Consider the following 230,686-nt stretch of genomic DNA (forward strand, 5'->3'; position numbering starts at 1 on the left):
AAGCTTACAAACTAGAACACTTAGAAAGCGATGCTCTTGAACAAATTTTAGCTGAAGTTGATGAGTTAATTGATACAGAAATCGAGCAAATGCTGGCTAAATTTTAGAAGAAACAATTAGGCGATTTCTCATCGCTTAATTATTGCTCGATTCTCATGGGTGTTTAAGATTACTATATTAGGTATTGAGTTAGTCCGAGGGGAAAATAATACTTCTCCTCGACATAATTCAACCCCATATACGCTGTTTAAACTTTAAAGCTAGCTGTGGATCGGGAATTTTGGCTATCAATTTATCTACCAATTCTTTGGAAGTGATTTGGGTATGAGATTCTAAAATATGTTGAATATTCAATCTAGCATCTGAGCCAATTAAATTGGTTAACTCACGTTCACATTTACCAAGAAAAGCTGCATTTATTGTTTGTTCATTTGCCGATCTACTGAGAGAAAAACTACTTTTTTTATTTAATATAAATAATGCTTGTTCTTTAAATTTTTCTTGTTCCTTATGTGGTAAATAATTAGCTAATGTTCTTATTAATTCTGTACCATTATTTACTTTTAAAGCTTTTTTTAAAACTATAGGCGCAACTATGCCTAATGATTGTTTCAGTAAATTTTCTAATTCTGTAAGCTGTTCTGAACTAAGGAGCAAATTAAGTTGAGGTTTTACTGTCTCTATAGCTTCACTAGTAACAGGAATAGGTGATGGTAAAGGTAAGGTAGTAGAGGGAATTTCTGTCACATCATCAAGATGGTGAGATGGGAATTTTTTTTGTTGCTCCTGTTGATTTCTCTGGAGATAAGGTCTTTGGGAAAAATTTGGATAATTCTTACTAGGTAAAATATCAATTATCGTTTGCGTTTCTGATATCCAAAAATCAAGTCTGACATCTTGTTTTGGTAAACGTTTTTGTAATTCAGCAATCAATTTAGAAACTGACAAACCAACTTGTACATTTACACTAGCAAGGATGTTGTGGAGTGTTTGGCAAAATAATTCTGATTTATCTATTGTGGAAGTAGCTGCAATTATACATTGCCCATACTCTGTACCACATTGGCAATATTCTATCCATTTTTTGAGGGAATTAGTGTTAGGACAATCTAAAATGATTATTTGTTGAGTCTTAGTTGCACGTTGTAGCTGTTGTTTTAAGTAAGAACGGCTAAGAAGTACTCCATTGCCTAATATGAACCAAGCTTCTCCATTTTCGTTTTCTTCAATGTACCCACGTAAATAAAGTAAGCAAGTTGGTGTAGGTTTGATTAATTCTAAATAAGGAGGAGATTTTATGGTTGATTTACTATCTCTATCTAGAAACCCTTTGATTCTTATCTCTATATCTGACCAAGATTTGCTTTGTTGATGCCAACACTCGGCTTGAAAATCACCAGCATGAGCAAATATATCAATCAAATCAGTATTTATCTTGTTTGAGAGTCCATCTATAACTAAAGCTCGTCGCTGTTGGTGAGATTCATCTGCATCATATTTGAATCCTAAAATAAATTCTCCTACTCCTTCAACAATTCTTTTAGGCGTTTGCAAAGGATATTCTGGATATAATTTTCTGTCCCCACGGTTGAGTTTTTGTTTATTTATCAGACGCAGTTGGTGATTTAATTTATCAATATATTGTAATGTCTGGCGATAAACATATTTATATAAACCATCTGCTTCAATAACGCCATGAGAATCAGCAGCTTCACCCAATAGGCCCCGTACTAAGTAATAAGTAAAGGCTCCATGTCCCAGTTCCGGAAACTCCCAAGACTGCTGTCCTTGATCGCAAGATAACAAAGCACAAAATCCTTTACTACGACTAGCGCGTTTTCGCAAAGCATTCACAAGATTTGTTGCGGGGTTCAGTAATGTCTCAGTGATGTTTAATTCTCTGAAGCTAGCGTTGTTTATTTGAGGCATTTTCATATCGCCACTGTGACAGGTATCTAGACAAACTAGTTGTTGATTGGTACGACTAGTCTCTAAGATTTGTAACAGTTTTTGCACAGGTAATCCTGTATCTGGCAGGTTTTCTTGTCTGGTATCTGATAAGCACAGCACAACATCTTGAGTATCTGGCTCTAACATTCCATGACCAGAAAAATATAAAAATATTGAGTCAGTAGGTTTAGCTTTTGAAACAATTCGTTCCAGACTCCGACAGACCGTTTTTAAGGTAGGAGTGTCTTCCATAAAATCATGATGAATGATCACTTCCTTACGTAAAAATCTCTGTGTAACTTTTGCTAATGCGTCTCCTAAAGCTTCACAGTCACCTGCCGGATAGCGTAAATTAGGTAAACTCACATCTTGGTATTCGTTAATACCTACTAACAAAATCCAGAGTTTTGCTTCTCCTGTTGTAAATATATAAGTGGAATCACTACTACCAATACCCAGGGGAGACATTTTTACTAATGTAATGCTAAAGATAAAGAACTAAGCGAGTGTGACCAGATTTCATCAAAATAGTAACATAACCTGAGATCGACACAGCCGCTTTAGCTGCATAAATTTGACCTTATAGAATGTGACTGTAAGTATAAATTTGCCAAGAACCACTTTATCCTTTAATACGGGATGCTTTAGCTCCATATCTTGCTGATTTAAAAGGTAAGCGGATTATTCCTTCTACTGGTGGCGTAAAAAGTTGGTCTTTGATTTTAGGAATTGCTCGTAAAGTGGCGCGTCTGCATCCCATCGCTGTTGTTAAAGGATAAAACATCAACGGAAGGGTCTAGTTGCGTTCAACCAGACCCTTCAGCCATAACTGCCTATTCTATACAAAGGTTCCCTCCGCAAAAACCTGGGTTTACACGTCTCGCAGGCTCCTCACTCTAACCTCCCATAGTCGCATCTTCCTAGATCCTGGTTTGGCGTTACTCTTACCTTAGCTTTCGGTAATTGGTGTTGCCACTTTCTTCATCTATGTTGGAAGTTCCCTGCGATGGATCTCACCTATATACTAACATATTTTTACAGCATGGAAGGGCAGTTTTTTATTTTATATCTGTTAATAACTACTGCCATAAATTGAAATCCGAATTTAAAATTCAAAATTCAAAATCACTTTTTTATATAAGCTAAAACAAGAACTAAAATGATTAACTTTTGTGAAAAAATATAAAAATATTAGGTGCAAGATAATGAGCAGACGGCGAGACTTTCTACTTCAAAGCTTCAGTATAATTGGGTTAGTAAAATTATCTGCGATCGCTTGTAGTTCCGTGGGTAATAAAAATACCGAAATTGCCTCCACCCCAAGCAGTAAATTAACAACAGAGAGGAAAAGCATGAAATTAGAAAGTGTCTTTGGAGCTAATAGCCAAATTCCTGCCAAATATACCTGTGATGGTGTTGATATTTCGCCTACTCTTAGCTGGGATGAACCTCCAGAAGAAACCCAAAGTTTAGCACTAATAGTCGATGATCCAGATGCACCCAGACACACATTTGTACATTGGGTAATTTACGATATACCTCCTACAGTTCGGCAATTACCAGAACACATCACTGCTACGAAAACTTTACCAAGTGGTGGAGTGCAGGGAAAGAATGATTTTGGCAAATTAGGTTATGGTGGCCCCTGTCCTCCTAGTGGTACACATCGGTATTTCTTCAAACTTTATGCTTTAGACAAAAACTTGGGTTTGCCACCAGGCGCAACAAAAGAGCAAATTTTGCAAGCAATGAAGGGTCATGTTTTGGCAACAGCAGAGTTAATCGGAGGCTACCAACGTCAGCCTTAGACTTCCTGCGAGTTCCAAAAGTATGGGTATGAACAAAAGATATTTATCACATTCAGGAGTTATTCGTATGCACAAAGAATACATGAATGCTTTAGAAGAATTAATCGATAAATTGACATTAGCTGCAATCCTAGAGATGTTAGAGCGAATATGTCACAAAAAAGCTGAAAATTTGCGAACTCATTGGCAAGATGAAACTTCAGCTAAGATGTGGGAAAAAGCTGCTCGACAGATAGAACAGATAAATATTGACGTTTGACTAAATAGTCAAATTGTTTAAGTAAGGATTATGTAACATGGGTGATATAGAATTCAAAAGCTCTCCCGAATTCTCTCTAGGGATGGAAATTGAGTTGCAATTACTCAATCCTGATACGCTGCAATTGGTAGATGGCATTTCACCGCTTTTAGCACAAACTCCTGAAAATTCCTGGATTCAACCAGAATTTAATCAAGCGATGGTAGAGATTGCCTCTCAGGTTTGCTCAAATATCCCTGAGTTAGAAGCCAATATTGTTGCTATTCTGCGTGACCTCAAAACCAGATGTCAAGCACTGGGTATGACTATTTGTACAGCCGGAACTTATCCATGTTGCGATCGCTTTGCCTCTATCACCCCTATTCCTAGATATCTGAGTCAGCAAAATACATCTGGCTATCTTGCAGATTTAATGATGACTTGTGCGCTTCAGCTTCATGTAGGAATGCCATCGGGTGATGTAGCTATAGATATTATGGGCAGACTTAAACCATATCTCCCCATTTTGTTGGCTCTGTCTGCTAGTTCACCCTTTTGGTGGGGTCACGATACTAGCTTTGCTTCCTTTCGTCAACGGTTTTTATCATCGATGAGAACTTATGGTATTTGCCCCACTTTTAAAAATTGGCAGGATTTTACTAATTTCTTTGCCACTGCTCAAAATGCAGGGATGTTTGAGATTATCCGCGATATCCATTGGGATTTGCGTCCCCAACCTGATTTCGGAACTCTTGAGGTGAGGGTAATGGATGCTCAACCAACGATCAAAGAATCGATGATGCTGGCGGCTTTTATCCATTCTTTAATTGTGGATATGTATCATCACAGTCAAGGAAAGCAAACAGAATTTTTGCTAACTCCCCTTCCTTGGTTGATTGAAAGAGAAAACTACTTTCGCGCCTCTCGTTGGGGTTTAGATGCTAATTATATTGAAGATGAACAAGGCAATAGCAGACCTATCAGGAATATAGTTAAAGATATCTTGAATGTACTAGCAGAAACTGCCGATACTTTGGGAAATAGTTCATATCTATTCCAATTAGAAAAAAGATTAGACCAAGGAGCAAGTTATATTCGACAACGGCGAGTGTTTGAAAGTACAGGTTCTGTAAAAGCGGTGGTTGCTTCTTTGGTGAGTGAGTTGGAAGCTGAATTAGCTATTAAGAGCAGACAGGAGGCTGTAGCCTACGGCTGGCTGTAAGGCTCACCAGAAGGTCAAGTCGCTTCTCTACGAGACGCTACGCGAACGCTCCAATTCAAAATTCAAAATTCAAAATTAAAGACCCCACGGATAAATCCGGGGGCTTGAATTAATGTTGTTTCACTTCTTTTTTTGGCGTTGCTGATTAGTGGGATGATTTTTGTCGGGCTACGCCCCGCTAACGCTAACACGCAAAGGCGCAAAAAATCAATATTTTGCTGTGTATAAAAGTCCCAATTCATCCCGCATTTATGCAACGCCCTTTTTTTCGCCATAAATAAATTTAGCGCGAAGTCAGAGCGCCGGTCTCCGGCGCTCTGAACTTCGTAAGAGAGGGGCTTGTATCCTCTTTGTGTTCTGTAAGCCACGCAAGATCATTAACTGGCACAATTATGCCTGACGGTACTATCCATCAAGACTTCTAAAAGATATTGTTGGAAGAAAATCTGACAATCGGCGATCTGCGGATAGTCAGTTTTGGGAAAATATTCTTTAGGGAGGTAGAAGATGCCTCAACTAGCACCGCATATATTTGATATTTTATACCAAAAAGGTGTAGAACACGCATTTGGTATACCTGGGGATTTTGCCTTAACACTATTCGATGCACTAGCAGACAGCAAGATTGCACCTATTGTCATGACGCACGAACCCTGCGTAGGCTTTGCGGCTGATGCTTACTCCCGAATGCGGGGTTTGGGTTTAGCGGTTGTTACCTATAGCGTTGGCGGCTTAAATATGGTGAATGCTGTAGCTGGTGCTTATGCCGAGAAGTCTCCGTTGGTCATTTTAAGCGGCGGGCCAGGTGTGCGAGAACAAAAGGAGCATGACTTGTTACATCATAAGGTGAAAACTTTTGACACACAACGGCGTGTTTATGAAGAAGTCACCCTTTACGCTACAAAGCTAACCGATCCAAAAACAGCCGATGCTAAAATTCATCATGCTCTTGACTATGCAACGACATTCAAGCGTCCTGTTTATTTGGAAATTCCCCGTGATCTAGTTTATGCGGAGATTACAGAGTCAGAACACTTGCCACCACCAATCAAGCGCACTGATCCAGATACTTTAACGGAAGCCATTGCAGAAACTCTGGAGATGCTCAAGCGATCGCACTCACCAGTCATTCTTGCTTGTGTTGAAGTTCATCGCTTTGGCTTGCAGGAACAACTTCTAGCTTTGGCAGAAAAACTTGGTGTACCAGTCTGCTCAACAATGTTAGGAAAATCTGTTTTTCCCGAAAGACATCCGCAATACATCGGTATCTACAATGGTGAGGCTGGGGATTTAAATGTGCAGAAAATCGTTGAAGAATCAGACTGTGTGCTGATGTTGGGAGTGTTTATGACTGATATCAACCTGGGGATGTTTACCGCTCATCTCAACCCAGGTTTTACAGTGTATGCAACTTCAGAACGCCTCGCCATTAAGCATCACGAATACCCCAATGTGAGGTTTGAAGATTACATCACCACCTTGCTTGATAGTCCAGATTTGCCTCATTGGGATTCATCCGGCATCTATACTATGAAACCGCGTGTTACGCCATCTGTGGGTAAAATTTCCATGAGTGGACTACTTTATGAACTCAATCAGTTCATTGACAGTAACACTCTACTAGTGACGGATGTTGGAGATGCCCTATTTGCAGCAGATGATATCCAGACACAGCAAGGCACATCATTCTTATGTCCCGCCTTCTACGCCAGTATGGGGTTTGGCGTTCCTGGGGTGATTGGCGCACAATTAGCCGACCCATCCCGACGAGCGATCGCTTTGGTTGGCGATGGGGCGTTTCACATGACAGGAATGGAATTGCTCACAGCGCAACGCTTAAGACTAAACCCGATTGTCATAGTCATTAACAATGGCTCATTTGCTAGCCTCCAGGCAATGGGACATCAAGAAGCGGCTTTTGTCCAAATACCCACAATGGACTATGCCCAGTTAGCTAACGTTCTTGGTGGTCATGGCTTTGTGATCCACACTAGTACACAGCTACAACAAGCCTTACAGACAGCGCAAAATAGTAAGACTTTCAGTATTCTTGATGTTCATCTCTCACCTGACGATGTTTCGCCTGCCTTACAAAGATTGAGCGCACTATTTACCAAATCCCTCAAAGGATAAGTAATACCAATTCGTAATTCGAGTTTTGCAGTCTCCAGTCTCCAATCCCTAACCCCAATGGATAATATTTTTCGCTTTGCTGATGAGCTAGGCCCAGCCAAGATTATTCATATCTACGAAAGAGAAGCTGATCTAAAAGCCATTGTTGTGGTTGATAACATTGATTGTGGCCCTGCGATCGGTGGAGTACGTATGGCTACAGATGTGACTACAGAAGAAGTTTTTCGATTGGCACGAGCTATGACTTTAAAAAATGCTGCTGCTGACTTACCCCACGGCGGCGGTAAATCTGCAATCTTAGCCGACCCGAAACAACCTTTAGCAGATAAGGAACGCTTGGTACGTACCTTTGCTCGTGCTATCAGGGATGTGACTGAGTATATCCCTGGCCCCGATATGGGAACAGATGAACAGTGTATGGCTTGGATCAAAGAAGAGATTGGTCGTGCTGTAGGACTACCAAAAGCAATAGGGGGTATCCCCTTGGATGAAATTGGTGCTACTGGTTTTGGCCTAAGTATCTGTGCAGAGATAGCTAGCAAGTTTTGTCACCTCAATTTAGAAGGCGCACGTATTGTCATTCAAGGTTTCGGTTCTGTTGGGAAAAACGCTGCTCGCTTTTTAACGGCTAAAGGAGCGTTACTTATAGGAGCCGCAGATTCTCAAGGAACTCTCTTTAATCCTCTGGGAATCGATGTTAAGCAGTTAATCAAACTAAAAAATTCTGGTAAGAGTGTGATTAGTTATCCACAGGGAGACAAACTAGATCGGGACGCAGTTATTGACATCGAGTGCGATATTTGGATACCAGCAGCCAGACCCGATATTATCCATGCTGATAATGTTGACCGCCTGAAAACTCAGCTTGTGATCTCAGGTGCTAATATCCCGTTTACCGAAGCAGCAGAAAGGATATGTCATGAACGAAATATTATTGTAGTACCTGATTTCATCGCCAATGCAGGTGGTGTAATCTGCGCTGCGGTTGAGTATGATGGCGGAAATCAGACCACAGCCTTTGAAACTATTGCAAAGAAAATTCGCTACAATACGACGCTAGTTTTAGAACAAGTTGCCAAAACAGGTAAGCTACCACGACAGGCTGCTGTGGAACTTGCCCAGAGACGGATATGTCTTGCTAGACAAGATATTTAAAATATAGCTAAACAGTGCTACTTGATGTGCTTTTTTATAAGATTGATCAGATTCTCTATCCCTTTGTAACCTGTTTCTATACAAGCGTTTGTCAACTCTCCTCACATTTTGTTGATAATCTGAATAAAAAGGATAATCTTGCTATTGCAGAATCCCTAGCTGTGGCACTACGCCAAAATAAAAAATAGTTTTTCCTTCCCCTTTCACTCTGGTTTTCAGGTGTGATGCTAATAATATGCGACACAGTTTGGCCTCTAGGAACTCTGGAAAAAATGCCCCTCACCCAAAGACAGATGAAGATGTACGGCCCTGGTATCTACGATATGAAGGCTGGATCGGTGTTGAGTATTTTTGCAATTGAGGCAATTCTAGCTCACGAACTCACGCCGCAAGTTGCACCAATTATCTTGATTAATTCTGATGAAGAAATTGGTAGCTATGAATCCACACCCCACATTCGCCGCCTAGCAAAGCAATCACGTTTTTGTGATCGAACCTTCTTTAGAAAACCAGGGAAAACTCAAAACCGTGCGTAAGGGCGTGGGTTAATGCACCTCATTTGATTAAAAAGCTATAACAAAGCTTCAAAATCATTGAGTAGGCTTGGAATGCCAGCAATACCTAAACTTGCAGCATTTAAAATGCTACCGAAGAAACTAACTATCTTGGTAAAAAAATTGATAGATTCATTAATATCATTAATCTTATTAATAGCATTTTCAAGTTTTTGTGTAACTCTCTTAATTCGAGTTTGATGTGATGTAAGTGCTTGTGTAATTCCTTGAAAAACTTTAATAGTTAAATCATTAAAGTTTCTCCGAAGTGGCTCTTCAAATTGTTGACCTATTTTTATATATTCATCTTCAGTTATTTTACCTGCTACCAACAATTTATTGCGTTTTGTTAAAGACAAAAAAACAATTTCATTTATCAATGTTCGACATAGCTCAAAATCAGTAACATCTGGCTTAGACATCTTTTATTCCTTCCTTTGCAAGAAACTAACATTATCTATCCAATAACTAAATTTTTCTGCTAATTGCAAAAATAATTTTCATGCTATTGATTTCATTTCTCTCCAAATTGACAAGTTAATATTGATTGCAGATATATTTTATATCGCTAAGTATTGTACTTGTATCTGGATAGATATTTTGGTTACATACAATAGTATCAAAAAAAGTTGTTAAATTATTGAGTTTACTAATTAAAATATGAGGATTTTCATGATTTTGTAGAGCAGATTTAAGTTCATTACATACTGACTCAAATTCTTGCTGACAACTTGTTACTGGAGTCAATAGTTCTTGATTGATTATAATTGCCATTTTATCAGCAATTCTACAAAGTGGAATTTCAACTTCCTCAAAAATTTTATTAAATTCTTCTTCTGGAATTATTTCTTGATATAAAAGTTTTTCCCTTGTTGTTCTAGCAATAGTAATAACTTCAATTATTAAATTACGAGCAACTTTTAAATTAATGAAATCTTGGTTTCTCATTGTTAAATTCTTGTCCATATATTGAGTGGATAAAATCTGTTCGTTTCTACCGATCTATTTAGATAAAATCGGGTTAAAAATTATTAAAATGTTTACCATGCAAGCATTTTAGCAAATTTAATTTTGATAAATTTTTACTTATAAGGCTTTCACCTAATTGAGTTTTAATTACCATAAGAGAATCGCTAGAGCCAGTTGTTTTTACTAATCGAGTTCTTGAAGCAATGGTTCTATAACTTTCATTTTTTTTACGATAATTGCTTGAACTCTTTGCATGGTTTCGGGTTTAATTTCTTGTATTTGTATTTTCTCTAGTGTTTTAGATTCAGATGGTTTGAATAAGTTTTGACAATACTTATCAAATTTTTTACCATCTAAAGGGGTATCTCCATCCTTGGCAAACTCTGTTTTTAGGGATGCGTGTAAAGATGCTAAATTCCTTAAGATTTCGGTGTATATTTCAGCTTTTTGCCTGTGTTTGCGTACCGAATCCATAGCAATGTTATACTTTTCCTCTAAATCTATAAAATCTAGAGGGTTTTTTCTCAAATCGTTCCCCAGTAATGCTATGTATTGACTAAAGTAAATACGAATACTTGTTTCTTCTGAAACTAGTAAACCATTGATATAAACTTTATTGGCGATTCCAATTAGTCCACCGGGTTCAGGTTGTCCCTCGACCGCACCTTCACCCCTGATATAAGTCTGGATATCGTTATTTGTACATAAAATCGCTTGCTTCAAATTATCTCGGCGAATTTTCTTGGTAAATAAGTTAGTAAAAAATTTAGCGATCGAAACTCCTGCTTTCACCTCTGCTTCTTTGAATAAGGGTTGCGATGCTTCTGTAGAAGATGATGAAATTTTAAGATTGATGAGTGAATTTTCTAGATTATTATAACTTTCATCAAATGAAATAGGAGTTCCCTTCTTCTGTTCTCCTTTAGCAATAAGAACAAGAGAATTCATATAATTAATCAAAACTTCATTTGCATCTCCTGTTATTGAAGATATTTTCAGGTAATTATCATCACAATACTTTTCTTCTGATTGTCGTTGAGTAAATAAATTAGGAGAAGCAGGTGTTCCAAAGAATTGGGTAGCTCTAACACATGAGCCATACATATCTTGTGAGATATCACTAGCAGTAATACTTAATTTGTCAACTGCATCTTCCACTTTTTGTAAAGATGGTATGTCACGTCCGCAACTAGATATCAAAATCCCAACGGATATCAAAGCCAGAGTTTTTTGTAAATTACACAAACATTGTTTCAATTAATAACCTCCCCACAGGTTAATCAAAGAGGATGCTTGAACACCAGCTTGAACTGGCTTGCTAAACTTTCTACGATTTCTATATATGCTCAATAGTCTTATCTGCTGATTTTTAGCTATTTATGCAGATTTTAGATAAATCATCGCTTTTAAGTAATCTGACAGAAATATTTATACATTGGATTTTAGGCTGGATAAGGGTTTCAGGTCGAAATTTGTGTAATTAGTTTAGTCTTACTACTTATCTATATCAATCCCTAATTAGCAAAACGTCTTTTACTCTGCCTGTGTTTGGCAACATAATGCGCTTACTTACGTTCAAGGGGCGATTCAAACATTGCCTATTTGGGTTCATTTTAGGCAATGTTATGAGCGCAACTGAGCGGAAGAATAGTGCATGAGAGTTTCTATCTCACACGGCTCCTCAGTTGATTGATACTTGTCATGTATATCTGATGTAGTTGTAGCTGGCGCTTCACCCTCTGAACCATACAACGGTTCTGTGGTTCTCGAAGAAATTAAACAACAAATTCGGGCGTTGCATAAATGCGGGATGAATTGGGACTTTTGTACACAGCAAAATATTGATTCTTTGCGCCTACCCTTCAAGTTCCGCTTGCGGTATGCGTGTTAGCGTTAGCGGGGCGTAGCCCGACAAAAATCATCCCACGAATCAGCAACGCCCAAATTCGCTGTATCGTCTTGTGTGCATCTGACCCTTACGCAGTGGTGGGAGTCAGTCAAAGTTTTGGCGTGACTCCGGATTTAATCAGTGGGATAGCTACTAGTACAACTGCGGGTGTAGAACTGGTAGAAAAGCTCACAGGTGTTGTGGCTTTAACTCTACCAGATCACCAATCTCTACCCAAACTGATGCAGATATTAAAAGCCAAGTTAGCCTTTAACTAACTGGAATAGGTTGACCGCTAGACAGCACCAATGGAAAATTATGGACATTAGGAGCGTGCATGACACTGAGACCAATATTGGCACGGTTTAAGATATCAGCGTCGCTTCTAATTACATTACCCCGACTATCTAAGATGGAATGATTAAAGTTCAAGCCATTGAGATTAAATGCCATTGAACATACACCCATCGCCGCAAACCAAATACCTATTGTTGGTAATGCTGCTAATAAGAAATGGAAAGCACGATGATTTCTGCTAGCAAAGGTAGGAATCAACAAGCGTCCCAAGAAGCTATTGTGTCCTGCCAAGTATTTGTATGTTACTTGCTGCTGACCCAGCTTATATCCACCATTGATGGATTCATTTTCATCGGTATTGCGAATTAGCGTTGAAGCCACTAAAGAACCATGCAAAGAACTCAACAGTGCGCCACCAAATACACCTGCTACACCCAACATATGGAACGGGTGCATCAGGATATTATGATCGCCTTGGAAAGCCAACATAAAGTGGAAAGTTCCAGCAATTCCCAAAGGTAAACCATCAGAAAAACTACCTTGACCAATAGGATAAACTAACAAAACGGAAGTAGCAGCAATCACAGGTGCAGAATAGGCAACTGCTATCCAAGGTCGCATTCCTAAACGATAACTAAGTTCCCAAAATCGCCCTAGTAAGCACCAAATACCAATCAGAAAATGCAGCACAATCAACTGATATGGCCCGCCATTGTAAAGCCATTCATCCATTGATGCCGCTTCCCAGATAGGATAAAAGTGCAAACCAATCGCAGCAGAAGTCGGCACTACTGCGGCTGTAATTAAATTATTACCGTCCATTAGTGAACCCATAATTGGCTCACGTATACCATCCATATCTACGCTAGGCGCAGCAATAAAAGCCAAAACAAAACAGGTGGTAGCAGCTAGCAAGGTAGGAATCGACAAGACACCAAACCAGCCGATATAAATCCGATTTTCTGTGCTGGTAATCCACGCACAAAAACTATCCCATAAATCAAAAAAATTAAATTCCTTTTGACGTTGAACAATGGTACTCATGGTTTTTAGCTCCTAAGTAATTCCAAGTTCAAAATTTTTCTACTACTTTTAGCAGATGCCTATCTCTTAGGTTTGACCTACCGTTGTATGTTCAGCAACTCCGATAGTTTCCAGAGAGTAGATTTGCCAGTAATCAATTAGTTAAATATCTCTGTTTTAAAGTTAGAAAAAGAATTTGAGGAACTTGTGAGGAAACACGGCACTTATGAAAACTTAAATTTTGTCATAATTTAGATTAACAAAATATTCAACGCATCTTAAAAGTAAGTAAACCAAAGATTTCCCAGCCAAAGTGATAATATATTGGTTTCATAGCAAATATTGGCTGATTTTTTCTTTTCAAGGTTTAAATCACAGGTTATTTGATTCCAATAATCATACTTCACTAAAACTGTGGTTAAAAGAATGAGATTTAAATTAACTTATTTTTTGCCAACAAATAAACCATTAAGTAAATATCAAAGCCAATAAAATGTATACTTTCATAAAATTTTTAGATTAAGATAAGAATATTTTTTTATTTCTAAAGGCAGATGAAAACCTTAATCACAAGATAAACATATCTGAAAAGCTTAAGTCCCAAATAATTCCTCACGCTTTCCTCACATTTTGTTGATAACCTCAAAGTAGAGTCCACATTTCAAGTAGCAAAGTGGCAAAAAATGAGCCACTGTATATATTCATCAAACTCCAAGAGAATCAAGAGTATTGGAGGAAAAGTATGCTCAATGTTGTGCGTCGCAGCCAAATTATCGGGTGGATAGCAATAGATAGTTCAACTGCTAATAGTTTGGGTGAGTTAGAAGAAGTTTGGTTAGATGATTCTGGACGTATTGCCTATTTTTCAGGTGGAGAAACCTATTTACCAGTAGAAGGAATTGCTGGGGTAGGTATGGGTGCGATTTCTGTCTATTATCCGCCAGTTGAAGACACGCCAGAAAATCTTCGCCGCTTGCATGAAATTACTGTTGAATCTACACTAGGTGAGCCTCTTGGCTGGGTGGAAGATTTTTTATTTGATTGGCAAACGGGAGAAATTGCCGCTTACATTGTGGCGGGAGAAATTGCTGCTGCTTTTGGTGGACGCGCAGTATTGTATCCCGAAGATGTTGAGGAAATTGCCATCAATAAAGTAATTATCCGTGAAGATGTTAAACATCAACTTGAGGCTGAGTCAGAGGGATTGCAGGGTTTCTTGAGTGAGAAATCACAACAGGTACAACATTTAGTACATATCATAGGCGTTGGCGTAGCCCGCCGAAGGCATCGCCTGCATCATGTGATTTCTCCTAGCGATAAACCAGAAGTTGTTCGCGTCAAAATCAAGGAAGTTAGCGATGAAGTAGCAGCTTCTACTAATCATCCACATCACGCTTTGCAAGAAGCTACGGAGTTTTTGCAAGAGCAATGGCATAGCTTACAACAAAGTATTGCCCGTGCAGGAGAGCGCGCAAAATCATCTCTAGATGCGGCCTGGAAGCAAATCCACCAAACAAAGTCTTGATTATGGACAATTTCATCCTCTTTGCTGGTACAGCTAATCCTGATTTAGCTGGCACAGTTGCCCAAAAACTCGACATTCCTTTGGGTAAATCTGCGGTTGAACGCTTTCCAGATGGTGAGGTAAATGTGCGACTACTGGAATCGGTACGCCAAAAGTCTGTGTTTATCCTCCAGTCCACTGCACCACCTGTTAATGATCATCTAGTAGAACTTTTAGCCTTTGCAGATGCTTGTCGTCGGGCGGCGGCTAGTCGCATTACGGCGATTATTCCTTACTTTGGCTACGCCCGTGCTGATAAACGTCACGGTAGGCGCGAACCAATTACCGCCAGTATGGTAGCTGAAGTGTTACAGGCTGTTGGGGTAAATCATGTTGTCACACTAGATTTACACACACTGCAAATTGAAGGTTTCTTTCGCATTCCTGTAGACAGTCTGACGGCTGTACCCATTTTTTGCGAAGCTATACGCCATTACTTACCGCCTAATTTCGTAGTTGTATCGCCAGACACGGGGCGGGTACAGATGGCAACCCAGTATGCCCAAAAGCTCGATAGTTCGGTAGTCGTGCTACACAAACATCGCACCAGTGGCACAGAAACAGAGGTAACTCGTGTTGTGGGTGATGTAAAGGGTTATGCCTGCTTAATTATCGATGACATGATTTCTACTGGCGGTACTCTTGCTAAGAGTATTGAAGCCTTACTCAAAGCTGAAGCACGCCCAGAAATAATTATTGCTGCTACTCATGGGTTGTTTGTTAAGGAAGCACGGGCTAAGTTAAGTCATCCCAGTGTGAAGGCGATTTTTGTTACTGACAGTGTAACTTCCAAAGAAACCGACTGGCAGCAATTGAAAATTGTCTCGATCGCACCTTTAGTTGCTACGACTATTCAACGATTTAAAACTGATGGTTCAATTAGTGATTTATTTTAGAGGTATAAAAATATGTGGCAGAAATTTTATAATCGAACGGAAGCTGGGAAACTATTAGCTGCTCGGTTAACAGAGTATGCTAATCGTCCAGATGTTTTAGTATTGGGACTTCCCCGTGGCGGTGTGCCTGTAGCATTTGAAGTAGCTAAGGCACTTGATGCACCATTAGATGTTTGCTTGGTGCGGAAACTTGGTGTACCAGGACATAAGGAACTGGCGATGGGTGCAATTGCTACCGGAGGAGTCCGTGTATTAAATGAAAATGTTGTAGATTGGTTGCGGATTCCCCAAGCAACCATTGATCAAGTAGCAGCAATTGAAATGCGGGAATTAGAGCGTCGGAACATAGCCTATCGGGGTAATCGTCCGCTACCAAAAGTCAAAAATCATACGATTATTCTTGTAGATGATGGTATTGCTACGGGTGCAACCATCCGCGCAGCGATCGCAACCTTAAAACAGCAACAACCCCGCGAACTGGTAGTTGCAGTTCCAGTGGCGGCGGCTTCTACTTGTGAAGAACTACAAGCAGAAGTGGACAAAATTGTCTGCGTAATGATGCCAGAAGATTTATATGCGATCGGTATTTGGTACGAGAATTTTGGGCAAACAACCGACGCAGAGGTATGTGAACTTTTGACAAGACAAAAATTACTGGTAGCTAATGATTTGTAAATAGAGGTTCGTTGACACTCCATCGCCGTAGAACGGCGAGGATTCTTGGTTCACAGTCCAATCTTAACCTCGCAGGATTGCTCCAACGAAGCCAGAGGATCAAACTCCCCAAGCGTATAAGCTCCCGTGTGTCCCACGGTACTTAGTCCCTTTTGCAAGATGTTAATCGCGGCATTAATATCTCTATCTTCAGTAAATCCACAATGATGACAAATGTGAGTCCTAGTTGATAGAGACTTCTGCACTCTTTGTCCACAGTTAGAACAATTTTGACTAGTATTGTGGGGAGCGACTGCAATAGTTATCTTCCCGTACTTATAACCAAAATAGTCTAACCACTGGCGAAACTTTGACCATCCTGCATCACTTATCGACTTAGCTAGATGTCGATTTTTCACCATGCCTTTAACATTTAAGTCTTCATAGGCTACTAAGTCGTTAGACTTGATTAAGCGGAGTGCCACTCTCTTGACAAACTCTTCTCGCTGCCTACTTACTTTTAAATGTTTACGGGCATATCTATTTCTAGCTTTGTGATAATTTTGAGACTGCGGCTGACCCTTTTTGTACTTCTTAGATTTTTGACGATTGAGAAGGTTTAGTTGCTTCTCTCCTTTGCGGTAGAACTGTGGATTGGGTTCAATATTTCCTTGACTGTCTGCCAAGAAATACTTGATACCCACATCAATACCGACCGCTTTTTGACTAGGAGTTATTGGCTTAACCGTATATTTGTGGTCTAATTGTACCGAGAATTGTATATAGTACCCATCGGCACGACGCACAATTCTGACTCGCTTAATTTGCTCTAATTGGTAGAAGTTTAAATCCCTAGTCCCTATCAACTTAAGATTGCCTATTCCTTTTTTGTCTGTAAAAGTAATAGTAAGGATTCAGGTAACAGAGTATTGACAAAGGGGACAGTAGAGGTGGAGTATCAAAAATATGAACCAAAACTTGCCTCAAGATTTAGACAGAGAAAGTTTGAGCCAGTTATCTAAAGAAGAACTGGTGGACATCATCATTGAGCAGAGCAAGGTAATACGTGAGCTACAAAAGATAATATTAGAACTACAGCAAGAAATAGAGCGTTTAAAAGTCAGCAGAGATTTAGATAGTTCTAATTCATCAAAACCTCCATCACAAGACATTCACAAAAAAAGCGAAAAAGAAAAAGTGCCTCACCTTGAGGAATCAAACCCACCGAAAAAGAAACCAGGTGGGCAACCAGGACATCAAGGTAAAACTCGAAAGGGTTTTGGCAGAGTAGATCGCTATGAAATTTTACGTCCAACGGATTGCATTTACTGTGGTCAAAAAGCATTTGCACCCCTAGCAGTAAAAGTAGAAAAACACGCGGTAGCGCAACTAGTAGAATGTCCCATAGAAATAGTTGAGTATCAACGCCATACGTGCGTGTGTGAATGCTGTGGAAATATACAAACAGCAGCCTGGCCCCAAGAAATTATTCCAGGACAAGATTTAGGAACGTCGTTACAAGCATTTTTAGGGTGGACAAATAACTATGCACATATGCCCTACGAAAAACAGCAGGAAATGCTTTGGGAACTTGGTGAGATTGAAATTGGATTGGGAACTTTAGTCGCCACCAATGAACGAATACAACAAGCAATTGAACCGAGTATTCATGAGTTAAGTAATTGGGTAAAACAGACACAACCTAACATCCATGTAGATGAAACACCTTGGTCAGTTAAAGGGGTTAAAGAATGGTTGTGGGTAGTGGCTAATTCTGAATTCTGCCTGTTTACTGCGGCTGATACTCGTTCTAGAGCCGAACTAGAAGCAATTTTAGGGACTGAGTATACAGGTGTACTCAGCAGCGATGATTTTAGTGTTTATAATGGCTATCAAGCTGTTGCCCAACAGAAATGTTTGGCTCATCTACGTCGTCACTTCAAAAAATTGATTCAACTTCCCGGTCTTCACAACAAAGCTATCGGCGAAACCTTTGTCAATTTAATTGATGAAGCCTTCAGAAGTTATGCTCAATGGTTTGAAACTCTTGACTCAAACAGTTATAACGATTGGATAAATCAATTCAAATTCAAGTTGCAATTTTCTGTTGATCAATGGATTAACTTGGCAGGAGCTACGGCTGGAAACCTTTTACGTTCTTTGCGCGATAAAGCAAGCCAATGGTGGTATTTCCTTGACCATCCTGAAGTTCCTCCTGATAATAATCTCGCTGAACGCTCGCTGCGTTTAGCTGTGACAAAACGTAAGGTTAGTGGTGGTTCACGCTCGATGAAGCGGTTTCAACATACTGCCAATTTGTTGACGGTAGTGCAGACTTGTCGCCGTCAAGGTAGGTCTGTTATTGATTTTTTTGTGCAAGCTCTAATTGCTGATTCTAATAATTCTCACTCTCGCCCCTCTTTACTTCCGCAATATTAGACCTGAATCCTTACAAGTAATATGCTTTCGGTCTGATGATAGTTTCCATCCAGAGACTTTGTACTCAACCGAGCGAGTGTTTTTCTTGAATTTGGGATACCCTTTCTTACCTGAAATCCCACGCTTGCAGTTGTCGTAAAAACGGTTAACCGCTTTCAAGACTCGCTCAACAGCAGTTTGGCAGGCATGAGAATTTAAATCCTCTACAAACTTAAATTCTTTCCTCAGTAAGGTGTTGTATCTAAACATTTCCGTCTTGCCAACACCACGGTTATCCATCCAATAACGCAGCACTTTATTTCGGACAAATTGTGATGTCCTGATTGCTTCATTGATAGCAGATATTTGTTGTGGTTTTGGGTTGACTTTGTACTCGTAGACAAACACGTTTGATACTGATTTGTTTGGTATCAAATAATATAATAGCATAAAGCCGCCCTTCTAGGGCGGCTTTATGCTATTATTTTCGGTCATCTGAGCGATCGCGCTGATGAATTTTTGCAGGGTTGTCACATCATGGCGCAAGCATACCAGAAACGCCTCAGCGCCCAATGTGGCTTCGCTTTACGAATCAACTCACCCACTTTATGGCTCTATGCACCTTGGCAATGGTTGCTGTTGCTAGTATGTCCGCTAATTATTTTAGGCGCAGAAGAACTAAGAAAAGCTGCTTGGCGCAGAAATCTTAGACATAGACGATCAGGTCATCTACTGAAATTTCTCAGCAAATACTTTGCGTGCCTGTTGATAAAGAACCATGAGTCATTTTCGCAGAATAATACAGTAGTGACTCTACACCACCTAAAATTTCTGCTAGCAAATATAACTTGAGCCGAGATATTTTCTAATTTTACCTCTCATTAAATTTGACTTAAACTTATACCCTCAAGATAGTTCAGTTACAAATAATCGGGCAGCTATTTTCTGATTTCCAAAGGAATATCATCACTTCTGGTTATCACTGATTTTATCGGTGATTAACTCCTGTTTGTCAGTCAAAAGGAGTTAAAAAGTACAAGAAAAAAGATTGCAATTTGCACAGTATTAAAAGTTCATAGTGAGGAAAACAGAGATGAAATTTGGTTCACAACTAGTCCTTACTGCTGTTAGTTTGGTTTTGGGGTTGGCAAGCGTGGAAGTAAAGCCAGCATCGGCGGCTCTTGTTAATTATGCTTTTACGGTTAATAGTCCTACAAAAACAGGTAGTGGACTATTTAGATTTGATGACTCAACTTTGGTTAACGGCGAGGCAATAGTTCAGTCTCTTTCGTTTCAATTTGCAGGTGAGTCTACTATTTACACCGAACAAGATGATCCTGAATACCCAGGGTTTCCTATTGTTTTCCTTAACAATTTTTCTACAGGTCAAATATCTTTCGCCTTAGATTATCAATTTGACGATCAGGCTAATCCTGGTAGTTTTATCAGATATGAAATTGCTGGTGAAGATTTTACAATCTACTCTGTAAATGATCCAAATGCCGAATTAATATCGGGTACAGTTTCTTACACTAAGGTTCCCGAACCTGCTATGTTAGGAGGTCTTGTTTTAGTGGGTACTGTCACTTTCATGAAGAAGAAAAAACTCGTTATGAGATAAAAGCATGAGTTTCGCTCATTAATTTTTACTCCTCATCACTTTTCAAACACACTCTTAGGATAATGGAGAATGAGTAATGGATAATTCATTCTTCATTTTTATGTATCTGATATCCAAGTATCAATTGGAAAATATTTTTTAAGTTTATATTAACCTTATCTTTGTCAATAATTAATGTGCAACTAGTAATTTATGACGTGCAAACACAACAACTAACACATTAATAACAGTTATGCTAACTAAAACCTTACTGGGGTAAGTAAGTAATACCAATTATCTTAAATTCAGTTATGGATTCAAGTCAACGTACGACCGTAAAATCTAACTGGCTGAATTTAAAAATCTCAACTGGTATGACAAGTAACGTGTTTTTTGTGTTAGCTGTCGCAATGCTACAAACTATTTGTTAGTCAGGAGTAGAGAATGGTAGATTACCATAATGTTCAGAAGTTCCTGCAAAGTCGGATCAAGCGACGCAACTTAATCATTGGTGGGGGAGCATTCACTGGTTTAGCTATTGCCAGCCAATTTTCTCATCAAAGAGCGATCGCTAGAGGCAGATTTTCCGATTATCCCTTTAAACTGGGTGTGGCATCAGGCGAACCCTACGACACTAGCGTTGTCATCTGGACTCGTTTAGCGCCTGAACCTTTAAATGGCGGTGGAATGCCACCTGTGAATGTGCCGATTCGCTGGGAAGTAGCCACTGACTCTAACATGAAGCGCATTATCTCCAGGGGAACTGTACTGGCAACTCCTGAACTAGCTCACTCTGTAAGAGTAGTAGTAGAAGGACTCTCACCCCATACTTGGTATTGGTATCGCTTTAACGTTGGTAACGAAGCTAGTCCTATTGGCCGGACTCGCACTGCACCCGCGTCCGGTAGTTTTTCCAATCAATTGAAATTTGCGTTAGTATCCTGTCAACATTATGAGCAAGGTTATTACACAGCTTATAAATATATTGCACAGGATGACCTGGATTTAGTTGTCCATGTTGGCGATTACATCTACGAAGGTGGGATCAATCTGACTCGACCAAGACAACACAATAGTTCTGAAATTTTCACCTTAGAAGACTATCGCAATCGTCACGCCTTATATAAAACTGATGTCAATCTGCAAGCTACCCATGCAGCTTTCCCTTGGATTGTCACTTGGGATGACCATGAGGTGGAAAACAACTACGCCAACTTGATCTCAGAAATTGACACTGAAGCAGACCAAGATCCAGCTATCTTTGCACAACGGCGAGCCATTGCCTATCAGGCTTATTATGAACATATGCCTCTGCGTCCCTTCTCTCGACCAGTCGGCCCTGATATGCAGCTTTACCGCCGATTAAACTTTGGCAACTTAGCCACATTCCATGTTTTAGACACTCGTCAGTATCGCACCGATCAACCCTGTGGTGATGGTACGAGAACAGGTTGTTTAGATGCGCTTAATCCCAATGCCACTATTACAGGTAAAGCTCAAGAAGATTGGCTATTTGATGGACTAGATAAATCTTCTGCTAGGTGGAATGTGTTAGCACAGCAAGTTCCCATTGCTCAGAGAGACTTTACACCAGGAGAGGGTCAATCTTTCAGCATGGATAAATGGGATGGATATGTGGCTTCCCGCGATCGCTTGATGGCTTTTATTGCACAGCGTCAACCATCTAACCCTATATCCCTAGCAGGTGATGTGCATTCTCACTGGGCAATGGATCTCAAGGCCAATTTCAATAACCCAGAATCTGCTACATTGGGTAGTGAGTTTGTCTGTACTTCTATTAGCTCTGGTGGGGATGGTGCAGATACTAGTCCCGCAGTGCAAGCGTATTTACCAGATAATCCCCACATTAAGTTCTACAACGGTCAACGGGGATATGTGCGTTGTACCGTCAGTCCTACCACTTGGCGATCAGACTATCTGGTAATGTCAAATGTCTTAACTCCATCTGGAACAATTAGCAATCGAGCTTCATTTGTAGTTGACAATGGTCTCCCTGGAATACGACAAGTAGTTTAGGAATTTCTACATCACTTGCAAGTTAAGCTAATGCGCGCCTAAATTGCATAACTACTAATAAGGGCTGTTAACTGTTGAATGTCAACGGTCAACAGCCATCAAGATTGGATTATGTAGCAAACTCGTAAAGACTTTGAAAGTACTAAACATAGCTGTAGCCAAATAGATAAAATCTTAGGGTTTAACATCACATGAAGGTGATACTTGCCACGGAGTGAGAGGCGTTACCTGTGGGATGGATGCTAGTAGCTGCATTGTACCATCTGCACCAACAATTAATCCTTGAGCCTCAACAATTGGTTCTTGATTATTAACAGTTTGATAGTTACTGCCTGCTGTTGAGTTAGCTACTTCATTGGATAAATCACGGACATCATACCAAACTATCTCACCTCTGAGGGTATCGGTAGGGTTGGTGGGTAAGCCACCACGGTTACTAACAACGAAACGATTCTTTTGCGTCACACTACAACCACTAGCTATCTGCTGTGAGCGATCGCTAAAGTTAGTCGGTAGCTTCACTAATCCGCTAGTAGGATCAACATCTAGTGTATTCAGTTCTACAGTACCATTAAACTCCGCACCCAAATCAGAAGAAGCCGTCAGGTCACTGTCTGGAGTCGGTTGGGGACGGAATTGAATCCCAAAAACTGCTTTGGCATTGACAACTACCCTACCACCAAAACCTTTTTGAGCATTAGCACTAATATCACTATTTTCGTAAGCAACTAAAGTATTGGTAGTAATATTAATATTTCCCCCAACTGCACTATTGCGCGCATTGGTGCTAATTTGACTACCACGTAGTATTTGCAGGGTGTCCGATTGAATCGTAATATTGCCTTTATCCCCGGCATTAGTATCAGCAGTAATGATCCCTTGATTTGCTAGTAAAATATCAGCAGAATTGAGATTTATATTTCCCGCCGCCCCTTTTCCAGCTAAACCCCGCAGATTTCCTGGGTCTCTACTAAGGAAACTACTGACATTAATAGTTGCACCATCACGAACAACTAAGCGATCGCTACTGATATTAACATCGCCACCTTGACCTTTACCAACAATAGCATTAGCGAATAAACCACTACGACCAAATTGATTAGTACCTGCTAATTCTACTGAGTTAGCATTAATTGTCATGTTACCAGCCGAGCCATTCCCAGAGGTGCTAACAGCAATCTGACCCCCGTCAGTAACTCGTAAATTGCTGGTTTCAATGATTAAATTACCAGCATTACCAAAACCAGCGCCTAAAAAAGTTGCAGCTGGCTCTGGAATACTCAATATCTTTTGGACTGTGGCTGCAATGGTACTAGGCCCAAATTCTGTCCCACCACTGACCTCTACATCTTGAGCGAGAATTTTCAAGTCACCAGCTTTACCAAAGCCCAAGGTATTAGTAAATATCTGTCCACCATCAGTAACTTGTAATTTATTAGTTTCAACTGTTAAGTTTCCCCCGTTTCCTCTTGCGCCAGGAGCAACAGGAGCAAATAAACCACTAGGCCCAAAGAGAGAAATACCACGTATCTGCACATCCTGAGCTGTAACGTTCAATTCTCCAGCATTTCCAGTGCCAAAAGTACCACTGGAAATTTGACCCCCATTGCTCACTTGCAAAGTTTTTGTAGTAACTGTGACTTTACCTCCTTCTCCACTTGCACCTGAAGCAACATCAGCTGATATACCGCTAGATATCTGGTTATTAGGGTTCAAAACAAAGCCTTTAACAGTCAATACCTCTGATGCAGATATATTCAATATCCCTCCAGAACCGCTACCTGTGGTATCTGTAACTATGACTGAACCGTTGTCGAGAGTCACATTTTGCCCTCGCACCTCGATAGAACCACCACTATTACCACTAGCATCTACAGAAGCAGCATTTACAAGGTCAACATTACCGTAACTAATTCCTGGTGTGGGTTGTAGTTGCAGATGTCCACTAGGATTGGTGATTGTCACCTCACCTCTATTCACAGACCATAATTCAATTCTTCCCTGGGGTACAGTAATATTTCCTCCAGCTAATTCCACCTTGCCTGCAACTAGTGCTAAAGTCTGAGCATTTGGGGTTTGATAGCTCAATCCTGATGGACGGTTACTGTTATCAACAGATAAATCAGGATTGAGTTGGAAATTGTTGCCTGAACCTTGTACTTGAATGGTGCTGGTGGGGTGAGAACCAAATTGTAAACCGATAGGTACATTAACAGTCAAAATCGGGTTAACTGTAGGGTTGATAGCACTAAATTCTTTCCCATCATTGAATTTGATACTATCTGCTGTAGTCCCAATAAATGAGCCGCCTATATCTAATTTGGCATTTGCACCAAAGATAATTCCATGTGGATTAATCAGAAATAAATTGGCATTACCTATATTATTAGTACCATTGAGAAGTGTTTGAATAGTCCCGTTAATTTGGGAAGGTGACCCTCCCGTAATCCGTGTGATGATATTGCTAATTCCTGTATCGTAAATAAATCTAGCAGTATCTCCTGATTGAATTGAAAAATCTTGGAAACTGTGAAAAAGATTAGCACCATTATTCGGTCTATTGCCGCCAGTAATATCGTACACACCACCAATACTATTGACATTAGTGGGTAGAGTATGATCAGGGTTCAGTTGAGTTTGTGCTAATCCTTTTAAAGGTGTTTCTAGCACTAGACACAATGTAAAAAAAAATAAAATTTTTGTTGTTTGTAAGTTGAACATTTTAGGCTTTATAAATTTCTTGCTCAGTTATGTAATATAAAATCCCCTTGCAAACATCAATTCGACTGTTAGCAAGTGGGACAAATGAGATTGATTAAAATTAATAGAGGTGATGTTTGTGGATGGGATATTGTCTTTCTTGGTAACTAAGGTATAATTCCCCAAAAAATTATGAAACTAACAATATAACTCTTCCACCTTGCTAATTTTCACAACGGCGCTTGAGTTTGGGAGCAATGCCAAGTACAGCCATTCCTAATAATCCAAAGATAGTAGTGGGTTCTGGTACAGATTGCGCTTGAGAAGACCCACTCAAATGGTCAGAGTTGCCATCATCAAATTCGTCTAATGTTTCCCAGGCGAAATTTTGCCAAAAGCCATCCGTAGCTAAATTATCTGTATTTTGCCAATAGCCACTCCAACCCCACCAATAGCCACTCCAGCCCCACCAATAGCCACTCCAGCCCCAATTATAAGTACCACTGCTAGTGATCATTTTATTGAGGGCTTCACCGCGATCGTCATAGCTATTGTTATTGGCATCGATATATTGTGGTGTCAGAAGTGAAGCAGCTTGATTGGTATTAGCATCGATCCAACTAGTAGTGACTCCCATCTTAGTGGCAAGTCCAGATTTGGCACTATTGAAGATAGTGAGTAGGTCTTGATTATTCTGTTGGAGATTCCACCCCAAGATATCTAAAGTAGTCAGATCGTTATTGGTGACGAGTTTTCTTGTACCGCCTGCACGCAGAGCAGCTTCCATAATGCCATCATAGATACCATCTTTTTTCCAGTGACTGCCTTGATTACCGTCTCCTCGCAATTTGGTAGTTCCAGAAGACAAATTACCTAACTTGGTCATACCACCATCAATAGATAATACTGTATCCACACCAACGGATATATCAGGCCTATTCCAAAAGCGGCTATCTTGAGATAAACGAAACATATCCATCAAGTAGCCATATTTAGACATATCACTATCAGTGAACCATAACTTTTTTGTCAATAAATCTGCGTATTCAGGTGAGTCTATACCACTGACAAAGCCGAGGGTGTGAGTTAATTCATGTACGGCTACACTAAAAAAATCTACAGTGGCAGTAGGAATAGTGTTACTAGCGTTGGTGGCAGAAAAATAATTCCATGAGAGAGGCCGAGTAATATTGCCTAAGTTACTCACGAGAATATAACCATCGTAACCAGGATCATTAGCACTAATAATTCCTAAAGCTTTGGCATTAGCACGGGTGAGATTAATATTTCTCACATCGGACTGAAACTCTAAGTCAGCTAGTCCATATTTATAGGTATTGGTTAAAGATTTATATCCTGTGCATTGATTTTGCCATGATCCATTGCTGAATGTAAGGCTGATATTACATTGGTTATATATAGTATTTAAAGCTGTGCGATCGCTAGATGAGGTGATATCTGCTTGTAGTCTTCTCACCACATTATTATAACTTTGTGAAGTTACCCCCGGTATCGCCCCACCAATCACATTAGTAGGTAATATATTGGTCGATTCAATAAAAATATTGACGGTGACATCATCAGCCAAATAATTTGACCAATATCTACCAGCCATCTCATAACCAAGCATTTGGTCAAGGGTTGTCCCTGGTGCATAAGTGAAATTAAACTGTAAGGCTTGGGCTGGAGTGTCACTTACAGCCATTGAAGCAGCTAAGGTTAGGGGTGTGAGTAATCCCAACAAAGGCGGAGATTTCCAACGATTTGGAGGCATATTAGTTATCCTTAATACTAAGAATTGATTGTGACGCTTGCGTAAGTGCTGTTTTCGTTTCAGTACTCATACTGATTGGTAGCTATGGTGCAGGATGAGCTGTTTGCCAATAACCACTCCAACCCCAGTTATAAATGCCACTTTTTTGGATCATTTGCTGCACATCAGAAGAGCGATCGCGGATGGCATCGTTATTTGTATTACTATCGAATTGTGAATCCCAAATTTTTTGTGCTTTGGTTTGGGCATTTGTGGATAGGACGGACAAATTGATGATTGGGAAATAATCAACCTGCCAACCAATGTAATCGAGGACGGTGAGATCGAGTCTGGAAATTTTTTTAATTCCTCCCATGCTGATGGTTGAGGACATAATCCCTAAATAGGTTTGGCTGTCTATTTTCCAGTGACTAGCCTGCTCCCCATCGCCTCCCAAGAGAGTGTTTTCGCCACTGGAAAATATTGCTTGGTATACAGTTGGTGTGCTTCCTTCCATTTGAGTAAAGTTAAATGGATTTTGTCCTCCGTTGATTGAGAAGTATTTAGTTCCACCCACTGTGTAATCAATTGCTCTTTGTTTGGTACTCTCAGTTGAGTAGCGAAACATATCAACAGCCGTAGGTAAAGCTAAACCACTCAAAGCATCAAGACCACTAATAAATCCCAAGCTATGCCCAATTTCGTGGACAGCTACACTAACAAAATCATATTGGTTCTGTTCAATTTTGCCCCCAGCGTACCTATAACTCCAATTAGTCGATTTTTCCAGTTGAATATAGGCATCTAATTCAGAAGCATCTCCACTCAAGTCATTACCGAGGGCTTTATTATTGGCTGTAGTTGTCAGCAGTTCATAGTTACTGTTATTGATGATGCCGCCTGCTAGTCTAGTTCTATATTTATCAGTGCTGTAGATAGATGTTGGCAACTGATAGATATTAGCCGTACCATCTGCACCCAAACCCTCTTTGAACTTGTCATAGTTGATTTTTTTAATTGCTGGGGTTGTACCGCCCAATTTACCCTCAGCTAAAACCCCTTCAGTCATCTCGACATGGATGTTGACCACAACATCTATATCTTGTAAGTAAGCAGACCAAATATTTCCTGCTAACTCAACTGCTGCAATCTGTTCCTGTGTGATTCCAGGCTGATAGGTAAAGTTAAATGTAATGGCTTGGGCTGGTACATCAGCTACTATCAATGTGGCTAAAGCTAAGAGTGGTTTTGCCGTATGCAGAGCAATTTGAGTGGTTTGATGAGATATGCTTGTATGTATTTTCTTGTACTGTTTGCAGATCATATCAGTAATTTATCAGTAATCAATATATCAATTGCTAATATAGAAACTATTGTGATGTTTCGATATGAAATATTTGTAAAAACAAAAAATTTTTTTATATAGAAGTCAGTAATCAATCTTCTTGAGTATGTTGTTTTCTTAAAGTTAAATACTAGTAATGTATTTTTAATTTATTTCACATAAAATATTAGACTTCTAGTTAAAATTTTTATCGATTAATCTTAAGTATTTTCAATTAAGTATTGGAGATTGCGCATATTCATGAATCATGAAAGTGAAAATGCCTATAAAAACCAGAATATCAGCTTTTCTACTCAGTAATCACTCAAGCTTTACTTTAAATTATTATTGGACTTCATGAATTTCTTTTATACAAACAAATAAGTTTTCATGAAATTCTCATATGAGGACATCAAGAGATTTCTGATTAAATCCTTACTATTTATTAAAAACATGGTGATAGTAATTATACTGATGCAATATAATAAATAATAACATTGAATAATAGTAAGTAATATAATCCTTAAAAATAGGATATCCGCACTAAATTACTTTGAGAAAGTCTTCAAAATTTATGGCAAGAGAAAATAAATATCTTTTCCAACCAAAATTATTGGTAATTTTGTGGTTAATTTCTTTATCCTCGATTCCCATAGGAATGACACCCAGTATGGGTCAGGTAACGTTCAGACCACCTAAAGCACAAGCTCCAAAAAAATCAATTGGAGGAGCATCTCGTGATGCTTCTAGTTGCGGTGCTGATGTGAGTGCAACTATTCAAGCCTCAGTTACACCATTGTTACCAAAAACTAACATCGGTTTGACAGTAGCGGAACGTCCGACAATATTTGTTTATGTTCCTCAAACGAATGCTAAAACAGCACTTTTTGCTCTGCAAGATGAACGAGGAAAACAATCTTACCAGAGAATCTTACACTTATCTAAGAAACCTGGGGTGATAGAAATTAAACTTCCTAGTTCAGTGTCAGCGCTAAAAATAGGTCAGAATTATCAATGGTCTTTAGTGATGATTTGTACTGAAGAATTAGAGCCAGATAGTCCTTGGGTCAGTGGATGGATTCGTCGAGTTGAATCTCATCGTAATTTGAGTCATCAACCTACTGTACAATTAGCATCCAAGCTAGCTAATATGGGCATCTGGTATGATTCGCTGGCTACTCTGGCCGAATTAAAGAGAAAACAACCAAATAATCCAACTGTAACTACTTCTTGGCAAGAATTATTAAGGTCTGTTGATTTGAGTGCGATCGCTGAAGTACCTCTTGCCAATTAAGCAAAACTAGACAAAATAAGAGCATGAGAATAATTTTCACTCGTGCTTCTTCTCTAGAAATTAATATTTATCTTTCTTGAATTGCAAAACTTTTCATCTTGAATACAAACACCTAATGAGGTCATCTGCAAAAACAATTATCGGCTATATACACAAGGTATGTTTCCAAGATTGGCGCAGTATATTCATGACAGCACCAGTCGTGGCAATATGCGTCATGACTGGAGGAATGGCGGGGTTATTTCAACTGCTGGAATGGAACATGATGGAGCAATATTATGCTCTACGTCCTGTTGAATCAATAGACAAACGGATTTTAATTGTTACTATTGATGAACAAGACATCACTCAAATTGGCAAATGGCCTATTCCTGACCTGATTTTAGCCAAGCTAATTGTTAAACTCAAAGCACAAAAACCAGCAACTATAGGCTTGGATATCTATCGAGATTTGCCAGTAGAACCAGGTCATCAAGAATTGGTGGGAGTGATTAAATCTACGCCTAACTTAATTGGAATCAAAAAATTAGTAGGGGATCAAGTTGCTCCATCACCTACTTTATCTGAACTAGGTCAAATTGCACTTGCTGATTTAGTCGCAGATACAGATGGTAAAGTCAGGCGCGGTTTATTATCTGCTGGTGATAGTGAGGAGAAAATTTTTTTAGGATTAGCACCTCGCTTAAGTCTGATGTATCTTCAAAGTAAAGGTATTGCTTTAGAGGAACTAAATCCAACTGGCACTTCTTTACGGTTAGGGAAAGCAGTATTTACACCTTTGACTGGCGAAGAATTTAGTTATCGAGGTACAGATGTTGGAGGATACCAAATTATGTTGAATTACCGTGGTTTTCAAGGTAATTTTGACACTGTGAAAATGCGGGATATCCTCAATGATTCTATATCATCAGAATTAATACGCGATCGCATTATTTTGATTGGAACTACGGCTAAGAGTATTAATGATTTTGTTAACGTTGGTTACAGTCACAATGTGCAGGATGACGAGAAACGCATGGCTGGGGTAGTAGTTCATGCCAATTTAGTCAGCCAAATTTTAAGTGCTGCTCTTGATGGTAGACCATTGTTGCGAGTTTGTTCTGAGCAAGCAGAGTGGCTATTGATATTTTTTTGGTCTTTTATCAATAGTGTTGTTACTTGGTATGGGTTGCAAGTCAACTCTCAGCGCAAACAGTCTTTACCAGGATGGCCGATTCTGGTGATTTTATTGAGTACAAGTATAATCTTCGGTAGTAGCTATACTGCATTTATGATTGGTTGGTGGATTCCTGTAATGTCACCACTGTTGACAACTTTTCTGTCTATAATTGTTACTACTAATCTGTATAAACAATTACAACTAGAAAAAGCTAACCAGCAACTCCAAGATTATTCTCGCACATTGGAAGAAAAAGTGCGCGATCGCACCCAAGAGTTAGAAACCGCCAAAATTGCTGCTGATGTTGCCAATCAAGCTAAAAGTGAATTTTTAGCAAGCATGAGTCATGAGTTGCGTACACCCCTCAATGGGATTTTAGGATACGCACAAATCCTAGAACGCTCTGAAAACATAGCGCCGACAGTATTAGAAGGCATTAACATTATTCATCAGTGTGGTTCTCACTTGCTTACTCTCATCAACGATATTTTAGACTTGTCCAAAATCGAGGCGGGAAAACTGGAATTACACAATACGGATTTTGATTTTTCCTACTTCCTTACAGGAGTAGTAGAAATGTGCCGTATTCGTGCTTTACAAAAAGGTATCTCTTTTCATTATTTACCAGATCCCCATCTCCCTCAAGCAATTAATGCTGATGAAAAACGTTTACGACAAATAATAATTAATTTACTTGGTAATGCCATTAAGTTTACTGAGACAGGTGGAGTCAATTTCACAATACAAGTCCTAGAAGTAGGAGCCAATTTCCACAAAATCAGATTTCAAGTGGAAGATACAGGAGTGGGAATGACTCCTGAACAATTGACAAAGATTTTTTTACCTTTTGAGCAAGTAGGAGATAAAAGTAAACAAGTAGAAGGTACCGGATTAGGTCTAGCTATTAGTTGTAAAATGGCTGAATTAATGGGTGGTCAAATTCAAGTAGATAGCATTTTGGGAACTGGTAGCAAATTTTGGCTAGATTTAAATTTAAATATTATCAGTCACTGGTTACAAACATCTAGTATATTTCATAAGAAAAAAATTATCGGTATTCAAGGCAAACAACCAAGAATTCTCGTTGTAGATGACAAATGGGAAAACCGTTCTATAATTTGTAATTTCTTACGATCAATTGGTTTTGAATGCCTTGAAGCCACCAATGGACAAGAAGGATTAAATATAGCAGTAACAAATCAGCCTGATTTGATTATTACTGACTTAGCTATGCCAGTTATAGATGGCTTTGAAATGATCCAAACCTTAAGAAGTCTACCTCAAACATCCAACGTCACCATTTTAGTATCTTCTGCCAGTGTGTTTGAAAGTGATAGAAAAAAAAGCTTGCAAATAGGAGGAAATGAATTTTTACCAAAACCTTTAGAAATTGATAAATTACTCCAGTATTTACAAGATTATTTACAACTTGATTGGATTTATATAGAAGATAGCAAACAAACAAAAGTTTCTGAAAATCAACCGTCTCAGTTTAATAAACATCAATTGATAGTTACGCCGCCAATTTCAGCGCTTGATAAGCTATTGGATTTGTCTATGAGAGGCAACATCAAAGGAATACAAATAATATTGAATGAAATAGAGGAATTAGATGCCACTGGTAATCTTACCGGCTTTGTGACACAAGTTAGACAATTATGCGATAGCTTTCAAATTAAACAAATCCGCGAATTAATAAAATATTTAAAAACTGGCACATCATGAAAATTTTTAACATCTTTGAAAAAGCAACAATACTAATTGTAGATGATAATCCCACAAATTTAAAAGTTTTATCAGATGCTATCTCTTCTTTGGGATGGGAAGCTTTAATAGCAACTGATGGTGAAAGCGCTATTGAGGAAGCTGAATATGCCCAACCAGATATAATTTTGTTAGATGTGATGATGCCGGGAATAGATGGGTTCCAAACCTGTACAGAACTCAAGAAAAAATCGTCTACTAAACATATACCAGTTATTTTTTTGACGGCTCTTACAGATCAATTTGATAAGGTATTAGGTCTTGTCACAGGTGGAGTAGACTATATAACCAAACCTTTTAACTTAGATGAGGTTTTAGCAAGAATCCAAGTACATTTAAAATTGAGCTTCTTAACTAAAGAACTGCAAATAAAAAACCAAGAACTGGATAAATTAGTAGAAGAACGTACACAACAACTCTCTCTAACTTTGCATAAACTCCAGGAATCTCAATTACACTTAGTCCAAAGTGGCAAATTATCCACTTTGGGAGAGTTAGTTGCTGGAGTTACCCATGAAATTAATAATCCTCTGAACTTCGTGATGGGTAATTTAGGATTTCTTCGTAATTATATAAATGCTTTAACTAAGCATTTACAGCTTTATCATCAATATTACCCGCATCCAGTTATAGATATTACTCAAAACGCCAACATAATAGAATTAGATAAAATATTAATAGATATACCAAAGCTCATGTCTGCAATTGATACAGGATTAGAGAGAATTAATAATATTAGCGATAGTTTACGCAATTTTTCCCGTTCAGATATATCTAAGAAAGTTTTTTTTGATATCCGTGAAGGTATCAACAGCACTTTAATAATTTTATCGCATCGCTTAAAAGGTAATAAACTACGTGCAGACATAGAAATAATCAAAGACTATGGTGATATCCCAGTATGTGAATGTTATCCTGAGCAAATAAATCAAGTTTTTATGAATATGATTGCTAATGCTATTGATGCTATTGATGAGTTATGTCAAAAAACAGCAGATATGCAAAACAATCAAAATCATAAAATCATCATCAAAACTGTATGGAAGCAGGAAGAAGAATTATTAATAGTTACCTTCAAAGATAGTGGTGTGGGTATGTCAGCAGAAACACAAAAACAGATATTTGAACAGTTTTTTACCACTAAACCAAGCGGTAAAGGTATGGGCTTGGGTTTATCTATTAGCCGCCAAATTATTGAAGAGCAACATAATGGCAGATTAAGATGTTGTTCTGTGTTAGGTGAAGGAACAGAATTTTTAATGGAAATTCCAGTCAGGTAACTTACTGATAAATTCTCTACTCAAGCAAGATTACTAGTAGATATCAAATTTATACACATAAACCAATATATGCTGAATTTCACTAAATATGCGGTCTCTTTGGGAGGACTAACTTGCTTTTTAATAACCACGAATCTTACAGTATCGGCACAGACTAATCAGCAACTAGTCCAAATATCAAAATTAAATCTGGAAGTAGACTCAAGTTTACGGCAATCCTCCATTATTGACTCTTCCAATCCCAAATATCGACTACATCAGGGTAGAAGTTCATTTGAGTCTGGACGCTTTGCTGAAGCTGTGAAATTTTGGGAAGCTGCATATATTGGCTTTAAAAACCAAGGTGATATTCTCAATGAAGCTTGGAGTTTAAGTTACCTGTCCTTGGCTTATCAGAATTTAGGGGATTGGCCAAATGCAGAAGTTTCTATTACTCATAGCTTAAACATATTAAAACATCTCAATGTCCAGAAACAAGGAAACTCTGCTATCTTAGCAGTAGCTCTGAATACTCTAGGTAATCTCAAACTCTCAACAGGACAGGCACAAGCAGCTTTAAAAGCTTGGCAAGATGCGGAAAGTGCATATGCAGTAGCTGGTGATGAAGTGGGAAAGCTAGGTAGCCAAATTAACCAAGCCCAAGCAATGCGAGCTTTAGGATTATATCGCAGAGGGCAGCAGTTGTTAGTTAATTTGCATCAAAAGCTGCAAAATCAGCCAGATTCTATCATTAAAGCCAAAGCATTACAAAGTTTAGGAATTGCTTTCCAATTAGTAGGAGATGTGCAACAATCTCAAGAAATTTTACAGCAGAGTTTAAAGATTAGTAAAGACTTAAATTCCGCTACAGACATTAGCAATATTCTGTTTAACCTGGGAAATACGGCTAGAGATTTACAACAAATAGAGGTAGCTTTTGACTATTATCAACAAGTTGTAGCTCAGACAAGTAATTCTCAATTACGCGTCGATGCACAGTTGAATCAAATTAGTCTCTATTTACAAACTAGACGCAACAAACCCTCTGAGGCTTTATTGTCAGAAATTAAGTGGCAATTGGAGAAACTGCCTGCTAGTCGGATGTCTATTTATGCAGCAATTAATTTTGTTCGTAATTTGACTAAATGGTCAAAGCTAGATGGTAATGAGTCCATATCATATCGAGAATCAGCGCAAATTTTAGCCCGTGCATCACTACAGGCTCAAATGCTGGGTGATTTGCGCGCTCAAGCTTATGCTTTAAATGAGTTAGGAAAATTGTACTTTGAGAAGCAGCAGTTAGGTGACGCTTTAAAACTGAGCCAACAAGCACTACAAATTACTCAAGAGATTAACGCTACTGATATTAGTTATCAAGCGGCTTGGCAAGTTGGGCGTATTTTGAAAAAACAAGGTGACCATCAGGGTGCGATCGCAGCTTACGATAATTCTGTGAAAACTCTCAAGTCTCTGCGTAGTGACTTAGTAGCGATTAATCGTGATGTTCAGTTTTCTTTTCAGGAGAGTGTGGAACCAATTTATCGGGAGTTGGTGGATATACTACTAGAATCGCCCCAACCCAGTCAAGGAAACTTAAAATTAGCACGAGAGACAATCGAAGCATTGCAATTAGCAGAGTTAGATAATTTCTTTCGGGAAGCTTGTTTAAACGCTAAACCAGAGCAAATCGATCAAATCGACAAACAAGCAGCCGTCATCTATCCAATTATTTTAGGCGATCGCTTAGAAGTAATTTTATCTATTCCTGGCAAACCCCTCTCTAGTTATCGAACAGTCCTATCTTCCAGGGAAATGGAAGACATAATTAAACAAACACGCCAATCTCTCAACCCAATTTTCTCAAATGAGGAAAGGTTAAATGTTTCTCAAAAACTTTATGATTGGCTCATACGTCCTCTGGAATCTGAGTTAAGCAAAAGTGGAGTCAAAACACTAGCTTTTGTGTTAGATGGTTCTTTACGTAATATCCCAATGGCAGTTTTACATGATGGCAAACAGTATTTGCTAGAGAAATACAGTTTAGCACTATCTCCAGGGATGCAGTTGATGCCAGCGCGATCGCTCAAACGTGAAAATCTCAAATTGATGACAGCTGCCCTGAGTGAATCACGGCAAGGCTTTAAAGCTTTACCAGCAGTTAAATCGGAGGTAACAGAAATTTCTGAGGAAGTTTCTTCAAAACTACTTTTAAATGAAAATTTTACCGACACCAACCTTAAGCAAGCTATAGAATCAACACCATTTTCGGTGTTACATCTAGCCACTCATGGTCAGTTTAGTAGCCAGTCTGATGACACTTTTATTCTCAGTTGGAATGAGAAGATTAATGTTAAACAATTGAGCGAATTTCTGCAAGCCAGAAACGAATCACAATCTACACCTGTAGAATTAATGGTTCTCAGTGCCTGCCAAACAGCAAAAGGAGACAATCGAGCTATATTAGGCTTGGCTGGGGTAGCAGTACGTTCTGGTGCGCGCAGCACTCTAGCTACTCTTTGGTCAGTAAAAGATGAGTCTACTGCTAAATTTATGGTGGAATTTTATAAACACCTCAGACAACCGGGTATCAGCAAAGCAGAAGCATTACGACAAACTCAACTAACTTTTTTGCAAAATGCTGATTTTCAACATCCTTTTTATTGGTCAGCATTTGTATTGGTGGGTAATTGGCTTTAGAGCTTGGTTGTGCAGAATCAAGTCAACACTGCCTGATTAATAGATTGCAACAGTTATAGTTTAAGAGCTACTTGAGTATTTCTGCCAAAAGTCATGCTCCCAATATAACTATTAATGACTCATCTGCAATAATTGATTTTTATTATTACTTTCATTATTCATAACCTGCTCTAGTACAGCTTCTCTAATATTGATAAATAGTTCACTAGCCCTATCTCGTGGGCGTGGCAATCTTACGGGTAAATCCAACATAATCCGTCCTTCTTCAATTACTATGACTCTATCTGCCAACGCCACAGCTTCTTCTACATCATGGGTGACTAAAAATGCCGTAAAGCCTCGCTCTCGCCACAAATCTTCGATGAGATATTGCATTTCTAGACGAGTTAACGCATCTAATGCACCCAGAGGCTCATCCAGTAGTAGTAAATGTGGTTGACTCACCAATGCTCTGGCTAATGCTACCCGTTGTCGTTGTCCTCCAGATAATACATGAGGCCATTCACCGGCTCTATCTTTAAGTCCTACTTGTTCTAATACCCATGTAGCTTTTGATTGCCAATTTTCTTGTAATCCTAGACCCACATTATCAATCACTCGTTTCCAAGGTAATAAACGCGGTTCTTGAAACATCACTCTAACAGAATGACTAAGTTTACGGAGTGGTTCCCCATCTAGCAAAATACCGCCTGTAGTGGGTTTATCTAACCCTGATACAAGGCGCAATAAAGTACTTTTACCACAACCACTACGCCCCACAATAGCAATAAACTCTCCAGGCGCTACTTCTAGATTTAATGAATTTAAAACGGTTTTATGACCAAAAGCCTTAGTTAGATCCAAAATATTGATTCGTGAACCTTTTAAATTTGCAACCATCTGTGTTTCTCCTTTTTTATGGATAATCGAGTTATAGCAATCTTGATAATTTGATGCTTAGGCAACACTAAACTCAAGGAATTCACAATTTATTTCTTAGTTTTTACCCAGCAGGTTTGTAATTGGGATTCCATGCTAAGAATTTATTTTCTAGAGCTTTGGCTATAGAATTTGCTAGTTTACCTAGTAGTGCATAAATGACAATACTTAATACCACAACATCAGTTTGCATAAACTCACGGGCATTCATTGCCATATAGCCAATACCGGAATCTGCGGCAATTTGTTCAGCTACAATTAATGAAAGCCACATAATACCCAAGGAAAACCGGACACCAATTAATATTGAAGCTAAAGCCCCAGGAAATACGATTTGCCACAAGAGTTGGGGTGTTTTTAAGCCGTAGACTCTGCCCATTTCAATCAGACCAGGATCTACACTCCGAATTCCATGATAGGTATTAAGATAAATCGGAAAAAATACACCTATAGAAACAAGAAATAATCTGGCTTGATCACCAATTCCAAACCATAAAATTACTAGGGGAATTAATGCCAAGTTGGGAATAGTACGCAACATTTGTAGAGAACTATCTAACAATTGTTCTGAAAGCCTAGAAAACCCAGTAAGTAATCCTAAAACAAAGCCAATTCCGCCGCCGACTATAAAACCAGATATAGCTCGTGCAGCACTAATTCCCATGTGTTGGAAAAGCTCTCCAGTTGAAGCTAACTTAAATGCTGTAAAAACTACACTGCTGGGTGCTGGTAAAATTCTGCTAGAGAGTAAACCAGTTCTGGAAGAAATCTCCCAAAGTAACAGCACTATAAAAGGTACTATCCAAGGGATGATTTTATTTGCGTATTTGTTGTTGAATAATACTTCCAGTGATTTTTCGTGGCTTTTAGTATTGTTCAGAGTAATAGTCATAAGGTCTAAGTTAGTTGTTTTACAAGGTTCTCATTGACAGCTATTTCGTCAATAGCACTGAGACGTGTGATGTTAGCTTTGCTCAGACAGGGGCAGAAAACAACGGATAATCAACAAAAAAATTACCTTGTCGTTAGGGTGTCACCTTTGCAAAATACTGTATGTCGAGAGAATTACCGTAGATTAAAACTAATCTTACACGAAATCTAGTAAAAATCAACCCCAAAAAAGCTTTTGTCACGAATTTCCTATGTTTAAGGGGATTCCTATTAGAAAACCATTTCCAGGGTTCCTGAGGATGATAGATGATTCATGACCTACTATCCAGCCCAGAACAATAGTGGGTTTCGCTGTTGCTAACCCACCCTACTGGACTGACACAGCTAAAGTAGTGGATTAGAGGTAGTAGCGCGGCAAAGCTAAAATGTTCCATTCATTATAGTTCTCTTGTGGAATGGGCTTCTAGCTCTTCCAGTGTAGGCAAGATGCCTACAGTAAAGAAACTTTTTTTTATGCACTATTTAAGGCTTGCCACGCTAATACGTACCTAAAACCTATAGGTAGTACGAATCCAAGCATATACACTATCAGGATTGTTGGCATTGGAATCTGGCGCTGTAACCCAAATAAAACCTGGTGTAATGTCGATTTTATCGTTAATTTTGTATTGGTAGAATCCTTCAATATGTAGGGAAAGGTCTTTGTCTGCTTGTCCTAAGCCTGCTCCCAAATTCACATTTTTGCCAAGACTGATCAGTGTTGGAGCCATACCCACAAACAATCCCCCTAGACTTCCCTTTTTTCCAAGATCCGGGAACGACATTCCTACAGCCCAATCCATAGCTCGGCCATCACCGCGTCCTAAATAGCGGTGTGCGCCATAACTTACCCAACCATTCATAGCAAACTTGGGACTAAATTGATAAAAAGCTTGTACGCCGTAAAGATTTGCTACTGTCCCCGTTCCTGCTACGGTGCTATTGACCAAGTTACTTCCTGCTGCTGGGCCAAAGTTTGTTCCACTTAAACCTTGGGCGTTTGGTGGACTATAAGTATTAACGTAAGTTAGAGCCGCCCGAAAATTCCTCTGAGGACTGGTGTATAGTATCTGTCCTAAAGCTAAATATCGGCCTGTGAAGAAGCCGGTATTGGGGCCAGGGTTATTGGCGTTAGGTGCGCTATAAGCTACTCCCAATTGGAACTGTTGATTTAATCTGTGGAGTACTGCTATTCCACCGCCAGCATCTCCATATTGATAGACTAAAGCTCGTCGTGAGAATCGGGAAATCCCATTAGAACCAGTTGCTAGACTACTTTCAAAGTATGGATTAATCGGAACGGTAAAACCTAGCTCATTAGCTCCATCGGATAAAGCATAAATGTTGACTTGGGTATTTGAACCAAAAGGAAACCGATAACGTACACCACTAACAGAAATATCATTGGGTGGTCTGGTAATACTGGAGTTATCAGCAGTTCTGCCATCAAAAGTGCCTAATAATCCAGCTCTTGTTTGTCCTAATGATTGAATATTTCCTCCCCCCAGCGTTATACCCAGTGAATCTTTACCTGTAAAGCTGGCATTTAATCGCAAAGACACTGATCCTTGCTGTGTTACTACGCGGGGTGCTGGCCGCCCAGTGATAACGTTATTACCAGCAAAAAGTGAGCCAATAACTATCTGCGCTCGACCTGTGAGTTTAACTGTAGTAGAAAATTGTTGTTTCTCGATGGTTTCTAACTTTGCATCTACTGTATCAAGTCTTCCTCGCAGTGCAGCCAATTCCGTAGAAAATTCTTCTCTTAACTTCTTGATTGTGTCTAAGTCTTCTTGTCTAACTAAGTCTGCTGTAGAATTGGCAATGATTTGATTGAACCGGTCTAAAGCAGTATTTAGACCAGCCGCAAATTCATAGCGGGTAAGAGCGCGATCGCCTTTGAATGTACCATCTGTATAACCTGCGATCGCTCCATAGCGTTCCACCAGGGATTGTAAAGCTTGAAATGCCCAATCTGTAGGCTGAATATCAGATAACTGAGAAACAGATGTAACTTGTTCTATGGGGTTTTCTTCATCTGTGATATCTTCTTGAGAAAATAGATTTTCTGTTTGAGATAGTAAGTAATCAGGCGCGCCAATTACCTCTACATTGGCAATCTGATTTGATTCAGCCTGAGTTACACTATTTGACGAAGTTTCCTCAATCCCTGATTTTGATTCAGATAGATTCAGTGTTTCCGGTGCGATCGCCTGCGGTGGGGCTTCTGCCATTGCACCTGAAGAAAGAATGAAAAGCACATTAAAAAGGGCTGGGACAACTAGCCCACAATTCCATAAAATTTTAAACATCGCTTCTTTTGAGTTACGCACTGAAAATTGACAAATCTTTACTTGCTAATACCTCACAGGATATTGACATCCCAATCACATATCCTTCTGAGGACAAATCTTCTTCAGATGATTGCCTTACAAAATTTTGGCAAAGACTAAACGGTGTTGAGGATTACAAACCAGGCAAGAAACGTAGCAAGTGGGATGTTCCATTGAGGAGTAAGAAGTTGAATTAGCCTAAAATTTTAACCGTAACTAAACTACTAAAAATCTATCTGGTTTTAGTAATTTAACTATTAATTTTGGATATTTGCATAAAATAATAAAAAAAACAAGCCCCTAAAGATATATTTTTATAAGAGAAAAACATTAGCAAACTTGTGTGAAGTAACACTTGCATTTTTATCGTAAGTATGGAAAACTCTGTAACAGAATAAAATACTGTAAATCAGTCGGTTTATAGTAGTTTGATGTAAATAAACTACGGTATTTAATTTGCCGACTGAAGTACTTAAATATTTTTCAGGCAAAAATTAATTGTGTACCTGATGCCAGTAGTAGTGAAACGCCCTATCCATCTTCCAAGTGATACAAAAAGCTTGGTAAGGATTTCGGCCTTTACTTAGTACAATTTCTAATTTCTAGATTTGTCTTACCATCACAGACTTAAGAAATATTCTGAATAATTTCCCCAATACCTCAATAGAGTATTGATTCACCCAAAAATCAACTTATGACCCAACTGAAAACACTTCCCATATACGACCCAACATTATTTGAGGGTGCTGCTGAAGTTTATGCTCAATACAGAACTAAGTACCCGCCTGCCGTATTTGACAAGCTAACGGAAATATTTAATTTGAATGGTCAAGGAAGACTACTAGACTTGGGTACTGGCCCAGGTTTAATTGCCATTCCTCTCAGCACCAAATTCCAAGAAGTAGTGGCGATCGATCCCGATCCGGAGATGCTCAAAGAGGCGCAACGCCAAGCAGCAACGGCAGGAGCAAATAATATTACTTGGCTAGAACAAGGAGCAGAACTGATTAACCCTAGTCTTGGGGTATTTAAACTAGCTACCATTGGCAGAGCCTTTCATTGGATGGAACGCCAACTTGTACTAGAGCGCCTTTATGAATTGCTGGCAGATGATGGTGCGATCGCACTCCTGAATACAGGTGATGATCCTTGGAAAAGCCCTCTACCTTGGAAACAGGCTGCAATTGGAGTGGTGAAAAAATGGTTAGGTGAAGAGCGACGAACTGGACAACGAGGGCAAGGGATTCGTAAACCAGTTGATCCTCCCCACGAAGTCGTAATTGCCAATTCAAAATTTGCTCGCCAGGAAGTGCATGAAGTCACATTTGAGAAATCTTGGACAGTCTCTAGCTATCTTGGCTACTTATACACTACAGCTTTCTCGCTGAAAATTTTCTATGGTGACAAAGCTGAAGAATTTGAAGCAGATATCAAAGACGCATTACTAGCGGTTGAGCCTTCTGGACACTTTACAGAAGAACTCAAAGCCACAATTCAAGTTGTTTGGAAGCATTAACTTGATTTTTTAACGCAAAGTATCGCAGAGGTACTCGCAGAGGGGAAATGAGAGTTATTTACTCTTGATTTGTTTGGTACTTGAGAGTGAATTAATTTAACTATCTAAAATAAAGAGGAAAGCCGATGAGCAAAAAACGCCAGTTTCGTTTAGGAGCATTTATTCAAGCTACTGGACATCATATTTCGGCTTGGCGACATCCTGATGCACAAATAGATGCAGGGTCAAATTTTGACCATTACAAAGAAATTACCCAAACTGCTGAACGTGGGTTATTTGATGCAGTTTTTTTGGCGGACAGCCCAGGAGTTTGGGGTGGTGAACCAGAGACACAAAAACGCAATGGGAAACTTGCTCATTTTGAGCCAGTCACCCTCTTTTCAGCGCTGTCCTCTGTCACCCAAAACATTGGTTTTATTTCCACTGCCTCGACTACTTATGAACATCCTTACACCCTGGCGCGTAAGTTTGCTTCGCTAGATCATTTGAGTAAAGGCCGGGCGGGGTGGAATGTAGTTACCACAGGTAACGAGAGTGCCGCAGGTAATTTCGGTCTTGAGCATCACCCAGAACATAGCCAACGTTATGAACGCGCAGAAGAGTTTGTACAAGTGGTTAAAGGGTTGTGGGATAGCTGGGAAGACGATGCTTTCATCCGTGATAGAGAATCTGGTATTTATTTCGATACGGATAAACTACACGTACTAAACCACAAAGGTAAATATTTTTCCGTCAAAGGCCCGTTGAATGTTGCTCGTCCGCCTCAGGGTTATCCGGTGATTGTCCAGGCTGGGGCATCGGAAGCTGGAAGAGAATTAGCTGCGCGTACTGCTGAGGTGATTTTCACTGCTAATCAAACCCTAGCTGATGCCCAAGAATTTTACGCTGACGTAAAAGGCCGATTGGCAAAATATGGACGCTCTCCAGATGACCTAAAAATCATGCCTGGGGCCTTCCCAATTATTGGCCGGACTGAGGAAGAAGCTCAAGAGAAATACGAATTTTTGCAATCATTAATCCATCCCGATGTCGCTTGGGGCATTTTAAAGAGATACTACAAAGGTTTGGATCTGTCGAAATATTCTTTAGATGATATTGCTCCAGAACTACCTGGCGACACCAACAATAATAAGAGTCGTCTAAAATTAGTCAAAGATTTAGCGACTCGTGGGAGTCTGACGTTACGACAGTTATATCTGGCTCTTGCCACTGCCAGAGGTCATCGCACAATCCTTGGTACTCCCGAAAGTATTGCTGATCAGTTAGAGGAATGGTTTAACAATAGTGCAGCAGATGGTTTTAATATCATGCCACCAATCCTACCTACAGGCTTAGATGAGTTCGTGAACCTAGTCGTTCCCATTCTTCAGAAACGGGGATTGTTCCGTACTGAATATGAAGGTACTACCTTGCGGGAAAACCTGGGGCTACGTCGTCCTGAGAATCAATTTGCTGTCAAACAAGTGAATGAAAGATTGGTTTTGGCGTAAATAAATAGGGCTTAGTAGTCTGACAAGTTAGAGGTTGTTTGAAAAGAGATTGGCTGTGATTTTAAGCACTTGTTGATCCCCCCCTAACCCCCCTTAAAAAGGGGGGAAAATGAATTAAAGTCCACGCCACTTGCTACAAGTCGGCAGAGCCGCCCAACACAGTGGCTCCCCTTTTTAAGGGGGATTTAGGGGGATCTAAAATGTTTTGCTACTAAGCATAGGACTTTTCAAACATCCTCTTAACTTGAAGATCCAAAATCAGGACTACAGTCCTGACTACAAACAAAGGAGTAATGAGTTTCGAGTGCTGTAGACACTCCCTCGTTGAGCCAGTATGTTATGAGTTCTTTTTGTCATCAATATCACCCATGCTTTGTTGTACTCGGCACTCATAACTCATTTCTCAGCACTGTTTCTGTAATTTTTTATTTACGTAACTTGCTGTAGGCAAGGAAAAAATATGACTGAATATAGCAGACTAAAAAGTTCTCGTTCCGCCGCTATCAAAGCGAAACTCAATTATCCAATCATCGACACTGACGTTCATACTAACGATTTCACCCCAGCCCTTGAGGACTACATTGCTCAATATGGTGGCTCGAAACTGGTAGATGAACTGCGCAAGGCAGAATCTTCTCGTCTTAACTCCAAGAGCAACGGTAAAGACTGGTATCAACAAACTCCCGAAGAACGTCAATATAACCGGACAATTCGCTCTCCTTGGTGGGCGAGAGTTACCCGTAACACATTGGATTTAGCTACTTACACTCTTCCTGAGCTATTCTATGAGCGTCAGGCAGAGCAAGGGTCAGATTATTCGGTGCTGTTTCCGAATAATGTTTTAGCACCGGCTGGAGCTAGCAAAGAGAACCGTCAAGCATTGCAACGGGCTGTAAATCACTATCATGCTGATTTGTATCGCAAATATAGCGATCGCTTGACTGTAGTTGCTGGTATCCCAATGGGTACTCCTGAAGAAGCTGTTGAAGAATTAGAATTTGCAGTAAAAACACTAGGACTAAAAGTAGCAAATATTCCTGGTGGCGTGAAGCGTCCAATTAAAGCGATCGCTGATAAGTACCCAGCAGATCAATACCCAGAAGTTGCTAAGTATGCTTCATACATTGACTTCTACGGATTGGATAGTGAATATGATTACGATCCATTCTGGGCAAAGGCAGTTGAGTTGGGTGTACCTATTACTACCCATTATGGTAGCCAAGGTTGGACTGGACGCTCTTCCATCAGCAACTACATGAACAACCACATCGGTCACTTTGCCGATGGTTCACAAGCATTTGCGAAGGCGTTGTTCTTTGGTGGTGTTACCAAGCGTTTCCCACAGTTGCGCGTAGCGATGTTGGAAGGTGGTGCTGATTGGGGCGCACACGTTTACATCCATTTGGTAGACAGATTCTCCAAACGGAGTCTCAAAGGTCTGCAAAACTACAACCCAGACCTGACCAATTTTGATGAATTGTACGCGTTGTTTGAGCGTTTTGGTAGTGAATTCTTGCAAGCACACCCCCTCAGCAAAGAAGAACTGAAAAAGACTGTACTAGGTTCTTCCTTCAACCGTCATAGTCGCTCGCCCATTGGTAGCGAACTAGAAGACTTTGCGGCGGCTGGGATTGAAACCATTGAAGATATCCGCGATCGCTGGGTAAATAGCTTCTTCTTTGGTTCTGAGTCTGACGATCGCACCATTGCAGCTGCATTCAACGACAAAGCCAATCCCCTGGGTGTGAAAATCAACGCCATCTATTCCTCAGATGTTGGTCACTGGGATGTACCCGACCTCACAGATCCTCTAGCAGAAAGTTGGGATTTGGTACAAGAAGGTGTGATTTCCGAAGCTGACTTTAAAGCTTATGTCTTCGCTAATCCCTACAAGTTCTACACCCAAGCTAACCCCGACTTCTTCAAGGGTACAGCAGTTGAATCTAAAGTACCTGCTCCACAAGTAGATAAGAGCCTTGTAGTAGCTTAAATCAGATAGTTGACAAGATCCCTGACTTCTTGAAGAAGTTGGGGATCTGACCACCACACAAAAACTTGAGGAATTATAGCTATGTCTATCGAACGCCGTTCTGGTTTATTGCCTTATCTATTCTCCCGCGCCGCAGAAGAGACCAACAAACCCGCACCCCTCGTATTGTTTCTACATGGGGCGCGCGATCGCGGTACAGATATAAATGTATTACTAAAATGGGGTCTGCCTCGTTTTGTTGATGAATCCAGCCCCTTACCCTACTTTTTTGTCGCGCCCCAACTTCCTGAAGGCCAGACTTGGGTAGACCGAGAAGCAGATGTTATTGCTTTGTTGGATAATCTGATCGTTTCTCAATCAATAGATCCTTCCCGTGTCATCCTATCAGGATTCAGCTTAGGTACTGCGGGAGCATGGCATATTGCTGCTGCTCATCCTGGTCGTTTCGCTGGTTTAGTAGCGGTTTCCGGTCGTGTACCTAAAACCCTAGAAGCAAACCAACTAGCTGCACTCAAAGAAATTCCCATCCAAATATTTCAAGGTGCAAAAGACGAAAAACTGTCAGTTGAAGATACACAGCAGATTGTTGATACCTTACATGGTCTGGGGGGAACAGTAGATTTTACTGTCATACCTGAAGGGGATCATTTTATTGCTGATGAAGTGTACACCGACTCAAAATTGCAACAATGGCTGATTTCACAGAGCCGTCGTCCTGCTTCTGTAGTCGCCTAAGAGTAGAATTCTTTTTCTAACATGACATTACCCACAACTAAACTTGGCCAAACTGGATTGACCGTTTCTCGTCTGTGTCTCGGTACAATGACCTTCGGATTACAGACAGATGAAGAAACTTCCAGGCAGATTCTCGACACCGCCGCCGATGCAGGCATTAACTTTCTGGATACAGCCGATGTTTATCCTTTGGGTGGTGGACTAGCTACGGCTGGAAGTACGGAAGAAATCATTGGACGTTGGCTAAAAGGCAAACGAGACAATTTTATCCTTGCTACAAAATGTGTGGGACGAGTCGGGACTGCGCCTTGGGATCAAGGTGCTTCACGTAAACATATTCTCGATGCCATCGATGCTTCCTTAAGAAGATTGGGAACTGATTATGTTGACTTGTACCAATTGCACTCTGATGATGCTTCAACTCCTCTCGATGAAACCCTAGAAGCATTAGATACAGTAGTACGTGCTGGTAAAGTACGCTACATCGGAGTTTCCAACTTCTTAGCTTACCGACTCGCCCGCGCCTTGGGACGCGCCGATGTACGAAATCTGACTCGCTTTGTCTCAATTCAACCCCGCTACAATTTGTTATTCCGCGAGATTGAGAGAGAACTTTTGCCCCTAGCAAAAGAAGAAAGTCTGGGTGTAATTCCTTACAACCCCTTGGCTGGTGGTTTACTAACTGGTAAACACAGCCTGACTCAAGGCCCAACAGCAGGGACTCGTTTTACTTTGGGTACAGCCGCAGAACGTTATCAAGAAAGGTATTGGCGCGATCGCGAGTTTAATACTGTGGAAGAATTACGCACAGTAGCAGACTTCGCAGGCCTATCACTCACCACCCTAGCTGTGGCGTGGGTGTTGGCTAATCCGATTATTACTGCCCCCATTATTGGTGCTAGTCGTCCAGAACAGCTTGCTGACACCCTAAAAGCCCTGGAACTTAAGCTCGATGACAATTTGAAGCAAAAATTAGATGACATCACCGCCGAATATCGCAGAGGTGATTCTCTACGCTAGTTTTGCAAATTTGAACTCTTTCCAATCCAAAATATTTTATCTATCAAACACCTATGATTAAACGCCGTCGTTTTCTAAATGTCGCTACATCTAGTCTGGGCGGTTTTTCTATGGCCTATTTGTTGGGAAGTTGTAGCCAACAAAGCCAAAAGAATGTAGCAAATAGTAGCAGTTCTCTGGCGATAAAAACGAAGGTTCTCCGCATGGGGTATCAAAGTGCAGGGGATCTTGTCCGTAATCGGCAAGTTTTAGAAAAACGCTTAGATCCTCTGGGAATTAAAGTAGAATGGCTGCAATTTGCCCAAGGGCCGCAGCTGATGGAAGGGATGGCTGCCCGTAGGGTTGATATAGGCTCAGTGGGAGAAACCCCACCAATTTTTGCCCAAGTGGCTGGATCAGACATTGTTTATGTCGTGGGTACACAAAGAAACGCAGGAACCGGCAGAAGTAGCGTGATTGCAGTGCCGCCAGAGTCTCCACTCACCAAGTTTGAGGAGATTAAGGGGCAAGAAGTTTATTTTCAAAAAGGCTCGGCATCACATTATTTTATGCTCAGGGCTTTACAGTCGATTGGTTTGACCATCAAAGATATCAAAATCAAAAGTATGGCAACTATCGAGGCGCGGGCTGCTTTTCTGGAGGGAAAAATCCCTGTTTGGATGACAGGAGATCCCCACTATGCGATCGCTGAAAAAATGAATCGCATTCGTGTTCTCAGAGATTCTGTTGGCTTGGATTCTCCTGGCGGCTACTACATTGCTGATAGAAAATTTGCTCAAGAAAATCCTGGTGTTCTGAAAATTCTGATTGAGGAACTTCATGCGCTTGATAAATGGGCAGAAGTGAATCGAGATGAAGTCAAAAAATTGATGATTACCCAACAAAAGCTGGATGAAGATGTAGCCGAAAGGGTAATGTCTCGTCGCACTTTTGCCGGACGCAGAGGTTTAAGTCCGGCACTAATAGCGGAACAACAGCGTGTAGCAGATTTATTCTTTAAAGAAGGTGTAATCCCCAAGAAAATCAACATCAGTGATGCCTTACTCCCATCTGATTTGTATGCTGCAATCACACCGCCAGAAATTATGGTTTAACGTGAGTTCGACGAATACAAAAACCCCTCTCCAAACCTCTCCCCTGCAAGGAGAGAGGCTTTAAAACCCTATTTTTTTGTTGATATTTTAGCGCTTTACTCCCCTCTCCGCGTCGGAGCGAAAAGTCTGAGCGGAGGTTTCCTCCGATCAGAACTTTTCAAGAGAGAGGGGCTGGGGGAGAGGTCGAAAAAGACTTGTCGAACTCACGTTGGTTTAGAGACGAATGTCGCGCTTGTGAGTGGGTGTAGGGGTTTAGGAGAAGAACATTATTTATGAGGTGTCTTGATTTAACTATTTGTTGTTTCCCTCACACCCTTATATCCCAAGAGCCTTATTAGTCAAAATCACGGTTTTTGGACTGTGGACTATTGACTATTGACCACCCTCAGAAGGGTTTTTTGCTTCAGTGCGTAAGTTTTAACTAACAACAGTTAGTTTAACGCCACCGGGCGGCTGAGTAGCCGTCCATTTTTATTTTACAGAACAGTCCCGATGAAAAAATTTCACAGTCATAGATGAAAGATATCTTTCCCCTATACCCCTACACCCTCTTTCAAGTTAGATAAAAGTTACTACGATAACGAATTTCATGATCAAAAAGACGAGACTTTCTAAATCTTTTCAACGTGCTGCTAATGCGCCAAAATTACCCAATACCACCTTCAGGTTCATTTGCTATTTTGTGAACCAGTTTCGTTGGTGGTATGTGGCAATGGTAATTGCGGAAGTGATTCATGCAACTTGTGGCATTATGTTGCCCTATGCTATTGGCGAGATTATTCGCAGCGTAACGCGATCGCCAGGGGACAGCAAGTCCATTTTTGATGCGGTGAGCCAACCCCTGATGCTGTTCTCCGCTTTGAGTGTAGGTGAAGTTGTCTTTGGACGCACAGCCGGACTCTTGCAAACCATTCTTCATCCCATCCACCGACAGCACATCGTCCGTTCTCTATATGCCTACTTGCAGCATCATTCCCATCGCTACCTGAGTAGCAGTTTTGCCGGGTCATTAGCACATCGCATTGGCGAAACTTCTTTGGGTGTGACTCAGACAATGCAAATGCTGATTACTGAATTTATGTCAGTAATTATTGTCTATATTGTCTCCACAATTTTACTGTATCGCGCCTATCCTCCCCTGGCTGCATTCGTGGGTACGTGGGCTGTTTTGTTCATCAGTATTTCCTTTTGGTTGGCAACTCGCTGCCGAATTTATTCCCGCAAAGCCGCAGCCGCCAGAAGTGAGACAACTGGCATCATTGTAGATGCGGTCACAAATCTCAGCAGTAGCCGACTGTTTGCACGCTTGGGTTTTGAACGCAGCTATTTAAATGAGCAATTAAGGCGCGAACTCAAACAGGTGAGAAAGTCTAACTGGTATTCAGAGCGAATTCGCTGGTTTCAATTTATCTCATCTGCCATTTTGAAAATTGGCACTTTATATTATTCGCTCTCACTGTGGAGCCGTGGACAAATTGCTACTGCTGACTTTGTAGTTGCTACCAGTTTGTCACTGTTAATCATTAGTGAAGCCAGAAATTTAAGTAAACGCTTTCTAGAATTTTTTGAACATATCGGTAATATAGCTAATGGAGTCTACACCATTGTTCAACCCCATGAACTGGTTGACCGAGATCAGGCGATCGCCCACTCTATCACCCAAGGTAAAATTGAGTTTCGGCAAGTCAACTTTAGCTATACAGATGGGAAGAAAGTATTTGAAAATCTTTCTATCACCATCCAACCAAGCCAGCGAGTGGGACTGGTTGGCTTTTCCGGCTCTGGAAAATCTACCTTTGTTAATCTCATCTTGCGTCTATTCGATCCCCAATCGGGGCAGATTCTCATTGATGGAGTCGATATTCGAGACATGACCCAGGATGCTCTCCACTCGCAGATCAGCTTGATTCCTCAAGACCCGTCCCTATTCCATCGCACATTAATGGAAAATATTCGTTATGGGCGACTGGATGCAACCGATGAGGAAGTGAGCGAGGCGGCGCGTCAAGCTCATGCTCATGATTTCATCGTACCAATGCAGGAGGGATATGATTCTCTAGTGGGGGAACGCGGCGTTAAATTATCGGGTGGGCAGAGACAACGGATTGCGATCGCGCGAGTAATTCTCAAAAATGCACCAATACTGATTTTAGATGAAGCTACCTCTAGCCTTGATTCCATCACTGAAAAAGCGATTCAAGATACCCTCGATTTAGCCATGAATGAGAAAACGGTGATTGTGGTGGCTCATCGTCTGTCTACTATTGCCCATTTAGACCGTATTTTAGTATTTGATCAAGGTCGCATTGTCGAAGATGGTACTCACACAAAATTATTGGCGCGTCGTGGCGCTTACTATAAATTATGGAAAATGCAGGCGGGTGGATTCTTACCTATAGAAGCGGAACAAGGAGAGGACAAGAAATTGATCAAACAACTTGATTCCAACCAAGCCAGTACTTCTGATCTGAACGTCACTAAGAATAGGTAAGCTGTAACGCTTTTAAATTACCTGTCAACCCGAAAAGATCGATAAATTTTCCTACCTACCTACCTACTTAGTTCAAATGTACTAAAATAAAATAGAACCATCAAAATGGAGTAGCTTTGCGATCGCAAGGCTACTCCATTTTGAGTTAAAAATGACTTTGAACCATAATTGCCACAACATTTTTGATTTTTGCAGCTAAAAGCATGAACTTTTGTTGAGGTTACGGTTCATATTTTAGTTAACTAATGGGTAAAAGCACACCCATCTCTCGTGAAAAAAGCGCTCTCAATCTTTGAGATAAAAACAGTCTATGTTCAAACTACTGAGATATATAAAAATTTTTCTCATTACCGGGTGTTTGCTATTTGCTTGTCATGCTTCAACACCGACTGAATTCAAACGCCCTTCCTTGAAAGTACTATTTGGATCTTTTGTTGGGGAGTATCCAGGTATTATTGCTCAAGAAAAAGGATTCTTCAAAGCCCAAGGGGTAGACGTAGAACTAATTCATAAACGATATATCCAATTGGAACAAGCCAATTTCAGTGCAGGTAAGTATGATGGGATGACATCTTCTTTAGGAAATCTTATTATCTTGAGTGCAATAAATCTAGATATACAAGGTGTGATTGTTATAGATGAATCGACAGGTGCAGATGTAGTAGTCGCCCAACCACAAATTAAAACCGTTGCTGACTTGAAAGGGAAAAAGCTGGGTGCAAATCTAGGCGGTTTTAGTGAATTGTTCATCACCGAGATGTTGAAAACTAACAACTTAAACAGTAATGATGTGAATTTGGTTAGATTAGAGGCATTAAAAATTCCTCAAAACTTGAAAAAAAATTTTATTCAAGCCGGACACACTTGGGAACCCTATCTTTCCGAAGCTATGAAAATAGGAGGAAATATCTTATTTACTAGCAAACAAACCCCTGGCTTGATTTTAGATTTGATGATCTTTCGCGGTGATGTAATCCGCGATCGCCCTGGAGACATTCGTGCATTTGTGCAGGGATGGTTGCAAGCTTCGGAATATTGGAAAGAAAATGTTCAAGAAGGAAACACTATCATCAGCAAAGCTTTAAAAATTCCTAGCAATACAATTTCTCTAGAGGGAATAAGTCTGACTAGTTTAGATGAAAATCAAAATTTATTTCAATTTAGTAACCCTAACTCCATCGACAAAATAGCCAAAGTATATGCAGATTTTTTTATTCGTGCTGGAAATTTGACGCGAATTCCTGAGCTAAAAAGTTTATTTAATTCTTCCTTCTTGAACCCTGCTTCCTAGTTTAAAGCCATGCAGCATGATCTTTTGGGTAGCATCCGGACAAAATTGATCGCCTCGTTTCTCGTTGTTGCTTTGATTCCGTTACTGTTATTGGCATCTATTAACAAACAGACAACGGAAACAGCATTAACTGACAACGCTCGGCAAGCTTTATCTGCTGCGGCTAACCAAACCAGTAACAGAATAGATGCTTTTATTGATAGAAATCTTAATGCTGTGCGCGTAGAGGCGCTTTTACCAGGCTTGGCAGGCTACCTCAGCCTAACTCCAAAAGCGCGAGATGATAGCCCCGAAATGCAATTGGCAACGGAAACATTAAATCGGCTCAGTCGCAAAGATATGGTTCATATTATCTCCTATGGGTTGCTCGACTTAAAAGGGAAGAATGTATTGGATACATATACATATACATCAGACATTAGCGAAGATGAATCAGATCAAGATTATTTTCAAAAACCACTGCAAACTGGATTATCCTTTGCTTCTAGTATGAAGCGATCGCCGATAATTCCTGAGCTTATTACTATCTTTTTTAGCAGTCCCGTTCGTAATGCCCAAGGAGATATATTAGGTGTCTTGCGTGTTTCATACAATGCTACTGTGATTCAGCAGTTAGTAAATAGAGAAACTGAACTGGCTGGAGCTAAATCCTTTGCTATTCTTTTAGATGAAAATCATATTTATCTGGCACATAGTCATGCACCGCAACTACTTTTTAAATCAATTGTGCCTCTACCTTTCGATATTATAACTCAACTACAAAGGGAAGGGCGCTTGTCTAATGACCCTATCAGAGAATTAGCAACTAATGAGTTGAAACTTAAACAAGCATTGAATAATAAAAAGTTACATTTAACTACTACTTTGTCAACAACAGGTAATCAGGTTAATTTGATAGCGATCGCCAGTTTAAAATATAAACCTTGGTCTGTTTTGTTCGCACAGCCTCTAGTTGTTGCCCTTGCACCTGTAGAAAAGCAAATTCATGACGCAATGTTTCTATTTGTATTGATCGCTTCAGTCGTGACAATTATCGCTTTTGCTATTGGGCAACTGCTAACAAGACCAATAATTTACCTGACCAATATAGTTTTTCAGTTTACAACAGGTAACTTAAATATCCGCGCCAAAATTAGCTCAACAGATGAAATAGGTCAACTGGCGAAATCGTTTAATAATATGGCATTTCAGTTACAAACGTCTTTTGAAACCTTAGAACAACGGGTACAAGAAAGAACAGCAGAGTTAGTAATTGCCAATCAGAAACTAGAACAACTGGTAAATCTAGATGGTTTGACTCAGGTGGCTAACCGTCGTTGCTTCGATGAACGACTAAAAGCAGAATGGAAACGCCTGGCGCGAGAACAACAACCCCTGTCACTGATTTTATTCGATGTTGATAAATTCAAATCTTACAACGACTACTATGGCCATCTTGGAGGCGATGATTGTCTAATCACCATAGCGCAAGCTGTGCAACAGAAGCTTCATCGTCCTGCTGACTTACTAGCGCGTTACGGAGGAGAAGAATTCTCGATACTCCTCCCCAATACTGACTTACTAGGAGCGATCAAAGTAGCACAAATTATTCAACAAGCAATTTACGATCAAGCCATTCCCCATGCACAGTCTGATATAAAGGATATCGTTACACTTAGTTTGGGTATTACTTCTATTATACCTGCTGGAGATATTAATCCTGATACACTCATCGCTTCAGCCGATAAAGCACTGTACAATGCCAAACAACAGGGGCGCGATCGCTATTGTACTCATGAGACATAGCACTAAATTATCAGTATATGAACAGGGACAGATGGGTTGTTAAGCGATCGCACTTTCCACAAAGTTTCTATCCCTTTGTGGGTGGATATTTGAGCTATTCAAAGGCTAATTACATTGCCACCCGTGGATAAAGTCGTCCACAAATGAGGGTTAAGCCTATTAGTGTTAACAAGAGAATTGCACAGTCCCAACCAAAGCCATAGATACTCGTTCCATTCGCTAACATCGTGCCACGTAGTCCATCCACTTGGTAAGTTAAGGGATTAACGCGAGACAAAAACTTTAACCAGTCAGGCATCATGGAAATGGGATAAATGGCATTACTCGCAAAAAATAAAGGCATAGTTAACAACTGTCCAATTCCTGTCATCCGTTCTCTCGTTTTTACCAAACAGCCGATGATTAAGGAAAAAGTACAGAAACAACCTGCTCCCAACATGACAACGAATAGCACTTGGATAAAAGCTAAGGGATGCAGATTGAGATTAACACCTAATATCAATGCTAATACGTAAATTACCAATACTTGTGATAAACATCGGACTCCACAAGCTAAAGACTTACCTAACACCATTGCCACTCTAGGTGTCGGGCTAGCTAAGAATTTATGCACAACTCCTAAATCTCGCTCCCAGATCAGCGTCATTCCACCTGTAAAAATGGCGACAAATAACACACTCTGCGCCAGAATCCCCGCCGTCATAAAGTCTAGGTAAGGTAATTCGCCTGTAGGAATTGCCCGAATGCGGGAGAATACTTGCCCAAAGATGAGCAGCCACAGTGATGGTTGCACGGCTCGGACTATTAAATCCGTAGGGTCGTGTCGGAGTTTCCGCACTTCCATCTCGGCAATCACAAAGGTTTTTGTAAATATCTGAATAATTGTAGAAATCACATTGGCGCGATGGGTAGCTTTTGGCTTAACCCAACCGTTGAGATGTACGTCTGGTTCTGGCTGTATCACGATAGTTCACTCCTGATGTTAGTTGATCCCCTGTGTAATGAATAAAGACATCATCTAAGGTTGCATTGGGCTTACCTAAAGAAGCTTTTAAATCACTGGGTTCCCCTGTGATCACAACTTGACCTTGCTGCATAATCGTCACTCGGCTACACAGACTATCAGCTTCTTCTAAAAAGTGGGTGGTTAAAAATATGGTTGTGCCGTAATCTGCTCGCAGTTGTTGCACAAGTTGCCATACCTGAGTGCGGGCTATGGGATCTAGTCCTACAGTCGGTTCATCAAGAAACAAAATCTTGGGTTGGTGCATGATAGATTGGGCAATTTCTAGCTTGCGAATCATGCCACCGGAGTAGTTACGTACTAAACGATGGGCTGCGGCTTGCAAACCCATGAAATCCAGCACTTCCCGAATACGCCTTTGCCTGTGCTTGACAGGAATATCGTATAGCTTGGCAAAAATTAAGAGGTTTTCGTAACCTGTGAGACTACCATCAGCAGAAAGGGCTTGAGGTACATAGCCAAATAGCCGTCTAACAGCCGCCGCCTGGTGAGTTACGTCATAACCAGCTATAGTTGCTCTCCCTGCACTTAGGGGCAATAGAGTAGTCAACATCTTCATTGCTGTACTTTTACCTGCGCCGTTAGGGCCAAGTAAGCCAAAGACCTCACCTTGTTGGACTGTGATACTTAAATCTTTGACAGCAACCGCTTTACCAAAGTAACGCGTCAGTCCTTGGGTTTCTAAAATCACTGCGTTAGGGCTACTGGCAAGTGATTTTGACAAATCAGTGTTTCCCGTAAGTCTTGTCACGAGTTTGATGCACTTTTAAATATTTAGTTAAACTAACTATTAGCTTCGCATATTTTACGGGAAAGTCAAGAGTATATTTTGTGGTGGGGGAATTTTGCTATGCTCATTGCCGTAGTGCCTGTTTTTCAATATGTCTTTCTAGCAGGAATTGTCGGAGATGTGATCGACCTGTCTGGGATCTTGGTAACAGTACTTGTCTTTCCTGCTTACTTGTGGAATGATGCTTTTATGAAATACGGTAGCTTGATGTGTTTGCCGTAGTTTGACGAGATTTTAAGCTAAATACTCAAATGACAAGTACAGGAATTCGCACAACTCAAGTTAAAGTCCCAAACGGTGATTTGCAAATAGATGCTTATCTCGCTGAACCGACAAAAGAGGGAACTTTCCCTGCCGTGATTGTGATTCAGGAAATATTTGGGGTAAATATTCATATTCGGGAAGTTGCTGAGAAGTTTGCCCACGAGGGGTATGTAGCTGTTGCTCCTGCACTTTATCAACGAACTGCTCCCGGTTTCGAGGCTAAATATACCCAGGAAGATATCCAACGTGGTAGAGGCTATAAAGATCAGACTAAAGCAGAGGAAATATTGAGTGATATTCAAAGTGCGATCGCCTATTTGAGAACTTTACCAAATGTCCAAAAAGGGGCGATCGGTTCAATTGGCTTCTGTTTTGGTGGTCATGTTGTTTACTTAGCTGCCACATTACCAGACATTAAAGTGACAGCATCCTTCTACGGTGGAGGGATTATCAACTCTACACCTGGTGGTGGTGAACCTACTATTACCCATACCTCAAAGATTAAAGCCCCCATTTATGCCTTCTTCGGCACTGAAGATCAAGGCATCCCGCTAGAACACACAGAACAAATTGAAGCCGAATTAAAGAAACATCAAATTCCTCATAAAATCTTTCGCTATGAAGGCGCAGGGCATGGCTTTTTCTGCAACCATCGCGCCAGCTATAATCCCGAAGCTGCCGCCGACGCTTGGCAACAAGTCTTAGAATTATTCCAAAAAAACCTCCAACTGCAAACAGTTTAAATCTCAAATAGTCTCGGCTTTATCGGGACTGCTTCTTTGTCTTGGTAGTAGAAACGCGATTAATCGCGTTTCTACTTTTTTAGCGCAACTTAAAACCTAAATTTTTCAAAGCTTCCTGCAAGCGATCGCGTCCTGATAAAGATTCAGCAAACGCTACTCGTTTAGCTGAGTGTTCCGACCAATCACCAGCAACATTCATCTGTTGGGAATTGTAGAATGCTTTCATGATTTGGTTGTAAAGAGCAATTTCCTGGTCTTGTTTCTCCAATTGATAAGTCTCCCGATGCAATACTGCTGCTTGAGGTAAACGCGGTTTAACTTCCACATTTACAGATGAATCTGCGTAACCGACGCACAACCCAAAAACTGCAAAGACATGAGGCGGTAAATTTAAAACCTCTGCCACTTCTTCTGGACGGTTACGCAATGCACCTATATAAACTGTTCCCAAACCCAGAGATTCGGCAGCAACAACGGCATTTTGTGCCGCCAATGTCGCATCTATAGCCGCCATCAGAAACATTTCTAGATAATCTAAAGCATCATGGGATAATCCTTGACTCTCAGCAACGTATGTTAGTCTTGCCAAATCTGCTAACCACACCAGAAATAAAGGACACTGGCGAATATGCGCTTGGTTATTCGCTAACTGCGATAACTTCTCCTTACGTTGTGCATCTTGGACAGCAACTACACTCCATGTCTGGAGATTTGAGGAAGTCGATGCAGATTGGGCTGCTGCTACCAAAGTTTCTAGAGTGTTTGATGGTAGGGAATCACTAAGGTAAGAACGAATCGAACGGTGAGACAGTAAAGTTGATAATGTCTCGTTCCAAGAAATATCTGCATTGAATGCGTCTACGCCGTAACGACGATGTAATAACTCAGTAGGATTGGTCATAAGAACGAAATGTGAATTACAGATTATGGATTCTTGGGTGCAAAAGCTGCATATTGCGCTGGTGTAAGCATTGCTTCTTTGACATCAATTGCTTTGGGAATTAATTTTAGTTCATAGAATTTATCTGCAACTTCCTGCTGGAGAGTAATTAATTCTGGAGTGATTGGTCTGATGCCAAATTTTCTTCTGTTAGTACTTCTTTGCATCGTTTCCAAATCGATGCCCAAGATAGGAGAAAGAGTTGCTGCTACTTCATTGCGATTTTTATCAGACCATTGTTCAGTATTTTGAATTTCTTCTAGTATTGCTTTAATAATTTCTGGTTGCTGGTTAGCAAATTTGCGGCTAGCAAGGTAATATCCTCCCTGCTTATTAATTCCTGTGCCATCAATTAACACACGAGCATCGGCAGATTTTTCGGCTGCTGCATAAAAGGGGTCCCAAATTGACCAAGCATCAATGCTACCTTTGACAAAGGCGGCACGAGCATCGGCTGGGGGTAGATATATGGGTTGAATATCGCTGTACTTCAGTCCGTTTTTTTCTAAAATTTGCACTAGCAGATAATGGGCGCTAGAACCTTTTTGGAAAGCGATTTTTTTCCCTTTAAGATCATTGACTGTTTTGATATCGGAATTTTTGGGAACAAGAATTGCTGAATTAGCTGGACTGGGTATAATTCCCGCAATATATGTGATTGCAGCATCGGCTGCTTGAGCAAAAATTGGTGGTGATTCTCCAGTATGCCCGAAGTCAATACTACCGACATTCATCGCTTCTAAAAGCTGCGGACCGGCAGGAAATTCATTCCATTCAACAGATACTCCTTCAGGTTGCAAGCGCTTTTCTAAAAGCCCTTTACTTTTTAAGAGAATTGCTGATTTTTGATAGCCTATTCTGACTACAGATGCTTTACTCTGAGTTGAATTATTAGCAGACACAGTAGTGATATTACTAGCATTATTAGCTGTGCAGGCAGCAAATAAAAGACTGAGGCATAAGCCAGTAATAAATGTCCCAGTAAATTTTATAGGAACGATAGATATTGAGCGACTCTGATTAGCAAATTTGAAAATAAACAATTTTTGCCAATAGGTTATTATGCGCTGGAATAGAAAATTCAACATCAAGTCTTACCTTGTTTCGAGTGAAAGATGAAGCTGTTTGACTGACAGTACTGTGAGAAAAATTAATCATGATTAGATCAGCTAAAGTTATGTTTTACCATAAAATACAGTAACTCGGTCAGATTAGAGTATTATATTTTTGCAGAATCATAGTATTTCGTAAAGACTTTCATAAATTTTGTAATAGCTGTAACTAAATCCTTAGGGAATGTTTGAAAAGTTATGAAGGATACTAAAGACCCCTCTCCATAGCGCGGAGCGCTTCTCGTAGAGTACCTCTACCCGTTAGCGTTAACCTGCCATTAGGCAAGCGGAGAGATGCTTTGAAACCCTCATTTCCTATCTTTGCTACGCAACGCGAACGTGGGGAAAGAGGGCTAGGGGAGTTAGGTTCTGAAGATTTTGATGTTTGAAATAATACTTTTCAAACAACCTCCTAGATACATCACAATTTTTTAGTAGGGAATGAGTTACCGACAACTTCCCCAACAAAAAATGAGAATCTCTTTTCCCTAAACTCCAAATTTTCAACTTAAAGCATTCTCCAAATCAGCTTGCAAGTCTAATACATTCTCAATTCCTACAGAAAGACGGACTAAATTATCATTAATTCCCCGTTTATATCTTTCTTCTTGTGGTAGAGAACCATGAGTCATTTTTGCAGGGTAGCAAAGCAATGATTCTACACCGCCTAAGCTTTCTGCTAACAAAAATAACTGGAGACGAGAAGCAAATTTTTCTACATCAGCAAAATCGCCTTTTAATTCCAAGCTAATCATCCCGCCAAAACCAGACATTTGTGATTTAGCCAATTGATGTTGTTCATGGCTAGGTAAACCTGGGTAATAAACGCGTTCGACTTTGGGATGCTGTTCTAAAAATTGAGCCAATAACAAAGCATTTTTTTCATGTTCTCGCATTCTGACAGCTAATGTTTTAATTCCTCGTAGCACTAACCAACTATCAAAGGGACTGGGAACAGCCCCAATTGCGTTTTGATAAAATTTCAATTCAGTATATAGTTGCTCATTGGATGTCACCACTGCGCCGCCAATAATATCGCTGTGTCCTCCTAAATATTTGGTGGTACTGTGAACTACAATATCAGCACCATTATCTAACGGTCTTTGAAAGTAAGGACTAGCAAATGTGTTATCAACTACTAGAATAAGATTATTTTGCTCAGCAATATTTGCTAGTGCGGCAATATCAATGATTTTTAATAAGGGATTAGTAGGAGTTTCTACCCAAATCAGTTTAGTGTTGGGTTGAATAGCTTTAGCAAAATTAGAAATATCATCAATATCTACATAGGTGGTGGTTACACCCCAATTTTTTACCACCCTTTCTAATAAACGATAAGTACCACCATACAAATCATCGCCAGCCACAATATGATCGCAGCTTTTAAGTAGACTTAGGACAGTGGTAGTAGCCGCTAAACCAGAAGCAAATGCTAAACCATATTCACCATTTTCAATCGCTGCTAAAGCCTCTTCTAAAGCATTACGCGTGGGGTTTCCAGTGCGAGAATATTCATACCCTTTGTGCTGACCTATGGCTTCTTGTTGATATGTAGAAGTTAAATAAATTGGCACAATCACCGCACCAGTTTGTGGATCTGATTGTTGACCTTCATGAATTGCTTTAGTTTCAAATTCCATTGTTTACCTTTGATTTTTCTTGGTTTTGACTAATCCAATATCTAATTAAATCGGCTCTGGTAATTAATCCTGCGGGAATATTATTACGAGTAATAATAATCCCTGTTGTTCCTGATAAAAGAACTCGGTAAGCTTCAGAAACATCTACATTTTCATCGAGAATTGGAAGTGGTTTACCCATCACAGCTAAAACTTGCTGATTAGAGAAATTAATCCCGTCATAGAGAAATTTCATCAAAGATGCTTCATTGAGGCTACCTACTACATGATGATTATCAATTACAGGCAACTGAGAGATATTGAGTTTCTGTAGTAAGTTTGTCGCCTGGCTTAAAGTATCACTAGGACTAACAGCAACTAAAGAAGGAAAATCAGTTTTTTGTTGCAGAATTTCCCCAACTTTTATAGTTTTAACTGTTTTACCTTCCCAAAAACCATTCTCTTGCATCCAGACATCAGAGTAAATTTTATTAATGTAGTTTCTCCCTGTATCTGGTAACAAAACTACGATATATTTTGGCTGTGATAATCGTGCTGCATACTTGAGGGCTGCGGCTACTACTGTACCACAAGAACCTCCCACTAATAAGCCTTCTTCTCTAGCTAGACGACGCGCCATATTAAAAGATTCTTTATCGCTGACGCGAATCATTTCATCAACTAATTGACGATTAAAAGTTTTCGGAATAAAGTCTTCACCAATTCCTTCAACTTTATAAGATTTAGGGCTATCTCCTGAGAGGATAGAACCTTCTGGATCTGCACCAACAATAATAATATTTGGGTTTTGTTCTTTGAGATATTTAGCAACTCCAGAAATTGTCCCACCAGTACCCATACCAGCGACAAAAACATCAATTTTACCTTGACTATCTGCCCAGATTTCTGGCCCAGTTGTTAAATAATGAGCTAAAGGATTATTCGGGTTTTCAAATTGATTTGGTCTATATGCACCGGGAATTTCTTTAGCTAGTCTTTCCGCGACACCGTTATAACTTTCTGGAGAGTCAGGCGGTACAGAGGTAGGAGTAACAACAACTTCTGCACCATAAGCTTTGAGCAGGTTAATTTTATCCTGACTCATTTTATCAGGCATGACAAAAATACAGCGATATTTTTTAACTGCGGCAATGAGTGCTAATCCCACACCGGTATTACCTGCGGTGGCCTCAATAATAGTTCCTCCTGGTTGTATTTGACCTGTTTTTTCGGCATTTTCAATCATGGACAGGGCAATTCTATCTTTGGTACTGCCACCAGGATTAAGATACTCTACTTTTGCATAAATAGGAGATTGAACATTGGCAGTAACTCGATTTAATCTCACTAAAGGAGTCTGACCAATTGCTTGTAAAATATTTTCATAAGTAGCCATATTTACCCCTACTCATTTATGAAAAATTTGATAAATCTGTTATTTAATTTTTCAATTTGGCTGCGAATTCAGCCATCTTTCGCCTGTTGATTGTAGTGTTTCTGGTTTTGTACTAAAGCAAAACCGGATGAATGAATTTCCTTTTTCTGGTTGACTAAAAAATCTCGAACTGGGAACTACGGCTACACCAATGTCTTTAATTAGATAGTTAGTGAATTCTAGAGCATTTTCGTAGCGAAATTTGGCAATATTGGCAAAGACATAGTAAGCTCCTTTGGGGACAAAATAAGGAATACTTACCTGATCTAAAATCTCTAAAATGCTGTCTCTTTTTTGACGATAAAGTCTGGCTAATTCTTCATAGTAAGATGGTGGTAGTTGCATTGCGGCTACTCCGGCTCTTTGCAACGGCGCAGGCGCAGCAACTGTGAGAAAGTCGTGGACTTTTCTAATCGCTCCTGTTAATTCAGGTGTTGCCAAAATATAGCCGACTCGCCAACCATTAACACTGTAGGTTTTGGAAAGACCGTTGATAGTAATAGTGCGCTCTTCCATCCCTGGAAGGGTTGCTAGGGATATGTGTTGAGTTCCATCATAGAGAATGTGTTCATAGATTTCATCGGTGAAGGCTAAAACATCCGACTTTTGGCATAGTTCAGCAATCAAATTAAGTTCCTCGCGTGTAAAGGTCGTGAGTCTTAGGAATCTCCCGTAATACCCCTTGCGGTTAGCGGCGAGAGGATGTCAAAAGCTGCTTGTTTCAATTCCGGCGGACAAGGAAAATCAGGAAACACCTGAGCTAGATTCATTGCACTGTGCGGCCCTGCTATTCTCGTCATTTTCCGAATCACCGATTCGGTCAACTGCTTCGCCTTCGTTGATATTTTGGGACGCTGAATCTCTCTCACTTGGCGACTCCGGCTGTATCTAAATTCCTGTAGGAATAATTAAATCACATAAGCTTATTGATTTACCGTAGTATACCTAAATCCCCTGCATCAGAAGAAATTTGACACTGAGAATATAAATAAAGTGTAAACAACGGTAAGTCTATCGAAAATAAGTATTTTGTTTTCGTAAATACATTAACTCTGTATACAAACCGTATATTATGAGCAAATCAAAATAAATGCCTAGCAGATTTAGCAGTAATCACGTAATATCTGCGACTGTTGGGCAAATTTTAGCCTGTTTATCTATTTAGCTACACGAAGCTAGCTCAAACAGCTTTTTAAGACACAAAAGATTGAGAAGGAGCGAATGTGAACAATAGTATACGGATTAACGAAAATTTAACGACGACAGGACAAGTCATACCAGAACAGCTGGAGCAAGCTAGCCAAGAAGGTTTTAAGTCAGTGTTGAATTTGCGATCGCCAGATGAACTAGGATTTTCCCACAATGAGCAACAAGTGGCGGAAGCATTAGGGCTGAAATACGTAAATGTACCTTTGAAGCTAGAAGACTTGAATGAAGAATTAATTACCGAAGTTCTCAAAGCATTAAAAACACTTCCAAAACCCACTTTAGTGCATTGTGCAGCAGCAATGCGTTCCACGGGAATTGCACTATTAAGTATTGCGGTTGAAGAAGGATTGACACCAGAGCAAACCCTAGCCAAAGCTCGGAATTTAGGCTTTAGTGTATTTGAACATTCTTTTGTTAGTCAGCGACTGAAAAATTTGTTAGTAGACTATCTAAATAAACACTCTAAAGTCGCCGTAGGAACCATCTGATAATCGGGAAATTACGGATAAAGCTTGATTGAATAGTACTTTTAGCTATTTTATGTTTTGTAATGTTTGTGAAGAAATTCGCCTTTTAGAAGAACGCTAATCCCCTCCGTTTCTGCCAAGTTGAGAAATTCCTTTTCCATGATTTCCTTTGGCACAATTATCTTGCTGGGAGCAATATTGTAGTAAATGGGTAGTGTAGTCAAAGTGCTTTACTGAAGCTTTTGAGGATTCAAAAAGAAAAATCGTCAAAAATGCTATATCGTGGATTTCTCCATCGAGTTCAGCACTTTAATGCAATTTGTAGTATTTTATCAAACCTGCATTAATTACCGTAAAGTGACAGAAGAGGGGTAAGTAGGTAGACACAAAGAAACCTAACTATGTAACAAAATTTAAAAGGCTTAAAAACCTTGCAATTGCTACCATGCGGGAAAACTGCGCGAACACTTTGCTTAGTTCCATTCGCAATGACATAGTTATAAATTTTCCAGCCTACCTACTTAACGTCGGCATTACCGATTCCAGTTTACCTAATCAATGACACGTCCTATTGTTATGAAGTAACCGATTTTCTGTTACCGATTTTGAATAAAACTAAGACACTGATGCACAGTAGTCCTAATGTTGAGGAACGTTCAGGAATTTGGACGCTAAAACCGTGAGAGATGCTGTTGATATCTAAGTAGCTACCAACAACACGATTGCGATCGCTAATGTCGAAAGCTGAGATAGAAACTGCATCAGCTATACTAATCGGTATAAATGATTTACCAGATGCGTAAAATGCCTGATTTCCTATATCATTGGCGAAATTACCCACTATTGTGTCTTGGTTGTTAATCCCGAATACTGTTGTATAAAATGCCCCAGGAGCCTGAATAGTGGTGAATTTAGCCCCATCTAGCAGAAAACCGCTTACTAAGCCTGTGGAATCTGCGAAGAAGCCGACCATTTTCCCCGCATCATTAATATCGGTAACAAAAGTTACTAGAGCATCAGGAGCATTAATGGTAGTGAAATTACCGCCATTGAGCAGGAAACCTCGACTCACACCACTACTATCAACATAAGAACCGACAATGTGACCAAAGTTGTTAATGCCAAATACTGTAGTAACAATCGCATCAGGTACATCAATCGTCGTCAAATTACTGCCATCAAATAAAAAACCCGAATTTCTCGTACCATCGCTGAATAATCCGACAATTTGACCGGAATCGTTGATGTCAAAGGCAGTAGTGCTGATGGCATTGGGAACTTCTATATTACTGAATTTTTTATCGTTTAAGAGAAAACTACGAACAGTCGTTTCATCAGCAAAACTACCGACAACGTGATGATAATTATTAATTCCGAAGGCATTTGTGGCCAGTGCATTCGGGACATCAATGGGGTTAGGAGGCAAAGCACTCAAGGAAGCAGCTTGCACCGTGGGAGCAATTGTCAGTGAGAGGCTAAATGTAGTCAAATAAACTGCTAGAGAGCGTTGCATTTTTCCTCAAAGTAATTTCAACAGAATCAATTTCACGGATTGTGAACAACTGTTAGGCATTGCGGACGATTGCTGAGAAGGTGAAATCAAAGATCAAGTCAATTCCAGGACCGCCATCAACTAGGATGCTACTACCTGGTATTTTGCTGTTGATAGTGAAAATATCATTACCAGAACCGAGTAAAATATTGGTCGCTTCTAAGAGTGTGTAGCTGATGCCATTACTCATACCTAAGCCTGTGATAGTGTTGGCGGTCATTGTGCCGTTGTTAGGCGCGCCATCACCTCTATCATCTACGTTTAAAGTATCACCACCAGCACCGCCATCGACGAAGAGTAGAGCTAAAATTTCGTTAACTATACCTCCGCCGTTTGGTGCAGAAGTGCTGACATTGATGGTATCGTTGCCACCGGCAGCAAATATGTTGGTACTGCTACGGATAGAGCGCACATTAAAGGTTTCTGCTCCTACATTACCATAAATCGAGGTTGTAGTACGAGGAAATGTACTGGCAATAGTAAAGTTGTTGTTACCACTACCTAATCTGATACTTAAATTGGTGATTTCTCGATAAGTGATTCCACCTGTCATACCTAATCCTGTCAACTGAGTATCAGTTAATGTACCTGTATTAGCTGTGGTATCACCGCTATCCCTAACTTCGAGGCTATTGTTCTCTGGCCCACCATTGATGGTTAAAGCAGCTGCTATGCCATTGACTGTCGGTGTTCCAGCACTCGCAACATTAATGACATTATTACCTGTACCTGCATTCAGGGTTGTGGCATTAGTGATTGCTTGTACATTCAGAGTATCCGCACCGTCACCTGCATTAATGGTAGTCGTTGCACTGGTACTGCTGACAGTAAAGGTATCTGCACCCCTACCCAACTCAATGTTGAGAGTTTCTACTGTGCCGTAGGTGATGGTAGTGGGACTTAAACCAGTAATTGTAGTGGCGGTTAATGTGCCTGTATTGTTTGTATTGTCGTCTGTGTCATTAATCCTTACGGTGTCAGTATCAGCACCACCATTGATGGTTAAAGCGGCTGCTATGTCATTGACTGTTCTTAGTCCGCGATTACCAACATTAATCTCATCATTACCTGCACCTGTATTCAGGGTTGTGGCATGACTGATCGCTTCTACATTCACAGTATCATTACCACCACCTGTGTTAATTGTGGTTACAGCACCGGTACTGCTGATAGTAAAGCGATCTGCACCTGTACCCAAATTAATGTTGAGAGTTTCTACTGTGCTGTAATTGATAGGACGACGGAGACCCAAACCATCAATAGTGGTGCTGCTTAATCCGCCTGAATTGTTAGCAGTATTAGCACTATTATTGATGTTGATGGTGTCAGCATTATCACCACCATTGATGGTTAAATCAGATGCTATGACATTGAGTATTGTTGCTTCAGCACTACCCACATTAATTACATCATTACCTGCATCTGCATTCAGGGTTGTGGCATTAGCGATCGCTAGTACATTCAGAGTGTCATTACCGCCACCTGCGTTAACCGTGGTTGTGGCACTGGTACTGCTGACAGTCAAAGTATCTGCACCTGCACCCAGATTAATGTTGAGAGTTTCTACTGTGCCGTAGGTGATGGTAGCGGGACTTAAACCAGTAATTGCAGTGCTGGTTAATGTGCCTGTATTGGCTGCTGTGTCGCCACTGTCATTGATGTTTACAGTATCAATACCATTACCACCATTGATGGTTAAAGCCGCAGCAATCGTATTGACAGTATTTGATGTGCTACTACCAATATTAATTACATCATTACCTGCATCTCCATTAATTGTTGTGCCTGCACCGCTAGTTCCCTGGACGTAAATTAAGTCATTTCCTCCGCCCGCAGTCACCGTATCTTCACCAGTACCACTGTCGAGGGTATCATTACCTCCACCGCCGGTAATGTTATCGTTACCAGCATTACCATAAATGGCGATCGCTTGGTTAATAGCCGAGGCATTAATTGTGTCATTGCCTGATCCACCTGTAATGGTGGTAGCTGCACTAACTCCCTGTACAGTTAAGTTATTTGAGCCACTACCGAGGTTGATATTTAGAGTTTCTACTGTGCCATAAGTGATGCCATTGCTACCCAAGCCTGTGAGGGCTGTGGCTGTGAGTGTACCTGTATTGTTAGCAGTGTCGCCACTGTCATTGATGGTGATGGTGTCAGTGTCAGCACCGCCATTGATGGTGAGAGCAGCAGCGATAGCATTGACAGTATTTGGTGTGCCACCACCAACATTAATCACATCATCACCTGCATCGGCATTCAGGGTTGTGGCATTAGCGATCGCTTGTACATTGAGAGTATCATTACCGCCATTTGCATTAATCGTGGTTGCAGCACCGGTACTGCTGACAGTCAAGGTATCTGCACCTGTACCCAGATTAATGTTGAGAGTTTCTGCTGTGCCGTAAGTGATGGTACCGCTACTTAAACCAGTAATTGTGGTGGACGTTAATGTGCCTGTGTTGGCTGCGGTATCACCACTGTCATTGATAGTGATGGTGTCAGTTTCACTACCACCATTGATGGTTAAAGCGGCTGCTATGCCATTGGCTGCTAGTGTTCCGGCAGTTCCAACATTAATCACATCATTACCTGCATCGGCATTCAGGGTTGTGGCATTAGCGATCGCTAGTACATTCAAAGTATCCGCACCGCCACCTGCATTAATCGTGGTTGTTGCACTGCTGCTGCTGACAGTAAAGCTATCTGCACCTGCGCCCAGATTAATGTTGAGAGTTTCTACTGTGCCGTAAGTGATAGTGCTGGGACTTAAACCAGTAATTGTGCTGCTGGTTAATGTGCCTGTATTGGCTGCGGTGTCGCCATTGTCATTGATGTTGACGGTGTCAGTTTCAGTGCCACCATTGATGGTTAAAGCGGCTGCTATGCCGTTGACTGTTGGTGTTGTGGCACTACCCACATTAATCACATCATTACCTGCACCTGCATTCAGGGTGATGGCATTACTGATAGCTTCTACATTCAGAGTATCCGCACCGCCATTTGCATTAATGGTAGTCGTCACACTGGTGCTGCTGACAGTAAAGGTATCTGCACCTGCACCCAGATTAATGTTGAGAGTTTCTACTGTGCCGTAGGTGATGCTACCGGAACTTAAACCAGTAATTGTGCTGCTGGTTAATGTGCCTGTATTGGCTGCGGTGTCACCACTGTCATTGATGTTGACGGTGTCGGTTTCAGCACCACCATTGATGGTTAAAGCAGCCGTTATGCCATTGACTGTTGGTGTTGTGGCACTACCCACATTAATCACATCATTGCCTATACCTGCATTCAAGGTTGTGGCATTAGCGATCGCTAGTACATTGAGAGTATCATTACCGACACCTGCATTAATTGTGGTTGTCGCACTGGTGCTGCTGATAGTAAAGGTATCTGCACCTGCACCTAAATTAATGTTGAGGGTTTCTGCTGTGCCGTAGGTGATGGTAGCGGGACTTAAACCAGTAATTGTGGTGCTGGTTAATGTGCCTGTATTGGCTGCGGTGTCGCCACTGTCATTGATGGTTATGGTGTCAGTATCAGCACCACCGTTGATGGTTAAACCAGCTGCTATTGTATTGACTGTTGGCGCTCCGGGACTAACAACATTAATGACATCATTACCTGCATCTCCATTAATTGTGGTGACGCTGTTAATCGTCTGCACATTAATTGTGTCTACACCACTACCGCCAGTGATGGTGGTAGTAGCATTGGGGTTGGTATTCTGCACCGTGAAACTATTAGCACCATCACCCAATTCCACAGTTAGATTTTCTATTCCGATGTAAAAGAGTCCACTAGCAGCCATTCCTAAGCCAAGAATGTTATTAAAAGTGATACTTCCTGTGTTGGCAATAGTATCAAAGTCGTCATAAACACCTAATGTGTCAACTCCTGCTTCTCCATTAATAGTTAAGCCAGCCAAAAGATTATTGAGAGTTCTGCCAACTCTGCCAGCATCAGCTAGAGGAGTGCCAATTTCAATACGATCATCACCTAAACCGCCTAATACTGTTGTGCCTCCACCGCTAGTTCCTTGCACAGTAATGAAGTCATTACCTGCACCACCTATGACAAAATCTTGACCAGTACCAGTATCTAGGCGATCATTTCCTGCACCACCAGTAATGCGGTCATTACCAGCATTACCGAAGATGGTAATAGCTTGACTAGAAGCAGAAGCATCAATTATGTCATCGCCTGAGCCACCTATAATGGTGGTGACAGCAGTAGTTCCTTGCACAGTGAAGTTATTCGCGCCACTGCCCAGATTCACGTTCAGTGTTTCTACTGTACCGTAGGTGATACTGCTAGGACTTAAGCCTGTAATTGTAGTGGCGGTGAGAGTACCTGTACTAGCGGCTGTATCGCCACTATCATCGATAGTTAACTGGTCATTACCTTCACCGCCAGTAATGGTTAATGCTCCGGTAATATTATTCACTGTGCCACCCAAATTCGGGGTGAGATTACCTATCTTAATCTGATCGTCGCCTGCACCAGCATCAATGGTGATGGCGTTGGTTGCGGATTGAATATTAAATGTATCAATATCGCTACCACCACGCAGATTATGCACATTAGTAAAGGTCAAACCGTTAACTGTACCGTTAGCATCGTTGACTGTCCAAGTGTTGGCGGTGTTTTTGCCAATGATGGTTGTGTTTGCACCGTTACCAATAATTGTTTCTATCCCAGTCAAGGCGGGATTATTTAAGTCAATGGTGACTGTACCAGTAAAGCCAGAGAAATCTAGTAAATCTACGCCGCCAACATCGTCGTTACCACCGCCAATGTTACCAGTGATTTGTGACGTACCGTTGAAATTAAAGCGATCGCTACCACCACCACCGTCAACACCGCCCGTAAAGGTAACACCATCATTGACGATAAAGATATCTGCTTCTGCACCACCAATGAGGTTTTCAATATTTCTGAAACCATCTTTGAGGATTTCACTAGTGGTAACAGTCACACCATTAACGGTAAAGGTTTCGGGAGTTGCATCAGAGACTTTCCCTGCACCATCTCCTGTTAATGTCCAAGTTGTGGTGACATTTTCTTCTTGTTCGATGGTATCGTCACCGCCACCACCATCAATTGAGCCTGAACCAAACAGCACACCACCGCGCAGCTTGAAGACATCATCAGCATTGCTACCATTGAGGTTCTGAATATTGCTGAAATTAAAGGTTGTTTGAGGTGCAACAAAAATACCGCTATTGATGCCATTAACTATCCAGGTATTAGTTATACCGCTAAAGCCGCCGAGGAGTAAATTAACACCCGTACCACCGTCAATAGTACCTCCTGGTGAGACAGCAGCATTGTTCATTAAGAAAGTATCAGTATTGAAACCACCTTTTAAGTTAGCAATATTACTGAAAGAAAGTAAGAAGTTTTGTCCTTGAACTAATCCAGTATCCTGACTGTTAATTGACCAATTTAAGGCTAAGGTAGAGTTAATTTGTAGAGTATTTAGTGGCGACGACACTCTACCACCATCAATAATACCTCCGGGGCTGAGTGAACCGCCAGGTTGGAAGATGAAAGTATTACCCCCTGAACCGCCAACTAGCTTACCGATATTGCTAAAGAGATTAATCGCTCCTTGCAGATTTCCTCTGTCAGCACCAGTAATCTCCCAAGTATAGGGTCTGCCATTAGTATTAGCTATCTGGATGGTATTAATATCAGCAAAGCCACCGCCATCAATGGAGTTAAAGCCAGATAAACTACCACCGCCACCGATAATGAAAGTATCAGCCCCTAAACCGCCATCAATGTTGCCAGAGAGACTACCGTTGTTATCGAGAATAAATGTATTTTCTCTATTGCCACCTTTCAGGTTGGCAATATTACTGAAACCACCTGTGATACCTGTAACCGTTCCTGCATCTGCCCCTGTCACAGTCCAAGTTGTCGTAATATTAGAATCGATCGCTAAAGTATCGTCACCACCTTCACCATTGACTGTACCTGATAAAGTACCACCAGCTAGAGTAAAGCGATCGCGTTCTGTTCCTCCTTGTAAATTACCGACATTAGTAAAGTTAATGGTTGCATTGTTCCCTTCAATGGGTGAGAAACTCAGACTACCCGCATCAGTTCCTGTCACTAACCATTGATTGAGTACATTGAGAGCTTGGAGAGTATTATTACCACCTTTACCATTGATCGAGGAGACTACACGTTCGTCAGCTATGGTGAAGGTATCTGCATTGTCACTACCCTCAAGCCTAGTAATGTTATTGAAAGAAATAGCAGTTTTAGGAATTCCGGAGTAACGATCGCTTGTGAGAGAAATTGCCTGACCAGCAAAGGCATCTTCTAGAGTTGCTGCTAACTGAATCTCCTGATTATTGAGCTTGATCACAAAGTAATTAGAGAAAGCTTGCCCGGTGACTAAATTATGATTGCGTCTGAAGTCGCTAGTTAAGATAGTTCCCCCGCCAAGACGATTAAATGATAATCCCTGCTCCTCTTGTTCGCCTTGTAATAAGCCAGCATTCTGCCCAGAAATTGTCCAATTAACAAAATTGGCACTGTTGCTTTGTAAGGTATTGTCTCCTGAATCACCATCAATGCTACCTGTCAAGCGAGCGTTTTTATTGACAATAAAGGTATCATTCACATTACTGCCAATGAGGTTACTAATCTGCGAGAATTGAAAGACGAAATTTGTTTCCCCTCTATCAATTCCACGTAAATTCCAGATGTCAGAAGGGCTTTGTTTTAAAGTATTAATTCCGCCACGACCGAAAATTCCGCCTGAATTGGTATCGAATCCTCCGATACGACCATTCTTAATACTGAAGAAATCGCTACTCGCACCACCAAATAGAGACTCAATCCTTTGGAAGTTGCTAACTGGTGTAAGTTGTCCTTCCATACTTCCATCAAAGCCAAGAAATATTGGTATTCTTCCGATGGCATTTGAAAAACTGTTTGCCAAGGCAATTCTGTAATCATCTATCTTAATCGCATAGTAGATGATGCTATCCCCAACTCCTTCCTCGTATTTTTCTAGATTCCAATCGTTCAACGATGATCTATCATCACTGAGAGCGCGGAAGGCGACAGCTTGACCATTAGACAAGTTATGGGGTCGAGCAAATTCGATAAATTCTCCGGTAAATTCGCTGACATTTAATCCAGGAATATTTTCGGCTGAACTACGTATACGATTAACATCATTTGCCTTAACTAAAAACTGAGGGCCATTAAGGGGAATAGCAGATTGCAAGTCAATGGGGATGTTGCTACCTGTTTGTGTTAGTTGAATCGTTAAGTTATCTTGACGAATGACTCGATAATATTCTCTATTAACAAGTGTTTCAGTTTCACCCGCTTGATAAGCATATTGATATTGGACGAGATCGCCCGTTACAAAGTTATGAGCGCTGGAGAAAGTAATTGTCTTGTTAGTTGTATCGACTCTGGAGCTATCGTAGGCAACATAGTCATATTGACCCAGGTTAAGTAGTGGGTTCCGCTCTACGCCTTCGCTGCCGATAAAGGTGTTTGTCTTGATCAGTTCGTGGTTATTGCCGCCGTCTATTGTTGGGGATAAGGAAATTGGAAAATTACTATTAGATAAATTAGTGAGTTTAACTGTAAAGTCATCTTGACGAATTACCTGATAGAAATCACCACTAACCAATCCACCAATATCTCCATTCGCTTGATTTGTGCCATTGCGATACTGGACGCGATCGCCTGTCACTAAGTTATGGCGATAGGAGAAGGTAATATTGTTGCCAGTATTGACAACGGAGGAAGAACTACCATCAAAAGTTAGCCCTGTGCTGGGGAATATCTTGCCAGCATTAAAGCCTTCAATGCTCCAAATATTAGCTGTATCGCTTCCTTGTAAGCTGTTATTGCCACCACCACCATCAATCGTTCCCGATAAACTACCATGAGGACGCAGGAAGAAAGTATCATTGTTGCCGTCACCTGTGATGTCACCAATATTTTGGAAATTCAGGCGAACTTGCTTAGTTAACCAATGTGTTCCTGTTATGGAAGTTCCTGGTATGGAAGGAAAAGACAACCCAGTAACGGTTTTTCCTTGATTATCCACAAGGGAAATAGTCGACTCATTAATTCTCCTGACTGTATATAACTCACCCCGTTTTAGTCCGCTTAGATCGTAGTTTATATCTTCAGGAGTGGAAATATCTGGAGGCAGATAATACTCGTGAGCATATAAGACAGTCTGACCATCCAATAAATTGTGGGGCTGTTGAAAGGTGATGCGATCAAAGCTAAATCTGGCTGGCGGGACAGGTTGTCCTAATGAGTTAAATCCTCCTACTAAGCTCAGTTGATCGTAAGCTTTTCCGGCATTGCCACCATCTATTTCCCAAGTAATACCTACGGTATTAATACCATCCATCAGGATCGCATTGTTTCCTTGTCCACCATCAATTTTTCCTATTACTCCCCAGTCGACTTGTTCTTTACCGTTAACTGTCAAAGTTGTGCTTTTGATTTTAAAGGTGTCGTTACCTGAGCCACCTGTTAAATTACCAATATAATTGAATTCGATATTAGTATTAGAACCGCCTTGATTGAGGGTGTTGCTAACACCAAAAATTCCCAAATCTTCCAGTGCAAAGCCATTAGAGACATTAATTGTCCAGGTATTATTGGTATCAGATGCAATTAAGGTGGTGCCAATACCGTTACCGATAAAGGTTTCGATGTTGTTAAAGTTATTGTCACCCAGGTTAATTACCACCGTGCCACTAGCTTGGGAGAAATCAACTACATCGGATGTATCAGCAAGATTATCACCACCGTCAACTGTACCAACTACCTGAGCAGTATCAGCGAAGTTAAAGTTATCTCCACCAGCATCGCTATTAATTACGGCACTAATCAGGGCATCGTTAGCGAAATTAAAGATATCATCACCACCACCAGCACTGATACTACCTGTAATATCAATGCTGTTGACGTTATCCGTCATGATCAAGCCATCGGCAGTGTTTTGGATGGTAACGATCAACTCAGTGGTAATACTGTTTGTACCTTGCTCAATTGTGTAGCTAAATGTATCGGTCAGGCTGGCACCTACAGGTAAGTTGACTACGGCTGGATCTGATAACTCCACTGCATAACTGTAAGTCCCATCCTCATTAATATTCAGTCTGCCATAGTTACCTGCAATTACAGTGGATTCATCACCTGTAACTATTGTGCCGTCAACATCGCTGATGGTGACGGTATCTTCAGGATTACGTGCCAATAGCCGCGCCAGTAGGTTGCCTGTAATCAGTGCCAAACTAAAGACTTCACCTGTGGCATCTGGTGGTACTTCTTCATCAATATGTACTACTGCATCTGCGGCTGTGAAGTTAAAGGTATCGACACCTGCACCACCCACTAAGTTATTAAAGCCAATAAAGGTAATGTTTTCGATCACTACCTCATTTTCGCCAGTAATTTCCCAAGTATTGGGTTGATCTGAGCCGATGATGGTGCTGTTTTGGTTATTGCCGATGACAACTTCAAATTCGCTGAAGTTAATGTCTTGTAGATTGAACACTACCGGATCAGCAATGCCTGACAAGTCGATGACATCCACTGTGCCATTAGTATTCTCTCCACCACTGACTGAGCCAGTAATTGTGCCTGTACCATTGACAATTACTGTATCGCCACCATCGCCTGCGTCAATGTTGCCTGTGAAGGTGACACCATCATTGACAATAAATACATCTTCATCTGCACCACCCACAAGATTTTCAATGTTGGTGAAGCCATTTCTGAGAACCAAGTTGGTGGTGACGGTTTGACCATTGACGGTGAAGGTTTCTGGTGTGGAATCGGAGATTGTACCGGAATCTTCGTCGGTTAAAGTCCAGGTAGTTGTAAAGTCATCATCATCATCGTCGGCACTACCTTGTTGCTCGATGGTATCCTTACCGCCACCACCATTAATTGCGCCGGAACCATACAGCACACCACCCTGTAACTTGAAGACATCATCAGCATCACTACCATTGAGGTTTTGAATGTTGGTGAAGTCAAAGGTATAAGTTGTGCCATCTTTAGTGGCGGTGAAATTGCCACTATTAACCCCATTCACCACCCAAGTATTGGTAGTATCAGTAATTCCGCCACTTAAGCTGTTAACTCCGGCACGCCCGTCTATTGTGCCACCTTCGGCAACAGTGGCATCTTCTAACTTAAATTCATCGTTACCTGCACTGCCTGTTAAGTTGGCAATGTTGTCAAATTCTAAGAGTAAGTCTTCTCCTGACACTTCTCCGCCATTTTGACGGTTGATTAACCAATTGAGGTCTGTATCAGCATTGATTTCTAGGGTATTTAGTTGTGGGTCGCCTTGTCCACCATCAACTGTAAAATCAAAGTTCGATAAGCCATTGTCCTCAAAGACAAAGGTATCTTCGTCATTACCGCCAATCAGTTTGTTAATTTCCCTAAATGCGGTGGTGTCGTTGCCATTGTCAACTGTACCAGCGTTTTCGGCGTTAATTGTCCAGTTATTCTCGACATTACCGCCCTGTAGGGTATTGTCACCTTCACCACCAGCGATCGCACCTGTAATGTAGCCATCTTCATCGAGGATGAAGATATCATTGTCATTGCCACCGGTCAGGTTAGCTATTTCTGTAAAGGCTGTGCTTCCGGAATTATTGGTAATATTCCCGGCATTTTCATCGGTAATTGTCCAAGTGTTCTCAGCATTACCGCCCTCTAAGGTGTTGTCACCTGCTCTACCTGCAATCTCACCTGTGATGCGGTTATCTGCTCGCAGAATGAAGGTATCGTCGTCATTACCGCCAATCAGGTTGCTAATTTCTGTAAAGTTGGTTCTACCGCCTTGATTATCAATCTCACCTGCATTTTCATCGCTAATTGTCCAATTATTCTCGACATCACCACCTTGTAAGGTGTTTTCGCCTGTTCTACCTGCAATCTCACCTGTGATGTGGTTATCTCCTTGCAGGATGAAGGTGTCATCATCATTACCACCAATCAGGTTGGCGATTTGAGTAAAGTTGGTGGTGCCGTCACGATTGGTGATATTCCCGGCATTTTCAGCCGTAATTGTCCAAGTATTCCTAACATTATCACCTTGGAGGGTATTTGTACCTCCACCACCAGCGATCGCCCCGGTGATATGGCTATTGTCTTCTAGGATGAAGATGTCAGCTTGATCATTACCTGTGAGGTAGGCGATTTGGTTAAATTCTGTTCTACCTGTGCTATTTTCAACTACCCCGGCATTGTTATCGGTAATTCTCCAGGTATTGCTGACATTACCCCCTTCTAGGGTATCGTTACCGCCACCGCCTGATATCTCGCCTGTGATGCGGTTATCTCCTTCTAGGATGAAGGTATCATCATCATTACCACCAATCAGGTTGGTTATTTGTGTAAAGTTAGTGTTATCACCACGGTTCTCAATATAACCTGCGTTTTCAGCCGTAATTGTCCAAGTATTCCTGACATTGCCGCCCTTGAGGGTATTGTCGCCTTCTTTACCAGCTATTTCACCTGTGATTTGACTGTTATTTTCCAGGATGAAGATGTCATCATCATCACCACCAATCAAGTTGGTTATTTCTGTAAAGTTGGTTGTGCCGTCACTATTGCTGATATTCCCAGCATTTTCATCTGTAATTGTCCAGGTGTTATATGAGTCACCGCCTTCTAGGGTGTTTTTACCATTGCCACCATCGATTGTGCCTGTGATGTGGCTGTCTTCTGACAGAGTGAAGGTATCAGCTTGATTACCACCGATGAGGTTGGCAATTTCCCTAAACGAAGTTATCTCGCCACTACCAATATTGGTGAGATCACCCATATTGTCAGTGACAATTGTCCACTCGTTATCGACATTCCCACCTTGTAGGGTGTTGTTACCACCTCCACCAGCGATTTCGCCTGTGATTTGACTGTCACCTTCCAGGATGAAGGTGTCATCTCCATCGCCGCCAATCAGGTTGGCAATGTCGCTAAACTCTGTTGTCCCGGCAATATTATCAATACTGCCTGTATCGTTACTGGTAATTGTCCAGGTATTTTCGACACTACCCCCTTGTAGGGTGTTGTTACCACCTCCACCGACGATTTCGCCTGTGATTTGACTGTTGTTTTCCAGGATGAAGGTGTCATCTGCATTACCACCAATCAGGTTAGCAATGTCGCTAAACTCAAGTGTCCCGGCAATATTATCAATACTGCCTGTATCGTTACTGGTAATTGTCCAGGTATTTTCGACACTAACCCCTTGTAGGGTGTTGTTGCCACCATTGCCATCAATGCTACCTGCGAGGCTGCCGGCAACAGTCAGGGTAAATGTATCACTGCTACTACTACCGACTAAATTACCGATATTGGTAAAGCCGAGAGAGACTCCTGTGACACTACCAGTGTTAGCACCAGCGATCGTCCAGTCCAGAGATTGATTACTGCCTTTGATGGTGTTGAGGTTAGCTAATCCGCCACCCTCAATGCTGCCATCTAAACTGCCTCCAGCCTCCAGTGTGAAGGTATCAGCACCTAATCCACCCCGGACAGTGGCAATATTTTTAAATCCACTAGCCAAGTTAGTGACAGTTCCAGCATTGCTACCAGCGATTGTCCAGTCATTGTTTCCTGGGCCAGCTTCTAAGCTATTGAGTAAGGCAATACCGCCGCCGTCAATAGAACCACTTAAGCTGCCCCCAAGACTGAAGATGAAGATATCGCTGGACGCTCCCCCGATGAGAGTGCCGATACCAGAGAAGGTTTTGATACCTGCACCGCTTGTGAGTGTTCCCGAATTGAATCCTGTAATTGTCCAAACATTGGCACAATCACCTGCTTGTAAGGCATTCTCTCCCGTGCCACCATCAAAGGTTTGTGTGGCTTCGCAGGGAGTTTCTTCCTCCTCTTCCTCCCGATCTGGATCTTGCTCCTCTGGATCTGGCTTTTCCGCCTTTGTTGGTCGCGGTGGTATGGGTGGTGGTGGTTCTGGTCGCGGTGGTATTGGTGGCGGTGGTTCTGGTCGCGGTGGTATGGGTGGTGGTGGTGGTGGTGGCGGCGGTATTGGTATTGGTATTGGTATTGGCGGTATTGGTATTGGTATTGGTATTGGTGGTATTGGTATTGGTATTGGTATTGGCGGTAAGATTATCGGTGGTCTTGGCGGTATTGGCGGTGCTGGTTGTTGTGGTATTGGCTCTGGTAGCGGTCTCGGTGGTTCTGGTGGTTCTGGTGGTTCTGGTGGTTCTGGTGGTTTTGGTGGTTCTGGTCGATTATCCGGGGGTACAAATGCACCAACAACTAGAGTATCTTTACCTGCTCCACCAACGAGTTTCTCAATGTCTAGATAGTTGATAGTTACAGGATTAACATCTCCTGTGGTCAGTGTCCCAGAAAGGCCACTGGTCATTGTCCAGACGTTGGTTTGATTGTTAGAAGAGAGGGAATCTTGTCCTGCACCGCCATCTAAGGTGATTTTGGGGCTACCGTCTGTGACGCTAACTGTAATTACGTCATCTCCTGCTAAGGTTTTGACCTCAACTGCTTCGACTCCAGTCCAGTTGACTAATTCTAGAGTGCCGTCGGCGGTGGTAATTTTGTTATTGGCAACTTCTAGGTTGTCTGCATCCTCACTACCTCGGACAACGAGGGTATCTTTTCCATTACCTCCATCTACAGTGGAAATGCCCAAAACAGAGATAATTAAGGTATCATCGCCATCACCACCGTTTAAGGTGTCGTTGCCGCCGCTTCCAGCTAAGGTATTATCCTGACTATCGCCTATGATTAAGTCATTGCTAATTCCTCCTGTGACATTTTCTATACCTTGAATGCCATTAGTGATGTTAGTAGCACTACCAACAGTTAAATTGACGGTGATGCCTGTGGTGTAGAAAGAATAGTCTAAGACATCTTTGCCTGTGCCACCAGCGATCGCTCCCACAATTCCAACATTATCTAACAACTGGAATACGTCATCGCCTGCACCACCGAAGAGATTGATAGTAGAGGTACCTGTAATTGTGAACTGATCAGGGCCAATTCCACCAACTAAATTTTCAAAACTAGTTAAATATACTTGTTGTTCGTTACTGAAATACCAGCTACCATCGTCGATTTGCCAAGTAGCTTCTGCATCTACACCAGTTAAGGTATCATCGGCACTACTACCCGCGATCGCATCAATGTTAAAGAAGTTCTGGCTAATTCCTGTGGCTGTGCCTATAAAACCATCTATAATTCCCAGGGTAAACAGGGTGACTTGCCTTGCTGTTGTGTAGGCTGCAAAGTCGAGAGTATCTGATTCTGCACCGCCGTCAATTACTCCATTTAAGACAGCCTGATCGGTGAATACAAAGCTATCATCACCATCTTGTCCAAAGAGATTGATGGTGTGTGTACCACTAACCCTAAAAGCGTCGGCTTTTGAACCACCAGCAAATATCTCGAAGTTGTCTAGATAAAGCGATTTATCATTGAGCGATTCATCTTTGATAATATACCAATCGGTTTCTGCCTGTGACCTGTCTTCTAGTAACCAAGTAGCGGCCTCATCTAAGCCTGTGATCGAGTCTGTTCCGCTTCCCCCGACAATTCCGTCAATATTGAAAAAGAGATTTTCATCTTGCTGTCCGTTCCAGCCTTGACTATCTCCTAGTCCAGTCAGGGCAATTTGCACTCCTGTGTTGGAGTTACTAAAATCAAGGCGATCATTTTCTGTACCGCCATCAATTGCACCTGTAAAGTCAGCACCATTGGCGAACAAGAATGTATCTGCGCCACCTTGTCCAAAGATATTGACTGTTTGTGTGCCATTAATACTAAAAATATCTGTTTCAGAGCCACCAACTAAATTTTCAAAGCTAGAAAAATTGATATCATTCGGCTCAATATCATTATCATTCCTATTGATATACCAATTAGTATCATTTAGTAGCCAGTCGGCTGCTACATTTGTACCAATGAGTGTATCTGTCTGTGTGCCACCAATAATCTCATCAATATTAAAGAATAAATTGCTAATTGCGGATTCTTTGCCGACAAAGCCATCAACATTTCCCGCTTGAAACAAGGCGACTTGTCGCGCCGTTGTGTAAGCAGCAAAATCTAGTTTGTCGGTATCTTTGCCGCCATCAATATCACCGATTAAGGTAGCTGCATCGGCAAACTCAAAGTTGTCAGTTCCCTCTCTACCTGAAAGATTGACTGTTTGTGTTCCCTCAATCCTAAATGTATCTGTTCCTGCACCACCAATTAAATTCTCGAAGTTGCTGAAATTGAGAATCCTGTCTATGGGATTGAGGACATCGATAATATTGGTACTTTCATACCTACCAGTATTGTTCAGTATCCATAATGCTGTGGCAGATACCCCAAAGATGTTGTCACTATTTGATGTTCCGGCTTCGATGTTATCAATGTTAGTAAAGTAGCCTTCATCAAAAGAATCTTCTGTGCCGACAAACCCATCTATTTGTCCGTAGGTAGTTAAGATAACATTGCGATTTGTGGTGTAGGCTGTGTAGTCGAGGATATCTACACCTGTACCGCCATCAATTGTCCCTGTGAGGGTGGCTGTGTCACTGAATTGGAACGTATCTGAGCCAGATCCGCCTATCAGGTTGGCTATTTGTGTGCCAGATATGACAAAGTTATCAACATTGTTACCACCCACTAAATTCTCAATGCCTGAGAAGTTGAGGATATTGGTGCTGAGGTAACGGTTTGTGCCGTCTATTTCCCAATTAGCAGCAGCGTTAATCCCTGTGAGGGTGTCAGTAGCACTACTACCAACTATTGTGTCAATATTCTTAAATCCCTCTGTAATGGCTGCTTCTGTTCCATTCCAGTCATTACTAATGCCTAAGCTTGTGAGAGCAATTTGTCTGGCTGTAGTATAGGCTGCATAGTCGAGGGTGTCTGCACCTGTACCGCCATCAATTGTCCCTGTGAGGGTGGCTGTGTCATTGAATTGGAAGGTATCTGCACCCGCACCACCAATGATATTAGCTGTTTGTGCGCCTGATATTGTAAAGGTGTCAGCATCACTACCACCTACTAAATTCTCAATGCCTGAGAAGTTGAGGATATTGGTGCTGAGATAACGGTTTGTGCCGTCAATTTCCCAATTAGCCGCAGCGTTAATTCCTGTGATGGTGTCAGTAGTACTACTACCAACTATCGTGTCAATATTATTAAAACCATTGCTAATAGCTGCATCTGTGCCGCTAAAGCCATCACGAATACCTAAATCTGTGAGAGCAATTTGTCTGGCTGTAGTATAGGCTGCATAGTCGAGGGTGTCTGCACCTGTACCGCCATCAATTGTCCCTGTGAGGGTGGCTGTGTCATTGAATTGGAAGGTATCTGCACCCGCACCACCAATGATATTAGCTGTTTGCGCGCCTGATATTGTAAAGGTGTCAGCATTACTACCACCAGTGAGATTTTCCACGCCTGAAATATCTAAACTGTTGGTGCTGATATAACGATTGGTGCCGTCGATTTCCCAATTAGCGGCGGCGTTAATCCCTGTGAGGGTATCATTGCCACTACTACCGACTACAACATCAATGTTGGTAAAGTTATTGCTAATTGTTGTTTCTGTACCGATAAAACCATCGCTGCTACCTAAGTTAGTCAGGGTGATTTGTCTGGCGGTGGTGTAGGCTGCATAGTTGAGGGTATCTGCACCTGTACCACCATCAATTGCACCGATGAGACTCGCACTTTGATTAAATTGGAAAGTATCTGCACCTGCACCACCTGTGAGATTAACTGTTTGTGTCCCACTAATCACAAAGGTATCGACATTGTTACCACCAATCAGGTTTTCCCATCCAGAGAAACTCAAACTATTGGTGCTGAGATAAACATTTGTGCCGTCGATTTCCCAATTGGCGGCGGCGTTAATCCCTGTGAGGGTATCGTTGCCACTGCCGCCACTTAAGGTATTAATGTTGGTAAAGTTAACGGAAATTGTGGCTTCTGTACCGGTAAAGCCATCTTGACTACCTATGCTAGTCAGGGTAACTTGTCGTGGGCTGGTATATTCTGCATAAGTCAGGGTATCTGCACCAGTACCACCATCAATTGCACCTGTGAGGGTGGCATTGTTGGCAAATCGGAAGACATCAGCACCCGCACCACCGATGAGATTAGCTGTTTGTGTACCGATAATATTAAAGGTGTCGATGCCAATGCCACCGACAAGATTGGTAAAGCCTGTGAAATCTAGGGTATGGGTGCCATCGTCGTAGGTGGAGATGTTATTAATTTGCCAGCTACTAATCAATGCCCCTGTTTTATCTTCGAGGGTGTCGCCTGTAACGTTTGAGCCTGTGAGTTTATCTACACCTAAAAAGGCAACTGGCCCAATACCACTAAAACCATTAGTATCGTTTTTTTCTAGAACTGTGCGTTTGGGAGTCGTGAAACCACTTAAATTTAATTCATCAACTCCGGCTAAGGCATCAAAGACAACTGCTAACCCAGCATTAGCTACAGAAGCATCTATTGTCAGTTTATCTGCTCCCGCCGTACCGATGACTTTGATGAGGTTATCGACGCTGGGAGTTATGACAGTGGAATCAATGACTGTTGAGGTGAGATTGTTGAATAATTCAATGGTCGTGGTGTTGGCATTGTACCGCAGGGTTAAATCCTGGTCGATGGTACTGGTAACTGTCGCGCCAGATAAGCGGATGTTGTTTTTACCCGTTAAGTCTTCGATGCGGGAGAATTTTAAGGTGTGAGTGCGATCGCTAAAGGTGGGATCAGCATCTAAATTCCACTCACTTTCACTAAAGGCGGTAGGATTGGCTGTGAGGGTATCTCTGGTATTTGCGGAACCGACTATGGTATCAATACCTGCAAAGCTGACTGTCCCTGTACCATTAAATCCAGTGATATTTGCACCATTGAGAGTGAGATTAATTGCTGTGGGGAAGTTGCTAAAGTCGAGGGTATCTTCGCCTGTACCACCAGTAATTAGTCCTGTGGGATTGACACTCAATTGGAATAGGTCGGCTTGATTACCACCAGTCAGGTTTTCAAAGCTATTCCACTCTAAGATATTTGTACTCAGATAACGATTAGTACCGTCAACTTCCCAGGTAGCAGAGGCATTTAAACCGATGAGTGTATCTGTGCCTGTACCACCTGCGATCGCACTAATATTAGTAAATCCTCCGATGATGCTGCTGTGTGTCCCCGCAAACCCATCACTACCACCTAAACCTGTAAGGGTGACTTGCTGTGCTGTGGTGTAGGCGGACGCATCTATGGTATTGGAGTCTGTACCACCATCAATTGTGCCAGTTAAATTCGCAGCATTGTTGAATTGGAATCGATCTGCACCCGCTTGACCTCTTAAATCAGCCGTTTGATTACCAGTAATAATAAAGGTGTCGGTATTGCTACCCCCAGTCAAATTTCTGAAGCCTGTGAAACTGAGGCTATTGGTACTAATATAACGATTTGTACCGTCTATTTCCCATATCGCAGAGGCATTTAACCCTGTGAGTGTGTTACTTGCATTACCACCAATGACGTTATCAATATTGGTAAATTGTTGTGTGAGGTTGCTTGTGCCTGCAAACCCATCACTACTACCTAAACCTGTGAGGTTGACTTGTTGTGCTGTGGTGTAGGCGGACGCATCTATGGTATCGGAGTCTGTACCGCCATCAATTGTGCCAGTTAAATTGGCAGCATTGTTGAATTGGAATCTATCTGCACCAGCTTGACCTCTTAAATCAGCCGTTTGATTCCCAGTAATAATAAAGGTGTCGGCATTGCTACCCCCAGTCAAATTGCTGAAGCCTGTGAAACTGAGGTTATTGGTACTGATGTAACGATTTGTGCCGTCTATTTCCCATGTAGCGGAGGCATTTAACCCTGTGAGTGTGTTATTGCCACTACCACCAATGACGTTATCAATATTGGTAAATTGTTGTGTGAGGTTGCTTGTGCCTGCAAACCCATCACTACTACCTAGACCTGTGAGAGTGACTTGTTGTGCTGTGGTGTCGGCAGAATAATTAAGAGTATCAATTCCCGTACCACCATCAATCGTCCCACTCAATGTAGAGCCATTACTCAACTCAAAAATATCTGCGCCTGCACCAGCGTTGATATTGACTGTTGTGGCACCATTAATGGCGAAGGTATCTTGTAGACTGCCACCAATCAAGTTGTCAATATCATTAAAGCTAATCTGATCATTTAGCGTTCCTGTCCCATTGCCAGTGATAGTCCACAGATTCGCCTGATTCAGACCAGTTAATGTATCGTTTCCCCGGCCTGTGATGTTTTCTGTTTCTGTGAACTCAAATATATCTGTGATATTACCAGCGTTTGTTCCTGTGATATTCCAGTTGACATTTACTCCACCAGGGCCAAATATTGTATCTGCGTCTGCACCACCAGCAAATGATAATTGCCCACCAGTAGTTTGTAGAATTTGAATTAAAGACGCATCTAAAAATAGAGAATCATCCCCAGCTAAGAGATTGACATTGATCTGAGTCTGGGATGAGAAGGTGAATATCGCATCTACTGAAGAGTAATTCGTATTGTCAGTACTGTACTCTAACCTATCAGCATTGACTCGCAGATAAAGACTATCCCCAGCCGCACCACCTGTAAAAGTTACTGTATTTGCTGTTAACCCTTCAATTGTTAACGGATTAGTTGCAGAGTTTACTAAAGGTGCAGATTCTAGTGGCTGGTTAGCGTCCATAAGTCTTTACTGGAATATATTTGGTTAAAAATATTGCCTGGACATTATTGAGTAATTTATTGTTATCGATTTAGATGTGGCTGTTTGAAATGCAGCACATAGTAATCCATCAAACAATAAATTTGTTTTGGATAGTGATCAATAAAGATATTTTTAGGGCTTTCAACACAAGCCTCTAATTACTATGTAGGGAACAACCTAAAATTCCAGTAATTTTACTGAAAAACTCACACGAAGATGATTAAAGCACATAATCAGAACTTACGCAATAACTTGCTCAAATTCTTATAAATTCCTGTTTTTTGCTGTTCCTATCTTCATACTTTTGCGTCTTCAGAATTCATGACTATGTCATCATCAAATATGAGTAAATGCTACACTTTTACCATGAAAAGAAATAACCGATTAAATAGAAATAAGAGGCTGAATGTAAAAAATAGCCCCTAATTCATAGTTATTGTCAAACTATTGAGATGATTTCCAACACCAAACTTTAGTTAAAAAGATTTGCGGTTTTCTCAGTGGTTTAGAGAAGGCTATATAATTTGAAATTCTTGATGTGAAGTCAAGAATCTTCCATGAAAAACGGTGTATCTAAACATTTGGGATAATTGATATCCTTTGATTTTAGTACATTTGAATTTGCTATTTACTCTGCTACGGCATTGGGAAACTGAAGCAAATCCGTTGTTCCTATATTGATAGGATAATTTTCATCATTATTATTCAAAAATTTTCTGTTAACAAGTTCTTTTAGCGTTTGTACATCATGATGCCATTTATCAATCACTTCACCAATAGCTGCTAAACGGGTATTGGGATCTTGTTGATTCAATGTACGGCTGAAATTAGCAGAAAATAAGACAGCTGGTTTAATCGTTTGATCTGGATACTTTAACTGAGCTTCATTAATATCCAAATATAGCTGTGTTTCATCTAGTGTATAAACTAGCCGAACAGATGCTTCCACCGGTGCAGAACCAAAATCTTGCCACACTCCAGACTGAAGTAGTGTGCTAACCGTGTAATTACGCCCGTTGATATCTTTTTTATCGTAAGGAGCAAAACCACGTAAGTTAATGCCTACACCCTGATAGTTTACCTGTTTGACTATCTGAATATATTTATGCGCTATTGATGGAATTTGTACATCGCTAGGTTCTTTATTGGCGAGTGCTTCAGCAAAAATCACTCTATTAACCTCTGCAACAATGCTGACTCCATTTTGGTATACAACTTGAGCAGCAGTATTAGTGAGAACTGGCGGCCTAGCTAATTCCCAATCGCTAGGTACAATACCTGTATATTTCAGAAAGTCTGCGGTTAAAATACTTGGGTTTTGCTGACGTAGTGCGATCGCAATTAAAAGTTCTTGAACTTCAAAACTTTGGCTCATCTTTTCTCCATATCAGTATGTGAGATCAAAATTTAATGTTCTTTTATGCTCTGTGATATGAGCATACACTGATGTAAGCGACTACAGTAGTTAATTTTTAATAAAAAACCAGTTAAATATAGTGAATATACTTATATTTTTATTCAGTTTTTATCCAATTAGGTACAAGATATGAGTAATTGTTAATCAATAGACAAAAAGATACTGCTTTCAAAGATAGTCTGTGTAGTAAAAATCCTTATAATGCCTATAGAATAAGGATTTTTTTCAAAGCGGGCGATGGGACTCGAACCCACGACGTTCACCTTGGGAAGGTGACATTCTACCACTGAATTACGCCCGCATTAACAGGTAGGATTATAACACTATTTTTGGGCGTTGCATAAATGCGGGATGAACTGAGGCTTTTGTACAAAGCAGAATATTGATTCTACCCTTCTCCTTCTCCTGTCGGAGACGCTGCGCGTAGCTTGCTTCCCGTAGGGTACGGAGACGCGAACGGGTTCCGCGTTAGCGGTATGCGTCTACCCTGCGGGTTCTGCTTACAGTATGCGTGTTAGCGTTAGCGGGGACGTAGCCCGATAAAAATCATCCCACTAATCAGCAACGCCTATTTTTGCAGTGTAGATAATATCTGCATTCCCATCATGTGTTGGCACAATCTCTTATACCAATTCAAAATTCAAAATTCAAAATTCAAAATTCAAAATTAAGAAAGTCAGATTTGGTCTGGGTTTTAAGGTTTGGATGTGTTACTTGATTTTGGAGAATTGGTATTATACAAAACGTGCAGGATCTCCCAGGGAAGAAAGAGATGACATTCTTCCTACCACAGGTCATGGTTCATACTTGCGTCACAATGTTACTGTATTCAGATCACCGTCATACAGTGAAAAGATGCGGAACATAGATAGTGATAAGCTATTTTGCTTTTAAGTTGCACAATCCGTCGTGAGGGCTGTTGACTGTCAACGGCCAACAGTTAACAGTCCTTATTAGTAGTTATGCAATTTAGACGCGCATTAGCTTAACTGCTTAATGTATTTTCTAGCGAAAACATAAATTTAGCTAGCACACACAGTAATACCTGAGTTAAAAAGGATGAATCTGAATTATCTTCAGTTCTAATCGGGTATTTCCTGATTATGTATTTTTGTCAACAAAAAAGCGGGAATTGCTATCCAACTTGAGTAACTAATATGTTCAACGCTACAGAAATTTTAATTGATGCTTTTGTGAACCAAATTCGAGAAGGTTACACTCGGACTTATGGTTGTTTAAAGAATGATTACCAAGACATCATCGCTTGGGCTGGTAGCATGGCTTTGGAAAACATCGCTAATAGTGATGCGCTTTATCACAATGTCGAACATTCAGTATTAGTTACTCTTGTAGGACAAGAAATTTTGCGTGGTAAACACATCCGAGAAGGTGGCGTTTCTAGCGAAGACTGGTTACACTTTATCATTTCTTTGGTGTGCCATGATATCGGCTATGTTAAAGGAGTCTGCCGACAAGACCAAGAACACGCAGGATTATATGCGACTGGTGATAATGGCAGAATGATTTCTCTGTTGCCTGGAGCTTCTGATGCTAGTCTGACACCCTATCATGTTGATAGAGCTAAACTATTTATTGATGAGCGTTTTGGCGGTCATAAACTGATAGATGCTGAAGTAATTAAAAGCAATATTGAATGGACTCGCTTTCCTGTACCCACAGCAGAAGACCATCAAGAAACAACTAACTTTGCTGGATTAGTGCGTGCTGCTGATTTGATTGGGCAATTAAGCGACCCGCGTTATTTGAAAAAAATTACATCTTTATTCTATGAATTTGAAGAAACTGGCATCAATAAAGTTTTAGGCTACGAAACGCCAGCCGATTTACGCAAAAACTATGCCAAGTTTTACTGGAATGGTGTTCATCCTTATATTAAAGATGGTTTACGCTATCTATCTCTGACACAGCAAGGTAAACAAATTATGGCTAATCTTTACTCGAATGTGTTTGTGGTAGAACATGAAAGAACTCAAGAGGAACATCTCTACCTAGTTGAACAACTCCATGCTTAGATGATAGTCATTGGTCATTGGTCATTGGTCATTGACAACCGACCACTGACCACTGACACCAGACAAAAGGCAAATAAATTATGAATTGGTGGCAAAGACTTCAGAAAAATCCTTTAGCGCAATTTGGGGCTATTTTACTTTTAATATTTTATTTGGCGGTGATTGCGGCTGATTTTATCGCTCCATACGACCCTTACACTTCTCAACCGAATGGTTCGCTATTACCGCCAACTAAGATTTATTGGGTTTCAAAAACATCAGGTAAGTTTATCGGCCCCCACGTTTATCCCACAACACAAGGTAATACAGACTTAGAAACAGGCGATCGCCAACTCATTGTAGACGATAAAAAGCCCTCACCTGTGCGTTTCTTTGTCTCTGGGCCAGAATACCGACTGTTACAGCTAAGTTTACCCCTACCCCCCAAGTGGGAAGAAACCACAATTATCCCCGGTATCCCCTTAAATTGGCATTTATTCGGTGCAGATAATGGGGCAAAACTCAACATCTTAGGTACGGACGAACAAGGCCGCGACCAATTTAGCCGCCTCCTACATGGTGGACGCATTAGTATGTTTATCGGCATTATTGGGGTGGTAATTACTTTTCCCCTCGGTTTGCTAATAGGGGGAATTTCCGGCTATTTCGGTGGTTGGACGGACAGCATTATTATGCGGATTGCAGAAGTGCTGATGACTTTCCCCAGTATTTATCTGTTAGTTACCTTGGGGGCAGTTTTACCGGCTGGTTTAACTAGCAGTCAGCGATTTTTACTCATAGTTTTGATCACCTCTGTAATTAGCTGGGCTGGGTTAGCCAGGGTAATTCGTGGACAAGTGCTGTCAATCAAAGAACGAGAATTTGTCCAAGCCGCCAGGGCTATGGGTGGTAAGCCAATATATATTATTCTGCGTCATGTTCTGCCGCAAACTGCTACTTATGTAATTATCTCTGCTACTTTGGCGGTTCCTAGCTTTATCGGTTCAGAAGCAATACTCAGTCTCATCGGTTTAGGCATCCAACAACCAGACCCATCTTGGGGTAATATGCTATCTCTAGCTAGCAATGCTTCCATATTAGTGCTGCAACCTTGGTTAATTTGGCCGCCAGCCGTGTTAATTATTTTGACAGTTTTAGCTTTTAATTTACTCGGTGATGGCCTTAGGGATGCCCTTGATCCTCGGAGTTTACGCCGCTAGTACCCCAAGACTTTACCCAGGTTATTGTCCTGGGTAAAAGGCGATCGCAGATTTATTTGATAACAATCTAGCTTTTTTAACTCCTGGTTTCGATGTCATACAACTGGCAGAGGGTGAGGAGTTTTTGTTTGAGGAGCGATCGCACATTCTCAGGCGCTATAATCACACAATCGGGGGTATATTGCATAATTTCTCGAATAAACCAAAAGGTACTAGAGACACGCCTGACAACTCGCCGCACTCGTTTTGTATCTGGTAGCCATTCATTGACAATATCTTCTGGTTTGGCTTGATAAGCAAAACCTAAATTACCTAATAAATGTATTTCTACATCTATCTCTGCTAACCCCGAAAGCCATTCACCAGTAACAGGTAATACCGCAGCATCTTGTATCCTATCTAAACGTAGACTCCAATTGTGCCGTAATTCTGCCACATCCAAGTTACCCTCAGTCTCTTCAGACCAGCAATCAAGATATTGACGCTTTTCATGAAGGTTAACTTCGGCGTAACGGACATTGAAATTCCAGACGTGATGTCTAGCATCTTGATAACTCAGTTGAAACGGCTGCTGGCGTAAGATGTAACGGTCTATTTCTAAACGCCACTGCGGGGGTAGGTTTCCTAAAAAATTTTCGATGTCGGGACGTAGAGGTATTGGTAGTTCACTACGTTCAAGTAATAATTTTGCAATTATCTGCGCTTGCTCATTTTGCCCGATGTCTGCTAATACTCTCATTGCTCGGTCAAGCGCACGGATACGCGATTCTGACCAGTCGTGATTTTTACCAATAGTCAAATGATGACGAGCGATCGCTTCTATCAACTTGGAGATGTTCGGGCGATCGCCCCACATCATACCAAATTCCAGAGCCAAGTTTTCTAACTCAGCTTTATCCCGTTCTGATACCGATAGCGTTATAGACTGACCTTTGCGACTCATTAAAAATGTCCGTACACTTCACACGTATAATCTCTTGTCAACTTCTATTTTGCGTGCCAATATAGTTTTTAACAACCAGTTACGGACACTATTTAAGTTTATGTCCGAAAGTTACAAAATTACTCTCAAGTCCGTTTATTCTCAAACCGTCCCCACACCTGATGGGGTGCAAATACCTGAAAATTGGTCACTATCTTGGCATCAAGCCGCAACTTTACAAGCACTACGCAATCCCAATATTGACGTAGTGTTCAATACTGCAATGACAGGCGATGGTAAAAGCTTGGCTGCATATTTAGAAGTTCTCCAGGGTGAATTTTCTGCAATTGGACTTTACCCAACTAATGAATTAGCCCGTGATCAAGAAATACAAATTCAGGGATATATAGAAGTATTCAAACCAGAAAATCAACCCCGTGTAGTTAGATTGAGTGGGGCTGATTTAGAAGTTTATGCAGAAAATGAGGGATTGAAAAAAGGTCAAGCAATTGGTACTCTCACTAGCCAAAGAGAAGCGTTATTAACAAACCCAGATATTTTCCATTATTTACATAGAGGGGCTTACATAATTCGTAGCGACAGTCCCGATAAACTCTGGGGAAAAATAGACAAGGATTTTGACTTATTTATTTTTGATGAATTTCACGTTTTCGCAGCACCACAAATAGCTAGTGTAATTAACACGATGTTGTTAATTCGCTGTACAAATCGCCGGAAGAAGTTTCTATTTCTTTCTGCGACACCAGATAGTAATTTAATTGATAGGCTAAAACTAGCAGGATTTCGCTGTCAAGAAATCAACCCAATTGCACAAGAAAAATATCAATTTCCTGACAATCCAGAATTAGAACAGCAACTTAAAACTCAAGGATGGCGACAAGTTGCGCGGACAATATCATTGGATTTTATTCCTTTAGAGCCGAGTTTTAAAGCCTCAGAAGTTTGGTTAAAGGAAAATAGTAATTTAATTTTAGAGCAGTTTCAGCAATATCCAGGAAGTAAAGGCGCAATTATTCTTAACTCAATTGCAGCAGTAAAACGGTTGACTCCATTTTTTCAAGAAATTTTACAGCCTCATGGATTACAAGTAGGAGAAAATACAGGGTTATCAGGAAAGGCGGAAAAAGAGCGGAGTTTGTCGGCTGATTTAGTTTTAGGAACCAGCACAATTGATGTCGGGGTTGATTTTAAAATCAATTTTTTAATTTTTGAATCCTCGGATGCTGGTAACTTTATTCAACGCTTGGGACGCTTGGGTAGGCATGACGGTTATGAAAAAGATGGTGCAAAAATTAAGTTTCAAAATTTTACAGCGTTTGCTTTAGTTCCTAACTTTTTGGTAGAACGCTTATTTTCGGGAGATACACCACCTTTAGAGGTGAATAAGATTTGCGATCGCCCGACTTTTCATAAGATTATCGCGGATAAATATCGCCAAATCAATGATTTTCGTGGCTATTATAAACGTTGGGGTGCAGTACAGTCATTTTACTTGTGTTGGCAATTAGGCGATCGCACCATTAAACAACAGTACGCCCAAAGCCGAGAACAGTTGCTAAAAGCCTGTGAGGAAGTATTTGACACCAGTTTAAAATCTGTAGCTGGACGTGTTGCAGGATGGGCAAAAGATTGGCAAGCACTATCAGGTAAACAGGGAAATCCCATTGGTGATGATGCTGCTAGTTTTCGCGGTTCGAGTCCTTTGCAATGTGGTTTGTATGATTTAACGGAAGAAAACGAAGCAGACAGATTTAAAACCTACGATTTACCTGGAATTTTAGGTAATTTAGAAATCGAAGTGTGGACGGAAGCGGCATTTACACGGACACTTAAGGAAACCGCAGCGCGTACCGGACAACCCATAGCTAAAGGTAGATTTGCTCACTGTCTAGCATTTATGAAGTTGCGTTCCTACCGTGAGGAAAGGGTGAACTGGAAATTTACCTACTCTGGCGACTTGCAGCCAATTGCTGATGCTTGGAAAGTTCAAGTTTTAACGGGTGTGGAAATTTGGCAACCTGAAAACTATTGGATTGGGGAAATCAACAAACGACTGAAGAAGGAAGGTTTAGTCTGTTATGTGCTGCGCCGTCCTGTGGCAGAAGTGCGGATGCGGCTAAGGCTACCGATGCACTTTCAGATTTACCCAATTAGCGATCGCTACAGTTTTCATGATACGACAGCACCTTATTCCATAGCTTTTGGTCATTCTGCGTTGTTGCTGGACACTTTGGCATACACCTTTAAAAGTAAAGGAGATGAAATATGGATTGCTTGAGGTTTCAATCCCTGATAGGGATTTTGGTTATTGTGACGGAGAAGAAGCTTACGCCAGTAAGTTCAGACGTATTTGTTTCAATCCCTGATAGGGATTTGTTCTCACCAAGTTAACTGGTTGAGTTTCCGCCTTAATTTGAGAATAGCAGATAGTAGACAATATTAAGCGCCATCAAGTCCTGACATATTTGACTAGTTAAATATGTCAGATACTCAATGGCTTGACACTAGCTATCGTTTGGTTTAGTTTCTGAATATGCAATTCCTGAAACTGAATAATAGCTTAAGGATTTTGTGTATCCGCCTAATATTGAAGGAGATAAAACTAAAAATGTCCAAACGCAAGAAGACTAAAGTTGAGCTTTTGATAGATGTTCTGCGTGATGGTGCGTGGCACTTGGGTGATGAACTAGCTATAAAAGTTGGTTATCCTTTTGCAGATGCTATTAACAAAGCTCGCACATTGGGTTATGAGATTGAAACTGCTTGGGCTGGAGTTGGTCGAAAACATAAATATCGACTAATAGCAGTGTAAACTTTCTCTGGTTTATGTGAAGTGATCTCATGTAAACAGAAAATCTCTGAATCAGAGAGGGAAGCTCTTAATAGCTTGCGGCATTAAGTTCAGCCATAAGCAATCTCAGCCCCCAGATGCCAAACGCTCAGATGCGTTCAGCAGATGGCTGGCATGAGTATAGCTAAAGAGCAAACCTCAAGCAGTAAATCTTAACTGACGCTTCTCTCTCTGTTTTGAGGTAAACCATGAACGAACAACAACTTTTGGAGAGAATTACAGTCAACCCAAAAATTTTTGGGGGTAAACCGATTATTAGAGGTCGTCGTTTGGCAGTTGAACACATTTTAGAAATGTTGGCGGCTGGAGACACAATCGAAACCTTACTAGAAGGTTATCCCTGGTTAGAAAGGGAAGATGTACTAGCCTGTTTAGTCTATGCTCGTCGACTAGTGGGTCACGAAAGAATTGAACTCATACCTGTGGAGTCTTAATAGTGAAGTTACTTTTAGATACTTGTGTGTGGGGAGGAGTACGTGCAGATTTAATAGCCGCAGGGTATGACGCTGTTTGGACTGGAGATTGGTCTGAAGATCCGGGAGACGAAGAAATTTTGGCCACAGCTTACCGCGAAGGTCGAATTTTGATCACAAGAGATAAGGACTTCGGAGAGTTAGCAATTGTGCGAGGGATTCCCCATTACGGCATATTGCGCTTAGTCAATCTCAGTTCCAGACAGCAATCATTAGTTTGTTTGCAAGTACTTACGCTTTATGGAAATGAATTAGCATCAGGTGCAATTGTAACTGCCGAATTAGGTAGGGTGAGAATTCGACCACCAACGAACTATAGATAAGATGAAAAGTTTACCAATTTTAAGGAAACATAGCACCAATTTTCGCTATGAATAACCCCATTTCAGACGATTACAGAAATTTACTAGTAGAAGTTAAACAACGCATTCGTTCTGCTCAATATGAAGCACTGAAGGCAGTAAATAAAGAACTTATTGCCCTCTACTGGGATATTGGAAAGATGATTGTTACCCAACAGCAGGAAGCAGACTGGGGTAAATCTGTAGTGGAACAGTTAGCAAAAGACTTACAAACAGAGTTTCCTGGTATTAGCGGATTTTCTACTCGTAATATGTGGAATATGCGAAGCTTTTATATCGCGTATAGCCAAAATGAAAAACTGCAACCATTAGTTGCAGAAATTGGATGGACTCACAATATAGTCATTTTAGAGAAGTGCAAAGATGACCTAGAACGAGAATTTTACCTCAGAATGACTCGTAAATTTGGTTGGACAAAGAATGTTTTGATTCACCAAATCGAAAATCAAACTTATGAAAAAACTCTTCTAAACCAGACAAATTTTAACCAAACCGTACCAGCAGAGATTCGTAATCAATTAAAACTAGCTGTTAAAGATGAATATACTTTTGATTTCCTAGAACTAGCGGATGAACATAGCGAACGGCAACTAGAACAAGCGATTTTAGCCAGAGTTGAACCATTCCTGCAAGAAATGGGGGGTAGATTTACTTTTGTTGGTAGTCAGTATCGCTTAGAAATTGGTGATCAGGAATTTTTTATTGATTTATTGCTTTATCATCGGCAATTAAAGTGTTTAGTTGCTGTTGAGTTAAAAACTGGAGAATTTTTACCTGAGTATGTAGGAAAAATGCAGTTTTATTTAGCAGCGTTGGATGATTTATCTCGACTACCAGATGAAAATCTATCAATTGGGATTATTCTTTGTAAATCTAAGAACAAAACTATTGTTGAATATGCACTGAGAGAATCCAATAAGCCAATTGGCGTGGCAACTTACAAAGTATTTTCTTCATTACCTCAAGACTTAAGAAATCAACTTCCTGCTCCTGAGCAAGTGGCAAAACTTTTAGAAGGAGTGGAGTAAAATTTTGGAGATAAAACAATGACTGATCATGATTGGTTATCGGGTGATTTTGGATTTGATGGTGATGGTAGCCGCACTATCGAAACCGAAGGAGAATTACTCAGCCTGAAACTACTACGAGAAGCAATTCAGGCACAAAATCCAGATGATGCAGTAATGACAGATTTTGCTGAGTATGTGTTACCAAATCTCTTGCGAATAGCGATTGGTGTCACTGCTAAAGGTGGTAAGTATTTTGATGCAATTGACCAGCAACGGGAAGCAGCAGGAAAAACTAAAGTTAGACGCGATAACGCTGCTGATCAATCATTGAATACACATTTATTAAATGGGTTATTTCCTGCTAATTTAATTGAGAGGCGTTTACAGCAACTTGATACAACTGTCCGGCGAGTGGTGAAAGAAAGAGAACGGCGGTTAGTAATTGCTGGTTTTATTTTACATGACTTTGAAAAATTCCCTGATGTGCCGAATGATTGCCGCAAGTTGCCGTTAGCTGAACATCGTCCTATTATTGATGCAAAAATTCGTCAATTAGGATTAGATAAATTTATCAATCCCGAAAATTCAGAGGCTTATCAAGAATATATTGATGATTTATTGTGCATGGCTTATAATGCACAAAGTCGCTGGGATACTAACTGGAATTTTTCCGAGTTCGGGTTGAATCCAGTATTGCGCGATCGCACTCTGCGACAACTATCAGGTTTAACTTTGCTGGCTGATTCTCTCGCCTCCATTGTTAAACACCCCCAAGACGCAGAACACTCCAAACTTAAAGAAGTTCTCCACTTTTTAAGTGATGGACAATTAAAGCTTACCTATCATAGCATTGCTGAAAATAGAGGTGTTTTAACTAATGTAGTTAACAATGCTTTAATTCAGGCTCATACTAGTCTGAATACAGATGAGCATACATACTATGAGCCTTTGCTATATCTGCCAACTGGCGTAATTTACTTAGCCGCGCGTCATGCACCACCGATTTCAACCGAAGACTTACCAGACAGAGTAGTTGATAATATTAAATCACTCTGTGCAGGACAATTACGCCTGAGACAAACGGGTTTTGGTCGAGATGGTAAAGGCATGAAATATGCTGAATATTACAACTTGTTTTTTGAGTCTCCTGGCTTGATGCAGGTAGCTTTAGATGCAACTTTACGCATCTTAAACCCCAACAAAGATTCAGTTGCTAAAAGTCGCAGTGAGAATTTAATTAAGTTTCAGCAACAAGGTGTTTTATGTGCTGATTATGACTTTAAATTTGATGATGATATCCGTATTGATCAAATAGCAGAGTTTGGTGATTTAGTTAGTCGCAAAATCTGGGATGAAACGGTAAATCGGATTGAAGATATTCGCAAGAAGGATAAAAAGCTGCCAGCAGTACCAGCTTTAGATTTAACCCATAAGGTTGCAGAATTTTGGAACTTGACAGCCTACTTACCCCAAATACGAGAAATTCAACACATCAATGAAAGCCTGAAAGAAAATAAATTAAAAGGCAATACGGGAGGTGTACCCTATGAATGGTATTATCTAGCTGCTAAATATTTAGAACATCATCCTGGGATTGAAAGTGTTCGTGAAACTTGTCAGCAAGTGATTCAATATTTCACAGGTTTAATTTCACCCATCATTTCACAGTACAAATTACCTGATGGTTGGGATGATTTAAGGCTGTGGGTGTCACGAGTTGTGATGTTACCCAACACGAACCAAGAAGCATCAGCTAAAACTCAAGTCGATACATTTTTAGCAGAGTTAAATAACTATAATGCTGCCAAAAAACCAGGACGGGGAAAACAATTAATCTGTTCAATCTCCCATTCTGCCTATACAGTGACAGAACAGATGGAATCGGCAGTTTTATTTACTCCCCAAGTTTATACAAATAAGCAAATGTTAGGAGGTTCTAACGCCAAGCGCAACATCTCTAGTATTGCGGGTGTGGAGATGATGCTAAGGCAAATTCTAATGAATCAAACTCAAGCCGTGGGTAAACGATTTGAAGATGGTAAATATCGCTATCTTTATTTTTACCCGACTTATTATTTCACACCAGAAACCAACAAGTTTTTACAGAAAGCATACAACGGTATTGCTCAAACTCGTTTTGATACTAGCGTCCGTAATCATTTTATCAGCAAAGACTTACAGGCGAATTTAGAGCGAGAAAAGTATCAAAGTGTCGATGCTTTTTTAATTGATGAAAACTTAGAACGGGAAAAAGACCGGACATTTAAACTGTCTTATCCTGATGACCAACCTTTAACATTTTACTTCATGGCATTACCACCAGGACGAGATAGCACCGATACCGAATCTTGGATAATGCCTAGTTGGTTAGCGTTTGCCTTCCCGATGATTTTAGATGTTAAAACTGTGGTGTCTGAGTCACCAATTCCTCCTTTTAATGATGGTGCGGAATTTGAAGAAAGCGTATTTCTGGATAGTGCGCCTCATGCTTTCCGTGCATTAGTCAGACGCGATCGCTTTCGTCTAGATTACATCCTGGAAGGTTGGGATGACAATGGCATTCAATACCCCGCACCTCTGAATGTGCTTACCGCCGCCTATGCGATTCACTTGGATGTGAATGCTAGACAAGGCAAATCTGGTTATGATGCCAACTGGGGTAGATTTACGGAACTAGCAAAGGATTTTGAAACTAGTCCTCTGTACGTTTTTTCTTACCTCAATCGTTGGGTACGTAACCAAGGAATAGAAACAGCACGCATCGAGAAAATTAGGCTTTATGCTTATCATTTTTATCCTTGTTTTGACCCTTATGTGCAGTATGATATGGATACAAAAACATTGACTGTGAAATCAGAATCGAGTCTGAATCATCCGAAGAATTTAACAGAGCTTTATCGCCGTTTTTATCGAGCGAATAAGCGTTATAATCCTAAATCTAATGCTGTTTTAAAACCCATTGATATTGCGGCGGAAACTATCCTCAAAGCTGAGTCAAGTGTATTTCACGGTGAAACCTTAGTTGTAGGGGTAGCAGCAGAAGTTTTTAGACTCATGGATCGCGTTCATGCTTCCACTGCGGAAGGACGTTGGGTAATGAGTAAACGCGAGGAAGAAAGACAAGCTGTTTTGGATTTTGCCAAGTATTTTGTCATCGAAGTATTTGAGAAAGCATTTGCAGGCGATCGCGCGCGTTTAGCAGGTCGTCAACTCAACTTAATTCGTGATACTTGTGAGTTTCTTTACCGTTTAGAAGATGACAAAGAAAATGCAGCTAAAGAGGATAAAAACCCTGAATCTGATGATGATTAATTAGCTATCTAACTCAACAATTACTAAATTATTTGGAGATGAATTATGGCATTGCTCAAAACTGTTGATTCCCAACTATTTCAATCTGAAATTCCTTATAAACCAATGGGAAAATATGCCCATTTTCTCACAATTCGCATCACCGAATCTTACCCTTTATTTCAGACAGATGGCGAATTAAATAAAGCCAGAGTTAGAGCCGGGATTAAAGATAAGACAACAATTAGTCGTTTGTCCATGTTCAAACGCAAACAGTCTACCCCAGAACGTTTAGTAGGACGGGAATTATTACGTAAATATGAATTAGTGAAACCAGAAGATTGCGAATATAACGTTAACTTCGCAATGGATAATCCTGATTGTATTATTTATGGTTTTGCTATTGGTGATTCTGGTTCAGAAAAATCAAAAGTTGTTGTAGATACAGCATTTTCAATTACTGCTTTCGATGAATCTCACGAAACATTCACCCTTAACGCCCCCTTTGAAAATGGCACAATGGCTTCTAAGGGAGAAAATGGTTCAAAACCCGGTGAAGTTACTAGCCGAATTAACCAACAAGACCACATCAGACCACAAGTATTCTTCCCCAGTATTGTCACCCTCAAAGACCCCACAGAAGCTAGTTTCCTCTATGTTTTTAATAACATCATAAGGACTCGTCATTATGGCGCGCAAACAACCCGCACAGGTAGGGTAAGAAATGAGTTAATTGGTGTTGTCTTTGCTGATGGCGAAATTACCAGTAATCTACGCTGGACTCAAGCTATATATGACCAGATGCAGACTAATAATTCTTTAAAATCTCCTGATCCTTTGGATGAAGATGAAGTAACTAATGCTGCTAAAAATGCCATTGAAACTTTGATGTCTGAAGAATTTATTGTCCATACTGACTTTATAGGTGATGCTTTCGAGCCTCTGTTAAAAGAAGTGAAAAGTCTCACGGCGAATGAAGCAGGAATTAAAAGCATCTTGCAAAAGGCTGATGTAGAGGCTAAAGCTTACGCAAGTAAGCATATTAGTAAAAAGAAAACTGCTGCAAAAGCGGGGAAAGAGTGATGGTATTGATTTACCGTTGTCAATTACAATTGCACGATAGCCTTTATTATGCCACGCGAGAAATTGGGCGATTGTATGAAACTGAGCCAATAATTCATAATTACGCTCTCTGTTACGCACTGGGATTAATTGATAGTGAAATCTACTCTACTACCGTAGCTGAAGAACATTCCTATCGCTATTTCTGTCCTGAACAAGTACCAAAATATGAGGAGCATTTAACGCCGCTTAATCAACAGGGTATTTACGTGACTCCAGCATTGGCAATTAGTCATTCTGCTATTCTCAATACTTGGAAATATGCAAATAATAATTACCATGTGGAGATGGAGAAAACTCAGAAGAATATCCCTAGTTTTGGCAGAGCAAAAGAAATAGCACCGGAAAGTGAATTTGAGTTTTTTGTTATTTCCCAAAAGCAACTCAAATTACCAAAGTGGATTCGTTTGGGTAAGTGGATGAGTAAGGCTGAGGTGACAGTTACAGAGTTACCAAAACCTAAAAATACTGAAGGTGTATTTACTTGTACTCATCCTTTAAATCCTTTGGATGTGATGTTTACTAATCAGGTGATTAGCTACGATGTGGTTAATATGCCTCCAGTTAGTTTAATTCAAAATGTGCAAATGCGAGGGCAACATTACTATTTTGATGATGTGAAGAATTTGAAAATTCCGGCTCGGATGGAATATCGTTTTCGTGGTTAGTTTGATTTTTAATCACGCAGAGGCGCAGAGGCGCAGAGGCGCAGAGAGAAAGAGGGGTAAAATTTGAGATACGCTAATTTAGCGATCGCCCCTCCCATTCTCCTACACCAGTGAAACACTATCAACAACAAGCAAACGCCTTCCCTGGCGACTATCTCAACAACCTGTGGGGAGAAATCCACGCTTGTCCTTACTTTGCAGTCAACAACCTTAACCGCGATTTTGTGGGTACAAAAGGCTTTTCTGTGGTGTTTAGGCGATCGCATATCTCCACAGTAGAACAAAAATTTCCCTACTTCAAACCCTATCTAGACTTGGCTCTCCATGCTAATTGTAACGCTTTTTACCTCAACCCTTTACTCCTGAAAGAAGGTTCTCGTGTTGATCCCCATATAGATCGTTCCCTGCGTTCCTACTGCAAAACCATAGAACCACCGATGTTTGTCAGCGTTCTCTATGTGCGTGTACCGGAAAATATGGACGGGGGAGAACTGGTACTCAAATCACACAAACGTCAACTAGGGCAAATTAAACCACAAATGAACACCTTACTTTACTTTCAAGGTGATTTAACCCACTCTGTTAACGCTGTGAAAACGCCAGGAAATCGTTTGAGTTTGGTTTGTGAACAGTATAGTTTAAGTGAGGAAGAACTCGCAGACATCCCAGAATTTACCATTGAATCCAGAGTGGCTCAATCTACCACTAAAAAACGTAAGTAGGGTTAATTTTAAATTTTGAATTTTGAATTTTGAATTGTTAATATGCCTCATAGCTTAGTTTTAAACCTGCTTCCCCAATCTCCCATTCCCCCGCAATATATCACCGGTAGACATTTACACGCCTTATTTCTCACCCTTGTTAGTTCTGTTGATAGCACATTAGGCGATCGCTTGCACGACTCTACCGCCGATAAAGCCTTCACCCTTTCTCCCTTGCAAATTAAGGGAGAGGAACGGGGTAGATATAAATCGAAAATCCCTCATGGCCAATCATTGCAATACTTCCATCAGCAAGCCATCCCCGCCGGAACGCCTTGTTGGTGGCGCATCTCCTTACTTGATGACACCTTATTTAGCCAACTAACGCAACTATGGCTTAATCTTAACCCTAGCCATCCTTGGCATCTCGGCCCGGCTAACTTGTATATTACCAGCATTCAAGGCACACCCCAATCCACCCAACCTTGGGCAAATGCTACTACCTATGCTCAATTGTATGAGCAAGCTGGTGAGAGCAATGATGTGCGATCGCTCGTAAATAATCGTACACTAAACTTTACCTTCACCACACCCACAGCCTTCCGCCAGGGAAAATTTGACACCACCCTTCCCACCAGAGAATGTGTATTTAACTCTCTCCTTTCCCGATGGAATAAATACAGTGGTATAGAATTTTCTGAAATTGCCATTGAATCAATTTTTCCCTCGTTTCTCAATATTCACACAGAAATATTAGCCGATTCTCGTAGTAAATTTATTGGTATTCTTGGAGAAATCAACTATCGAATTTTAGGTGATATAGAGCCAATTCAAATTAAGCAAATCAATGCCTTAGCAGACTTTGCTATGTATGCAGGAATAGGGCGTAAAACTACAATGGGAATGGGTATGATTCGGCGGTTGTATTCTGCATAACGGAAAAACAAGGAAGCAATCATGCCTATTAAATATGAATATTATACAGACGTTGTGGTGTAACTTCTGCAATAACTAAAAACCATGAACATTGAATACATTCCTATTGCGGCATTAAATCAATATGCCTATTGTTCCCATCGCTGTTGGCGGATGTTTTGTGCGGGCGAATTTATTGATAATCAATACACCATCGAAGGTACAACTTTACACGATCGCGTCCATACTACAAGCCAAAATCAGCGAGAAGAAACTTGGCAGGTTCGAGCAATTTGGTTGAAGTCAGAGCAGTATAAACTCATTGGTAAATCTGACTTAATTGAAGCAGCCGATGGTCAATTTTATCCTGTGGAATATAAGCGGGGACATAAAGGCGAATGGGATAATGATGAGTTACAAGTTTGCGCTCAAGCTTTATGTTTAGAAGAGATGACGGGGCAAAATATTACGACTGGATATATCTATTATGCCCACTCTCATCAACGACAATTAGTAGAGATCAATCAAGAGTTAAGAGAAAGTGCGATCGCTACAATTCAAGCAGTCACAAATTTACTCACTACAGGCATAATGCCCATACCAAATTATAGCAAACGCTGTCAAGGATGCAGTCTGAATTTGCAATGTTTACCTAAGGCTATTGATAGGGTAAGAACTTATCAAGAAGTTAGTTAATTGAGGCGGAATTTTAAACGCAGAGGGGCGCTGAGATAGGCGCAGCGAAAAGTTCTGAAGGAGGGTTTCCCTCCGTAGGAAACTTTTCAAGAGAGAGGGGCGCTGAGATTTAGGTTCTAGTTAATAATATTTTGTACTGACGAATAATCTTCACATCTATTGTAGGTGAAATCATGGGAACTGTTTACGTTACACAGGATGATTCATTTATTAGCAAAATTGATGAACGTCTGAATGTTAAATTTGAGAAGAAGGTAATTTTAGACGTACCTTTAATTAAAATTGATGGGTTAGTTGTGATGGGAAGGGCTAGTATTTCCCCTGCGGCTATTTTTGAACTCATTGATAAGAAAATTCCCCTCACATTTCTCACCAATAACGGTAAATATCTTGCTAGTTTAGAGCCAGAAATGGGTAAAAATATTTTCGTCCGTGCTGCTCAATGGAAAGCTGCTGGAGAATCAGACCAAGCAATTCATGTTACCCAAGGTTTTGTTAGAGGTAAACTGAAAAATTACCGCCATAGTTTACTAGAAGCACAGCGCAGATATGAGGTTGATTTAAATAGTAATATCAGTCAATTATCTCATGCGATCACCTCCATCGACAAAGCCAATTCAATTAATACAATCAGGGGTTTAGAAGGTGCTGGTAGTGCTGCCTATTTTGGCTGCTTTAATCAACTAATCCGAGTTGATAATTTCAGCTTTCATACCCGCAACCGTCGCCCACCTATAGACCCGGTAAATTCACTCTTGAGTTTAGGATATTCCTTACTACGTCACGATATTCAAGGAGCATTAAATATCGTCGGTTTCGACCCCTATTTAGGATACCTACATACAGAAAGATATGGTAGACCTTCTCTAGCATTAGATTTAATGGAAGAGTTTCGACCCTTAATAGTCGATGCTGTTGTTCTCACAGCAATTAATCGCCGGATGCTTTCACCAAAAGACTTTGTTACTGAACCTATAAGTAACGCTGTTTCACTGACTAAAGAAGGTTTACATATTTTCTTGAGATTATATCAAGAAAAGAAACAAACCCAATTCAAACATCCTGTTATGCAGAAAAAGTATACCTATCAAGAAACTTTTGAAATTCAAGCTAGACTCCTAGCTAAATACCTCATGGGAGAACTAGATAAATACCCCCCTTTGGTCATGAGATAGATAAATTTTGAATTTTGAATTTTGTAGCTTTAGCTTCCCGCAGGGTATTTTGAATTAATTTATGTATTTAGTAATTTCCTACGATGTACCAGAAGATAAACGCCGTACTAAAATTCACAAGGTTCTTAAATCTTACGGACAGTGGATGCAGTATTCCGTTTTTGAATGTGACCTGACACCTACTCAGTATGCTAAACTGCGATCGCGCCTAGCCAAACTCATCAAACCAGACCAAGACAGCATCCGTTTTTATCACCTCTGTGCTTGCTGTCAAGGAAAAGTTGAGCGCATCGGCGGCGAAATGCCAATAGACACTACCGTATTTTTTGCTTAACTCGTGCGTCAACCTATAGGTGTTGGGCAAACAAACTAAAATTTATCGTCCCAAACCCTTACCACTCATGCTTTTGAACCCTCCAACACCACAATTGAGGTTGACGCAAACACCCCAAACCTTCACCATAAATACTTTTGCACCAATTTTCTCCAACTCACTCTTGACAACTCAGCTTCCGAAAAGCTACCTTAATCTGAGATTGACGAAACAGAACCTTGAAAACCAAATACAGCAAGCTTTTCAGACCTGGACAGTTTCTATTAACACAAATCCCTATCAGGGATTGAAAGTCTCTGCGGCAAACAGTGCCTATGCTGCGGGCGGGGTTTCTATTAACACAAATCCCTATCAGGGATTGAAAGTATATATTTCTCTATCGCAGACAATCTTCTGTTAATGCGTTTCTATTAACACAAATCCCTATCAGGGATTGAAAGATTCCTATCGTGATTGAACTGACTATCAACGTGAGGACTGGTTTCTATTAACACAAATCCCTATCAGGGATTGAAAGCCTAACTTACAACGCCCCACTAATTCACAATATTTGGTTTCTATTAACACAAATCCCTATCAGGGATTGAAAGGATAGAGATGATTGGTCGAGGGGAAATATCTCTGGCCAAGTTTCTATTAACACAAATCCCTATCAGGGATTGAAAGCACTTTAGACGAAACTAAAATATATAGCGATTGTACAAGTCAAGGTTTCTATTAACACAAATCCCTATCAGGGATTGAAAGCTAAAACAGTTCCCTCAAGAGTGTTCCCAATCAATGTTTCTATTAACACAAATCCCTATCAGGGATTGAAAGTTAATTTTGATGTTCCTTGGACGTGGTTTTAATTCGGGTTTCTATTAACACAAATCCCTATCAGGGATTGAAAGCTTGCATTTTGATAAAAAAGATAAGTAGAGTAAGTTTCTATTAACACAAATCCCTATCAGGGATTGAAAGAGGAACAATTGTTCCTTAAGCCTATGCCCTCAGTTGTTTCTATTAACACAAATCCCTATCAGGGATTGAAAGGGCAGATAGTGGATGGGGCGGTAGATGTTCGGCAAGTTTCTATTAACACAAATCCCTATCAGGGATTGAAAGTACTCGCGATCGCTGCATCCTCAACGCCCAAAAGTTTCTATTAACACAAATCCCTATCAGGGATTGAAAGGTGGCTGGGACTAGAAGGGCTAGCCGAATCACTGGGTTTCTATTAACACAAATCCCTATCAGGGATTGAAAGTGGCAATACACGGGAGTAGATGATACTTCTGAGGAGTTTCTATTAACACAAATCCCTATCAGGGATTGAAAGATCCAGTAGCAGTTCGCCCTCATCATTCCAGTAAGGTTTCTATTAACACAAATCCCTATCAGGGATTGAAAGCGGCGGCGCTGCGGCTGGTGGCGTACTCACAGATGTTTCTATTAACACAAATCCCTATCAGGGATTGAAAGCTTGCCATTTTGACCTTCCATATTGAACACCCCAATGTTTCTATTAACACAAATCCCTATCAGGGATTGAAAGACCTCAGTTGCTCTGTTCTTGATTCCGCACAGGTTTCTATTAACACAAATCCCTATCAGGGATTGAAAGATTTTAAAATCGGTGCAACCGGAGTTCGGCTCAAGTTTCTATTAACACAAATCCCTATCAGGGATTGAAAGGAGAGGCAGATCACCTTGTTCTATTAAGTGAGCGGTTTCTATTAACACAAATCCCTATCAGGGATTGAAAGAAAAGATGTCGATCAAATGAAGCGGATAAATAGCCACAGTTTCTATTAACACAAATCCCTATCAGGGATTGAAAGTAAGAAGGAGAGGTGATGTTAATTCACTTAGTGGAACGTTTCTATTAACACAAATCCCTATCAGGGATTGAAAGAAAGACTTTTTAGCCGAGACGCAGGCAGGAAGAAGGTTTCTATTAACACAAATCCCTATCAGGGATTGAAAGAGCTTCAACGGCGGCGGGACTAGCTACATTCCCGTTTCTATTAACACAAATCCCTATCAGGGATTGAAAGAAAAGAAATTTAGCGACTTCTGCATTCTGTTCGGTTTCTATTAACACAAATCCCTATCAGGGATTGAAAGGCGTAAACTCTTCCGCCCTTAAATTGCGAGAAAAGGTTTCTATTAACACAAATCCCTATCAGGGATTGAAAGGGAAGCGTCGCTAAAACTCAAGCTATTTTAGAAAGTTTCTATTAACACAAATCCCTATCAGGGATTGAAACGTGCTAGCCCTCTAATCTCTGGTATCCATCGCCCCAGGTTTCTATTAACACAAATCCCTATCAGGGATTGAAACCTAATAAAATTGTTTTTTCTAGCAAGTCGCCTGAGGTTTATATTATAGGGTTTTTTAGTCTGCTGAAGTAAAAATCTCTGCGTACCTCTGCGCTTTACTCCGCGCCCCTCTGCGTTTCAAAATATTATCTGTACCTCACTTAACTGGAAATCGCTATAACACAAATCTCCATAGCATTTCCTAGCTGCTGAGGTACAAATTTATCCGCGTACCCTGCGGGAAGACTTCGTCAATATCTGTGTCCATCTGCGTTTAATTATTGTCATTTGTAATTCATTAGGATAAGAAAAACTATATTAAGGATTGAAACAATAGAGTTGGGATTTGCTCCGTAGGTTGCGTTAGTTTCTATTAATACAAATCCCTATCAAGGCTCTCAAATCTGTCAACAGCTATACCTTACTCTCTTTGTTCTCTTTCACATTATCTTGTTTGTCATCATTACCATTTTCTTGCTGTTTCTTCTCTTGCACAACCTGAGTAGCATAAACTTCTACATCTCGCTGAATAATTTCTTCCACTTGATTGGCAAAAGAACTAAATGCTTTATCGTGTGTTCCATAATTCACATAAGGGCCAGTTAATTGAAAGAATTGCCAACCTTGAGTTTTCAAAGATTCTGCCGTGCGGCGATAGTGTCGCCAGCGTTCTCCATAGTGGAAAAATTCCTCAACTGCTGCGCTAATTGCTACAATTTGGCTAAGAGAAAAAGTAGCCCAAACAAAAATTTCCCGCACCTCAGAACTGTTAATATTGAGACTTACTAAAGCAGGGAGAACCACACCCCCAATAATTGTGATCAATCGTAATCTGTAATATCTATTCCTTGATTTACCTGCTTGTGCTTCCATCCACAGCATTTGATCTAACCAACGCGAAAACAGAAATTGTGTTTGTAATTCCGAGAGATTTAACGAATCAATTAAACTCGTAAACTTTCCCTTAAGAAATTCTTGATAATCATCCTTATTTGCCATCATTCACTCCTAATTTAAAAGTAAGTTTGTCATCGTATGGATTAATTCTTCTGGCGGTGCTTCTAAGTCAATCGTTTGTATATGACCAGATGCTACTAATTCTTTAGCTCGTTCATCAGTTGTATCTCCATTCAAAGCAGAAGCAATTTTATCTGCCGTTCTCCCACTACCAGCAATCACTATCACTAACCGTCCAGCAATCACACTATTTAAGGCATCAATAAAGCTAATTTCACCACCATTAATGAGGACAGTAATCGAAGGTAAGTTATTAGCTAAAAGAGTTGCTACCTTTACTATCCAGGGAGATTCATCACCCCATTGACTGCCAGGAATTAGTACAAAATGAGTATGATGTGGCTCCAGAGGTGTAGCATCATCAGCCAGGACAATGGTTTGATTGGGTAGAATTACTTTTGCTGTGGGCGCTACACCAATTAAAGGAAACTGGCCATTGATTTGGCTACGGGCATCACCCATCAATCGCATCACTCCCGCATCCGTTCCACCATCTACTACATAAGCCCCCAAGCTTTGGGCAATTGGCGCTAGAACTTTCACAAATAGGCTTTGGATACGCAAAAAGTCAGCTTCGCTAATCTGACTAGCACCCCCTACAATGACTAAAACGGGACGGGAATTACTTAGCCCTAATTGCTCTAGCGCCTCCGGTAACTCTGCGGTTTCGGATACCGTAACTGCTGCTGCTTGGTTAGATCTGAAATTTAGCCTGAAAAAATTTACCATTTATTCGCAGTAGAAGTTGCAACAACTTAAGTATTTTACGTAGTAATTCTCAGTTTCATGTCTAATATGCAATTCATAATCCTTATAACTTAATGTATTGAAATTGACATTAAATTCAGTTACATAGTAAAAATAACCAATTTTTCAGAGAATGAGTAGAGCTATAGCAAAAATTCTTGTAACTACTTCTGATAATAGGTTTATCTCTATTAACCAATGATTACCTACTACTATTTCCGAAGCATATACAGAAAAATCAATTACAAAAAACTATACATTAATCTAAAAAAATTACTATGTAAATTCTTGACAAAGTGTAGTGTATCGTTTTTAATTGGTAACAACTTATTCCCAGTCTTTAAGTAACATAACTTCAATTCCATAGTGAATAACAGCAGGAACTTTGCTCAGTCCCAGGCTGGATTGCTCCTAGCAAAAGGAACCATCATCTCAGTGTCCGTAGTATCAATATTGACCAGTGATATTAGCTCGGCACAAATTACACCGGATACGACTTTGGGTAATCAAAGCTCCCGTGTTACAACTGGTGTCAACATCAAAGGACATGAGACTGACTTAATTGAAGGTGGTGTCCAACGAGGAAGCAGCCTGTTTCACAGTTTTACAGAATTTAATGTCAACAACGGACAAAGAGTATATTTTGCCAACCCTACAGGCATTGCAGATATTTTTAGTCGAGTAACTGGGAGTAACGCTTCTCATATTTTGGGTACTTTGGGCGTACATGGTGCAGCTAATCTATATCTGCTCAATCCCAATGGTATTATTTTTGGGACAAATGCCCAGTTAGATATTCAAGGTTCTTTGTTTGCTACCACAGCCGACAGTTTTGAATTTCCTGATGGTAGTGAATTTAGTGCCACTAATCCCCAAGCACCACTGTTAACAATGAGTGTACCTGTAGGTGTACAGTATGGTTTACAGCAAACAGCAAGTATTACTAATCAAGGGAATTTGGTAACAGGAAAAAATTTGACGCTAAATGCTGGAAGTTTAGATTTACAGGGCAAACTCGAAGCTGGTGGTGATATTTCCCTAAACAGTCAGCAAGGAACAATTGATATAAATGGGGAGATTATATCTACAACTCCCAATGGAATTGCTGGAGATGTTACGATTCAAGCTGTAGGCGATATTCATATATTTAAGAACATAAAAGCCTCTAGCAACAGTGATATTATCACTAATAATGATCAGAAAAGATATAATAATATCGCAATTAATTCTACCGGAGGTTCTATTTATTTAAATGGTTCTCAATTAAATGTTACTAACTCTGGTTCCGGCTTTGCCGGAGATATCATGATTAACGCTAATGACCAAATATCCATTCTCAATGGTAGTAAGATATCTAGTAATGGAAATATGGGACGGATATTTATTGGCGTTGGCGATAGTAATAAAATTACGCCTAAAAGAGTTAATATTGATAATTCTGGTCTGAATGTAGATAATTATTCATCTGATGGTAATACAGGAAGTATAACTATTTACAGCTTTGAAGAAATTTCGATTAAAAATAGTTATATCTTAAGTGGCAGAGGCAGCATAGCTAGTAGCCGTAATGATGACGGCAGTGGGGCAAATGGTGGCACTGTAAGTATTGAATCACAAGGCTTAGTAAGTTTGGACAGTTTAGTAATATTAGCTGATGTTTTTTCTTCAGACCAAAATGGTACTGGAGGTGACATTAATATTTCCGCAGGCTCACTAATTATTAAGAATGGGTCTGAATTAGATACTTCCACATCTGGTAAAGGGAATGCGGGTGATGTGACTATTACGGCTTCAGATTCTATTTTGTTAGACAATAGTAAAATTTCCAGTAGTCTTAGGAACGCAGCAACAGGTAAGGGTGGAAATATTGCAATTACAACTAATTTTTTGACTGCTGACAAAGGAACAATAGAAGCTCAGAGTCCAGGTAAGGGAGATGGTGGCAATATCAACATCACAACACTAAATTTGTGGCTTCGCCGCCAGAGTAAAATTTCCACTACAGCAGGTGCAGAAGGATCGGGTGGTAATGGAGGTAGCATCAGGATTAATGCTAAGGGTGGATTTATCGTAGCAGTACCATCAGAAGACAGTAATATCGTTGCTAATGCTTTTGGTGGTAATGGTGGCAAGATTAACATTAGTGCCAACCGTACTCTAGGATTTCAAAATCGGGGAAAGTTGAGTCCAAATGAACTAAACGCGATTATTACCAATGGCACTAGCGAAATTAGCGCCAGTTCTGATTATGGTGAAGACGGGGAGGTAGCGATTGAAACCCTGAGCATTGACCCTACTCAGGGGCTAGTTGAATTGCCGACACAGTTAGTAGACCCTTCTCGATTAATTGCCCAAGGCTGTGGCTCTCCTAACAATAGGGTTGCTAAAGGGCAGAGTGAATTTGTGATTACTGGACGTGGGGGACTACCGCCTAGTCCTGATGATATGCTCAAGCCTGGGATTAGGTCGCCGGAATGGGTGGTAAATAATACTAGAGATTACAGTAATAATTCTGAAAGCATAATTGAAAAAGAGATGAATTTAAAGCAATTATCGTCAAATACTTCTACTCCGTTAGTAGAAGCAGTGGGGATGGTTCACAATGCCAATGGAGATGTTGTTTTGACTACTCAACCAGCAGTCGCCACTCCACTACATTATTCGGGGTTATCTAGCCAAGTCTGTGGTCTTATTCAAGGGAATGTCAGAGAATGAACCGCTTGCTGGATAGGCGATCGCCTAACGCATTTCCATACTATTCAGATCCACTCACAAAGCAAGCTCAAAACCTTGTCAGGTGTGACAATCTTACAAAATCTCTTCATCGGATTCTGTTGACAAATCGCTCTCATATATTACTGTTGCTCACGGGGTTAATTCTCGGCTTTTATCCACAACGGTTGGCGGCTCAAGTAATTCCCAATGAGGTGAAACCGCCTTCAACTCAACCACTACCGGAACCAGCACCCCTACCAGCTTTACCGCCTCCAGAACAACTCCTACCCACTACACCACAGTCACCAACTCAGCCAGATGTTAATCCGCAGACATTAGCGGAAACATTGATAGTAGATCGGTTTGAGTTTGTGGGTAACACAGTTTTTAGTACCCAAGAACTAACAAATCTGACGGCTGGTTATCTCAAACGCCCCATTACCTTTAATGATTTACTGAAGATTCGTTCAGAGTTGACGAAATTATATATAGATAGAGGCTATGTCACCTCTGGGGTAATTCTTCCGCCGCAAACTGTGAAAGCGGGGGTATTAGTGATGCAGGTGGTAGAAGGAAGTTTAGAAAAAATCAATGTCACCGGTACGCGCCGCCTTAACCCCAGCTATATCCGCGATCGCCTGGCGATTGCTGCGGGTAAACCATTATCACGCGATCGCCTACTCACAGGACTGCAACTATTACAACTCGATCCTTTAATTAAAAGCATATCTACAGATTTACAAGCCGGCATCCGTCCGGGTACGAATATTTTAGAAGTTAAAGTTACTGAAGCCGATTCTTTTAGTACTCAACTAGCGCTGGATAACCAACGTAGTCCCAGTGTGGGAAGTTTTCGGCGGCGCATTCATGTTAACGAAGCCAATTTGTTAGGGCTGGGAGATGGTTTAAATATCGGCTATACCAACACTGATGGTAGCAATGGCTTTGATGTGAGCTATAGTCTACCAGTTAACCCGCGCAACGGTAAGCTGATTTTTAGCTATGGCAATACTCACAGTAATGTTATAGAAAATCCTTTTAACTCCTTGGATATTACATCCCAGTCCAGCTACTACGAATTAACCTTCCATCAACCCCTGCTGCAAACTCCCAGCCAAGAATTCACTCTAGGAATTACCGCCAGCCACCAAAGAAGTCAAACATTTTTAGGTTTGGAAGATATCGGGCCGTTTCCTCTAGCGGTTGGTGCTGATGACGAAGGAAACACAAGGGTTTCAGCTATCCGATTTTTTCAGGAATGGAGTCAACGCAGTAGCCGACAAGTCATAGCCGCGCGATCGCAATTTAGTTTCGGGTTGGGTATTTTAGATGCCACAATCAATAACGATGAACCGGATAGCCGTTTTTTTAGCTGGCGTGGACAAGCTCAATGGTTGCGCCAGTTAGCGCCTGATACTTTACTGCTGCTACAAGCTGATATGCAGTTAGCAGATAGAAAATTGTTGGGAGTGGAACAATTTGGTATCGGTGGACAAACAAGTGTACGCGGATATCGTCAAGATCAGTTGTTAACAGATAATGGCGTGCAAGCAACCGTCGAACTTCGCCTACCGATTCTCCGCATTCCTCAAGGAGTCTTGCAAATCACGCCTTTTGTAGATGTCGGTACAGGCTGGAATCATGGCGGCGCAAATGCTGATAATACTTTAGTCAGTACGGGTATGGGTTTGCAGTGGCGACAGGGTAATAATTTCAGTGCGCGTTTAGATTGGGGTATTCCTCTGACATCTGTTGATTCCCAGAGGAAAGAAACATGGCAAGAAAACGGTTTGTATTTCTCTATTATCTATAGGCCTTTTTAGTTTGGGGATTGGATATGAGAGATGAGGATTGGGGAGTGATGGTTAGATTTAAGGAATTTTTGTGGAAACAGCGCCAGAAATTTAGGTATGGAATTTTGGCTTTTGTGATGGCTTTACTTTGTATATTTGTTTCGCCTGTGGTGGCTCGTGATAGGGGAAGTCCAGGGTTGACTGCATCTGTAGTTGCTTCTGACTTTTCACGGGATCTGGAAAACCCCTCTCCAAACCTCTCACGCCAGTTGCTTCAAGTCGGCAAAGCCGCCCAACGCACTGGCTCCCCTGCAAGGAGAGAGGCTTTAAAATTTCCCCCCTCCCTAGTAGGGAAGGGGGTTAGGGGGTTAGGTTTCGCGTTAGCTTTTCCACATAACGTGAAAAGTCAGGTAGTTGCTTCTGTTCCTCAAGAGGAAGAAGCTAAAAATCTTTATACAGCAGGGCGATTTGCAGAAGCAGTACAGCTATTACAACAAGTTTTGCCAGCTTACCAAACAAGTGGCGATACGGTGGCACAGGCGGTAATTTTGAGTAATTTGGCGCTGAATTTGCACCAATTAGGACGCATCGGTGAAGCAACTGAGGCAATTGAAAAGGCGATCGCTATTTTACAGACAAGTCCCAATTCACCACAACGCCTGTCAATTTGGGCGCAAGTGTGGGATGTCAAAGGTAGTTTGGAACTAGCCCAGGGTAAGGCGGAAGCTGCTTTGTCTGCTTGGGAAAAGTCTGCATTGCTCTATCAACAATTAAAAGACCACAATAAAGCTACCCTCGCCCAAGTTAATCAAGCCCAGGCTTTGCAGACTTTGGGACTCTATCGCCGAGAAATTACTCTCCTCCAGAATTTGACAACATCTCTGGCAAAACAACCAGACTCCCTCTCTAAGGCTGCTAGTTTCCGTAACCTGGGTGAGGCTCTTATACTTGCAGGTGATCTTAAACAGGCAGAAGTAAATTTACAAACTAGTCTGAAGATTGCTCAACAACTACAATCACCAGAAGCCATTGCCTCAGCTTACCTGAGTTTAGGTAATCTCGCTTATCTTCCCGGTAACAGCACACAGCAAAAAAACATCGCTCTCAATTATTACCAGCAAGCATCGGTTTTATCAACTACTGCAACTACAAAAATCTCGTCCCAATTGAATCGGTTACGTCTGTTGATTGATTTGGAACAATGGTCAAACGCCCAAGCATTATATTCCGAAATTCAAAGTCAAATTGCTAACTTACCTTTGGGACGTTCTGCTATTTACGCTCAGGTAAATTTGGCTCAAAGCCTTCTGAAATTAACAAAAAAATTCCCTAACCCCAGCCCCGAAACAATTGGTAAAATCTTGGCTGTGGCACGTCAGCAAGCAGAGCAATTACAAGATGTGCGAGCCGGGTCTTTTGTCTTAGGTAATCTTGGACACTTGTATGAACTATCTCACCAATGGTCTATAGCCCAAGATTTGACCAGAAAGGCGCTGAATTTGTCCCAGTCGATTCACGCACCAGATATTGACTATCGTTGGCAGTGGCAACTGGGGCGGGTTCTCTGCCAAGGTAAACGCCAGTGTGAACAGCAGGGTGATATGCAGGGAGCCATTGCCGCCTATACAGAAGCATTTAATACTTTACAAAATATCCGTACGGATTTAATTGCCACAAATAAAAATGTGCAGTTTTCTTTCCGGGAAACAGTAGAGCCTGTATATCGCCGTTTAGTAGATTTGTTACTCCAATCCTCAGCACCGAGTCAGGACAACCTAATACAAGCTCGCAACGTGATTGAAGCATTACAAGTGGCAAAATTGCAAAACTATTTGCAACAAACTTGTCAAGATACTCGATTAGAACTTGATCAGGTGATTGATTCTAAAGACCAAACATCGGCAATTATCTATGCAATTATTTTGGATGACCGTGTAGAAGTTATCCTCAAGCGACCGAATCAAAAACTTGATCATTATGCTACCAAGCCCCAAGAGAAAATTGAAGAGGTTGTAAAGCGTCTGTATCAAAATCTGCAAGAAGTGGGTAGTTATGAAGAAGTGCAACAGGATGGTCAACAAGTTTATAGCTGGTTGATTCAACCAATAGAAAAAAAGCTAAAGGAAAGTAAAATTAAGAACTTGGTTTTTGTCTTGGATGGCTTTTTACGTAAAATTCCGATGGCTAGCCTTTATGATGGTCAGCAATATCTAGTAGAAAAATATGCTGTCTCCTTAGCTTTGGGGTTACAAGTCCGTGAACCAAAGCCATTAAACAGGTCAAAAATGCAGGTTTTAGCCGCCAGCTTGACTGAACCACCTAATAAACCAGGATTTTCCGGCTTTTCTCGATTAGCAAATGTTAATCAAGAAGTGAGGGAAATTAAAAATACAGGAATAGCGGTTCATTGGATTACTGACAAAGAATTTACCACCAAAAACTTTAACCAAAAACTGAACACCTCTAATTTTGATGTCATCCACTTAGCAACCCACGGTCTATTTAGTGCAGATAGAGAAAATACTTTTGTGGTGACAGCAGATGGAAAGTTAAAGATAGATGATTTTGATCAATTGTTTATTGACCAACAGCAAAACAGCACTCATAAAATTGAACTACTGATTCTGAGCGCCTGTCAGACAGCTACGGGTAACGACCAAGCAGTAATGGGGATTGCGGGAGCTACAGTCCAAGCAGGTGCTAGTAGTGCGATCGCCAGTTTGTGGGATCTAGACGATGAAGCTAGCGTTCCATTCATTAAGGAATTTTATCAACATCTAGGACAACCAAACATTAGCAGAGCCGAAGCACTGCGTTTAGCACAGCAAGCTCTACTCAAAAACCCAAAATACGATCATCCTCGTTATTGGGCCCCCTATGTCTTAATTGGTAGTTGGCTTTGATGACTGATCTCTAGAATTTATATTCTTGCCGTTTTACTTAAGTATGATTACCATTGTTTTAGTATACTTTATTCTTTCAACATATATCACTTGAATATCTTTGACCCAGGCGATCGCCATTAGGGACTTCCAGATAAAAATTATCCACAATGTAGGGTGCGTCAGTATGAATAATTTATGAGTATAGCTAGCTCATATCGCACTGACGCACCCCGCCACACCATCAATCTCGCATCATTTATTTTGAATTTTTGGCGCACCCTACTCTGGGAGTTCTCCGCAGGAGTAGCCGTAGCCTATGAGTGAATTTTGTAGCTTGCTTCCTGTAGGGTATTTTGAATTGGTTTAATATGAATAAATTTAAAAGTGCATTTATTTCTTATGGACGAGCAGATAGCAAAGCCTTTGCAACTAAGCTATATCAGCGATTTGTAGAAGCAGGACTAGAAATTTGGTTTGACCAAAACGATATTCCTTTAGGTGTGGATTTCCAAAACCAAATAGACGACGGAATTGAGAAATCAGACAATTTTCTGTTTATCATTGCGCCTCATTCAGTCAACTCTCCCTATTGTGGTAAAGAAATAGATTTAGCACTCCGCCGGAATAAACGCATTATTCCCTTGCTGCACGTAGAGCAAATTACTCAAGAAACTTGGCAACAACGCAACCCTGGACGTGACGCTAGTGAGTGGGAAAAATATCAAGCCAAAGGGTTACATTCCAGTTTTCCTAATATGCACTCAGCTATTAGTAAGATTAACTGGGTATACTTCCGCGAAGGTATAGACGACTTTGAGAAATCATTGGCGGGACTGTTGGAGTTATTTCGCCGCCATCAGGATTATGTACATCAACACACCTATTTTTTAGCCAAAGCCCTGGAATGGGAGCAAAAACAACAACAATCACAATACCTGTTAATTGGTGAAGAACGAGAACAAGCTGAAAATTGGCTAAAAATTAGGTTTAAAGATGAACAAGCGCCCTGTGAGCCAACCGATTTACACTGCGCCTTTATTTGTCAGAGTATCAAGAATGCTAACAACCTGATGACTCAGGTGTTCCTCTCCTACTCCGAAAAAGAGAGGATGTTTATGGAAAAAATTGCCAAAATTTTGATGCGAGAAAGCTTTACAGTTTGGACTAACAAAACAGATATTCAATCTGGAGCAGATTTTACCGAGTCGATTAATCGAGGTATTGAGGAAGCAGATAATGTGGTTTTTCTCTTGTCGCCAGCCTCTCTGCAATCAGAATACTGTCAACTGGAACTAACTTATGCTTTTTCTCTCAAAAAGCGGATTATTCCCCTGTTGCTTGAACCAGTGGATCTAGAGCAGATTCCTGTGGAATTACGTATTTTGCAGTTCATCGACTTTACAGATCAAGAAGAGGAGGGGAAAGAATCTGCCGATACTGATAGGCTCATTAATGTGCTGCGTCGAGATGCGGCTTACTACGAGCAACATAAAATCTTACTAGCAAAAGCTCTCAAGTGGGAACGACAAAAACGTAATCCTAGTATTTTGTTGCGTAATCACAATCTGCGTAACGCTGAAGCCTGGTTAAAGATAGCTCAACAAAACACACAACATCCACCCATACCTTTACAAACAGAATTCATCACTGAAAGCAGCAAGCAACCGCCAGAAGCGGCGCTGGATGTATTTATTTCCTACTCTCGTGCTGACTCTGACTTTGCCCGTAAACTTAACGATACCCTGCAAATTCAAAACAAGACTACTTGGTTTGATCAGGAGAGTATCGCCTCTGGTACAAATTTTGAGCAAGAGATTTACCGAGGAATAGAAAGCGCCAACAATTTCTTATTTATTATTTCGCCTAAATCTATCAGTTCACCCTACTGCGTGACTGAAGTAGAATATGCGATGAATTTAAATAAGCGAATCGTGACCGTTTTATATCGGGACATAGGAGAAGCAACCCTTCATCCTGGGTTAGCAAAAGTGCAGTGGATTGATTTCAGCCCACGAGACACAGACTTTCTGACTAAATTCGGGGAACTAACCAGAACATTAGATTCAGATCCAGAATATGTGCGATCGCACACTCGGATTTTTCTGAGGGCAAAGGAGTGGGAAGATCACAATCGGGACAATAGCTTCTTACTCCGGGGCAAAGATTTGCTAGCCTCTGAGGAATGGTTGAAGCAATCTGATCATAAACAACCAGCCCCCACAACTTTACAATTAGATTATCTCGCTGCCAGTCAAGCTCTCCCCTATCGCAAAATTAAGCTGCGTAGTGTCTTGTTGACTAGCTTGGCTGTGACAACAATAGTTTTTATTGCCAGGTTCCTTGGATTCACTCAGTCCTTAGAACTAGCAATGTATGACCGGATGATGTCGTTACGTCGTGATGAACCACAGGATGAACGATTTTTAATGGTTGATGTTGATCCTCAAAGTCTTGAGGCGTTGAATGAAGACAAAAGATATTCGGGTGGTAGAGGTTCAATTCCTGATCAAGCTTTAGACGATGTACTCAAAATTCTTTCCCAGTCCCAACCCAGTGTCATTGGGTTAGATTTTGTCCGTGATTTTCATGCCGAAGGTAGCCTAAAAGAGCGTTTGCAGCAAACTAAAAACTTATTTACGGTCTGTAAGAACAGTTATGTAAGGGATAGTGAAAAAATTCGTGGCTTTAAACATCCCCCAGAAGTGCCTTTAGCGCGAATTGGGTTTAGCGACTTGGTTGATGATGATGCTAAAGGTGGTCGTTTTGTGCGCCGACAATACTTGATGCAAAGTCCAGACCCTAAATATTGCAATACAAGGGAAGCTTTTAGTTTAGTAATTGCTCGTCACTATCTAGAAGCCCAAGGTCAAAAGTACATTTCTCCTCTCGATATCAAGAGCAAAAGATATGTCCAGGATATGCAGTTCGGTAAAACCCGCATTCCCCAATTACTAGGAAAAGGAGGTGCTTACCAGGATATAAATAACCAGTTGGAAGGATATCAAACAATGCTCAAATATCGTCTTTCTGGAGGTGTTCCCTACAATTTTGCCCCTAGAAAGAATATTTTAGAAGTTTTAAACAATCAGGTTGCTCCTGAACAAATTAGAAACAAAATTGTACTCATTGGCTTTACTGATAGACAAACCAGACAAGCTGATTACTGGAGTACGGTCTATGGTGATGTTGCAGGCGTGACACTGCATGGACAAATGATCAGTCAGATCGTCAGTGCTACTTTAGATAATCGCCAACTCATCTGGTGGTGGCCGCTTGGTTATGAAACACTCTGGATGTTTGGTTGGGCTTTGGTAGGGGGTATTGTTTGTTGGCGATTTAACCGCACTCTCTATATAGGTATAGCGGTGGTTGGATCTATTGCCTGTCTCTTCATCATTTGCTCAGTAATTTTAGTCTATCAAAGCGGTTGGATACCTTTTAAACCACCGTTTTTGGCATTACTGGGTACTGGGGCAGGCGTATTATATTTAACTAATAACCTCCGTAAAAATTAAGCTAACAAACAGGAGATAGAAAAATGATCCGTCAACAATTATCACATAGGCAACAAAAAATTTTTCTCTGCATCTTGACCACGGTCTTTTATTTGAGTTTTCTGTCCCCTGTTTTTCTTCAGCCAGCCCAAGCACAAAACGTATTTGAGCGTATTGGTCGGCTGTTTAGCAATTCCCGACCAGAGGGGAATGCTTCTGGACGTTCACGGGGAGGGGCGACGCGATCGCAATGCTCTCAAATAGATAAAAATACCCTGATCGCATTAGTTCCCCAGAGCAATGAAGGCTTGACTACTCAGGATCATCCTCAGTTCTTATTCTATTTACCTTTTGGTGGATCTTCCCAGTCTCCTCCAGCCAAATTTAGGTTATTAAATGAACAGAAAAAGTCTGTTTTGACCAAGCCTCTACCATTTTCTTTACCAGAAACAAAAGGTATCGTCAGTATTACTCTTCCTGCTACCGAAAAACCCCTATTGATTGGACAAAGATATCATTGGTACCTCAACATCACTTGTGTGAATGAGCAGGGACTTAACACAAATATTAGTGTAGATGGTTGGATTAAACGAGTTGAAGCGGCTTCTCAGAGGGTAGTGCCAATCAAGCACATAGGATATCAATCACAGTACATTCCTTATGCGGAAAATAATATTTGGTATGAAACTGTTAGTAAAATTGCTACAAATCGCGCTACTCATCAGCAAGAATGGTCTAGTTTATTAGCATTATTTGAACTTGAAGAATTTGCTACTTCTCCCATTTATGAACTCAAATTGCAACAGCCTTCAACACTATAATTCTGTTGTTGACATAATACAAATTTCCTAGCGATGACCTATAGGCGATCGCACTGTCTTAGTCGTCCATCCTTCAAATGAAGTTACTATTTGTGAATATAGTTTTATAATTAAATATTATTTAATATATAAACTTATCAGTATTATCTATTAATATTCTTTTTAAAAATCAAATTCATGCAAGATTAATTTGCCAAATAAGTTGCGAAAACTGTAAAGAAATATTTCGGTAACACTGTATCACTTTTACTGTGTATTGCAGCAATTTATCAAGCTGTCTAGCCCCGATAAAACTTAGAAACACAAGGGCAAGATGTATTGCTTGTGGGCGATGGGCTACGCCACACCATAGGTAAAGCAGTCTAAAAAAACATTAATAATGCGTGTATTCCACACATTTTACGTAAAATTACTGATTGACGGACAAGTTTTTATGGTGATGATAATATGATGTTGTTTCCCAACGACATAACTTAAAAATTCTGTAAATCAGAGGCAATATTCATCTGTAAACTCAGAAATTGATTACTCAAAAGGTCTTCATTCTGACTAAAGGCGTTTGTCTCCTAATTTACTGGAATCGGAATTAGCTCATTAGTGTGTTACTAGACTTGATAACAGGTAAACATTACGGACTTTTCTGGAAAAATTTGCTGGCAGATTATTAAAAAGTCCATTAGTGTTGACTCCCTTAGATCAGTAATGGAGCCTTCAATAAAGACGTGGCTGAAGCAAAACTCCTCTCATTTCATATCTGGAGATATTGCTAAAGAGATTCATGTCAAAGACCAACTTTTAAGGAATAATCTATGAGCCTCAGTCAATTGGTCAATGTTGATTCTGACACAGTATCTAAAACCGTTTATGATGCTGTCATAGTTGGAACAGGGGTAGCTGGAGCCATTGTTGCCAAAGAATTGAGTCAACAGGGCAAGAAGGTTTTAATCATTGAAGCTACAGTACACAAAGATTTAACTCTTGCAGGCTTTCAAAGTTATGTTGATACCTTCTACAAAGCGGTGGATAAAAATCCTAACTCTCCCTATCCCGCTAACGCTAATGTTCCCAGCCCCACTGATTACAACGACTATTTTATAGAGAAGGGACCCATGCCTCTTGCGGGTTCCTACACCAGGGTTCTGGGCGGAACAACCATGCACTGGGAAGCAAAAACCCCACGGATGTTACCGGAAGATTTCAAGTTATCCAGTACCTACGGACAAGGTCTTGATTGGCCGATTAGCTATCACGACCTTGAGCCGTATTACCGCAAAGCCGAGCATGAAATGGGCGTTTGTGGAGACGTAGAAGAGCAGAAAAAACTAGGCCTTGAATTTCCCCAAGACTATGTTTTTCCCATGGAAAAGCTCCCCCCCTCTTACTTGGATCAAAAAGTCATTGAGAAAGTCGATGGCACCAAGGTTGAACTCTATGGCAAGACTCACACAATCAGCTTTGCTACATTTCCTCAAGCTCGTAATGGAGTACCTAACCCTAAATATGATCAAGGTAACCTCTTTGTTCCCGATGGAGTTACTACTGTCCATCCTGTTCAATATGGTGAACGTTGCCAAGGAAATGCTAACTGTGTTCCTATCTGTCCAGTTCAGGCAAAATATGATGCTCGCAGAACTTTAAGTAAAGCCTTTGAAACAGGTAGAGTTCATGTACTCTACCAAGCAGTGGCTTATAAGCTGGAATACGATCGCCAAAATGGTCGCATCACTGCCATTCACTACAAAAACTATAAAAAACCCAACTCTAGCGATTACACCACAGGAATCGCTAAGGGAACCGTATTTGTCCTAGCGACTAATGCAGTCGAAAACGCTCGGCTATTGCTCGGCTCTGACTTGCCTAACACCAGTGGATTGATAGGACGCTATTTAATGGATCACCCCTTCACCTTAGCTTGGGCTTTGATGCCTGAAGTCACTGGTACTATGCGGGGGCCTCTTGTAACATCAGGAATTGGCACATTCCGTCAAGGTGATTTTCGTAAGAAACAATCCGCCTTTGCCGTAGACATTCACAACGATGGTTGGGGATGGGCTACCGGATCACCTAAGAGTGAAGTAGAAGACGCGATCGATAACAAAAACAAATATGGACAAGAACTGCGTCAGACATTGATTAGTCGAATTTCCCGACAACTGTTGTTGGCTTTCATGTGTGAATTACTCCCTGAGTACGGTAACCGAGTCACTATCGATCCCAGACACAAAGATAAACTGGGTAATTATCGTCCCGTCATTAATTTCAACCTACCCGACTACAGTCGTAGAACCCTTGCTTACACCAGAAAAGTCTCCCGCGTCATCTTCGAGCGTTTAGGTGCAGAAGACTATACTCACTACGATCCTCAAGACCCTGCCTATTTTGAGTTTGAGGGTGAAGGCTACGTATACAAAGGTGGAAACCACTTTTCGGGAACTCATATTATGGGAACAACGCCCTCGAATTCAGTTGTTGATAGTTATCTGCGTTCTTGGGATCATAAAAATCTTTTCCTCGTCGGCGCAGGAAGTATGCCCACCATTGGTAGTTCCAATACAACCTTAACCATTGCCGCATTGAGTTTTAGAACTGCCGAGCATATCCTGCAAGAATTAAATTCTTATAATTTGCCAGCTGCTAATTTGCAAGCTCGCTAACACTTGTCATCAATAAAAATAACGCTCTATCAGATAAAAGCTTCAACACTTTGAATCCAAAAATTCATCAGAATTGAAACTTAGATATAAATAGAGTTCTCTGGCTACTTGATGACACTCCCTAGTACCCTTTACGAAGTCGAAAAACCTCGCAAATAAAACTATGACTATAGCCACCGATAGCTTAAAGTTGATTACAACGGTTGAACAATTAAAGTACTATCTCATCCAAGCAATGAAGATAGAACACGCAACCATTCCCCCTTATATGACAGCGCTTTACTCTATTAAACCCGGAAAAAATTTAGAGGCTTTTCATATTATCCGGGAGGTTGCTGTAGAAGAAATGTTACACCTAACTCTCGTAGCTAATGTTTATAATGCGGTGGGAGGCTCGTTTGCATCACCAGTCCTGACAGCACCTAACTTTATTCCCACATATCCGAGTTATTTACCTACAGGATCTACAGACTTTAAAGTAGGTTTAACCAAGTTTTCCAAAAAGACTATAGAGACCTTTCGTAAGATCGAACGTTCTAAGGATGTTGAAGAAGGTGATCCATTAGTTGAGTCTCGAAGCTTACAAGAATATTTACTAGAAGTTGTAGGCTGCGATCCGACCAAAACTTTCTACAGCATTGGCTTATTTTATGCAGAGATCATTCGTGGTCTCAATGCACTCTATAAAGAAAAAGGTCCCGACCTATTTTGCGGCGATCCTCGGCGACAAATCACCCCTGAATATTACTATAACGGTGGTGGAGATATCATCCCAGTGACCGACCTGCGTTCGGCCATGCGAGCTTTAAAAGTAATTCAAGAGCAGGGTGAAGGGTCAAGAAGTGGAACAATCTATGATGCAGAACGAGAACTAGCCCATGACTATCGTTTTCAGCAAATCCTATTAGAAAAATATTATGTGATCGACAAAGATGATCCGACAAAATCCGATCAGCCCAATGAGCCTACAGGCAAATCCTTTAACGTAGACTGGAATGAAGTTTATCCCATTAAGGATAATGCCAAACTGAGTGATTATCCAGAGGGATCGGAAGTACGTACAGCAGCCTTAGCGTTTCACTCTGCCTATAGTGAATTCCTAGCCAAAATTGAATACGCTTTTGATGGGCATCCTGAGCAGTTAGTTCCCGCAGTTGGGGGAATGTTCCGTCTCAAAGAACAAGCTAACAGTTTAATGCGTAATCCTATTCCAGGAAATCCAGGAGTGAATGCGGCTCCTATTTTTAAGTTAGATAAGCGTTAACTAAACTTTGAATTGGGATTTAAAATTTTTGCGGAGGTAAATAACGGATGGATATTAATGCACCTGAATTTAAGGAGTATTTCCTTAATCTTTCAGTAGTTCTTACAGGGTTTTCCAAGTTTCAATTGCAGGGAACAGGTTTTTCTACTCTTTATTTTGAAACCATTCGAGACATCATTGGTGGAGATATATTTGGAGAACTTTTAACAACTTTTCATAAGTTGGAACTGGAAAAAAAAGAGAAAAACCACGAATCTATTAAACAGATATTGGCATCAGAAAAATTTGGTCCCATCGCCCGCAATATCATTAAGGTTTGGTACATAGCTACTTGGTATGCACTGCCACAATCTTGGCGGGACGCTTTTGGCACCAAAGAAAAAGATGGAACCTTTGTAATCAGCGCACAGGCCTATCCAGAAGGACTTTTATGGCCGGCGATCGGTGTTAACCCACCTGGCGCAAAAGGCCAGGGATACGCAACTTGGAGCGAACCTCCTTTAGTTAGCCTTACTAAAAGCTAACATCTCTTTTGTGTAGAGTTTAACTCACACAACTGCCAAAAAAACCGTCTTTGGTTCTGAAAAAATTGCAACATTTTCTATTCTCAAGAACAAACATGAGTATTTCATCCTGGTTTTCTAGAATCTCTACTATTGCCCTCTCAATTTTCTTTAGCTTAACGATATTTAGCTCACCCGCTAACGCCTTTGTTGCTTCGGATCAGGCTAAGTTACTGGTAACAAATACCTGTGTTAATTGCGATCTATCAGGAGCCGATCTATCGAATAAAGATTTATATGGCAGCGCACTCAGTGGGGCAAATCTCTCCAACGCAAATCTCTCCAATACCCTACTCAATGATGCAAAGCTAAACGGAGCTAATCTATCAGGAGCTAATCTATCAGGAGCTATCTTGATGGGAACCATTTTCTCTAATGCCAACCTAACGGGGGCTAATCTTTCTCAGGCAGATTTGTATAATGCCCTGCTGGATAAGACAACATTATTAAACGCTAATTTAGGTGATGCAGATTTAACAGAGGCAGTTATCATTGATGCAGATTTGTCTAATGCTTTGGGGAAAAATACCAAGCTCAAAGGAGCAGTTCTTTCTAGAGCAAATTTATCGAATGCAGATTTTTCTAGTAGTTACATGAGAAATACGAGATTATCATCTGCCATTCTTAAGGGAGCTAAATTCTCTGGAGCCGACCTGTCCAATTCTCTGATGCCTGACGGGACTACTTATAACGGAAGTGTCTCTAAGTTTGGAGCTATTCAGTAAAAACTGAATCTGAACGATAATCTTGATGATGAGTCCTGAGAATATTTGAACACTCATCCTCGCAAAGATATATCAATTCATTCTTCAATTCTTCACTTGAAGCGGTGCTGACACTTTAAATTTCGAGAAAATTTTCACACCGCTTTAAGTCTACTCCCATGTTTAGCAATGAGTTTTATATATATTTGACTCATTGCTAATTATTTGAGAATTCTAATTTCATCACCTAGCTAAAGATTAGGAATCACTAAGTCATGTTGACAAAGAATGAGCGGAAGACAAATAAATCATCGATTTTGTCCAAAATCCAAAAAATTAGCCGTTTATTTGCCCTATCATTTGTCTTTATCTTTGTGGGCATAAATAGCTTAACACTTCCCGCTACGGCTGCTCCCAGCGGAAACAATTCAGTTCTAGTATCTCTGGTTTCTCCTTCATCTAAACCTACACTCTTAAACCCAACATTTGACCCCAAAAAAGTAGATTTGGGCATTACTCCCACTGGTTGGAGTAATAGTGATGACCTGACTATTGATCTTAATCCTCCTATCCCTTACGAGCAGATTTTAAGTGAAATGGCACTATCTGGCTTCAAGGGTTCGCAAATGTCACCTAAATTTCCGAAAAAAATAAAGGATTTAAAAAAAGAGTTAAAACTTCGTGAGTTGAAAATTTCTGAACCTTGGGTAGGAACTTTATTCACCGAGGGAAAGGAAGATGAAACCCTTAAAGAATTCGACAAACAAGTGGCTTTCATGAAGGAAATGAAAGGCAAAAATATTGTTGTTGCTGAATTGGGTGGTGCTGTTCATCAAAAAAAATGTGTAGACCCTCTAGTTAACAGACCTCGTTTTACCGACGCGCAATGGGCAGATTTATTTAAGGGGCTAAATAAACTGGGTTCATTGGCAAAAGAAAACGGTATGCAGTTGGTTTATCACCCTCACATTGGTACGGGAGTAGAAGACTTCGCTGATATTGACCGTTTGATGCAAGGTACTGATTCCGAAAATGTTAAGCTGCTTCTCGATACTGGTCATTTGTACTATGCAGATGTTGATCCTCTAGCAGTCACTAAAAAGTATGCTAACCGGATCAAACACGTCCATCTAAAAAATATCCGTCAACCAATTTTAGATGAATCGAAAAAAACTGGTCGTAGCTTTTTAGATTCTATCCGAGCCGGGATATTTACTGTTCCGGGAGATACAGACGGTGCAATTGATTTTCAGCCAATTTTACAAGAACTTGCTAAAGCTAAATATGAAGGATGGCTAATGGTAGAGGCAGAACAAGATCCAAACAAAGCTAATCCTTTAACATATGCTTTAATGGCTCGTAATTATTTACGCCAAGTGACCGATTTATAACCGATTTCAATTGCTACATAAATTTGTAGCAATCCATAGAAACCTGGGTACACTAACCAAATTTGGGAAGCTGTTTCATATCTAATTTGCACACTTAAATTGCATCAAATCATTGTGTAATATTATTCCTATTGAGGATGTCAAATATGGAACAGCTTTACCAATTTCTAAACTTGCATATTTGTTAATTATTCATGGTTGATTCAAATAACAAAACCTAAATCTTCCTCAAATGCTGAAAAATTGGCAAAAGATATCTTTCTTAATACTGACAGTTTTAGCGTTCATCCTACACCCAATACTTTGTCAATCTGCTATAGCACAGCCAGTAGCATCTGATGTCAAGCCTGGTTGTGAGAAAAAAGTCATCGATATTCAGGAATATGGAGGTTTACCTTTTCAGAATCCAGAGGAAATTAAATCCCAAAACGGCTTATTAGAGACAACTATAGAAGTCAAGTATGGAGAAAATAAGATTGCTGGATGTGATGTCAAACTTCGTTCTTATAACGGGAAATTGGTAGGACCAACATTGCGAATTCAATCAGGAGATACTCTAAATATTAATTTAATTAATAGTCTACCCCCAGAAACAAATCCATCAACGCCAGCTAATCACAACAAGCCCCACGCCTTTAATATTACTAATTTTCACACCCACGGTCTTCATGTTTCTCCTGATGGAAATAGTGACAATGTGCTGCGTGAAATGGCACCAAAAAAAGATTTGAATGGGAACTCCCCCGAATACCCTATTGAAATAAAACTACCAGAAATTCATCCAGGGGGAACTGATTGGTATCATTCGCACTTTCATGGTTCAACTGCACTACAAGTGTCTAGTGGAATGGCGGGAGCTTTAATTGTAGAAGGAGGACTTGATCGTCTACCAGAAATTGCAGCAGCAAAAGAAAAGATATTTGTTCTTCAACAAATTGCTTACAATGAAAAAGGAGAATTAGAAGACTATGATGATTTAAAACCTAATAAATGGCAGCAATCACAACGTCAAATCACAATTAATGGGCAAATTGTTCCCACCATTGAAATGCAACCTGGTGAAGTTCAACATTGGCGTTTCATTCATGCGGGGATACGTGAAGGGATTAATTTAGAATTGCGACACGTCGATGATTCTCGCCGTATCAAACTGCACGAAATAGCAGTAGATGGAATTCCCTTGGATCACTTAGATTCGTGGGATAGGATTGAACTTGAACCGGGTTACCGTAGCGATGTGCTAGTCAAAGGTGAACCCCTCCACGAAGGACAGGAATCTCAAGAATATTTCTTGATAGATTCCCCTAGTATTCCAGAAAAATCACTGATGGGAGTGGGAGAAGCAGGACATATTCTCGCCAAAATTGTGGTCAAAGGTTCACCTCTAAATATGGAATTGCCTAATGATTCTGAACTAGCAGCAGTGAAAATGAAAGAAGCTCCTGCTGATATTCTGGCGGAAGAGATTAGTGGTTCTCAAAAAATTGTGTTTGGTCTAACCTGCATTCCGGAAAATTGTCAGCAAACGACAAAAGTGAATTTTGAAATTAACGGAAAAGAATTTAACGGTGAACCTCGCAATTTAACATTGACGAAAGTAGAAGAATGGATATTAGAAACTGGTAAATCTGTAGTTCCTTCTCATCCTTTTCATATTCATGTCAATCCCTTTCAATATACGCGCATTGGGCCTGATAACAAACCAGAAACTATTTGGCGTGATACGTTGCTTGTCTCCCAGAATCGACCAGAAATAGTCAAAAGTCGCTACACGGATTTTACTGGCACATTTGTTCTACACTGTCATATTTTAGATCATGAAGATCAAGGAATGATGGAACTAGTGCAGATATTAGATGAAAGTAAAAAAATTACGTTTTTACCAAAGGAGGAAAACAAATGAAACTGCATGATCAAGATCAAATCAGACGCATATTTGAAGAAGTATATCCTGATAATGTCCGGGCGGGAGATTTATCTGCTTATGCCGATATGTATACAGAAGATGCTTTATGGATGCCACCTAATGGACTCGATCGCTGCGGTATACCGGATATTTTAGAAGGCTTTGCAGACACAATTGCTGATAAAGATATCGATCCGATTTTTACAGCTGAAGAAATCGAAGTCAAAGGTGATTCTGGTTATGTCATCGGTATTTCTTTGGCTACCATTTGCCCAAAAGACGGCAGTCCATCAACACAAGTCAAATATCGAGCTTTATGGTTGATGAAAAAAGATGGCGATCGCTGGAAAATTGCTCGTCAAATTTGGAATGTAAAACCTTAATAATTTTGTAAAATTCCAATTCCTGGAACCTAATAAAATGGCTACAGAAAAATATCATGAGATACTCAAAAAATACTTTCTGTCTTTTGAAACTGGTGATTTTTCACAAGTACAGTTCTCTTGCAACCTTGAGTTTCTGAGTCCCATTAGTGGTAACACTTTGAAAGGAACTGAAGAAGTTATCCCTTTTTTAAAGGGTGTGACGACTCGTGTGGCAGAAGTGAACATTATGTCAACCACTGTTGAATACCCAAGAGCAAGTGGTGTATGGCAAATGAGGACAACAAAAGGAACTTTATACACCCTACACAACTTCTTTCGTCTTGACGAAGAAGGTATTGTCTATGTTTGGCCGATGTTCGATCCAAAAGCTGTGATGGAAAATCCAGACGCTTTAATTCAATGGCTAACGGGTAAGGACTACTAATAGTTCACCAACCCAAAATTGCTGGGCTAGGGCAAGCAGGGGGAGCAGGGGAAGCAGAGGGAGCAGGGGGAGAAGTCGCAAGGAGGGTTTCCCTCCGGGCGAACTTCGGGGGAGAAAGAGATTTTTTTTGCTGCTATTAACCTTGCAAAGTTCTCTTGGCAGACTACTAAGTAATACCAACTCAACAAAATAACAAAATGACTAAACTACCTGCAACATCTGATATTTACATCAGCTTTTTCATGTTTACCACCAATTTGCAACCCGATAACTTGGATTATCGGCGAATTGTGGTAGCTCATATTAAGAAACTACAAAGATTTGGTTATAGTGGGTTTGAATTTCCCATTGCTCCTGGACTTCCTGAAAATTATGCCCAAGATTTAGAAAATTACACGAATCTACGCCATTATTTGGACAGTGAAGGGTTAGAAAATGTGAAAATTTCTACTAACGTGGGAGCTACCCGCACCTTTGACCCTTCTTCTAACTATCCAGAACAGCGACAAGAAGCCCTAGAGTATCTGAAGTCACGGGTTGATATCACCGCAGCCTTAGGGGGTGAAATTATGATGGGGCCAATTGTCATCCCTTATGGTGTTTTTCCGACAACAGACTTCAACGAGCCTATCTGGAGTGATGAACTTCAAGAACATCTCAAAGTTCGTTATGCTAATGCCCAACCTATTCTGGATAAGTTAGGTGAATACGCAGAGATCAAAAAAGTTAAATTAGCCATTGAACCGATAACCCATTGGGAAACACCAGGCCCCAACAAATTATCTCAATTAATCGAGTTTCTCAAAGGCGTTAAGAGTAAACAAGTGGGAGTAGTCATTGATAGCGCCCACGAAATTTTGGATGGCGAGGGGCCGGAGATATTTAAAACACAAGTGGAGTACCTTGCTCAACAAGGAAGACTGCACTATGTCCAAGTCTCTCCTCCAGACCGGGGCGCTCTTCATACCAGTTGGCTTCCTTGGAAATCTTTTTTAACACCCATTGTCAAAGTTTATGACGGCCCGATCGCCGTGGAAATTTTCAATGCTATCCCTGCTTTTACCAATTCACTACGTCTGACTCGACGTAAATTTTGGATACCTGATGAAGATCCTCCAAATCAATACCCCAATGCTTACGATATTGCTGATGAAGCCATCAAGGTAACTCGAAAAGAATTAAAGAAAATTGGCTCTAAATAGTTGACTATGATAGTCTCCAAATCAAAACGTCTGACAATTGTCTCGGTTTTTATCATCTTTATCCTGGCTTTCGTTATTAGTCTCTGCGGTTGGGAACAGGCGATCGCCGCCCCCATAATTGGCACAAAAGAAGAAATGGGGGCTTGGGAAACTCTACCTATGCCCCCTCTAGAAGACAGAATGCAGTCTGTGCATACGATACTGCTACCGAATGGAAAAGTTTTAGTAGTTAATGGTAGTAGTTTTCGCACCACTCAAGTAAAAGAACAAGAGAACGTCGATCTGGTTGAGGGAGTTGATGTCAGAAATTATGATGTCATCAATAATACAGGTCTTCTCGATCCTGTAACTGGAAAATTTGAGCGCATTCCCTCCCCACCATCTATCCAGGCTGGGGAAACCAATGATTTATTCTGCACCGGACATCTACAACTATCCAACGGTAACATTCTTTTTGTCAGTGGAACTGGGCGCTATTACCCAGGAGGTGCATTTACAGGTAATAGACAAATCAACCTGTATAACTGGAAAACCGGAACGTGGTCGGCGCTAAAACCACTCAAACAAGGAAGATGGTATCCCAGTTTGATTTCCCTTGCTGATGGTAAAGTTGTCATCTTTTCAGGACTAAAAGTTGATGCGCCTAATCAAATCAATCCCACTTTAGAAATCTACGATCCAAAAACAGAAAAGCTCCAGTACATCGACCTCACAACTGTCAAGAATAGTCCTTTCAATACCAAACTCAAAGATGTAGATAGCTACGATAGTATAGACCTCTATCCTCGCGTCTTTCCTACTGCTGATGGTAGACTTTTAATTACCGGAGACGAGGCTGGTATTGCTGGGGTTTTAGTCCCACATAGCAGCAAAAAAAGCTATTTAATGTCTATCAAGGAGAATACAGAAGGTACATTATCTGTCAGCTTTGAAGTAGGCCCAGATAGAGCAGAAAGCTCTAAAGCCTATGGAACAGCCCTACAAGTTCCCAACTCAGAAGATGTCTTACTTCTTGGTGGAATTATCGGCACTAACAGCATCAACTTTGGGCGGTTAAATAATACTCAGGGTTTCCCACCAGGATCAAGAGTCGCTACTAGTTTACAGCGTTGGCTATCTCCGGCAAAAAGTGGTGAAAAGAACGGAAAGTGGGAAATAGTGCCAAACTTTTTAGATAAGCCCAGAGCTAATCTCCAATCTGTAATTTTACCAACGCAGGAAATATTAGTTGTTAATGGTGGCCAATATCCAGAGTACAAGCCTGTCTATGAGCCTCTATTGATGACTGCTGCTCAGGATGCTCCTGGGGGTTATCAAACCAAGCCGATGAATCCAGCAAAACTCCCCAGGCTGTATCATAATGGTGCATTATTATTACCAGATGCTCGTGTTTTAGCGATCGGTGGTAATGCGAACCGAGCCTTAAGGGATGAAGATGGCACTGTTCATGTTGATATATTGCAAGATGCCAAAACCTATTATAAATTCGCCGATTTGAGAGATAAATCTGGGCAGAAGAAGGAATTTAATCTAGAAGAATATTATCAAAATCCTCAGAGCTATTTTGCCAAAGGCGACGAAGAACCCTTTGTGCCTGCGGAAATTTGGCAAGGAGAAGTATTTAGTCCTCCTTATCTATTTAAGCCTGGTTCTCGCCCTAAAATTGTTAAAGCTCCTAGTAGTTTGGCATACAGTCAATCTAATACGATATCTGTCAAGAATGCGACTCAAGATGGTTCTCTAGTCCTGGTAAAACTGGGGGCAGTAACTCACTCTTTTGATTATGGACAACGTTTAGCACAATTGCCTATAGAAAATGTTGTTTTAGCAGATGAGTCTTCCATCAGCTTTAAAACTCCAGAAAATAAAAACCTTTATCCTCCTGGGTATTACATGATGTTTTACCTCAACAACGTAGGCAAGCCTTCCTTGGCGAAGATAGTCAAGCTTGCAGCTTAACCCTATGTTGTTACTTTGGCATGAGCATAATTGGCAACTTGCAAACCGAGGAATTAATTCATGGCACTGACTGAAAAAGATTTGAAACACCTACCAGAAGATGGCATTGATTCAGAAAATCCTGGTAAATACCGAAATCTATTAAATGATTTACAAGGCAACATTCTCAAAGGACATGGACGAGATCATAGTGTTCATCTATTTTTACAATTCAAGCCTGAGCAAGTAGAAGTAGTTAAGCAGTGGATTCAGAATTTTGCCCAAACTTATATAACTTCTGCCAAAAAGCAGTCAGACGAAGCATTTAAATATAGACAAAAAGGCATACCAGGACAGGTATTTGGTAACTTTTTCTTGTCGCGTCATGGATATGAATATTTAGAAATTGAGCCGTTTCAAATACCCGGAGATAAACCATTTAGGATGGGTATGAAAAACGAAGAAATTAGAACTTCTTTGGGCGATCCTAAAATTGAAACCTGGGATATAGGATTTCAAAACGAAATTCATGCCTTAATTTTGCTCGCAGATGATGACATCATAGACTTATTGCAAATTGTCAATCAAATGACGCAAGAACTGCGTCTAATAGCAGAAATTGTTCACCGAGAAGATGGATTTATCCTGAGAAATCAGTCCGGACAAATTATCGAACACTTTGGCTTTGTGGATGGTGTAAGTCAACCGTTGTTTATGAAACGGGACGTTGTGAAGGAGAGGGTAAACAACTGCGATTTTGATAAATGGGACCCAAAAGCTCCTCTTGATAGTATTTTAGTCGAAGATCCTAACGGGAATACAAAAGATAGCTATGGCAGTTATTTAGTCTACCGAAAACTCGAACAGAATGTGAAAGCATTCCGTGAAGATCAGCGCAAATTAGCTCAAAAATTAAACATCCAAGAAAATTTAGCTGGAGCTTTAATTGTAGGTCGTTTCCCTGATGGCACTCCAGTAACTCTTTCAGATATACCGACTTATGCAGTTACACCCACAAATAACTTCAATTATGATAATGATTTAGCCGCAACTAAGTGTCCATTTCACTCTCATACACGTAAAACTAATCCTCGTGGAGATACAGCCAGATTGTTAACTGCTGATGCTCACTTTGATGAAGCATTTAAGGAAGAAAAAGGCCATAGGATTACTCGTCGTGCAGTTAGTTATGGCGAAAATAATCCTAATAAAGAACCAGTTTTAGGTTCAGGATTACTGTTTCTTTGTTTTCAATCCAACATTGAAAATCAGTTCAATTTTATCCAATCACGATGGGCTAATCCTCAAAATTTTGTTCAGGTGAATACTGGGCCAGATCCGTTAATTGGTCAACCATCGGGAACTCAGAAATGGCCAAAGAAATGGGGTGAACCAGAAACAGAAGAATATAATTTTAAACTCTGGATAAATATGAAAGGTGGCGAGTATTTTTTCGCTCCTAGTATCAGTTTTCTCAAAACCTTGGCATAGATGAGGCTATTTTATGGAAGAGATTTTATCTGTTATGGCTGTTCACCAGCAAATAGGAGGCATTGTTATGCGAAATGCACCTGGATGATTTGAATGCAGATATCCCAAAATGTGCATTTCGGCCTATGTGATCCACGGGATTATAGGTAAAACCCTACTTCTGCGATCGCATCTGCTCAAGTTGCTATTTTCTTACTGTGTCAATCAAACATTTTTGTCATGGAAAATTTAGGCGATCGCCTAGAGGTAGTAGCAGAATTGTCTTTAGCCCCTGGGAATATCACTCTGACACCAGACGGTCGGCTTTTTCTCAGCCTGCATCAATTTTATCAACCTGAAATGCAGGTAGCAGAATTAACTCAGGACGGTTTAATCCCGTTTCCTCCTCAGTCTGGGAACGCAATCATTACTTTCGATACTGTACTGGGTATCAAGTCTGATGGCAATGGAATCGTTTGGATGTTAGACAATGGCAATCAAAGTAAGTCAGTTCCTAAACTAGTAGCATGGGACACCCTAAATAATCAATTATCACGGGTGATTTACTTACCACCACCCATAACCCTTAGTAATTCCTTTGTGAATGATTTAGCGGTGGATTTGATTCATAATTTTGTTTACATTTCCGATCCAGCACCAGATGACAAAGCGGCTTTGATTAGAGTAGATTTGCAGACAGGTTTAGCTGCTCGTGTTTTGCAAGGATACCCAGGTATAGCACCAGAAGATATTGATTTAGTAATTGATGGAGTACCAGTGCAAATTGGTCAGCCTGATGGGACTGTAATTCGTCCTCATTTGGGTGTCAATGGTATTGTTCTAGATGCAGAAAACGAATGGCTATACTTAAGTCCGATGCACAGTACTAGTATGTATCGGATCAAGAGTGCAGATTTGAGCAATCTTCAATTAACTGATGCTGAACTGGGTAGCAAAATTGAACGATACAGTGAAAAGCCAATTTGTGATGGCATTTCCATTGACAAAGATCACAACATCTATGTGGGTGACTTAGCTCATAGTGCGATCGGGGTGATTACATCAGCAGATCGCGCTTACAAATTGCTAGTTACTGACGAGAAGTTGTCTTGGACAGACTCCTTCAACTTTGGTTCAGATGGTTATCTGTATTTCGACTGTAATCAACTGCACCATTCCGCGCCTCTCAATGCTGGGGAGAATATTTCTGCTCCCCCCTACTATATTTTCCGTCTGAAGCCTCTGGCTGCCGGCATTGTGGGGCGTTAGAAGACTTCCGTCTGAAAAAAATATCATCAATGTGATGCGTAAAGGAACCAAGAGAGGAAGAATTTCATGATGATCTTCACTCTCAAAATTGCATCACTTACTTTCTGGAAGTCTATTCATCTCCGTCTCAATTTTACTCACTCAAAAAAACAATTCATTCATATGAAACGTTGGTTATTAGCTAACTTAATTGCTCTTTGCTCGTTTTTGTTCTTAGGAACAAACGCTGCTTGGGCAGTCGGTGGTGGCATTGCGCCGGGCGCACCGGGTGTTTCCTCTGTTTGGTCTTATGCTGGTAAGCAAGGCATTGGAACATCCTATGAACAGTATGTGGATAATAAATATAGCGATCGCGCTCCTACAAATGCCATCTCCAAGGTTTGGTTTTCAATTGCTCAAGGTATTGTGACAGAAACCGCCTATGGAGAAATCGATCGCGCCCAGATCAATGACTTACAATTCTTAGTCACAGGCAACGGTTTTTTTGATGAAGAGAAGGTTTCTACCACCAGTAAGGTGGACTATCTAGATAAAGATAAGGATGGAAGGCCTCTTTCTCCTGCTTATCGTGTGATCAATAAAGATAAAGATGGTAAATACACCATTGAAAAGCACATCTTTACCGATCCTGATCACCAAACTTTGTTTACAAAAGTGATCTTTACTGCCAAAGAGGATAACGTTACCCCCTACATTCTGATTAATCCTCACATGAATAATACTGGCAAAGAAGATGTAGCTTTTGTTAAAAGCGATAGTCTCAATGCTAGGGAAGGAGAAATTGTTTATCTAAGTTTGAAGAGTTCATTGCCTTTTGTGAAAACCTCAGCCGGATACGTAGCTCGTAGTGATGGCTATCAAGATTTAAAAGACAATGGGGTGATGGACTGGACTTATGACTACACTGATCAGAGCAAGCCGGGGAGTGTAGCTATGATAGGTCAACTGCCTACCCTCAATAAAGGACAAACTTCCACCTTTAACATTGCTGTAGGCTTTGGCAGCACCTATCAAGAAGCAACCGAACAAGTCGATGCTTCTTTAAAAGAAGGGTACGAAAGTCTGTTAGCAAAATACAACGGTAAAGGCAGCGCCGTAGGCTGGGAAGATTATCTAGCCAGTCTTAAAAATCTACCTGCCATGATTGCCAACACCGGTGACAAGGGTAAACAGCTTTATGCCAGTGCTTTCACCCTCAAGAGTATGGAAGATAAAGAAAATCCTGGGGCTTTAATTGCTTCTTTATCCGTTCCTTGGGGAGATACTGTGAACGCAGACACATTTGCCACAGGCTATCGAGCAGTTTGGCCGAGAGACTTTTATCAAGCAGCTATGGCTTTGTTAGCTTTAGGAGATAAAGAAACTCCCCTAACGGCTTTTAAATACCTTCCACAAGTGCAAGTGCAATCAGATACACCAGGTAACGCTGGGGCTACAGGCTGGTTTTTACAAAAAACTCACGTTGATGGAACCTTAGAATGGCTGGGAGTGCAGTTAGATCAAACTGCCATGCCGATTATGTTGGGCTGGAAACTTTGGAAAGCCGGAGTGTTGTCGGATGGTGAAATCACTGAGCAATATCGCACGATGTTGAAACCTGCCGCAGAATTTCTGGCTAATGGCGGTAATGTCAATATACATACCTCTGATCAAGCAAACAACCGCAAGATAAACCCACCAAGCACTCATCAAGAACGATGGGAAGAACAATCAGGATATTCCCCCTCTACAACGGCTGCGATTATTACTGGGTTAGTTGCGGCGGGTGATATTGCTGAAAATGCAGCTGATGATCCTCTTGCAGCAAAATATTATTTCAGTAAAGCAGATGAATATCAAAAGAATGTGGATAAATTTATGTTTACCACAACTGGAGATATTAAGAACTGTAATAGCTCCAGTGAATATCTCCTGAGAGTTACCCCTAATGCAGATCCTAACGATGGAAGTCGCATCCACGACAACAATAGTTTGCTGGAAGCGGATGAACGCCAGATTTTAGATGGTGGTTTCTTGGAATTGGTACGTTATGGAGTCAGAAAGGGAGATGATGCTCACATTGCTGCCAGTGTTTGCGCCTTGGATAATATCAGCCTCTCAGAAGATTTAAGGGTGAGGTACGACATACCTTTTGATGGGAAAAAGTATCCAGGATTCCGACGCTATGGCAATGATGGCTATGGTGAACAAATCAACGATGGTAGTAACTTTCGGGATATTGACGATGGCCAGAAAAAACTCCGCAGAGGTAGGATTTGGCCGTTCTTCACTGGTGAGCGTGGTCATTATGAACTTGAGTTAGCTAAGGCCAAAAATGGAGGCACTATTAGCGATCAAGATGTTGCTAAACTACGTGATACTTATGTACGAGCAATGGAATATTTTGCTAACGAAAGTCTCATGCTTCCTGAACAAGTATGGGATGGTGTTGGCGAGAATAAGGCTCATAATTACATCACTGGAGAAGGAACGAATAGCGCCACACCTTTAGCTTGGGCGCACGCCGAATATATTAAGTTAGTCAAATCATTGACTGATAAGAATGTTTGGGATTCCTACCCCATTGTTCAGGCAAGATACCAATCTTCGGAATCTCTTACTGCCTCAAGTTCTCATCCGAACGGCACTAAGATCAGCGCAAATCCTTAAGATGTAAGGGTTTAAGGGTGTAGGGGTGTAGGGGTGTAGGGGTTCAATGCAAAAAAACTACCCTTGAAAGCCCCTACACCCAGTTACACCAAGATTTTCACCTTTACACGCGTGACATTCAGCATAAGTCAACATCAATCCCTATCAGGGATAGCACAATAGCTTAAATCGAAACTACTGCCCATTAATAATAGTTGAAGGCTCAAATTGCTCAGGTTGAGGCTGAGGTGCAGGATTGAGAAATTGCTGCCAAATTTTAATTTGTTCCTGCGCCGCACTATAAGCAGAACTACTGCGTGGAATTAACCTAGCAGTTTCGATCGCCTTAGACATATCAGAACTACCCTCAGAACGAGCAATATCTAGTATTTGCTGACCCCATTGATCAATAGCTACATTTGCATCCATCCGCAAAATACTATTATTAGATACCTGATTAGCTATGCGTATTGCTTCTGCTAGAGCTTGTGAAGTTCCAGCCGCGGCCACTTCCCTGGCGCGATTCCAATTATCTCTAGCGCGAATTTGCGATCGCCAGTCATCAATTGCCGTTTGTGCTTCCCCAGACAGCGCCCGTCCGGAGGATGCTATTGTTTGAGCTGCATTAATCGCCGCCGACAAGTCACCCCGCGCCGCAAACTCCCGCGCTTGATCTAAATAAGGTTGGTCTTGAATGCGCTGTACCTTGCCTACCCAAGTTCTAATTCTTCTGCGTGCTTCTGGATATAAAGCCCGACCTTGACGAATTTGACCAGCTTCCGCGATCGCCGCCTGCAAAGAGTTAACATCGTCTAACAAAGCAATTTGTTCAGCCCGATCCAAATATGGTCTATCTTCGATAGTTTCAACTTGCGACTGCCAACGGTTGATATTTTGTCTAGCTTCGGAACTACGAGGATTACCACCAGGAATCATCTGTGCTTCCGCGATCGCCGCTACTAAGTCATTGATTGTACCTTGATTAGCTAATCCCTGTGCCTTTTCTAGACGGGCAACATCTTCAATTTCCAACTGCCAACGGCTAATTAACTGTTGAGCTTTATCATAGTTTGGTCGAGATGCGTTAATTTGTTGCGCCTGGCTAATTGCCGTTTCCAAACCTGCAATATTACCCAACCAAGCATTCCTTTGAGCATCACCCAAAGCAATAAAATCTTCAACTTCCGTTTGCAATCCAGTACTTTCAGGAATTTGCCTGGCAATTTCTAAAGCTGTATCTGCGTCCCGTGCATCCATCTTTGCCTGTGCCAACTCCAGCATCTTGCGTCCAAATGCCGGAATTGATTCTTGGGCTTTGCGATACAAGTAACTTTTCTGCTCAATAGACTCCGCCAGTTTAATTGCTTCTAGTAAATTATCTACCTCTTTACTATTAGCCAATCTTTGGGCTTTGTCTAACTTGTCCACATCCTCCTTGGATGAGGTGATAATATCGTTGAGTTCGTCGTATTTGGCGCTTGCCCAATATTTATTATCTACACGCAGTAATTGAGAAGCGACCATAAACGCTGATTGCCAGCGTTGTTGCCGCAATTCTTCTTCTGCTTCTGTGTATATGCCTTGAGCTTGGTTCCAAATCGTTTGCCACTTGCTGATTTGTTCATCTACCAATTTATAAGCAGCCAGGTCTTCAGGGATTTTTTTGGCTGTAGCGATCGCCTGTTCTAAATTCCCTGCCTGAAAACTCTCGTCTGCTAATTGTAAAACATCCCGCGACCACTTTTCTAAAAACCTGTCAGCTTCCCCCCGCAATGGGTGATCCTGTGGTAATTGCTTGACTAAAGCGATCGCTTGCAACAAGTCATCAACCGTTTGTTTAGAAGCTGCCAACTGAGCGCAATGTATCCGCACTGAAGCACTTGCCAAAGGCCAAAAAATCGCGGGACAGTTAGGCGCGGATGGCAACTTCAGGAGCATCGCCATTGCCAGAAACCCGATACCACCAGGAAGGAGCGTTAACAATAAAGCCCAACCGACCCAACCCTGCATCCAGCGAGGCAACTTAACAAAACTTTTTTTAGTAAAATTAGTTACTTGTGATTGCTGACTTATAGGTAATTCTTCGGTACTATAATCTAGTCGTTGCCTCACCGTATTAGCAGAACCAGGAGCCGGGACACCAAATGCTGGGGTATCACCGACTTGTGGCGATCGGGACACACCGTCCATTTCATCTGGTTTTCTTCCTCTGGTTGGATGCCAACTTTCTGGGATATCCCGCTCTGTCATCTCTCACACCAAAATAGTTGAATAGCGATCTGTTTTAGAATGATAATGCTATTTTTGCCATAGTAACTTTCTTATAATTTAAAAGCTACTTGTTACATTATCTTTCCTTTGAATACCATTAATAATTAGTAGATCCAGATCCCTTTTATACATTAACCCGACACAGAAGACTCAGTTTGCAAATCCACAATTAATTGAGTGAGATGCTCACTGCTTGCTTGATAAACCCTGCCACAAAAATCGCAAGTCGCTTCAGCTCCATCATCTTTAACAATCATATCTTGTAATTCGGCTTCTCCCAACATCTTTAATGCTCCTAACACGCGATCGAATGAGCAACCGCAATGAAAGCGCAGTATTTGGCTTTCGGGAAAAATCGTCAGCCCCATATCACCCAGCAAATCGTGAAAAATTTCCGGCAAAGTTTTACCCGCTTGCAACAACGGCGTAAACCCTGACAAAGCCCCCACCCTCGATTCTAATTTCGCCACTAAAGCTTCATCCCTAGCCGCTTTCGGCAACACCTGCACTAGCAAACCGCCAGCCGCCGTTACACCACCAGCCCCGACAAACACCCCTAACATCAATGCCGAAGGTGTTTGCTCAGAAGTCACGAGGTAATGAGCCACATCATCACCAATTTCACCAGAAACCAGTTCTACTGTACTAGAGTAAGGGTAGCCATACCCAATATCTCTGACAACATAAAGATAGCCATTTCCTACCGCGCCACCCACATCTAATTTACCTCTGGCATTGGGAGGCAATTCTATATGTGGATTGCCTACATAACCGCGCACCGTCCCATCCAAGCCAGCATCTACCAAAATCCCAGCCAAAGGCCCGTCACCCTTCACCCGGACGTTCACCCTAGAACCAGCTCGTTTCATGCTAGAAGCCATCAACAAGCCAGCCGCCATCGTCCGTCCCAAAGCAGCCGTAGCGACATAAGAAAGCTTGTGACGCTGTCTTGCTTCTTCCGTCAACCGTGTGGTAATCACACCAACTGCACGAATCCCGCCATCAGCTGCCGTGGCGCGAATTAATTGATCCGCCATGAAGAACCTTACCAATAATAATTTCTTAACAAATGCTCTGGCTGTTAAGCTAGAGGCATAAAAATATTATCCTATTATAACAAAACTTAACTTATACAAAACTTACGCCAGCATCCGCAGTTAAAGATGTTTCATGATGAACAGCTTTGGTCATGGGTAATGGATAATCAAGTTGTTGATCTGTGATTTAGGATGGCTATAGCAACCTAATATTCATCTCGCTTTTACAAATGCTAGGTAATTTTCAACAAAGCCAACTGCGTATCGAAATAGCAGCATCAGCAAACACCATTCATGATAGTCTGCTGCGTCCGGTCCAACTAGAAAAATGGTTGATGGGACAACGATTTGCGCCAGGAACACCAGATGAACTACACGAAGGATTGCAGTTTACAACCTGGGCTGGGCCGGTAGCAATTCATCATCGAGTAGATGTAGCCAAGCCCAACTGTCTGCGCTTGCTACTCAGTGGTGGTATCGATGGTTTTCATGAATGGTACTGGGGAGACGGTTGGGTACAGTCGCGTTTAGAAGGGGTGTCACTTTTACCCTTGAATTTGGGACAAACCTTGAGTTTATTAAGTTTGCGCCAGTTTTTGGCAACTCAATAAAAATAAAAACTTCTAATCCTCAGCAGATAAAACTTGCTCAACGGTTAATCTCAACTCTGGAAAAGTTAGAGATTGAATAGATTCTGTACCAACAAACTCCACTGGCTCATATAATTCGTCAATCAAGCTGAAAACAGTCACTTTGTTGGTTAACGGATCAACAATCCAATACTCTGGAATATTGAGAACGTTATACTCAACTCGCTTGGCTCGATAATCTACAGTTTTTGTTGATTCACTGACAACTTCCACTACCAACAAAGGAGGTAGTTCATTCAGTTCAATCACTGCTTCTCGGTTTCTCAAATCTCGCCATTGAGTTAATAGAATCACAACTACATCGAGAACTCTTGATGTATCCCATTTCCCTGCACGAGGAGAACGAACACCAATAACCATTTTTTGAGAAGTCCAATCTAACTTCTGGTGGCGAATTTCATCTCGAAAGGAGTTATTAAGAAAACCTACTATCGCCCCATGTTGTCCAGTTCCCAGACTCACAGGAATTAGTTCTCCATTGACCAATTCATAGCAAGTATCAGTCCCATCATAATAAGCAAGATACTCTTCAAAGGTAAATTTTTTAGTAACTGCTGGGGTTGTAGCCATAGTGGAAAGTAGGGAAAAGCCGACTTTAACTCTAATTTAACCTCTAACCTCACTTGGGCTTGACTACCAAAACTGAGCAATTAGCTTCTTCTACTACTTGATTGCTGACAGAACCTGATACAATGCGCTTCATGCCAGTTAAGCCGCGACTGCCAATAATAATTAAGTCAGTTTGATAAATATTAGATAAACGAATAATCTCTTCTGCTGGGTCGCCTGTCACCAGTTCTAACTCAGTTTTAACTGATAACTTATCTTGATAATATTGCAATTGTTTTTCAATTTGAAAATAAGAACCTGTAGTAGATTCTGGGTGGGGAAGGTCAGCAGGTAATTCCATCTCTGAATCTGCTGTAGGAAACACATGACACAGAACTACTGTGCCGTCCGGTGACAATACTAATTCATCTAATGCCTGAACTACTCGTGGGGCAATTTCTGAACCATCTAGCGCTACCAAAACATTCTTTACCACTGCTGTTGCCTCCTCCAGAGTAGATCCCTGATACAAGTAGATAAACCAAGCGTACTGGCAGCTACACCTACAATCAATGACTCAAATTAGCTCTAAGTTTGTATGGTAGGTCTTCCCTATCCGGAGCTTTTTGTCCTTGAGGGTCTAGCTGGCCAGAGTCTCAGTTTGCAACCACTGAGTAACTTTTACCAAAAGTATAGGAAAAAATTAAACATTCCTCATCATTCATCTTGCTGAATTCGCCGCTTCACTGAGTCAGCGTGAGAGGGTAAGCCCTCGGCTGTGGCTAAAGCGTCAATGGCTCCAGCTACCTTATTGAGTGCAGTTTGGGAATACTGAATGATGCTGGAATGTTTGAGGAAAGTTTCTACACTTAAGGCAGAGGCATAACGGGCAGCACCAGATGTAGGTAAAGTATGGTTGGGGCCGGCTAGATAGTCCCCTACTGCTTCTGGTGTGGAATAACCGAGGAAGATAGCACCAGCATGGCGAATGTTGGGTAATACAGCCCAAGGATCTTTAACTTCTAACTCTAGGTGTTCTGGTGCAAATTCATTGGAGAGTTCTGCGGCTGCATCTAGGGATTCTACCAACACGATTAAACCGTAATGAGCGATCGCTTTTTCGGTATCTATCCGCCGTGGATGATCTACCAATTGTCTTTCCACTGCTACTTGCACATTCTTCGCTAGAGCTGGGTCTGTGGTGAACAAAATTGCCGCCGCCATTGGATCGTGTTCCGCCTGTGCCAGCATATCAGTGGCTACATGGACGGGATTTGCTCCTTCATCGGCAATAATCAGCACTTCACTAGGCCCGGCTAAGGAATCGATCCCCACAGTGCCGTAAACCAGTTTTTTCGCCAAAGTGACATAGATGTTACCAGGGCCAGTAATTACATCCACCTTGGGGATTGTCTCTGTACCATAGGCTAAAGCAGCGATCGCTTGCGCCCCACCTACCCGATAAATTTCTTGTACTCCCACTTCTTGAGCTGCTACTAACACTGCGGGATTAATCGCTTTCTGTGCGCCTGGTGGTGTCGCCATTACTATACGCGGTACACCAGCCACCTTCGCCGGAATTGCGTTCATCAGCACTGTACTGACGTAAGCAGCACGACCACCAGGAACATACAAACCCGCACGGTCTACAGGAGTGTAGCGTTTGCCCAGTACAATATCATCATCGCCAAAGTGTACCCAGCTTTTGGGGACTCGCTGACGATGAAAAGCTTCAATTTGGCGGCTAGCTAGCTGAATCGCCTCCAGCAGTTCCTTGGATACCTGTTGGTAAGCTGCGTCCAGTTCTGAACCTGTAACGCGTAACTCTTCAGCTTTGAGAATTTGATTGTCAAATTCATCTGTGTAATGCAAAACAGCTTTGTCGCCTTGGCGTTTCACTGCTTGCAACACTTCCCGCACAGTTGCTTCCTTGTGAAGCACCTGTTCGTCGTGAGTGCGATCGCAGATTCTTTGCAGTTCTGCTTTAACATCTGCCTGCTGAGTAATGATTCGCAGCATGGAGTAAGGACAATGCCAAAATTTAGAATATACCCGCCTGAGAATTATTTTTACTTTTTACCCCAAAGGATACCAAGCTTCATTTAACTCTCTCTTCTAGCTTAACCTGGATTTTTTTGATACTCCCCCAAGGCACCCAGCACCTGATTTACTTGGGGAGGCAACTAAATTTCTCAGTCCGATTGCCTTTATTGACTACGGCAGGGAGTAGGAGCGCCAATCCTTTATTCCCTTAAACCTCTTTCCTTAAATTTCTGAGTAGCAGGATTGTGCTGACGCACATCTAGTTCTCGTGTAATTTATCAGGAAAAACAGGCTCTGATGATAATTTTTACTTATGTTTATCTTTTAGTAACTAGTCTTGGTCGTAGATAGATGATGTAATGGCTTTTATACCGCTACTTCCACTGATCAATTCTTACCGTTTTTCATGAAATTAAATTCATTTTGGTAACGAACTAAACAACTGGTGTTCTTACTACTTGACTTAGTTTGTCAGAATTTGAGAATGGATATTTTTTGATTAGAGTACCTTATTTTAAACTGTTTTCTTCGGTTTAGCACACACTAGTGATCTTATTGTTGATTTTGTTACCCATATATGCTTACTGAGCTTCAGAAAAAACCTGACTGAAAAAATTTTCCTAAATTCTCACATTGGCAACACAAATGCTATATTAGTAAGTCTAGTAGTGTGTGTACATATAATTTTCTTTTTGGAATCGACTGTGGCTAATAATAAGTCTGCCCTTAAACGCGCCCAAATCGCAGAACGCAATCGGGTACGTAACAAAACCTACAAATCATCAGTTAAGACACTGATGAAAAATTACCTAAGCGCTGTACAAGCTTATGCGGCTAATCCTACTCCAGAATCAAAACAGGAAGCGCAAACACGCCTAGCTGCGGCTTACAGCAGAATTGACAAAGCAGTCAAACGGGGCATACTCCATCCCAACAACGGGGCTAGGAAAAAGTCCAGGCTCGCCAGCAAACTCAAACCCATCGAGCAAACAGCATAACAGTCAGTTGTCAGTGGCTAGTTGTCAGTGGTTGTTTGACTACTGACAAGCGACAACTGACAATTGATAACTAACAAAAATGCAGCTAATTGACACCCACGTACACCTAAATTTTGACACCTTCCAGCCAGATTTGGCAGAAGTGCGATCGCGCTGGCAAGAAGCAGGAGTTGTGCATTTAGTTCATTCCTGTGTTGAACCGGAGGAATTTCCTAGTATTCAAGCCATCGCTCACCAATTTCCCGAACTAAGTTTTGCCGTAGGGCTGCATCCCTTGGATGCTGATAAATGGCAAAGCGACACAGGAGAGCAAATCCTATCTTTGGCTCGTTCTGATTCTAAGATAGTGGCAATTGGCGAGACGGGGCTGGATTTTTACAAAGCCGATAACGATGAGCAACAGCGCATGGTGTTTGAGGCACAATTAGCGATCGCCTCCCAACTCAACTTACCAGTAATTATTCACTGTCGGGATGCGGCAGTGGCGGTAAGAGAAATCTTACAAAAATGGCAGGAGCGCACAGGCGATAAAATTCGGGGTGTCATGCACTGTTGGGGAGGAACGCCAGAAGAAACCCAGTGGTTTCTCGACTTAGGTTTTTATATTAGCTTTAGCGGCACAGTTACCTTCAAAAGCGCCAAGACTATTCAAGCCTCGGCTGCAATGGTAAAAAGCGATCGCCTACTAATAGAAACAGACTGCCCTTTTTTAGCACCGGTTCCCAAACGGGGAGAAAAGCGCAATGAGCCTGCTTATGTCCGCCATGTAGCCGAACAGATAGCCGCCCTACGTGGAGAAACCCTAGAGGCAATTTCTGCTCAAACCACCCAGAATGCCTGTGAATTATTCGGTCTGGTGTTATAAAACTGACTCAATAGAAACAAGGCAGTCCCGATGAGAAAATTTCACAATCATAGATGAAACATATCTTCCCCCTATACCCTTACACCCCCATCCCTTTTTCCTTTAGCTCTCATTCAAATAAATAAACCGCTAGGAGGACAAAAATATGCTAAGATTAATCCCTCCAAAACATTTTGTGTGCGTCATAATGATGAAGGAAGGAACTATTAACTCCTAAATGTAATTTTGTAAAGTTATCAACTGGATCATCCTCCTACCTCTACAAGCAGATCATCTCAACCCAAATTGAGATAACCTTTGGCTACACAAAGCCCGTAATTGAACCTATAGAAAATTGTTAAAAGAAATTGCCTCGTGATTAAAACCCAGCAAAATCAGGCCATTTTCATTCAAAACCTCCATAATGCAGCTAATTTCCTTTATTTCGAGATACCCCCGCAAGTATAAAAGGTATATTCGGTAAAACAAAAGGTCAGGGCTGCGTCATGCAAATTAACGCGCTTTTGGGAGGGGAAGTGAGGAAAACAGAGCAAATTCCAAAATATTACAAACAACTGCTGTGGGGAAATCGGCTGCGTAGCTCGATAGGAACAACCTTGACTGGCAATTGGGGGCTATTACCCCTCTTGCCAAAATCGCACTCTCCAGCTTCAATTGCTGCGTTTGCCATTGCCTGTAAATAATCAGGTGAGCATACAGGAGAAGTTCCCAAACGGCTAAGGACACTAACTGTAGTGTCATCTAAAAAATTTAACCAGGTTGACAAAGGTAGAGGCATGATTAGCGAAAATTATATTGAACCCGCCTTTCTGTTGCCCGACTTGATTGAAATCCAGCGTTCAAGCTTTCGCTGGTTTTTAGAAGAAGGGCTGATCGAAGAACTTAACTCCTTTAGTCCTATTACAGACTATACAGGCAAATTAGAACTGCATTTTTTAGGACATAATTACAAACTTAAGGAGCCAAAGTACAGCGTTGAAGAAGCGAAACGCCGCGACAGTACTTACGCTGTACAGATGTATGTCCCTACCCGCCTATTAAATAAAGAAACCGGGGATATTAAAGAGCAGGAAGTATTTATCGGGGATCTACCTTTGATGACCGATCGCGGCACGTTTATTATTAACGGAGCCGAAAGGGTAATTGTCAATCAAATTGTGCGATCGCCTGGAGTTTACTACAAATCAGAAATCGACAAAAACGGTCGCCGGACATATTCAGCCAGCCTCATCCCCAACCGGGGCGCATGGCTAAAATTTGAAACAGACCGGAACGATTTGGTATGGGTACGCATCGACAAAACCCGCAAACTCTCAGCCCAAGTACTATTAAAAGCGCTCGGCTTATCAGATAACGAAATTTTTGATGCCCTGCGCCACCCAGAGTACTTCCAAAAAACCATCGAGAAAGAAGGGCAGTTTTCCGAAGAAGAAGCTCTGATGGAGTTATATCGTAAACTGCGACCAGGCGAACCACCAACCGTACTAGGTGGGCAACAATTGTTAGACTCCCGCTTCTTCGACCCCAAACGCTATGACTTGGGTCGAGTCGGTAGATACAAACTCAACAAAAAACTACGCCTATCAGTCCCCGATACCGTCCGCGTCCTCACCTCTGGCGATATTTTGGCTGCGGTCGATTACCTGATCAACCTGGAATATGACATCGGTAGTATTGATGACATCGACCACTTAGGCAACCGTCGGGTAAGAAGCGTTGGTGAATTGCTACAAAACCAAGTCAGAGTAGGCTTAAACCGCCTAGAAAGAATCATTCGGGAACGGATGACCGTATCTGATGCGGAAGTATTAACACCAGCATCCTTGGTTAACCCCAAACCATTGGTAGCCGCCATCAAAGAATTCTTTGGCTCTAGCCAATTGAGTCAGTTCATGGATCAAACCAATCCTTTAGCCGAACTGACCCACAAACGCCGTCTGTCAGCCCTTGGCCCTGGTGGTTTAACCAGAGAACGGGCGGGTTTTGCTGTGCGAGATATTCACCCCTCCCACTACGGACGGATTTGTCCCATTGAGACACCAGAAGGCCCCAACGCCGGTTTGATTGGTTCCTTAGCCACCCACGCCCGCGTTAACCAATACGGCTTCTTAGAAACGCCATTTAGACCAGTAGAAAACGGCCGGGTGAGATTTGATCAACCCGCAGTCTACATGACCGCCGACGAAGAGGACGACCTGCGGGTAGCACCAGGGGATATTCCTGTAGATGAAAATGGCCACATTATTGGTCCCCAAGTACCAGTCCGCTATCGCCAGGAATTCTCCACCACAACACCGGAACAAGTAGACTACGTAGCCGTATCACCAGTACAGATCGTCTCTGTAGCTACCAGTATGATTCCCTTCTTGGAACATGACGACGCGAACCGCGCCCTCATGGGTTCCAATATGCAACGGCAAGCTGTACCTCTACTGAAACCAGAGCGTCCGCTAGTGGGAACAGGCTTAGAAGCCCAAGGCGCGAGAGACTCAGGGATGGTAATTGTCTCCCGTACCGATGGGGACGTTGTCTACGTGGATGCTACAGAAATACGTGTCCGAGTTAGTGGGCAATTACCAGCAGCTAGCGGCAAAAGCACTGACAACGGACAACTGACCAGTCAGAAAGGACAAGAAATTCGCTATACAGTATCCAAATATCAGCGTTCTAACCAAGATACCTGTCTCAACCAAAAACCCCTGGTACGGATTGGTGAGCGTGTAGTTGCTGGTCAGGTGCTAGCTGATGGCTCCTCCACGGAAGGCGGGGAATTGGCACTGGGACAAAATATCGTCGTCGCTTATATGCCTTGGGAAGGCTATAACTACGAAGACGCGATTTTAATTTCCGAGCGACTGGTACAGGATGATATTTACACCTCAATTCACATTGAAAAATATGAAATTGAAGCCCGCCAGACAAAACTAGGCCCAGAAGAAATTACCAGAGAAATTCCTAACGTCGGGGAAGATGCCCTACGTCAGTTAGATGAACAGGGAATCATTCGGATTGGGGCTTGGGTAGAAGCTGGAGACATACTGGTAGGCAAGGTGACACCAAAAGGTGAATCCGATCAGCCACCAGAAGAAAAGCTACTACGGGCAATTTTCGGGGAAAAAGCACGGGATGTAAGAGATAACTCCCTCCGTGTACCCAACGGCGAAAAAGGGCGGGTCGTAGACGTGCGCTTGTTTACCCGCGAACAAGGGGACGAACTACCACCAGGAGCCAATATGGTAGTCCGGGTGTATGTAGCCCAGAAGCGGAAAATCCAAGTAGGGGATAAAATGGCAGGTCGCCACGGTAATAAAGGGATTATTTCCCGCATATTGCCCATAGAAGATATGCCTTACTTACCCGACGGCTCCCCTGTGGATATTGTCCTCAACCCCCTTGGTGTACCCAGCCGGATGAACGTGGGACAGGTATTTGAGTGTCTATTGGGTTGGGCTGGTCATACCTTGGGTGTCAGGTTTAAGATTACTCCCTTCGATGAAATGTACGGAGAAGAGTCATCTCGCCGCATTGTGCATGGCAAATTGCAAGAAGCCAGAGACGAGACAGGGAAAGATTGGGTTTATAACCCAGATGACCCAGGCAAAATCATGGTGTTCGATGGTCGTACAGGGGAACCCTTTGATCGACCAGTAACTATCGGCGTAGCTTATATGCTGAAACTGGTACACCTAGTAGACGATAAGATTCACGCTCGTTCTACAGGCCCTTACTCCTTGGTGACTCAGCAGCCATTGGGTGGAAAAGCCCAACAAGGTGGTCAGCGCTTTGGAGAAATGGAAGTATGGGCATTGGAAGCTTTCGGTGCAGCTTATACCTTGCAGGAATTGCTGACGGTGAAATCAGACGATATGCAGGGACGGAACGAAGCATTAAATGCGATCGTTAAAGGCAAGGCCATTCCTCGACCTGGAACACCAGAATCCTTCAAGGTATTGATGCGAGAACTGCAATCCTTGGGGTTAGACATTGCCGTACATAAAGTAGAAACCCAAGCTGATGGTAGTTCCTTGGATGTCGAAGTCGATTTAATGGCAGACCAATTAGCTCGCCGTACACCACCCCGACCAACCTATGAATCGCTATCCCGCGAATCATTGGACGATGACGAATAGAGATGACTGTTAGCGGTAGCGGAGCATTTAGCCCGTACCGAGTGCTGAGGATGAAAACTCAGCACTCAGACCCTACAAATCTCTTGATTCATGACTTTTAACTGAATACTTTACTCAGAACTCAGCACTTAAGTATGAGACCCGCCCAAACTAATCAGTTTGACTACGTTAAAATCGGCTTGGCATCACCAGAACGTATTCGCCAATGGGGTGAGCGTACATTACCTAATGGTCAGGTCGTAGGTGAAGTCACCAAACCAGAAACGATTAATTACCGGACTCTCAAGCCAGAAATGGATGGCTTGTTTTGTGAGCGCATCTTTGGCCCCGCGAAAGATTGGGAATGCCATTGCGGTAAGTATAAGAGAGTCCGCCATAGAGGCATTGTCTGTGAGCGTTGTGGCGTGGAAGTTACCGAGTCACGGGTACGCCGTCACCGTATGGGGTACATCAAACTTGCCGCCCCTGTTGCCCACGTTTGGTATCTCAAAGGGATTCCTAGCTATATTTCTATTCTGCTAGATATGCCTTTGCGGGATGTGGAGCAGATTGTCTATTTCAACTCTTATGTTGTTCTCAGTCCCGGTAATGCTGAAACCCTAACCTACAAGCAGCTACTGAGTGAAGACCAGTGGTTAGAAATTGAAGACCAAATCTATAGTGAAGATTCTCAGTTGCAAGGTGTAGAAGTAGGTATCGGTGCTGAAGCACTGTTGCGCTTGCTGGCTGATATTAATTTAGAGCAAGAAGCAGAAAGCCTCCGGGAAGAAATTGGTAGTGCTAAAGGACAAAAACGAGCAAAACTCATTAAACGCCTGCGGGTAATTGACAACTTCATTGCTACCGGTTCTAAGCCAGAGTGGATGGTGATGACAGTGATTCCCGTAATCCCTCCAGATTTGCGCCCAATGGTGCAGTTAGATGGTGGACGGTTTGCAACCAGTGACTTGAATGATTTGTATCGCCGGGTAATTAACCGGAACAATCGTCTAGCACGACTGCAAGAAATTCTCGCACCGGAAATTATTGTGCGGAACGAAAAGCGGATGCTGCAAGAAGCAGTAGACGCTTTAATTGACAACGGTCGTCGCGGACGCACCGTAGTTGGGGCGAACAACCGACCCCTGAAATCTTTATCTGACATTATTGAAGGGAAGCAAGGGCGTTTCCGGCAAAACTTGTTGGGTAAACGGGTTGACTACTCTGGACGTTCTGTAATTGTGGTTGGGCCTAAGCTAAAAATTCACCAGTGCGGCTTGCCCAGAGAAATGGCTATTGAACTATTCCAGCCATTTGTGATTAATCGCCTGATTCGTAGCGGTATGGTGAATAACATCAAAGCTGCGAAAAAGTTAATCTCTCGCAATGACCCCAGTGTTTGGGATGTCCTGGAAGAAGTGATTGAGGGACACCCAGTCATGCTCAACCGCGCGCCTACCCTACACCGTTTGGGTATTCAGGCTTTTGAACCAATTTTGGTGGAAGGTCGAGCCATTCAACTCCACCCCCTGGTGTGTCCTGCATTTAACGCTGACTTTGACGGCGACCAAATGGCGGTACACGTCCCCCTATCCTTGGAAAGTCAGGCGGAAGCACGGTTATTGATGCTGGCTTCTAACAACATTTTGTCGCCAGCTACAGGTAGACCAATTATCACACCTAGCCAAGACATGGTGTTGGGGGCTTATTACCTGACTGCGGAAAACCCAGGCGCTACAAAAGGTGCAGGTAAATATTTTGCTTCTCTGGATGACGTAATTATGGCATTCCAACAAGAGCAAATTGACTTACACGCTTACATCTACGTGCGGTTCGATGGGGAAGTGGAATCTGATCAGCCAGATACAGACCCCCTGGAAGTGACAAATAACGATGATGGTAGCCGGACTGTACTTTATAAGTATCGCCGAGTCAGAGAAGACGCTCAGGGAAATTTAATTTCTCAGTATGTACGCACTACTCCAGGTCGCGTTATTTACAATAAAGCGATTCAAGAAGCACTTGCCAGTTAGTTAAGAGTCCAAAGTCAATAGTCCATAGTTATATAGCAAAAACTAGGGACTATTGACTAAGCGCAAAGTCGAGCCACTGCGTTCCTGCCGCTCTGCGTCGGAAAGCAAGTGGCGTTGAGCGAAGGTTTCCTCCGAACAGAACTTTGTAAGAGATGACTAATGACTAATGACCAATGACTAAGGACTAATGACTAATGACTAACGAAAAGATGATTTTTCGCAATCGCGTCGTTGACAAAGGTCAACTGAGAAATTTGATTTCTTGGGCGTTTACCCATTATGGAACGGCGCGTACCGCAGTAATGGCGGATAAATTAAAGGATTTAGGCTTTCGCTATGCTACCAGAGCCGGGGTTTCCATTAGTGTTGATGACTTGATGGTACCACCTAGCAAGCGGAGTCTTTTGGAAGCGGCTGAAGAGGAAATTCGCGCGACTGAAGTCCGTTACCAACGGGGAGAAATTACGGAAGTAGAACGTTTCCAAAAGGTAATAGATACCTGGAACGGTACTAGCGAAGCCCTCAAGGATGAGGTGGTTACTCACTTCAAACAAACCAACCCCCTTAACTCCGTGTACATGATGGCGTTCTCCGGCGCACGGGGTAATATCTCCCAGGTGCGTCAGCTGGTGGGAATGCGGGGACTGATGGCAGATCCCCAAGGGGAAATTATTGACTTACCCATCAAAACCAACTTCCGCGAAGGTCTGACGGTTACAGAATACATTATTTCGTCTTACGGTGCGAGAAAAGGGTTAGTAGATACAGCGTTACGCACCGCCGACTCTGGTTATCTGACCCGTCGTCTAGTAGACGTATCCCAGGATGTGATCATTCGGGAAATTGATTGCGGTACGACCAGAGGGATTCCCGTCCGACCGATGACCGAAGGTAGCAAAACCCTAATTAAGCTATCTACACGCTTGCTAGGACGGGTGGTGGGAGAAGATGTGATCCATCCCAAAACAAAAGAAGTGATTGCGGCACGCAATACCCCCATTTCTGATGACTTAGCCAAAGAAATAGAAAAAGCTGGGGTAGCAGAAGTTGTGGTGCGATCGCCTCTTACCTGTGAAGCTGCCCGTTCTGTCTGCCAGCACTGCTACGGTTGGAGTTTGGCTCACGCCAAAATGGTAGATTTAGGTGAAGCTGTCGGGATTATTGCGGCTCAAAGTATCGGGGAACCCGGAACCCAGCTCACCATGAGAACATTCCACACTGGTGGTGTGTTTACTGGGGAAGTAGCCCAACAAGTCCGTTCCAAAATGGATGGAACTATCAAGCTACCCCGAAAACTGCGGACAAGAACCCATCGTACCCGCCACGGGGAAGATGCCTTGTTTGTAGAAAGCAACGGGATCATGATTCTGGAACCACGCAAGGAAGGTTCCGAAACCCCAGCACCTCAAGAAATTCATGTGACCCAAGGTTCCACAATCTATATTGTTGATGGACAACAGGTCAAACAAGGTCAACTACTAGCAGAAGTTGCCCTTGGTGGACGTACCACCCGGACTAATACAGAAAAAGCCGTAAAAGATGTGGCTTCTGACTTAGCCGGAGAAGTGAAGTTTGCCGAAGTTGTTCCCGAACAAAAAACCGACCGTCAAGGTAACACTACTACCACAGCCGCTAGAGGTGGTTTGATTTGGATTCTCTCTGGAGAAGTGTATAATTTGCCACCAGGTGCAGAATTGGTAGTGAAAAATGGCGATCGCGTTGAAACTAACGGTGTACTTGCAGAAACTAAGTTAACAACTATACATGGTGGTGTAGTACGTCTACCAGAAGCTACTCCAGGTAAGAGTACCAGAGAAATTGAAATCATTACCGCTTCTGTAGTCTTAGATCAAGCAACAGTCACCGTCCAGAGTTCCCAAGGTCGCAACAACTACTTAATTACCACGGGTAACAACCAAGTCTTTAACCTACGGGCAACCCCAGGCACAAAAGTGCAGAATGGTCAAGTCGTCGCTGAGTTAATTGATGACCGTTATCGGACAACCACTGGTGGATTCCTGAAATTCGCGGGCGTAGAAGTCCAGAAGAAAGGTAAAGCCAAGCTTGGTTATGAAGTGGTACAGGGCGGTACACTGTTGTGGATTCCCGAAGAAACCCACGAAGTTAACAAAGACATCTCCTTGCTGTTGGTAGAAGACGGACAGTTTGTCGAAGCTGGTACAGAAGTTGTTAAAGATATCTTCTGCCAAAACAGTGGTGTGGTAGAAGTCACCCAGAAAAATGACATCCTTCGGGAAGTTGTGGTGAAGCCAGGGGAATTGCTCATGGTAGATGATCCAGAAGCAGTCATTGGGCGAGATAATACCCTGTTACAACCTGGTGAAGAACTGTTGGGGCAAGTTGCCACAGAACTGCGTTACATCCAGTATGTGGAATCGCCGGAAGGCCCAGCGTTGTTGAGCCGTCCAGTGGTAGAATTCGCTGTACCCAGTAACCCAGATGTGCCATCTACTACATCTGTCAGCCAACAAACAGGACGTTCGATTCAAATGCGGGCAGTACAAAGATTGCCTTACAAAGATTCAGAACGCGTCAAGTCGGTGGAAGGTGTGGAACTGCTGCGTACCCAACTAGTATTGGAAATTGAGCAGGAAGGCGAACAAGAACACAATGCTTCTCCTCTAGCCGCAGATATTGAGTTAATCCCTGACCCTGAGGATGCAGATGTTCAGCGCTTGCAGCTGGTAATTTTGGAATCCTTAGTGTTGCGTCGTGACATTGCCGCCGATGCCACCCAAGGCAGTACCCAAACTAGCCTAGAAGTGAAAGATGGAGACACCATTGTTCCCGGTTCCGTAGTTGCACGTACCCAAATCTTGTCTAAAGAAGGGGGGATTGTCAGAGGTGTGCAGAAGGGAAGCGAAGCAGTGCGTCGTTGTTTAGTGTTGCGTCATAGTGACATGACAACATTAAATACCAGTGCCAAGCCCAAAGTCAAAGCCGGTGATTTAATCGTCGCAGGTACCGAACTTGCCCCTGGTGTCTTTGCCGAAGAATCTGGGCAAATTGTAGCGGTGAAAAATGCGGGTGAAAGCACCACCACTCAAGACGCAGCACTTAGCACTCAGAACTACGCCGTGACTATCCGTGCTGGTCGCCCTTATCGAGTCAGCCCTGGTGCAGTATTGCAGATAGAAGATGGCGACTTGGTACAACGGGGTGATAACTTAGTGCTGCTAGTCTTTGAACGGGCAAAAACTGGAGACATCATTCAAGGTTTGCCTCGGATTGAAGAACTACTAGAAGCCCGGAAACCCAAAGAAGCTTGTATCTTAGCAAAACGTGGTGGGGAAGTTAAGGTAGTATACGGTGATGGTGATGAAGCGATCGCTATCAAGGTCATAGAATCTAACGGGGTAGTCACTGATTATCCTCTTGGCCCCGGACAAAACTTAGCCATGCCCGATGGTTCCGTTGTACCAGCCGGACAACCATTGAGTGATGGTCCTTCCAACCCCCACGAAATCTTAGAAGTATTCTTCAGTCTGGGTTCGGAAGACGGGGTTTATGCTTGCGCTAGCCACGCCTTACAAAAAGTGCAAACATTCCTAGTGAATGAAGTGCAGATGGTGTATCAATCCCAAGGTATTGACATCGCCGACAAACACATTGAAGTGATTGTGCGCCAGATGACCAACAAAGTGCGGATTGATGACGGTGGTGATACCACTATGCTTCCCGGTGAGTTGGTAGAATTGCGCCAAGTCGAGCAGGTGAATGAAGCAATGGCAATTACTGGCGGTGCGAGAGCGCAATACACACCAGTATTGTTAGGTATCACTAAAGCATCGTTGAATACCGACAGTTTCATTTCTGCCGCATCCTTCCAAGAAACAACACGGGTTCTGACAGAAGCAGCCATTGAGGGTAAATCCGACTGGTTGCGTGGTTTGAAAGAAAACGTGATTATTGGGCGATTGATTCCGGCGGGAACTGGTTACAATACCTATGATGAACCTGGGATGCTCGAAGATTATTCCACCCTGGAAACCACAAGTGTCTTGGATGAAACCGATGATCCTCTAGATATGGTATTAGATGACCGTACAGCTCGCGCCTACAATTTAGATTCTCCGGGTCTTGCGGAAACCGGATTCAGTAACCGTCGCTCAATTCTCGATGATGATGAGTTGATTGCTGATGAAATCCATGACCTCGTAGAGGCGGAAGTAGAAGTAGACGATGAAGTAGATGATGATTACGAGGATGATGACGAAGACGATGACGATTACGAAGACTAAAGTCTAATAGTTATCATCTAAATTAAAAAGGCAAAAGAATTACTTCTTTTGCCTTTATTTTATGGATTCAAATTCAGAAAATATGGTGCGTAGCCTACGGCACAATGTAATCCATGTCCTATATCAAGTTCGGGTCATTACTTACAATATTGTTGGTTTGATTGGTAATAGCTAATAGGCAATTTTTTACTATTACCTATTAGCTATTACCAAACACCGCAAATATTATTAGGGTTCAGACGAACATGATATTAAGTTTTTGGATCTACTTATTCACTACTTGATTGTTAGAAGTGTAGTAAACTTTCCCACCAGTATCGGGGACAAAATGGCAACTCACGCAAGAACGCCACAATGACTTCCAAATAGGTTCTTCTGACTTGCGGTAATATTCACCCATGACTGGTTTAATAGCCTCGGTAGCCTTCAGCAAATTATAGTGAGGGATATTCAAGAAAATGTGGTGTGCTACATGAGTGCCGATATCATGATGGATATGATTGACTAAACCATAATTGCGGTCAATGCTAGAAATTGCACCTTTGAGGAAAGTCCAATCTTCGCCACGATACCAGGGGATATCTGCCTCAGTGTGGTGTAGGAATGTGACTAAATCAAGCCAGATTACAAACACGATATATGGTGCAGCGTAGTATTTTAACAACCACATCCAGCCCCATTGATAAGTTAGGAAACCTAACGAAGCAACCATACAAGTCCACAGTACAGTGCTGGTGATGACATCCCATTTTTCTGATGGCTTGAAAAGAGGGCTACTAGGTAAAAAATGAGAGCCTTCCTTATTAGGAGAACGCTTAAACAAATACACTGGATAAGCCAGTAGAAAGACGTAATAACGGCCTATCTTTTGCCCTAATGGCATTTCCTTGTATTGCGACTCAGTCACAGGATACCAGCTTTCATCATTATCGATATTGCCAGTATTTTTGTGATGAGTTCTGTGACTAATACGCCAACCGTGATAAGGGACTAATATGAAGGTGTGAGTCAGATGCCCAACTAAATCATTGAGCCATTTATGCTTAGAAAAAGATTGGTGTCCGCAGTCATGTCCAACCACAAACAAAGCCCAAAACATCGTTCCTTGCATTAACCAGAAAATTGGCCAGAAATACCAAGAATCTAGGTAATGAGCAACTGCGTATAGTGAGCTAACAATCACTACATCACGAAAAAAGTAAAACAGTGATTTGCCCACGTTTGGTTGAAAACATTCAGCCGGAATAGCTGCTTTTAAATCCTGAAGAGTAAATGGCAGCGTAGTTGTATTCTCTGATTGGTCAAAGCTAGGAGAATTATCGGAGGGGATTGTAGTTGATTGCACTTGATTCTGTTGTGGGATATATATCGGACTTTACTGGAAGCATGAATTGAGTAACTATGATTCAGCGATGTCTGCGAAGCTAGCTCTCACACATCCAAAGAAGTAATCAAGGGATGAAAAGGTAGAATTGATAATCCATTGTATGGATAATAGCCCAGGTAAACAAGCCACATCCAACAACAGGGTTTTAATGTTTGGGTGATTATTTATGATTGCTGAATTCTTATTCAAAAATTTCTGGCAATTCACATATTAATTATCAGTAAATAGTGAACTGCCAAAATTTATTGAATTTACAGAATCATAAATTATTTTTTGCCATGAGGATTTTAAGTTAGCATCGCATCTAGCTAATACTAATGGCTAAAAAACCTATCGTCCTGCGTAATAATCTTTAAAAGGCTGATAGCCAACATCAGTTCGATACAGTTGACATTCGTCAGTAATGAACTTCATTAAAGACCAAGAAAAGCGAAGTTCATCATGTAGATAATCACCCCAATTTTCTTTAATGCTGCTGTAAGCTAACCGCAAATTATAAGAGGGAATAGCGGTAGAAAGGTGATGAGGAACGTGGACGTTAATATCGTGACACAACACTTCTACCCATTTGGGATAATCACAATGAATAGTCCCAAATAACTGTGCCATAGCTTCATGCCATTTGTTCTCTGTTTCAAAAGGAACATCTGGAAATGTATGGTGAACAATGGTGAAGGTACTCATCCAGAAATGATAACCCAGCCAAGGCACAAACCAAAATTTTACAAATCCCCAAATACCAGTTGTAGCGATGAGGGTGGGAAAAGCAACTGCGGCAAATAAAACTACTACAGCAACAGAAAGTTTCACATCAGCTTGGTCTTTAACTTTGAACTTCCGCCAATCGAAATGCACGACAGCCCAATGTCCAATTGAACCTACCCACCAAAGCCTTTGACGCATAAACAACTTAAAGGCAGACTGACGAGTTTTACCCCAACTGGCAAACACTTCTGGTCTGATAGGATGCCAAGCATTGTCTTCGTCTAACTTGTTGGTGTGCTTGTGGTGGTGATTATGCTTAATCCGCCAGCTATGAAAGGGATATATTAACGGCATCATAAATATATGCCCTACCAAGTCATTTACCCAACGACGTTTGGCAAATGAACGATGTCCACAATCATGACCAATCACAAAAAAACCTGTTAAAGCAGTACCTGTAAAAATCCAGGCAATGGGTAAAAGAAACCAAGGTGCGATCGCCAAACTCCAGTAACCTAAACCAACCATGACAACACTGAGTAGTGCTTGTGTCCACGCTTTGCGACGGTTCTGCTGAAAACATTCTTTTGGCAGAGTTTTAATAATATCTTTGAGCCTTAGTTCGGGATTACTAAGCTTATTTTTTATTTCCTGATTTTTGATGATTGATGTAGTCATGAAAACCTGAATAACAACAAAACCCTCTACCAAGCCACCACAAAAGTAACTGGCCGCAAAGTACTTGATAATTAACGTTCTGCATCATAGCAACTTTAGCTAGCCAAGCGCACCTGTAACTAATTTCCAGAAGCTATTTGAGAACTAACGAGTAGATATTTGGTTGCGAAAAATTACTAAGTCATTAGTCATTTTTTAGACAAATAACTAATGACACATAATAAACTAATTACTGCTTTTTGTCTGCTAGTTTGACATTAGTTGCTAAACCAAGTACTTGCAGCAATTGCACCGTCATCCAAGTCAGATCAACTTCCCACCATTCCAACCCGTGACGAGCTGAATATTGAAAAGCGTGGTGGTTGTTGTGCCAGCCTTCGCCAAACACTAGTACAGCTACCCACCAACAGTTAGTAGATTTGTCTCCGGCATCATAGGTGCGGTAGCCAAATTTATGGGTAGCGCTGTTTACCAACCAAGTACAGTGGTAAACCCAGACGATGCGAAAGAAAATTCCCCAGACTACAAAAGACCAGCCGCCCAGATATAACAGCAACAACCCCAGAGCAATCTGGATAAAAATGAAATATTTCTGTAAAAACTGATAAACTGGGTCTTCGGCAATATCTTTGGTGAACCGAGGAACATCAGCGTGGGAGGGAGAGTGATAAATTAGCCAACCAATATGGCTCCACCAGAAACCTTTATTAGAATCATGGGGATCTGGGTCAGTATCGGAATGTAAATGATGAATGCGATGTGTCCCGACCCACTCGATTGGCCCTCCTTGACAGGCAAGAGTCCCGCAAAGCACTAGGAAATATTCCAACCACTTGGGAGTCTGAAAACTGCGGTGGGTGACAAGGCGATGAAAGCCTAAGGTAATACCCAAACCACCAGTGATCCAGTAAAGCAATAAAGCCACACCAACTGCCGCCCAGCTGAAATTACCAGGGACAAAGGCAAACAAAGCGCCGATGTGTAGCCCAAGGAAAAATAGGGTATTTACCCAATTGATTTGAGGTTTAGTTGAAGTAGCAATTGTCATGCAGTAACTCGAATTAAAATTGTTCAGCCTAGTCTGTGCGATTTTGCAATTCGCATATTTATAGTTTTTTTGTTAACGAGGAAGTAATGAACAGCTTGGAACAGCTGCGGCAAGCAGAACAGGCACTGTTAGAGATTTTTTCTGGAATTGACGCTCAGGTCAAGCAAAATCTGAAAAGAGTGCTGGAAGCCTTTCGTAATCAACGCGTAGGAGCGCACCACTTTGCTGGTGTAAGTGGTTATGGTCACGATGATTTAGGTCGAGAAACTTTAGACAAAGTTTTTGCCGAGGTAATGGGTGCTGAAGCTGCGGCGGTGCGGGTGCAGTTTGTTTCGGGAACTCACGCGATCGCTTGCGCCCTGTTTGGTGTACTCCGGCCTGGTGATGAAATGTTAGCAGTAGTTGGTTCCCCCTACGATACGCTCGAAGAAGTCATTGGTTTACGGGGTCAAGGTCAAGGCTCCCTTATTGAGTTTGGCATAAAATACCGCCAATTGGAGTTAACTTCCCAAGGTTCTATTGATTGGCAAACTTTAAGCACTAGCATTACTGATAACACCCGCTTAGTTTTAATTCAGCGTTCTTGTGGTTATTCTTGGCGACCTAGCTTATCCATTGCCGATATTGAAAAAGTGGTCAATTTAGTCAAACAGCAAAATCCTGACACTGTTTGCTTTGTGGATAACTGCTACGGCGAATTTATCGAAACCCAGGAACCTACCCACGTTGGTGCTGATTTAATGGCTGGTTCCTTGATTAAAAATCCTGGTGGGACAATTGTGACGGCTGGTGGTTATGTAGCTGGACGGGCTGACTTAGTAGAAGCAGCCGCTTGCCGCCTGACTGCTCCTGGTATTGGTAGTTATGGTGGGGCGACATTTGACCAAAATCGCCTGTTATTTCAAGGATTATTTTTATCGCCCCAGATGGTGGGTGAGGCGATGAAGGGAACTCACCTGACTGGTTATGTATTTGACAAACTTGGTTATCCAGTAAATCCTGCACCCCTCGCCCCCCGTGGAGATGTTATTCAGGCGATTAAACTGGGTTCTGGGAAGAAGCTGATTGCCTTCTGTAAGGCTGTACAACAGAATTCACCCGTGGGTTCTTACCTTGACCCCGTTCCCGATGATATGCCGGGGTACGAGAGCCAAGTAGTGATGGCTGGGGGGACATTTATTGAGGGGAGTACTTTGGAATTTTCGGCGGATGGGCCTTTACGTGAGCCTTATGTGGTGTATTGCCAGGGGGGGACTCATTGGAGTCATGTGGCGATCGCTCTAGAGGCGGCGATCGATGCAGTAGGAGAAGCTTGAGCTATCACTCTGGTAACTTATACTGCCCCACGATGCGCTTGGCAAACTCAGGAACGTGCGCCTCCAACTTCTCAGGATGATTCCGCTTTACAAACAAATAATTGCGGGTAAAGTGGGAATCTATGGAGAACCGCGCATACTCTAACCCTTTAGGGCCAATTTTATCAATCACCACACCCATCATTTTTGCCACCCACATGGGAAGTGTCACACCTTTGTCATAGGCGGATATTCCCTGTTGTACAGCCTCTTGTCGATTGCCTTGGGACATTACAGGTTGAGTATCTAACTGGTCTTGCACCAAGTCCAGCATTTCTTTACCTGTATTATTTCTGACAAGAATCCACTGCCAGCCGAAGGGTGCGCCCATGTAACCCACTACTAAATCGGCTAGGGAGTTGACGTAATCAAAACAACTCATGCAGGAAGGAGCAAAAACATCTTTGAGTTGATTCGTTTTTAAACCAAAGAAGGGGACTTTCTCAATTGAGCCATCTTCATGTGTGAAGTGAATGCGGAAATCCTGCATGAACTCATAGTGTACAACTGTCTGAGGGGAGCGACTGGTGGTTTCTAAGAATTTTTGCAGTCCGGCGCGGGTGACGTTATCTACACAAGGTGTACCTAAAACGTAGAGCTTTTCTAAACCCAATTTTTTTTCTACAGCTCGTAAGGCTTGGATTTGGCAACCAACACCAATGACTAACAGTCGCTTCATCCCTGATTTTTCTACTTGTTCCAATATTGATAGATTGGGGGAGAGTGTTGGTTTGTTTACCCGCGCTGCTAGTATTTCTTCTGGGGTGCGAGCAATTACGGGCATGGGTTGGAAGCGATCTTCTTTGCTGTTTTGGACGCAGACAACGCCTTCCACTAGGCCACGATTCAGCATTTCTATGGCAATACTGCTGACAATACCAGTCCATTGTGCGCCTGGAATTGGTTGCTGTTTCCTGGCTGCAATCATGTCTTGATGAACACCAAAGTAGAGTTCATCAGGATGATCGAGATTGCGCGATCGCTGGTGTGCCTGTTCTTCGAGTGTGTCTATCTGCTGGGTAATAAAAGCACAGGCTTCCTTGACATAGTGGATATAATATGTATCGCACAGCCCGCACTCGCTGCATAGTTCCTTAGCAGGGCGACGGCTATTGGGTTTTAAGGCTTTGGCTTTTTTGTGAGGGAAGAGCGAAGTCATGTTAAGCGCAATTTGTTATCTCAAAACTTAAGATAGCGGAAGCCTGCACTTTATACAAAATTTCCTCGCCAGATGCAATATTTAGTTCTTGTCTTCAAGGGTTAGTACAACTGACTACTGACAAGCAACCAGAGAAAGTGATAAGGATAAATTATATTGACTGATACCCACCGAATTTTTGATGTTAAGAGTTTCAAAAGTTAAAAAGGCGGGTTGTCAGAAGTTAGGTATTGTATTGCTGGAAGCAGGCAATGTGATGATGGAGCCATGAAAAAAACGGTTGAAGTCCTACCGGATCAAACAGCGCTAATTGCGCGATCGCTCGATTTGATCCTGACTAAGTTAGATACTGCCATAAAACAGCAGGGGCGATTTACCATTGCCTTATCCGGCGGTAGCACACCTAAGCCGTTGTATGAAGCGATCGCTGCCCAAAAATTACCTTGGGATAAAATTCATGTTTTCTGGGGAGATGAACGTTATGTCTCGCCAGATCATCCCGATAGTAATGAACTGATGGCCCGTACTGCATGGCTAGACCGCGTTGATATCCCCGCCGAGAATATTCATGCTGTCCCCACTTTAGATAATAATCCGGCAGTATCGGCTGCTAAGTACGAACAGCAATTGCAAGCATTTTTTAACTCTGCACCCGGAGAGTTTCCCGCTTTGGATGTGGTATTGCTAGGCATGGGTGATGATGCCCATACTGCATCTTTGTTTCCCCACACAGAAGCTTTACAAGTACGCGATCGCTTAATTACTGTGGGTAATAAAGACGGCAACCCCCGCATAACCTTCACATACCCATTCATTAACGCTGCTCACAGTGTAATTTTTGTGGTTGCAGGTGCTAACAAACGGCCAGCCCTTGCTCAAGTATTTGCTCCGAGTGCAGATGACTTAGCTTATCCATCCCGCTTAATTCGGCCGCAAGGTGAACTTTTGTGGCTATTGGATGCAGCCGCAGGCGCGGAACTCTCAGTTTGATTTTCCCATCACGAGTAATTGTTAAAATCGGAAGCTAGAGTTACCGCCTTGCCGCATTTCTCATAAAAAACAAGTCTAACCTTTGGGTGTCTACTGCAAAAGCCGCTCCCAAGGTTAGTTTGCTTGTTAGGAATATATTTTTAGGATGCTCTTGAACAAAGGCTTAAATCAATGATCGTCTGTCCAAATTGCAACCACCCCAATCCAGACGGCGCTGTCCAATGTGAAGCTTGCTACACGCCGTTACCCGCCACCAGTAATTGTCCCAACTGTGGCGCAACTGTCCAATCTGATGCTGCTTTTTGTGGTCAGTGTGGCTTTAACCTGCACTCAGTCGCCGCGCCTGCTGCTACTGTCGCTACAGTCGCCCCTGATGTTCCAGTGGAACTGCCACCATTAGCTAATCCCGATCCGCTTTTAGAATTGTTACAACCCAATGCCTTAGGCCTTGATCCGGTTGCTAATGAGACTCCCCCTGCACCAGCACCCTTACCACCTACAGCCGTAGCAGCACCCCCGTCTGCACCTCCTGTAGTGGTGGAAGTTACACCTGCCCCACCACCAGCACCAGTAGAAGCAAGTATTCCTACTCCCCCACCCGAACCCGTAGCGCCCCCAGAACCAGTTCCAGCAGTAGAAGCACCAGCACCAGCACCAGAAACTGTTGTAGCTGCACCTCCTTCTCCTGCTAGAACCCAATTACAGCAAATTACAGCCCGGTTAGTTCACGTCCAAAGCGATCGCGAAATAGAATTACCACCCAGCTTATCTGTGGTTCATATTGGTAAACCAAACGATCGCATTCCTCCCGATGTCGATGTTTCCGGCTTTGCCAACTCCGAGATTGTCTCACGGGTACACGCGGATATTCGCCTAGAAGGTGACGCGCACTATATAGAAGATGTGGGCAGTTCCAACGGCACTTACATTAACAATTTACCTCTACTACCAGGCAATAGACACCGCCTCAGACCAGGCGATCGCATCAGTTTAGGTAAAGGTGATTTGGTAACTTTCCTCTTTAAACTCGCTTAACTAAATTCAGGGTATGGGGGTGTAAGGGTGTAGGGGTATCAGTGTTTAAAACCCTACACCCTTACATCTGAAATATGGGTACAAAATAGTAATAGTTACGAATTACAAACTAATTATGAGCCAGCCAGGGAAAGATTTTGAAACCTTACTGCATCGAGAAGCCCCCCTAGAAGTTGAGAGAATGGGATTAACTTGGTTAGTGGGAGCAGCAATCGCTACAGCAATGTTGTGGCAAGTTCCAGGCGGAGATTATATTTTATACCCCTTTACCATCCTCGCTACTTGGTTCCATGAAATGGGTCATGGCTTAATGGCTGTGCTTTTGGGTGGTCAGTTTCAGCAATTACAAATTTTTGGTAATGGTTCCGGTGTCGCCAGCTATGCCATCAGCAGATCCTTAGGCCCCATCGGCCCAGGTTTAGTTGCCGCCGCCGGGCCAATGGGGCCGCCACTTGCAGGTGCAGCCTTGATTTTAGCCTCCCGCAGTTTTACCACTGCCTCCCTGAGCCTGAAAATTTTAGGAAGTTTTTTATTAATTTCTACATTAATTTGGGTACGTTCCCCCTTTGGATTGGTAGCTATTCCCTTGTTAGGATTAATCATTTTGGGAATTTCCCTCAAAGCTCCCCGATGGATGCAGGGATTTGCCATTCAATTTTTAGGTGTACAAGCCTGTGTCAGTACCTACCATCAATTAGATTATCTATTTAGTTATTCTGCTGGTTCTTTGGGATTATCGGATACAGCCCAGATGGAAAAATATTTATTATTACCCTATTGGTTTTGGGGTGGATTAATGGCGATCGCCTCTTTGATCATTCTCATCCAAAGCCTCCGCGTTGCTTATCGCTCAGTTTAGTCAACAATCAAAAATCAACAGTCCTCCCCAATCCAAAACACATTGCATAATTGTTAGGAAGTGGCAACCTCTTAATTGAGGAAACTGTCTTATCTTAAGTTGTGGACGTTATAGTCCAGAACTGCTAACAGATACTAATGTGACTTGATGATCAGCATGAAATTTCAACTGTTGTTAGGCTCTTTACTTTCCCAGATTAAAGTCCGTCATTGGTGGCTAGGTATCTTATTGTGGATCGCTTTGGTTGCCCCAGCGCAAGCCTCTGTCATCTTGCGCGTGGCCATTGAGCGGGGAGTCAATCAAGCTAGAGTTGGCAGTTCCACAACGGCAATTGTCAAAGATAGTACAGGGCGTACTTTGGGACAATTGCCAGCGATGAGTTCCTTTTATGCCCAAGCTGTGCCTGGGGGAGTGGCTTTAGATAAATGGCAGTCTGGCTTATTTTGGATTGAACCCTCAGGGAAAGGATTCGTTTATATAGGCGATCGCTGGTTTCGTGGTAGAACTTTGGTTGTACCCACAGAAAAAGGTATAGATGTGGTTAACTGGGTAGATTTAGAAGAATATCTCTACAGCGTTGTTGGTGGAGAAATGAATTCTAGCTGGCCGGGAGAAGCCTTAAAAGCTCAGGCGATCGCCGCCCGTACCTATGCCCTATACAAGCGAGAACAACAGCGTAGTAACCCGGTTTATGATTTAGGTGATACCCCAGATCGCTGGCAAATTTATAAAGGAGTCAGCAGTGAATCTCCTTCAACCTATGCCGCCGTTGATGCTACAGCTGGGCAAGTATTAACTTATAACAATAATCTCATTCTTTCAGTTTTCCACGCTTGTTCTGGTGGACACACGGAAAATGTGGAAGATGTTTGGAGTAATCCCCTTCCTTATCTACGCGCTGTTCAAGACTACGACCAAAACATTAAAGAATGTAATTGGCAAAGAACTTTTACCCCAACAGAAATTAGCTCCAGAATTTCTGGTGTAGGCAATATCAGGGAAGTAGTTGCCGAATCCTTTTCACCGTTCCGTAGTGTCAAAGCTTTAAGAGTCGTGGGTGATAAAGGTACAAAAGTCCTGCGAGGCGAAGAAGTGCGTACTGCCCTGAAACTCAGAAGTACTCGCTTTAACGTCACCAGAGGCGCAGATGGTAGCTTTACCCTCCAAGGCGCAGGTTTTGGTCATGGTTTAGGTATGAGCCAATGGGGTGCTTATAATTTAGCTTTACGCGGCGCTAACCACCTGCAAATACTAGGACATTACTATCAGGGTGTCGCCCTCACACCCATTAAGGCGAAGTGATTGAGCATTGGGGACTGGGGACTGGGTAGTGGGGACTGGGGACTGGGGATTGGGGATTGGGTCTTTCTCCCCCTGCCTCCCCTGCCTCCCCTGCTTCCCCTACCTCAAGAGCTTATCTGAACTGTATTGAATTGATATTACTCCCCACTCTCCAACCTCCTCCGCCATTCAGCCTCAATTTGTGCCGATCGCTCAACCTCTTGGTCAAGTAAGTCGGTTTCGGTAGAATAAACTAAATCTTCATTACCAATAAATTTCTCCTGGGCAAACTGACTGGCGTAGTTGATTTTTTGTTGTAAAGCTGTATCAGGACTGGTTAATACTCTGGCACGGCTTAGGCGATCGCGGTTCCGTCCGATAATCTTCCCATTACGCCACTTAATCCAGAAGTAACGTAATAAAGGTATGCCCAAAAAACCGATTCCATAAGCCAGCAACAGCCAATAAATTCCTTGTACGAAAGCGACTAAGCCACCCAACTGTGCAGCAACCGTACCATCTACCAATAAATTACCCAGCACCAAAGCACCAACTAGATTGACTATACCCAAACCTGCACTGAGCATAACTTGTCCGGAACTAGCGGCACTAAAACGCCAGGGAAATTCTTCCAAATAAACTGACAGTGGTTGCTGTTGTTTTTTGCTGGCTCTCACCTGCAACTCTGGGAAATAATAGACAATTTGTCCTTCAGGACTGACACTTGGTTGCCCGTTGAATCGTAACAGCACAGGCAACATATAATCTTCGTATTCTTGCTGATAGACTTCGCCTATATCATCTAAGTATGGGGCAATTTGTTCTGCTACCACTGCACCACGGCTACCCCGAATCACAGTCGCAATTTCTTGCCAACGGCGTTCTTCTAAATTGGCATTAGGATTACCATCGCCGAACAAAAATGAAAATACGGCCTCAAAGAAGTTCAAATCACTGCTTTCTTGGCTACTACGCCGTCTTTCTGGCGCAGAATAGCCATAGTTGGGGTTGAAGTACCAAAATAAATCAGGAAAGTAGAAGAACCCCCAACTACCACTAGAATTACTACTGCGATCGTCATTATCGTTACTCGAATTCATTGCCGTGATGATCAAAAAGATGGCAATAGTAATCAGCGCAATGGAAGCAATTAGAAAAATTCCAAAAGAAATGCGAATCAGGTAAAACAGAATTTTCCATATCTTCTGCCACCATTCTTGCAATCGTAACTTGAAATATTTATTCCGTAGAACATCCCGAAAATTTCGAGGGAACAGGTAAACAATATCACCCGTTTCTGCTACCTGCAAATGTCCACCCGCATCGCTAGCTAAAGCTAACAACCCTTGCCCAGCCTCCGCTAAATTTAACCCAGCCTGAGTTGCCACATCACCAACAGTGACTCGGTAACCTAGTTTTTCCACAGCCTGCATAATAGTGGGATTGGGAGCCATAGCTCTTCCCCTCCTGTTGAAATTTTTCTCCTTTACTCAAGTATAAAGTTTGATTCTCGGAGACTTGTTATTGGCGTGGTGAGTTGTGAGTTTCTGGAAGTTCTCTAAATTTTGAATTTTTTAGGTGTAAGCTTAAGCCGTAGGCTATGCAGGGATTTTGAATTGATTGCCCCGGCCTCCTTCCTATTCCCTTTAATGTTAAAATATACTTATTAGGCCTGGTTAATCACAATATGGTTCAGTACACACTAGCTCAAAGTCCGGAAATCATCCTCACCGTTTCTGGGAAAGATTCAGCCAAAGCCCGTGACAGAGCAATGGATCAGTTGGTTGAGTTAATTGATGCTGGTAAGCTGCCTACAGAATTAGAAGAAGGATTTGGCCCTCAACAATTAATAGAGGTGAAAGAACCATCTGCCGAATCGCCTAGTGGTGAAGACTCGATTACACAAGCTGTCCAAGTCTTGAGCAACTTAGCCACACTCAAGCTAAAAGTGCAGGAGTCACGCACTGAAGCTTTAGAAATTCGCAAGGCTGTTGATGTCCTATTCTCCGATGATTCTGTAACGGAAGAAGAAATCACACGCCTCAAGGAAGGTTTTAAAATTCTCAAAAATTTTGCTCAAGCAAACCTACGCTACCAAGAAGCACGAGCTAAAGCGGAACAGGCTAGACAAGTTTTAGATCAGGCTTTAAAGTCACCAGACAAATAATTGTCTTTATTTCCTCACAGGAAGCTGGGCGAAACTGTTTAAGTTGTTAATGATCTTGAAAAAAAGTACTTCTGAGCAGAATAAGTCTTGCCCAACTTAGAACTTTTATACTAATAAATTTTGTTTCGTATTCTCTAACATATTTTCAAAGAATACGATGATATTTACTAAGGAAATATTGATTGGTTAGAGTTAGTAATAACTGGGGCGCTAGGATTCGAACCTAGGGATGTCGGGACCAAAACCCGATGCCTTACCACTTGGCGACGCCCCAAAGCTTTCGACTTTATTAATATAGCAGTCTGTGTAGGGGATATGTCAAGTACTTTGAAAAAATATTCTGAACTAAGATGGGTGCTGTAAGTTATTCTCGCTACCCCCTGCCCTTCAAACTCCCCATTTAATGCAGTGGCCAAAATTGAATTAGTGCAAATGCTATGGCAGCACTACCCAAAGGCACAGTCAAATTGTCAACCCCCAAGAAGGAAAAGGCTTCTAAACTAGTGGCGACAAAAGCCACCGCTAGTGATACAGTCCAAGTCTGCCAAACGTTGCCTAGTACACCAAGTAAAATTAAGCTACATACTAAGTAGCTAGCTAAAGCCATAGTTAAGGAGCCTTCCCAGCTTTTTTGCGCTCCTAAAAGTTTATATTTATGCTTACCAAATCGCTGTCCAACCAAAGCCGCTAATCCATCACCCCAGGCCATTACCATCATGCCGATCGCCGCATATTGGGGTTGTTGTATATGCCAAAACCAAGCCACTAAAACGCCGACACTGACAGCGTAAAAAAATGTGCCTAAGCTCTGTCTACCCACACTATTAATACCTGGGAGAAGTGGGAAAATGTAAGACAACAGAGTGACTACACTTGCCACAATGGAAGCACCAATGCCTACACTGGCAGGAATATCTAACCACCAAGCCAGTAAAATCACATGGCCAGCGCCAATGTGAACTATTTTTCGGACTATTTCCGAGTCGCTAGTGGCAAAGCGATTTACCAGCCCAGCGATCGCCAGAATAAAGGATACCCAAGCTGCAACAATACTAATTTGCAGCCATAAAGGCGGTGTTGAGATTAATTCGGAAACTAAGTTTAACAAAGATAATACAAGATAGAAAGTTTGTGCCTTTCTTACCAATTTATAAGATTTGGGCGACGCTCATGAAGCAAATATTTATTTGGTTGATCAAGGGATACAGGATGTTTATTTCGCCGCTATTTCCCCCGACTTGCCGCTTTCAACCCACTTGCTCAATGTATGCCCTCGAAGCAATTGAAAGATTTGGCGTGTTCCGTGGTGGCTGGATGGGGATTCGCCGCATTTTGCGTTGTCATCCATTCCACCCAGGCGGTTATGATCCTGTACCAGAGGTGGGTGAGCATTGTTGTCATCATGATAGCGGGAAGTAGGGAGTGAGTAAATTTCTTTCCCTAAACCCCTAAACCCATATCTGATTAACAAAATTTGTGGGCTGTTTTGCCTGTTGATAGTGAACTTTACCCGTAAAGGGAATATAATCTATGCGCTGTTTGGATGGAAGTAAAGGAAATTAACCACAGAAGTCCAAAATTCGTTATTCTTTTGATATCCTGGCGAAACTACTCGTGGTTTTTTGCTGATGTTTTCATTTATTAGCTCTGCCAATCCTTGGTTAGTAGGAGTAGGACTAAATACTATTTTATTGAGTTTAGTCTGGTTCGCTCCTAAAAAACTGCTTACCCCAGCAGGTGTGTTTCATGCTTGGTTATTGGGCATATTGATTTGGGGTACTTTAGGCTGGCAAGGATATTTAGTAGTTACCTTTTATTTTCTTGTAGGTTCTGGTGTCACACGTATCGGGATGGCACAAAAAGAAGCTCTTGGTATTGCCGAAAAGCGTTCGGGTGCAAGAGGCCCGGAAAATGTGTGGGGTTCTGCTTTAACTGCGGCGCTGTGTGCTGTGGGCGTAGGAATTATGAATGCTGGGCTTTTTTCACCCAGTTCCCAATCCCTAGTTCCCAGTCCCCAGTCACTACTGTTACTCGGTTACGTCGCCAGTTTTAGTACAAAACTTTCTGATACCTGCGCTAGTGAAGTGGGTAAAGCTTACGGCAAAAGTACTTTCTTAATTACGACTTTGCAACCAGTTCCTAGAGGTACAGAAGGGGCTGTGAGTTTAGAGGGGACTTTAGCTGGTGTGGTGGGTTCTGTGGCGATCGCTATTACAGGTTGGGGAGTCGGTTTAATTTCTCCCTTGGGAATTGTTTGGTGTGTCTTGGCTGCTTTGATTGCCACAAATTTAGAAAGTGTAATTGGTGCGACATTGCAATCAAAATACACATGGTTAACTAATGAAATTGTTAATATTCTTAACACCTTAATTGGGGCGATCGCTGCCATATTAGTTGCCTTTGTTTGGGCAAGCTCTTTTGGTTAGGGTAATAGTTTTAGGTACTGAAGAATAAAAAATTATTTTTTGACTCAAGACTTAAGACTTACTACTTAAATATTACTGAAAATATGCTTAAATTCTTTCTCAGATTCATATCTGGAGTAGAAAAATACGACTATACAAATAAATGTCAATTAAAATACGAAATCAAATTAAGCTGAAATATTTTTATCTTGAAAGTTGCCATTACTTATTAATAGTTTATAAAATCTTATCTTTAGCTGTTTTTACCAGGTGATTTCATGGAAACTCTATCATTTTTGAGCATTGACGACCGCCCCATTTCGATTGAACAAACCGTAAAATACCTACAATCCTCAGGGAAGTTGGGTCAATTTATTAGTGATGTCCTTCGTCAGTACGTCATTGAGCAAGAAATTCAAGGGCGAGACGATGTAGAAATCAATCCGGCATTAACTGAACAAACAGTGATTGATTTTCGCCTAAAAAATCAACTCGCTGACCCCCAAGCTTTTCAAGACTGGTTAACTAACAATGGTACGGACTATGCCAGATTCCATGCCTCAATTACTTTTAACTTTAAATTAGAAAAATTGAAAACCTTAGTGACAGAAGCTAAACTCCCAGAATATTTTATTGAGCAGAAAATCTTTTTGGATCGGGTGGTAATATCGCGGATTGTGGTTGATAGTCGAGAACTGGCAGAGGAATTACAACTGCAAATTGCAGAAGGGGGCAGTTTTGAACAATTAGCTAAAGAGTATTCTGTATTAGACGATCGCCTGGTTAATGGCATGATGGGGCCAATTAGTCGGGGAACTATGCCAGACAAATTACGGGCTGCTATTGATGTGGCTACTCCTGGTCAATTAGTCGGGCCTATAGAAATTGATGGACGTTATGGTTTGTTTCGGGTGGAACAGTTTCTACCAGCGTCTTTAGATGATATTCAACTCAAGCAAGCGTTACAAAACGAACTATTTGAAAAATGGTTAGCAGAGAAAATTCAAAAGCTGACGGTGAAATTACAAGTGAGTTAAAAATTCTAGATAACGAATCTCTAAAAATCAAAGTGCTAGCTGCCATACCTTGGAATCAACCGCCTCTCAATTGGCTCACCTCCGAACAAAGATCCCTTTTAGAAGAACGTTTAGAAATCCGTCGTTATCGACTAGGAGAAAAAATCTGGTCAAGCGAAGCGGGTGGTTATCAGTTTTTCATTGTGGCTGGGAAAGTCCGCTTACGGGAGGAAGGAAGCGGTCAATCTTTAGCTGCTATACAAATGGGCGATTGGTTTGGTGACTTACAAAAGCTACCGGGAGAATACAAAGCTGTAGCTGCTAGTAAGGAAGTGATAGTGGCTTGTTGGGATACCCATCTGTGGGCGCAAATATCTACTCCCGCGATGGAAGATTTTTGGCTGGGATTGGCGAAACAAGAGCATACTGAGATGGAGAACGAGGTTACATCCGTCCAGTCTCCTGCTTTGCAACAACCACTTACGCCTCCAGAACAAACTCCCCAAATTCCTCCACCTGTAACCCTGAGTTATCCTTTTGTTAGCAGTTGGAATACGGGTGCGGCTTGTTTAACAATGGCAGCCCAACATCTGGAAAATGCGGTGAATTTGGAATGGGTACAACGCCAACTGCGGGGGCAAAGTCCTAAACAAGTGGTAGAAGCTGGAGAAAAGTTAGGCTTGGTACTGCGAAGATTGCAAATGACTTGGGGTGAGTTGCGTCAGCTGACTTTCCCAGCTTTGTTGCAGTTACAAGCCGAGTCTATGCCTGATCCTTCTTGGGTGATCGCTTATGGACTAAAAGGCGATCGCTTAATTATTGCTAATCCCTTAAATCCTGATAATCTTTGTGAAAGTCTACCAGAATCAGTAGTGGAACAATGCTGGGATGGTCAGTTGTGGCAAGTAGAACTGATATCTAAGCAGGAAAAATTTAACCTGAGTTGGTTCACCCCAGCAGTTTGGAAATATCGCAAACTTTTAGCAGAAGTATTATTAGCGTCTTTTACCTTGCAACTATTGGGTTTAGGTACACCACTAATTACCCAAGTTGTCATTGATAAGGTGATGGTACAGGAGAGTTTACCAACTCTCGATGTTATGGCGATCGCACTTTTGGCGATCGCTGTATTTGAATCAATATTGGGGATTCTGCGGTTATTTATCTTTACTCATACAGCCAGACGCTTAGATTTAAGCTTATCAGCACAATTATTCCGCCATTTGATGCGCCTACCCTTGGCTTATTTTGAGTCACGGCGTGTAGGGGATACCGTAGCCAGGGTGCAGGAACTAGAACAAATTCGCCAGTTTCTCACAGGTACAGCCTTAACGGTAATTTTAGATAGCATCTTTGCCGTTGTGTATTTGGCATTGATGTTTTATTACAATATTCCTCTCACTTTTGTGGCGTTAGCGGTGCTGCCCTTATTTGCCACACTGACCATAGTTGCTACACCGATTTTACGTAACTGGTTGAACGAAACCTTTAACCGCAGTGCCGACAGCCAATCATTCTTAGTAGAAACGGTTACAGGTATCCACTCTGTCAAAGCTCATGCAGCTGAATCAGTAGCACGCGATCGTTGGGAAGGCTTATTTGCTCGTTTCGTGCGTACTGGTTTCAAAGCTTCCACCACATCCAACATTAGCAGTAATATTGGGGACTTTCTCACTAACTTTTCCTCCCTATTAATTCTGTGGTTTGGGGCAAAATTAGTCATCGACCAAAAACTAACAATTGGGCAATTGGTAGCCTTTCAAATGCTTTCTGGTAGAGTGACAGGCCCACTTTTACGCCTAGTGCAGTTGTGGCAAAACCTGCAACAAGTCCTACTTTCCGTAGACCGGATTGGCGATATCCTCAACGTTGCACCAGAAGCAGAGATGGGGACTGGCTTAGTTCTACCGCCCCTAAAAGGTCAAGTTAGTTTTGAGCAAGTCTTTTTCCGCTACAAAACCAATACAGAACCAGTACTGCGAGGGATTTCCTTTAATGTAGAACCGGGACAGTTTGTAGGAATTGTTGGGCGCAGTGGTTCTGGGAAAAGTACCCTATCCAAGTTGTTACAAAGGCTTTATCAAATTGAATCAGGACGCATTCTCATTGATGGTTTTGATATCAAAAGTGCTGATTTGTCCTCCCTGAGACAACAAATAGGCGTAGTTCTTCAAGAAGACTTCTTATTTAACGGTTCCATCTTGGAGAATATCACCTTGGGAAATCCCGATATTACTGCCGAGCAAGTAGTAGAAGCCGCTAGACTAGCTGTAGCCCATGACTTTATCAGTCAATTGCCCTACGGTTACGAAACTAACGTAGGAGAGCGGGGTACAGCTTTATCTGGAGGACAAAGACAACGCATTGCTTTAGCCAGGTTGTTTCTCTGTGATGCGCCGATTTTAGTATTAGATGAAGCGACCAGCGCTTTAGACAGTGAAACAGAACAGCAAGTGTTACAAAATCTGCAAAAGATTTCTGCCAACCGCACTGTATTTCTGATTGCTCACCGCTTTGCACCCTTGAAACGAGCAGATTTGATTCTCGTTTTAGAAAAAGGCGTGATTGCAGAACGGGGAACCCATCCAGAGCTTTTGCAACAAAAAGGCTTGTATTGGTCACTGTACCAACGTCAACAAGCCAACGTGTAAGCAGTCGTAGTTTTTTAATTTTTACCTATTACTCACAATCCATAATACTTTTGGACGAATAGAGCAAAACTCTATTCGTTTTTTTTGCTCAAAAAGCTCATTCGATTTTTGATAATTTCGTAAATTTTTACACTACAATTATTCCTAATTTTTTACTTAAAAAGAAAAATAATACTTTTTGTTTGGATAATTTCACGGCTAAACTGTGCATCTTTCTGCATATTTAGATTTTGGAAAAATGATTATAATTTCTCCTGCATCTAGTCTTTAGCTAGATGAATAAATAGTTTTAGCATTTATGTCTGTATAAATTTTTTAGTATTTGAGGTTCAAGAGTTCATGAGTGTTACCCGTGAATATAACAACTTAAATAGGTTGGATAATTTAAGCGATGCCTTATCATCTGCTAGCAACTCTAGGATTTTTAATAGTAATAAAGATTACTTCCCCCTCGATACTGCTGTAAGCTCAATCATCGGTAGTAGTTATATAGCTGAAGCGACAGGAGTTTTAGCATCTAATAGCTACGCAAGTAATGATTTAAGCAGGAGTAATTTAGGTAACACTAATTTTACACAAGCATCACTACTACCAGACCTAACAGCACCAATCGGCTCAATTCCCACTTCTGCTAATGTCGGGAGCAGCATTCAAATCAACTATCAAGTCAGAAACCAAGGTAGTGCAAGTGCTGGAGGCAGCTTCACCAACTTCTATTTATCTCCAGATTTTAATCTCGATAGTAGTGATAGGTATCTAGGCTTTGACTATGTGAGTGGTTTGGCGGTTGGTGCTTCTAGCCAAAAGTCAGCCACACTCACCATTGGTAGTAATATCAACCCTGGTAATTACTATTTGATTTACTATGTGGATGGTGATGGCTATGTGAGTGAAAGTAATGAAAATAACAATATCTTCGGTGCAGCAATCTCGATTACCCAGCCAGACTTAACAGTATTAAACGCTTCAATTCCCACCTCAGCAAGAGTCGGGAGCAGTATTCAAATAAACTATCAAGTCAGAAATCAGGGTAATGGAAGTGCTGGTGATAGCAATACCAAATTCTACTTATCTCCAGATTTGAATATTGATAGTAGTGATTTCTATCTAGGTTTGGACTATGTGAGTGGTCTGGCTGCTGGTGCTTCTAGACAAGAGTCAGCCACATTCACCATTGGTAGTAACATCAACCCTGGTAACTACTATTTGATTTACTATGCTGATGCTGACGGCTATGTGAGTGAAAGCAATGAAAATAATAACGCCTTTGGCACTCTAATTAATATTACTTCGGCAGGGAATCCAGACCTAATTATTCAAAACCCCACAGCACCAACGACAGCATCAGTAGGTAATACCATCCAACTGAGTTATCAGGTAAGAAACCAAGGTCTGGGGAATGCGGTTGCTAGTACCACCAGATTTTACCTTTCTAGAGACACAACATTTAGTACAGATGATGTGTTGTTAGGTTCCGATTCTGTCGCTAGCATCGCCGCAGGTGCTGTCAGTTCCGAAACAGCCTCCATTGTTATAGCCAATAGCATCGCGGCTGGTAACTATCATTTGTTGTTCAGAACTGATGCAGATAATAACTTGGCGGAAAGTAATGAAACTAATAATTTGGTTTCTAGAACCATCACCATTAACACAGCTGATTTAATCGTTCAAAACCCCACAGCACCAACGACAGCATCAGTAGGTAATACCATCCAACTGAGTTATCAAGTAAGAAACCAAGGTGCTGGAAATGCCGTTGCGAGTACCACCAGATTCTACCTTTCTAGAGACACAACATTCAGCACAGATGATGTGTTGTTAGGTTCAGATTCTGTCGCCAGCATCGCCGCAGGTGCTGTCAGTTCCGAAACAGCCTCCATTGTTATAGCTAATAGCATCGCTGCTGGTAACTATCACTTGTTATTCAGAACTGATGCAGATAATAACTTGGCGGAAAGTAATGAAACTAATAATGTGGTTTCTAGAACCATCACCATTAACACAGCTGATTTAATCGTTCAAAACGCCACAGCACCAACGACAGCATCAGTAGGTAGTGCGATCGCATTGAGTTATCAGGTAAGAAACCAAGGTGCTGGAAATGCCGTTGCGAGTACCACCAGATTCTACCTTTCTAGAGACACAACATTCAGCACAGATGATGTGTTGTTAGGTTCAGATTCTGTCGCTAGCATCGCCGCAGGTGCAGTCAGTTCCGAAACAGCCTCCATTGTTATAGCCAATAGCATCGCTGGAGGTAACTATCATTTGTTGTTCAGAACTGATGCAGATAGCACAGTAGCGGAAAGTAATGAAACTAATAACATCGTTTCTAGAGCCATCACGATTAATGGCCCAAGACCCGACCTGATTATCCAAAATATTTCTGCTCCTAGCATTGTTGACCCTGGTAACATATTTACACTCAACTACCAAGTAGCAAATCAAGGTACTGCTAGTGCTGGTAATCATAGAACTAAGATTTATTTGTCTAGAGACACAACTCTTAGTAGTGATGATATATTGTTAGCCTCTGACCCTAACTACTTCTATCCTGTACTAAATGCTGGCACTTATAGTTCAGAATCTTACCTTTTGTCTATAAGTAGGGATATCAATTTTGGTAACTACCATCTGCTATTGCAAGCTGATGGCAATGACGAAATTAGTGAAAGCAACGAAAGCAACAATGTCACCGCCAAAGCGATTACAATTGCTGCACCAGATTTAATTGTCCAGAATCCTTCGGCTCCTGCCAGCGCTAACATTGGTACAACAATTTCACTCAGCTATCAATTAAAAAACCAAGGTAATGGCAATGCAGGTTTTCATTTCACTAATTTTTATCTTTCCCAAGACCAAACGCTTAGTAATGATGATGTCTATTTAGGCTTTGATGCCATCTCTAGTCTTGCACCCTCTGTTGTAGCTTCACGCTCTACATCTTTAACAATTAGAAGCAATACTGTTCCTGGTAATTACTATCTGCTTTATAAAGCTGATGGTGATGGAACGATAAGAGAAAGCAATGAAAATAATAACGTCGCTGCGAGAGCAATCACGATTACTGCACCAGATTTAGTGATTGAAAATGCTACCTCTGCTGGTAGTGCTGCCATCGGGGCTACACTGCAAGTTAACTATCAACTGAAAAACCAAGGTAATGGCACTGCTGGAGGCAGTAAGACAAGTTTTTATCTTTCACGAGATGGGGCATTTGGTGATGATGATATCTACTTAGGTATGGAAACTCAAGCTAGTGCTAGTGTGACACCTGGTGCCTCTATTTCTCGCTCCACGGCTATTACGCTTGATCCTACGATCAATCCCGGCCAATACTACCTCATATTTAGAGCGGATGGAGCAGGATCTGTTGCTGAGAGCAATGAAGGTAACAACGGCCTTTACATCACAGCACCAATCAATATCACTCCTATTAATGGCGGTGGATTTAACTCCACTACAGGTTATGGTTTAGTCAACGCCGCCGCCGCCGTGGCCAAAGCCCTTAATCAAAGCACCTTTGCTGATGTAGCTGACTTGGGTGGTAATGATTGGGGAGCAGATGCGATTAAAGCACCTGAAGTCTGGGCAAGGGGATACACTGGTCAAGGTGTGATCGTTGCGGTGGTGGATAGTGGAGTGGACTATACACACCCAGACTTGAGTGCCAATATGTGGAGGAATAGCAGAGAAACTGCGGGTAATGGCATAGATGATGATGGTAATGGTTTTATTGATGATGTTTACGGCTGGAACTTTTTCGGCAACAACAACAATCCACTAGATGATAACGGTCATGGTACTCATGTAGCTGGTACTATTGCTGCGGTGAGAAATACCTTTGGTGTCACTGGTATTGCCTATAATGCCAAGATTATGGCATTGAAAGCGTTGGGTGGTCCTCAAGGAACAGGTTCAGATGATATGGTTGCCAACAGTATTCGTTATGCTGCGAATAATGGGGCGCGAGTGATTAATCTCAGTTTAGGAGGATCTAATCCTGCACCTGATATTCTCTCAGCTATTCAATATGCCATCAGTAAAGGAGCAATTGTTGTTTCCGCATCTGGGAATGAAGGTCAATCTCTACCAGGCTACCCAGCTCGCTATGCAGACCAGTTTGGAATTGCTGTGGGAGCAGTCAATTACAATAGAACCTTAACCGATTTTTCCAACCGTGCTGGAACAACTCCACTGGCATACGTTACAGCCCCTGGTGCATACGATGACTTTTTTGGCATTGGTATATATTCGACCATACCAGGGGGTGGCTATGGTTTGAAGCCGGGAACATCAATGGCTGCTCCTCACGTTGCGGGTGTGGTGGCGCTGATGCTGAGTGCGAGGAATAATCTCACTGATGCTCAAGTGCGTCAGATTCTCACTTCTACAGCCGCGAATGGTGGTACACTCCCCAGTGCTAATTTGAGTACTTTGTCAAACACAGGTAGTAGTAATACGACGCTTTCTGGATTAACTTCTAGCTATACAAGTGCTAGTCTAGTTGAGATTTCTAACTGGACTACAATTGCTCGTGAACAAAGCAATACTATAGATTTGGCAAATTTAAGAAGAACATTTGCCTACTATCAAGACAGTCGTGATTATCAAGGTGTTCTCTCTTCTCAAGAAGTAGATATTGATGAGGAAAGTATAAACAAGAGACGCAGAAATACACCTAAGACCGTCAGGATTAGTTAATAGATTCAGGTGATACCCCGGCGCCTTCCCTGGTAGAGAAGGCTGCTCAATGTATTGAAGTTATGTTTTTTAACGCGGAGAGGCGCAGAGGTTTACGCAGAGGGGCGCGGAGATTGTCCAATTTTATTAGCGGTGTACTTAGTACCTTAGCAGATTAGGAAATGCTATGAAGATTCACGGCAACTTATGTATTGAATTAATTAAATATAAAAAGAAAATATAGGAAAAATTATTAAGGTTTTTAAGGCAAAATAAGAATATTTTTGATGGAAATGACTGGAGACTAACATAGATGGTTAAGTCTTCTGTTGTTCATGATTAGGGATTTTCGTTAGATATTGCTTTGAGTTTTGAGGTGAAGGACTCGGAGCGATCGCTTGTTTGTGGGGTAAACTGCCCAATAGGTGGATGAGTGACTGATATTGGTAGGAGTTTTGTGGATAGATCAGGGTTGAGGGAGAAAGGCTGACTCAGATAATCTTCTTGTTGGCTTAAGCTGACCTCAATACTAGCTGTCATGCTGGCGCTAGAAAGTGCCAACATCTTTTCTGTTGGGGGTTTCTCTTCTTCTTTGACTTGTTCCTGTTGTTTGAAACTCATCAATTGTAGGGTCTGATTTTGGTTGTTTCCTTGTCTGGCTCTATATTGTTCGGGTGCAGCCATTGGTGTTAAGCTTTCGGGAAATTTGCTGCAAATCAGGCGTTCAAATTCCATGTTGAAATGATATATTTCCTGACCCCGCCTTTGCCAAAATGCCAAGAGTTGCTGTACTGAGATTGCTTTATAGCGACCTTGATATAATGCCTCAATTACTGCTAAATGTAGCCAGTCGGCAGGATATTGTTTTTGCCAACGGTTAACTAGCTCATCGGCGTGATAACCACTGAGGTCAAAACTATAGTTAATAAGTAGGGCTTTTGCCAATTTGGCATAGGTGTTTGGTACTGATGTTGACATAAGACCTTTAGCTGCTGGCAATAGGTATGAATCATCGACCCATCGCATATAGCCTAGCGTGTTTTTGGCTGTAGGATTTATTACCAAGAGTTTTATGACTAAAAAGCAGTGTTTTTTATTTTACTTGGTCAACTGCTAACTGTCGAAATAATATAGGGTGAATTAATACTTGGCGCTCTCTGTATGGCGACTAAGGCTTGATAGACCATTGCGGCTACTTCTGCCCTGGTGGCTTCTCTGGTTGGTGCTAGCTGTTTCGGGTCTGGATAGTTGACAGTAATTTTCTGTTGTGTTGCTGTAACCACGGCTTTGCGAGCATATTCAGGAATATTATTATTGTCAGTGTAGATGAGTAAGTTATTGCTATCAACTGTCGATAGAGCTAATCCGTTAACTAGAGAGACGATGACCTGTAGCCTCTGGACGTTTTGGTCGGGGCGAAAGGTGCGATCGCTAAAACCACTGACGAAGCCGCCACTAGCGGCGATTTGTAAGGCTTTGTATGCCCAAAAATTCTTGGGTACGTCAGCAAAATCTGTGGCTGGTCTTCTAGCTGGTGGGTTAAAGGCTACTGCTACCATCGCCGCATATTGGGCGCGGGTCATGGGTTTGTTGGGTTGATAGCTACCATCAGCAAAACCACTGGTGATCCCCATACTGGCTAAACCACGAATGAATGGTTCAGCCCAATGTCCTGTCAGGTCTGTGAAGGAGGAAGTATCAACTTCAGGGCTGACTATATATGGTGAAGCTATGGCTTTTTCTTGCCCATTAGCTACTAATGCCTGATAAATTAAAGCCCCTATCTCGGCGCGGGTGATATCTCGCAGTGGTTCTAGTCTATCGGTTTGGGGATAGTTGACAACCAAGCTGTTTTGGGTGGCGACGGCGAGGGGGTTTGTGGCATAACTGGGAATTTGGGCGCGATCGCGGTATACAGTTAACACATTGGGGCTACCTCCAGTTAATTTCAGACCATTGACAATGGAGACGATTGCTTGGACTTTGCTTAAGTTCTGCATGGGGCGAAAGGTTCCATCAGGAAAACCGCTAATAAATCCCATTTGGGCGGCTTTGGTGATGGCTGATGCTGCCCAGAAATCTGATTTGATATCGGTGAATTTGGGCGGCTGATTGTTGGCGGGGAGTTGAAAGGTTTTGGCAATCACCGCCGCATATTGGGCGCGGGTGATTGGTGCATCGGGGGCAAATGTGCCATCGGGAAAGCCACTCATTAAGCCTTTGTTTACCAACGCTTCTACAAAAGCGGTTGCCCAATGTCCAGCTAGGTCAAGAAAACGAGTGTTAGCCAACTGTACGGGAATATCGATGATGGCGGCGGGAAATTCCACCAATCCCTTGACTTGGGTGGGATTTAACTGATTGCCTACAGAAACTAATTTTTGCGTTGTAGCATTTTGTATATCAAACTCACCATTATTACTAAAAATATTGCCGGCTGTATCTTGGCTGCTACCCAAGTCAGGGAGGGCGTTTTCATTGATTAATAATCCACATTGGGTATTTTTGATGAGTAAATTATGACGTAGTACAGGACGAGCATTGCGAGAAAGAGCGATCGCTGTCCGATTTTCTGATAGTTTGTTATTAACGAGTAAAGGTGCAGCAAAGTCACTGATAGCGATACCTAAAGGATTCTTTTGGAACACATTCCGCAATACTTCTCCTTTGCTGTTACGTGCCATAAATAAACCACTAGCCGTATTCTGCACAAACACATTATCTAAAATCGCTGGTTTGGCTGTACCGCTAGTAAATACACCTTCCCGACCACAATTAGTAAAAGTATTATTAGCAATATTAGGTGCAGTTGATTCAATCCACACACCAGTCCCCTTAGCTATAGGATTGGTGACAGTCACACCCCGCAGACTGGCTTGACTGAGTAAAACTAAGGTGACATTCTGCACACTAAAACTAGGGCTTTGATACTCTCCCCCCCCAGAAATCAAAATTCCTGCACCTTTGCTGGCTTCGTTCCCCACCACCGTTACCCCCTCAGGAATAACCAAGGGAAAGACTTCTTTATTTGCGGTGTTATAAGTCCCAGCACTCAGTTGGACAATCGTTGGTGGAGTGGCTTTTAAAGCACGGGTCAGGGTTTTAAACGGACTTTGCCGTGAACCCGTGTTAGCGTCATTCCCCGTTGCTGGGTTGACATAGACTGTGGTAATAGGCGTATTGTTCACAATTAATGATTGAGCAGCAATTTGTGGAAATTACGTCCATCATAAAGCAACACTACTTATATCAGGGCTTGGCTGCAAATCACAATGGGGATAGGTTGGAACCAGATTGGCAAACTGTTATTTATAGCTGTCCCATGATTCACGTTCTTCGTGCAGTTGCTTTTCTATATCTTCTGAGATTCTAAAGTGTTTTTGTTGACTTTATATAGTGATGACATCTTCGTAAATGTCTGGGATTGTGAGGGTTAATCCTATTGAGTTTAATTTTAAGTCATGTTCCTGGGTTAATATTTCTAGTGTCCAATTGCCTTGGTTATCTTTGCGATAAATTTCGATTTTGATTTCATCTTGGGAAACTAAGATATATTCTTGTAAGCTTTCTAGAGTACGGTAATTGATAAGTTTTTCTCTTCTGTCTGTGAGTTCTGTGCTTGGTGATAGGACTTCGATGATTAAGCAGGGAGAGTTTAGGTAAAAGCGGTCTTGGTCTTGTGGGTCGCAGGTGACTGTAACATCTGGATAGTAGAATAGGTTTTTGGGTTCATTGGCTAGTTTGAGTCTGATTTTCATGTCAGCCATGAAGACGCTACAGGAAGTACCCCGCAGATGGGAACGTATTCTACTGGCAATGTTGAGAGTGATTGTGTTATGTTCTTTGCTATCGCCGGACATGGCGAAGATTTGTCCGCCCAGGTATTCGTGACGGGTTTCGCTTGATTTTTCTAGTTCTAGGTATTCTTCGGCGGTAAAGAGGTTGATGGGTGAGTACATGGTTTCACTTTGTTAGTCTCTTTTCTATTATGTGTAGGCAACTCAAGGTTGAATTTTCTGCGCTGGGGGTGAGGTATTGTTTTTGTCTCACGCAGAGACGCAGCGAAAAGTCGGAGCGCCGGCTTCCGGCGATCTGAACTTTTCAAGACAGAGGCGCAAAGAGGGGAGATGGAGAGTTTAGGTGTCAAAAGTGCTGCAAATAATACCCTCAGAGGACACCCGGATTTTATCTGGTTTGCAAATTCAAATATATTTGCGTATTTATACTTATAAATAAGTATTTTATAAAACGTAGTAAGTGGAATCCGGTCAAGAGGGTTGGGAAAATGTCAATATTGTTGAGTACCCTAGATGAAGTTGCTCGGCAAAACTGATGATTGAAGTTGAACATCTAAGTAAAATCTATGGTTCCACCCCAGCAATTACTGATGTGACTTTTAGTGTCGAACCTGGGGAAATTGTGGGGTTTTTGGGGCCGAATGGGGCGGGGAAGACGACGACTATGCGAATTTTGGCTGGTTATTTACCTGCGAGTAGTGGGACAGCTAAAATTGCGGGTTTTGATGTCCATGAAAATTCTTTGGCTGTGCGTCAGCGTATTGGTTATTTACCAGAAACGCCGCCGTTATATACAGATATGACGGTGGAGGGTTTTCTGCATTTTGTGGCGCGGATTAAAGGGGTGTCCGCAGGCGATCGCTCTCTCAAGGTAAACGCAGCGATCAAACGTTGTAACCTGGAGGATAGGCGTAAAGTAATTATCCGCAAATTATCTAAAGGATATCGTCAAAGGGTGGGTATTGCTCAGGCGATCGTCCATGACCCACCAGCAATTATTCTCGATGAACCGACGGTGGGACTTGACCCCAGACAAATTATCGATGTGCGGAATTTAATTAAAAGCCTCGCAGGAACCCACACGGTAATTCTCTCTACTCACATTTTGCCAGAGGTGAGTATGACCTGTAGCCGTGTGGCTATTATCAATCGCGGTAAGGTGGTAGCTACGAATACACCAGAAAATTTGATGACTCAGTTGACAGGTGGCTCAGGTTATGAAATTGAAATTGAGGGGGAATTAGCCCTAGCCAAGCAGGTATTACAAAAAGTGCCTGGGGTGAGTTTGGTAGAATCTATTCCTGGTCATCATCTTCCTAGAGAGAACCGCGCATACTTACGAGTATTATCACAACCGGGAAGCGACGCAGGTAAAGATATTGCCACAAGTTTAATCAGTTCGGGATTTGGTTTGCACGAAATGCGCCGTGTCAGCGCTACCCTAGAAGATGTCTTCTTGCAACTAACCACAGAAGAAAAGAATCTCACATCCCTGAAGGATTCAGCAACCAAAGAAGGAGAAGCAGCGTAAATGGGTATAGTCTTGAGTAATATTATTGCCATTTATCGCCGAGAGTTACAGAGTTATTTTGTCTCACCTTTAGCTTATGCGATCGCCTCTGTATTTTGGTTCATCGCTGGGTTATTTTTAGTGATGATTTTACTGGGGCCGAATGGTATTTTAGTATACGTCGCTTCTTTGGATGTACAAGGACAACAACTAGGAGTACCAGTCCCCCCAATTGATGTACCGGCGGAATTTATCCAGGCATTTTTAGATCGGTTGGGTTGGCTATTATTATTTATCTTGCCAGTGTTGTCGATGGGATTGTACGCCGAAGAACGCAAACGCGGTACATTGGAACTTTTAGCCACCTCACCAGTCACTAATTGGGCAGTAGCGGTTGGTAAATTATTAGGTGTGCTGACATTTTTTATTACTCTAGTTGTACCATTACTACTATTCGAGGCGATCGCCCTTAGTAGTTCTAATCCACCAATGCCAGCGACAATACCCCTACTCGCTCATTTGGGGTTAATCTTACTAGCAGCAGCCATTTTATCCTTAGGAATGTTTATTTCTTCCCTAACAGACAGCACTATCTTATCTGCGGTTTTCACCTTTGCCCTAGTTTTATTACTGTTATTTGTGGATGTAATTGCTAAAGGTATCGGTGGCCCTGTAGGAGAAATAATTGGGCATTTATCTCTACTAAAACATTACAACACATTCATTCAAGGCATTTTCGACACCAGCGCCTTAATATTATTTGCCAGTTACATCTTTTTGGGAATCTTCCTTACAGCCCAATCAATTGATGCACTGAGATTTCAGCGTAATTAGTCAATAGTCCATAGTCAATAGTCCAGTGTCCAAAAATATGTAACTGTTGACTGTTGACTGTTGACTGTTGACCTTTGACCTTTGACTTTTAATATGAAAATCATTAAACAAAAGCAACTTTGGAAATATCTGTTTTGGCTGGGGCCGTTTTTGATAATGGCGGGTTTAACAGCCGGATTAGTTTCTGATACCTGGGGAACAATTACCCTAGTATTATTAATTTCTGGAATTGTCATCATTGGGTTGTGGTTAGCGTGGCAAAGTCAGCGTAGTCATTGGTGGAAGAGACGTTCTACCCAAGCTGGTACTAACGCTATCGCAGCAACTCTGGCAATTTTGGTAATTTTGGGACTGATAAACTTTTTAGGGAGTCGCTATCAAGTACGGGCAGATTTAACAGAAGCCCAGTTATTTACCCTATCACCACAGTCACAGCAACTGGTGCAAAATCTCCAACAACCAGTAAAAGTTTGGGTGTTTGATGTCATTCAAAATCCCCAAGACCAACAAATTTTAGAAAATTATCGCCGCAAAAGTACTAACTTTGATTTTGAGTATATTAATCCCCAAACTAGACCAGGACTAGCGGAAAAATTTGGCGTTAAAAATTATGGTGATTATGGTCAAGTTTTTATAGAATCTGGCAATAGACGGCAATTAGTGCAAACCCTGAGTGTGAATGAACGTCTGTCAGAAATTCGCTTAACCAATCGCCTACAACAAATTATTAGCGATCGCACCGCCAAAGTCTACTTCCTCCAAGGTCATGGCGAACACCCAATTACTGCGGGTGAAGGTACTATCTCACAAGCAGTCCAAGCATTAAGCGATAAGAACTATAATTCCTCGCCTTTGAATCTAGTAGAAAATGCTAAAGTGCCTGATGATGCTGACGTTGTAGTCCTAGCAGGCCCTAAACGGGGGTTATTTGACCCAGAGGTCAAAGCATTACAAGATTATCTCAATCGTGGTGGTAACGCCCTACTCATGATTGACCCCAGCACCAACCCCAACATCAACAGCTTACTGCAAGAATGGGGTGTACGCTTAGATGATCGTTTAGCAGTCGATGTCTCTGGAACTGGCGCACAACTCGGCCCGGCTGCACCTATAGTTACAGATTACGGACAACACCCGATTACAAAAGAGTTTGGTAACAATATTTCCTATTACCCCCTAGCCAGACCTCTAGAAATTACCCCAGTAGCTGGTGTAGAGTCTACCCCATTGTTAAAAACCAAAGCCTATCCCGACAGTTGGGCAGAAAGCGACCTACAAAACGAAAATTTGCAATTTAACCCCGAAAAAGACCTGAAAGGGCCTTTAACCTTGGGTGTAGCTTTAACTAGAAAACTACCAGCCCCATCTAGCCCTACTCCCACCATATCCCCAACAACACCAGCAAGCCCCACTCCTTCACCCACTGCATCCCCAACAAATCAAACTCAAGCCAGTCCCATTCCTTCAGCATCCCCAACAACACCAGCAAACCCCACTCCCACCATATCCCCAACAAACCAAAGTCAAGCCAGCCCCATTCCTTCACCATCCCCAACAACAACTCCCCCAAGCGAACAGAAGCCTGAAAAATCAGCCACCGAATCACGGCTAGTAGTGATAGGGAATTCAGATTTCATCACCAACGCCATATTTGAACAGCAATTAAATGGGGATGTCTTCCTTAATTCCGTCACCTGGCTAAGTCAGCAAGACCAGCAACTCCTTTCGATTCGTCCTAAAGAACCAAGAAATAGACGAATGAACCTATCCACCTCACAAGCCAATGTCTTAACACTATCGTCTTTGTTTGTTTTACCCTTACTCGGCTTAGTCACAGCCGCCATTATCTGGTGGAAGCGTAGATGACCAATGACTAAAAAAACTTTAATTTTGTTATTGTTAGCCCTGGGGTTGAGTGGTTTTGTTTATTTCTGGGAAATTCGCGGTGCTACTCAGCGAGAAGAGGTTAGGGAGAATCAAAGGCAAATCTTCTCTTTTACAGAAGATGATGTCCAGTCTCTCACTGTAAAAACTCAAAAACTGACGGTGAATTTGGAACGGAACCAGCAGTCTAATCAACCCAAGTGGTTGCTGAAATCTCCTGTATCAGAACCTGCAAACGAGCCTATAGTCAGTTATTTGATGGATTTATTGGTAAAAGGAAAGAGTACGAATACTATATCCACACCAGCTAACCAAATAGCCGAATTTGGTTTAGACCAACCCCAAGCCACTATCAACATCAACCTGAAAAATCAAAAAACCCATCAGTTGATTCTGGGTAAGCCTGATTTGAGCGGTCGTTTTGTCTATGCCCAAGCTGACCCTAGCACTCAACCAAATGGTAATGTAAATGTGCTAGTGGTCTCTATAGATTTTGAGAATGCTGTCAATAGAGAATTATCAGAGTGGCAACAACCTGTCAGTTTAGATAAAGTTGCACCACCAAATCTACCTCAGCCAACTCCTACCAATAGCCCATGAATCAATTCAAAATTCTTGTAGAGACGCGATGAATAGCGTCTTCTTCTTCACATAGGGTGTGCCGATTTTCGACAGACATGATTTTATCCAAGAGGGGTTTTAAACCCTTAAATTTACGATAAAATTCAGAGTCCCAGCGAATCTATCAATACCTGAATTGATTCATGGGTATTGTTAATTTTGAATTTTAACTTCGGAGCGAACTGACGTGACCAACCCGACTGCAACCTTACTAATTTCATGTCCCGACCAACGGGGATTAGTCGCTAAAATCGCTAACTTTATCTACGCCAATGGTGGAAATATTATCCACGCTGACCAACATACCGATTTTGCGGCTGGGTTATTCCTCACTCGCATTGAATGGCAGTTAGAGGGTTTCAATTTGCCGCGAGAGATTATTGGGGCCGCATTTAATGCGATCGCTCAACCTCTAGGCGCTAAGTGGGAGCTACATTTTTCTGATACAATCCCACGTATTGCCATTTGGGTAAGTCGCCAAGACCATTGCCTTTATGATTTAATTTGGAGACAACGCGCCAAAGAAATCGCTGTTGATATTCCCTTAATTATTAGTAATCATCCCCATTTAAAAGTAGTTGCGGAGCAATTTGGCATCGACTTTTACCATATTCCTATTAATAAAGATAACAAAACTGAACAGGAAGACCAACAATTAGAATTACTGCAAAAATATAAAATTGATTTAGTTGTATTGGCAAAATATATGCAAATTGTTAGTGCAGATTTTATTACGAAATTTCCGCAAATTATTAATATTCATCACTCATTCTTACCAGCCTTCGTAGGCGCAAATCCCTACCATAGAGCTTTTGAACGCGGTGTGAAAGTTATTGGTGCTACAGCCCACTATGCTACTCCAGAATTAGATGCCGGGCCAATTATTGAACAAGATGTAGTTAGAGTTAGCCACCGCGATGAAGTTGAGGATTTAATTAGAAAAGGTAAGGATTTAGAGCGAGTCGTATTAGCTAGAGCCGTGCGCCTACATCTGCAAAATCGGGTTTTAGTTTATGGAAATCGTACTGTAGTTTTTGAATAATTGGCGTTGCATAAATGCGGGATGAATTGGGACTTTTGTACACAGCAAAATATTGATTCTTTGCGCCTTTGCGCCTACCCTGCGGGAACGCCTTGCGGCGAATGCGTGAGACAAAAATCATCCCACTAATCAGCAACGCCGAATAATTTACGATCGCTACCCTATGAGACACTAGGCGATCACCATAACAGATTTTTTGCGTAGTGCCAATTCTTTTCCTCTACCCTCTTGACACTCCAGTTCACTGGAGGATTCAAGATGAAATCAGTCTTGAATAAGACTTGATCATTGGAGTCTGCATATGAAGAATGTGACACTCAAGCTACGCGGTATGAGTTGCGCTTCCTGCGCTAAAAGTATTGCAGATACTATTAATTCTGTCCCAGGTGTCCATGACTGTAGTGTGAACTTTGGGACAGAACAGGCAACAGTTAATTATGACCCCAGAAAAACGGATTTACAAGCCATCCAAAACGCAGTGAATGCAGCAGGTTATTCTGCATCTCCCCTCCAAGAACAAAACTTGATGGCGGGAGACGATGATGAAGAAAAAAGATATCGTCTGCAAGAATCCCGTGATTTGCGGCGAAAGGTAACAGTAGGGGGCATCATCAGTATCGTGCTGGTGATTGGCTCACTACCAATGATGACAGGGTTACACCTGCCTAGCATTCCTACATGGCTGCATAACCCTTGGCTGCAATTAATCCTCACCACTCCTGTACAGTTTTGGTGTGGTTACTCCTTCTACATCAACAGCTGGAAAGCTTTCCAGCGCCATGCTGCCACAATGGATACCCTAATTGTTTTAGGTACAAGTGCAGCATATTTCTATTCCCTATTCGCAACTTTATTTCCGGGCTTCTTCATCGCCCAGGGATTGATGCCGGATGTGTATTATGAAACTGCGGCAATTGTCATTACTTTGATTTTGTTGGGGCGACTGTTCGAGAATCGTGCCAAAGGACAAACCTCAGAAGCTATCCGCAAGCTGATCGGTTTACAAGCGAAAACAGCCCGGTTGATTCGCAACGGACGAGAAGTAGATGTACCGATTGAGGAAGTAGAAATTGGTGATATTGTGCTGGTTCGTCCTGGGGAAAAAATTCCCGTTGATGGAGAAGTAATTGACGGGACATCCACAATTGATGAAGCGATGGTGACTGGGGAAAGTATACCTGTGCAAAAACAACCAGGGGATGAAGTTATAGGTGCAACTATCAATAAAACTGGCAGTTTTCAGTTTCGAGCCACCAGAGTTGGGAAAGACACTGTACTGGCGCAGATTGTCCAACTAGTGCAGCAAGCCCAAGGCTCAAAAGCTCCTATTCAAAGACTAGCAGACCAAGTTACAGGGTGGTTTGTGCCGGCGGTAATTGCGATCGCTATTCTCACCTTTATTATTTGGTATAACTTCATGGGTAATATCACCCTGGCATTGATGACCACTGTTGGAGTGTTAATTATCGCTTGTCCTTGTGCTTTGGGTTTAGCCACCCCAACTTCAGTGATGGTAGGTACTGGTAAAGGTGCAGAAAACGGAATTTTAATTAAAGGCGCTGAAAGCTTAGAATTAGCGCACCAAATTCACACAATTGTCTTAGATAAAACCGGCACAATTACCCAAGGTAAACCAACAGTTACAGATTTTGTCGCAGTTAACGGTACTGTTAACAGCAATGAAATTAAGCTGATACAGTTAGCCGCATCCCTAGAACGCAATTCTGAACATCCCCTTGCAGAAGCAGTTGTGAGATATGCTCAATCTCAGGAAGTAACTTTAGCAAATGTCACAGACTTTGCCGCCGTGGTAGGTAGTGGTGTGCAAGGTATTGTTGCTCACCATCTTGTGCAGATTGGTACACAACGCTGGATGGAAGAATTAAGTATTAACACTCAAGCTTTGCAGCCAGACAAAGAACGCTTAGAATATCTGGGTAAAACAGCCGTGTGGTTGGCAGTTGACGGGGAAATTGCCGGATTAATGGGAATTGCTGATGCCATTAAACCCACTTCCACCCAAGCTATCAGAGCATTGCAAAAACTTGGTTTAGAAGTTGTCATGCTCACAGGCGACAATCGCCGCACCGCCGCAAGTATCGCCCGTGAGGTGGGGATTAAAAGAGTGTTAGCAGAAGTCCGTCCCGACCAAAAAGCCGCTACAGTCCAAGCAATACAAGCAGAAGGCAAAATTGTCGCAATGGTTGGTGATGGGATTAATGATGCACCAGCTTTAGCTCAAGCCGATGTGGGAATTGCCATTGGTACAGGTACAGATGTGGCGATCGCTGCCAGTGATATTACCCTGATTTCTGGCGATTTGCAAGCCATAGTTACAGCCATTCAACTCAGCCGCGCCACAATTTACAACATCCGCCAAAACCTATTTTTTGCCTTTATTTACAACGTTGCAGGTATCCCCATCGCCGCCGGGATTCTCTTCCCTATCTTCGGTTGGTTACTTAATCCCATCATCGCCGGTGCAGCAATGGCTTTTAGCTCAGTTTCCGTCGTCACAAATGCTCTGCGTTTACGTAAATTTCAACCTAAAACACCTGCATAAGAGGTTTTTCAACGGTGAACAAAACAGCACTCATCGGCAGTATAGCCAGTTTAGGACTTGCATTAACAATTGCATCGGGAACAACAAAAAATAAATTATCCGAAATTCATGGTTTAGTAGGGTGCGTCAGTGCCATAGAATCTAACTATACTCAGAAATTATTCACACTGACGCACACTACATTTTGGATATTTTTTTATCTGGAAGTCCCATCTGCTCAAGCAGCATTACAAACATCACATAAGCCACACTCAGCCCAAACCAATCCATTTCCACCCATTAACCAGCCATTAGGAAAAAAGTTAGCCATTACCCTCGGCGGATTAGGGCTAATTGGCTTAGAACTCTGGTGGTTCTTGCTGAGTAAACCCAAATCACAAACAGCAGTTGCCACAGATGAGAATATTCAGCATTGACGGGGGATATGATCCAAGTTGTTGACTCTCTAGTTAGCTGGAGAGTTTAGTATAAGATCAGCAATCATATCTGACCGAAGGTTTGGTAAGTATGTTAGCCCAAACAGAAGCAAAACAAATTGGCGTAGTTGCCAAAGAAAGCGGCGTACCAATTAAAACTATCCGCTACTATGAAGAACTTGGTCTACTCACATCATCAGGCAGAACCGAGGGAGGATTTAGATTATTTAACTCTGATGTTTTGGCAAGACTACACTTTATTAAACGCGCTCAAAGTTTAGGATTAAGCTTGTCAGAAATCAAGGAATTTTTAAACGTCCACGATAGAGGACAGTTACCTTGTGAGCATATCAAAATTAAACTAGAAGATAAAGTAAAAGCTATTGATGAACAAATTCAGCAATTACTAATTTTGAGACAAGAATTATCAGGATTACTTTCTGGCTGGGAAATCAAGCCTGATAATTCTTCTACAACTATTTGCCCAATTATTGAAAATTAATTAGATAATGTTAGCAATGTTATAGAAAAAGCTCAAACAAGTGGATTGATGATTGTTAATTTGTTTTATGAAAGTAATGAAAAAGGGTTAATTGCAAACTTATTTAGTATCCTGCTTGCTTATCGACTATATTTCGTAAAGACTGACCAGTACGGTAACGCTCTAGATTATCGAGAAATAAGGTAGCGATGCGTTCTTTTAATACTGGGGAAATTGCGGATGTATGGGGTGTAATAAAGAGGTTGGGTAAAGACCATAAATGACTTTCGGGTGGTAAAGGTTCAATAGAAACTGTGTCTAATCCTGCACCTCCAATCCAACCTTCGGTGAGGGCTTTAGTTAAGGCTGATTCGTCTACAACTGCACCACGACCGACGTTAATTAAATAAGCATGACTAGGTAGCGATCGCAGTACTTCTTCATCAATTAAGGCTTTAGTTTCTGGTGTCAGAGGTGTGGCTACAACTAGATAGTCAACTTCTGGTAACAATGCGTGCCATTCATTGCCAACAAAGATTTTATCAAAATTAGCTAGAGGTTCAGGGCGACGACGACCACCCCAAACTATCGCCCCAAATGCTTTAAGACGAGATGCGATCGCTTGACCTATATTCCCAGTACCGAGAATTAATACTGTTGATTTTGCTAACTCTGGTAGTACCAACCAGCTTTTTCGCCAAATGCGTTGATCGTGAGCAGCTTGCAGTTGTCGTAACTGTTTGGCGTGATAAAGGATCAAACTTAAGACAAACTCGGAAATGGGAATTGCATGAACCCCCGCGCCATTGGTGAGGATAATATCATGTTCCAGAAAAATGGGTGTGAGAATGTGATTCACACCAGCACTAGGTGTCTGTTGCCAACGTATTCCAGGGGCAGCCTCTAGAACTTTATGTAAAGTCGTTGGTTTCAATTTAAAGCCGTTGAGGTAAATCTCTGCATCACTAGCATCACCATCAAAATTACCATCACTATCTACCTGCACAAATTTTGTATCTGATGGTAGCCGTGGGGAAATCTCATTAGCAAGCTCTACAGGTAAAATTAGTTTGACCACGGGTTAATCCTTTACGTCAATTGTCAATTCTCCAGAGTTTTACCTGGGCGGTGTTCGCGCTCGTGTACTTCCTTGGTGTTGCCATCAAGTGCAAACAATCGAAGGAACCACTCATAACTACAAGTATTGTACAGCATCTTGATAGATTTACCGTATTATAAAATAATTAAACACAGTGCTTCCCCTCCCCAAGTGCTGGATCACCATTCTCATTTACGAAATACAGAGATTTTTGAGCCAACTAGTTAATTTAAAAAGCAAAAATTAACGCAGACTACAGGTAAAGCAGATACAAATTTTAAGAATAAAAGTATATACCAACCAACTGTCAACCCTGTCCTTGGCTCTCATGGGATGATACACAACGGAATCCAATATGGCAGGTTGAAGTGTCTATTGTTTCTGCGTGGCGGGCGGCTGGACGATAGCGAAAGCAATAATTTTCTGCACAAAGAAAAGATCCACCTTTCAAGACTTTTCTGGGAATACGGATGTCTGAAAAGTTTGGGTCAAAACTTTCTTCCAAAGTCCCGCCTCTGGGATTGACGGGAATACAACAAGATTTTGGTTTGGATGGGAGAGGTTGTGAACGATACCAATCCATTGTCCATTCCCAAACATTACCCGTCATATCATACAAACCATAGTTATTAGGAGGGTAAGAGCCGACGGGTTCCGGTCGGGGTGGGTGAGATTTGAGGTTTTGCCAAGGAAACTCCCCTTGCCAGATGTTAGCTAATAACTTGTTGTGGAAAAACTCATTACCCCAGACATAAACAGCACTTTCTAAACCACCACGGGCTGCAAATTCCCATTGTGCTTCCGTTGGTAATGCTTTCCCTGCCCATTTTGCATATGCCTCAGCATCCTCGTAAGCAATATGCACAACAGGATAGTTTTCCCGTCCTTTAATTGAACTACCAGGCCCTTCGGGATTTCTCCAGTTTGCGCCGGGAACATAATTCCACCAATTACAGGAGTTTAAATCAACTCGATAAGGTGGTTGCTCAAAAACTAACGAGGCAGGTACTAGTAATTCTGGTAAAGCTCCCGGATAATCCTCTGGATTTGGTGAGCGTTCAGCAACGGTAACATATTTAGTTTCCTTAACGAATCGCTGAAACTGTTTATTTGTCACAGCATATTTATCCATCCAGAATCCAGTGACGGTAACGCGCCGAGTGGGTGCTTCTTCTGGGTAATGATCATCTGACCCCATTGTAAATGTATCACCCGGTATCCAAACCATATCTTTGCCTGGTGGTCTGCCTGGAGATTTGGGCTTTGGTGTGGCGATCGCTACCTCACTTTGTCTATGCTGTTTCATGAACTGTTATCTAACGTAATTAACCCAAACTGGAAAGAGGGAGTAGAGGGTATGAATAAAAGAAGAACTGAATTTTTCCCTACATCCCTATTTCTTAAAAGTTAAGATCCATAAGGCAACATTTGTAATTCCCAATGTTGGAATTGGTTGCGTAGTCGTGTAAATACCTGTGCATTACTATCCTTGAGGTCTGTTGTTTCGCCTGGATCAGTTGCTAAGTTAAACAAAGCTTCTTGGTTTCCTCGTCTCCAATACTTCCAGTCACCGCTTCGCACAGCTCTTTGCCTTGTTGTTAACGCCGCCCCATAACGCCAAAACAAGGTGCGGGAAAACTCACTGCGATCGCCACGTAGTAAGGGAAGTAAATTTTGACCATCTGGTGGATAGTTGGGATGGAAACTTGTGCCAGTGGCAGCAAGAATAGTTGCAGTTAAATCAAAAGTGATAATCACCTGATTGCTCACTTGATTAGCTTGAGTCACACCTGGATAGCGAATGATGGCAGGTACTCGTATACCACCTTCATATAAACTAGCCTTTTGCCCCCGGAATGGCCCAAAGTTAGAGAATCTTTCGCCACCATTATCACTGGTAAAAATTACCAAGGTATTATCAGCTTGTCCGCTTGCTTCCAGTGCGTCTAATACTCTGCCAACTCCGTCATCCAAACTCTTGACCATTGCAGCATAGGTTGCTTGTGAACCACCTACTGTATAACCATTAGTCAGATAAAAAGCAGTTGATGCTTGATCATTTGGCCCCTGCCAAGGCCAATGGGGCGCATTGTAGTGCAAACTTAGATAAAATGGGCGAGAGTGTGGACGTTGGATGAATTCAACTGCTCTGTCTGTAAACAAATCTGTAACATACCCAGAACGCTGTACAGGTACATCATTTTCATAGAGATCCAGTATCCGATCTGTACCTGTATGCGTGAAATATTCAATTCCACCGCTTAAGTGTCCAAAGTACTCGTCAAAGCCCTTTTGGAGAGGCCCAAAGTTAGGGGGATAACCAGCGTGCCACTTACCAACCAACGCAGTTTCATAACCATTTGCTTTCAGTAGTGAGGCTATGGTGGGTTGATTGGCTGGTATTCCTATGTTATTACTAGCTGGTTGTGAGCGCGCGCCTAGAGGTTCTCGTAAGCCGACGGGTAATCGCGCTTGATATCGTCCCGTTAAGAAAGCTATCCGTGTAGGAGTACAAACGGTTTGATTCGCGTAAGCATTCGTGAAACGTACTCCCTGCCGTGCCAGTCTGTCTAGATTAGGAGTTTCGTAATCTGTGCGTCCATAGATGCTCAGGTCGCCCCAACCCATGTCATCAACTAAAATAAACACCACATTTGGGCGACTAGATTGGGCTGTCGCTCTTGAGAATAAATTGGCACTAGCTGTGGCCATAAGAGTACCAGCAGCAGTCATACCTAAGAACTTACGACGATTCACACCGCCATGTATGTACTGTGTCATTGATTAATCTCCCTTTCAGTATGGAAACTATATGAAGCAGATAAGTATAAAAAAATATACATAGCGAAATGTTCCCAATTAACTTGTTTACAAGCTTGGGAGGTATAAAGTTTATTTAGTAAATATCTACGGTAATTTGATTGAGATACCGGGTTAATCTTACAGCTAGGAGTATCACACGGCTAGTAAAACAAAGTCAAGCACTTAAGATTGTCCAAATTTATTCCTTAAATTTGTGTTAAGGGCATCACTAAATATAGGAAAAATTATTTTTACGGTTTATCGGTAGACAAGCTGTATTATAGATGGTAATTTTTACCAAGGATGGAATATTAACTCAAGCATTTACCTAGTAAAGTTCAGCGTATGAAAGCTCTAACTCAAATCAAAAAAGGATCTGCGATCGCTATCGGCTCAATAGGATTAGCGGCAATTGCTACTCTTTCCGTCGCCCTACCCTCTCCAGTCAAAGCTGCAACAGTGCAAGGGTTAGCATTTTCTGTCTCTAGTGGGCCTGATCCCAACGGATATGGTATTTACTTTAGCTCCAGCACCAGCAATCCATTTAGCAATCCTCCTGGTAAGAATGAGGTTGGTAGCTATTACAACGAAGATATTCGCGGTCTTTCTGAATACAATCTTGCCGGCTTGTCTACTACATCATTAGCGACGGTCAGTTTTAATGTTTTTCAGTCAGGTGGACTGTTTCCTGCTCAAAATGACTTCCCTTTTACGGGAAATATCAAGGTTATTAGCTATCTTGGCAACAACGAGGAGAATTTATATGATTATCAAGCTCCATCCATTGCCACTATAGGATCTTTTAGTACAGCCAATCTAGCAACTGGAAACACTTTGAGTTTTGATATCACCTCAATTTTCAATAGTGCTATTAATAACGGATATTCCTCTTTAGGTATCCGTTTACAAGTTGATGATGGGACAAATCCAGACGGTGGAGCTTGGACATTTGATAGTTTCCGTTTGACCACAGTTCCCGAACCCAATTCTGTACCAGCATTGATGGTTGTTGTTTTTGGTACTGGGTTCATTCTCAAAACTAGAGTCAAACAAAAATTGGGTGTGATACCTGGTAAACGCCTGTCTTAAGGTCTTATTCTAGTAGGCGGTATAACTTCTTTCTCTGTATCTCAATTGTTTGAGAATAGGTACACAGCACAGAATAGTTAATATCAATAAACTACAAAACTATCTGCTAGTACCAGTTCAATATTAAAACCCTCATTAATTAATTTCGTAATACTATTAAAGTGCTAGTTTAAGGTGCGTTTGCCTTGAGCGATCGCTTTATTTTTCTGCTATGCTTGAGGGTATGAATTTGAACCTAAAAGTTAGCTGCACTGCTAAAGTAGCCTTTTAGCCTCTACAGTTTGCGGTAATCGAACAGGTTCTTGTAAATTAGGAATCGCTAATTCCCAACCGTTGGCTAAAGTGAGGACTTTACCATCAGATCCCTCTGTTTGCTTGACTACTTCTTCTTCCAGGTCTTTTTTGGCAATATAAACCATTAGATTTCCCGCAGAATTCTGGCGCAGCATGATTTTCATTTAATTTCCTCAAAAATTTCTAGTTCTTTTTTGCGACAACCGACAATAAAACCCTTTTCGATAAAATGCACTGCATAGATATAGGAATTTTGCAGAAATGTACCAATACTGACAACATAGCCAACCTCTCCTTTTTTTGCTAATGTTGCCCCAATTTCTTGCCCAGGATAAGTGCCATCGTTACGGATTAGCTTGCGAGTTCTGACTTTTGCGCCAATTTCAAATGCTGGTGGTAAGTCTAGTTCTAATTCATCTGATTGCATAATGCTGAAAGACTTTAAATCTTTGATCGATATTGATTTATTTGTAAAGTTAATGACGACTACTTATATCAGATAGCTCTGATCATTCCAGTGCATATATTAATTTGTACTCAATTAATATCAATCCCCGTACCATCGGATGTCCCCAGCTAAAAAAAGTTTTTTTCAGGGTAGGGTACGAGAATTTTTTCCTATCAGCAGTGAGTTATTATTTACTGTGGAATCAAGTAGCACCAAGGGTTGGTGGAAGTTCCTATCCTAATTTGTACTCATTGGTTAATGCAGATAACTGCGGTGAAAAGAATTTTCTGTATATCAAGCTACAAGACGCTTAATCTATTACCATTTTGCTAAGAAATAATAAAATTCTGTAGCTACATATACATTAATGAGTAAAAATATAAATATTAAAAGTTCTCTAGCAAATATTTTTGCCGCCTGTATGTTATCCTTGCAATAGAGCAAGTAAACACATCACAGAAGTTGCAATAGTCAATCTGTATATGAAGACACAATTTTATATAAAGTTATTTTAAAATTACTTTTTTAAATCAAGAAAGTGTTATTTTGGATACAGAATTGCATTTTGCTAGAACCCTGGAGTAGCTATTAGTTCACTATTGCAGCTATTTATCTCGAAGCAAAAACAAATGAATAATGCTTTGGGCAGGCGATCGCCAGCTATCTGAGTACATATAGAAAAAACAAAAAAATAGGTCAAAATACACCCAAAATATTGCTAGTATTGGGTTATAGGTGAGTACATAAATACTTACACCCCTTCATCATAAATACTCGTACCCTGGCAGAAAAATACTAGCACCCATACCTAAAAAAATTTTTTCAAATTTCCTGAAACCTTGTGGATTCTGGGTTTCATTTCTTGAGTACAAAATTAATTATTTTAATAAATTCTAAAAAACACTCACAAATTTTTGTTTTCAATTGGCTGCTATAAATAAAAACATCGTATAGCTAAACACCCAAAGCGCTAACCAAACTCGAAAGTTAACGGTGAATAGAAGTTGCGGTTTTAAGCCTAAATTTTCCCCAAATCCCCAACGTGGATAAACTAGCCGAAAGTCAAACCATTTTGGATTTTAGATTTGTGATTCTCGATGGAATCACCAATCCACAATCCAACATTGGTAACGTAGGCAGGTTCTCAGAGACGCGACTTTAATTCCTGGCTGAGATTGAAGTTTCAGCATCTTACCCTAATAGTAGCGAAATTCAATGACACCACCACCTACAGGACTTCTAACATCTGCCACTCCACAAACAAAAACTCAACCCAAATCTAATAGTTGTGGTTGTAGCAGCAAAACAGATACAACAACTGGTTTAGATGAGAAAATCAAGGCGCGGATTGAAAAACATCCTTGTTATAGCGAAGAAGCACACCACCACTATGCACGGATGCACGTTGCTGTAGCACCAGCTTGCAACATCCAATGCAACTATTGTAATCGCAAGTATGACTGTGCAAATGAAAGCCGTCCTGGTGTAGTTAGTGAATTACTCACACCAGAAGAAGCAGCGCACAAAGTCCTGGTGATTGCTGGCAAAATTCCCCAAATGACTGTATTGGGAATTGCCGGGCCTGGAGACCCCCTAGCGAACCCTGAAAAGACTTTCCGCACCTTTGAGTTAATTGCCGAGAAAGCACCAGATATCAAACTTTGCCTGTCAACCAACGGATTAATGCTTCCCGATTACGTCGATCGCATTAAACAACTCAACATTGATCACGTCACCATTACTATTAATATGGTAGACCCAGAAATCGGCACAAAGATTTATCCTTGGGTTCACTATAGGCGCAAACGCTACAAAGGCATAGAAGCTGCTCAGATTCTGCACGAAAAGCAGATGGAAGGATTGCAAGCCCTCCAAGAAGCAGACATTCTCTGCAAAGTTAACTCGGTCATGATTCCGGGAATAAATGACGAACACTTAGTAGAAGTTAATCAAGTCATCCGTTCCAAAGGTGCATTCCTGCACAACATCATGCCCCTAATTTCCGCCCCAGAACATGGTACTCACTTCGGTTTGACTGGTCAACGCGGCCCCACAGCTAAAGAACTGAAGCAAATACAAGATAACTGTGCTGGCAATATGAAAATGATGCGCCACTGTCGCCAGTGCCGCGCGGATGCGGTAGGGTTATTAGGTGAAGACCGCAGTCAAGAATTTACTAAAGAAAAATTCATGGAAATGGCTCCAGAGTACAACTTGGAGCAACGCCAAACAGTTCATGCAGGTATTGAAAAATCCCAAAAAGAAATCCAAGTCGTCAAAGAAAAAGTAGTAGAGACATTACAGACAACATCTTTCAACAATAGTCCTAAAATTCTAGTTGCAGTCGCTACTAAAGGCGGTGGCTTAGTTAACCAACACTTTGGTCATGCTAAAGAGTTCATGATTTACGAAGTAGATGGTAAAAGTGCTAAATTTGTCAGCCATCGCAAGATTGACCATTATTGCCAAAGTGGATACGGAGAAGAAGCCACTCTCGACAACATTATTCATGCTATCTCTGATTGCCAAGCCGTTTTAGTCTCGAAAATTGGTAACTGTCCTCAAGAACAATTACTCAAGGCTGGTTTACAAACAGTTGAGGCTTACGACGTGATTGAAAAGGTGGCTTTGGAATTTTACGAGAAATGGATTCTAGAGGCTAGGGACTAGAAAATAATCGTCAAAACCCTCTCGTCTGCTCCCTCTGCGGTCTTAATGATAAGTCTTTCAGTAAACACAATATAAATCGAAGCATGAGTGTGATTTATTTAGATAACAATGCCACAACTCAGGTAGATGCAGAAGTTCTAGCGGCGATGCTGCCTTACCTCACCGAGTTTTACGGCAATCCTTCATCAATGCACACCTTTGGCGGACAAGTAGGTAAAGCTGTACAACAAGCTAGGGGGCAAGTTGCTTTCTTGTTGGGAGCAGAAGAATCAGAAATTATCTTTACCAGTTGCGGTACTGAGGGCAACAATGCAGCTATCAAGGCAGCTTTAGCCGCACAACCGGAAAAGCGTCATATTATTACTACTCAGGTAGAACACGCAGCCATAATTAATGTCTGCAAACAACTGGAAAAACAAGGTTATAAAGTTACCTATTTATCTGTAGATAGTCAGGGACAAATTGATTTGCTGGAACTAGAAGCAGCCTTGACCGGCGATACGGCTTTAGTTTCCACCATGTACGCTAATAATGAAACTGGCGTAGTATTCCCCATCGAACAGATTGGGTTACGGGCGAAAGATGCAGGCGCTATCTTCCATGTCGATGCAGTGCAAGCGGTGGGGAAAGTTCCCCTCAACCTCAAAACTAGCAGCATTGATATGCTTACCCTCTCCGGTCACAAACTCCATGCACCCAAAGGTATCGGTGCGCTGTATATTAGACGCGGTGTGAGATTTCGTCCTCTGTTAGTGGGTGGACACCAAGAGCGAGGACGCAGAGCAGGTACAGAGAATGTTCCAGGGATGATTGCCTTGGGTAAAGCGGCAGAATTAGCCCAGATACACTTAAAAGATGTGAAGCGGGAAAAGGCATTACGCGATCGCCTGGAACAAGGTTTACTATCGGCAATTCCCAATACCGAAGTCAACGGTCATCCTACTTCTAGATTGTCCAACACTACCAATATCGGTTTCAAATACATCGAAGGCGAAGCGATTCTCCTCTCCCTCAATAAATACGGCATCTGTGCATCTTCGGGTTCTGCCTGTACTTCTGGTTCTTTAGAATCTTCCCATGTTTTACGGGCTATGGGCTTACCCTATACCATTCTCCACGGTTCGATTCGCTTCAGCCTTTCACGCTACACCACTGAAGCAGAAATAGATAAAGTCCTCCAACTCATGCCCCCAATTGTTGAACGTCTGCGGGCTATCTCTCCCTTTAGTAATGACCAAGCTGATTGGTTGCAAGGAAGGGAGGAAGCGTTGGCTCATTGAGAGAGCAGAGGAGGAAGTGTCTTTGATATCCATAACGAATAACAAAACAAATAATCAATACACAATCTAAATCAGTTATGTGGGAATATACAGAGAAGGTATTAGAGCTTTTTTACAATCCCAAAAACCAAGGTGCGATCGCAGATAGTAACGAAGCAGGTGTGGCAGTGGTTTTTGGTGAGGTGGGTAGTATTGCCTGCGGAGATGCTTTGAGACTGCACCTGAAGATAGAAGTAGACACTGATAAAATTCTGGATGCTCGTTTTCAGACCTTTGGTTGTACCAGTGCGATCGCTTCTTCCTCGGCTTTGACTGAGTTAGTTAAGGGTTTAACTTTAGATGCAGCGCTGAAAGTTACCAATAAGGAGATTGCTGAATACCTGGGGGGATTACCAGAAGCCAAGATGCACTGTTCGGTAATGGGGCAAGAAGCTTTAGAAGCAGCGATTTTCAAATATCGAGGTATTCCTGTAGCTGCTCATGATGATGATGAAGGGGCGTTAGTTTGTCGCTGCTTTGGAATCAGCGAGTCTAAAGTTCGCCGTGTGATTCGGGAAAACAACCTCACCACTGCCGAACAGGTAACAAGTTATATCAAAGCTGGTGGCGGTTGCGGTTCTTGTCTAGCTGATATCGATGACCTCATCTCTGCGGTTATCAAGGAATCAGCACCTGTGGGTACTAGCTACAAATTAAGTACACAAATTGCCGCTACTACTCAGAAACAATCCCCACGACAGCTAACAACTGTCCAAAAAATCGCCTTGATTCAAAAAGTTTTGGATGAAGAAGTTAGACCACTACTGATTGCTGATGGGGGAGATATCGAACTGTACGATGTGCAAGGAGATAACGTCCAAGTAGTATTGCAAGGTGCTTGTGGTTCTTGTCCTAGCAGTACCGCCACCCTCAAAGTTGCCGTTGAAGCCAAATTACAAGAGCGTGTTAGCCAAAGCTTGCGAGTAGAAGCAGTTGACCCATTATTCAGTGTCAGTAGAGCTAGATAAAAATTTTCACCTAACTAAATAGATGCACAATTTCTCTTTTCTCGTTCCCAACGTTTTAGAGCGTTCACCTCCGTTAGGGCGTAGTTCATCGCCACCAAGGCCGTTCTCAAAAGCGATCGCCTAGTTATTTTAGAGCGATCGCCGCCATCAAACACAAACCATAAAATCCCAACAACGAAAATTATTGCAGGAGAAACAACCATGATTGACAACATTAGACAAATCGCTTTCTACGGTAAAGGTGGTATCGGTAAATCCACAACCTCGCAAAACACGATCGCTGGTCTTGCAGAAATGGGCGAACGCATCATGATTGTCGGATGCGACCCCAAAGCAGACTCCACTCGTTTGATGTTGCACAGCAAAGCTCAAACTACCATTCTCCACTTAGCTGCGGAACGCGGTGCAGTCGAAGATTTAGAACTGGACGAAGTATTATTGACTGGTTATCAAGGCGTTAAGTGTGTCGAGTCTGGCGGCCCCGAACCCGGTGTGGGTTGCGCTGGACGTGGTATCATCACCGCCATTAACTTCTTAGAAGAAAACGGCGCTTACGAAGACCTCGATTTCGTTTCTTACGACGTATTAGGCGACGTTGTTTGTGGTGGTTTCGCCATGCCAATTCGGGAGGGGAAAGCACAAGAAATCTATATCGTTTGCTCCGGTGAGATGATGGCGATGTATGCGGCAAACAACATTGCTCGCGGTATTTTGAAATATGCTCACTCCGGTGGTGTACGCTTGGGTGGTCTCATCTGCAACAGCCGTAATGTTGACCGAGAAGTCGAATTGATTGAAGCATTGGCTGAAAGACTCAATACCCAAATGATTCACTTTGTCCCTCGCAACAACGTAGTACAACACGCAGAACTGCGCCGGATGACAGTAATTGAATACGCTACCGAACATCCCCAAGCCAACGAATACCGCACCTTGGCGAAGAAAATCAAAGAAAATACCAAACTGACCATCCCCACCCCCATCTCAATGGACGAATTGGAAGAACTGCTGGTGGAGTTCGGTATTCTTGGCGGCGAAGAAGAATATCAAAAAGCGATCGCTCAAGACGCAGGCAAAGCAGTAGTAGTCTAATACTCTGTCTCGTAGTGAGGCTGAAACCCTCACTACTCGCCCTTACTTCATGGAACTCCAATAGCAACTTCCTCATCCCCAAAAATTATGTCACCTACCGAATCTTTAAACGAAACAACGCCAGTCGTTGATAAAAAAGAACTTATTCAAGATGTGCTACAAGCCTATCCCGAAAAATCACGTAAAAGACGGGAAAAGCACCTCAACGTTTACGAAGAAGGCAAATCAGATTGCGGCGTTAAATCCAACATCAAATCAGTTCCCGGTACAATGACCACCCGTGGTTGCGCCTATGCAGGTTCTAAAGGTGTGGTTTGGGGGCCAATCAAGGACATGATCCACATCAGTCACGGCCCGGTCGGTTGCGGTTACTACTCCTGGTCTGGTCGTCGTAACTATTATATCGGTACTACTGGTATCGATACCTTCGGCACAATGCAGTTTACCTCCGATTTCCAAGAACGGGACATCGTATTTGGTGGAGATAAAAAACTCGCCAAACTCATCGATGAAATTGAAGAACTATTCCCCCTCAATCGTGGTATTTCCATACAATCCGAATGTCCCATCGGTTTAATTGGAGACGACATCGAAGCCGTTGCCAAGAAGAAAACCAAAGATACTGGCAAAACCGTTGTTCCTGTACGTTGCGAAGGCTTCCGGGGTGTGTCTCAGTCCCTGGGACACCACATTGCTAACGACACCATCCGCGACTGGGTATTCCCCAAAGCCGACAAAGCCAAGAAAGAAGGCACACTCGGATTTGAACCAGGCCCTTACGATGTAGCAATCATCGGTGATTACAACATCGGCGGTGATGCTTGGTCTAGTCGCATCCTCTTAGAAGAAATCGGGTTGCGCGTTGTAGCGCAGTGGTCTGGCGACGGCACACTTCATGAGATGATGCTTACCCCCAGCGTGAAACTGAACTTAGTTCACTGCTATCGCTCCATGAACTACATCGCCCGCCACATGGAAGAAACCTATGGTATTCCGTGGTTAGAATACAACTTCTTCGGCCCCACTCAAATTGCTAAGTCATTACGAGAAATTGCAGCCAAGTTTGACGAAACCATTCAAGCAAAAACAGAAGAAGTCATCGCTAAGTATGAAGCCCAAACCAAGGCTGTGCTTGACAAGTACCGCTCCCGCTTAGAAGGAAAAACCGTTGCACTCATGGTTGGTGGTCTACGTCCTCGCCACGTTGTACCAGCATTTGAAGACCTGGGTATGAAGCTAATTGGTACAGGATATGAATTTGGTCACAACGACGACTACAAACGCACTACCCACTACGTAGAAAACGGCACTCTGATTTACGATGACGTATCTGCTTATGAGTTCGAGCAGTTCGTTAAAGCACTCAAGCCCGATTTAATTGCCTCTGGTATTAAAGAGAAGTACGTCTTCCAAAAAATGGCGCTTCCCTTCCGGCAAATGCACTCATGGGATTATTCCGGGCCATACCACGGCTACGACGGATTCGCCATCTTCGCCCGTGACATGGATCTAGCTCTCAACAGCCCCACCTGGAGTTTGATTGGCGCTCCTTGGAAGAAGTAAAAGCTTTTTTTAACGCAAAGGTACGCAGAGGTTTACGCAAAGGTACGCAGAGTTTTTTGAAGGAGACTACCAATGGCTCAAAATGATGTAAACAAGATTAAGGATCACGCCGAACTTTTCCAACAGCAAGAATATCAAGAATTATTTCAAGCCAAGAAAGAGTTTGAATGTGGACACAACCCCGAAGAAGTTACCCGCATTGCTGAGTGGACAAAAACCTGGGAATACCGCGAAAAGAACTTTGCTCGTCAAGCTTTGACCGTTAACCCTGCGAAAGCTTGTCAACCTCTAGGCTCAATTTTGGCAGCCGTGGGTTTTGAAGGTACACTACCTTTCGTACATGGTTCTCAAGGTTGCGTTGCTTACTTCCGTAGTCACTTAACCCGCCACTTCAAAGAACCGTTTTCTGCTGTATCCTCCTCTATGACAGAAGATGCAGCCGTATTCGGTGGTCTAAAAAACCTGGTTGAAGGTTTAGCAGTTTCCTACAACCTATATAAGCCCAAGATGATTGCTGTCTGCACTACCTGCATGGCAGAGGTAATAGGAGATGACCTGCAAGCTTTTATCAGAACTGCAAAAGAGGAAGGTGCTGTGCCTGAAGACTTCCCAGTTCCTTATGCTCACACCCCCAGCTTTGTAGGTTCCCATATTTTGGGTTACGACAATATGATGAAGGGGATTCTGTCGAATTTGACAGCCAGGAAGAAGAAAGAAACCACGAACGGCAAAATCAACTTTATTCCAGGATTTGAAACCTATATTGGCAACCTGCGCGAAATTAAACGGATTGCCAATGTGATGGGAATTAACTACACCTTGTTGGCAGATAACTCAGAATACCTGGATTCTCCAAATAACGGGGAATACAATATGTATCCTGGCGGAACTAAGCTAGAGGATGCGGCTGATTCCATCAATGCAGAAGCGACCATTGCCCTGCAAGCTTACGCCACTACTAAAACTCGTGAGTACATCGAACACGAATGGCAGCACAAGACTTATGTTAACCGTCCAGTCGGAATTCGTGGCACTGATGAATTTCTGATGAAACTGTCGGCGTTAACTGGCAAGCCAATTCCCCAAGAATTAGAAGATGAACGCGGACGCGCTGTGGATGCCTTGACCGATTCTCAAGCATGGTTGCACGGTAAGCGCGTGGCGATGTATGGCGATCCTGATTTGGTGATTGGTTTGACACAATTCCTGTTAGAAGTCGGTGCAGAACCAGTTCACATCGTTGTCAGCAATAGTAACGAACATTTTGAAGCAGAACTGCGGGCATTACTGGACTCTAGCCCCTTTGGTCAAGGTGCTACTATCCACGGTGGGCGTGACCTGTGGCACATGAGGTCTTTGCTATTCACCGAACCTGTAGACTTGCTCATCGGTAACTCCTACGGTAAATATCTCTGGCGCGACACCAAAACCCCATTTGTACGGATTGGCTACCCCATCTTTGACCGCCACCACCTACACCGCTACGCCACCTACGGCTACCAAGGCACAATCAACCTACTCAACTGGATAGTTAACACCATTCTGGATGAGTTGGATCGTAACACCATCATTCCATCCAAAACCGATATTTCCTACGACTTGATTCGATAGTAACTAGGCGATCGGTAATTTGGTAAAACTGCCAATTACCGTTTCCCCCATACTCAATCCATCTTGACCGTTATGAGTACCATCATCCACACCCCCGAAAACTTCGATATTCTCTCCCCCCTACGCCGATGGGTAGATCAAATTCAAGTGTGCGATCGCCGTACCGCCCATCTAATTTGCCGCCTCATTCCCTGCTGCTGTCCCTTTGAACGAACCCTTACATTGCTGGGACACACCATCCACATCCCCCCACTCTGCAAACTCAATCCCCTCTACGACGAATTTATAGCCTTACGCTTCCGCAGCCTCTCCTACCTCTCTGATGAATGCGGCGAAGATATCACCAGATACATCTGCTAGCTCTCCGCGCCCCTCCGCGCTTACCTTTGCGTCCCTCTGCGTTAAAAAATCTTCCTCAAACTCCCATGAAAATCACCCAAGGCAAAATTAACGAGCTGCTAAGTGAGCCAGGATGCGAACACAATCACCACAAACATGGGCAGAAAAAAAACAAATCCTGTCATCAACAAGCCCAACCTGGTGCAGCACAAGGAGGTTGTGCTTTTGATGGCGCATCAATCGCCCTCGTTCCCATTACTGATGCAGCTCATTTAGTCCACGGGCCGATCGCCTGCTCTGGTAATTCTTGGGGTGGTCGTGGTAGTCTTTCCTCTGGTTCCCATCTCTACAAAATGGGTTTTACAACCGACCTGAGTGAGAATGATATTATCTTCGGTGGCGAAAAGAAGCTGTACAAAGCCATCTTGGAGGTACAGCAACGCTATCAACCTGCGGCAGTTTTTGTCTACTCCACTTGTGTTACAGCATTGATTGGTGATGATTTGGATCCAGTCTGTGAAGCCGCAGCCAAGAAAACAGGTATACCTGTAATCCCTGTCAATTCCCCCGGTTTTATTGGTAGTAAAAACCTTGGTAATCGTGTCGGTGGGGAAGCCTTACTAGAATATGTTATCGGTAGTGCTGAACCAGAATATACAACACCATTAGATATCAACCTCATTGGTGAGTACAACATTGCCGGCGAATTGTGGGGTGTTCTGCCCTTATTTGAAAAATTAGGTATTCGTGTCCTCGCTAAAATTACGGGTAATGCTAAGTATAAAGAAGTGCAATATGCTCACCGCGCCAAGCTGAATGTGATGATTTGCTCCAAAGCCCTGATCAACGTGGCAAGAAAGATGGAGGAGCGCTATGGCATTCCCTACATTGAAGAATCTTTCTATGGCGTGGATGACATGAATCGCTGTTTGCGGAATATTGCTGCTAAATTAGGTGATCAAGGTCTGCAAGAACGAGTAGAACAGTTAATTGCCCAAGAAACTGCTGCTTTAGATATTGCTTTGGCTATTTATCGCGATCGCCTCAAAGGTAAACGTGTTGTTCTTTATACCGGAGGTGTGAAAAGTTGGTCAATTATCTCGGCGGCTAAGGACTTGGGGATGGAAGTTGTCGCCACTAGCAGCAAGAAAAGTACCGAGGAGGATAAAGCTAGAATTAGAGACTTACTGGGCAAAGATGGCATCGTCATGGAAAAAGGCAATGCTCAAGAACTGTTACGAGTAATCGCCCAAACAAAAGCCGATATGCTGATTGCTGGTGGTCGCAATCAATACACTGCCCTAAAAGCCCGCATCCCCTTTTTAGATATTAACCAAGAACGGCATCATCCCTATGCTGGCTATGTGGGTATGGTGGAAATGGCGCGAGAACTGGATGAAGCCCTTTATAGTCCAGTATGGGGGCAGGTGCGTAAGTCGGCATTGTGGCAGGAGGGAGTAGGGGAGCAGAGGAGCAGGGGAGCAGAGGAGCAGAGGGGGAAAACTGTAGTCCAAAATTCGCATAAATCGGTTGCGGTTAATCCTTTGAAGCAAAGTCAACCTTTGGGTGCAGCCTTGGCATTTTTAGGTTTGAAAGGTGTAATGCCTTTGTTTCATGGTTCCCAGGGTTGTACTGCCTTCGCCAAAGTCATGTTAGTGCGGCATTTTCGGGAAGCTATTCCCTTATCCACCACTGCTATGACTGAAGTTACTACGATTTTGGGTGGTGAGGATAATATTGAGCAGGCTATCCTGACTTTGGTTGAGAAGTCAAAGCCAGAAATCATTGGTCTGTTAACTACCGGACTTACGGAAACCAGAGGGGATGATATGGAAGGTATCCTCAGAAGTATCCGCAAACGCCACCCAGAATTATATGATTTGCCGATAATATTTGCTTCTACTCCAGATTTTCAGGGTGCATTGCAGGATGGTTTTGCCACCGCAGTCGAAAGCATAGTTAAGGAAATTCCCCAACCGGGAGAAACCAGACTAGACCAAATCAATATTTTGGTGAGTTCTGCCTTTACCCCAGGGGATATACAGGAAATTAAAGAGATTGTCTCAGCTTTTGGACTAGAAACGATTGTTGTCCCTGATCATTCCACCTCCCTTGATGGACACTTGGATGATTCCTACAGTGCGGTGACTGGTGGTGGTACAACTTTGGCAGAACTGCGACAGATGGGTAGTTCGGTGTTTACCCTTGCACTAGGCGAAAGTATGCGCCGTGCAGCCGAGAGTTTGCAAACACAGTTTGGCATTCCTTACGAGGTGTTTCCTCAACTGACTGGGTTAGATGCAGTGGATAACTTCTTGCAAGGGTTGGTAGATATTAGTGGTAATGCAGTTCCAGAAAAATATCGCCACCAACGCCGTCAGTTGCAAGATGCGATGCTAGATACTCACTTTTACTTTGGGCGTAAGCGGGTATCGTTAGCACTAGAACCTGATTTGTTGTGGTCGATCGCCTCGTTTTTGGCATCAATGGGTGCGGAAATTCACGCCGCAGTGACTACTACAAAGTCGCCGCTTTTAGAAAAACTGCCAGTGGAAAAAGTCACTATTGGGGATTTGGAAGACTTTGAGCGACTTGCTGTAGGGTCTGATTTGGTCATTGCTAATTCTCATGGTAAAGCCATTTCCCGCCGTCTACAAACTTCTTTTTATCGTCTTGGTTTTCCTATTTTTGACCGCTTGGGTAATGGACAGCGTTGTACTGTCGGCTATCGAGGTACTACACAACTTTTGTTTGATATTGGCAATTTATTTCTGGAAGCAGAAGAAGAAAAAGCCAAGCATTAGAAATTTCGTAATCCTTGGAGGATAAATTATGAAAATTGCTTTTGCAACTAATGACCAAGTTCATATTAATGCTCATTTTGGGTGGGCTAATAAAATTGATGTCTATGAAGTTTCACCAGATGGGTATCAGTTTCTCAATACTTTGAGGTTTGAGGGCGACCTGAAAGAAGATGGTAATGAGGATAAATTAGTGCCAAAAATTGAAGCTTTAGCTGATTGTACGATTGTTTATGTATCAGCAATTGGCGGCAATGCGGCTGCTCGGTTAATTAAGAAACGCATTACACCAATTAAGGCGCGGTCTGAGGATGACAAAATCACTGACCTTTTGGAACAGTTAGTCAAAACTTTGAAAGGCAGTCCTCTACCTTGGTTACGGAAAGCTTTACAGCAAAAATCATCAAGTTTTGTAGAGGAGGAAGTAGGCGTATGAGTTCAACTGAAATTGTTAATCAACCTGTTAGTAGCAAAGCTTTAAATTCTCCATTTGTTGAAGAATTGGTAAGACAAATTCGCGCTCAGGATTCTTATGGATTTTATCGCAATTGGTCGGATGAATTAATTCTGAAACCTTATATTGTCAGCAAGCAAGCTAAACGCCAAATCTCTGTAGAGGGTGATGTTGAGTCCGCTACCAAAGCCAGAATTATGTCATTCTATCGGGCGATCGCCTCCCAAATCGAACAGAAAACTGGCTCACTATCCCAGGTGGTTCTCGATTTGAGTCATGAAGGTTTTGGTTGGGTGTTGGTATTCTCTGGTCGGCTGTTGTTAGTTGCTAGAACTTTACGCGATGCTCAACGTTTTGGCTTTGATTCGATAGAAAAGTTAGCAGCAGAGGGTGAGAAACTGACACTAAAGGGGATTGAGTTGGCGGAGAAATATACTGAGGTTACTAAGTTGTAATCAAGATAATTTTTTATCACGCAGAGTCGCAGAGAGATGAGGAGTATTATGGTGCAGTCAGCCAAAACAGATTCTGTCAATCAACAGACGATTGAAGGGTTAAAACTACAAATTAAGAAACTGAACAGTAAGGCTGGTCAATTGAAGATGGATCTGCATGATTTGGCTGAAGGTTTGCCAATTGATTACCAAAATTTGACTGCACTAGCAGCCGAAACTTATGAAATCTATCGTCATTTAGATGAATTAAAGTCTCAGCTAAAAAGTTTGGAGAAAAATCATGACATGGGATATTGAACAGTTTAATAAACTTGTAAGTGCAGAGGAATATTTCGAGTTTTTTCAACTACCTTATGATCCTAGAGTAGTTCAGGTTAGCCGCCTGCATATTTTGAAGCAGTTTTCTCAATCTATTCAAGAGATTGATGCTAATAATTCACAAGCCAGCCAAGCAGAAAAGCTCGATTTATATTGCACAGCACTGAAACAAGCTTACGAAGTTTTCTTGAGTTCTACACCTTTAGAACAAAAGTTGTTCAAGGTGTTTAAACAGAAGCCTAAAAATATTGTCATGCTGACAGAAATTGCAACAAGCTAGGAGATAGAAAAGGTGGTAAATCTCACGTCTACTGAATTAGAACGTTACCGTCGCCAAATCATACTCCCTGGTTTTGGACAAGAAGCACAGCAGCGACTTAAATCTGCAACGGTATTAGTGACGGGTGTAGGTGGGTTAGGTGGAACAGCCGCGCTTTACTTGGCGATAGCTGGCGTGGGACGGTTGATTCTGGTTCGAGGCGGTGAGTTGCGGCTGGATGATATGAATCGCCAGATTCTGATGAGTGATGATTGGGTGGGTAAGCCAAGGGTGTTTAAAGCGAAAAAAAGGCTGGAGGATATCAACCCAGATGTGGAGGTTGAAGCCATATTTGATTACGTTACACCAGATAACGTTGATTCCTTAATTCAATCCGCCGATGTAGCACTGGACTGCGCTCACAACTTTGGGGAACGGGACTTATTGAATGCAGCTTGTGTACGTTGGCGTAAGCCGATGGTAGAAGCCGCAATGGATGGGATGGATGCTTATCTGACAACAATTATTCCTGGTGTTACGCCTTGTTTGTCTTGTCTATTTCCCGAAAAACCAGAATGGGATCGGCGTGGTTTTGGTGTGCTGGGTGCAGTTTCGGGAACTCTCGCCTGTCTGACAGCACTAGAAGCCATGAAGTTAATTACTGGATTTAGTCAGCCACTCTCATCAGAACTGTTGACAATGAATCTGCACCAGTTAACATTCGCCAAGCGTCGTTCTTACCGCGATCGCAATTGTCCAGTTTGCGGTACTCATTCTCAACACTATCCTCACCCCCAACAACTAAGTCGCGTTTTAGTCAATAGTCAATAGTCAATAGTTTAAAGGTATATTTTATGACTTTAACTTTAACAGAGGCAGCAGAATTCCGGCTGCGTACTTTTCTTTTAAGTTTTAGTAAAGATGAAAATTCCACCCAACGAGGGATACGCGTTGCTGTGGAAGATGGTGGTTGTAGTGGCTATCAGTATTCCATCAAAATTATTAACGCACCCCAAGCAGATGACATGGTGCTGCAACAAGGGAAATTACGGATCTATGTTGATTCGCAAAGTGCGCCATTACTAGAAGGCGTTGTGGTTGATTTTGTCGATGGCTTGCTAGAAAGCGGATTTAAGTTTAGTAATCCCAATGCTACTGATACCTGTGGCTGTGGGAAATCATTCCAAGCAGGTAATTGCAGTCCGGCTGGCGTTCCTTGTAGTTGATACCCTAAACCCTATTGATTTGGAGGATACGAAGATGACCACTTATCAAGTGAGATTGATTAATAAAAAGAGAGCGATCGACATTACTATTCCTGTTGACGAAAATACCACAATTCTAGATGCCGCAGAACAACAAGACATAGAGTTACCCTTTTCCTGTCAATCTGGGTCTTGCTCTAGTTGCGTTGCTAAAGTGGTTGAGGGTGAAGTTGATCAGTCCGAACAAGTATTTCTCGATGAAGAGCAAATGGCTAAAGGATTTATTGTCCTGTGTGTCTCCTATCCCCGTTCTGACTGCACAATTCGCACTCATCAAGAACCCTATTTAGTTTGAGTATTGACTCCACAGTTAGTAGTCATTCTCCTCTGCCCCTCATACCCTTACAATTACGAACAATCACCCTATGGCAACACTCACTGGTTTAACCTTTGGAGGTCAAGTCTGGACACCCCAATTTGTAGAAGCAGTTAACCAAGATAAATGTATTGGTTGTGGTCGATGCTTTAAGGCTTGCGGCCGGAATGTGCTAATACTGCAAGCGCTGAATGAAAATGGCGAATTTGTAGAAGATGAGGAGGGGGAAGAAATCGAACGCAAAGTAATGTCTATTATTCATCCAGAGTATTGTATTGGCTGTCAGGCTTGCGCTAGGGCTTGTCCGAAAAATTGTTACACCCATAGCCCACTTGAACATAATTAAAGATTTTTAAGTCTTCAATTATGTGAAATCTGTCAAGCAGTAGTATCTTTTACCGAATAAAACAACTAAATTTCAGAAAAATAGGAGTGAAAAGTAACCTAAATTCGCTTTTTACTCCTTTATTGTTTTAATTAACTCTATAAAGCTACAATTTCCTCAAAAAAGCTAATATTTTTTCAAAATTACTTTTACTAGATAGAAAAAAGTAAAATTTATTACAAAGGAATATAGCGTAGTCTTATGTATATTAAATATAATAATCTTTGTGCAAAAATAAAAATTTGTTTAATAGTTCATAATGAACAAAATTTTAATGTCTTAGCAGTTACAAAAGGTACTAATAACAATTATAAGGAGCCAGAAGTTAGATTTTTTTTGGATAATAGAAAATCAAGAAATTCCTTCCGTGGTAACGTAAATCACGCTCATTCCAGTTAAAGGTTTGGACTAGAGAATAAACAAGTTCAATTTAGCAGCCTGAGTGTAAATAACAAAAATATCTTACTTGTAAGTCTGCTAGGCTGGCAAATAAAACTTTTTACTAAACCTGACAAATCATACTCATTTAATACCTGAAAAACAAAAAAATTCCCAAAATTGAAAATAATTTTTACCAATGAGGGAGATTTTTAGTCGGTTTATTAGCAGCATATCACATACAAAACAGAGATTTCAAGAGATTTAATTAGTAAATCAAACAAAATGGTAAAACAGCAGCATAAAAAATCAATTTTTGCTCCAATTATTTGGTCTGATAACTAATAGGCTAAATGTGAGCAATGATCATTTACCAAAGCTAAGAATATACACAACAAGCACATTCAAAAATAATTGAAAGATGTGGCGGTTAATGCTGCCAATTTACTCGATTTATTTTTGAGATTGGGCAATAGCAGCATCCAGTAACTTCAGCACCTTTGCCAAGGCGAGGAATTTATAACGGCTGAATGTTTCCAATATTTACATCTGTGGTTAGCATTTCTACTTGAAAATCAGTTGCACAAAACTATGCCCTACGCCATTACTAATCGTTGTATTCAGTGCGCTAACTGCGTTCCCCTATGTCCTCAAGGTGCGATCAAAGTTATAGACGGTGATTACTGGATTGACCCTAGTTTGTGTAATAACTGTGAAGATTATCTTGAGCCACAGTGTGTAATTTGTTGTCCTGCCAATTCTCCAATCCCTTCTCAACCGAAAAAGGGAAGATACAAACTTGATGACAGAAAGGTTCCTAGTCCAGAACTTTTTGCGGATGGGAAAAGCCATCCTTTTGCATCAGCGATCGCCATCTGGGAATTATGCAATGTTTTAGCACAGAGACAGTCTCTCCCTTGGGAAACTGATGAGTCGGGAGAAGTGTATTATCAACGACAAATTAATCGCGGTAAGGGAGCGATCGCTTTTCGAGTTACAGATAGCGTACAATCAGAGCCATCAGCCATCCTCAAAGGTGCAAAAGCTTTATCTACAATCAAAACCTTTGATATTAGAGCTGCTTGTATGCACCTGCTCTATGCTGCTTATGCGACTAATTTAGATGAGCCTTGGGAAGACGAATTTACTATTAACGACCAGCAAATTGAGCAGTATTTAGGACTAGATAAACGTAAGGATTTGAGCAAAATTACCAAGCTAAATTTAATCAAAGAACTAGCTCAACAACCATGCAGAATCATAGCTTCGATTAATTTACCTGCCCAGGGGAAAATTAAAGAAATTTGTCTAGAAAATAGCCGTTTATGGCATTTATTGAATATTCAACATCACTTTCAGGAAGACGAATCTGGATGCAAATATTTAGTAGGATTGACTTTGACAATAAAAGCTGGTGAATGGGCGCAATACTTTCTCAATAGACAAGGTTGCAAAGAGCGTACAGCGTTCTATCAATACGGTACTTTACCCAAGTTTTTATTAACTACAATAATGAAAATTTGGCAGCAACATGAAGGTGCTGCTCGGATGATGCTATGGTTATTATTTAAAATTAAGTTAGGCAAAGAACAGTGCATTACAATTCCTATGCTGATGAAAGTTGCTTACGGAGAGCGACGAATCCAGCAAGTAGCCTTGCAACCAGAAAATCGACAACGTCTTTTAAAAATATTTGAAAGTGATTTAGAAGTACTTAATCACTATGGAATGAAGCCGATATTTGATCCAGTTACCTATCCCTTAGAAATTCAACCTTTGTGGTCTAAATTAGCGGATATTCCAGATGATGGCGAAGCAGCAATAGATTTTTGGATTCATGATGGTAATAATGAAAATCGACTAACTGATGCTGCCCCTCGCGGTAAGTGGAATCGATTAATGAATGCTCGCATCTTATATTTTGAAATGCCACCAGAGTGGAAAAAGCTGCTTACCAAGCCTAAGAAAAAGCAACGAATTAGCCACAATAAGACAAACTTAAAACCGCCAATAACTCTTTCTACAGAATTTATTATTGAGGCTAGAAAAAAACTTGGTTTAAGCCAAAGAGATTTAGCGAAGTTAACAGGTAAAAGCCAGAGTTGGATTCGTGATATTGAAAATGGTCGTTTTCAAGCTAAGTTAGAAGATCAAATGGTATTGCGAAAAGCATTAGGTATAAGTTAGCTCAAGAATTAACTATTCAAATCCTCACCCTCACCATCCTGAAACTGTGCTGAGGATTCCAGGCTACTCTAGTGTAATTTCTGAATGTGATGTATTTTTGGGTTACGGCGCAAATATCAATTTGTTATGCTGCAAATATGCAACCTTGCGCCTCCACCCAAACTACCCCCAATGCTAAAAATTATTAATTAATGACCACAGAAGATGGAATCAGCGATGCGATAAAAGCCATTATTGCTTGTATTAATGGATGTTGTTGCAATATTTTTATTTCTTCCTCTGTGATATGGTCAAATATTATTTTATTTATTTGTTCACCCTTCCCAAATAATATCTCTAAAAATTCTTTAGGTTTACTTTGAGCCAATTGCCATTCTAAATCATTAAATTGTCGTTGTGCTATTTTTTCGATTAATGATTTATCTTGCAAAAATATAATTTCTATTTCGGGAACTGCAAAAAAGATTTGATAGGGAATCCCAGGTGATGCTTGATTTAGTGTATAGTTAATTAAATCGTGTCTTTCCAATATTTGAGATTCGTTATCTGTATCTGCATCTAAGACAAGAGCAACAGGTGTGTTTCGAGTCGCAAGCAGTGAACTAGCTAAAGAACGCGCTCTATAAGAACTTTCACCTGCTATAAATTGGATATCCTGAGTCAGATTTTTTGGAAGTAATTTTTGTAAAATTTCTATATCTCTATAACCCTCTGCAATTATATATGCTAGTGTCATGATCCAAGCTCCGTTGTAATGTCGTAATTGGGGATACAGTTCTGAACACAAACACGATATTTTTTGACTAGAAATCTACATATACATTGATTTGTGAGTGAGTATTCAATTTCTTCTCCTCCCCATAATAGAACAGCTTGGGGTGCGACAAATCCAGTTAAAGTTACTGCTGCTTCTGTAAAGCCACTGCGACTAAACACGCTACCAATAGCTGTTGCTGGTCTTCTTAGTAGTTGATTTCGTAGCTTTGCTATGGGTTCAATATTAACTTCTTTAGCTGTGTCCTTGCATTCTACTAAGCAGGCTAGACCGTCTGTGTATACTACTCCGTCAATTTGTTCTACTATTGTATCTTGAATTTTCACGGTATAAGGCCAAGCGACTTCCGCGCCATCAAGTTGGAATGCACGTAAAACTAAATATTCTAATGCTTTACCTTCATCCCAAAAGTTAGAGGTACTTTTTGTTTTAATTTCTAACCATAATATTCTTAAGTCATCCCAACCATAAGTGATAATTCTTGCTTGATATTCTGTATCTGTGGTCATGCTTGTATTTTAGGTGTAGTCATATGTTAAATATTTAAATTAATATTACATGATTGCAAATTTTAGAAGTGATGCCAATGCTAACGAAGCACTCCCTGTAGGTTGGTTAGAACTGAGTGAAATCCAACAAATTATCTATTTTTTCAAGAAAAAGCTATATGTTAAATTACCTGCTTGGAATCAAGATAATTTGGTGTTGGGTTACGGCGCAAATATCAACTCGTTATGTTGTAAATATACAAGCTTGCGCCTTCACCCAACTTATTCATAAATTAAGGTTTATTTCCAAGTGTTAAAGGGTTAAAATTAATCAATGGAGAAGAAGGCCAACCATTAGAAAACATCCGTGCTAAATTATTTGAAGCTTCTCCTAGACGATATCTAAAAGTCTCAATATCTTTAACTCCAAGAGGATCTAATAATTTTCTAGCACTTCTAATGCTAGATGCCTCTACTAAGTATCTTGGTACTTGCTCCATATATACCTTAGTCCAAGGTATCCAACTATGTCGTTCATTTGCTTTATTATTTTGAAATTCTGACCGTAGAAATAAAAAACAGTCTGCATCCATAAATTGTTGCATTGGAACAATGTTGGCTAAATCTCCGTGTATGTGGCGTTCATTCAAAATATCTGCATGAAGTGATATTCTCATTAAGTTTAGGCGGTTTTTACGAACATCTAACAACCTAACAGTCTGAGAAATGTATGTGAAATAAACTAAACCTGATTCTCTACTATATATTGAAGGATTTTCAATGTAAATACCTGATTCTAATAACTCCGCAATGAGTTCCCATCGGTTTTCTCGAATTAGAAATGAGAAAAAAGACACAAAAAGTTCATGACCTACAAATTTGTAAAAATCGAAATCAATATCTTGATAGCTACCTGAGAAAATACGTGGAAGACTATAACGTTCTAAAATCATTTCAAATTGTTTGTATATTTCACGTGCAGCATCTAAGTTATTGACCATTGCAATTACTTCTACAAGATGTGCAAACTCTATTATCAGTTCTTTTGTTTGCTCAATTGATTGTACTAATAATTCATCAGGTATACCGCCTTTTGTAAAATCTGGCTTAAGTTTATCAAGCTCATCCCTGAGCCATGTCATGAACCGACGAAGTAAAATAGTTTGATTTTGTTGGAAATTCTCAACTGCTATTCTTACCTGTTGTCCTATTTCTATTGGTTGGATGACTTCCCCTGTATTTTGCAGATCAAGTCCTTCTAAAATATTCCTAAGTGCAAATTCTAGTTTTGATTGAAGCTGCCTACGCTCTGTAGAACGATCTTCACTTTCTTCAGGCATAAAGTAGGTAATTACCCGCCGCATTCGTAAGTCAAAAGGGAGTTCTTCTGGCTTCGCAAAAGCAGAATTTAGTACCATAATTATGTTGTTCCATCCTAAAGCATTGATTGCGTATCCCAGTTCCAGTAAGACATTAGGATTTGGAGTAAGCCGAGAAGAACTATTTTGGTTAATAATCGAAACATCACATACAAACACTTGAGCCTGTTCAATTTTGTCGAATATTGTATGAGCAATATCCGGTGAGCCAGGTACATCTTTTGTGTCACGGTCTATAACTGGCTCTACTTGTATAGAATCATCATTGCGGATGGATTTAGCAGCAGCCTCAAGAGCAGTCTCAATAAATCCACGATTTGTCTTATTAGGTAAGTCTGATTGCCAAGAGTAAAATATTTTGCAATTCATACGTCTATATAAATATATAGATATAGTGAACCCCACCCAGGAAAATACCTAGATGGAGGTCATTACATTATATCTATCTAAATTTAATGCACTAACTCAATAGCCCGCTTTGTCAAAGCCTCAGCAGTCAACCCATTAAACGCCATCAACTCACCAGCACTAGCTGTAGTCTCCCCACGCTTCCAGGCGAAGGTATCGCGCTTGCTGTTACTCCGCAACATGATAGGTTCTAACATCGAAGCCACACCACCAGTGACACCAATTAAGGCATCGCCAGCAAATAATTCAGCGAATTTGGCATCATCAATGAAACCGTTATCAGCTTCAGAACAGGTATCCCATGCAACATCATGAGGACGATACAAACGGCGGGGATTAATCACAGAAACTATCTTCACTCCGATACCTTCAGTTTCTAAGAAAGCGGCGGCTTCAAATACGGGAATTAATGTCATGTCGCCAATGACAGCAAACACAACTTGCTTACCACCAGGAATTTCATGCAATACTACTGCACCTTCTTCTAAACCTTGGCGAGTTTGGGCAAAGGTGGTACGAATTGGTAAGGGTGATTTACTGGCGGTGATGACAATGCCTTTATTCTTAGTTGTCAACGCCCAGTCATAACAAACTTGGGTACTGTTAGCATCGGGGGGGAATACGGGGAATACATTGCCGTTCCGCATCATGGATGCAAAGTAAGCTTCGATTTCTGGACGTTGGTGTGTCCAGCCGTTGCGTCCTTGTTCTAGTGCGCCGGCGGTGAATAAGGTAATTGTTGAGGGAGTTGGGCGGCGTAATTCTGCCATTGCTTGGATGACGGTTTGCCAGATTGGTAAGCCGTTGATGGCGAAAGATTCGTAAGAACACCAGAGGGTTCTTGCACCCATCAAAGACAAACCAACAGCTAAACCTGCACAAGCATCTTCACTCAATGGTTCGTAAACTTGTCCGTTTGGTGCTTGGTTATATAAGTCGTCGGTGGTGGGGTGGATAATCTTTAAGGCTTGGTTGATGTTACCTATACCTGATGCTTCGTTTCCGTCAGCGTTAGTGACGAGGAAATTGGGATCTTTTTGTCCAACTGCACCGACGATTCGTCCCATTGCGGTGGTAGAAACTTTGGGTTCACCACCGACTGCATATTCTTCTAATGGTAATGTACCTAAATCTGGTAATGGTAACTCAAATTCTGTCACCACTGTTTTAGATGCTGGGCCTCCCCCTGCGCGTTCGGCGTTGGTTCTGACGGTTTGCCAAGCTGCGGGGGATAATGCCCGTTTTTGTAAGGCGGTGATAATATGGGGTGCGTCTAGGGTGTCTTTGGGATAGAGGTTGTGAGATTTTGCACCCTTGGCGTGAACGCCTGCGCCTTTGAGTTGTTTGATGATGAAGACTGTCAGTTTACCACCCAGGGCGGAACGGGCGGCTTTATCTACGGCGACGAGGACGGCTTGGGTGAAGGCTAGACGCTGGGTAAAGGAGAAAATGGTACTGTCAACATAATCTCCTGGTTGGTTTTGGTCGTCAAATTCTTTGGCATCAACTAATACGACTTCTTCAAAACCGTTACCTTGCCAATATGCTGTCATCTGTGCGTTGGTTTTGAGGGAAACCATGCTGTGATGTTCTTGGCTGTAACCATTCCACACCAACACGGGTAAGAAGTTGGTGACGCTGGGATAGGCGGTGTTAAAGTGCGCCATTGAACTCATGATGTATGGTTCACCTAGTCCACCGTCGCCGAGGGTGAAGGGGAAAAGTTTGTCACGGTGGAGGAGTGCAGCCGCCATTGCAAAGTGCTGTCCTTGTCCCAAGGGGCCGGCGGGTGCAAGAATACCGGGGATGTAACCGGAAAGGTGTCCTAATAATCCATGTTTTTCGCGGAAGCGATCGCGCAATTGTTGTACTGTGGAGATACCCATATCCTCCAAGGAGCGATCGAGGAACATGGCACTATAAAATCCAGGGGCATGGTGTCCGACTTCGGTAATAATATTTTTATACCCCAGCATGACCAAAGCCGCGTAAGCTTCCGCTTGGCTAGCAAACCCGCCTGGATGTCCAGAAGCCTTACTACCAGTGATTTGTAGTGTCAGGTAGCGTAAGGCATCAGCCGCGAGTAAAGTTTGATATACAGCTTGAGGGTTTGTTGGAGCGGCGATCGCTACTTTTCCCGATTCTATCGCAGGTGTGGCACCATAAGTTTCAAAATCTGGTAGTGCTTCACCAAAATATTGAATACCTTCCGCAAATTCGGGAAGCGCTGACGAAGCTTTGGGTGTGATTGCAGTCATGCTGAGTACCTGATAAGGATGATGGGAAACTATTGATGCTCGATGAATTTAACAGAAATTTTACATCTTTAGCGTTGTATCAGTTTATAAGTGTTTGGCAATGCTAAATATAAGTAGTTCAAATAGTTCTGTTCCAAGTGATGGCAAATCATAGGGATAATAGTTACAACCAAAAAGGCAGAGATAACTATATGGCAGCGTCTATTTATCCATCTCCAGTAGATAAACTATTGACCTACGGTGATTGTAGTAAGATGCGAGATGTCCCCAACTATGTGCAGAAACTTGGTTTTAATGCAGACCATGTTCCTGACTTAATTCGCATGGCGACTGATGCAGAATTAAATAATGCTGACCAAGATAGTGTAGAGGTTTGGGGACCAGTCCACGCAATACGGGTATTAACTCAACTAAGTGCAGAAGCCGCAATTCAACCCCTGGCGAATCTATTTCACGAAGTCGATGATGATTGGACACCTGGTGAATTAGCTGAGTACTTTGCTACAGTTGGGGCGGCGGCGATTCCTACACTAGAAGCATATCTGGGGGATTCTTCTCACGATGCTTACCAACTCGCCGATGCGGCTACAGCCTTAACTAAAATTGCTGAGAAACATCCTGATTTACGTGACCGATGTGTAGCAGTGTTGACGCAAAGGTTAGAAGACTTTGCCAATAATGACCCAGAATTTAACGCTTTTTTGATTGGTGAACTGCTGGATTTAAAAGCTGTTGAGTCTGCACCAGTGATAGAACAAGCGTTTGCAGCTAATCGAGTACCACCTTTTATTGTCGGGAATTGGGGTGATGCACAGGTAGAATTGGGACTGAAAACCCGTGAAGAAGTCCCCGAAACAAAGTTTAGACTGGAAGACATCGTAAATTACTACAAGCAAGAACTTGGACAACCCCGTGGTTTTGCACCACTTGTAAGTAAGAAGCCAAAGAAGCAAAAGAAAAATAAAAAACGTAAGTAATGAATCAATTCAAAATTCGCGCATTAAATACAGCCACCCACTAGGGGCGTTAGCGTAGTGGGACGAAAGTCCGGTTTTTAACCTAGCTTTTCCAATCAACAGTCAACAGTCATCAGTCAACAGTCAACAGTCAACAATCACCGTCTACACAGTTCATGACCACTACTTATGTTTGATGTTCTTGGTAAGCAAACAGCATCGATGTATACCCGTGATGGGGTGAGGCTAGATGCAGATATCTATCGACCGGATGGAGACGGTGAATTTCCGGTATTATTAATGCGACAACCTTATGGTAGAGCGATCGCATCTACTGTTGTCTATGCCCATCCTACTTGGTATGCCGCCCAGGGGTATATTGTCGTTATTCAAGATGTGCGGGGACGGGGAACTTCTCAAGGCGAATTTAAGTTATTTGCTAATGAAATTGCCGATGGTGAAGATACGGTAAACTGGGCTGCAAGTATTCCTGGGAGTAATGGACAGGTGGGAATGTATGGGTTTTCCTATCAGGGAATGACTCAGTTATATACCGCAATTGCCCAACCGCCAGCTTTAAAGACTATCTGCCCAGCGATGATTGGCTATGATTTATATACAGATTGGGCGTATGAAGGCGGCGCGTTTTGTTTGCAAACTAATCTGGCGTGGGCAATTCAATTAGCTACGGAAACGGCGCGGTTACGAGGAGATAAAGAAAAATATCAAGCTTTATTCACCGCATCCCGCAACCTACCCTTAAATAATCCCGAAATCCTCCAACAACTTGCACCAGAATCTTTTTATCACGAATGGGTAACCCATCCCCAACCAGACTCATACTGGCAAGAACTCTCACCCAAAACCCATTTCCAAGGTGTAGACTTGCCCATGCTGCATATCGGCGGCTGGTTCGATACCTACCTACGCGGTACGCTGCATTTATATCAAGATATGACAGCCCGTGCCACTACACCCCAACATTTATTAGTAGGGCCTTGGGCGCATATACCTTGGGGTCGCAAAGTGGGCGAAGTTGACTTTGGTGTTAATGCTGTCAGTCCTGTTGATGAAGTGCAGGTCAGATGGTTTGATTACTTTCTCAAAGACATCGATACAGGGTTGTTAGATGAATTGCCTGTAAGTTTATTTGAGATGGGAAGTAATATGTGGCTACAGTTTCCCATAATAACTATATCAAACCAGAAAATTTACTTTTTGTCAACCACCGGACTAGCCAGCATCCGCGAAGACTCTGGAACCCTAATCCCCAATCCCCATTACCCCTTATCCCCAGAGGGGACCCCACCTTCCCCAGTCCCCAGTTCCCCAGATGTTCTCGTCCACGACCCTTGGCGACCAGTGCCATCAGTGGGCGGTCATGCAGCAATACCGGCTGGTGTATTTGAGCGATCGCATATCGATTGCCGTTCAGATGTCCTCACATACACCAGCGCACCCTTGATTGCAGACTTACATTTATTAGGGGATGCGATCGTAGAAATTGTTTGTAGCGCTGATCAACCCAGTTATGATTTGTGTGCAGTACTCTCACAAGTTTATCCCGATGGCAAAGTATACAACTTCACCCAAGGTTATTTACATTGCCCAGATGGAATGAATCACACCACCAGAAGAATTCAACTACAAACAACTTGTATCCGCATTCCTCAAGGTAATTCCTTACGTTTAAGTTTGAGTGCAGCCTGCTACCCAGCTTATGCAATGAACTCTGGTAATAGTCCAGTTTTGGATAGCGATAGTTTATTCCATGCCCAAATCATCACAATTAGCGTCACTTGCAGAGATAATAACAGTTCCCAAATCCTTTTACCAATAACACAGGAATGAGACTAATTCGTCATTCATACCTAAGAATTGACCAATTACCAATCACCAATTATTATTAACCTGCTGAATCGGAATTTCAATCCAAAATTCTGTACCTGAACCTAGTTGAGAATCACATTTAAAAACCCCACCATGTTTTTCTACTACAATTTTATAACTAATAGATAAACCCAAACCTGTACCCTTACCGACTGGCTTTGTAGTAAAGAACGGATCGCATATTCTGAGTCTCAAATCTTCTGGTATGCCAGGGCCATTATCCACAATCCGAATGACTACACTTTGAATGTTGTCCCTGATTTGACCAAAGCTAGTAAAAATAATAATTTCACCATGATGATTTTTTGATTGTGCCTCCTTATAATCTTCTAGAGCATCGATAGCATTACTCAAAACATTCATAAATACTTGATTCATCTGTCCGGCGTAGCATTCTACCAAGGGAATATCAGCGTATTTTTTGGTAAGTTTAATCCCCGCAGTTTCCGGCTTGGCTTTCAAGCGGTGTTGCAAAATTAACAAGGTACTATCAATACCCTCATGAATATTTACGGCTTTCATTTCTGCTTCATCAAGGCGAGAGAAAGTCCGTAAAGACATGACAATTTGGCGGATGCGCTCGACACCAATTTGCATAGAGGAGAGAGTTTTGGGTAAATCTTCAGCTAAAAACTCTAGATCGATTTCGTCTGCCTGTTCTAGAATTGCTGCACTAGGGTTGGGTAATTCTTGCTGATAAAGTTCCAGCATCGTGAGTAAATTCTGAGCATATTCACTTACATGGCTGAGATTTCCATAAATAAAGTTCACTGGATTATTAATTTCATGAGCTACACCTGCTACTAATTGACCCAATGAAGACATTTTTTCTGTTTGGATGAGTTGAGTTTGGGTTTGTTGTAAATGGTGCAGTGTTTGAGTTAACTTTTGAGCCTGTTGCTGGGTTTGATTGAGTAGTTCAGCTTGTTGTAGCGCTACTCCTAGTTGGGCAGCAATTTGAGTCAGGAAGTTCACTTCTGAAGGTTTCCACTGACGGGGGCCAGAATGTTGATAAGTTGCTAGTAAACCCCAGAGTTTCTGACCAACAAAGATAGGAGCCAAGACAAAAGCATAAATTTGAAATTGCTCTAGATTTTCAACATGACATTGAGTAAACCCCACCTTATAGATGTCATCTACGGCAAATGTTTCATTGTAGCGATAGCGTCCTCCTTGTGTGTTTTGTAAGTAAGTGTCATTCCAGACAGTATTAATACTTATGCTTGATTCATTTGACCAGTGAAGGCTAGTGGCTTCAAAATCACCCACAAATTCGCCTCCCCATTCATCGTCAAAGCGATACACGGAAACCCGATCTGCTTTAATTAATTGACAAGCTTCTTTAGTAGTTATTTGAAAAATAGTGTTAGTATCTAGCGATTCACGAATCTTAGAAATTACACCAAACACTGCTTGTTGTTGTTCTGATGTATGGCGTAGTTCAAGAGTGCGTTTCTGCACTTGTTTTTCTAAGTTTTCGTTAAAGGCTTGTACTTGTTGGTAGAGTTCATACTGCTGAATAGCTGAGGCAAAGTGTTGACCGATTTCTTTAGCTAGTTCAATCTCTTCGCTTGTCCATTGTTGAGCTTGTGACTTTTTGGCATCACGCCATAAATTAAATGATACACGGGGGAACATTTGCCTCTGATCCTGATCAATGTGTCCGGCCCAGAGAGTTTCGGTATCTATCTCATTGCGGAAGATAGTTAAATAACCCAGTAACTGCTGACGATATTCTAAGGGAATGATTAAAATGCTGCGAATTTTAGTTGTTTGAAAAACGGCTTGCAAACTACGCAAGGTAGGATCTTGATAAATATCAGCGATCGCCCAGATATCATGATGCGATGTGTAATGTTCCTGCCAGACCCTATACTGTTCAATGAGCGGATAGATAGTTTGTTCTGGGGTGATAGGTTGTTGTCCACAGGTATAAAGTTGGACGCAGTTATTACCTGGAATTAAACACTCCGCTAAACTCCGAGAAGCAACGTGTTGTGACTCAACAGCTTGATTTCTTAAACACAGCCTACCGCCAACACCATCAAAAGCAGCAACTGCTGCTTCTAAAGTCGGCTGTAAGACAATCGTGGGTAATGAGTGCAGTAGGGTAATAATGCGGTTAATGATGGCTTCTTTTTGGGCTTTTTTTCTGGCTTGGGTCAGGAGATGACTTTGGGCGATCGCTACTGCAAGTTGATCTACAATCATCTGCATGGCTTCCAACTCATCCTCTGAAACCGTCCGGTTTTCGGAATGATGAGATACCAACAGCCCCCACAGTTCATCTTGGTGAAAAATAGGCGCGACTACCGAAGATTTCACACCCATCGCTGTTAAGTATTCCAAATGACAAGGGTCTACAGGACGGTAACAAATGTCTTCTGAAATTAATTCCCCCGTTTCTAAGTTATGCACAGGGCTTTGACCAATCATCCCCGTAGTAACATTAACTATGGAACGTACTTTAGACTTGACCAAAAGTTCCCTTGCGTGGGGTGGAATATCATCAGCCGGAAAATTCAACCCCAGCAATGAGGGTAGACGATTTTCATAAATTGACTCAGCAATAACCTGACCGCTTCCATCTGCATGGAATTTATACATCATCACTCGGTCAGTTCCCAATAAAGTGCGTACCTCTGCTGTTGTCGCTGTGATGATATCCTCCAACTCTAAAGATTGACGAATCCGAGCCGTAATACGACGTACTACACTTTCCTGATTGAGACTAACCTGAGAATTTGGTTTAGCGATCGGTGACATTGCTTTTCTTTAAATTAAGTTCAGGAAAATCACGATATTATTAACAAATATAAAAGTATTTTTAAATTTTAAATATTACATTGTCTACAGTAAGATTACGGTCAGAATCTAATTAATAAAATTACTTGTTCTTTATATAAATATTTATCCTCGGAAATTCACATAGTTTATTAAGACAAGGCAAAGAAAAAAGCAATTCTAAGCTGAATAACTATTTCTTAATTACTGACATACTAATTAGAATTTAAAATAGAAAAGACACGAAGTTAAGCGTGTCTTTTCTCAGGCATAATTTAGGTTATCTTCGGGATTTTGGTTGCTTTTATCTCTCAACCAATTAAACTTTGGCGTTATCAGCAAAGCGGATTTTTAAATAATCATCTTCCATCTTTGCTCCTGATGGTTGCAACGCTGCCAAAGCTTGTGGTAGCACTAGATTGCGGCGATGATTACCAATGGTGATGTTTAATTCATCTCCAGTTTTACTGAGTTGAACTTGGTTTTTGGGAATCCCAGGTAAATACAATTCCAAACTGTATTGGTTATTTTCTTGCACTACTCTTACAGTCGTTTCTTTGTAATATACCTGAGTGGGATCTTCATCTTTATACAAGGTTTCTTTTAGGCGTTCTAAAGCCGCTAGTCCACACATTTCTTCGGAAAAAAGTGGCACTTCTTTCACTGGTAAAGGGTGGAAATTCTCATGGATTTCTTGACGATACTCTTCCTGATTTTGTTTCCAGCGTTGGAAGAATGGATCTTGCACTTGGGCAGGGATAATGCGATTAGCCACAACTAAATCTGTGGCAACATTGTACAAGCTTAAATAAGCGTGAGCGCGTAAAGACTCTTTGATTACCATCTTCTCTGGGTTAGTAACAAGACGTACAGAAGTTTGCGTATTATCTGTTAGTACTTTTTCCAGAGCTTCAATTTGTTCATAAAACTCATAAGGGGCATCCATCACCTCTCTATCTGGTAAGGAAAACCCAGCAATTGGTTTAAAAATAGGTTCAACCAATGGACGCAGCGCAACTGAGATATTTTGGAATGGTTTGTAAAAACGCCGCATATACCAGCCGCCCACTTCTGGTAAACTCAAGAGGCGCAATGCTGTACCGGTGGGTGCAGAGTCGATAATTAATACATCAAAATCACCTTCATCATAGTGGCGCTTCATTCTCACTAAGCCAAAAATCTCATCCATGCCTGGTAGGATGGCTAATTCTTCCGCTTGCACTCCATCTAAACCCCTAGCTTGCAAAACTTGGGTAATGTAGCGCTTCACTGCACCCCAGTTTCCTTCTAGTTCTTGCAGTGCATCTAGTTCTGCACCCCACAAGTTGGGACGGATTTGTTTTGGTGCGTGGCCTAGTTCCATGTCAAAACTGTCTGCTAATGAGTGAGCGGGGTCTGTACTCAAAACCAGTGTCCGATAGCCTAATTCTGCACACCGCAGCCCAGTTGCAGCAGCCACCGAGGTTTTACCTACGCCGCCTTTCCCTGTCATCAAAATTACTCGCATGGATGATTATGCCCTGCCTGAGAATTGTTTACATTTATTTACGTTATCTCTATTATCGATGGTTTGCAGGGAATTAAGTGCAGTTTGAGTGGGTTTACTGTCAAGAAATCATTGGGTATTGATGGGTGATGAGTAATTTAGCTCACCCACAGGGGAGGCTGACTTTTCACGGGAAGTACCAAAACCCTACGGAAAATGTTCGCGTTCATCAAGGCTTGGTAGTGAGTAATGAGTAATAGGTATGAATTATTTATTGGAAGGCAAATCTTATACCAATCGTCTATGAAGTCGCGCCAAATAAATGATGTACAGACGTTGTATGCAACGTCTCTACAGTACAGAATAAAGTGCATCTATGGCTACGCCAGGCAAGCTGCATCAAGAAACAGTATTACTAATTATTTACCTGAAAGAAGTGTTGTTTGATGACATCTAAAGGTGAACATTGCCAATAATCAATGTGAGAAACGATTAAACCCTCACAGTTAAGACCTAGTTCACTCCAACCAGAGATGGAAATACGTGGCTTCCAAGGTAGGGGAGTATTCCAACTCAGTGTCCATTCGGTTTTGATTTTGTCTTCTAAATGTTGAATATCATGCAAATCCATTTTGATATTTAAAAACCAAGTTTGCATGAAATTAATCATTTGCTTATAACGTGTAATACCACGAAATTTATTTAGTGGGTCTTGAAAATAAACGTCTTCCGCATAAATGCTGTAAGTTTGATTCACGGGAAATCGCTGATAGTCCTGCTTAAGAATTTCAATAATTTTCATTCACCAATTACCAATTAACAATTATCTAGCTATTTACTTCATTCCACAGCCGTTCTAACTGACGCTTCCAAGCCGCTAAAACTTCTTCTCTTGAGTCTACAGTTTGGTTAATTTCTCCTAACAATCCTTCTGCGTAAAACCTTTCTAGGTTTTGCATTGTGCCTTCCAGAGATTGTCCTTGCTGTTTTGCTGCTTGCACAATTTGCCGGATGCGACTTTCGATCAGACGATTGAAGACATCATTTAAACCTGCTTCATATAAGGAAATAAGTCTAGCGATCGCACTACTCAAGTCATCTTGGGTCAAAGTACTGC

Annotated in this window: 170 protein-coding genes, 2 tRNA genes, 1 pseudogene and 1 CRISPR repeat array (2 of these 174 only partly in view); of the genes and pseudogenes, 112 read left to right on the plus strand and 61 right to left on the minus strand. The window is 41.7% G+C overall.

Going from position 1 to position 230,686, the window contains the following annotated elements:
- Positions 1-107 carry the end of a non-ribosomal peptide synthetase gene (locus GSQ19_RS00190; RefSeq protein WP_011320793.1) on the plus strand. The gene continues 5,254 nt to the left of window position 1, outside the view, so only the last 107 of its 5,361 coding nucleotides appear in the window; its start codon lies off the left edge, out of view; it ends in the stop codon at positions 105-107.
- A gap of 121 nt (positions 108-228) precedes the next feature.
- On the opposite strand, the gene GSQ19_RS00195 is transcribed toward GSQ19_RS00190, so the two are convergent.
- Positions 229-2,418: a caspase family protein gene (locus GSQ19_RS00195; RefSeq protein WP_011320794.1), complete on the minus strand. Its 2,190-nt coding sequence runs from the start codon at positions 2,416-2,418 to the stop codon at positions 229-231.
- Between the two features lie 154 nt (positions 2,419-2,572).
- The gene (locus GSQ19_RS00200; RefSeq protein ID WP_153228501.1) at positions 2,573-2,734 is read right to left on the minus strand and encodes a hypothetical protein; all 162 of its coding nucleotides are present in this window, start codon (positions 2,732-2,734) and stop codon (positions 2,573-2,575) included.
- A 421-nt stretch (positions 2,735-3,155) separates the two neighbouring features.
- On the opposite strand from GSQ19_RS00200, the gene GSQ19_RS00205 reads away from it, so the two are divergent.
- The 3 genes from GSQ19_RS00205 (at position 3,156) to GSQ19_RS00215 (ending at position 5,218) form a co-directional block, all read left to right on the plus strand.
- Positions 3,156-3,758 (plus strand): YbhB/YbcL family Raf kinase inhibitor-like protein, encoded by a 603-nt coding sequence (locus GSQ19_RS00205; RefSeq protein ID WP_011320795.1) that lies wholly within the window; start codon positions 3,156-3,158, stop codon positions 3,756-3,758.
- 67 nt (positions 3,759-3,825) lie between these two features.
- Positions 3,826-4,017: a hypothetical protein gene (locus GSQ19_RS00210; protein ID WP_041456355.1), complete on the plus strand. Its 192-nt coding sequence runs from the start codon at positions 3,826-3,828 to the stop codon at positions 4,015-4,017.
- Positions 4,018-4,054: 37 nt separating this feature from the next.
- Positions 4,055-5,218, plus strand: coding sequence for a carboxylate-amine ligase (locus tag GSQ19_RS00215; RefSeq protein WP_011320797.1), 1,164 nt, complete (start codon positions 4,055-4,057; stop codon positions 5,216-5,218).
- A 62-nt stretch (positions 5,219-5,280) separates the two neighbouring features.
- Here the strand turns inward: GSQ19_RS00215 and GSQ19_RS00220 are convergent, their stop codons facing one another.
- On the minus strand, positions 5,281-5,493 hold the full coding sequence (locus tag GSQ19_RS00220) for a hypothetical protein (protein WP_153228500.1): 213 nt from the start codon (positions 5,491-5,493) through the stop codon (positions 5,281-5,283).
- Positions 5,494-5,725: 232 nt separating this feature from the next.
- Here GSQ19_RS00220 and GSQ19_RS00225 point away from each other — a divergent pair, with 232 nt between their 5' ends.
- The 3 genes from GSQ19_RS00225 to GSQ19_RS00235 all read left to right on the plus strand — a co-directional run bounded on the left by GSQ19_RS00225 (position 5,726) and on the right by GSQ19_RS00235 (position 9,042).
- Entirely contained in the window at positions 5,726-7,351 is a 1,626-nt protein-coding gene (locus tag GSQ19_RS00225) for an alpha-keto acid decarboxylase family protein (RefSeq protein WP_011320798.1), read from the plus strand.
- A gap of 57 nt (positions 7,352-7,408) precedes the next feature.
- Complete coding sequence (locus GSQ19_RS00230) at positions 7,409-8,506, plus strand: Glu/Leu/Phe/Val family dehydrogenase (RefSeq protein ID WP_011320799.1); 1,098 nt, start codon at positions 7,409-7,411, stop codon at positions 8,504-8,506.
- A gap of 272 nt (positions 8,507-8,778) precedes the next feature.
- A complete protein-coding gene (locus GSQ19_RS00235; RefSeq protein ID WP_197992849.1) occupies positions 8,779-9,042 on the plus strand; it encodes a M20/M25/M40 family metallo-hydrolase in 264 nt (87 codons plus the stop codon).
- A gap of 35 nt (positions 9,043-9,077) precedes the next feature.
- Here the strand turns inward: GSQ19_RS00235 and GSQ19_RS00240 are convergent, their stop codons facing one another.
- From GSQ19_RS00240 to GSQ19_RS00250, 3 genes are all read right to left on the minus strand, one after another.
- Positions 9,078-9,482, minus strand: a complete 405-nt coding sequence (locus GSQ19_RS00240; protein ID WP_011320800.1) for a hypothetical protein — start codon at positions 9,480-9,482, stop codon at positions 9,078-9,080.
- Between the two features lie 115 nt (positions 9,483-9,597).
- Positions 9,598-10,008 carry a hypothetical protein gene (locus tag GSQ19_RS00245; RefSeq protein WP_153228499.1) on the minus strand — a complete coding sequence of 137 codons (411 nt, stop codon included), beginning with the start codon at positions 10,006-10,008 and terminating at the stop codon, positions 9,598-9,600.
- 204 nt (positions 10,009-10,212) lie between these two features.
- Positions 10,213-11,187 carry a hypothetical protein gene (locus GSQ19_RS00250; RefSeq protein WP_153228498.1) on the minus strand — a complete coding sequence of 325 codons (975 nt, stop codon included), beginning with the start codon at positions 11,185-11,187 and terminating at the stop codon, positions 10,213-10,215.
- A 538-nt stretch (positions 11,188-11,725) separates the two neighbouring features.
- On the opposite strand from GSQ19_RS00250, the gene GSQ19_RS00255 reads away from it, so the two are divergent.
- Together GSQ19_RS00255 and GSQ19_RS00260 are read left to right on the plus strand one after the other, a co-directional pair.
- Positions 11,726-11,920 carry a hypothetical protein gene (locus tag GSQ19_RS00255; RefSeq protein ID WP_104009973.1) on the plus strand — a complete coding sequence of 65 codons (195 nt, stop codon included), beginning with the start codon at positions 11,726-11,728 and terminating at the stop codon, positions 11,918-11,920.
- Entirely contained in the window at positions 11,914-12,195 is a 282-nt protein-coding gene (locus GSQ19_RS00260) for a hypothetical protein (RefSeq protein WP_011320803.1), read from the plus strand. The genes GSQ19_RS00255 and GSQ19_RS00260 overlap by 7 nt, the downstream gene beginning before the upstream one ends.
- Here the strand turns inward: GSQ19_RS00260 and GSQ19_RS00265 are convergent.
- Positions 12,188-13,258, minus strand: a complete 1,071-nt coding sequence (locus tag GSQ19_RS00265; protein ID WP_011320804.1) for a photosystem II protein D1 4 — start codon at positions 13,256-13,258, stop codon at positions 12,188-12,190. The genes GSQ19_RS00260 and GSQ19_RS00265 overlap by 8 nt on opposite strands.
- A gap of 652 nt (positions 13,259-13,910) precedes the next feature.
- On the opposite strand from GSQ19_RS00265, the gene GSQ19_RS00270 reads away from it, so the two are divergent.
- Genes GSQ19_RS00270 through GSQ19_RS00280 form a run of 3 tightly spaced genes read left to right on the plus strand, consistent with a single transcriptional unit; the run spans position 13,911 to position 16,372 of the window.
- On the plus strand, positions 13,911-14,762 hold the full coding sequence (locus GSQ19_RS00270; RefSeq protein WP_236577844.1) for a photosystem reaction center subunit H: 852 nt from the start codon (positions 13,911-13,913) through the stop codon (positions 14,760-14,762).
- A 2-nt stretch (positions 14,763-14,764) separates the two neighbouring features.
- Positions 14,765-15,697 carry a ribose-phosphate diphosphokinase gene (locus GSQ19_RS00275; RefSeq protein ID WP_011320806.1) on the plus strand — a complete coding sequence of 311 codons (933 nt, stop codon included), beginning with the start codon at positions 14,765-14,767 and terminating at the stop codon, positions 15,695-15,697.
- A 12-nt stretch (positions 15,698-15,709) separates the two neighbouring features.
- Positions 15,710-16,372 (plus strand): phosphoribosyltransferase, encoded by a 663-nt coding sequence (locus GSQ19_RS00280; RefSeq protein WP_011320807.1) that lies wholly within the window; start codon positions 15,710-15,712, stop codon positions 16,370-16,372.
- Positions 16,373-16,422: 50 nt separating this feature from the next.
- On the opposite strand, the pseudogene GSQ19_RS00285 reads toward GSQ19_RS00280, so the two are convergent.
- A pseudogene (locus GSQ19_RS00285) lies at positions 16,423-17,256 on the minus strand (RNA-guided endonuclease InsQ/TnpB family protein); the annotation flags it as partial.
- 61 nt (positions 17,257-17,317) lie between these two features.
- On the opposite strand from GSQ19_RS00285, the gene GSQ19_RS00290 reads away from it, so the two are divergent.
- Positions 17,318-18,790 (plus strand): IS66-like element ISAva2 family transposase, encoded by a 1,473-nt coding sequence (locus GSQ19_RS00290; protein WP_011316419.1) that lies wholly within the window; start codon positions 17,318-17,320, stop codon positions 18,788-18,790.
- Here the strand turns inward: GSQ19_RS00290 and GSQ19_RS00295 are convergent.
- Complete coding sequence (locus GSQ19_RS00295; RefSeq protein ID WP_228119660.1) at positions 18,773-19,177, minus strand: transposase; 405 nt, start codon at positions 19,175-19,177, stop codon at positions 18,773-18,775. The genes GSQ19_RS00290 and GSQ19_RS00295 overlap by 18 nt on opposite strands.
- A gap of 129 nt (positions 19,178-19,306) precedes the next feature.
- On the opposite strand from GSQ19_RS00295, the gene GSQ19_RS00300 reads away from it, so the two are divergent.
- The 3 genes from GSQ19_RS00300 to GSQ19_RS00310 all read left to right on the plus strand — a co-directional run bounded on the left by GSQ19_RS00300 (position 19,307) and on the right by GSQ19_RS00310 (position 22,406).
- Entirely contained in the window at positions 19,307-19,621 is a 315-nt protein-coding gene (locus GSQ19_RS00300) for a hypothetical protein (protein ID WP_158647774.1), read from the plus strand.
- Between the two features lie 241 nt (positions 19,622-19,862).
- Complete coding sequence (locus tag GSQ19_RS00305; RefSeq protein WP_011320811.1) at positions 19,863-20,390, plus strand: PEP-CTERM sorting domain-containing protein; 528 nt, start codon at positions 19,863-19,865, stop codon at positions 20,388-20,390.
- A gap of 423 nt (positions 20,391-20,813) precedes the next feature.
- Positions 20,814-22,406: an alkaline phosphatase D family protein gene (locus GSQ19_RS00310; RefSeq protein WP_011320812.1), complete on the plus strand. Its 1,593-nt coding sequence runs from the start codon at positions 20,814-20,816 to the stop codon at positions 22,404-22,406.
- Positions 22,407-22,580: 174 nt separating this feature from the next.
- Here GSQ19_RS00310 and GSQ19_RS00315 read toward each other — a convergent pair whose 3' ends face one another.
- The 3 genes from GSQ19_RS00315 to GSQ19_RS00325 all read right to left on the minus strand — a co-directional run bounded on the left by GSQ19_RS00315 (position 22,581) and on the right by GSQ19_RS00325 (position 28,183).
- Entirely contained in the window at positions 22,581-25,076 is a 2,496-nt protein-coding gene (locus GSQ19_RS00315) for a two-partner secretion domain-containing protein (protein WP_224311816.1), read from the minus strand.
- 253 nt (positions 25,077-25,329) lie between these two features.
- Positions 25,330-26,880 (minus strand): NF038122 family metalloprotease, encoded by a 1,551-nt coding sequence (locus tag GSQ19_RS00320; protein ID WP_011320814.1) that lies wholly within the window; start codon positions 26,878-26,880, stop codon positions 25,330-25,332.
- An 82-nt stretch (positions 26,881-26,962) separates the two neighbouring features.
- Positions 26,963-28,183 (minus strand): NF038122 family metalloprotease, encoded by a 1,221-nt coding sequence (locus tag GSQ19_RS00325; RefSeq protein WP_011320815.1) that lies wholly within the window; start codon positions 28,181-28,183, stop codon positions 26,963-26,965.
- 574 nt (positions 28,184-28,757) lie between these two features.
- On the opposite strand from GSQ19_RS00325, the gene GSQ19_RS00330 reads away from it, so the two are divergent.
- The 4 genes from GSQ19_RS00330 (at position 28,758) to GSQ19_RS00345 (ending at position 36,356) form a co-directional block, all read left to right on the plus strand.
- Positions 28,758-29,477: a DUF928 domain-containing protein gene (locus GSQ19_RS00330; RefSeq protein ID WP_011320816.1), complete on the plus strand. Its 720-nt coding sequence runs from the start codon at positions 28,758-28,760 to the stop codon at positions 29,475-29,477.
- A gap of 115 nt (positions 29,478-29,592) precedes the next feature.
- Positions 29,593-32,361, plus strand: coding sequence for a CHASE2 domain-containing protein (locus GSQ19_RS00335; protein WP_011320817.1), 2,769 nt, complete (start codon positions 29,593-29,595; stop codon positions 32,359-32,361).
- The gene (locus GSQ19_RS00340; protein WP_011320818.1) at positions 32,358-33,680 is read left to right on the plus strand and encodes a hybrid sensor histidine kinase/response regulator; all 1,323 of its coding nucleotides are present in this window, start codon (positions 32,358-32,360) and stop codon (positions 33,678-33,680) included. The genes GSQ19_RS00335 and GSQ19_RS00340 overlap by 4 nt, the downstream gene beginning before the upstream one ends.
- 69 nt (positions 33,681-33,749) lie before the next feature.
- The gene (locus tag GSQ19_RS00345) at positions 33,750-36,356 is read left to right on the plus strand and encodes a CHAT domain-containing protein (RefSeq protein WP_011320819.1); all 2,607 of its coding nucleotides are present in this window, start codon (positions 33,750-33,752) and stop codon (positions 36,354-36,356) included.
- Between the two features lie 111 nt (positions 36,357-36,467).
- Here GSQ19_RS00345 and GSQ19_RS00350 read toward each other — a convergent pair whose 3' ends face one another.
- The 3 genes from GSQ19_RS00350 to GSQ19_RS00360 all read right to left on the minus strand — a co-directional run bounded on the left by GSQ19_RS00350 (position 36,468) and on the right by GSQ19_RS00360 (position 40,516).
- Positions 36,468-37,235 carry an ATP-binding cassette domain-containing protein gene (locus GSQ19_RS00350; RefSeq protein WP_011320820.1) on the minus strand — a complete coding sequence of 256 codons (768 nt, stop codon included), beginning with the start codon at positions 37,233-37,235 and terminating at the stop codon, positions 36,468-36,470.
- 103 nt (positions 37,236-37,338) lie between these two features.
- Positions 37,339-38,166 (minus strand): ABC transporter permease subunit, encoded by an 828-nt coding sequence (locus GSQ19_RS00355; RefSeq protein WP_011320821.1) that lies wholly within the window; start codon positions 38,164-38,166, stop codon positions 37,339-37,341.
- A gap of 547 nt (positions 38,167-38,713) precedes the next feature.
- Positions 38,714-40,516: an iron uptake porin gene (locus GSQ19_RS00360; protein WP_011320822.1), complete on the minus strand. Its 1,803-nt coding sequence runs from the start codon at positions 40,514-40,516 to the stop codon at positions 38,714-38,716.
- Between the two features lie 715 nt (positions 40,517-41,231).
- Here GSQ19_RS00360 and GSQ19_RS00365 point away from each other — a divergent pair.
- The 9 genes from GSQ19_RS00365 to GSQ19_RS00405 all read left to right on the plus strand — a co-directional run bounded on the left by GSQ19_RS00365 (position 41,232) and on the right by GSQ19_RS00405 (position 53,949).
- Complete coding sequence (locus GSQ19_RS00365; protein ID WP_011320823.1) at positions 41,232-42,053, plus strand: class I SAM-dependent methyltransferase; 822 nt, start codon at positions 41,232-41,234, stop codon at positions 42,051-42,053.
- 125 nt (positions 42,054-42,178) lie between these two features.
- Positions 42,179-43,543 (plus strand): LLM class flavin-dependent oxidoreductase, encoded by a 1,365-nt coding sequence (locus GSQ19_RS00370; RefSeq protein WP_011320824.1) that lies wholly within the window; start codon positions 42,179-42,181, stop codon positions 43,541-43,543.
- A 460-nt stretch (positions 43,544-44,003) separates the two neighbouring features.
- Complete coding sequence (locus tag GSQ19_RS00375) at positions 44,004-45,533, plus strand: amidohydrolase family protein (protein WP_011320825.1); 1,530 nt, start codon at positions 44,004-44,006, stop codon at positions 45,531-45,533.
- 81 nt (positions 45,534-45,614) lie between these two features.
- Entirely contained in the window at positions 45,615-46,268 is a 654-nt protein-coding gene (locus GSQ19_RS00380) for a carboxylesterase family protein (protein ID WP_011320826.1), read from the plus strand.
- Between the two features lie 21 nt (positions 46,269-46,289).
- Entirely contained in the window at positions 46,290-47,288 is a 999-nt protein-coding gene (locus tag GSQ19_RS00385) for an aldo/keto reductase (protein WP_011320827.1), read from the plus strand.
- A gap of 53 nt (positions 47,289-47,341) precedes the next feature.
- Positions 47,342-48,382: an aliphatic sulfonate ABC transporter substrate-binding protein gene (locus GSQ19_RS00390; protein WP_011320828.1), complete on the plus strand. Its 1,041-nt coding sequence runs from the start codon at positions 47,342-47,344 to the stop codon at positions 48,380-48,382.
- A 589-nt stretch (positions 48,383-48,971) separates the two neighbouring features.
- Positions 48,972-50,873 (plus strand): ABC transporter ATP-binding protein, encoded by a 1,902-nt coding sequence (locus GSQ19_RS00395; RefSeq protein WP_011320829.1) that lies wholly within the window; start codon positions 48,972-48,974, stop codon positions 50,871-50,873.
- Between the two features lie 310 nt (positions 50,874-51,183).
- Positions 51,184-52,164 (plus strand): ABC transporter substrate-binding protein, encoded by a 981-nt coding sequence (locus tag GSQ19_RS00400; RefSeq protein ID WP_011320830.1) that lies wholly within the window; start codon positions 51,184-51,186, stop codon positions 52,162-52,164.
- Between the two features lie 9 nt (positions 52,165-52,173).
- Positions 52,174-53,949: a diguanylate cyclase gene (locus GSQ19_RS00405; protein WP_011320831.1), complete on the plus strand. Its 1,776-nt coding sequence runs from the start codon at positions 52,174-52,176 to the stop codon at positions 53,947-53,949.
- 109 nt (positions 53,950-54,058) lie between these two features.
- Here GSQ19_RS00405 and GSQ19_RS00410 read toward each other — a convergent pair whose 3' ends face one another.
- Both GSQ19_RS00410 and GSQ19_RS00415 read right to left on the minus strand, forming a co-directional pair.
- A complete protein-coding gene (locus GSQ19_RS00410; RefSeq protein WP_041456361.1) occupies positions 54,059-54,913 on the minus strand; it encodes an ABC transporter permease in 855 nt (284 codons plus the stop codon).
- Entirely contained in the window at positions 54,870-55,724 is an 855-nt protein-coding gene (locus tag GSQ19_RS00415) for an ABC transporter ATP-binding protein (RefSeq protein WP_041456363.1), read from the minus strand. Before GSQ19_RS00415 ends, GSQ19_RS00410 begins: the two co-directional genes overlap by 44 nt.
- A 99-nt stretch (positions 55,725-55,823) precedes the next feature.
- Here GSQ19_RS00415 and GSQ19_RS00420 point away from each other — a divergent pair, with 99 nt between their 5' ends.
- Together GSQ19_RS00420 and GSQ19_RS00425 are read left to right on the plus strand one after the other, a co-directional pair.
- The gene (locus GSQ19_RS00420) at positions 55,824-55,985 is read left to right on the plus strand and encodes a hypothetical protein (RefSeq protein WP_153228408.1); all 162 of its coding nucleotides are present in this window, start codon (positions 55,824-55,826) and stop codon (positions 55,983-55,985) included.
- Positions 55,986-56,014: 29 nt separating this feature from the next.
- Positions 56,015-56,770: a dienelactone hydrolase family protein gene (locus GSQ19_RS00425; RefSeq protein WP_011320834.1), complete on the plus strand. Its 756-nt coding sequence runs from the start codon at positions 56,015-56,017 to the stop codon at positions 56,768-56,770.
- Positions 56,771-56,849: 79 nt separating this feature from the next.
- Here GSQ19_RS00425 and GSQ19_RS00430 read toward each other — a convergent pair whose 3' ends face one another.
- From GSQ19_RS00430 to GSQ19_RS29915, 6 genes are all read right to left on the minus strand, one after another.
- On the minus strand, positions 56,850-57,671 hold the full coding sequence (locus GSQ19_RS00430; RefSeq protein ID WP_011320835.1) for an NADPH-dependent oxidoreductase: 822 nt from the start codon (positions 57,669-57,671) through the stop codon (positions 56,850-56,852).
- Positions 57,672-57,694: 23 nt separating this feature from the next.
- On the minus strand, positions 57,695-58,798 hold the full coding sequence (locus tag GSQ19_RS00435) for a sulfonate ABC transporter substrate-binding protein (RefSeq protein WP_011320836.1): 1,104 nt from the start codon (positions 58,796-58,798) through the stop codon (positions 57,695-57,697).
- 527 nt (positions 58,799-59,325) lie between these two features.
- Positions 59,326-60,462: a cystathionine gamma-synthase gene (locus tag GSQ19_RS00440; protein WP_011320837.1), complete on the minus strand. Its 1,137-nt coding sequence runs from the start codon at positions 60,460-60,462 to the stop codon at positions 59,326-59,328.
- Entirely contained in the window at positions 60,452-61,837 is a 1,386-nt protein-coding gene (locus GSQ19_RS00445; protein ID WP_011320838.1) for a cystathionine beta-synthase, read from the minus strand. Before GSQ19_RS00445 ends, GSQ19_RS00440 begins: the two co-directional genes overlap by 11 nt.
- Positions 61,838-61,888: 51 nt before the next feature.
- On the minus strand, positions 61,889-62,503 hold the full coding sequence (locus tag GSQ19_RS00450; RefSeq protein WP_011320839.1) for a pyridoxal phosphate-dependent aminotransferase: 615 nt from the start codon (positions 62,501-62,503) through the stop codon (positions 61,889-61,891).
- 32 nt (positions 62,504-62,535) lie between these two features.
- Positions 62,536-62,745: a hypothetical protein gene (locus GSQ19_RS29915; RefSeq protein WP_224311811.1), complete on the minus strand. Its 210-nt coding sequence runs from the start codon at positions 62,743-62,745 to the stop codon at positions 62,536-62,538.
- Positions 62,746-63,099: 354 nt separating this feature from the next.
- On the opposite strand from GSQ19_RS29915, the gene GSQ19_RS00455 reads away from it, so the two are divergent.
- The gene (locus tag GSQ19_RS00455) at positions 63,100-63,573 is read left to right on the plus strand and encodes a protein tyrosine phosphatase family protein (RefSeq protein WP_011320840.1); all 474 of its coding nucleotides are present in this window, start codon (positions 63,100-63,102) and stop codon (positions 63,571-63,573) included.
- 50 nt (positions 63,574-63,623) lie between these two features.
- Here GSQ19_RS00455 and GSQ19_RS00460 read toward each other — a convergent pair whose 3' ends face one another.
- The 5 genes from GSQ19_RS00460 to GSQ19_RS00480 form a co-directional block, all read right to left on the minus strand.
- On the minus strand, positions 63,624-63,776 hold the full coding sequence (locus GSQ19_RS00460; protein WP_153228409.1) for a hypothetical protein: 153 nt from the start codon (positions 63,774-63,776) through the stop codon (positions 63,624-63,626).
- Between the two features lie 350 nt (positions 63,777-64,126).
- A complete protein-coding gene (locus tag GSQ19_RS00465; protein ID WP_011320841.1) occupies positions 64,127-65,065 on the minus strand; it encodes a hypothetical protein in 939 nt (312 codons plus the stop codon).
- Positions 65,066-65,117: 52 nt separating this feature from the next.
- Entirely contained in the window at positions 65,118-84,863 is a 19,746-nt protein-coding gene (locus GSQ19_RS00470) for a hypothetical protein (RefSeq protein ID WP_011320842.1), read from the minus strand.
- 649 nt (positions 84,864-85,512) lie between these two features.
- The gene (locus GSQ19_RS00475) at positions 85,513-86,259 is read right to left on the minus strand and encodes a hypothetical protein (RefSeq protein ID WP_011320843.1); all 747 of its coding nucleotides are present in this window, start codon (positions 86,257-86,259) and stop codon (positions 85,513-85,515) included.
- Between the two features lie 271 nt (positions 86,260-86,530).
- Positions 86,531-86,602, minus strand: a tRNA-Gly gene (locus tag GSQ19_RS00480).
- A gap of 856 nt (positions 86,603-87,458) precedes the next feature.
- On the opposite strand from GSQ19_RS00480, the gene GSQ19_RS00485 reads away from it, so the two are divergent.
- Both GSQ19_RS00485 and GSQ19_RS00490 read left to right on the plus strand, forming a co-directional pair.
- Complete coding sequence (locus GSQ19_RS00485) at positions 87,459-88,334, plus strand: Npun_R2479 family HD domain-containing metalloprotein (protein WP_010995724.1); 876 nt, start codon at positions 87,459-87,461, stop codon at positions 88,332-88,334.
- 80 nt (positions 88,335-88,414) lie between these two features.
- On the plus strand, positions 88,415-89,533 hold the full coding sequence (locus tag GSQ19_RS00490; RefSeq protein WP_011320844.1) for an ABC transporter permease: 1,119 nt from the start codon (positions 88,415-88,417) through the stop codon (positions 89,531-89,533).
- Between the two features lie 76 nt (positions 89,534-89,609).
- On the opposite strand, the gene GSQ19_RS00495 is transcribed toward GSQ19_RS00490, so the two are convergent.
- Complete coding sequence (locus GSQ19_RS00495; RefSeq protein WP_011320845.1) at positions 89,610-90,476, minus strand: WYL domain-containing protein; 867 nt, start codon at positions 90,474-90,476, stop codon at positions 89,610-89,612.
- 100 nt (positions 90,477-90,576) lie between these two features.
- On the opposite strand from GSQ19_RS00495, the gene cas3 reads away from it, so the two are divergent.
- From cas3 to cas2, 13 genes are all read left to right on the plus strand, one after another.
- Positions 90,577-92,754, plus strand: a complete 2,178-nt coding sequence (cas3, locus tag GSQ19_RS00500) for a type I-D CRISPR-associated helicase Cas3' (RefSeq protein WP_011320846.1) — start codon at positions 90,577-90,579, stop codon at positions 92,752-92,754.
- Positions 92,755-93,084: 330 nt separating this feature from the next.
- Positions 93,085-93,288, plus strand: a complete 204-nt coding sequence (locus tag GSQ19_RS00505) for a hypothetical protein (protein WP_041456365.1) — start codon at positions 93,085-93,087, stop codon at positions 93,286-93,288.
- Positions 93,289-93,515: 227 nt separating this feature from the next.
- Entirely contained in the window at positions 93,516-93,761 is a 246-nt protein-coding gene (locus tag GSQ19_RS00510) for a DUF433 domain-containing protein (protein ID WP_011320848.1), read from the plus strand.
- A gap of 2 nt (positions 93,762-93,763) precedes the next feature.
- Positions 93,764-94,123: a DUF5615 family PIN-like protein gene (locus GSQ19_RS00515; protein WP_011320849.1), complete on the plus strand. Its 360-nt coding sequence runs from the start codon at positions 93,764-93,766 to the stop codon at positions 94,121-94,123.
- A gap of 47 nt (positions 94,124-94,170) precedes the next feature.
- Complete coding sequence (locus tag GSQ19_RS00520; RefSeq protein ID WP_011320850.1) at positions 94,171-95,190, plus strand: PDDEXK nuclease domain-containing protein; 1,020 nt, start codon at positions 94,171-94,173, stop codon at positions 95,188-95,190.
- Between the two features lie 18 nt (positions 95,191-95,208).
- Entirely contained in the window at positions 95,209-98,484 is a 3,276-nt protein-coding gene (cas10d, locus tag GSQ19_RS00525; RefSeq protein ID WP_011320851.1) for a type I-D CRISPR-associated protein Cas10d/Csc3, read from the plus strand.
- Between the two features lie 45 nt (positions 98,485-98,529).
- The gene (gene cas7d, locus GSQ19_RS00530; RefSeq protein WP_011320852.1) at positions 98,530-99,546 is read left to right on the plus strand and encodes a type I-D CRISPR-associated protein Cas7/Csc2; all 1,017 of its coding nucleotides are present in this window, start codon (positions 98,530-98,532) and stop codon (positions 99,544-99,546) included.
- Positions 99,546-100,253 (plus strand): type I-D CRISPR-associated protein Cas5/Csc1, encoded by a 708-nt coding sequence (gene cas5d / locus GSQ19_RS00535; RefSeq protein WP_011320853.1) that lies wholly within the window; start codon positions 99,546-99,548, stop codon positions 100,251-100,253. Before cas7d ends, cas5d begins: the two co-directional genes overlap by 1 nt.
- Before the next feature lie 110 nt (positions 100,254-100,363).
- Entirely contained in the window at positions 100,364-100,975 is a 612-nt protein-coding gene (locus GSQ19_RS00540) for a 2OG-Fe(II) oxygenase (protein WP_011320854.1), read from the plus strand.
- Between the two features lie 42 nt (positions 100,976-101,017).
- A complete protein-coding gene (gene cas6 / locus GSQ19_RS00545; protein ID WP_011320855.1) occupies positions 101,018-101,890 on the plus strand; it encodes a CRISPR-associated endoribonuclease Cas6 in 873 nt (290 codons plus the stop codon).
- Positions 101,891-101,974: 84 nt separating this feature from the next.
- The gene (gene cas4 / locus GSQ19_RS00550) at positions 101,975-102,565 is read left to right on the plus strand and encodes a CRISPR-associated protein Cas4 (RefSeq protein ID WP_011320856.1); all 591 of its coding nucleotides are present in this window, start codon (positions 101,975-101,977) and stop codon (positions 102,563-102,565) included.
- A 173-nt stretch (positions 102,566-102,738) separates the two neighbouring features.
- A complete protein-coding gene (gene cas1d / locus GSQ19_RS00555; protein WP_011320857.1) occupies positions 102,739-103,740 on the plus strand; it encodes a type I-D CRISPR-associated endonuclease Cas1d in 1,002 nt (333 codons plus the stop codon).
- A 61-nt stretch (positions 103,741-103,801) separates the two neighbouring features.
- Positions 103,802-104,074 carry a CRISPR-associated endonuclease Cas2 gene (cas2, locus tag GSQ19_RS00560; protein WP_011320858.1) on the plus strand — a complete coding sequence of 91 codons (273 nt, stop codon included), beginning with the start codon at positions 103,802-103,804 and terminating at the stop codon, positions 104,072-104,074.
- Between the two features lie 256 nt (positions 104,075-104,330).
- A CRISPR array of direct repeats spans positions 104,331-106,400; the repeat unit is 37 nt; unit sequence GTTTCTATTAACACAAATCCCTATCAGGGATTGAAAG.
- A 392-nt stretch (positions 106,401-106,792) separates the two neighbouring features.
- Here the strand turns inward: cas2 and GSQ19_RS00565 are convergent.
- Positions 106,793-107,380, minus strand: coding sequence for a DUF4231 domain-containing protein (locus tag GSQ19_RS00565; RefSeq protein ID WP_224311705.1), 588 nt, complete (start codon positions 107,378-107,380; stop codon positions 106,793-106,795).
- Between the two features lie 6 nt (positions 107,381-107,386).
- On the minus strand, positions 107,387-108,124 hold the full coding sequence (locus GSQ19_RS00570; protein ID WP_011320861.1) for a hypothetical protein: 738 nt from the start codon (positions 108,122-108,124) through the stop codon (positions 107,387-107,389).
- A 384-nt stretch (positions 108,125-108,508) separates the two neighbouring features.
- Between GSQ19_RS00570 and GSQ19_RS00575 the strand changes: the two genes are divergently transcribed.
- The 19 genes from GSQ19_RS00575 (at position 108,509) to GSQ19_RS00660 (ending at position 137,670) form a co-directional block, all read left to right on the plus strand.
- Positions 108,509-110,857, plus strand: a complete 2,349-nt coding sequence (locus GSQ19_RS00575) for a two-partner secretion domain-containing protein (RefSeq protein ID WP_158647775.1) — start codon at positions 108,509-108,511, stop codon at positions 110,855-110,857.
- On the plus strand, positions 110,854-112,680 hold the full coding sequence (locus tag GSQ19_RS00580) for a ShlB/FhaC/HecB family hemolysin secretion/activation protein (RefSeq protein ID WP_011320863.1): 1,827 nt from the start codon (positions 110,854-110,856) through the stop codon (positions 112,678-112,680). Before GSQ19_RS00575 ends, GSQ19_RS00580 begins: the two co-directional genes overlap by 4 nt.
- A 14-nt stretch (positions 112,681-112,694) precedes the next feature.
- The gene (locus tag GSQ19_RS00585; RefSeq protein ID WP_224311708.1) at positions 112,695-115,553 is read left to right on the plus strand and encodes a CHAT domain-containing protein; all 2,859 of its coding nucleotides are present in this window, start codon (positions 112,695-112,697) and stop codon (positions 115,551-115,553) included.
- Between the two features lie 177 nt (positions 115,554-115,730).
- The gene (locus tag GSQ19_RS30230) at positions 115,731-115,859 is read left to right on the plus strand and encodes a hypothetical protein (RefSeq protein ID WP_255449161.1); all 129 of its coding nucleotides are present in this window, start codon (positions 115,731-115,733) and stop codon (positions 115,857-115,859) included.
- A 44-nt stretch (positions 115,860-115,903) separates the two neighbouring features.
- Positions 115,904-119,050 (plus strand): TIR domain-containing protein, encoded by a 3,147-nt coding sequence (locus tag GSQ19_RS00590; RefSeq protein WP_011320865.1) that lies wholly within the window; start codon positions 115,904-115,906, stop codon positions 119,048-119,050.
- 23 nt (positions 119,051-119,073) lie between these two features.
- Entirely contained in the window at positions 119,074-119,850 is a 777-nt protein-coding gene (locus tag GSQ19_RS00595; RefSeq protein ID WP_011320866.1) for a DUF928 domain-containing protein, read from the plus strand.
- Positions 119,851-120,659: 809 nt separating this feature from the next.
- Positions 120,660-122,504 carry a GMC family oxidoreductase gene (locus tag GSQ19_RS00600; RefSeq protein ID WP_011320867.1) on the plus strand — a complete coding sequence of 615 codons (1,845 nt, stop codon included), beginning with the start codon at positions 120,660-120,662 and terminating at the stop codon, positions 122,502-122,504.
- Positions 122,505-122,667: 163 nt separating this feature from the next.
- Positions 122,668-123,768, plus strand: coding sequence for a ferritin-like domain-containing protein (locus GSQ19_RS00605; protein ID WP_011320868.1), 1,101 nt, complete (start codon positions 122,668-122,670; stop codon positions 123,766-123,768).
- Between the two features lie 47 nt (positions 123,769-123,815).
- Entirely contained in the window at positions 123,816-124,292 is a 477-nt protein-coding gene (locus GSQ19_RS00610) for a hypothetical protein (RefSeq protein ID WP_011320869.1), read from the plus strand.
- A 95-nt stretch (positions 124,293-124,387) separates the two neighbouring features.
- Positions 124,388-125,056, plus strand: coding sequence for a pentapeptide repeat-containing protein (locus tag GSQ19_RS00615; protein ID WP_011320870.1), 669 nt, complete (start codon positions 124,388-124,390; stop codon positions 125,054-125,056).
- 254 nt (positions 125,057-125,310) lie between these two features.
- Positions 125,311-126,426 (plus strand): myo-inosose-2 dehydratase, encoded by a 1,116-nt coding sequence (gene iolE / locus GSQ19_RS00620; RefSeq protein WP_011320871.1) that lies wholly within the window; start codon positions 125,311-125,313, stop codon positions 126,424-126,426.
- Between the two features lie 232 nt (positions 126,427-126,658).
- On the plus strand, positions 126,659-128,329 hold the full coding sequence (locus GSQ19_RS00625) for a multicopper oxidase family protein (protein WP_011320872.1): 1,671 nt from the start codon (positions 126,659-126,661) through the stop codon (positions 128,327-128,329).
- Positions 128,326-128,715: a YybH family protein gene (locus GSQ19_RS00630; protein WP_011320873.1), complete on the plus strand. Its 390-nt coding sequence runs from the start codon at positions 128,326-128,328 to the stop codon at positions 128,713-128,715. The genes GSQ19_RS00625 and GSQ19_RS00630 overlap by 4 nt, the downstream gene beginning before the upstream one ends.
- Before the next feature lie 37 nt (positions 128,716-128,752).
- Entirely contained in the window at positions 128,753-129,142 is a 390-nt protein-coding gene (locus tag GSQ19_RS00635) for a DUF4904 domain-containing protein (protein ID WP_011320874.1), read from the plus strand.
- Between the two features lie 197 nt (positions 129,143-129,339).
- A complete protein-coding gene (locus GSQ19_RS00640; RefSeq protein ID WP_011320875.1) occupies positions 129,340-130,344 on the plus strand; it encodes a sugar phosphate isomerase/epimerase family protein in 1,005 nt (334 codons plus the stop codon).
- A 6-nt stretch (positions 130,345-130,350) separates the two neighbouring features.
- Positions 130,351-132,303, plus strand: coding sequence for a galactose oxidase early set domain-containing protein (locus GSQ19_RS00645; RefSeq protein WP_011320876.1), 1,953 nt, complete (start codon positions 130,351-130,353; stop codon positions 132,301-132,303).
- A gap of 60 nt (positions 132,304-132,363) precedes the next feature.
- On the plus strand, positions 132,364-133,773 hold the full coding sequence (locus GSQ19_RS00650; RefSeq protein WP_011320877.1) for a Dyp-type peroxidase: 1,410 nt from the start codon (positions 132,364-132,366) through the stop codon (positions 133,771-133,773).
- A gap of 219 nt (positions 133,774-133,992) precedes the next feature.
- Positions 133,993-135,021, plus strand: coding sequence for an L-dopachrome tautomerase-related protein (locus GSQ19_RS00655; RefSeq protein WP_011320878.1), 1,029 nt, complete (start codon positions 133,993-133,995; stop codon positions 135,019-135,021).
- Between the two features lie 66 nt (positions 135,022-135,087).
- Positions 135,088-137,670 (plus strand): glucan 1,4-alpha-glucosidase, encoded by a 2,583-nt coding sequence (locus GSQ19_RS00660; protein WP_011320879.1) that lies wholly within the window; start codon positions 135,088-135,090, stop codon positions 137,668-137,670.
- A gap of 174 nt (positions 137,671-137,844) precedes the next feature.
- On the opposite strand, the gene GSQ19_RS00665 is transcribed toward GSQ19_RS00660, so the two are convergent.
- The gene (locus GSQ19_RS00665) at positions 137,845-139,899 is read right to left on the minus strand and encodes a coiled-coil domain-containing protein (RefSeq protein WP_011320880.1); all 2,055 of its coding nucleotides are present in this window, start codon (positions 139,897-139,899) and stop codon (positions 137,845-137,847) included.
- A gap of 152 nt (positions 139,900-140,051) precedes the next feature.
- Positions 140,052-140,957, minus strand: a complete 906-nt coding sequence (gene hslO / locus GSQ19_RS00670; protein ID WP_011320881.1) for an Hsp33 family molecular chaperone HslO — start codon at positions 140,955-140,957, stop codon at positions 140,052-140,054.
- Between the two features lie 230 nt (positions 140,958-141,187).
- Between hslO and GSQ19_RS00675 the strand changes: the two genes are divergently transcribed.
- A complete protein-coding gene (locus GSQ19_RS00675; RefSeq protein ID WP_011320882.1) occupies positions 141,188-141,568 on the plus strand; it encodes a hypothetical protein in 381 nt (126 codons plus the stop codon).
- A 12-nt stretch (positions 141,569-141,580) separates the two neighbouring features.
- Here GSQ19_RS00675 and GSQ19_RS00680 read toward each other — a convergent pair whose 3' ends face one another.
- The 3 genes from GSQ19_RS00680 to hisD form a co-directional block, all read right to left on the minus strand.
- A complete protein-coding gene (locus GSQ19_RS00680; protein WP_011320883.1) occupies positions 141,581-142,177 on the minus strand; it encodes a Uma2 family endonuclease in 597 nt (198 codons plus the stop codon).
- Between the two features lie 49 nt (positions 142,178-142,226).
- Complete coding sequence (locus tag GSQ19_RS00685) at positions 142,227-142,652, minus strand: universal stress protein (RefSeq protein WP_011320884.1); 426 nt, start codon at positions 142,650-142,652, stop codon at positions 142,227-142,229.
- Positions 142,653-142,873: 221 nt separating this feature from the next.
- On the minus strand, positions 142,874-144,175 hold the full coding sequence (gene hisD / locus GSQ19_RS00690; RefSeq protein ID WP_011320885.1) for a histidinol dehydrogenase: 1,302 nt from the start codon (positions 144,173-144,175) through the stop codon (positions 142,874-142,876).
- A gap of 728 nt (positions 144,176-144,903) precedes the next feature.
- Between hisD and rpsT the strand changes: the two genes are divergently transcribed.
- The gene (gene rpsT, locus GSQ19_RS00695; protein WP_010995761.1) at positions 144,904-145,197 is read left to right on the plus strand and encodes a 30S ribosomal protein S20; all 294 of its coding nucleotides are present in this window, start codon (positions 144,904-144,906) and stop codon (positions 145,195-145,197) included.
- A 79-nt stretch (positions 145,198-145,276) separates the two neighbouring features.
- Complete coding sequence (locus GSQ19_RS00700) at positions 145,277-146,062, plus strand: TatD family hydrolase (protein WP_011320886.1); 786 nt, start codon at positions 145,277-145,279, stop codon at positions 146,060-146,062.
- A 544-nt stretch (positions 146,063-146,606) separates the two neighbouring features.
- Here GSQ19_RS00700 and GSQ19_RS00705 read toward each other — a convergent pair.
- On the minus strand, positions 146,607-146,840 hold the full coding sequence (locus tag GSQ19_RS00705) for a hypothetical protein (RefSeq protein ID WP_041456369.1): 234 nt from the start codon (positions 146,838-146,840) through the stop codon (positions 146,607-146,609).
- Here GSQ19_RS00705 and rpoB point away from each other — a divergent pair.
- From rpoB to GSQ19_RS00720, 3 genes are all read left to right on the plus strand, one after another.
- Positions 146,839-150,192, plus strand: coding sequence for a DNA-directed RNA polymerase subunit beta (rpoB, locus tag GSQ19_RS00710; RefSeq protein WP_011320887.1), 3,354 nt, complete (start codon positions 146,839-146,841; stop codon positions 150,190-150,192). The two genes, GSQ19_RS00705 and rpoB, sit on opposite strands and share 2 nt — an antisense overlap.
- 134 nt (positions 150,193-150,326) lie before the next feature.
- Positions 150,327-152,204, plus strand: coding sequence for a DNA-directed RNA polymerase subunit gamma (locus tag GSQ19_RS00715; protein WP_011320888.1), 1,878 nt, complete (start codon positions 150,327-150,329; stop codon positions 152,202-152,204).
- Between the two features lie 194 nt (positions 152,205-152,398).
- Positions 152,399-156,466 carry a DNA-directed RNA polymerase subunit beta'' gene (locus GSQ19_RS00720; protein WP_011320889.1) on the plus strand — a complete coding sequence of 1,356 codons (4,068 nt, stop codon included), beginning with the start codon at positions 152,399-152,401 and terminating at the stop codon, positions 156,464-156,466.
- Positions 156,467-156,731: 265 nt separating this feature from the next.
- Here the strand turns inward: GSQ19_RS00720 and GSQ19_RS00725 are convergent, their stop codons facing one another.
- The 3 genes from GSQ19_RS00725 to GSQ19_RS00735 all read right to left on the minus strand — a co-directional run bounded on the left by GSQ19_RS00725 (position 156,732) and on the right by GSQ19_RS00735 (position 160,284).
- A complete protein-coding gene (locus GSQ19_RS00725; protein WP_011320890.1) occupies positions 156,732-157,811 on the minus strand; it encodes a DUF3474 domain-containing protein in 1,080 nt (359 codons plus the stop codon).
- Positions 157,812-158,183: 372 nt separating this feature from the next.
- Complete coding sequence (locus tag GSQ19_RS00730; RefSeq protein ID WP_011320891.1) at positions 158,184-159,236, minus strand: fatty acid desaturase; 1,053 nt, start codon at positions 159,234-159,236, stop codon at positions 158,184-158,186.
- 229 nt (positions 159,237-159,465) lie between these two features.
- Positions 159,466-160,284, minus strand: a complete 819-nt coding sequence (locus GSQ19_RS00735; protein WP_011320892.1) for an acyl-CoA desaturase — start codon at positions 160,282-160,284, stop codon at positions 159,466-159,468.
- 86 nt (positions 160,285-160,370) lie between these two features.
- Between GSQ19_RS00735 and GSQ19_RS00740 the strand changes: the two genes are divergently transcribed.
- Positions 160,371-161,600, plus strand: a complete 1,230-nt coding sequence (locus tag GSQ19_RS00740; protein WP_011320893.1) for a methionine gamma-lyase family protein — start codon at positions 160,371-160,373, stop codon at positions 161,598-161,600.
- A gap of 4 nt (positions 161,601-161,604) precedes the next feature.
- On the opposite strand, the gene GSQ19_RS00745 is transcribed toward GSQ19_RS00740, so the two are convergent.
- Positions 161,605-162,798 carry a Coenzyme F420 hydrogenase/dehydrogenase, beta subunit C-terminal domain gene (locus tag GSQ19_RS00745; protein WP_011320894.1) on the minus strand — a complete coding sequence of 398 codons (1,194 nt, stop codon included), beginning with the start codon at positions 162,796-162,798 and terminating at the stop codon, positions 161,605-161,607.
- A gap of 267 nt (positions 162,799-163,065) precedes the next feature.
- Between GSQ19_RS00745 and pgl the strand changes: the two genes are divergently transcribed.
- The 4 genes from pgl (at position 163,066) to GSQ19_RS00765 (ending at position 166,984) form a co-directional block, all read left to right on the plus strand.
- Complete coding sequence (pgl, locus tag GSQ19_RS00750) at positions 163,066-163,788, plus strand: 6-phosphogluconolactonase (RefSeq protein WP_011320895.1); 723 nt, start codon at positions 163,066-163,068, stop codon at positions 163,786-163,788.
- 171 nt (positions 163,789-163,959) lie between these two features.
- Positions 163,960-164,823 carry a double zinc ribbon and FHA domain-containing protein gene (locus GSQ19_RS00755; protein WP_011320896.1) on the plus strand — a complete coding sequence of 288 codons (864 nt, stop codon included), beginning with the start codon at positions 163,960-163,962 and terminating at the stop codon, positions 164,821-164,823.
- A 115-nt stretch (positions 164,824-164,938) separates the two neighbouring features.
- Positions 164,939-165,682, plus strand: a complete 744-nt coding sequence (locus GSQ19_RS00760) for a M50 family metallopeptidase (protein WP_011320897.1) — start codon at positions 164,939-164,941, stop codon at positions 165,680-165,682.
- Between the two features lie 147 nt (positions 165,683-165,829).
- On the plus strand, positions 165,830-166,984 hold the full coding sequence (locus tag GSQ19_RS00765) for a SpoIID/LytB domain-containing protein (RefSeq protein ID WP_011320898.1): 1,155 nt from the start codon (positions 165,830-165,832) through the stop codon (positions 166,982-166,984).
- Between the two features lie 137 nt (positions 166,985-167,121).
- On the opposite strand, the gene GSQ19_RS00770 is transcribed toward GSQ19_RS00765, so the two are convergent.
- Positions 167,122-168,417: a hypothetical protein gene (locus GSQ19_RS00770; protein WP_011320899.1), complete on the minus strand. Its 1,296-nt coding sequence runs from the start codon at positions 168,415-168,417 to the stop codon at positions 167,122-167,124.
- A 233-nt stretch (positions 168,418-168,650) separates the two neighbouring features.
- Here GSQ19_RS00770 and GSQ19_RS00775 point away from each other — a divergent pair, with 233 nt between their 5' ends.
- Complete coding sequence (locus GSQ19_RS00775; protein WP_011320900.1) at positions 168,651-169,130, plus strand: hypothetical protein; 480 nt, start codon at positions 168,651-168,653, stop codon at positions 169,128-169,130.
- A 202-nt stretch (positions 169,131-169,332) separates the two neighbouring features.
- Here GSQ19_RS00775 and GSQ19_RS00780 read toward each other — a convergent pair.
- Positions 169,333-169,404 (minus strand) — tRNA-Gln (locus GSQ19_RS00780).
- 126 nt (positions 169,405-169,530) lie between these two features.
- The gene (locus GSQ19_RS00785; protein ID WP_011320901.1) at positions 169,531-170,238 is read right to left on the minus strand and encodes a diacylglycerol/polyprenol kinase family protein; all 708 of its coding nucleotides are present in this window, start codon (positions 170,236-170,238) and stop codon (positions 169,531-169,533) included.
- A gap of 62 nt (positions 170,239-170,300) precedes the next feature.
- On the opposite strand from GSQ19_RS00785, the gene yidD reads away from it, so the two are divergent.
- From yidD to GSQ19_RS00810, 5 genes are all read left to right on the plus strand, one after another.
- The gene (gene yidD / locus GSQ19_RS00790) at positions 170,301-170,549 is read left to right on the plus strand and encodes a membrane protein insertion efficiency factor YidD (RefSeq protein WP_104010058.1); all 249 of its coding nucleotides are present in this window, start codon (positions 170,301-170,303) and stop codon (positions 170,547-170,549) included.
- Between the two features lie 209 nt (positions 170,550-170,758).
- Positions 170,759-171,556, plus strand: a complete 798-nt coding sequence (locus tag GSQ19_RS00795; RefSeq protein ID WP_011320903.1) for a TIGR00297 family protein — start codon at positions 170,759-170,761, stop codon at positions 171,554-171,556.
- Between the two features lie 257 nt (positions 171,557-171,813).
- Complete coding sequence (locus GSQ19_RS00800) at positions 171,814-172,572, plus strand: peptidylprolyl isomerase (RefSeq protein WP_011320904.1); 759 nt, start codon at positions 171,814-171,816, stop codon at positions 172,570-172,572.
- Positions 172,521-175,202, plus strand: coding sequence for a type I secretion system permease/ATPase (locus tag GSQ19_RS00805; protein ID WP_041456377.1), 2,682 nt, complete (start codon positions 172,521-172,523; stop codon positions 175,200-175,202). The genes GSQ19_RS00800 and GSQ19_RS00805 overlap by 52 nt, the downstream gene beginning before the upstream one ends.
- Positions 175,203-175,541: 339 nt before the next feature.
- Positions 175,542-179,906, plus strand: coding sequence for a CARDB domain-containing protein (locus tag GSQ19_RS00810; protein ID WP_011320906.1), 4,365 nt, complete (start codon positions 175,542-175,544; stop codon positions 179,904-179,906).
- 318 nt (positions 179,907-180,224) lie between these two features.
- Here the strand turns inward: GSQ19_RS00810 and GSQ19_RS00815 are convergent, their stop codons facing one another.
- The 3 genes from GSQ19_RS00815 to GSQ19_RS00825 form a co-directional block, all read right to left on the minus strand.
- Positions 180,225-180,911, minus strand: coding sequence for a hypothetical protein (locus tag GSQ19_RS00815; protein ID WP_011320907.1), 687 nt, complete (start codon positions 180,909-180,911; stop codon positions 180,225-180,227).
- Between the two features lie 80 nt (positions 180,912-180,991).
- The gene (locus GSQ19_RS00820; RefSeq protein WP_041456379.1) at positions 180,992-183,076 is read right to left on the minus strand and encodes a DUF1565 domain-containing protein; all 2,085 of its coding nucleotides are present in this window, start codon (positions 183,074-183,076) and stop codon (positions 180,992-180,994) included.
- 198 nt (positions 183,077-183,274) lie between these two features.
- Complete coding sequence (locus GSQ19_RS00825; protein WP_011320909.1) at positions 183,275-183,844, minus strand: Uma2 family endonuclease; 570 nt, start codon at positions 183,842-183,844, stop codon at positions 183,275-183,277.
- 373 nt (positions 183,845-184,217) lie between these two features.
- On the opposite strand from GSQ19_RS00825, the gene GSQ19_RS00830 reads away from it, so the two are divergent.
- The 8 genes from GSQ19_RS00830 to GSQ19_RS00865 all read left to right on the plus strand — a co-directional run bounded on the left by GSQ19_RS00830 (position 184,218) and on the right by GSQ19_RS00865 (position 193,054).
- Complete coding sequence (locus tag GSQ19_RS00830) at positions 184,218-185,213, plus strand: ABC transporter ATP-binding protein (protein WP_011320910.1); 996 nt, start codon at positions 184,218-184,220, stop codon at positions 185,211-185,213.
- Positions 185,214-186,026, plus strand: coding sequence for an ABC transporter permease (locus tag GSQ19_RS00835; RefSeq protein ID WP_011320911.1), 813 nt, complete (start codon positions 185,214-185,216; stop codon positions 186,024-186,026).
- Between the two features lie 93 nt (positions 186,027-186,119).
- Positions 186,120-187,892: a GldG family protein gene (locus GSQ19_RS00840; protein ID WP_153228338.1), complete on the plus strand. Its 1,773-nt coding sequence runs from the start codon at positions 186,120-186,122 to the stop codon at positions 187,890-187,892.
- A 3-nt stretch (positions 187,893-187,895) separates the two neighbouring features.
- The gene (locus GSQ19_RS00845; protein WP_011320913.1) at positions 187,896-188,510 is read left to right on the plus strand and encodes a DUF4340 domain-containing protein; all 615 of its coding nucleotides are present in this window, start codon (positions 187,896-187,898) and stop codon (positions 188,508-188,510) included.
- 208 nt (positions 188,511-188,718) lie between these two features.
- Complete coding sequence (purU, locus tag GSQ19_RS00850) at positions 188,719-189,573, plus strand: formyltetrahydrofolate deformylase (RefSeq protein WP_011320914.1); 855 nt, start codon at positions 188,719-188,721, stop codon at positions 189,571-189,573.
- Positions 189,574-189,874: 301 nt separating this feature from the next.
- Positions 189,875-192,136: a heavy metal translocating P-type ATPase gene (locus tag GSQ19_RS00855; protein WP_011320915.1), complete on the plus strand. Its 2,262-nt coding sequence runs from the start codon at positions 189,875-189,877 to the stop codon at positions 192,134-192,136.
- Positions 192,137-192,150: 14 nt separating this feature from the next.
- A complete protein-coding gene (locus tag GSQ19_RS29925; RefSeq protein WP_011320916.1) occupies positions 192,151-192,552 on the plus strand; it encodes a hypothetical protein in 402 nt (133 codons plus the stop codon).
- Positions 192,553-192,643: 91 nt separating this feature from the next.
- Positions 192,644-193,054 (plus strand): heavy metal-responsive transcriptional regulator, encoded by a 411-nt coding sequence (locus GSQ19_RS00865; RefSeq protein WP_011320917.1) that lies wholly within the window; start codon positions 192,644-192,646, stop codon positions 193,052-193,054.
- 103 nt (positions 193,055-193,157) lie between these two features.
- On the opposite strand, the gene GSQ19_RS00870 is transcribed toward GSQ19_RS00865, so the two are convergent.
- From GSQ19_RS00870 to GSQ19_RS00880, 3 genes are all read right to left on the minus strand, one after another.
- The gene (locus GSQ19_RS00870; protein ID WP_011320918.1) at positions 193,158-194,111 is read right to left on the minus strand and encodes a D-2-hydroxyacid dehydrogenase; all 954 of its coding nucleotides are present in this window, start codon (positions 194,109-194,111) and stop codon (positions 193,158-193,160) included.
- Between the two features lie 328 nt (positions 194,112-194,439).
- Positions 194,440-195,438, minus strand: a complete 999-nt coding sequence (locus GSQ19_RS00875; protein ID WP_011320919.1) for a formylglycine-generating enzyme family protein — start codon at positions 195,436-195,438, stop codon at positions 194,440-194,442.
- A 101-nt stretch (positions 195,439-195,539) separates the two neighbouring features.
- Positions 195,540-196,913 (minus strand): sulfatase, encoded by a 1,374-nt coding sequence (locus tag GSQ19_RS00880; RefSeq protein ID WP_011320920.1) that lies wholly within the window; start codon positions 196,911-196,913, stop codon positions 195,540-195,542.
- Positions 196,914-197,279: 366 nt separating this feature from the next.
- On the opposite strand from GSQ19_RS00880, the gene GSQ19_RS00885 reads away from it, so the two are divergent.
- Positions 197,280-198,023, plus strand: a complete 744-nt coding sequence (locus tag GSQ19_RS00885) for a hypothetical protein (protein ID WP_011320921.1) — start codon at positions 197,280-197,282, stop codon at positions 198,021-198,023.
- A gap of 254 nt (positions 198,024-198,277) precedes the next feature.
- Here the strand turns inward: GSQ19_RS00885 and nifT are convergent, their stop codons facing one another.
- Complete coding sequence (nifT, locus tag GSQ19_RS00890; RefSeq protein ID WP_011320922.1) at positions 198,278-198,481, minus strand: putative nitrogen fixation protein NifT; 204 nt, start codon at positions 198,479-198,481, stop codon at positions 198,278-198,280.
- Positions 198,478-198,744: a nitrogen fixation protein NifZ gene (locus GSQ19_RS00895; RefSeq protein WP_011320923.1), complete on the minus strand. Its 267-nt coding sequence runs from the start codon at positions 198,742-198,744 to the stop codon at positions 198,478-198,480. The genes nifT and GSQ19_RS00895 overlap by 4 nt, the downstream gene beginning before the upstream one ends.
- A 1,236-nt stretch (positions 198,745-199,980) precedes the next feature.
- Between GSQ19_RS00895 and nifB the strand changes: the two genes are divergently transcribed.
- The 3 genes from nifB (at position 199,981) to nifU (ending at position 203,722) form a co-directional block, all read left to right on the plus strand.
- Positions 199,981-201,435 carry a nitrogenase cofactor biosynthesis protein NifB gene (gene nifB, locus GSQ19_RS00900; protein WP_011320924.1) on the plus strand — a complete coding sequence of 485 codons (1,455 nt, stop codon included), beginning with the start codon at positions 199,981-199,983 and terminating at the stop codon, positions 201,433-201,435.
- A gap of 83 nt (positions 201,436-201,518) precedes the next feature.
- Positions 201,519-202,715, plus strand: a complete 1,197-nt coding sequence (nifS, locus tag GSQ19_RS00905) for a cysteine desulfurase NifS (protein WP_011320925.1) — start codon at positions 201,519-201,521, stop codon at positions 202,713-202,715.
- Positions 202,716-202,792: 77 nt separating this feature from the next.
- The gene (nifU, locus tag GSQ19_RS00910; RefSeq protein WP_011320926.1) at positions 202,793-203,722 is read left to right on the plus strand and encodes a Fe-S cluster assembly protein NifU; all 930 of its coding nucleotides are present in this window, start codon (positions 202,793-202,795) and stop codon (positions 203,720-203,722) included.
- Between the two features lie 14 nt (positions 203,723-203,736).
- Here nifU and GSQ19_RS00915 read toward each other — a convergent pair whose 3' ends face one another.
- Complete coding sequence (locus GSQ19_RS00915; protein ID WP_041456380.1) at positions 203,737-203,925, minus strand: hypothetical protein; 189 nt, start codon at positions 203,923-203,925, stop codon at positions 203,737-203,739.
- On the opposite strand from GSQ19_RS00915, the gene nifH reads away from it, so the two are divergent.
- From nifH to GSQ19_RS00985, 14 genes are all read left to right on the plus strand, one after another.
- Positions 203,924-204,814, plus strand: coding sequence for a nitrogenase iron protein (nifH, locus tag GSQ19_RS00920; RefSeq protein WP_011320927.1), 891 nt, complete (start codon positions 203,924-203,926; stop codon positions 204,812-204,814). The genes GSQ19_RS00915 and nifH overlap by 2 nt on opposite strands.
- Before the next feature lie 87 nt (positions 204,815-204,901).
- Positions 204,902-206,377, plus strand: a complete 1,476-nt coding sequence (gene nifD, locus GSQ19_RS00925) for a nitrogenase molybdenum-iron protein alpha chain (protein WP_011320928.1) — start codon at positions 204,902-204,904, stop codon at positions 206,375-206,377.
- Between the two features lie 72 nt (positions 206,378-206,449).
- Complete coding sequence (gene nifK, locus GSQ19_RS00930; RefSeq protein ID WP_011320929.1) at positions 206,450-207,988, plus strand: nitrogenase molybdenum-iron protein subunit beta; 1,539 nt, start codon at positions 206,450-206,452, stop codon at positions 207,986-207,988.
- A gap of 72 nt (positions 207,989-208,060) precedes the next feature.
- On the plus strand, positions 208,061-208,348 hold the full coding sequence (locus GSQ19_RS00935) for a Mo-dependent nitrogenase C-terminal domain-containing protein (protein ID WP_011320930.1): 288 nt from the start codon (positions 208,061-208,063) through the stop codon (positions 208,346-208,348).
- Between the two features lie 65 nt (positions 208,349-208,413).
- Positions 208,414-211,131 (plus strand): bifunctional nitrogenase iron-molybdenum cofactor biosynthesis protein NifEN, encoded by a 2,718-nt coding sequence (locus GSQ19_RS00940; RefSeq protein WP_011320931.1) that lies wholly within the window; start codon positions 208,414-208,416, stop codon positions 211,129-211,131.
- A 28-nt stretch (positions 211,132-211,159) separates the two neighbouring features.
- Complete coding sequence (gene nifX / locus GSQ19_RS00945) at positions 211,160-211,564, plus strand: nitrogen fixation protein NifX (RefSeq protein WP_011320932.1); 405 nt, start codon at positions 211,160-211,162, stop codon at positions 211,562-211,564.
- Complete coding sequence (locus tag GSQ19_RS00950) at positions 211,561-212,037, plus strand: NifX-associated nitrogen fixation protein (RefSeq protein ID WP_011320933.1); 477 nt, start codon at positions 211,561-211,563, stop codon at positions 212,035-212,037. The genes nifX and GSQ19_RS00950 overlap by 4 nt, the downstream gene beginning before the upstream one ends.
- Before the next feature lie 48 nt (positions 212,038-212,085).
- Positions 212,086-212,334 carry a CCE_0567 family metalloprotein gene (locus GSQ19_RS00955; RefSeq protein WP_011320934.1) on the plus strand — a complete coding sequence of 83 codons (249 nt, stop codon included), beginning with the start codon at positions 212,086-212,088 and terminating at the stop codon, positions 212,332-212,334.
- Positions 212,318-212,635 (plus strand): nitrogenase-stabilizing/protective protein NifW, encoded by a 318-nt coding sequence (gene nifW / locus GSQ19_RS00960; RefSeq protein ID WP_011320935.1) that lies wholly within the window; start codon positions 212,318-212,320, stop codon positions 212,633-212,635. The genes GSQ19_RS00955 and nifW overlap by 17 nt, the downstream gene beginning before the upstream one ends.
- 12 nt (positions 212,636-212,647) lie before the next feature.
- Positions 212,648-213,445: a HesA/MoeB/ThiF family protein gene (locus GSQ19_RS00965; protein ID WP_011320936.1), complete on the plus strand. Its 798-nt coding sequence runs from the start codon at positions 212,648-212,650 to the stop codon at positions 213,443-213,445.
- A 23-nt stretch (positions 213,446-213,468) separates the two neighbouring features.
- Positions 213,469-213,840, plus strand: a complete 372-nt coding sequence (locus GSQ19_RS00970) for an iron-sulfur cluster assembly accessory protein (protein WP_011320937.1) — start codon at positions 213,469-213,471, stop codon at positions 213,838-213,840.
- A gap of 34 nt (positions 213,841-213,874) precedes the next feature.
- A complete protein-coding gene (locus GSQ19_RS00975; RefSeq protein WP_011320938.1) occupies positions 213,875-214,174 on the plus strand; it encodes a 2Fe-2S iron-sulfur cluster-binding protein in 300 nt (99 codons plus the stop codon).
- A gap of 70 nt (positions 214,175-214,244) precedes the next feature.
- Positions 214,245-214,541 (plus strand): ferredoxin III, nif-specific, encoded by a 297-nt coding sequence (fdxB, locus tag GSQ19_RS00980; RefSeq protein WP_011320939.1) that lies wholly within the window; start codon positions 214,245-214,247, stop codon positions 214,539-214,541.
- 1,008 nt (positions 214,542-215,549) lie between these two features.
- Positions 215,550-217,145, plus strand: coding sequence for a helix-turn-helix domain-containing protein (locus GSQ19_RS00985; protein ID WP_011320940.1), 1,596 nt, complete (start codon positions 215,550-215,552; stop codon positions 217,143-217,145).
- A gap of 184 nt (positions 217,146-217,329) precedes the next feature.
- On the opposite strand, the gene GSQ19_RS00990 is transcribed toward GSQ19_RS00985, so the two are convergent.
- Together GSQ19_RS00990 and GSQ19_RS00995 are read right to left on the minus strand one after the other, a co-directional pair.
- Complete coding sequence (locus GSQ19_RS00990) at positions 217,330-217,881, minus strand: hypothetical protein (RefSeq protein WP_011320941.1); 552 nt, start codon at positions 217,879-217,881, stop codon at positions 217,330-217,332.
- Positions 217,878-218,429, minus strand: a complete 552-nt coding sequence (locus GSQ19_RS00995; RefSeq protein WP_011320942.1) for a restriction endonuclease — start codon at positions 218,427-218,429, stop codon at positions 217,878-217,880. The genes GSQ19_RS00990 and GSQ19_RS00995 overlap by 4 nt, the downstream gene beginning before the upstream one ends.
- 49 nt (positions 218,430-218,478) lie before the next feature.
- Here GSQ19_RS00995 and GSQ19_RS01000 point away from each other — a divergent pair, with 49 nt between their 5' ends.
- On the plus strand, positions 218,479-218,700 hold the full coding sequence (locus GSQ19_RS01000) for a hypothetical protein (RefSeq protein WP_041456382.1): 222 nt from the start codon (positions 218,479-218,481) through the stop codon (positions 218,698-218,700).
- Between the two features lies 1 nt (position 218,701).
- Here GSQ19_RS01000 and GSQ19_RS01005 read toward each other — a convergent pair whose 3' ends face one another.
- On the minus strand, positions 218,702-220,156 hold the full coding sequence (locus tag GSQ19_RS01005; protein ID WP_011320943.1) for a hypothetical protein: 1,455 nt from the start codon (positions 220,154-220,156) through the stop codon (positions 218,702-218,704).
- Positions 220,157-220,239: 83 nt separating this feature from the next.
- On the minus strand, positions 220,240-222,453 hold the full coding sequence (locus GSQ19_RS01010; RefSeq protein ID WP_011320944.1) for a phosphoketolase family protein: 2,214 nt from the start codon (positions 222,451-222,453) through the stop codon (positions 220,240-220,242).
- Between the two features lie 140 nt (positions 222,454-222,593).
- On the opposite strand from GSQ19_RS01010, the gene GSQ19_RS01015 reads away from it, so the two are divergent.
- Both GSQ19_RS01015 and GSQ19_RS01020 read left to right on the plus strand, forming a co-directional pair.
- Positions 222,594-223,430, plus strand: a complete 837-nt coding sequence (locus GSQ19_RS01015; protein ID WP_011320945.1) for a hypothetical protein — start codon at positions 222,594-222,596, stop codon at positions 223,428-223,430.
- A gap of 168 nt (positions 223,431-223,598) precedes the next feature.
- Entirely contained in the window at positions 223,599-225,260 is a 1,662-nt protein-coding gene (locus tag GSQ19_RS01020) for a CocE/NonD family hydrolase (protein WP_011320946.1), read from the plus strand.
- Positions 225,261-225,302: 42 nt separating this feature from the next.
- On the opposite strand, the gene GSQ19_RS01025 is transcribed toward GSQ19_RS01020, so the two are convergent.
- From GSQ19_RS01025 to GSQ19_RS01040, 4 genes are all read right to left on the minus strand, one after another.
- On the minus strand, positions 225,303-228,065 hold the full coding sequence (locus tag GSQ19_RS01025; RefSeq protein WP_011320947.1) for a GAF domain-containing protein: 2,763 nt from the start codon (positions 228,063-228,065) through the stop codon (positions 225,303-225,305).
- A 337-nt stretch (positions 228,066-228,402) separates the two neighbouring features.
- Entirely contained in the window at positions 228,403-229,590 is a 1,188-nt protein-coding gene (locus GSQ19_RS01030) for a TRC40/GET3/ArsA family transport-energizing ATPase (RefSeq protein WP_011320948.1), read from the minus strand.
- A gap of 394 nt (positions 229,591-229,984) precedes the next feature.
- Positions 229,985-230,371, minus strand: coding sequence for a C6orf136 family protein (locus GSQ19_RS01035; RefSeq protein ID WP_011320949.1), 387 nt, complete (start codon positions 230,369-230,371; stop codon positions 229,985-229,987).
- 25 nt (positions 230,372-230,396) lie between these two features.
- A protein-coding gene (locus GSQ19_RS01040; RefSeq protein WP_011320950.1) for a hypothetical protein crosses the window boundary here: on the minus strand, positions 230,397-230,686 show its 3' portion. The gene runs 280 nt beyond the window's last position; 290 of the gene's 570 nt are visible here — the last part of the coding sequence; the start codon falls outside the window, past its right edge; the stop codon is at positions 230,397-230,399.

The organism is Trichormus variabilis 0441 (genome assembly GCF_009856605.1).
GTDB lineage: Bacteria > Cyanobacteriota > Cyanobacteriia > Cyanobacteriales > Nostocaceae > Trichormus > Trichormus variabilis.

Coding starts and splice junctions, on each gene's coding strand:
- GSQ19_RS00195 (WP_011320794.1), bottom strand. CDS start 2,418: ATGTCTCCCCTGGGTATTGGTAGTAGTGATTCCACTTATATATTTACA.
- GSQ19_RS00200 (WP_153228501.1), bottom strand. CDS start 2,734: ATGTTTTATCCTTTAACAACAGCGATGGGATGCAGACGCGCCACTTTA.
- GSQ19_RS00205 (WP_011320795.1), top strand. CDS start 3,156: ATGAGCAGACGGCGAGACTTTCTACTTCAAAGCTTCAGTATAATTGGG.
- GSQ19_RS00210 (WP_041456355.1), top strand. CDS start 3,826: ATGCACAAAGAATACATGAATGCTTTAGAAGAATTAATCGATAAATTG.
- GSQ19_RS00215 (WP_011320797.1), top strand. CDS start 4,055: ATGGGTGATATAGAATTCAAAAGCTCTCCCGAATTCTCTCTAGGGATG.
- GSQ19_RS00220 (WP_153228500.1), bottom strand. CDS start 5,493: ATGGCGAAAAAAAGGGCGTTGCATAAATGCGGGATGAATTGGGACTTT.
- GSQ19_RS00225 (WP_011320798.1), top strand. CDS start 5,726: ATGCCTCAACTAGCACCGCATATATTTGATATTTTATACCAAAAAGGT.
- GSQ19_RS00230 (WP_011320799.1), top strand. CDS start 7,409: ATGGATAATATTTTTCGCTTTGCTGATGAGCTAGGCCCAGCCAAGATT.
- GSQ19_RS00235 (WP_197992849.1), top strand. CDS start 8,779: ATGCCCCTCACCCAAAGACAGATGAAGATGTACGGCCCTGGTATCTAC.
- GSQ19_RS00240 (WP_011320800.1), bottom strand. CDS start 9,482: ATGTCTAAGCCAGATGTTACTGATTTTGAGCTATGTCGAACATTGATA.
- GSQ19_RS00245 (WP_153228499.1), bottom strand. CDS start 10,008: ATGAGAAACCAAGATTTCATTAATTTAAAAGTTGCTCGTAATTTAATA.
- GSQ19_RS00265 (WP_011320804.1), bottom strand. CDS start 13,258: ATGAGTACCATTGTTCAACGTCAAAAGGAATTTAATTTTTTTGATTTA.
- GSQ19_RS00275 (WP_011320806.1), top strand. CDS start 14,765: ATGGACAATTTCATCCTCTTTGCTGGTACAGCTAATCCTGATTTAGCT.
- GSQ19_RS00280 (WP_011320807.1), top strand. CDS start 15,710: ATGTGGCAGAAATTTTATAATCGAACGGAAGCTGGGAAACTATTAGCT.
- GSQ19_RS00290 (WP_011316419.1), top strand. CDS start 17,318: ATGAACCAAAACTTGCCTCAAGATTTAGACAGAGAAAGTTTGAGCCAG.
- GSQ19_RS00300 (WP_158647774.1), top strand. CDS start 19,307: ATGGCGCAAGCATACCAGAAACGCCTCAGCGCCCAATGTGGCTTCGCT.
- GSQ19_RS00305 (WP_011320811.1), top strand. CDS start 19,863: ATGAAATTTGGTTCACAACTAGTCCTTACTGCTGTTAGTTTGGTTTTG.
- GSQ19_RS00310 (WP_011320812.1), top strand. CDS start 20,814: ATGGTAGATTACCATAATGTTCAGAAGTTCCTGCAAAGTCGGATCAAG.
- GSQ19_RS00320 (WP_011320814.1), bottom strand. CDS start 26,880: ATGCCTCCAAATCGTTGGAAATCTCCGCCTTTGTTGGGATTACTCACA.
- GSQ19_RS00325 (WP_011320815.1), bottom strand. CDS start 28,183: ATGATCTGCAAACAGTACAAGAAAATACATACAAGCATATCTCATCAA.
- GSQ19_RS00330 (WP_011320816.1), top strand. CDS start 28,758: ATGGCAAGAGAAAATAAATATCTTTTCCAACCAAAATTATTGGTAATT.
- GSQ19_RS00335 (WP_011320817.1), top strand. CDS start 29,593: ATGAGGTCATCTGCAAAAACAATTATCGGCTATATACACAAGGTATGT.
- GSQ19_RS00340 (WP_011320818.1), top strand. CDS start 32,358: ATGAAAATTTTTAACATCTTTGAAAAAGCAACAATACTAATTGTAGAT.
- GSQ19_RS00345 (WP_011320819.1), top strand. CDS start 33,750: ATGCTGAATTTCACTAAATATGCGGTCTCTTTGGGAGGACTAACTTGC.
- GSQ19_RS00350 (WP_011320820.1), bottom strand. CDS start 37,235: ATGGTTGCAAATTTAAAAGGTTCACGAATCAATATTTTGGATCTAACT.
- GSQ19_RS00355 (WP_011320821.1), bottom strand. CDS start 38,166: ATGACTATTACTCTGAACAATACTAAAAGCCACGAAAAATCACTGGAA.
- GSQ19_RS00360 (WP_011320822.1), bottom strand. CDS start 40,516: ATGTTTAAAATTTTATGGAATTGTGGGCTAGTTGTCCCAGCCCTTTTT.
- GSQ19_RS00365 (WP_011320823.1), top strand. CDS start 41,232: ATGACCCAACTGAAAACACTTCCCATATACGACCCAACATTATTTGAG.
- GSQ19_RS00370 (WP_011320824.1), top strand. CDS start 42,179: ATGAGCAAAAAACGCCAGTTTCGTTTAGGAGCATTTATTCAAGCTACT.
- GSQ19_RS00375 (WP_011320825.1), top strand. CDS start 44,004: ATGACTGAATATAGCAGACTAAAAAGTTCTCGTTCCGCCGCTATCAAA.
- GSQ19_RS00380 (WP_011320826.1), top strand. CDS start 45,615: ATGTCTATCGAACGCCGTTCTGGTTTATTGCCTTATCTATTCTCCCGC.
- GSQ19_RS00385 (WP_011320827.1), top strand. CDS start 46,290: ATGACATTACCCACAACTAAACTTGGCCAAACTGGATTGACCGTTTCT.
- GSQ19_RS00390 (WP_011320828.1), top strand. CDS start 47,342: ATGATTAAACGCCGTCGTTTTCTAAATGTCGCTACATCTAGTCTGGGC.
- GSQ19_RS00395 (WP_011320829.1), top strand. CDS start 48,972: ATGATCAAAAAGACGAGACTTTCTAAATCTTTTCAACGTGCTGCTAAT.
- GSQ19_RS00400 (WP_011320830.1), top strand. CDS start 51,184: ATGTTCAAACTACTGAGATATATAAAAATTTTTCTCATTACCGGGTGT.
- GSQ19_RS00405 (WP_011320831.1), top strand. CDS start 52,174: ATGCAGCATGATCTTTTGGGTAGCATCCGGACAAAATTGATCGCCTCG.
- GSQ19_RS00420 (WP_153228408.1), top strand. CDS start 55,824: ATGCTCATTGCCGTAGTGCCTGTTTTTCAATATGTCTTTCTAGCAGGA.
- GSQ19_RS00425 (WP_011320834.1), top strand. CDS start 56,015: ATGACAAGTACAGGAATTCGCACAACTCAAGTTAAAGTCCCAAACGGT.
- GSQ19_RS00430 (WP_011320835.1), bottom strand. CDS start 57,671: ATGACCAATCCTACTGAGTTATTACATCGTCGTTACGGCGTAGACGCA.
- GSQ19_RS00435 (WP_011320836.1), bottom strand. CDS start 58,798: ATGTTGAATTTTCTATTCCAGCGCATAATAACCTATTGGCAAAAATTG.
- GSQ19_RS00440 (WP_011320837.1), bottom strand. CDS start 60,462: ATGGAATTTGAAACTAAAGCAATTCATGAAGGTCAACAATCAGATCCA.
- GSQ19_RS00445 (WP_011320838.1), bottom strand. CDS start 61,837: ATGGCTACTTATGAAAATATTTTACAAGCAATTGGTCAGACTCCTTTA.
- GSQ19_RS00465 (WP_011320841.1), bottom strand. CDS start 65,065: ATGCAACGCTCTCTAGCAGTTTATTTGACTACATTTAGCCTCTCACTG.
- GSQ19_RS00470 (WP_011320842.1), bottom strand. CDS start 84,863: ATGGACGCTAACCAGCCACTAGAATCTGCACCTTTAGTAAACTCTGCA.
- GSQ19_RS00475 (WP_011320843.1), bottom strand. CDS start 86,259: ATGAGCCAAAGTTTTGAAGTTCAAGAACTTTTAATTGCGATCGCACTA.
- GSQ19_RS00485 (WP_010995724.1), top strand. CDS start 87,459: ATGTTCAACGCTACAGAAATTTTAATTGATGCTTTTGTGAACCAAATT.
- GSQ19_RS00490 (WP_011320844.1), top strand. CDS start 88,415: ATGAATTGGTGGCAAAGACTTCAGAAAAATCCTTTAGCGCAATTTGGG.
- GSQ19_RS00495 (WP_011320845.1), bottom strand. CDS start 90,476: ATGAGTCGCAAAGGTCAGTCTATAACGCTATCGGTATCAGAACGGGAT.
- cas3 (WP_011320846.1), top strand. CDS start 90,577: ATGTCCGAAAGTTACAAAATTACTCTCAAGTCCGTTTATTCTCAAACC.
- GSQ19_RS00505 (WP_041456365.1), top strand. CDS start 93,085: ATGTCCAAACGCAAGAAGACTAAAGTTGAGCTTTTGATAGATGTTCTG.
- GSQ19_RS00510 (WP_011320848.1), top strand. CDS start 93,516: ATGAACGAACAACAACTTTTGGAGAGAATTACAGTCAACCCAAAAATT.
- GSQ19_RS00520 (WP_011320850.1), top strand. CDS start 94,171: ATGAATAACCCCATTTCAGACGATTACAGAAATTTACTAGTAGAAGTT.
- cas10d (WP_011320851.1), top strand. CDS start 95,209: ATGACTGATCATGATTGGTTATCGGGTGATTTTGGATTTGATGGTGAT.
- cas7d (WP_011320852.1), top strand. CDS start 98,530: ATGGCATTGCTCAAAACTGTTGATTCCCAACTATTTCAATCTGAAATT.
- cas5d (WP_011320853.1), top strand. CDS start 99,546: ATGGTATTGATTTACCGTTGTCAATTACAATTGCACGATAGCCTTTAT.
- cas6 (WP_011320855.1), top strand. CDS start 101,018: ATGCCTCATAGCTTAGTTTTAAACCTGCTTCCCCAATCTCCCATTCCC.
- cas4 (WP_011320856.1), top strand. CDS start 101,975: ATGAACATTGAATACATTCCTATTGCGGCATTAAATCAATATGCCTAT.
- cas1d (WP_011320857.1), top strand. CDS start 102,739: ATGGGAACTGTTTACGTTACACAGGATGATTCATTTATTAGCAAAATT.
- cas2 (WP_011320858.1), top strand. CDS start 103,802: ATGTATTTAGTAATTTCCTACGATGTACCAGAAGATAAACGCCGTACT.
- GSQ19_RS00565 (WP_224311705.1), bottom strand. CDS start 107,380: ATGATGGCAAATAAGGATGATTATCAAGAATTTCTTAAGGGAAAGTTT.
- GSQ19_RS00570 (WP_011320861.1), bottom strand. CDS start 108,124: ATGGTAAATTTTTTCAGGCTAAATTTCAGATCTAACCAAGCAGCAGCA.
- GSQ19_RS00580 (WP_011320863.1), top strand. CDS start 110,854: ATGAACCGCTTGCTGGATAGGCGATCGCCTAACGCATTTCCATACTAT.
- GSQ19_RS00585 (WP_224311708.1), top strand. CDS start 112,695: ATGAGAGATGAGGATTGGGGAGTGATGGTTAGATTTAAGGAATTTTTG.
- GSQ19_RS30230 (WP_255449161.1), top strand. CDS start 115,731: ATGAGTATAGCTAGCTCATATCGCACTGACGCACCCCGCCACACCATC.
- GSQ19_RS00590 (WP_011320865.1), top strand. CDS start 115,904: ATGAATAAATTTAAAAGTGCATTTATTTCTTATGGACGAGCAGATAGC.
- GSQ19_RS00595 (WP_011320866.1), top strand. CDS start 119,074: ATGATCCGTCAACAATTATCACATAGGCAACAAAAAATTTTTCTCTGC.
- GSQ19_RS00600 (WP_011320867.1), top strand. CDS start 120,660: ATGAGCCTCAGTCAATTGGTCAATGTTGATTCTGACACAGTATCTAAA.
- GSQ19_RS00605 (WP_011320868.1), top strand. CDS start 122,668: ATGACTATAGCCACCGATAGCTTAAAGTTGATTACAACGGTTGAACAA.
- GSQ19_RS00610 (WP_011320869.1), top strand. CDS start 123,816: ATGGATATTAATGCACCTGAATTTAAGGAGTATTTCCTTAATCTTTCA.
- GSQ19_RS00615 (WP_011320870.1), top strand. CDS start 124,388: ATGAGTATTTCATCCTGGTTTTCTAGAATCTCTACTATTGCCCTCTCA.
- iolE (WP_011320871.1), top strand. CDS start 125,311: ATGTTGACAAAGAATGAGCGGAAGACAAATAAATCATCGATTTTGTCC.
- GSQ19_RS00625 (WP_011320872.1), top strand. CDS start 126,659: ATGCTGAAAAATTGGCAAAAGATATCTTTCTTAATACTGACAGTTTTA.
- GSQ19_RS00630 (WP_011320873.1), top strand. CDS start 128,326: ATGAAACTGCATGATCAAGATCAAATCAGACGCATATTTGAAGAAGTA.
- GSQ19_RS00635 (WP_011320874.1), top strand. CDS start 128,753: ATGGCTACAGAAAAATATCATGAGATACTCAAAAAATACTTTCTGTCT.
- GSQ19_RS00640 (WP_011320875.1), top strand. CDS start 129,340: ATGACTAAACTACCTGCAACATCTGATATTTACATCAGCTTTTTCATG.
- GSQ19_RS00645 (WP_011320876.1), top strand. CDS start 130,351: ATGATAGTCTCCAAATCAAAACGTCTGACAATTGTCTCGGTTTTTATC.
- GSQ19_RS00650 (WP_011320877.1), top strand. CDS start 132,364: ATGGCACTGACTGAAAAAGATTTGAAACACCTACCAGAAGATGGCATT.
- GSQ19_RS00655 (WP_011320878.1), top strand. CDS start 133,993: ATGGAAAATTTAGGCGATCGCCTAGAGGTAGTAGCAGAATTGTCTTTA.
- GSQ19_RS00660 (WP_011320879.1), top strand. CDS start 135,088: ATGATGATCTTCACTCTCAAAATTGCATCACTTACTTTCTGGAAGTCT.
- GSQ19_RS00665 (WP_011320880.1), bottom strand. CDS start 139,899: ATGACAGAGCGGGATATCCCAGAAAGTTGGCATCCAACCAGAGGAAGA.
- hslO (WP_011320881.1), bottom strand. CDS start 140,957: ATGGCGGATCAATTAATTCGCGCCACGGCAGCTGATGGCGGGATTCGT.
- GSQ19_RS00675 (WP_011320882.1), top strand. CDS start 141,188: ATGCTAGGTAATTTTCAACAAAGCCAACTGCGTATCGAAATAGCAGCA.
- GSQ19_RS00680 (WP_011320883.1), bottom strand. CDS start 142,177: ATGGCTACAACCCCAGCAGTTACTAAAAAATTTACCTTTGAAGAGTAT.
- hisD (WP_011320885.1), bottom strand. CDS start 144,175: ATGCTGCGAATCATTACTCAGCAGGCAGATGTTAAAGCAGAACTGCAA.
- GSQ19_RS00700 (WP_011320886.1), top strand. CDS start 145,277: ATGCAGCTAATTGACACCCACGTACACCTAAATTTTGACACCTTCCAG.
- rpoB (WP_011320887.1), top strand. CDS start 146,839: ATGATTAGCGAAAATTATATTGAACCCGCCTTTCTGTTGCCCGACTTG.
- GSQ19_RS00705 (WP_041456369.1), bottom strand. CDS start 146,840: ATGCCTCTACCTTTGTCAACCTGGTTAAATTTTTTAGATGACACTACA.
- GSQ19_RS00715 (WP_011320888.1), top strand. CDS start 150,327: ATGAGACCCGCCCAAACTAATCAGTTTGACTACGTTAAAATCGGCTTG.
- GSQ19_RS00720 (WP_011320889.1), top strand. CDS start 152,399: ATGACTAACGAAAAGATGATTTTTCGCAATCGCGTCGTTGACAAAGGT.
- GSQ19_RS00730 (WP_011320891.1), bottom strand. CDS start 159,236: ATGACTACATCAATCATCAAAAATCAGGAAATAAAAAATAAGCTTAGT.
- GSQ19_RS00735 (WP_011320892.1), bottom strand. CDS start 160,284: ATGACAATTGCTACTTCAACTAAACCTCAAATCAATTGGGTAAATACC.
- GSQ19_RS00740 (WP_011320893.1), top strand. CDS start 160,371: ATGAACAGCTTGGAACAGCTGCGGCAAGCAGAACAGGCACTGTTAGAG.
- GSQ19_RS00745 (WP_011320894.1), bottom strand. CDS start 162,798: ATGACTTCGCTCTTCCCTCACAAAAAAGCCAAAGCCTTAAAACCCAAT.
- pgl (WP_011320895.1), top strand. CDS start 163,066: ATGAAAAAAACGGTTGAAGTCCTACCGGATCAAACAGCGCTAATTGCG.
- GSQ19_RS00755 (WP_011320896.1), top strand. CDS start 163,960: ATGATCGTCTGTCCAAATTGCAACCACCCCAATCCAGACGGCGCTGTC.
- GSQ19_RS00760 (WP_011320897.1), top strand. CDS start 164,939: ATGAGCCAGCCAGGGAAAGATTTTGAAACCTTACTGCATCGAGAAGCC.
- GSQ19_RS00765 (WP_011320898.1), top strand. CDS start 165,830: ATGATCAGCATGAAATTTCAACTGTTGTTAGGCTCTTTACTTTCCCAG.
- GSQ19_RS00770 (WP_011320899.1), bottom strand. CDS start 168,417: ATGGCTCCCAATCCCACTATTATGCAGGCTGTGGAAAAACTAGGTTAC.
- GSQ19_RS00775 (WP_011320900.1), top strand. CDS start 168,651: ATGGTTCAGTACACACTAGCTCAAAGTCCGGAAATCATCCTCACCGTT.
- yidD (WP_104010058.1), top strand. CDS start 170,301: ATGAAGCAAATATTTATTTGGTTGATCAAGGGATACAGGATGTTTATT.
- GSQ19_RS00795 (WP_011320903.1), top strand. CDS start 170,759: ATGTTTTCATTTATTAGCTCTGCCAATCCTTGGTTAGTAGGAGTAGGA.
- GSQ19_RS00800 (WP_011320904.1), top strand. CDS start 171,814: ATGGAAACTCTATCATTTTTGAGCATTGACGACCGCCCCATTTCGATT.
- GSQ19_RS00805 (WP_041456377.1), top strand. CDS start 172,521: ATGGTTAGCAGAGAAAATTCAAAAGCTGACGGTGAAATTACAAGTGAG.
- GSQ19_RS00810 (WP_011320906.1), top strand. CDS start 175,542: ATGAGTGTTACCCGTGAATATAACAACTTAAATAGGTTGGATAATTTA.
- GSQ19_RS00815 (WP_011320907.1), bottom strand. CDS start 180,911: ATGCGATGGGTCGATGATTCATACCTATTGCCAGCAGCTAAAGGTCTT.
- GSQ19_RS00825 (WP_011320909.1), bottom strand. CDS start 183,844: ATGTACTCACCCATCAACCTCTTTACCGCCGAAGAATACCTAGAACTA.
- GSQ19_RS00830 (WP_011320910.1), top strand. CDS start 184,218: ATGATTGAAGTTGAACATCTAAGTAAAATCTATGGTTCCACCCCAGCA.
- GSQ19_RS00835 (WP_011320911.1), top strand. CDS start 185,214: ATGGGTATAGTCTTGAGTAATATTATTGCCATTTATCGCCGAGAGTTA.
- GSQ19_RS00840 (WP_153228338.1), top strand. CDS start 186,120: ATGAAAATCATTAAACAAAAGCAACTTTGGAAATATCTGTTTTGGCTG.
- GSQ19_RS00845 (WP_011320913.1), top strand. CDS start 187,896: ATGACTAAAAAAACTTTAATTTTGTTATTGTTAGCCCTGGGGTTGAGT.
- GSQ19_RS00855 (WP_011320915.1), top strand. CDS start 189,875: ATGAAGAATGTGACACTCAAGCTACGCGGTATGAGTTGCGCTTCCTGC.
- GSQ19_RS00865 (WP_011320917.1), top strand. CDS start 192,644: ATGTTAGCCCAAACAGAAGCAAAACAAATTGGCGTAGTTGCCAAAGAA.
- GSQ19_RS00875 (WP_011320919.1), bottom strand. CDS start 195,438: ATGAAACAGCATAGACAAAGTGAGGTAGCGATCGCCACACCAAAGCCC.
- GSQ19_RS00880 (WP_011320920.1), bottom strand. CDS start 196,913: ATGACACAGTACATACATGGCGGTGTGAATCGTCGTAAGTTCTTAGGT.
- GSQ19_RS00885 (WP_011320921.1), top strand. CDS start 197,280: ATGAAAGCTCTAACTCAAATCAAAAAAGGATCTGCGATCGCTATCGGC.
- nifT (WP_011320922.1), bottom strand. CDS start 198,481: ATGAAAATCATGCTGCGCCAGAATTCTGCGGGAAATCTAATGGTTTAT.
- GSQ19_RS00895 (WP_011320923.1), bottom strand. CDS start 198,744: ATGCAATCAGATGAATTAGAACTAGACTTACCACCAGCATTTGAAATT.
- nifB (WP_011320924.1), top strand. CDS start 199,981: ATGACACCACCACCTACAGGACTTCTAACATCTGCCACTCCACAAACA.
- nifS (WP_011320925.1), top strand. CDS start 201,519: ATGAGTGTGATTTATTTAGATAACAATGCCACAACTCAGGTAGATGCA.
- nifU (WP_011320926.1), top strand. CDS start 202,793: ATGTGGGAATATACAGAGAAGGTATTAGAGCTTTTTTACAATCCCAAA.
- nifH (WP_011320927.1), top strand. CDS start 203,924: ATGATTGACAACATTAGACAAATCGCTTTCTACGGTAAAGGTGGTATC.
- GSQ19_RS00915 (WP_041456380.1), bottom strand. CDS start 203,925: ATGGTTGTTTCTCCTGCAATAATTTTCGTTGTTGGGATTTTATGGTTT.
- nifD (WP_011320928.1), top strand. CDS start 204,902: ATGTCACCTACCGAATCTTTAAACGAAACAACGCCAGTCGTTGATAAA.
- nifK (WP_011320929.1), top strand. CDS start 206,450: ATGGCTCAAAATGATGTAAACAAGATTAAGGATCACGCCGAACTTTTC.
- GSQ19_RS00935 (WP_011320930.1), top strand. CDS start 208,061: ATGAGTACCATCATCCACACCCCCGAAAACTTCGATATTCTCTCCCCC.
- GSQ19_RS00940 (WP_011320931.1), top strand. CDS start 208,414: ATGAAAATCACCCAAGGCAAAATTAACGAGCTGCTAAGTGAGCCAGGA.
- nifX (WP_011320932.1), top strand. CDS start 211,160: ATGAAAATTGCTTTTGCAACTAATGACCAAGTTCATATTAATGCTCAT.
- GSQ19_RS00950 (WP_011320933.1), top strand. CDS start 211,561: ATGAGTTCAACTGAAATTGTTAATCAACCTGTTAGTAGCAAAGCTTTA.
- GSQ19_RS00955 (WP_011320934.1), top strand. CDS start 212,086: ATGGTGCAGTCAGCCAAAACAGATTCTGTCAATCAACAGACGATTGAA.
- nifW (WP_011320935.1), top strand. CDS start 212,318: ATGACATGGGATATTGAACAGTTTAATAAACTTGTAAGTGCAGAGGAA.
- GSQ19_RS00970 (WP_011320937.1), top strand. CDS start 213,469: ATGACTTTAACTTTAACAGAGGCAGCAGAATTCCGGCTGCGTACTTTT.
- GSQ19_RS00975 (WP_011320938.1), top strand. CDS start 213,875: ATGACCACTTATCAAGTGAGATTGATTAATAAAAAGAGAGCGATCGAC.
- fdxB (WP_011320939.1), top strand. CDS start 214,245: ATGGCAACACTCACTGGTTTAACCTTTGGAGGTCAAGTCTGGACACCC.
- GSQ19_RS00985 (WP_011320940.1), top strand. CDS start 215,550: ATGCCCTACGCCATTACTAATCGTTGTATTCAGTGCGCTAACTGCGTT.
- GSQ19_RS00990 (WP_011320941.1), bottom strand. CDS start 217,881: ATGACACTAGCATATATAATTGCAGAGGGTTATAGAGATATAGAAATT.
- GSQ19_RS00995 (WP_011320942.1), bottom strand. CDS start 218,429: ATGACCACAGATACAGAATATCAAGCAAGAATTATCACTTATGGTTGG.
- GSQ19_RS01000 (WP_041456382.1), top strand. CDS start 218,479: ATGATTGCAAATTTTAGAAGTGATGCCAATGCTAACGAAGCACTCCCT.
- GSQ19_RS01005 (WP_011320943.1), bottom strand. CDS start 220,156: ATGAATTGCAAAATATTTTACTCTTGGCAATCAGACTTACCTAATAAG.
- GSQ19_RS01010 (WP_011320944.1), bottom strand. CDS start 222,453: ATGACTGCAATCACACCCAAAGCTTCGTCAGCGCTTCCCGAATTTGCG.
- GSQ19_RS01015 (WP_011320945.1), top strand. CDS start 222,594: ATGGCAAATCATAGGGATAATAGTTACAACCAAAAAGGCAGAGATAAC.
- GSQ19_RS01020 (WP_011320946.1), top strand. CDS start 223,599: ATGTTTGATGTTCTTGGTAAGCAAACAGCATCGATGTATACCCGTGAT.
- GSQ19_RS01025 (WP_011320947.1), bottom strand. CDS start 228,065: ATGTCACCGATCGCTAAACCAAATTCTCAGGTTAGTCTCAATCAGGAA.
- GSQ19_RS01030 (WP_011320948.1), bottom strand. CDS start 229,590: ATGCGAGTAATTTTGATGACAGGGAAAGGCGGCGTAGGTAAAACCTCG.
- GSQ19_RS01035 (WP_011320949.1), bottom strand. CDS start 230,371: ATGAAAATTATTGAAATTCTTAAGCAGGACTATCAGCGATTTCCCGTG.